Raw genomic sequence first — 203,367 nt, 5'->3', positions numbered from 1 at the left:
GGTTCTCGACGGAGTTGTTTGAGCGCTACCAGCGTTCGGAGAAGGCATTGGTGTCGGCGCTGGTCGAGATGTACGTGCAGGGCGTCTCGACCCGCAAGATGAAGGCGGTGACGGAGGAACTGTGCGGCCACTCTTTCTCGGCCTCGACGGTGAGCGAGGCGACGATGCGGCTGGATGAGGCGCTCAAGGCGTTCTTCACGCAGCGGCTCGAGGAAAGCTATCCGTATCTCATCTTGGACGCGCGCTATGAACGGGCTCGCGAGGCGGGCGTGATCGCCAGCCAGGCGGTGCTGGTGGCGATCGGCGTGGATTGGGAGGGCCGGCGCCAGGTTCTGGGCGTGGAGCTGGCCAACCGGGAGAGCCATTCGAGCTGGCGCGAGTTCGTGACGGGGCTCAAGAATCGCGGGCTCGCCGGCGTCGAGTTCGTCGTCTCCGACGACCATCCGGGGCTCAGGGCGGCAATCCGCGAAGTGCTGCCCGAAGCGGTCTGGCAGCGCTGCTACGTGCACTTCCTCAGAAACGCGCTCGACTACGTGCCGCGCAAGGTCGACGACGATTGCCTGATGGAGCTCAGATGGTTCTACGACCGGCGCGACCTTGCCGAGGTCAAACGCGACCTGGCGCAGTGGATCGCCAAATGGCAGGCCAAATACCCGAAGCTGGTCAACTGGGTGGAAGATAACATCGAGGAGACGCTGAGCTTCTATCGGCTGCCGCTAGCTCACCACAAGCACATGAAGTCGACGAACATGCTGGAGCGGCTGAACCAGGAGATCAAGCGGCGCACCCTGGTCGTTCGCATCTTCCCCAACCCGCGGAGCTGTCTGCGGCTGGTTCGGGCGCTGGCGGTGGAGATCCACGAGAACTGGCTCGAGGCGACCCGCTATCTCAACATGGATCATCTGCGCGAGCACAAGAAGGAGAGCCTGAGGGCCTTGGCCGCCTGAGCACCGTCATGTGTCCGCCGCTCCGCTAAACACGGGGGCTGCGCGGCGGACACGCCGACGTCACCGCAATGCCACGCCATTTTGCAGAACTTGACGCACACAACTGACGGCGCTTCGTTTTCTTCCCCTGGCCGTACCACCCCACCCGGCACACCTGGCGGGGACCCCGGTTTGCGTCCATTCCTCGCGGCCCAAGAAAGTCTCGCGGCGCCGTCTTCCACTTCGTTTCAGCCACTTTGGGTGCGGCCCGATCGTCCCCGGTCTCAAGACCACCATCGAGGCCGCGATAGGCGCGGCCCGAGAAACAGAAGGAACCATCACAATGGCGACGATCGGCACATTCTCCCGCACCGCGAACGGCTTCTCCGGCTCAGTCAAAACCCTGAACCTCAACGTCAAGTCGGTGACGTTCACGCCAGCCGAAGGCGACAATGAAAAAGGTCCGGACTTCCGCATTTTCGCCGGCGCCATCGAGTTCGGGGCGGCATGGAAGAAGACCTCGCGCGAGGGCCGCGACTATCACTCGGTCAAGCTCGACGATCCGAGCTTCCCCGCTCCGATCTATGCGAGCCTGGTCGAGACCGAGGGCGAGTTCTCGCTCATCTGGTCCCGCCGCGCCGGCGAGTGATCTGAGCTAACACAAAGCCCCGCGCAAGGCGGGGCTTCGCCATGTTCAGGTTCGCCACTGACCTCTATCTGGTGCAGCACGCTATGCTTTGACGGGTGTCTTGCGCGCCTTCTTCACCGGCGACTTGACTGCCCTTGCGGCTGTTGTCGCTGCTGCCGCGCGAGCAGCTCGTTTTGGTTTTTCTGCCGCAGCTGTTTCTGGCGCTGCCGCCTTGCGTCCCAGGCCTATTGATTTCGCCAGGGCCGAGCGGGTGGCCGCGTAGTTCGGCGCTACCATCGGATAGTCGGAGGGCAGGTTCCATTTCTGCCGGTATTCGTCCGGACTCAGATTGTAATGCGTTCCGATATGCCGCTTCAAGGATTTGAACTTTTTCCCGTCTTCCAGGCATATGATGAAATCAGGTGACACTGACTTCTTGATCGACACCGCCGGCTCCAGCTTGGCTGCGGTCGCAGCCACAGGTCTGCCGATCCCTTGCAAAGCGACATAGACATCCCCGATCAACTTCGACAACTCGCCGACCGGCAGCGGATTGTTCGAAACGTAGGCGGAAACGATGTCGGCGGTGATTGATACGAGATCAGCCTGGTCGCTTGGGTCTGGAGAAACGGTCATCGAGTTTTCCTCTTGTCTGACGGCTCTAATAGCGCGCGTTGAAACGGATGGGCTGTTTATTGCCAATCAGGCAAATAATTCGTTGTTCCACAACAAACCTCATTCGTCGCAAATATCAAGCCGGCAAGCTTTCGCTTCCATCGTTCTGCCCGGCTGCGGACAGAGTTGCTGATAAACCGGTGAAAGCTGCTGCACCGCAGATCGAGCGATGAACATGCGCGTACAATCTTTATCCTCTCGGCACTTGGCGGCGCGGTCCTCCTCGCGGCGGCGGCGGTGAATTGGAGCTTTGGGCGCAATTCATCTGGAACGCGTCGGCGACGTTCAAGTTGCCTGAACCTGTTCGGGCCAACGGGTCCGGCAGGCACATTTCGGGCGGCGTGGCGCTACATCTAAACCGCGCCTGGGTATAGTCGAGGATCTCGCTAATGCTCTCGCAGATGCTGGGCAGGGTGCCGCCGCAACAACGCGCGGCGGATGATCGGGCAGCGGCCCGCGCTTTGGTTGCGCTTTTCCGGGTTCGCTACGGCGCGGAGTGATGTTCGCGCCTTCGCTGATATCGCGTTCGATGTGGTCGGGGTCCATTGCGCTCGGAATCCGAGAAGGGATCCATCTTTCAGCTGCTCCTGGATCAGTATGGCGAGCCCGTCGAGCCTCTTGACGGTCGGTATGACCGAGCGCCAGATGCATCTTCACACCCGCCGCAACGACGATCATGATGCGTTCTCCCTTACCGCGAGATGCCGCTTGACTGCATCCGCATTGCTGCCGACGGACGCAAAGACGCGCCGCCCGTTGTCCAGTCGGACTGCCACCATGCCGTCCGGCGGCCGCACGAGATTGCACAGGGGAGCCGTCGCCGGCGTTCGTTTTTTCGCCCCATGGATGAGCGCAACAGTTGCCAATTGCGGCGTCTTGCGAGCGGTCAGGCCGAAACTCGACACGCCAGCGGAAGGCCGTGCTGGTGGCGACTCCATGGCGGCGGCAACCTCCGCCACTGACACCAGGCTTCTCCGTCTCCTGCACAATCGCCTGCTTCTGCGCGTCGCTGAAGCGGCGCCGGTCCGACCGCCCGTCAACCCGCAGTCTCAAGCGATTGGCGCCGCACGCAATCAGCGCTGCTTAATTGAGCCCGGGCACTCGGATGCAACAGAGATCGCCAGTCCAGTTCGAATTCGAATTCCTCAAGACGAGCGCGCCATTTGCGCAGCGCATGGGGGCGAAAGCCCGAGCGCCACGGCATATTCGGCAGGCCCCAATCCGCTCCAGTTCATCGCCTCCACATGCATGCCCCAGAACGCCTGCAGAGCAAATCGGATCGTGTCCGTACGCACGCTGTAGCAGTAGCGGCGCGGGCTCTTGCGTCGCTTCGGCGGCCCTTTCTTGCCCCGCTTTTGCGGCTTTCCCCGCGCAATTTCCGCAGATATTCCGCACGTTTGCGCCGATCTTCCGCGCTCACCGGATGACGCACCCACAGCTTGAAAGTCGTCATCGAAAGCTTGCGCCGGCGGCAATATTCCTCCACCTCAAAACGGCCCCCGATACCAGGTCGCGACATGCGTCGACCAGTACGAGTTGTCGGCCTTGTCCCAGGAACGTCGAGGCACCGCCGAAGATCCTCCTCGATAAGAAGGAACCCCACACGTTGCGAGATTGCACTAGGTGTGCAGGATCCGGACGGTTACAGAGTGCGGAGAGGGACAGCAAGATAAAGCGAGCTGGCGCTCGCCTCGCTTCGCTCGTAAGTGCTTGTCTGCACATTGTTTTTCCTGCCCGTGCCGACCTCAGGCAGAATGACGTGAGGTGCGGGGCTGACAGGCTATGGCTATGCTGTTGATCCGAAACGCAAAACTATCGTGCCGCAGCGATGTGCGATCCGCCATTCTTCGCCGCAGCAAGTCTCTGCGCGCCGTAGCACGCTCTGCGCTCCGGCCATCTTGAAGCACCAAATCCGACTGCCGATGCTGTCGGCATGGCAGATCGTGACAGCGACCAATTCCAGGTTCGCACCGGCCGGACGCGCCGCGGCAGCGCGCCGATCAATCTGCGCACGCTGCCCTTCGTGCGCCAGGTCGAGATTGCCATCCGCAAGCAAGGCGGCAACCCCAATCGCATCGGCGCAAGCAGGAGCGCCGGAAAGGGGAGTGGCCGCTTCAATGCCCGCGGCCGCGGCGGCAAGGTGGTGGCCGGGTTGCCAAGGGACGGTGGCGGGTGGCGGCAGGACGAGCGCGGCGTCCGTTTTCGTTCCCGCCGCGTCGTGGTGAAGGCGCGCGTCGTCAAGCTGCCGGCGCGAGGGAAGGCGAGCGGGCGCGGCCAAAAGTTCGTGACGACGAGCAAGGCCGTCGATGCGCATCTGCGCTATCTCCAGCGCGACGGCGTCACCAGGGACGGCGAGAAGGGCAGGGTGTACTCGGCCTTCGACGACGAGGCCGACGGCAAGGCCTTCGTCGAGCGCGGGCGCGGCGACCGGCATCAGTTCCGCTTCATCGTCGCGCCGGAGGATGCCGCCGAGATGGAAGACCTGCGCTCCTTCACCCGCGATCTCATGCGACAGATGGAGACCGACCTCAGCACGCGCCTCGACTGGATCGCTGTCGACCATCACAACACCGGTCATCCGCATACCCACGTCCTGGTGCGCGGCATCACCGATGACGGCAAGATCCTGAACATCGCCGGCGACTACATCGCCCATGGCATTCGTCACCGGGCAAGCGAGCTGGTGGAACGGGAACTCGGGCTGCAAAGCGAGCTCGAGGTCGCCCGCAAGCTGGCCAACGAGGTCGGCGCCGAACGGCTGACGCGGCTCGACCGCATGCTGATCGCCGAACAGCAGGAGCACGATCTGGTCGATCTCCGTCCCAATGCCAGCGACAGCTACACCGTTTCCAGCAATCGCTATCTGCTGATCGATCGGGCAAAGAAGCTGGAGCACTTCGGCCTGGCGAGCGAGATGGAGCCCGGCCGGTGGGTCATCTCCGACAGGACCGAAAACGTGCTGCGGGCGCTTGGCGAGCGCAACGACATTATCAAGAGCATGCACCGGGCGCTGGAGGAGCACGGCCTCGCCGATGAACGGGGCGCGGCGCAATATGTCATGCACCGGCAGACCATCACCGAGCCGGTCGTCGGCCGCGTGCTCGCCAAGGGTCTTGCGGGTGATGAGATGAGCGACAAGCTGTCGCTGGTCGTCGACGGCGTCGATGGGCGCACGCACTATGTCGAGACTGCCGATGCGGCAAAGCTCGACGACATTCAGCGCGGCCATATCGTGGCGCTCGATCCGATCCTGCCGAAGGGGGAGCCACGTGCGGCCGACCGCAACATCAGTGTCGTGGCGGGCGAGGATGGCATCTATCGTCCGAGCAGACACCTGGAGGCGATCCGCGAGACGTTTTTGGAGCAGGGCAAGGACCCGGACGCCTTCGTCCGTTTCCATGTCCGCCGTCTCGAAGCGCTGCGCCGGGCCGGCCATGTCGAACGCATCGACGACGACCACTGGCGCGTTCCAAATGACCTGTCCGAGCGCGGCATCGCTTACGATGGCCACAACCGCGGCAAGGACTTCTCCGTCCGCGTGGTCTCGACCTTCGATCTTGACGCGCAGATCGGCAGCGACGGCGCCACCTGGCTCGACCGGGAGCTCACGGCCAGGACCCCCGTCTCGCTGGTCCGGTCAGGTTTTGGTCTCGACGTGGACAACGCGCTCGACAGACGGGCTGCCCAGCTCGTCAGCATGGGGCATGCCGAACGCGACGCGACCAGCGGCACCATCACCTTCTCGCGCGACCTTGTAGCCACGCTGGAGCGCCACGAGGTCACGCGCGTCGGCAAGGAAATGGCCGCTGCCCGCGGCCTCACCTTCGAGCCCGTCGAGCCCGGCAACAATATCAGCGGCACGCTGCTTGGCTCGGTCCGTCTTGCCAGCGGGCGCTTCGCCATGCTGGACGATGGTCTCGGCTTTCAACTGGTGCCCTGGCAGCCGATGCTCGAGAAGCGCATCGGCCAGCACATCACCGGCGCCGTGCAAAGCAGCGGCGGCATCGACTGGAGCTTCGGCAGAAAACGCGGGGTCGGAATCGGGATGTGAGGAATGCTCGCGCCGCAAAATGCGCAGGTGGGGCGAGAGCCGTAATTCAGATCTGCCGGAGAATGAACTGTGTCTCGACCGCGCGTGCGTCGATTGTTCCCAACTTGGGCACTCACTCGTATCAGGTCTCCCGCGACGACCCACAAACGCGCCGCTCCATAGGGCGGACACATCTGCGCCACTTTCCCTGTCCCTGTACGCCTTTGCGAAAGGGAGCCGGTCCATACAAAAGGATCACAGTTTGCCTTTTGCATCGTCTGATCGACGCGCCAGGCGAACGCCAGCACCGCCGCCGTTTTCCGGGATGAATTCGACACCGGCAGCTTCTAATGCTGCAGTTAGCGCCTCTAGAGTGGTCTGCCTCGAAGCCGTTTGGGCATTCTCAATTCTGACGAGCGTGCGAACGTTTATCCCGGATGCGTTGGCCAGATCCTCTCTCGTCCAGTCAATTAAGGCTCTCGCTGCACGAAGCTGGTGGGCCGATATGTCCTTTTTCATGACATTCTTCTTGTTTAAAGTCACAAAAAGTGACATATCAGGAGGGCAACAGAGGCGGCCGCACGAGGTGCTGGTAACACCCTGAGCGGCCTGACCACCACCCAAGCTGATTGGAGCTCGGATCATGGCTGATTCCGACAATACCACGACTCTGCCGTTCGTCACCCGCAGGAGAGTGCTTGCGGGAACAGTGGCGGCAACCACCGCGTGGACCCTTGAAGGGAACGCGTTTGCTGGCGAGGCCGGGATGACGAATGTGCCCCCCGACCCAGCGCTGGCGCTTTGGCGGGAATGGGAGACAACCCACAAGCTGACCGAGCGGCTTTGCCGCAAGCAGCAGCGCCTGGAGACGAGGCTTGTCTCGAACGTCGGCTTTCCTTGCGCAACCGTGTGCCTGCCCGAGGGTGAGGATGTGACGGTCCACTCGATCGAGGCGCTCAATGAAGTGCTCGGCAAGCGCCCGGACACAGCGGATCTCCGGGAAAAGGCCGAAGCTGACCTCGCGGCGCATAAGGCACGCTGGGACACGGCTGCGGAGGAGGGCGGCTATGCTGCGGCCCTTCGAGCTGAGCGCGAGGCTGCCAATCGGGCGCAGGATCTGATGCAAGCGCTCTCAACGACGCCTGCCACGAGTGTCGCTGGCGTGGCGGGCAAGCTCGATGCCGTGTTGCGCGAGGGTGAGGCCTGGGTGGAATGCTCCGAGTTTCCCTGGCCGCAAATCCGTTCGGCGCTCAGCGATCTGGTACGGATCGCCCAGCAGACGACTGACGACGAACCGCCCGCACCTGGCGGGCTGGCACCCGTCTCCGCGAGAAACGGCTTAAGAGCCGGTTGGCCTCGTAACGGCGGCTTGCTTGACTGAGATACGCGGCTGATCTCTTCCGGTCGAGTGGCTGCGCGGAAATAAGCCACCCATTTTCATGACTTACGTCGTGGCAGGCCATTTTGTTTTGGGACGCAATTCTCGGGGAGCGGCTGTCTTTTGCAGAATTGGGGATCGGTGAAATCCAACTCTTCGACTGAGCCGGTGATCAAGCCCCAACTGCGCTGCCGATCGATCGGGACTTCATAAAAGTCGTCGCCGCCATGCTTGAAAGCCTCATCCTCCAGCGCGACGGCTACGCCCATTTCCCGGAGATATTGCTTCTTCTCCAGGTGAGCATTGGCTAGAACTTTGGCAACCCTCTTGGCGGACTTTATTTGAGTGAAGGTCCTGTCGCCATTTGAGTACAGGACGGCTTGTCCCTTGTGGACCGCGATAAAGTTGCGGTCGCTGTTGAGCCTTTTGACGCCACCAGCAAGGAACAAGGGGCAGGCAGACAGGCAGTTGGCTTCTTCGAATCGACCTTGGCCGTCAATCTCTGGCATCGTGCGACAGACCGAGGCTTTGTCTTTGCAAACTACCGGTGAAGTCCCAATAGCGATTGTCAGCTTGTTCTTTCTCGCGATCCTGCCGAGTTCCTGGGCGGACTGACGGTCACCACCGTTCGATGCCAAGACGATGGGCAGGTGAACTGCGCCGAGGCTCTTCAGCAGCTTGCGCAAAGCCGATGGGGACGAGGTTTCAATCGAACCTGCAGCGTAGATCCACGCAGGGCAGGTTGGTTCACATGCGGGGTCCGAGTTCCGGATCACCTGGAAGGTCATGACAGTATCCGGGCCCATGCCAGTGCCGGCATCTTCGGCAGTGCTGCAAAAAAGGCCACAGTCAAGAGCACAGCACGGCAGAGAGATCGAAAGAAAAGCAAAGCCGCCCCCCGGAAGCATTGTTAGAGAGCAATGAGGTGAACGTTGCACGATGTCAACTCGGTCGATTTATCCGTCGCTCGCGCGCCGTTTTTCCGAGCCAAAGGAAGCTGTGATTGCGGCGGCATATATGCCGGCGCTGACATTCGTGTCGCCCGCCTCGACCCGTTGCAGGGTCGAGCGCGAGGTAAAGGCGCGCTCGCCACCAGCGCCATTGGGAGCCGCCGCCGGGCATCGTGGATATTCGCTCCCAGCCTGTGCAGGGCGTCTGACCGCGGCCGGAGGATTGTTGGGAGTGGGCATTGACACCTTTGCACTACTGATTACGCCTTAAGACTCTTGAGATGGACATTCTCGCAAACGGCTACCGATCCGCGCGTTGTCGATCCTCCGCAGAGCGCAGGCTGCGGTCAGGAGCCACCATTCCGGATACGTCGGCCGCCTCCTTCACCTTGCGCTCCCGCTCCTGCGGCGGCACCCCAGCGATCTTCAGTGCGAAGCCCCCTATTCTCGGCCAAGCTCATATGCGGATAGGCCGCATAGGAATGGAACACCATGGCCAGCCCACGCGCGGACGGGTCGATGTCGTTGGCGCGCACGCCGTCGATCATGAGGTCGCCTGCGCTGATCCTTTCCAGCCCGGCGATCATGCGCGGCAGCGTGGACTTCCCTCAACCGGACGGGTCGACGAAGACGATGAATTCGCGGTCCTCGACGTCGAGGTCGATGCCCTTGATGATCTCGGCGGCTCCATAGGATTTGCGCGCGCCGCGCAGCTTGAGCTCAGCCTTGGCTTGCCTCCCTGGCGCCGGTTGTCGTCTCCTCGTTCTGCACCATCGCCAGCGCCGTGCCGGGCTCGCCCTCCCATAGGATCAGGCTCGCCGCGCCGACTAGGCCCGCCCGGTCGCCAAGTTCGGCCGGAACGATCGGCACGTCGCGATAGGCTTGCATGGCGCGGTGCTCGACGGTCGCCCTGATGGTCGGTGCCAGGAGGTCGAAGCCGTTGGAAAGGCCGCCGCCCATGACGATCAGGTCGGGCGAGTAGAGATGCAGGAGGTTGGTGAAGCCGATGCCCAGCCACCGCGCCTCGGCCTCGACCAGTGGGCGAGCCGCCACATCACCCGCCCGCGCGGCCTCGACGACGTGTCGCGCCGAGACGTCGCCATTGTTGGACAGCCGCCGGAGCAGCGAGCCGTCGCCCGGCGCGGTCAGCCGTGTCGCCCGGCGTCCGAGCGCCGTACCGGAGGCGACCGCCTCGAAGCAGCCGACGGCGCCGCAGAAGCAGCGGTCGCCTTCGCCGGTGATGGTCATGTGGCCGATCTCGGCCGCCAGCCCGCGCCTGCCGTGATAGATGTGGCCGTCGGCGATGACGCCGCCGCCAATGCCGGTCGACACGGTCACGAATACCAGCGATCCGGTGCCGCGGCCGGCGCCGAAGCGCCATTCGCCGAGGGCCGCCGCATTGGCGTCGTTCTCCAGCCGCACCGGCAGGCCGAACTGCCGGCTGAGGATGTCGATCAGCGGCACATTGTGCCAGCCGGCCAGGGTCGGCGGCCCGATGACGATGCCCGCCTTGGGATCGAGCGGCCCCGGCGCGCACATGCCGATGCCGACCACCTTTGCCCGCGGATGCTCCGCCAGCAGGGTGCCTGCCAGCGCGATGATCTGGCCGATCACCGCCTCCGATCCCCCGCCTGCCATCGTCGGTGCCGAAACCCGGGCGATGACATCACCGCTGCGTTCGACGAGCGCGCCGCGCAGCTCCGTGCCGCCGAGATCGAAGGCAAGCGCAAGCGTGCTCATCAGGCGGCGACCTTCAGTCCGTGCAGCCAGGCCATGCGCTGCGCAAGGTCGGGATCGCCGAAGGCAAGCGAGCCCAGCACAACCGTCTCGGCGCCGGCGGCGCGCAGCAGCGGCACTGTCTCGTGGCGGATGCCGCCATCGGCGGCAAGCACGATGTCGGCCTCACGGCCGGCCTTCCGCATCAGCGCGCGTGCCTCGATCAGGCGCGGGCAGGCCTGATCGGACAGGCTCTGCCCTTTGACGCCGATGGAGGTGCCGAGCAGCGTCACGAACGCCACTTCAGGCAGGAAAGGCGTGACGACGCTGACAGGCGTTTCCAGCCTGAGCACCACGCCGGCTTCGGCGCCAAGCTCATGCGCCAGCCGCACGGCGCGAAGCCCCGCTTCACCATTCTCGGCATGCACGCTGATCAGGTCGGCGCCGGCCTCGATGAACTGCCGCGTCTGCTCCTCGACGATTTCGGCCTCGACCATCAGATGAACATGGATCGGCCTGGTCGTCAGCTTGGCGATTCGTGCCACCAGATCCGGAAAGAACAGGAAGCCGGGGGTGAAGCGGGCGTCGGCGACGTCGATGTGATGCAGGTCGACGTAAAAGTCTATGCGCTTCAGGTCGCGCTCCATGTTGGCCAGGTCGGCCGACCACAGGGAAAACTCGCCGAGCAGCCGGTTGCGCGGCAAGGCAGCGATGGCAGCACGGCCGGACAGGGATTTGCTCGTCATGACGCAACAAGGCTCCGGATGTTGAAGTGGGCGTGAAGGAAAGTGGTGATCTCGGCCTGCAGCTCGGCGAAATGCCTTTTGCCGTCGAGCGCCTTGGCAGCGATTTCCACAAAGGCCGCGCCGGGGATGGCATCCGCAAGTGTATGCGCGGCCGATAGTGGATGCACTGCATCCACAGTATTGCCGATGACCAGCACTGGAATGCCAAGGGTGGCGGCGTCGCTTGCCGAGACCTCAGGCCCATCGGCAGCGATATCGGCCAGGACTTGCGCAAACAATGCTGCATCCGGTCGGTCGAAATAACCGAACAGCGAGGCGAGATTGTCTGGTGCCTCGCTCTGGAGGCGCGCGGCGACTTCAGACCGCGAGAAGATCGTCCTGGCCTTGTCGGGGCCATGATCGAGGATGAGGCCGGCGACGTCGGCGATCGGCTGCAGGTTCACTGGCGCGCGTTCGAACGTCCAGGCCGGCCGCACAAGCATCAGGCCGACGACGCGGTCCGGACAACGGCAGGCAAGGTGTAACGTAATCCCGGCGCCCATGGACACGCCGCCAGCGACGAAACGGTCGAGGCCGGCCTGATCGGCGGCGGCCAGAACATCGTCCGCAAACATCGCCATTGAAAACGGTCGGCGGCTGCCCAGATCGGAGTCACCGTGTCCGCGGCATTCCAACGTGATGCGCCGGCAGCCGGCGTCGATGGGGAAAGCCTGCGCGACCTGTGCCTCGCCGCCGCCCAGCCCGTGCTGGAAGACGACGGCAAGCCCGTCGCCCTCATCGGAAATCCGCAGCGTGGCATCGTCGCGAAACAAGGTGGTCGGGCGCGCCATCAGACCAGCCCCTTCAGGAACCGGGCAACGCTTGGCGCTTCATCGGCCGAAAGCCCATGCGTGACCAGCGGCCCGTCAAAGCCTGATACTTTGAGCCGGGCGACGAAATCGGCAAAGTCGACGACGCCGCGGCCGGCGGTGGCGAAGCGGCCGTCGGCGAAACGGTCCTTGGCGTGGGCCATGGCGACGTGGCCTGCCGTGCGTTCGACCGCTGCGGCAACGATGGCGCGCGCCTCCTCGGCATTCACTCTTTCGAACAGGTTTGCCGGATCGAGCACGACACGCAGCCGTTTCGAGCCCATCTCTGCGATAAGGCGCACCGCGTCCAATGCCGAAGTGACGATGTTGGCCTGTTCGGGTTCGATGCCGAGGTCGACACCGTGACGCTCGGCCAGAGCAAGTGCCTTTTCCATCTCGCTTGCCATATCGGCCCAGGCCGAGGGATCGGCATTGCCAGGGTCATGCGCCCACTGGTCGTCGGCGTTGCGCGTTCCCGTGCACAGGGTGACGAGTGGAACCGAAAGCGCTGCCGCTGCCTCGATGACCGCGCCAAGACGTCGCAGGCCGTCGTCGCGCACTGCCTGGTCCGGATGCGCCATGTTGTAGGTGCCGGACAGCGCCGCCAAAGCGACGCCGGAGGCACCGGACGCAGCCGCAATAGTGCTGATGGCGTCATCCGGCACCGCATCCGGCATCGACGGAAGGCCGGCACAGGCAAGGTTGAACTGGGTGACGGCAAATCCCGCGTTGCGCACTGCGGCCAGCACGCCGGCCGGCTCGCTGCCCGGGAAGGTCTTGGCGAACACCCCGATCTGCATCAGACCGCTCCCGTCACGCTGGCGATCTCGACGCGTTCGCCGCTCTCGACCGAGCGCGCGATCGCCACCATGGCGCGGATCGAGGCGAGCCCGTCGTCGACATTGGCGCCGCGCATCGGCTTGCCGTCGAGCACCGTCTCAGCGAGGCTTTCGAGCTGGCGGCGGAAGAAATGGCCGTCAGCGCCGAGCGGCTTTCGCGAGGTGGCGTCCTTCTCGTGAAAAATGTCGACTTCACTCGCCCGGAAGTACCAGGGATTGAAGGTCTTCGCGATCACCGAGCCGTTCTCGCCATAGAGCTGGAAACCTTCGTGCCAGTCCATGCGCACGGCGACGGTGAGGTCGAGATGGCCGAGCGCGCCATTGGCGAACTCGGTCTCGACGAACCAGCAATAGGCGCCGAATTTCTCGTTGAGGCGGGCGCGCACGGCGGTGATCTCGCCGCACAGGAAGCGCGCCGTATCGACGAGGTGCGAGCCATGCGCCAGCATGAAATATTGCCTGAGATCGGCCTTCGGATTGCCGGCCGGCTTCCTCGCCAGCTTGCTGGTGATGGGCAGAGGTTGGATCGCGTCGGTGTTGGTGTAGCGATGGGTTGAGTCACAGTACCAGGCCTTCAGCGCCAGGATCTCGCCCATCTCGTCGCGCACGAAGTCACGCGCTGCCTCGAGCGCCGGATCGAAGCGCTTCATATGCCCGACCTGCAGCACCTTGCCGGAACGCCTGACCGCATCGGCCAGCTTATGGCCTTCCTCGACCGAGACGCCGATCGGCTTTTCGCAGAGAACGTGCTTGCCCGCCTCGAGCGCCTTGATCGACATCGGCACGTGATAGGCGTCCGAGGTGGCGACGATCACCGCTTCCAGCGCAGGGTCGGCGAGCATCGCGTCATAGTCGCCATACATCTTCTGCGGCTCGTAGGTCGCGCCCATACGCGCGAGCAGATCGGGTGCTGCGTCGCAGATCGCGTAGAGATCGGCATTGCTCGCCTTCACGCAGGATTCCAGATGCGCGAATTGCGCGATCGGCCCGCAGCCGAGCACACCGACACGAAGGCGACGGTCTTTCTTGCGGATCATCGCCTCAGGCTCCGTAGCCGCGCATGGTCTGGCGGTTGGTCTTGACCGCGCCGGCCGGATCGGCGGCGGCGGTTTCGGATTCCTCCTCCAGCACCAGCCAGCCGTTGAAGTTGGGCGCCGCGCTAGTGATCTCTATCACTTTCGCCGTGTCGCAGACGCCCTTGCCGAGCATCGCCCAGGTGCCGCTCGCATCGACATCCTTCAGGTGCACGTAGCGGATGCGATCGCGATAGGTGGTGAGCGTGTCGGCCATGTCCTTGTGGCCGCGCAAAATATGGCCCGTGTCCGGCACCCAGCCGACCAGCGAGGCATCGAGCAGCCCGAAGATGCGGTCGTAATCGGCGCGGTCGTAGAGCAGCGTGTTGTGGTGCGAGCTCGGATGCACCGCGACCTGGACGCCGACCTTGCGGCCGAGTTCACCAGCCTTGTTGTAGACCTCGGCCGCAATGGCGAACTTGTCGTCGCGCGGACCGTCCGACACGACGGTGGCCGAGCCCATGGAGACCAGCGCGCCCGGAAAGGCGGCGGCGAAATCGATCCAGCGCTTGGCGGTCTCGAGGTCGGCGCCGATCTTCTCCTTGAGTGTGAAGCCGCTGTCCGAACCGAAGGCGAAGGAGACCAGCGTCAGGCCGGATGTCTTCAGCGCCGCAGCGAACTCCGCCGGCTTGCCGGCATAGCGGCCGATCATCGTGTCGGTGATCTCGATGCCGGCATAGCCGCCATCGGCGATCGCTTTGAGCAGGTCGTCGGGGCCGCCGGCAAAACGGTCTCCGAGCATTTCCCAGGTGAAGGTCTGGCAGCCGACTTTGAGGTCTTTCACGTTCATCCTTTCATTCCTTGATTCCACCTGCGAAGGCCCTTCGATGATGTGGCGCTGGAAGAACGGCTCCAGCACGATCAGCGGCGCTGTGACGACGCTTGAGGCCGCGGCGATATCGCCTGCCAGCAGAGAATGTCCAATCCATCGATTTCGATGCGCGGCCTACTCCATCAGTTCTCCGGGGGGGACATCCTACTTGACCGAGCCCGCGGTCATGCCGGCGAGGAAGAACCTCTGGGCAACGAGGTAGATGAGCAAGAGTGGTAGCGAGCCGAGCACGCTCATCGCCATCATCTGGTTCCATTCGAAGGCGTGCTGCCCCATCAACAGCTGGATGCCGATCGGGACGGTGCGCATGGACGTTGACTTCGTCAGCGTCAGCGCAAACAGAAATTCGTTCCAGCACAACAGGAAGGTGTAGACCGACGTCGCCACGATACCAGGCAGTGAAATCGGGACGATCACCCGCCAGAGTGCGGTCCAGCTGCTGCCGCCGTCGACAGCCACCGCTTCATCGAGATCGCGGGGCAAGGTGTTCAGATATCCCGTCATCAGCAGGATCGCGTAGGGCAGCGTAAACACCAGGTAAGTCAGGATCAGTGCAACGTAGGTGTCGAAGATGCCATACGAGACGACAAGCCCGAAGAAGGGGATCAAAAGCGTGATCGGCGGGATCGTCTGCGTGCTGATGATGAGTGTGTTGAGGCTGCCCTTGCCGCGGAAATTGAAACGGCTGAAGCCATAGGCCGCCAGCAAGGCGATCAGCACCGTCAGCACGGTCACCGCTCCGGCCACGAAGTAGCTGTTGAAGAAGAAGCGCAGCTTTACCGGGTCGCCAAGGATGGCCGCATACGCTTCCAGCGTGAAGGCCTTCGGCAGGACGGTTGGTGGCAGGGCAAAGATTTCGGTATTCGACTTGAACGAGCTGCTCAGCATCCAGTAGATCGGGAAGGCCGCGAAAAAGAGCCCTGCGGCAAGCGCGACATGCAGCGCGACGGTGATCAGCCGGTCTTTCGGCGTGTGCCTTTTCCTCATGGTGACTACCGAGCCTTTTGATAGCGGATGTAGAACAGCGTCAGGCCGAGGGAGATCAGCAGGATGACCACGGCGCTCGCAGACGCCTGCGACAGATTGTAGCTCGAAAACGCCAGCTTGTACGTGTAGGTGCTGAGGACCTCGGTCGAGTAAATCGGACCGCCGCCCGTCGTTATCCAGATCAATGGAAAGACCTGCATGGTCCAGATGAAATCCAGCAGTGAGATGCTGATGATGATCGGCATCAGCTGCGGGATCGTGATGAAGATCAGTTTCTGGTAGGCCTTCGCCCCGTCGATATCGGCGGCCTCGTAGAAATCCTTGGGAATGCCCTGCAGGCCTGCGAGGAGGCTGACCATGAAAAGCGGATAGCCCGCCCAGATGTTGGCGAAGGTGACGGCGTGCAGCGCGGTCTCGGGCGAGGAAAACCATTCGACCTTAGAACCGATGATGCCGATTTGCATGAGAATGCTATTCACGACACCGTTCGGCTCAAGCAGGAGGCGCCAGATCACGGCGATAATCACTGCGGTGAACAGCCAGGGCAGTATGTAGAGCACGCGCAGGATATTGCGCAGCGTCGGATTGATGCGCTCGCTGTTCAGCATGAGCGCGAAGGCCATGCCGATGGTCATGTGGAAAATGACACTCATGCATGTGAAGTAGAGCGTGTGCCACAGCGAAGCCCAGAACACGGGGTCGTCGAAGATCGCCTGGTAGTGTTTCAGTCCGGCAAAGGACGGGTCACGACGCAGCACCGCGCTGTTCTGGAACGAGTAGGCAATCACCGTCACCATCGGCAGCAGCATCAGAAGCCCGATTATGAGCAGCGAGGGCGACAGATAGAGGTAGGGTGCGACCGCTCGTTTCAGCTTGTGATGGGAGCGCTTTTGCCGGGTCATGTGCCAACCTTGGGATACGCCTTCAGCGAGAAGGTAAGCTTCGGAAACAGGTCCATCTCAAATTGCCGATCCGTTGTTGCCGGGTGGCCTGCCCGAGTCAGGCCACCCGGTCGAACATAGCAAACGGGAACAGGCCGATCAGAATTTCGCCATCCAGCCCTTCTGAGCGGTGGCTGCAGCTTGTTCCGGAGACTGCTCGCCGGCGAGCATCTTCTGGGCTTGAACGTCGAACTGGGTCATCAGGTCTTCAGCCACCGGCAGGCCCGTGAACTCATTGGCGAGATAACCGGTCTTGAAGATTTCGAAAGCCTTGCCGAAAGCTTTGTCCGAGGTCACGAAATCGGGTTTGGCTTTGACGTTGCCCGGGAAGGCGTTTGCAAGCGACACGAGCTTGGCGTTCACCTTTTCACTCATCAGATATTGGACGAGTTTCCAGGCTTCCTCCTGATGTTTCGAGGCAGCAGAGATGCCGATGCCCCAAGAGGCATAGGGAAGGCCGCGCTTGCCGGTGTAGTTTTCTACGACCGGGACCGGGATGAGGTCGAAGTTCAGCTTGGGGTTGCGTTTGCGGATGAGGTTCACATGCGCGAGCGAGTCGATCATCATCCCGACGCGGTCGTTGACGAATTCCTCGACCTTTTCCTGCTCGGTCTTGGTGGCGATGCCGGGCGAGATGGTGCCGGCGTCGTTGAGTGATTTGACGAAGGTGAGCATATCCACCACCGGCTTGCCCTCGAGAGCGGGCTTGCCGTTCGCCATCATCGACTGACCCGAAGCCCAAACCCAAGACATCATGTCGTTCTGGACGCCGGATGGCGTTTGCAGCGACAGGGGCAACACCCAGCCATACTGGTTCTTTTCGGCGTGCGTCATCTTCTTGGCGGCTTCGAGAAACTCCGCGCGGGTCGACGGCAGCTTGGTCACGCCTGCCTGGGCGGCGAGGTCCAAATTCACGAAGACCGGATAAACGAAGGAGGCCACGGGAAACATCACCGCCTTGCCGTCCACCTTGATGATGTCCGCGACCTGGCTCTTGTCGAAACCACTCGCATCCATCATCGGATTCATGTCGGCGAGTGCGTTCTGCGCATTCAGATTGTTCACCCAGGCGCCGTCGAGACCGACGACGTCGCTGAGCGTTCCGGTTGCGGCACCCACCGAGATCTGGTCTCGCGTGGTCGCGTAGGGGCCGCTGACCAATGTCACCTTGATTCCGGGGTTTGCGGCCTCGAAGTCATCCATGATTGCCCTGAGCGAGCCAGCCGGCAATTCAGGCTCCCACCATTGGGTGAATTCCAGCGTCGTGTCCGCCATGGCGCTGGTTGCGCCAAGCAACCATGCGGCCGCGGCTATTTTCAGCATCGCGGATTGCATCCGAAACATCATGTTCTCCTCCTTCTACAAGATCGACCGCACAATGCGGACGATCGTCTGGTTTATTCAGAAGCCTTCTTGCGAGTATCTTTCGCAGGCGCCTCCCTCTCGCCTGCGGTCTGCTGCAGATCTTCAGATCGCTAGATGCGTCTCAGGATCGAAGAAGTGGAACTTGGCCTCATCCACGGCCAACCGGATTTCCGAGTCGGAGTGGATGGCGCTGGCCGGTTCGAATCTCGCCACCGCGTTCGATGCCAGGCCAAAATCCTCCGCTGCGTCCGGATCGCCGGAGTCCACCCGGACCGCGTCGATGTTCAGGTGGACGATATGTTCAGAGCCGAGCTCTTCGATCGAAGTCACCTTTGCGGGTATCGTCTGATAATTGCGGCCGGATTCGAGGCCGCTGTCATAAAGATCCTCGGGCCGTATGCCGAACACGATCTTGCGCCCCTCATAGGACCTCAGAGCGGGCCTGCCGACGAAAGCTGCATCCTGCAATCGGATGGCGAAGTCGCGAAAACCGAGCTCGCCGCCCTTTAGGGTCGCTTCGAAAAGGTTCATCGACGGAGAACCGATGAAGCCGGCGACGAAGGCATTCACCGGCGACTCGTACAGTCTCTTGGGTGTGTCGACCTGCTGCAGCACGCCGCCCTTCAACACCGCGACCCTGTCGCCCATCGTCATCGCTTCGATTTGGTCGTGGGTCACGTATATGGTCGTTACGCCGAGCTGCTTTTGCAGGCTGGTGATTTCGGCGCGCATTTGAACACGCAGTTTAGCATCCAGGTTGGAAAGGGGTTCGTCCATGAGAAAGGCGGCCGGCTCGCGCACCATGGCGCGGCCCATGGCAACCCGTTGGCGCTGTCCGCCTGACAGGTTCGCGGGTTTGCTGTCCAGCAAAGACGTCAGTTGAAGGGTTTTGGCGATCTCGTCCACGCGCTTCTTGCGCTCGGCCTTCGGCTTGCCTGCCAGCCGCATCGAAAAGGCGATGTTTTCGAACACCGTCATATGCGGGTAGAGCGCGTAGCTCTGGAAGACCATCGCGATGTCGCGGTCCTTGGGCGGCATGTCGACGACGTCGACTCCGCCGATCCGAAGGCTGCCGCTGGTGATGTCCTCCAATCCCGCGATCATTCGCAACGCGGTGGATTTGCCGCAGCCGGACGGCCCGACGAGAATCAAGAACTCGCCGTCCTCGACCGATAGGTTCAATTGGTCGATTGCGCGAAAATTGTTCCCGTAAGTTTTGCAGATATTCTCTAGAATGACTTCTGCCATCTTCCTCCCTCCACAAGTATAAGCCAATGATTCTTATAATTTTCCTCGGCTTATGTTCACCTGCGAAATGTCTCCTCGGATAGTTTCAGCCTATGTTCCAGTATCGACGTACGCATTTTTCAGTTCGACTGCTGACGGCGCGTTCGTCGATGCCAGGAGTTCCGTGACCTGGTCGTCGGTCGGAAGCGCCTCGCGCCCGCCACGCCCCGTTATCGAGAGGGCCGCCGCCGCGGCCGCGAATGCCACCCGGCCTGCGGTGTCGGCTCCGCGCATCAAGGCATGCGCGTAGGCGCCATGAAAGCAGTCACCCGCGCCGGTCGAGTCGACGACCACCACCCGGTGCGGGGGCAGATGCCAGAGACCTGTCTCTTCACGCCCGCGATAGTACACGCCCCTGCCGCCATCGGTCAGAACCACGGCGGACCGCGACGGCGACCACAATGCATCGAGCATCTCGGCGGGCGATCGGCGCCCTGTGGCAGTCCGTGCAAAGCCGAGGGGAAGAATGAGATGGTCGCAGAGCGCGATCAGCCGCTCCGTGGCCGGGCCGCAGCTCCATTCGATATCGCCGAGGATGGCAAGACCGAGATCGCGAGCGCGAGCCACGACATCCAGCGACCGGATCGCGTAGCTATCGACGATCAGGACAGTCGCGCGGCTGAGGACCTCCTCCGGGAAGTCCGACGCGGTGCCCAGCATCGCGTCGTCGTCATACGCGATGAACCGTTCCCCGTCCGAGCCGACGGTAATGTGCGAGCGCACCGGGCGCGCGTCCGGGTGGCGCGGCGCGAATTCGGTTTCAACACCGCTCGCAACGAGATCGCGCAGCACGGCGTCGTCAGCGGCGCTGCCCAGCCATCCGACGAACCCGGCGCTTCCGCCGAGCCGTGCGACGGCGGCTAGCGCCGTCGCGACATTTCCCCCGAAAGACCGGGCACTATGCAGAACCTTCCCCTTGCCCGCCGACAACGGCTGATCGACATAGACGATGTCGTCGATCGCAATAGCGCCGAAGCCGAGGATTGAAGGGAAGGTGGGCATCGTTCAGGCACCCGCCTTTGCCAGGGCGTCTTGCGCCGAAAGGCCGTCATGGATGACGCCCCGAAAGGCAAGCGCAGCCTTCTCCGGATCGCCATGCCCCCAAAGATTGCGGCCTACCACGGCACCGCGTGCGCCGGCACGGATGGCGTCCGCCGTCTGCTTGAGCGCGCCGAGCAGCGTATCGGTTTTCGGACCACCCGCGATCACAACCGGCACCGGGCAGGTCCGGACGGTCTCTCGGAACGACTCGAAATCGCCCGTGTAGCCGATCTTGATCACGTCGACGCCGGACTCGTAGCCGATGCGCGCCGCATAGGCGATCTCGTCGGGGGTGAAGACGATTCTTGCTCCGTCGGTGAAATCGCGTGGGTAGATATGCGCCACCACAGGCATGCCGTAGCGCGCCGCCGCGTTTACCGAATCGGTGAGCCAGCGTATGTATTTGCCCTCGGTCGCGCCGCGCACCGGAATGGCCACGGCCAACGCATCGGCCCCGGCGCGCACCGCATCCTCGGGCGTTGCGATCAACTCGCTGATGCGATCGTCCGGAGTGAAGCAGCCCGCCTGAATCACCAGAGAAGCCTTGCCCGCATATTGCGGCCACAGATGGCGCGCGGTGCCAGGCTGGATGCTGACGTAATCGGGTCTGCCCGCCATGACGCGTGCAAGCGCACCCGGCAGGTCGGCAAGGCCGCCTTTGCGCACGTCACCATAGCCGACGAAGTGGTCGACGGCGCCGCCAAAAAGGTTCCCCGATGGATGCGAGAAGAGGCGCGCAAGACGCACCTTGGTTCCTAGGCTCATGAGTGCAAAATTCCCCAATCGTTTGATTTCAAAATCCTGGACCCAGTGTTTCCGAAAGAAATAAGAAAAACAATCTTTCGAAAGCTTTCGAATTTGCGTATTTTTGCTAAGGTGAGCCGAGGCCAGAGCGGTTGCTTGGCGTAGGGAGGCAAGGGCAGGGCAATGTTGTCGGAGCAGAGACGCCAATCGATCCTGGGTGAGGTGCAACGCAGCGGACAGGTTCGCACGAAGGACCTGTCAGACGGGTTTGGCGTGTCGGAAGTCACGGTGCGCTCCGACCTCGAGATACTGGACCGAAAGGGACTACTGACCAAGACCCGTGGAGGGGCGGTGACCCGTACCACCGATTCGACTACGGCCGCGTTCGCCCGGCGGATGCAAGCGAACCTCGACGCAAAGAAGCGCATCGCGCGGGCGGCGGTAGACCTCTTCGAGGACAACCAATCGGTCATCTTCGACGGCGGCTCGACATTGATGCAGCTTGCCATGCAGTTACCGCCGCTCAGCAATGTCGTGGTCGCGGCCACGGCCATGAATATCGTGCAGCACCTTATGCATCGTCCCGGGCTCGACGTTCATATGATCGGCGGCCGGGTCTATCCCGACACGGTGAGCACACTGATCACCGATGCCGATACGGCTCTCGGCGGCTTGGTGGCGCATCAGGTCTTTGTTGGAGCGCATGCGATAGACTCGTCACTGGATGTGGTCGACGTGAACGAAGACATGGCGCGAACGAAGCGAAACCTCGTTCGCATGGCCCGGCGCGTTGTCCTCCTCGCCGATTCGAGCAAATGGGGCGTCAGCGGGACCTCCAAGGCATTTTCGCTGTCGGCCGTCGATGTGGTGATCACCGACGATGGCCTGCCCGGTCCAATACGCAGCCAGCTTGATAGGATCAGGGCCAAGGTGATCTATGCCTGAACCCGTCTCGGTTCCTACCGCGACGGAAAGATCCAGTGCGCGCATGACTCACGGGATTCGCATCGGCCGTTGGCCGTTTTTCATGTCAGTCATGTTCTCCTCCTCAAGGCTGGCGGCCTCCAATGCTGCGCCAGCGTTTTCACATGCTCTATAAAAATTTTACGCGCGTCAAGATTTAAAATGTTATATAGCGGCTTTCGACTATGAACCTTGCCGTAGCCAGGCCATGACCGCGTTAGAGGTACGATCTGAAATGCACAGAAAATCAAAGACAAAGCTCGGCGTCGGCGTCATCGGATGCGGCAACATCTCGATGACCTATTTGCGCAATGCGGCTCTGTTCGGCGGGGTAGAGCTCAGCGCCTGCGCCGACATTTCGGCCGATATGGCTGCGCTGCGCGCCAGGGAGCATGGCATCCGCGCACTCGGCGTCGACGCGCTGCTGGCCGACCCGGACATCGATCTTGTTCTCAATTTGACGATACCGGCGGCGCATTTCGACATTTCGCTTTCGGCGCTTTCGGCGGGAAAGCACGTCTTTACCGAAAAGCCTTTGGCGACATCGGCCGCCGACGGCCGCCGGCTGGTCGAGGAGGCGAGGGCGCGCCGGTTGCAGCTCGGCTCGGCTCCCGACACCTTCCTCGGCGCTGCCGGCCGGCGGGCGCGCCGGCTGATGGATGAGGGTGCGATCGGCCGCGCTGTGACCGGCACCGCCTTCATGATGGGGCGCGGCATGGAGCACTGGCATCCCAATCCGCAATTCTACTATCAGCCAGGCGGCGGCCCGGTCTTCGACATGGGCCCTTACTACCTGACGATGCTGGTCAACCTGCTCGGCCCGGTCGAGCGCGTCATGGCGATGGCGACGCGCGGTCAGGAGGAACGTCTGATATCAGCCGAAGGTCCTTACAAGAACACCAGCTTTAAGGTCGGCACGCCGACCACCATCCTGTCCCTGCTGGAGTTCCGCTCTGGCGCCACCGTCACCTTCGGCGCGTCCTGGGACGTGTTCAAGCACTCCAACCATCCGATCGAACTGCACGGCACCGAAGGCTCGCTGCGATTGCCCGATCCCGACACATTCGGCGGCACAGTTTCGCTCTCGGCGCGCGGCGACGACTGGGCCGATTTCGCCAGCGAGGCCGAACTCTACGGTGCGCGCAACTGGCCCTATGTCGCACCCGACCGCGCCAACTACCGCATGCTAGGCGTCGCCGATCTTGCGCGGGCGCTGGCCGATGGGCGCAAGCCCCGCGCCTCCGGCGATCTGGCGCTGCATGTTCTGGAGATCATGGAGGCGATCCTGGCTTCGGGCGAAAGCCGCGGCTCAATTGCCGTCAATGGGACCGTCGACCAGCCGCCGCTGCTCGGCGAGGACGAGGCGGCAGGTCTGCTTGCCTGATGGGGAGGGAGATCCATGATGACATCGCCTTCAGCGCCGTCCCTGTCCCCACTCGACCCGGAAGCCCGGCATGTGCTCGAGCTCGGCCGGCAGGCCGACGCCTTGCCATTCGAGACCGGTACACCGCAACAGGCACGCCGTGCCTACGAAGAAGGCCTTCCGGACCAGCAGGGTGAGCGCGAGCCGGTGGCTTCGGTCACTGAGCGCGCCATCCTTGGACCCGGCGGTTCGCTGACGCTCAGGATCTATCGCGGGCAGGACGCGCCTGATGCAACTGCCCCGGCGCTGCTTTACCTGCATGGCGGCGGCTGGGTGATCGGCAATCTCGATTCCCATGACGAGATCTGCCGCTGGTTCGCCAATATGGCGGCTTGCGTCGTCGTTTCGCCCGCCTACCGGCTGGCGCCGGAGCACAAATTCCCGGCCGCGGTCGAGGATTGCCGCGCCGTGCTCTCCTTCATACAAGAGGCACCTGGCGATCTCGGCATCGACGCTCTGCGCATTGCCGTTGCCGGCGACAGCGCCGGCGGCAATCTCGCCACGGTGCTTAGTCTTCTCGCGCGGGGCGATCCTATTCCGTTGACCGCGCAGCTGCTGTTCTATCCCAACACTGATGCCGCGCAGACGGCGGACAGCTATCGCCGTTTCGCCGAAGGTTTTGGCCTGACCGCCTCGACCATGGCCTGGTTTCGCGATCACTATGTCCGCTATGCCGCCGACATCGACGACTGGCGCGCCTCGCCACTCAGGGCGGAAAGCCTCGCGGGCGCGGCGCCAGCCTTCGTCGCCATCGCGGGTCACGACATCCTCGCTGATGAAGGCGAGGCCTACGCCGGGCGTCTGCAAGATGACGGTGTGCCGGTCGTGCTGCGGCGTTGGCCAGGCCAGATCCATGGTTTTGTTTCCATGGGCCGCCATGGCACGGCAGCGCGACAGGCCGTTGGCGCTGCGGTCGCCGCATGGCGCGGCTTCGATTCGGCTTTTGGGAAAGATCAGGCCGACTGACGCATCACCAGCGTCGCATCGAGACTGACTTTGGGTGCGACCGCCGTGTCGTCCTCCTCAAGCACCGCCAGCAGCATCTCGACGCTGCGCCCGGCCATCGAGGCGAAGTCCTGCGCCATGGTGGTGAGACCGGGGCAGGTGTAGCGGCTGAGTGGATGATCGTCATGGGCGGCTACCCGCAGGTCGCAATCGCCCTTGCGGCCGATCTTGAGTCCGCGCGCATAGGCGGCGGCCATCACGCCAAAGGCCAAGCGGTCGTTGTTGCACAGGATGGTCTTTCCCGCCAGGCCGCCATTGTCGAGCATCGTTTCCGTCTGCTCGTAGCCGATCCGTTCGAAATCCCAAGTGTAGTCCTCGGTGTTGCCGATGACGACCGGCTCATGCCCGAGCCGCTTCATCGAGGCGACATAGCTCTCCAGCCGTTCCGGCGAGTTGTGGTTGACATGCGGGATGTCGAAATAGACCGGGGCGCCGCCGGACCGGCAAAGATAATCGACGATGGTCGAGACGCTCTGTGCGTTGTTGTTGCCGACGAACGGCGTCCCGCCTTCGAGATAGGTGTCGAAATAGACGACCGGGATCGCCTGCGTCAGCTTTTCCAGCGTGCGGTGGTCCGAGCGCACGCCGAGCGGTGCGATCAGCGCGCCGGAGACTTTCAGCGACAGGATCGTTCGCGTTGCCTCCACTTCGAGTTCGCGCGAGCCGTGCGAGGAGATCACGATCGGCCAGTAGCCCTCGTCGCGCAGCCTGAGTTCTATGCGGCTGACCATCTCCGAATAGAAGGGATCGGCCACCGTCGGCACCATGATGCCGATGCTGCGGGTACGCTTGCGGTTGAGGTTGCGCGCGAACAAATTGGGCTGGTAGTCGGACGAGCGCAGCGCTTCCTCGATGCGCTTTCGCGTCGCCGGCTTGACGCTGGTCGGATCGTCGAAATATTTCGACAAGGTCGGCCTGGAGACGCCACAGGAGCGGGCGAAATCCTCCATCGTCTTGTGCTTCATCGCCAGCGATTCCCCGCCTTCCGGAAACCTCGTTCCTTGTGCTGTCCGGCACCTACTTACGGTGCGCCGGCGTGCAACCGCAAGGCAAAATTTTACAGAAAACTGTAGCTGTTTTAACGCGTATAACAAAATTATTCCACGCGTAAATTTATTAATTGGCGCAAAAAGTGCAAGCCGTATTGACTCTGGATGTCGGTTGCCGCCAGGCACAATTGTGCGCGACTGAAGTCCGCAGTCGGACTGGAGCGAGACGCCGGGAGGAATTCCGCGATGAAGAAGCTGGTCTCAGCCGGCGAGATCCTCGTCGAGATCATGGCCGAGCGTATCGGCCAGAGCTTTCTCGAACCGGGCCCGCTGCTGGGGCCTTATCCGTCCGGCGCGCCCGCCATCTTCATCGGCCAGGCCGCAGCGCTCGGCCAACCCGCCGGCCTGATCGGCGCGGTCGGCGAGGACGATTTCGGCCAGTTGAACATCGAGCGGCTGCGGACCCTGGGAGCTGACGTGTCGGCGATCGCGGTTCACAAGGGCCACGCGACGGGCACCGCCTTCGTCACCTACCGGGCGGATGGCAGCCGGCACTTTGTCTTCAACATCCGCAACAGCGCCGCCGGCCTGGTCGGGATCGATGCCGCTGCGACAAGCATGCTGGCCGGCGCCGACCATGTCCATATCATGGGCTCGTCACTGTTCTCCGACCGCGCCACCGATGTCGCGTTGTCGGCGATCCAAACGGTGAAGGCCAAGGGCGGGACGGTGTCCTTCGACCCCAACATTCGCCGCGAGATCATGCAGGCCTCCGGCATGCGCGAAGCGCTCGACCAAGTGCTCAAGCAAACCGATGTCTTCCTGCCGAGCGGCAACGAACTGTTCCTGTTTTCGTCGGCCGGCGACGAAAAGGGCGCGGTCGACGACCTCCTGCAGCGCGGCGTTTCCTGCGTCGTCCTCAAGAAGGGCACCGACGGCGCCGCCTTCCACGACCGTCACGGCACGGTGGCCTTGCCGGGCTTTGCCATCAACGAGGTCGATCCGACCGGCGCCGGTGACTGTTTCGGCGCTGCCTTCGTCTCATTCTGGCTTCGTGGTGCGGCACCCGCCCAGGCGCTCATGATCGCCAATGCGTGTGGCGCGCTAGCCGTTACTCGCAAGGGGCCAATGGAAGGTATCTTTCCGCTGGCCGAGGTTGAGGCTTTCGCAACCACCGCCGGGAGGGGCCGGCCGTGAGGGCCGCGATGCAGAGATTTGCCAGCATCGCGGTGAAGCGCGCCGCGGGTGAGAAAGGCGGCATCGCCTCGATCTGTTCGGCGCATCCGCTGGTGATCGAGGCCGCGCTCCGCCACGGCGCGTCGCGCGGTTCCGATGTGCTGATCGAGGCGACCTGCAACCAGGTCAATCACGAAGGCGGCTACACCGGCATGACGCCCGCCGGCTTCCGCAGCTTCGTCGAGGGCCATGCGCAAAGGGCCGGCTTTCCGCTCGATCGCCTGATCCTCGGCGGCGACCATCTCGGTCCCAATCCGTGGAAGCATCTTCCTTCCGCCGAGGCGATGACGAAGGCGAAGGCGATGATCGACGCCTATGCCGGCGCCGGCTTCACCAAGCTGCATCTCGACACCAGCATGGCTTGCGCCGACGATCCAGCCGCGCTTGCCGACGAGACCATCGCTGCACGCGCCGCGGCGCTTGCGGCCGTCGCCGAGGTGGCGGTCGAACGCATTGGCGGCGAGAAACCGGTCTACATCATCGGCACCGAAGTTCCGGTGCCGGGCGGCGCGCTCGAAGCGCTCGACCATATGCATGTCACCGAACCCGATGACGCCCTGCGCACCGTCGAGATCCACCGACAGGCATTTTCGCGCGCCGGCCTCGATGCTGCCTTTGCGCGTGCGGTCGGCGTCGTCGTCCAGCCGGGCGTCGAATTCGGTAATGCCGAGATCATCGCCTACGCGCCGCGGAAGGCGACGCAGCTGGTCGCCGTGCTCGGGCGCATGCCGCAATTCGTCTTCGAGGCGCATTCGACCGACTACCAGCCAAACGAGGCGCTTGGGGCTCTGGTGCGCGACGGCTTCGCCATCCTCAAGGTTGGACCCTGGCTCACCTTCGCGCTGCGCGAGGCGTTGTACGGGCTGAGCCACATCGCCGACGTGCTTGCGCCAGACCCGTCCCGCGAAAGCCTACCGGCGGCGATGGAGCGCGTCATGCTGGCCTCGCCGGACAATTGGCAGAAATACTATCCGGGTACGCCGGACGAGCAGCGCGTGCAGCGGCACTTCTCCTTCAGCGACCGCATCCGTTACTACTGGCCGACGCCCGACGCACAGCACGCGACACAGACGCTGCTGGATTTTCTGGGCGACAGGGACATTCCCCGCCCTTTGATCAGCCAGTATCTGGGGCAACTCGATGCCGAGGTTGCGGCAGGTCGGATCGAGCCCGTCGCGCATGACCTGCTGATTGGCAGCATCACCCGTGTCCTCGATTCCTATGGGCGTGCGACGTTACAGCAGCGCGGATCGTCCTAGATTCGCCGTTGCAGGGTCGAGCCGCGCCCGGAGGACGCGCGTGATCTAAGATGTGCGCTCAGCCGACACACGCGGAGCCTATGCCGGACCTTCGAAGTTGGGCTGCTGTTGGACTAATATAAGCAGGGCACAGCCAATTCGACGGTGAGAGCATCGCGGAACCATACGGAACGATACGGGAATACTTCTGATTTTGGCCCACGAAAAACCCAATCAAATCGACGTTCCTAGCACATCCTCCGGGCCCACCATTATCGTTACCTTTCAATGATTTAGAGGCATTGTTGCACTTGGTTAGCCAAGTCAAGGCTGGCGAACCGCCGTCCATAGCGTTTGATTTTATTGACTTATGGTGGGCCTGTGGAGGCCGCAGATGTGTTGCCAACCGCCGGTGGAGTGTCAGGATCGTTTATCAAGTGCTTGAACGACGCCGGCACGGTGTTCGGAATAGAAAGCCGCGCATAGTCCCCTACGCAATCGACCTCGAATTACTGTCTGGATGCTACATCGGCCATCGCCGCACCCCAGGCGATCTCGTAGCCCATGCGTGAGAAGCCGAATTCGCGATCGAATGTGTTCGGCGCTTTGACACGCCAGTTCTTCATGACCTCGCCCGGGAGGCCGCCAGCAGCGGTGACGACCAAGTCACGCTCGCCGGCGCGGAGTTCACGACGGCGATCATTTGGCGTAGCTGGGAACAGGCCGGCTACGTCAGGCAAGACCGTCCGGCTGCAGCTAGGAAGTTAATCGCAACCCACGGCGGACGGCTCCGTACGCGCGCGCGGCGTACGGCAAGCTGCTAGCCTCAATCTCCGGATGAGATCAGAGTCGCTCAGACCGGGTCTTCAGGATCTGGTACAGCACGTTTCGGATGCGCTGCCCAACGGTTAGCCGGTTGATCACGCCTTCGCCTCCTGTTCATCGCAGATGAATGGGCTGCGGTTCAGATGATCTGTGCCGCCAGCGCCACGCCGACCAACGACGTGCCGACGCCTGCCGTGCGGATGGCTCGCGGCCAGCGCCGAAGTGTCAGGGCGGCTAACGCGCCGGTCGCGTGAAGAGCCGAAGTAGCGACCACGAAGCCGACCGCATAAGCGATGCCGCTGGCCGTCTCGGGAATTTCGAGGCCATGGGCATTGCCGTGGAAGAGGGCGAAGAGAGCAGTCAGCGAGGCGGCCACAGCGAGCGGAAGCGGCTTGGCAAGCGCCATCATGGCGCCGAAGACCACCAGCGATAGCGTTATGCCGGTTTCCAGTGAGGGCAGGCCGATGCCGGCGATACCGAGCAGGGCGCCAGCGAGCATCGCCGAGACAAAGCACGACGGCACGATGATGATCCCCTTGCCGCCGGCGCGAGCGGCAATGATGCCTACAGCCATCATGGCAAGCAGGTGGTCCATACCGGTCAGCGGGTGCTGAAGGCCGTCTACAAACCCGTGGGCATGAAAACCGCCGCTATGGGCGAAGGCCAATGAGGGGATGAGGGTTGTGGCGGCTGCCAGGGCGAGTCTACCGAAGGATGAAAGCGTTCTGTTCATGGTTCTGGACCTGTTTGATAGGGGTGCGATCGGTTCAAGGCCGGTGCTCATTGTCCGGCCCCTGGCATGGTGAATCGTGCGGCGCCGGACCTGTCGGCCAGAAGTCGCGCCTCGCCGAAGTCAAGGGGCGTTTGTGCCTTGCCGTTATGGTAGACGAAGGCCAGGCGGCGCCGGCGCGACGTCAGTTTCGCGGGCAGCGGGTGATAGGTGACGCCGGCGCCACCAATCAGCGGCATGACGGCGCCGACATCGACCATGTCCTGCGTCTCGACGCGCAGAAGATGCAGCCGCACGCCGTCGGCGGTCTCGCCGACGAACGGAATCCCGGCGAGGCGCAGGAAACTGGACGGGTCGGGCGCCCGCGAAAACCCTTCGAGAAACGCGATCTCGACGAGATCGAGATCGGTCGCCCGCGCGTCGGCGGGTTCGGGCGCATGGTCGTGTGGTAGATGCGGTGTCTGCCATTGCAACGGCTTGCCGGCCGGCCCGTTGTGGCCGACGGGGTGGGGATGGTGATGATGACCGTTCGGCCCGTGATGGTGACCGTCGCCATGATCATGGCTGTGGTGGTGATGATCATCGTGCATGGTCAAAAGCTCGTCGGCTTGTCGATGATGGATTTGTGTTTGCCGAGATTGCCGTGCGCGACCATCGAGCCTAGCGCCTCGACGACAACCCGCACGCCAAACAGCGCCGTGATGTCTGACGTGTCGTAGGGCGGCGACACCTCGACCACTTCCAGTCCGCAGATGCCGGGCGCCGACACTAGCCCGAGCAGCTTCAGTGCCTCGCGCGGCAGGAAGCCACCGGGCTCCGGCCAGCCCGTACCCGGCACGAAACCGCAATCGATGCTGTCGACATCGAAGGAGATGTATACGGCGTCGGTGTCCTTCCATGCGAGCTCGAGCGCGATCTCGGCCGCCTTCTCCAGCCCCATCTGTTCGATATCGGAGATCGTCAGCACGTTGGTTCCGCGCTTTCTCGCCTCGGCCACGCCGTAACGGGGCACCTGCCAGCCGCCGATACCGAGCTGCACCAGATTGGTGGCCGAGACGTTCGGCAGGTTGGTCGCCCAATACCAGGGCGTCGTGTGCATACGTTCGTCGAGATCCTTTTCCTGGATGTCGATGTGGCGGTCGAAATGGATGATGCCGATTCGCTTGGAGGTCACGTCGGCGATACCGCGCACGCACGGAAACCCGATCGAATGGTCGCCGCCGAGCATGATCGGCAGCGCGCCGGACGAGGCGACATGGCTGACGCCCTTGGTGATCTGGTCGAAGCTCTTTTCGAGATTGGCGGGGATGGTGAAGACGTCGCCGGCGTCGCAAAGCGTCATCTGCTCGCGCAGGTCGACACCGAGCTCGTAATTGTAAGGGGTGTAAAGCGCCGAGATGCGGCGCATGCCTTGCGGCCCGAAGCGGGTTCCGGGCCGGTAAGTGGTGCCGCTGTCGAAAGGAATGCCCATGACGGCAGCGTCATATCTGCCGACATCGCGGACGTTCTCGACATAGGGCGCCTTGAGGAAGGTGTTGATGCCGGCGAAGTGCGGCAACTCGCCTCGCGCGAATGTCGGGATCGACTTGTCGATGATCGAATCCGATCCGGGCAGGCCCATGTCGAGTGCCCATTTCTGTTCCTTGCGCCAGCCGTCCTCGGGCAGCTTTCCTTCCGCCTCGATAGACTTCCAGCCCTGCATGTCGCGGATCTCGAAGTTCGGATGGTGGAAGCGTTGGCGTGGCTGGTGGTCGGTGAGCCCGGCGCGACGATGCCGGCGTTCTGGACTATCTCTGTGCATGAAACCTCCTTCACGACGCCGTCGTCGCGATTGCGCTATCCAGTCGGGTCGTCCCGACCATCGCGGCCACTTCGGCCACGTCTCGTGCGGAAGCCCGGTGCTTGCGGTCGAGCTTCAGATCGTAGGTGATCGTCGCGCCATAGGCGGACGGGAACTGGGGGTCGTGGCGCACCTTGTCGAAGACCAGCACGCGGGTGCCGAGCTTGAATGCCTCGCCGATATCGTGGGTGACCATGACCACGGTCATGCCGTGCTCGGTCCAGAGCTCGGTGAGCAGCTCATGCATCTCGATGCGAATACCGGGATCGAGTGCGCCGAACGGCTCGTCGAGAAGCAGGATCTGCGGCCGGCCGAGCAAGGTCTGCGCGATCGCCAGCCGCTGCTGCATGCCGCCAGAAAGCATGGCCGGATAGAGGTCGCGCGCATGGCCAAGCCCGACCCGTTCCAGCATGGTTTCGGCTTCTTGCCTGGCGCTTGTGCGCCTGGCGCCGAAGACGCGGCCGAACGGTCCGCCCGAACGGAAGTCCTCGACCAGCAGCAAGTTCTGCAACGCGGTCAGATGCGGAAACACGGAATAGCGCTGGAAGACGATGCCGCGCTGCGGCGTCGGCTCCGGCACGATCGGCTGGTCGCCGACGACGACCACGCCGCCACTTTGCTGTTCCTGGCCAAGCAGGATGCGCAGGAACGTCGATTTTCCACAACCGCTGGCGCCAACCAGCGACAGGAATTCACCCGCTTCGGCGGAGACGTTGACCCGTTCCAGCACGCGGGCGTCGCCGTAGCTCTTCTCCAGTCTATGGACGAGGATCCGGCTCATCTGCGCCGCACCGGATGAGCCCAGGGCGAGATGACGTGAGAGAGCCGCACGAGCAGCCAGTCGGTCATCACCGCAAGCAGCGTGATCCAGGCGACGTAAGGCAGGATGACGTCCATCGATAGGTAGCGACGAACGAGGAAGATGCGGTAGCCGAGCCCCTCGGTGGAGGCGATGGCTTCTGCCGCGATCAGGAACAGCCAGGCCGGCCCAAGCGCCAGCCGTACACAAGTGATGAGGCGCGGCATGACCTGTGGCAGCACCAGCCTGAGCACCATGGTCCAGCTGTTGCCGCCGAGCGTCTGTGCCTTGGCGACGAGCTCCGGCGGCAATTCCATCACCCGGTTGGCGATGTCGCGCACCATGACCGGTGCGACGCCGAGAGCGATCAAGGTGATCTTGGCCGTTTCGCCGAGGCCGAGCGCAATGAACAGGATCGGCAGCAGCGCCAGTGGCGGGATGACGCAGACAACTGTGACCAAGGGCAGCAGAAAGGCCCTGACGCGCGGGATGAAACCTATGGCGACGCCGAGGCTGAGCGCCACCAGCGTGGCCATGCCGACTCCGGCGAACAGCCTGATCAGGCTGGCATAGGTGTCGGCCCACAGGATCAGGTCGCCGGAGCGCTTGTCCGGCACTGTCGCCAGGTCTGAAAAGGCCGACCACATCTGTGCAGGGGAGGGCAGCAGCTTGTCGCTGGGATTGACCGCCAGCCTTTGCGACGAAGCGAAGAGATAGGCAATCGCCACGGCGGCAAACGGCAGCGTCCCAAGCAGCAACGCTCCGCCGCGCGAGACCGTCGCGTTGATGAGGCGAAGCCGCGCTTTCGGCCTGCTAGGTTGCAGGCGGGCGACTTCGGGGCCTGCCGCGGCCTGCATGATGCCGGTACCTCTGGCTAGCATGTCGCGCTCCCGCGTCAGAGCGTTCCGCCCGCCGCCTCTGCCATAAAGGCCGGATCGAAGCGCAGCTTGACGTTGTTGACATCGCCCAGCGTCGAGCCATCGGGGAAGCTCATGCCGATCACGTCGACGCTCGGCGCGTTGGTACCAAGAATGCCGTGGCTGAACAGGAAGTTGCGCACCAGATCCATGGTCTTCGGCAGTTCGGCGCCGTTGGTGAATGCGACCGCCTTGGCCGGCTCGAAGAACATCGCCGTTGATGCAAGCTGAGCGTCGAAACCGGCAAGATCCGTCCCCGACGCCTTGGCCATCTCTTCCTTGGCCGCCTTGCCTTCGGGCGTGCCCGACGTCATCAGCGCCATGGCTTCATACCATGCACCGACAAGCGCCTTGCCCAAGGACGGATTGTCCTTCAGCGTCGCGGTGTTGACGACCATCATGTCGATGATCTCGCCGGGAATCTCAGTCGAATCGAATACCTTGTGGGCGCCCGGCATGGCGGCGATTTCCGAGACCAGCGGATTCCAGGTGACGACGGAAGTGACATCGCTGGTGCCGTAGGCAGCGACCATGTCGGCATCGGAGGTGTTCACCACCGTAATGTCCTTTTCGGCCAACCCCACCGTCTCCAGTGCGCGCGCAAGTAGGTAATGTGAGACGGAAAGCTCGACGAGATTGACCTTCTGGCCGGCAATATCCTTGAGCGTGGTCTTGTTCTTGAGGATGACCGCGTCGTTGCCGTTGGAGAAATCGCCGACGATCAAGGCCGTCGTGTCGACACCGCCGCCGGCCGGGATCGAAAGCGCATCCATGTTGGTCATCGAACAGCCGTCAAAGCCGCCGGCCGTGTACTGATTGATGCTTTCGACATAGTCGTTGATGCGGGTGATCTCGACATTGATGCCGTATTTATCGGCCCACTTCTTCATGATGCCGCTATCGGAAAGATAGCCCCACGGCATCCAGCCGACGTAGATCGACCAGCAAATCTTGAAGTCTTTCTTGGGCGCCGCTTGCGCGGCTGAGATGAAGGGGAGGCTGAGTGATGCGGCTAGGATGATTGTGGCCAGTTTGCGAAGCATTGCATACCCCTGTTTGCGATCCGGATTGCGTCCGAACGTCTGTTTGGGGGGTTCACGGAGCGCGCATCCGGGAGAGGTTCGCGCCAGCAAACCCGTGCAGGGTTCTCCCGGGATTTTGGCCCGCCGTGTTCCGCCGGATGCCTCAATGCATCTCAAGCGGTCGCGTCTCTTGGACCAGCACCGTGATCGACACGGCCGGAACCCTAGACGCTCTGCACGTGAACAACGAAGCAAGGGGCGTGCCAGTCCGGAAAGCCGTCCTGAGGCGGCCTTTCCCCGGATTTGCAGGCAATCGCGTTATGCTGATGCCACAAAAGTCATCGCAACGCCGACGGATTAGGCAAAGAAAATCTAGCGTCAACCAATATGAGCAGCCTTGTGCCCTGGGGAACTGCGCTGAGAAAATGGTACCCTGCTCTATAGTCGCCCCGCACATATGTCCCCAGTAGGGACACATTCAGGGGAGGGCGTGAACGCCGATCCGGATGCCAATTGGCGCCGACCCATGTGACAAGTGCGCCCGATCGTGCAAGGGCAATTCGTGAAATAAGCGCGACCGCAATGATGCTAGGGAAGCCCGATCGCGTGTCGGGAGGCAGTTGTGAAAGTTGCGATCATCGGACCAGGCTCGCTCGGGAAGGCCTTGGCGAAACGTCTTGGCCTCGCCGGGCACGAAATTCGCCTCAGCTTCAGTCGTGACGAAGGCAAGTTGCGCGCAATCGCGGCAACCCTCCGTGTTGGCTTCGGTGCCCCTGACGAAGTAGCGAGATGGGCCGACGTAATTGCCCTGGCGACGCCATGGCCGGCTCTCGAGTTGGCGATGGACGCGCTTGGCGATTTGTCGGGCAAGGTCGTCTGGGACAATACCAATGCAGTCGCGCCTGACCTTTCCACGATGCTGCTAGGCACTGCGACTTCTGTAGGCGAGGAGGTTCAGAGGCACGCGCCGGGCGCGCTTGTCGTCAAGTGCATTCCGACGTTTGCCGAATTGCTTGACAGGGATGATCCGCGTCTCAACGGCGATCCGGTGACGAGCTATGTCGCCGGCAATGACGCTAATGCCAAGGCGGCGGTTTGCCGGCTTCTCGCCGATCTACCGACAATGCCGGTCGATGTCGGCGATCTCACGGCCTCGCGCCTGATCGAGCCGATGATGCTGCTATTGGTCCAACTCGCCTATCGGCGGGGGATGGGGCCGACAATTTCCTTCAATCTCATTCGACAGGACGGAACCGGTTCATGACTGATTATCTACCCGCGCGGCGCAACGCGATTCCAGTAGGACGTCTGCTGATCGATGGCCAATGGCGCGATGCCGTCGGTGGCGAGACTTCGACGACTTTTGATCCGACCACGGAGGCGGCTATCACCGATATTGCGAAGGCGGACGTCACCGACACGAGCGATGCCGTCGCGGCCGCGCAGCGGGCTTTCGAGCAAGGACCCTGGGCGCGGATGCATCATGAGGAGCGCGCCAAGATCCTGTTTCGCATCGCCGATCTGATGGACGAGCGGGCCGAGGATTTCGCGGTGCGCGAGGCGATGGATATGGGTATGCCCTATCGCGATTTCCGCGATATCATCATGCCGCACTGCTCAGGACTGTTCCGCTTTCATGGCGGGCTCGCCATGAGCGCGATGGACGGCGCCTATCGTACAAGCTACGAACCAAATATCAGGATCCTGACGCGGCGCGAGCCGCTCGGCGTGGTCGCTGCGATCACCCCGTTCAATTTTCCCCTCGCGCTGTCCTGTTCGAAGATCGCGCCGGCACTCGCGGCGGGTAACACGGTCGTTCACAAGCCTGCGACCGACACGCCCCTGACGGCCCTCGCCTTGGCGCAAGTCATCCTCGACGCGGGCGTGCCGCCGGGCGTCTACAATCTCGTCACCGGCCCGGGCGGCACCATAGGCGACGCGCTGGTCAACGATGTCCGCGTCGACAAGATCGCCTTTACCGGGTCGACCGCCGTCGGCCAGGGCATCATGCGCAACGGTGCCGGGACGATGAAACACCTGACCATGGAGCTCGGCGGCAAGAGTCCCAATATCGTTTTCGCCGATGCCGATATCGATGCCGCGATACAGGCAGCCTTCTGGGGCATCTTCTGGAACAAGGGCGAAGTCTGCGTCGCCGGATCGCGCCTGCTGGTCGAACGCGCCTGTTATGACGAGGTCGTCGAGAAGCTGAGCGCCATGGCGAAGTCGGCGACGCTCGGCGATCCGCTGGACCCTGCGACGATGATCGGGCCGATCGCATCGCGGGGCGAGTATGACAAGGTCTTGAGCTATGTCGAAGAGGGCAAGCGCACCGCGCGACTGGCCGCGGGCGGCGGCACCCGCCAGGTCAACGGCAAGGGCCTCTTCATCGAGCCGACCATCTTCGCCGATGCGACCAACGACCTAAGGATATCGCGCGAAGAGATTTTCGGCCCCGTCCTGCCGGTGATTCCATTTGACAGCGAGGAGGACGCGATCCGGATCGCCAACGATACGAGCTACGGGCTCGCCTCGGGCATCCAGACCAGCGATCTCGGCCGCGCCTTGCGGCTCGCCGACCGGATCAAGGCAGGCACGGTCTGGCTGAACTGCTGGCACAAGTACCATCCTAATGCGCCGTTCGGAGGTTTCAAGATGAGCGGCTATGGCCGCGAGCAGGGCCGCGAGGCGTGGGAAAGCTACACCCAATACAAGACGATTTGGGCGAATCTTGGCGAACCGGTCGAGATGGCCCGATGAGCGTGCGCGATTCCAACCCACTCGACCCGCGGCATCCCAAACGCATCGCGATGGTCCTTTCCAACCCGGCTGTATCGATCACCACCGGCTGGCCTGTCGGGTTTTGGTGGAGCGAGTTGACCCATCCCTGGCTCGCCTTCACCGACCGCGGATACGAAGTCGCGATCTTCTCGCCTGAGGGCGGCAAATGCGAGGCGGATGCATTGAGCGACCCGCGCGATCCGTCCGGCTATTCGGATACGGATCTGATCTCGCTCGGTTTCCTGTCGACGCCGAAACTGGCGGCGCTGGTGGAGACGACCCGGCCCATCGCAGAGCTGTCGGCCGACGCGTTCGACGCGATCGTCGTCGCTGGCGGCCAGGCGCCGATGTTCACCTTCGAAGGCGCAACTGAGCTGCAGCGGCTGTTCGTCAACTTTTTCGCGGCCGGCAAGGTCGCGGCCGCCTTGTGTCATGGCGTCGCGCTGCTGCGCTACGCGCGCCTCTTAACCGGCGAGCTGCTGGCCAAAGGGCGCACTGTTACGGGGTTCGCCAATGTCGAGGAGGACTTCGCCGACAATGCCGTCTGGGAGATGGGCGCGCTGCCGCACGGTACGCATCTGATGCCATGGCGGATCGAGGATGAGATGCGTGCGCTCGGCGCGAACTATATTCAGGCCGGGCTGTGGCGCGATTTTGCGGTGCGCGATGGCAATTTGATCACCGGCCAGCAGAACTTCTCCGGAGCGGCGACCGCCCGTCTTGTCATCGAGGCGCTCGGTGGCTGAGGACCAAAGACCGCTCCTGTCGGTGAAGTTCGGGAGACAAACTCGCCGTCAGGGCGGGCGATGCCAAACGACATCGGCCCAATAGGATCCGGGGTCCGTCCAAGAACTCCACCTCAAACAACCACTATCAGCAGCGAGGATGAACCATGGCCGTAGTGACGACACTTGATATTGCCGGCCTGACGGCCGAAGATTATAGCCGCATCCTCGATCGGATCGGCGTGGAGAAACGGCCCGCTGGCGGCATCTACCAGCACATCGCGCATGCCACAGACGATGGTTATCGCATCATCGAGATATGGGACGACAAGGCAGGCCTGGAGCTCTTCTTGCAGGACACATTGTTTCCCGCCGCACAGGAACTGCAAGTTCAGCGTGAAATGACCATTATGACCCAGACACTGCACAACATCTTTGTGCCCCGGATTGGTGAACTGACTGCCCTGGCAAATGATGCGCCTGGTGGACCAGTCAAACGGGCAAAAGTGTAGGCATCAAGGATCGAGGATGCGGCGATCGATCATCGAAGTCCTGGAGGAACTTGCGTCCGGACGCCCGGTACAACGATGGTGACCGCGGCAAGTGCAAAGAGGTTGTTCTTTCCTGCCGGCGACTATCGCCATGCGCCGGCCGGAGTCGTTCAGCTGCGTGTGATTCGCAGCGGTTCATCCTATGCAGAGATCGATCTTGGCCGCGGGCTGCGGCGCGTCTTCACCCGCCCCGGCGACCTGCTGCTCAGTCTTCCCGAGCGTGCCACGCGGTTCAAGATCGAGGAGCCGCGAGAGCTGACGATGATCACCGTTGACTCCGCGCTGGCGTCAAGGCTCCTGGTATCCGCAGGCGGGACCCCCGAGGACCTGGTAATCCTGACCGATCGACCGATACGCGATTCGCTGGTGGCCGAGTTGTGCCGACGCCTCGAAGGCGACCCGCCAGTCAACCCGATCGTCCGCGAATGGACGCTGGGCCTGGTTTTCGCGAACCTGCTCCGTCTCGGGCATGCACGCCAGCGGCAGCAGAAGTCTCCGGTCCTAACCTCGCAGCGGTTCGACCGGGTCCTCGCTGCGATTGACGGCGATCTGGAAAAGGGGGTGTCGATCGACCATCTTGCCGGAATCGCGGGAATACCACGACGCGCCTTCACCGCCGCCTTTCGCGAGGCGACGCAATTGCCGGTACATCAATTCATTTTACGCCGCCGCGTTGATCGCGCGGTCGAGCTTTTGGAAAATAGCAATCTGCCGCTGGCCGAGATTGCTCAGCACGCGGGTTTCACTCACCAGGCCCATATGAATCGCGTCGTGACCCGATTGAAAGGGCTGTCGCCAGGCCGGCTGCGGTCTCGCAGGCGCGACGGCTGACTTGTGATCTATTCCAGCATCGAATGGCGGAGATGTGAGTTGCTGAAACGTCCGTTGGCTAAGATGCCCGACAGTTTGCGTGCAGAGCTCGAGGCCGCAAATCTGATAACTGCTTTCGAGCAACGGCCTCCCTATCAGCGCAATGATTACTTGCATTGGATCGAGCGCGCCCGTCACCCGGAAACACGCCGAAAGCGCATAAATCAGATGATTGACGAGCTTACGAAGGGAGGAATCTACATGGGAATGCAATAAGAGTTGGCATCGCCGCGAAGCTACCAGATCCGTCAACGATCATCTTCCGATCCGTGGCCTATCGAGATCGGGTGCTTTCCGCATTGATCTTCATCGATTTCCCCACGTTTTTGCGCAGAGGATGCAGAGAGCCAAATAGTGACAATCGAACCTATCCTCCATTTTCGTTTGCGGCAGGTGGCCATATGATCGTGACATCGCAAACTAATAACGTGCTCGGCAGCACGTCGGGAAGGTGGCGCGTCTGGTCGCTCTCGGACGGTTACATCGAGATGCCGGCGGACCTTCTGCGGGACCCGCAGGATAATCCGGTGCCGCAAGCTGCGTTGGCAGGGGCGCTTCGCCTGTCTGTCAATTGCTTCGCCCTCGCAGGTCCAGGCGTTGACGGCGTTCTGATCGACAGCGGAGGAGGGGCTGGGCCCCGACAGTGGGGCGTCTTGAGCAGGCCATGGCGGAAGCCAAGATCGACCCGGCTTCGATCACGGTCTTGGCGCTCACCCACGCCCATCAGGATCATGTGCACGGACTTTTGACCCCCGACGGCCGAGTGCTCTTTCCAAACTTGAAGGCGATCGTAATTCCCGAAGCGGCTGTGCAGAGCTTTTTCGCTTACGCGCACCTTGCGCAGTTCCGGCCCCTGCTGAAGGCTGTCCAGAATGGCGACCAGGTGGGTGAGCGATTGAGGGCGGTCGCCTTGCCCGGTCATGCTGCCGGTCATACCGGCTACACGTTCGACACGGACGAGGACCGTTTCCTATTCTTCGGGGACATCGTTCATGTGCCGGCCTTGCAGTTCGGCACTCCCGCGTTCAGTTGGGGCTATGACGACGATCAGCTGACCGCGCGCGCAACCCGCCTAAAGGTTTTCAGTGACGCGGCCGAGGGGGGGACGTGGATCGCCGGCGGGCACCTTGGCTGGCCGGGCATCGGTCGCGTGGTGCGTAAGGGCGAAGCATACGGCTATGAGCCGGCAGGAGGACGAGTGACCGGATAGGCGGCCCCGTGCTGGTCGGTTTATACCGCTCTCTTCGCCCAAGGCAAGGATCTCGACGAGCAGCGCGCCGCACTCCGGCGTCCTCAACGGCGGCGGTACCATCGTCCGGCCCACCAAAATATCTGATTCTTGATCCACTGGCGGCCGATCTGCCTGAGGCTTACCGGATCGGCGTCTCGCCGCGAAACAGCGGCTGGTGCGCCCGCATCAAGGCGGCAATCCGGTCGGCGACTTTCCGTACCGGCGGGGAGTGACGTTCCTCGTGATGGGTGACGATCCATTGGTCGGTTTCAAGTTCGGGGATAGGCTGAGCAACGCGAACCAGCCGCGGATCGCCGTCACCGACGAAGCACGGAAAGACCGAAAGGCCGGCGCCGGCGGCCACCAGTTCGCGCACCGAATGGGTGTTGTTGCCGCGTACGGCGATGCGGTCGCCGTGATGGGCTTGCAGCCAGCGCGCCGAGGCAATGTTTGCGCCTTCGCCGGTGACGCCGACGAACAATCCGGCGGCGATGCCATTGATCAGGTGACGTCCGGAATAAATGGCGTGGGCGACCTTGCCGCTCTGACGGCCGGCCAGCCACTGCTCGGTCGGGCGCTCGCTGCGGATGCCGATGTCGGCGGCACGGCGGCCGATGTCGACCCGGTCGGTAGTGGTGACAAGCTCTACCCTTATGCCGTCATCGACCATCCAGATCTCGCCGATATGGGCGGAAACGAAGGCCGAGGTCCATGGCCCGGCCGAGACGCGGACAATGCGGTCGGGCAGATTTCCCTCGCGCCAGCGGGTCAGCGACTGCATTGCCGCCTCGACGTCTTCGGCGCGCCGCAGCAGTTCCTCGCCGACCGGGGTCAGCCGGTAGCCGGTCTGCTGGCGCACGAATAGAGGTTCGCCGATCTGCTTTTCGAGCGCGGTGACGCGTCGTCCAAGGGTGGCTGCGCTGAGGCGCGTGGTTCCCGTCGCTGCGCTCAAGCCACCCAGCCGCGCAACGTCGAGAAACAACCTCAGATCGTCCCAGCCGATATCCATTTTGCAGAAATGAAAAACTCCTTGCGACCGTGGCTGTAGCGCAAAGCGGGCATCGTGCGCAAGTATGCAGGCATTGGAGGCGTTGGACAATCCTGCCTGGCCGGACAGGGACAAGCGCCTCGGCTGGCCAAGAAGCGAACTGAACCCTTTCGATCGCGCATGCGATTGGCGCAGAGGTTTTGCGCTTCCGACCAACCCAGGCGCGCAGGCATTCTGCGTACCAAAGGAGACGATCATGTTGGATGAACTTCGATACCGTTTCGCCCGCTGGATTGCCTATCGCCAGACGCTTGCGAGCTTGAGGCAGGCCCGGGACAGCACACTGGCGGATGCCGGCATTTCTCGCGAAGAGATCCGCGAGCGTGCCCGCCACGCCAGCTTGCGCCGTTGAGGAGCCGGGCATGCAGATGATGATGCTTTGGGATGGCCGCTCGGTACCGCGCCTCGGCATCGGCACCTGGGCGGCGGGTGGCCCCGCGCGTTGGCGTGACACGGCGACAATCTATGGCGAGGTCGACGATATCAGGTCGCAAGCCGCGCTGGCGATGGCTTATGAGATCGGCGCGCGGGTGTTCGACACGGCTGCCGCCTACGGCGCCGGCAATGCCGAACTGATCCTCGGGCGGGCGTTGAGGGGTAAGGACGAAGCCGTCATCGTCACCAAGGTCGGCTATTTCGGCGATCCCGAAACGCGTAAGATCGCACCCGGGGATGCCTCTGCCGCGGCAATCCGGACATCGATCGACAATTCGCGGCAGCGCCTGCAGCGGGATTGTATCGACGTCGTGCTGCTACATATCAACGAGTATCCGATCGAGCGCGCCGGCGAGGTGTTCGATACGCTCGGCCTGTTGCGCCAGGAGGGCAAGATCGGCGGCTTCGGCTGGAGCACCGATCACCGCGAACGGCTTGCCGCCTACGCGACGCGCGAGGGGTTCGTCGCCGTAGAGAACGACTTCAATGTGTTTACCCCGGCGAACGAGCTGATGGCCGTTGCGGCGCGCGAGAACCTCGTCTCGTTCAGCCGGCTGCCGCTGGCAATGGGACTGCTCACCGGCAAATACACGCCGGCCATGCGGCTGCCCACCAACGATGTGCGCGGCGGGAATGCCGAATGGATGGTGTTTTTCAGGGATGGCGCCGCCAACCCGCACTATCTGTCAAGGCTCTCGGCAATCCGCGACCTGCTCACCTCGGGCGGACGCACGCTTGCGCAAGGCGCGCTCGGCTGGATACTCGCCAAGTCGGCAATCGCCTTGCCGGTTCCCGGCTTCACGCGGCCCGAGCAGGTCGAGGACAATCTCGGTGCGCTGGAGAAAGGGCCGCTGCCGGCAACGGTGATGGCCGAGATCGACGCAGTGCTGAAAATTGCCGAGACTGCGTAGGGTGTGGTGAATCCGGAATTCGCATTGGCGATAATGCGACCAACTTCGATCTCTCTGATGTCTGCCGATATCGCATTTTTCTTAGTCAAGCTTCCGTGGCGCAATTGACCACGGACGGAGCGGCGGACACGCTCGAGTTGAAGGTCCGCCGCTCCGGTTTTCAGATCAAAGAGTGATGCTGCAACGGGAGATGGGTAGCGAGCTGCGCTTGAGCTGCGCTGCCGACCGCGTCGCTGTCGAGAGAGAGCGACCCGGTTGAGCTGTCAAAGATGATGTGGTGGGAACCATCATCCGTGGCCGTACCAGCAGGGGAAGTATGCAATGAAAGCCCGCCCGACTTGAGGTCGGCAAGCGCGGAGTGGTCGAGCTGGACTTTGTCCTGAAGCTTGCTGAAGTCGAAGGCATCGTTGCCGTGACCGGATGTCAGGTCGGCGACGGCGCTCTTGTGGACACCGGCGCCGGCATTTTCGTTGCCCTGGAGCAGTTGGGCGAACCCGTGGCCGGTCAGGCTGGTTGCCGTTTTCTCGGATGGGCTGCTGGTCGCGGCAAGCTCCGAGCCGGACGAAAGCGCGGGGCTCAACGCGGCCAGCACCCGGTCAACGCTGCTGCCTCCCTTGTCGCCGGCAGTATCATGGCTGGTGTCGTTGCTGCCGAACAGATCGGTCAGAGCGTGAAAACCGCCGCGGTCGGAGGGGGAAGCGGCGGTCACAGTCGAACTGCCATCGCTTGCGATGGGGTGCGAAGGCGCCGTCGCGGTCGAGCTGCCATCGCTGGTGCTATCGCCGGTGGAAGGGGCGGTCGCAGTCGAGCTGCCATCGCTCGTGGTGGCGCCGGCGGCGGTCGCAGTCGAACTGCCATCGCTTGCGATGAGGTGCGAAGGCGCCGTCGCGGTCGAGCTGCCATCGCTGGTGCTATCGCCGGTGGCGGCATGGGAAGGCGCGGTCGCAGTCGAGCTGCTATCGCCGGTTGCGGCATGGGAAGGCGCAGTCACAGTCGAGCTGCTATCGCTGGTGGCACTGCTGTCGCTGCTGGTGATGTCTGAGGCCGCAGCGGTAGTGGTGTTGTGTTCCCGGAAAACGGCTTGCAGTTCCGAGGAGCTTTCAAGCGCGGTATCGCCGTTCTGCGTTCCCCACTTGTAGGTGTAGTCGAAGGCAGGTGACGGAACCAGCTTGGCCCAATGATCCATCATGGTTTGCATCTGTTCGGTGGTGGGCATGACCTGTCTGCCGCCATCGGAAGTCTCCCAATTGCCGCCGCCAAAGGCCTGGAAGACCGGAACGATGTTGCTGATCGGGATGCCCGACTTCACCGCTGCAGCCACGGCTCGGTCGATCATGTCGTAGTCGACCGTGTCCGTTCCCGTGCGCACCGGATAGGGGTCTATTCCAAAATAGTCGATATGCGTGTTGGCCGGATTGTAGGTGTTGGTAAAATCCGGATTGGTAGGGGATCCCATATTCATCATGGTGACGAAGGTCTTGGCGCCTGGAAAATGCTCATGGATCCAGTCGGATTCCGCCTTCAGGTTCTCGGCGGTTGCATAGGTGCCCCACCTGCCCGTGGGATCGGGCTCGTCAACCAGATAGAATCCGAACACATTCGGATTGCCGAGGAAGGGGGTCATCTTCTCGATGAAGGATGAAGTTACGCCCTCGTGCTCGTTGAGGTACACCAGACCCTTCATGCCGTCCGGCAACGCGTCGACTTGCGAAGCGTACTGAACGTCAGCCAGATTGAAGCCGGCAGTTGCGATTTCGGTGGCGGATCCACCCGACGTATAATGCAGAGTTGCCATCCAATATTCCTTTTTCTGATTTCGATAGCGCCCGGCGTCTACCTACAGACGGCGTATATTAGCGCCAAATCACATACAGACACCCGTCGATAGAATCATTGACCGTTTGTAGGAATGCTGCACGGATTGTGACTTATTTTGACAGCAGCGACTTAGGACAAGATGCTTATTGTCTTCTGATGTCAGAATGATGCCATAATTGCGACTTTATTTTGAAGGCGCTGTAGTTTTTGAAGTTCCTCGATATTTTTATAATGGCTATACATTTATAGATTTTAATGCGTTAGACGTCAACTTTCGTACGGAAATTCAAAATGACGTTAACCTCTGACTCCGGGCCCCTCCACAGTTTCACTGCCCAACCAATTAGCTGTGGACAATTCGTAGGCATCTGCGCGCTCGTCACCTGGTATCGGTCGGCAGATCTCCGTGATCGAGATCAAATCAATTTAGGAAACCGCCCAAAAGGTGAGAGTAGGGCGGTTCCCAGCTGGAGAGCCTGAGGGCCTTGGCCGCCTGAGCACCGTCATGTGTCCGCCGCTCCGCTAAACACGGGGGCTGCGCGGCGGACACGCCGACGTCACCGCAATGCCACGCCATTTTGCTGAACTTGACGCACACAACTCGAACCCGCTGGGTGACGAAGGTTGAGCATCAGCCAGAAATGGGCATCCCGCTTTGGAAAAATCCGGTGCTTGAACAAAGATAAAGCGGCGGACCGTCTCGAATTGAAGGTCCGCCGTTCCGGGTCGTTCAGATCACAAGGAACGAACCTGCCGTAAGCGACAGACCTGGAGAGAGAGTGGCGAACTGTATTTGAGCTGCGCCACCGATCCCGTCGCTGTCGAAAGAGAGCGCTCCTGTTGAACTGTTGTAGATGATATGGTCGGAGCTATCATGCGCAGCCGTGCCAGCAAAGAAAGCATCGGATGAAAGGCCACCCAGCTTAAGCCCGGCAAAAACGGCGTCGTCGAGCTGGATCTTGTCCTGGAGCTTGTTGAAGTCGGTGACCTTGTCGATATTGCCGGGTCCAAGGGCGCTGTTGAACACGAATGCATCATTGCCTCCGTTACCGGTCAAGATGTCAGCACCGCCGCCACCATTGATGATGTTCGCGCCGGCGTTGCCCTGGATGGTCTGGGCAAAGGCGTTGCCGGTCAGGTTGATTGCAGACGTACTGGACGGATTGGTGGTGGCGAGGAGCTCGATCTGCGAGCCGGCCAAAAGGGCATGGCTCACCGAGGCGAGCACTTTGTCGCTGCCGCCGCCCACTGCCTCGTAGACTTTGTCGCCGGCGTTGTCGACATAGAAGGTGTCGTTGCCGCCATAGCCGACCATCTTGTCGGCGCCGCCGCCGCCATTGATGATGTTGGCGCCGGCGTTGCCCTGGATGGTCTGGCCGAATTCGTTGCCGCTGAGGTTCATTGCCGTCGTCCCGGACGGGTTGTTGGTGGCAAGAATCTCAATCTCCGAGCCTGCTGAAAGCGTATGGCTCACCGAAGTGACCACCCTGTCGGCGCCGCCACCCACCGCCTCAATTACCCTGTCGCCGGCATTGTCGACATAGTAGGTATCGGGGCCGCCATAGCCAGCCATCGTGTCGGCGCCACCGCCGCCATTGATGATATTGAATCCGGCATTGCCCTGGATGATTTGGCCGAATTCGTTGCCCGCGAGGTGGATTGCCGTCGTGCCGGACGGATTGCTGGTGGCGAGAAGCTCGATTTCCGATCCGGCCGCAAGCGCATGACTTACGGAGGCGAATGCTTTGTCGGTACCGCCGCCCGCAGCCTCGATCTCCTTGTCGCGGATGTCATCGACATAATAGGTGTCATTGCCGCCATAGCCGATCATCGTGTGGCCGCCGGCGCCGTGGAACACATCGTCGCCGCTGGTGCCATACAAGGTGTCGCTTGTGTCGACGGGAGGCGGTTCGGTCCCAGTCGTTGCGAGGTTGTGCTCCCGGAAAACGGCTTGTAATTCCGGAGAACTCTCTAATGCGGTGTCGCCGTTCTGCGTTCCCCACTTGTAGGTGTAGTCGAAGGCAGGTGACGGAACCAGCTTGGCCCAATGATCGATCATGATTTGCATCTGTTCGGCGGTGGGCATGACCTGTCTGCCGCCGTCGGAAGTCTCCCAATTGCCGCCACCGAAGGCCTGATAGACCGGAACGATGTTGCTGATCGGGATGCCCGACTTCACCGCTGCAGCCACGGCTCGGTCGATCATGTCGTAGTCGACCGTGTCCGTTCCCGTGCGCACCGGATAGGGGTCTATTCCAAAATAGTCGATATGCGTGTTGGCGGGATTGTAGGTGTTGGTAAAATCCGGATTGGTCGGGGATCCCATGTTCATCATGGTGATGAAGGTCTTGGCGCCTGGAAAATGCTCATGGATCCAGTCGGATTCCGCCTTCAGGTTCTCGGCGGTTGCATAGGTGCCCCACCTGCCCGTGGGATCGGGCTCGTCAACCAGATAGAATCCAAACACATTCGGATTGCCGAGGAAGGGGGTCATTTTCTCGATGAAGGATGAAGTTACGCCCTCATGCTCATTGAGATAGACCAGGCCTTTCATGCCATCCGGCAATGCGTCGACCAGCGAAACATACTGAACGTCAGCTAGATTGAAGCCGGCGGTTGCGATTTCGGTGGCAGAACCACCCGATGCATAGTGCAGAGTTGCCATCCATAATCCCTCATTTTGATTCGATAGCGCCCCGCGGATGTCTGCCTACTAGAGGGTGTATATTAGCGCCAAATCACATACATGCAGGCTCTGATAGAATGGTTGATCGCCAATAGGAATGCTGCACGGAAGGAGTAACCTCCATGGACATAATAAATAAAGGACAAGGAATATTACCTCGCTAGGGGCCGTAGTTTTATCCGGACTATCTGGCTTAATTGAAAGACATATAGTTTAATATCTAAATTATACCTTGCATTTCTCTGAAATAAACTTTTGAATTATGTTTGTATCTAACTGTTCACCCGCGCATTGAGTGATCAGACAGACGTTCGCCTAAGAGCCAGACCCCTCCACAGTCTCACTCCCGCAACCAATTAGTTGTGGATAATTCGTAGGCGTCCCCGCGTTCGTCGCGTGAAATCGGTCGGCAGATCAGGTTGCCGGCATCGGTACGGTCGAATCGGCTTATCCGCTGATCGCAAGGAGGCAGGTTGCGCCAGGAGTTGTGGCTGAGGGGGCCGACTATCATGCCTGGTAGCACAAGCGGGACAAACTGAGGCGCGAACCCGGACCGGGAGCTTAGGAATCCGATGCGCCCAGCGTAGAGCAGCCGTACAACGCACGACTGTGGGAAGCGCTTTCTTCGGTTGCCTTATCAGTTGCAAGTCCGGCTTGGCCGAACCCCTAGAGTTCGAGGCGCAATTCATCCGCGTACCCGTTCCTATGCACCACTAGATGCCGTCGAGGCGGTTCGCGATTCCCGTAAGGGCGTGATCCCTATGCAGTTTGCCTCATTCAAACAGACGAGGACAGTATGCAAGCCTCCTCCTACCGTATCCTTTCACGCGCACAGAAGTAACGAAGCAAACCCATGAAAGCAGATGCGAAAGGCAGTTACTTCACGCGACCGGAACACGGCGCACGGACGGGAGCTTCGAGATGAATCCGCATCTCGTTTGTGTGGGAGGCGAAGATCACGCCCTGAGAATTCCGTTCCTAATGTCGCTGCGCGAAAGCGGCTTCCGGGTCACGGCAGTTTCAACCGGCGATGAGGCTGCGTTTTTGCGGCATGGCATTCCGCATCGCCGCTACGGTTTCGACCGATTTGCCAGCGGCACTGGCGAGTGGACCGCTGTAAGAGCGATTCGGAAATTGCTTGCGGAACTCCGGCCTGACATCGTCCAAAGCTTCGATACCAAGCCTAACCTGCTGACACCCATTTCGGTGCGCGGAACGGTCCCGGTCGTGCGCACGATCAACGGCCTGGGCTGGACATTTTCATCGTTGGAACCGCGGGCTCTGGCCTTACGTCCAATTTTTTGCGGACTACAATGGCTTGCCTCCTTCTGGACGGCAGCGACGGTATTTCAGAATCGGGACGATGAGGCTTTCTTCAAGCGCTTTCGATTGATTGAACCTGGCAGCGGAAGAGTGATCCGCAGTTCTGGCATTGATGTCGATGCGTTCGCTATGGCGAGGCATCTTGCTCCGCCGGCGGCGAAAATGCGCCAGGAACTCGGGCTCCAGTCAGCAGAGATCGTAATTTTTGTGGGCCGGCTAACCCGCCAGAAGGGCATCCCGACGCTGCTCCAAGCAGTCCCCCGCGTCCTTTCTAAAAGGCCTAATGCGCGTTTCGTGCTTGTCGGCCCTTGGGAGTCCGAAGGTCCATTTGCAGTCGACAAGTCGGAAATCGATAGACACGCTCCTCATATCATCGCGCTAGGCCCACGACGCGATGTTCCAGCCCTTCTTGGCATGGCCGACGTGTTCGCCTTCCCCACACAATATCGAGAAGGAATCCCGCGCGTCCTGCTCGAGGCAGGGCTGGCGGGATTGCCCATGGTCGCCTCAAAGATGCCCGGCTGCAATGAGGTGGTCGAGGATGGATGGAACGGCTACCTAGTCCAACCTTACGACGCCGATGGCCTTGCATCTCGGATAGTCGACATCCTGTCCGACCGCAGTCACGGAAAAATCATGGGCGGTCGTTCTGTCGAACTCGTCCGTGAGCAGTTCGCGCTGCCGCGGGTGGTCGCTCAGTATTGCGATCTGTACGAAAATATCCTTGGCGCCAAATCCCACGGTGGCCTCGCCCGACCGGCGTATCCGATCTTAATTAGAGACGATGCTGTCAGCGGTAGATTGGATGTGCGCCGATGATCCGGGACGCGATCCTGGCCTGCGGGCTCGCAACGACCTATGCGGAGCAACTCGACATTCCCGGGTCGCCCTTGGGGATTGGCGAACTGTTCCTCGTGCTTTGGATCATGCTGTCGATCGCGCGCGTCCTTGCCGGCGGTCGCCTGGAGACCAGGCCGGCGCTGACACTCCTTGCAAGTTACTGGACGATCATGGCGCTGGCTCTGGGGGTCGGCACCGTTGTCGGCTATCTGACCACAGTTCTATACCTGACGGGCCTGATGCACGATACGATGGCCTACCTGCTGTTGGTCAGCGTCACCTGCCTTGCCGCTGCAGAACCCGACGCCGACCGCCATCTCCGTCGTACTGGCTGGTGGGTCGTGGGTATCGCGAATATGGCCCTTGCCATTCAGCTGGGACAGGGCTGGGGCTGGATCCCCCGAGCTGGCGTCGATCCCTGGTACTGGGACCGCTTTCGCGGCTGGTCGCACAATCCAAATCAGCTCGCGCTCTACTGCGCAATCTTTGGCCCGCTAGCCTTGCATCTTGCGACCACCACCAGCAATCGATGGGGCAGGTTTCTTGGGATCGCCAGCTTGTTCCTAACCTTCTATGTCGGGAGGCTGACAAAGAGCGATACCTATTTGTATACCAGTATCCTGACCTGCCTGACGTTCCTCGGGCTGCGGATCAGGACATGGCTCAAGACCGGTGGCAACAGGGGCAGCTTTTCACGGCAAGCCGTCCTCCTGTTGCTCGTCGGTATCCTTCCGTTGGCGATCGCGATAACCCCCTACGCCGTGACGGAGGCGAGCGTCCTCGAAAACTTCGCCAAGGGCCTGACCAAGGACAAGGGCGGCGAGGCCACTGCCGAAACCGCCGCACTCCGCGTGCATCTCTGGGACGAAGCAATAGAGAAGGGCGCGGAATCCGGGTCGTTGGGCCTTGGTCCAGGTCCGCATCTCGAGCGCCCATCAGTGTTCGAATCGCAATTTCTGGAACGACCCTTCGAGGCTCACAACACGATCCTCGACCTGTACACTCAAGGTGGACTTATTGCGGTTCTGGCGCTGGTCTGGATCGTCAGCGCCGCCATCGTGTCGGTATGGCGTGCGAAGCTCGACGCGCTGTTAGCGCTCGTGGTGTCAATCGCTATTTTCGGAATGCCGCACCTGATCATCCGTCACCCGATCGTGTGGTTTGCGCTGACCATCTGCCTTGTCGCCGGTGCTCCGAAAGCAGTTTCTGCAATCTCCAACAATCCGGGTTAATGGCATGTGTGGTATTGCCGGAATTCTTCTTGCTCCCGATTCAGCCGACACGAAGCCGCTCAAGGCAATAGAGCAAATGACGGCCGCGCTTCGTCACCGCGGACCGGATGGCGAGGCATTCTGGATACGTAGCGAAGCCGGGCTTGCCTTCGGTCACAGGCGTTTGGCCATTGTTGATCTGTCGGAGGCGGGCTGCCAGCCAATGCATTCCGAAAGCGGCAGATACGTCATTACGTTTAACGGCGAAATATACAATTTCCGCGATCTGCGCTGCGAACTGGAAAGTACAGGTCGTCATTTCAGGGGCACCAGCGATACCGAGGTCATGCTTGCCGCTATTGAGAATTGGGGCCTCGAAAAAGCACTCACACGCTTCGCCGGCATGTTCGCGCTAGGACTATGGGATCTGAAGACGAGGACGCTCCATCTCGCCCGCGACCGAATGGGCAAAAAGCCGCTTTATGTCGCCTCAACACGTGATGCGCTTGTTTTTGCCTCTGAGTTGAAGGCGATCACCCGTTTTCCAGGTTTTTGTCAGGAGCTCGATATCAATGCGGCCGCGGCGATGCTTTCGAACGGATGGGTACCGGATGACAGCTGCATCTGGCGAGGCGTGTTCAAATTACCGCCGGGTTCGGTCCTGTCGGTGACGGCAGCTGACTTCGCCGCGTCGCGAAGTGCCGCCTCGCTAGCGCATCGTATTCGATACTGGTGGTCGCTAGCCGAAACCGCCGCCAAAGGGCGGGCGGAGCAGGTCGTCGGCAGTGACGAAGAACTTACCACTGAACTGGATGGCCTGCTTCGACTTGCCGTTCGGGAGCGCATGATCGCTGACGTTCCGCTCGGGGCCTTCCTGTCGGGCGGAATAGACAGCTCGACGGTTGTAGCCCTGATGCAGGCTCAATCGGACAAGCCGGTGCGCACGTTCACGATCGCTTTCGGAGAGGGCGGGTTCGATGAGGCTCCCCACGCGGCGGAAGTCGCGCGGCATCTGGGCACCGACCATACCGAACTCCACCTTTCGGCTGCCGTAGCGCGCGAAGTCATTCCAGAATTGCCGCAGATCTGGGACGAGCCTTTCGCTGACGAATCGCAGATACCAACTCTGCTGGTGGCGCGGCTCGCCCGCCGGCACGTTACGGTGGCTCTGTCGGGTGACGGTGGCGACGAATGCTTCGCCGGCTACGCCCGCCACTTCATGGCTGCCCGCCTGCGACGACAGCATACTCTGCCGTCGGCACTGCGTCGGGCGCTCGCGGCAGGCACTGGGTTACTGGCCCGTGCAGCCCGTCACGATCTCGTCGGGAAGCTGCCGCTTTCGGAGGGTGCACGGCATGCGCTGCGGGGCGACCGGCTGGATCGCCTCGCTCAGCTACTCGCTGCAGCCGATGAGGACGAGTTGTTTCGGCGACTGACGAGATCGTCGACCGAGAACCTCAGCCTGCACCAGCCCCCCTCATCAATCCACGTCGAGCACCGGCTTGATGGGCTGCTGTCCCGTCTTTTGTATGACGATATGGACGGCTACCTGCCCGGCGATATATTGGTGAAGCTGGACCGCGCCAGCATGGCCAACAGCCTCGAGGGGCGGTGCCCGCTACTCGATCATCGGGTTGTCGAATTCGCCTGGCGCCTGCCGACGAATACCAAGGTTCGTAATGGCAAAGGTAAGTGGATCCTTCGTCAGCTGTTGCGCCGGTACGTTCCGCAGCGACTGATCGAGCGGCCAAAGCAAGGTTTCGATGTTCCTATAGCAGTCTGGCTGAGGGGCCCGCTGCTCAGTTGGGCAAACGATCTTGTCGCCGATATGCGCATCTCCGGAGACGGAATTTTCGACCTTGCGAAGGTGGATGCGTGCTGGCGCGGTCACGTCGATGGCAGGCACGACCATTCTCGCGAATTGTGGCCGGCTTTGATGTTCCAGGCCTGGCACAACGAGGCAAGGCGGCCATCGCCGCCAGCAACGGGTTCTCGCGTGCCCGAACTTACAGGAGATTAAGATGGAAGGGTCCATAGTTAGCCGCATCCACCTTCCGCACGTTACCGAAATGCACTTGCCTGCGCGCGAAATCACTCCGCGCATGAAACGGCCGTTACGTGAGCAGATGGACACGCAAACCCCGCTCCATCAGCTCCTCGTTACCCTCTCAAGAAAAAAGTGGTTCCTCCTGGCCATGGTCGTCGCAGGCGGTGTCTTGGCCGCGCTTGGAGGGCTTGCACGGCCTGCCCTATACGAGGCCACCACGCAGGTAATCGTCGACGCACCTAGTAGAGCAGCCCCTGCCGGCGGCTTGATCTCTGCTCAGGATCAGCTGGATTCCAGCATTGACGACCATATCACCATGCTCTCATCGCAAAGCCACCTGCGAAGCGTAGTGGCAGCGCTGCGCAAAACGGATGCTGCCAATGGTGCTAAACAGGCTGGTGCTCGAACCGGAAACCATCCTCCGAAGCCTGTTGGCGTCGAGCCGCTGAATTTGCGCTCGGTTCCAGCCGATTTGCTGGCCAAAATTTGGCCGCGAAGCACGCCGGCGGCGCCAGATGCGGCTGAACTCAAGGTGCTGCGTGAAGGTATGAGGATCGGCCAGGAGCTGCGATCGAGAGTTATCAGTGTCGGCTTCACCGATCACGATCCGGCGCGAGCCGCTCTGATCGCCAACACGTTCGTCGAAGTGTATATTGGCGATCTGGCAAGGAAAGGCCAAGCGTCGGACAGGCTGGAACTCGACTCGATAGTCTCCGGGCTGCCGACTATACAAAGCAGTCTGGCAGAAGCGACCGATCGTCTGGAGAGATATCGGTTGAGCCATGGCGCGGTCGATCAAGGTGCGGCGGACAATGCTGCCAAGGAGACAGCCGAACTCACTCAGCAAATTTCCTTGTCGAAAGCGGACCTCTCCGCAACGGAATCCCGACTCCAACACATTCAGGACTTGCGAAAGGGGGGCGCGCCCGTTGCCTCGGTAGCCGAAGCCATCGGATCACCCTTGCTGGCCGATCTCTTGGCAGGCCAGGCCAACGGCACGGCAGATGAGAATGTCACAAATGCGATCGATCGTGAGATCGAACAAGAAATCGCCCGCGTCGCCGCTGAGGCAAACATCTATCGCTCCCAGATTGCGGCGCTGCAAAAGCGTAAGGATGTCCTAGATGCGGTTGTGGCCGATACAGCCGGCCGGCTTTCCGGACTGCGTGCTCTCGAGCCGCAGGTCAGCATCCTGACGCAGCGCTACAACGACCTTTTGACCCGGCAACAGGACTTGATGCGGCGTATTGCAAGTCCATCCCCCGGAGTCAGGCTTCTCTCAGCGGCGTGGCCCCCTACCAATCCAACGACTCTTTCGCCAATTTTTCTTATTCCGCCTGGCATGGTCGTGTTTGGCCTGATTGGAGGGATTTTCATACTTGTCCGCCAACGCTTCGATCGCACTTTGCGCGGAGAGGCCGAAGCTGAAGCAGCGCTCAAGGTTCCGTGCCTCGGGCTAATACCCCAGGCTCCCACAACGCACGCGAAGCGACTGCAGCAGCTGGTTTCAGGCCAGCAGGGGTGCAGATACAGCCGCGCCGTGACGTCCCTGCTTGTCGCCGCGGCGCCCCAACAGGCAAGGGATTACTCGAACATAATCTTGATAACATCCTGCGGTGAGGATGATGGCAAGACCGAGCTCGCATGGAGCATGGCCTTGGCGGCCACCAGACTTGGAGGGCGAGTACTCTTCATTGATCTGGACCGCACGGACCACCGCCTTACGGGCGAGTTTGTGAAGGAATTCAGCGCACGTAAGCCGCACAATTTTTTCGGAGACTATGTGAGTGACCGTTGTGCACTGCACGATGCGATAGCAGGAATGTCGGCGATCGGGATCGACTTCATGGCGCTCGCACCGTCGGAGGATCTGCTGCCCTTGCTGTCCAGTGTCGACGGCTCCCCTTTCAAAGATGAACTGCACTCGATCTATCGGGTCGTCATCATAAATGGACCGCTGGGGCTTGAGGGACCAGAGGCCAGGCTCCTGACAGGCTGGGGTGACGTGGTTCTTTTCGCCGTTCGCTGGGCGAAAACGCGACGCAGCATCGCGCGAGGCGTTCTGGACCTGCTTGCGGGCGATGCACCAGCTTCGGTCCCCGTCGCAAGCGTTCTCACGAAGGTTAATCTCAGGAAGCACGCTGGTTACCGGTTCGGGGACAGCGCTGACCTCTTGCTGGAGAGGACATGACGAGCGCGGCTCTTGTTGTTGCGCACTTCCCGCTTGGTTGAAAATCACCGCGCTAGGCGCTGCGCCGATCGGCTGCTGGGCGCGGGCCATCCGGCAGTAGCTGGGGTTGTCGCGGAGAGATCCATCCGGAGCGTGGGTCCGAAGTGTCACAACGGAACCTACGGCCAGGAGCCGCCGGACGGGCATTCATGAATTCCGGACCCCATCTGAGGCAACGCGCCTGACGCCGTCCTTCGTCTGCTTGGCATTCACCGCGCGCCTAGTGGTGTCGAAATCACCCTTCACGCGGACCCGCTCATCGCTGCTTGGCTTGGCGATGAATCCGTAGCGCAGGTGACGAGACTTTGTCGATCTTTGCCCAGAGTGCGCTCCCCCCCATCGTCGATGCATTCCTGACCGCGTATGCCCATGCCGGCAACCGCGATGGTGAAATCGCAAGGGCAGTCAAACCTTGCGCAATCCGTTGCGCTTTGCTTCGCGGCAGGGCGCGCACGAACTCACTCACGCTACCTGGTTTCTCTCCCTTTCGGAAAAAGCTGTGGACGATGTCTTGTTTCAGGAATTTGGCGAGATTGAACGGCTCCCGCTCGCACTTGCTCAATTGCAAGCCGTGCCGCTGACATATGGCATCGAAGGCTTCTTTCGTCCATCGGCCGATGTGGTTTGGTGGCATGTCTATGAGCGAGCCATGGGACTCCATGTAGTAAGTTCTGTTTTCATTTGGCACGGCGATAAAGGCAGATCCTTGCGCCTTCAAAAGATATTTCAATCGAGCAAAAACGTCGTCCACTTGGTCCATATGCTCGAAGACTTGAAACATGAAAATAAAGTCGAAGGACTCTTTCATAGAATCGAAGCTGTCCATCCGAAAATCGCCTGAATAGGTCTTAAAGCCTTTCGACGCCAGTACAGACCTCGCCGTTTCGTTGTAGTCGACCGCAGAGATGTCGGAAACATGGAAGAATTTATTCTTGATGCGATCGAGAAAATATCCGAACCCAGACCCCACTTCGAGGGCAGTTTTTCCGCCAGTCTTCAGGCCCGCGAGCTCTTCGATAGTCCTTGAATATTCCCATTTCATGGTCGGATAGGAAGGGTACGCCCAGGCTAAGTTATAAAATTCAACGCCGCCAGCGACGAAGGGATCTGCAAAACCGAATCCGCAATCTGCGCATTTGCGGATATCGCATGTGTTGCTGCCCCAGAGATCCGACAGGTGGCTTGTTAATTTTCGAGAGCGATCGGGGTCCTGACGCGGATTGATGAAATGTCGAGAGGCCTCATCTGCTGTCACTTCGAACAATTTCGCGGTTGATACACTGGCACACGCCGGACAAATGGTCATCTCGCTTACCCCTAAAGGCCAGACCGGAAGGAAAGCCGCCTTCGACGGTATATGATGCGCCCCAGCCCGCCCGCCGTCGCGCTCGACGATGCCGCCATGCTCAGAAGCTAAATCGTCTCAGGCTACGCAATCGACCCAGTCTCGGGCGGATCGCGAACACGTAAGTAAGAATGTGCTGGCTCGCTATTTTCATAACTGACGGGCGAAGAATTTGCATCGCATCTCGGATCGTCGCCCGCCAGGGTTGCTGGTGGAATCTGCTGGGAAGACGAGCAACCCGCAGCGCCCGTAACAGAGTCTCAGGGCAGGGAAGATGTTTACGATCCTCGATGAGGTTCCAGTTAAGCTCTTTGACGGCAAGCGTTACCTGATCGACCTCATCGAAACTCTTGGTTGTAGTGATGCTCGGGTGGTTCGTCGCGTCGTAGAAGATCAAGCCATCGTTTATCGCGACCATGTCTCCGTGGCAGGCCAGATCGACAAAGAACAGCTGGTCGACTCCAGCTGGGATTGAATTATGGGCGCGCATCAGGCAACCCGCGTGAATGACGTCGCGGTTGATCAAAAGCGTCGATGGGATGATCCCAAGGCTCCGCGTCGTGCGGACCAGATAGAGGTCCGTCAGGCATTGCTGGCTTGAGTAGACGGAAATTCGTTGCCGCCCCTGCGGTGGCAATCGGAATTTCATCCGATCGTCCTCAATTATATTGGCTGCACAGGTCATGAATGCAGCTGAGGGATGCTTGGTGGAAACCTCGGCAAAGGTCTTGAGTGCGCCCGGGGCGAGCCAGTCATCGTCATGGAGCAGCTTGATCCATTTTCCGGCGCAAGCGAGCATGGCATTGTTGGTATTCTCTACCTGACCGCGGCCCCGGCAGTTTTCGACAATTCGGATGCGAGGCTCGGTCCGCGCATACTCGGCCACGATTGCCCAGGTCGGTCCGTCCCGGCCCTCGTCGTCGCTGACGACCAACTCCCAACTGGAAAAATTCTGACTCAGAATGCTATCCATTGCCCGGCGGATCGTGTCCGGTCGGCGAAAGGTTGGGATTGCAACTGAAATGAAAGGGCGCAGTCGCGAAGCATCAGCGCGATGATGTTGGTCAACCACAGCGGTCGTTTGGAGCTGATCAAGCTGCGATTGTTTCATGGTGCTTTTCCCTCGAGATGATGACCTTGTTTTGGTATGGCAGCTCCCGCTGGTTTAATGGCATGGCTCAAAATATACAGAGAGGCCGCCGTTTTCAGTGCAAACCCGACGCCGCCGCCGGCCGCCATCAGATAAATGACCTTGAGTGGTTCCCAACCTGCCTCAGCACCGGCAAGAAGCGGACCAAACACCAGCGCCGTCCGCGCGCCGTCGACGAGAAGCCGTAGCTCCTGCCGGCGCAGGAGAGCTGGGACATCTTGAAGCGGCGTCGCCAACGCCTGCGCAGCCCCCATGAACGCCAGCGCGGTCATAATGTCTGCGGCGGGAACCCAGGGCGGGCCCAGCAGGGGGACGACAATATATGGCGCAGCCAGGCCAAGCGCCAATATTGGCAATGCAGTGAGGCAGGCTGAAAGCATCAAGAGGCCGCGTGCGGTGCCGAGCAGATGTCTGCGATCACTGTTTTTGTTCGCCTCGGAGACAAAAACATTGCTGAGCGGGGTGGCGATCAGCGTGACCGGCGCAGTCACCAGCCGCGCTGCCACTCCCAGGTAACCCGCAAAAGCGGCGCCAAACAGCGAACCAACAAGTATTGCGGGAAGATTGATAATGGCGAAACTCGCGAGAGCTGAGGGAATGTCAAATAACGGAAACTTGTATTCTCGCCTGGCGACGGCAAAGACGGTACGCCACGGCGCTCGGGCGACGCCGTGTAAGTCCTTCCAGCTCAGAATCCGAGAGCCGAGGAGTCCGATAAAAATGAATTGGCTCAGGATATGGGCATGTACCATCGACTCACCTCCGAAATGGGCGAGCCCAAAAATCAATTGCAGCAGGGCCATGGTCGCCGGCAAGATCAGCCGGCCGAGGGCGAAGTCTCGTAGCAGGCCTGCGCGCAGGCTCCAGCAGTTCATGGCTTCGACGAGACCTGCGCCCGCCATCCCAAGTGGAACGAGCCAGGCGAGGTGGCCGACCCGCGCTGGAGCGATGCTCGCCCACAGCAGTCCTGCCGCAAAGGCGAGGACACTCGTCACCGACACAGCCAGGAGAATGAGCTTAACAGTCACATACGCCCGCGCATTGTCCTTGACACCATAGAGAGAGGCCTCGAAACGCAGTGCTGCGATCGCGCCGAGGATGTTTACGATCGAAAGATAAATCGTGAAGATCCCGAAATCTGCCGGGGAATAGAGCCGGGCCAAAACGGGAATAGCGGCGACGAGAGTCAACTGACCGGCAATCGCCATGGCCGAAACGCCTCCTGCCGCGCGCAGAATACTGCCGATCGGGCTTGGAGGAACACGGGTGATTATTTTCTCGACCGTAGGAACCGTCCTGGATCTCAGAAAGTAGCTTTGGGACATGAGCTCGCGATTCCGAGGAGGCAAAATGCGGTTGACCGGAGCTTACGATGGGGCCTGAACGTCACCATCATCCATCTGAATGACATCGTTCGGCGGAGCGGCGATGTAGCGAATTCTTTGTGCTCCGGGCGGGGCACAACTGCAGCTCTGAAATTGAGACCGCTCGTTGGACTTGCCCGCGATGAACTGATTTCTGCGGGGATCGCGCGGGCATCGATGCTCGGGAATGTCGTCGTCACGTTATGCGGTACCAACTGGATCTTTTGACCAGACCAGCAGCCGCGACAAGGATGGCCGACGCGTGGATTCGTCGCTCCGACAAGGCGCGGATTACACGGTGGGCTTACACATGCATTAACGTTTGTTGCTGTGTGCTGGCTGCGATGTTCGTTCCATGAAAGTCCCGGTACCATTCGACAAAGCGTTGCACTCCGTCCTCGAGCGTTGTCGCCGGGGCGAAGCCGACAGCGTTACGAAGATCACTCACGTCGGCGCGAGTCTCCAGAACGTCGCCCGGTGGTAGAGGCACTTCCACGCGAATCGCCCGGCAGCCAAGGGCGGTCTCGATGAGCGAAATCAGCCGGTTAATCTCCTCCGGCCGGTCGTTGCCAATATTATAGACGCGGTACGGTGCAGAACTTGTGGCGGGATCTGCGGTAAGAAAATCCCAACCCGGGTCGGGTCGCGGCGGTGCAGCGAGTGCTCGAACCACCCCCTCAGCGACGTCGTCGATATAGGTGAAGTCTCGCCACACGCGGCCGGCATTGGCTACTTCGATTGGTTTCCCCTCGATAATCAAACGCGTGAACATGTAGACTGCCATGTCGGGCCTGCCCCAGGGGCCATAAACGGTGAAGAAGCGCAGTCCGGTCACGGGCAAGCAGAATAAATGACTGTATGAATGCGCCATGAATTCGTTTGAACGCTTGGTTGCGGCGTACAGACTGACAGGATGGTCTGCGCCGTGATGCTCAGAAAACGGTGTGGTTCGATTTGAGCCGTAGACGGAGCTCGACGAAGCGTAGACGAGATGACTAACGCCGAAGTGCCGGCAGCCCTCAAGGACGTTGAGAAACGCCACTATGTTCGATTGCACATAGCAATGCGGGTCAGCAAGTGAATGACGCACGCCGGCCTGAGCCGCGAGATGGACAAAGTGTGAGGGGCGAAATTCTGAGAACAGCAACTGAACGCGGGCGGCATCCGCCAGATCAATTCGCATCGAAGTGAAGCCCGGCTCGGCACAGAGACGTGCAAACCGCGCTTCCTTGAGTCGTGGATCGTAGTAGGGGGTGAAATTGTCGACGCCGATGACTTCGACACCCAGACGCAAAAGCCGCAAGGCGACGTGAAAACCAATGAAGCCTGCAGCACCGGTGACGACGATCGGTCCTATCGGGACGAGTTCCTTCACGGCGCGGTCTGACCGGGATCGGGCGGTTTCCATATTTTCCGCAGAAAGAACGGAACCACCGTTTAAATCATGATCCAATTTTTTGCCCCTTCGACGTCACTCGACAGTGTCGAATTGCCTATTCCGAGATCCCGGCCAATTGTGCCGGGATGTTATGTGCCGGGGCGTCGGCGTCGGCACAGGTGAGCAGGCGCCGGCCACGCGCTGCGCAACGTGACCTGCCAAGCTAGGTTGGAACGGCCTCCAGCACCGGTCGACCAAGCCCCGTCGCATGTGGATGCCGCCAACTAGACCCCAACAACTGCGCGGCCCTTACGGCAGGACCGAAATACGCCCAAGAAGGGCCACCAGTTCCGCCTGGCGTTTTGTTTCGGTCTTGGCGAACAGCGAGGCAAGCTGGGAACGGATCGTGGTGCGGCTGAGACGCCAGCTGCGAGCGATCTCCAAAGGTGCGTCGCCCTGGGCCAAGCGCAAGGCGAGGTGCGTTTCTGCGCTCGTCAAGCCAAACATTCTTTGCAGCGTCCGAGGATTTGGCCCCGACCTGTTGTCGCGATCCAGCAGCGCCACAATGCTTGTTCCGTCGGGAGCGATAACGCCGTTCTCGTTCAGTATCACCGGTCGGTCGCCCCTGCTGCGGATCACCACCCAAGACAATGAGCCCGGCAGGAATTGGCCCGGAACATTCGCGATCAGCCGCCTTAGGGCGGCCGTAAGTCCGCTCGCCGTGTCGGCCGCTTCGCCCTGGCGCTCAAGCGTGGTTTGGGCGGCTGCGTTCCACTCGACTACTTTTCTTTCGCGATTCAACACGAGATAGCCACAGCCAATGCGATCAAGCACGCCGGTTATGGATTCCAGACTGCGGCCTTTTGGTTCGCCGAACCTTGCGCCCAATGGATCCGATGCGCGATCGGGAACGTGACCAGAAGAGGGCCGCGTATTCCGCGCTTCAAAATCATACTTGGTCCTCGTAACAATATACCGATTGTTCGAAGAAGCATCGACCTGTCTATCGATCAGATTCATTTTCTACCCCTAACCCAAAGTTTCACACGCCCGAAATAAGTATTCGGGATTCATGTAGTCTTCTATGTGTAGCTGGATTATAGTCTTCTATGCGCTGACGGATAATACGTTCATCATCACCTTGAAAACTTAATATGATCCGACAGTTCTAAGGCAGCTCTTAGGCCCCGCTGCGTCCGATAAAATGCGCGCTATGATAGCGGTATGGCAATCCGGCAGTGGTACTAAGCTGTACGTTTTTTGCTCTAGTCTCGACGGGCTAGTCAGAAGGTTGTAGTCTGTGTCCATGAGCTCGCAGTCGCGCAGGTCGAATTCGAACCCGTCGGGCAGATTGCTAACTCATATTGCGTCTGCATCGGTGTTAGCTGCCACACTGATATTTGAAATAAAATCGTCAGCCTATATTGGGCAAGGCGCAAGTTTTCTGGAATTTATTCCGGCTATTATTATTATCGCTTATCTCGAAGACCGCGTACCTGCGCTCGCTGCGACCATTCTGATGGTTGCTGTCGGGCTGTGGGCACGAGGACACGATCAGATTTCAAGTGGAGACTGGGCACGCGCAATCCTGCTTCTGGTTTCGGGTGGCGTGATTGCCATGACCTTCCATCGTCTGCGGCAGGACTTGCGTGAGTTGCTGGAAGTCGCGGAGGCCAGGCTCGCTGCCGTCGAGGCGACCGAAAGCCGCTATCGTTGGGCCTTCGAACGTGCTGCCATGGGATTCGCGAACACCAACAAGAAAGGTGAGTTGCTGCAGTCCAACAGACGCCTTTGTGAGATGACCGGGTACAGGGAGGAGGAGCTTGCCCAATTACAGCTTGATACGCTCGCCCATCCGAACGACCGGGATACCTTGGCGCAATTGCTGGCGAGGCTGGGCAATGACATTTCTTCGTTCGTTTCGGAGGTGCGTCTGTCACGAAAGGACGGTACGGCATTCTGGGCCAGGCTAACGCTTTCTTCGTCCGTGCCCGAGGGTGGCCTCTCGGAGAGCATCTTCGTGGTGGTCGACGATATTTCGGAACGACGCGCTGTTCACGAAGCGCTTCGGGCCCAGAAGGAATGGCTGGACCTCGCTCTGTCTGCTGGACGCTTGGCCACGTGGCGCATAGACCTTAAAGACGGGATAGTCACGGGCTCGGACACGTTCTGGGACATTCTCGGCCTGGCCCAGGCCAATAGCCGCAGTTTGGAGGAGCTGTCAGCTGTCGTTCATCCGGCGGACTGGCCGAAGCTGGCGGCATCGAGAAAGGCCGCACCATCGGTCACGAATTACGATGTCGAGATACGCGTCCGCCGACCGGACGGACATATCCGCTGGGTTGCGCTGCGCGGAAGGGAGGAAAGACATGATGATGGTGGACAGCGGCTTGGAGTGGCCGCCGACCTGAGCGAGAGACGACAAACCACGCTGCTGCGCGCCGCGGCAAAGAAGCGGGAGCGCATTATGCTCGAACAACGCCACAGGTTCGGCAACGTTTTCGCGGTGATCACTGCGCTCGTGAAAATGGTCGATGCTCCTGGAAACAATGTTGCCAAATACAAGGAAATGCTGATCGACCGGATACGCGCGCTTGAGGCAACCCATCTGCTTCTTTCACGCAACGGCAGCGTATCGGGGACGCTAAACGATCTCGTTGCTCAAGAATTGCAACCATATATGGGAACACGCGCCATATCGGTCGGCGGTCCTTCCGTGACGATGTCGGGAGGCGCCGCCGAGAGTTTTGCGATGATCGTTCACGAGCTTGCCACCAATTCCATGAAGTATGGAGCGCTTGGCGATCCAAAAGGCCGGATCGACGTAAGCTGGACGTTCGCACCTGAAGACACAGGCAGCGAGATCGGGTTCGAGTGGGTGGAATCGGGGCGGCGGCGGACCTCGAGCGTAGTCCGTCATGGCTTCGGTTCCATGATAATCGGAGTGGATGGAGCGCCGCTTGTCGGTCACTCTCCCAGGCTGGAAATATCGGACCAAGGGTTACGGTATTCGCTGCGGCTGTCACGCAAGGAAATCGGATTGTAGTGCAGTGCTCCAATCGGAAAGCAGATATCTAAAGGCGGGTCGCGCTGAGCGGCCTTTGAGATGCGCAGGGTTCCTTCCAAGAATGTCGTCGGCCCAAAGCTGCGCCGCGGCTTTGGGATATGCAGTAAAATGCATGAGGAGTCTTGCGACGCCGTTTGCACGTCCAAAAGGACGCGCGGCGCTCTAGCTGGCATGTCTCGAAAGCCAAGTCTTCAGCATAACGGCAGCCTCGGTCCGATTGCGTACCCCCAATTCACGCAGAACCGCAGCAGCGTGGATTTTCGTGGTCGCCTCCGCGATTTCCAGATCGCGCGCAATTTCCTTGTTTGAATAGCCTTCCGCCATCAGCTTGAGGACTTCCTTTTGCCTCGAAGTCAGCCTGCCAAGGTTGACGCCAGCGGTACGCCTCTGTGGGCCTTTGTCGTCGGAATGGGTATGCGCGTGGGTTGTTTGCGTCGCTCCCGGGCGTGACAGAAGTGCAGGAACATAGATGCGGCCGGAGAGGATTTCATTGACGGCCAAAACAACCTCTTCGTCCGTCTGCGATTTTACGATGTAGCCGTGAAGCCCGATCGACAGAGCTGTGAGTATTTCCGAGCGTGAATCGTTTCCGGAAACGATCGCAAATCGCGTGTCCGGATAGGCAGACAGGATCCCGCCGAGCACTTCTTGATTGAACAGGCCCGGCATATTCAGATCCAGGATCGCAAGATCCACGAACGACTGCTCCGCCAGCAAACTGAGCACCGCGTCGAAACAGGACGCTTCAAAGATCTCCACACCTGGAATGCCTGCGGTCAGTGCCAATCGCAAGCCGCGACGATACAAGCCGTGATCGTCGGCGATGACGATTCGATACATTGAACTACCCCAACGCCTATCTGAATGGATTGAACGGTAATGGCCTGAAAATCGTGGCCATCCACTCGTCGATTCATCCAGCCGACGCTGCGGCACCCCCAACACCGCAAACGCCAGATTTCTAATATAATCTTAAATGACGGGAAACGCTCCTCTTTTTTTGCCCCTTGTGAGCGAAACCCGCCGAACGTCGTCGAACATACGTTCTGACCTTTTGGACAGCTGACAGACCGGCCGGTCGTTCAGCAGTGCTATAGGCCTAAAGATATAGAACAGCAAAACGGCTGAATTGTTACCATTCGAATGCACGACGACATCCACCCTGACGGCCACATACCATCCAGATGCAATGTCCGGATCAGGGGACAGTGGAGTAATCTCACCGGTCTTCTACGGGAAATCTCACCGGTTCTTCTGAGGGGACAAGAACGCGTTTCCCGGGTGCTGACCAGGGCAGGATAGCCGGCCCGTGACGATGGCGTTCAGGCCGAATGAACAAGGGAGGACCAGGATGAAAGCGGTTATTCAATGTGGAGGAATGGGAACACGCCTCCGCCCCTTCACTTCGGTCTTGCCGAAGCCGCTCATGCCGATCGGCGCACGGCCGGTTCTCGAGATGCTTCTGAAATGGTTGCGACGCAACGGCATTCAGGAAGTTTATATTACAACCGGGTATCTCGGCCACTTGATCCGCACCGTGTGTGGAGATGGCTCGCAGTGGAACCTGAAAATTCGATATACGCAGGAGATGGAGCCGCTTGGCACCATCGGGCCACTGTCTTTGATCAGGGATGAACTGACGGAGCCATTCATCGTTCTCAATGGCGATGTCCTCACGGATCTAAGCCTCAGTCGATTTGTAGCAGCGCACCGTAAGCACACCGATCCAGTGACAATCGCAACAGCCTGTCGCCTGATCAAGATGGATTTCGGCGTCATCGACGAAGTCGACAATACCGTGCAGGTCTTTCGCGAGAAGCCGACGCTTTCGCATCTGGTCAGCATGGGAATTTACTGCATGAACCCGGATGTTCTGCAGTTTATCCCATCCGGCATACCCTTTGGGTTCGACGACCTGATGCTGCAGATGATGCAGAACGGCACAACCGTGCACGTGTACAAGCATGAGGGTCTCTGGCTCGATATCGGGCGCGTCGACGATTTTCAGAACGCACAGACCATTTCCTGGGAAGACCAGTCGGCCTCGATCGAGGTCACTGCGACGGCTGCATGATGATGATGAAGTCACGAGCCCGGTTCCCACAGTTATCAGTCTAGGAGGTTGTGATGCTCTTGGTCAGTGCCCCGATCTTGGGTGTGCCGGAGAAGACTGCTTTGACCAGGGTCATCGACAGCGGCTGGCTGACCATGGGGGAGCAGGTACGAGCCTTCGAACAAGCTTTTGCCGACGTTCATGATGCGGAGGATTGCGTCGCGGTCAGTTCTTGCACCGCAGCGCTTCATCTCATTTTGCACGCACTTGGCATCGGACCGGGCGACGAGGTGCTGGTGCCATCCTTGACGTTCGTGGCGACCGCAAATGCGGTCCTCTATGTCGGTGCGACGCCGGTTTTCGTCGACATCGAGTCAGCCGACGTGCCGCTGATGTCGATCGTGGAAGCCGAAGCGAAATGCACGGCCCGCACCAAGGCAATCATTCTCGTTCATTTCGCCGGCTACCTCGCCGATCGGGAACAATGGCAGAGGTTCGCCCGTGCCCGGGGGCTACACATCGTCGAGGACGCCGCGCATGCGCCGGGCTTGAAGGAGGTGGGGACATTTGGTGCCGCGGCCGCCTTCAGCTTCTACGGCAACAAGAACATGACCACGGCGGAAGGCGGGGCTGTGATCGCCAGGGATGCCGGTCTGCTCGAGACAATCCGCCAGGCGCGTGGACATGGGATGACCACCGGGACACGTCAAAGGCTGAACAGCCGCACCCCTCAGTATGATGTCACCATGCTCGGATTCAACTATCGCATGGATGAATTGCGGGCTGCGATCGGACTGGTCCAGCTGCAAAATCTGCAAGAGTGGAATGAGATCAGGCGTATCCTGGTCATGCTGTATCGTCGTCTCATAGCGAAGCATTGCCCAGCCGTGACCATCCCGTTCCACGAGCCGCGGACGTCGGCCTACCACATCATGCCTATCCTTTTGCCACGTTACGCCGACAGGCAAGACGTCATCGACGCACTGCGCGGGCAAGGGATACAAACCACTATCCACTACCCGCCGGTGCACCAGATGACGCTCTATCGTGAGCTCATTCCCGGTACTCACTTACCGCGCACTGAAGATTTCGCCCAGCGCGAACTGACTGTACCGCTGCATCCGCAGATCACCGCACCTTTGGTCGAAACGGTGGTGGTCGCTCTTGCCGCGGCGGTCAATAACTGCGCTCAGACAGGAACAGCCGCATGAATGCCCTGGACCTAGCCATTCACAGGCCTAACGGCTCGAGCGCCGCCCATGGGTCTGCGAGACGAGCAATCGATCTCGTCATTGCTGCAGCCGCGGCGATCGTCTTTGGCCCGCTGATGCTGCTGATTGCCGTGGCGCTGCTGCTGGAAGGCGGTCGGCCCATCTTCTTCACACAGACCCGCGTCGGGGCCGGTGCTCGCCCATTCCGCATGTACAAGTTTCGCAAGTTCAGCGTGCAATGTGACCCCGGTGGCTTGGCTCTGACCATGGCCGATGACAGCCGCATGACGCCGATAGGACGGTTCCTCGCGGTCACCAAGTTCGACGAACTGCCACAGCTTTGGAACGTCTTCAGAGGCGAGATGGCAATCATCGGGCCACGCCCGGAGAGCCTTGCCTTCGCCGACTGTTTTCGCGGGGGCTTCGAAGACATTTTACAATACAAGCCAGGCTTGCTGGGTCCAGCCCAGGTTCTCTTCCGGCATGAAGCCCGTTTCTATCCGCGATCGATGGACCCGCTACTGTTCTATCGCCAGGTTCTGTTTCCTGCCAAAGCCAGGCTCGACCTTTCCTATTATCCGCAGCGCACGATCGGGTCCGATGTTGTGTGGATGGTGCGCGGCTTGCTGGCGGTGCTTGGGGTGGTTTCGCCGTCGCCGATCGGAACTTGAGAGCAGGTGGAACACCCGCACTCTCGTGGATTTGCAAAGTCAGTGCCTCACGTCATAGGGGGAACGCTTGGGTCATGGCATACAAGGGCAGGAAAGTTCTGGTTACCGGTGCCGACGGATTCATCGGGTCGCATCTCACCGAAGCACTCGTCCGTAGCGGCGCGGACGTCACTGCGCTGGCTCTCTACAATTCCTTCGACAGCCACGGCTGGCTGGACGATTTGCCGGACACCATTCGAAGCCAGTTGAACCTCATCCGCGGCGATGTTCGTGACAGCGCCTTCCTTAACCGGATCGTGCGTGGCCAGGCGGTCGTGTTTCATCTCGCCGCACTGATAGCTATCCCATATTCGTACGCCGCGGCCCAGTCCTATGTAGAAACGAACATCCTGGGCACGGTCAACGTCCTCGAAGCGGCGCGCCAATGGGATACGGAACGTGTGGTGCACACCTCGACAAGCGAGGTTTATGGCACCGCGCTGACAATGCCTATCAGCGAATCGCACCCGTTGCAGGGACAGTCACCATATTCGGCATCCAAGATCGGCGCGGACATGATGGCGGAGTCCTACGCCAGATCGTTCGACATCCCTGTGGTCATCATGCGGCCCTTCAATACGTACGGCCCGCGCCAGAGTGAGCGGGCCATAGTACCGACCATTATACGCCAGGCTCTCGACAAGAAATGCCCGGCGATCATGGTGGGAGACACAAGCCCGATCCGCGATCTTACTTTCGTGGAAGACACCGCGGCGGCGTTTTTGACCGCAGGTTCCGCCGAGCTCGAATTTGGCCATGCCTACAATGCCGGAAGCCAGCGCGCCGTGACGATCTCGGACATATTGGATCTGGTGATCGAGTTGAGTGGCTGCAAGAAACCAATCCACCGGGACGAGCGCCGCCTGCGGCCGCAGAATTCCGAGGTGCGTGCCTTGCTGGCCGATTCTTCGCTCCTCGAAAGCAAGACTGGATGGCGTGCCCAGACCAGCCTGCGCGAAGGCCTGGAGCGGACCATCGGATGGTGGCAAGGGCGCCTCAGCGAAGGCCGGGTGCGACACGAGATGGGCTACATGACATGAGCTTTCGCCCGGGAGGATTGGCTCTGTTGATTGCGGCTGCCTTGTCGTTGGATTTGACCATGGCAGGCAGTCGGCAAAGCAGCGCGTCGAGACAATTTGTTGCGCCAGTGACGATGGACTTGCCCGATTATCTCCAACCCGCGACCGACCCAGCCTTCGGGACAATTTTCATGCGCATTACCAAGCCTGGGGCCCTTGGGAATGGAGTCGTATGCGAGAAAAAATTCTGCAGCCACCGTTATTCCAGCGCCCAGGCCTGGAATTCGGACCAGACTCTCCTCGTCATCACCAACGGCTGCAATGGCATGTGCTTTTTCGACGGGCAGACCTATGTCCCGCTCTTCCGTCGTGCTCGATCGGCTGAATGCGAATGGCATCCGCAAAATGCCGATCTGATGATCTGCGTTCAGGACCGGAAAATTTCGACCTGGGCGCCGCGGACCAATCGCGAAGACGTCCTGTTCGTTTCACCGAATTATCGTGATCTTCAGTTCGGGCCGTCCAAAGGCAATCCCAGCCGTGACGGCGATCGCATAGCAGTGCGCGCAATCCGTGGGGATGGCGCGATGGTTGTATTTGCCTATGATCTCAAGCAGCGCCGGAAATTTCCGGACATCGATCTTGCTCAGCTTGCCGGAACCGTCAGCGCCTGCTCGATCTCCCCGCTCGGAGCGAACATCCTGTGCTTTCAGAATGTGAACGAGGACACAGAGCAGCGGGCTATTTTCTCCGTCGACGGGACGTTGCGGCAGAGGTGGACTGACCATCATCGCCCCGGCCATGGCGATATGACGGTGGATAAAGATGGCAGCGAAGTTTTCGTGGGCATCAGCAAGTCCGACCCTGACAAATATCACGTCATCAAAAGGAGGCTGGCCGACGGAAAGGTCACCTCACTTATGAAGTTTGGCGAAGCCGAGCATGCATCCCTGCGGGCATTGGACAGGCGCGGTTGGGTGTTCGTAAGCTATGGCGGCAAGCCGGAAGAGATATCTGCCAATCCCGACTGGGCGCCATATGCGCGAGAGGTGATCGCGCTTCGCCTCGACGGCAGCGGGGAGGTTCGACGCGTCACGCAAACTCACAACGTCCCGTCCGATTACTGGAGCGAGACCCATGCCTCGCCATCCCCCGACGGCTCACAGGTAATCTGGTCGAGCAACTGGGGCGTGCCTGGCGGGCCGGTCTACGAATTCGTCACCCGTCTCGATTGGCCGGAAGAGCCGCGGTCGAACCAGAAGGAGATTGCCGCCAATGGTCCTCGTTGATCGAATGCTTCTTGTCGTGTTCGGTATGCTGGCTGCCATGAATACGGCTGCTGCAGCGGAACCGCGGGTCGCCTATCGACTTTCTGCCGGCGACACCGTCGAGATTGGAATTGCCTCCATCCCGGAGCGAACGCAACGTGCGGTGGTCCAGATGGACGGCACGATCGCGCTTCCCGAAGTCGGGATGGTTTCGGTGGGGGGCTTAACTCCGGCTGAACTGCAAACGCGCATGCAGACGATCTTGCCGACCAAGATATTCCACCAGCGTCTGCCTGATGGGCGGGAGCAAATGATCGTCATCAAGCCGACAGACGTGACCGCCGTGGTTGCGGAGTACAGGCCGATCTATGTGACCGGCGACGTGCTCACTCCCGGACAGCAGGCCTACCGCCCGCTGATGACCGTGCGGCAGGCGATTGCCGTGTCAGGCGGTTTCAGCCTTTTGCGGTCCCGGGCAAACCAGGTTGGCCCGGATCCGGTGGATCTGCGGCGCGATTACGAGTCGCTTTGGGGGGAATATACGAGAGATTATTTTCATAGCGCCCGCATCCGCGCCGAACTTCAGGACAAACCGACTTTCGACATGCAGCCACCACAAGGATCTCCCTTGCCGGCAAGTTTTGCGTCGGCGATCGCGCAGGCTGAAGCGGAAGGGCTGAAGCTCTCGTTGGACAACTTCCGGCAAGAGCAGGGCTTTCTCGAAAAAAGTGGCAAGGATGCTGCTGCACAAACCGAGACCCTGCTCAAGCGCGAGCAGGCCGAAGCGGATGGAGTGAAGGCGGACGAAGACGAGCTGGCGCGCGTAAGGAAAGCGTTTGAGTCCGGAAATCTAACCAATACCCGGCTTGCCGATGTCCGGCGCGCTTTGGTTCTTTCTTCCAGCCGGGCACTCGAAACGTCGGTTGAGCTTATGAGAGCACGACGTCAGCAGGACGATTTTACCAGACAGCACGAACGCAATGTCAACCAAAGAAGAATGGGTCTGCTGACTGAGTTGAAGGATACCAACGTGCGTCTTGCCGACGTTGGCGCAAGACTTCGCGCCGCCAGCCAGAAGTTGCAGCCCACGGGAGCGGCCGCTCTGCCGTTGCCGGTTGCCGGCGAAACGATCCAGGCCGAGGTCACGATCATTCGCAAGGTCGGCGAAGAATGGCGAAAACAGCTTGCCCAAGAAGACACCGAGGTCATGCCGGGAGACACGATCGAGGTCAGATTCAGCAGCGCTCTCGAAAATGCGGCGACCCGATAGATCGGCTGCGCCCCGATCCAATCGGCCGCCGCACTGTCGGTTGAGTGTGGCAACCGCTTTACTGCCTGAAAGCTCTGGAAAACTGGTCGGTGAGGGGCTTCATCAAGTAGGACCAGACACTGCGCTCGTCGGTTCTTATGTGGACTTCGGCGGGCATGCCCGGTTTGAGGATTTTCTCTCCTGTCAGGCACGTCGCTTCATTCTCGACGTCGATACGCGCCGAAAAAAAGGAAAGCTGGCGTTGCTGATCCTTGATCAGATCCGCTGAGACGCGCTTGACCGAGCCTTCGCAAGCAGGTGTGGTGCCGGCGTCGAACGCTGGAAAGCGGATCGACACCTGCTGTCCGGGATGAATCTCGTCGATACGCGACGGAGGAATGGAAGCGTCGACGACAAGGTTGTCGGAATCGGGCACAATCATCATGAGCACCTCTCCCGCGCCAATCACGCCTCCTACGGTATGGACCGAGGATTCTTGTACTGTGCCCGATTGCGGGGCACGAATGTCTGTCCTGCTGAGTTCGTCTTCGGCCACCACCTTGCGCTCACTGAGCTCGGTCTGCTTGGCTTCCGTTTCGCGAAGTTCGTTGGTCACGTCGCTCCGCATTTGTTCGTCGAGCTGAAGCACCTGCAGGTCCGTTTCACTGATGTGAGCTTGGACCTCTGCTATCGCTGCGACAAGGCGTCCCGATTCGCCGCGAGCCCGGGTCTTGTCCAGGCTGACATTGCTCAACCTCTCCTTGGACACCAACTTCTTTGCGTAGAGAGATTCGACATCCGCAAGGTTCTTGGTCAGCAGATCCAGAGACTCGTCCGTTGCAGACTGCTGCGATTTGAGGCCATCGATCTGACGTTCCAGCTGCTTCGCGCGGCTTTGTAATTGTGCCTTCTGGCCAGCCAGCGCCGCAGCACGGCTTTCAAACAAGGCACGCTCGCCACTGACAAGTGCCGCCACTTGCGGGTCGCCCATTTGAGCGCGAAGGTCGGGCGGGGTCTGCATTTCCGGCAGACCCTGGCGCTCGGCCTCCAGTCGGGCCAGACGAATGGTGGCGCGATTGAGGTCCTCGGTGACTATCTGCAGGTTTGCTCGGGTCAATGTGTTGTCCAGCCTGACCAACACATCGCCGGCCTTCACATGATCGCCGTCCTGCGCGAAGATTCCGCCGATGGTGCCGCCGGTTTGATGCTGGACTTTTTTAATGTTGCTTTCGACCACCACGGTTGCGGGCGCAATCACCGCGCCGGCAATCTTGGTCAATCCCAACCAGAGCCCTCCGCCAAAGATCAACAGCAAGCTGGTTGCCAGGCCCAAGAGCAGATTGGCCCGGATGCCATCCGGCTCTGGCTTCGTCTCCAACGAACGGCCTTCGCCACCGGCTGCGACGTATGACACGGCAACAGCAGAGCGATACCTCGCATATGCCCGGCTGCACCCTTGTGCGGCGGAACGGCAATGTGCTGCTAGGCTCCGGACCAGAGTACCCCAGGGTAGATTGGCTCGAATCCCATCCGGCTGCGGCTTCTGCCCGGTCGGCGGGCCTTCGCCGCCAACCGCAGCATATGACGACATGGTCACGTTAGACACTAAGCAATACCTCACGCATGCCCGCTTGCACCGTGCTGCAGCGGAACGACAATGTTTGGCTTGTCCGGGCGCGGGAAGGGCCGGACCACATTTGCCAGAACGTCTTCGCGCGAGCCGAACGAATGGAGCATCCCGTTCGACAGGACGAGTACCTGATCGATGTTGACGAGAGCGGAGGGGCGATGCGCAACGACGATCACGATACCGCCGCGCCGACGCACTGCCAGGATTGCGCCGGCCAAAGCAGCATCACCGTCTGCATCCAGATTGGAATTTGGTTCGTCAAGAACGACGAGGAATGGATCGCCGTAAAGTGCCCTGGCAAGCCCGACGAGCTGCCTCTGCCCAGCCGAAAGGGCCGCGCCGCCTTCTCCGATGCGTGTTTGAAAACCCTGCGGAAGACGCATGATCATCTTGTCCACGCCCGCAGCCTTGGCAGCTGCCAGCACGCCTTTTGCGTCGCTTTTACCGCCGAACCTCGAAATGTTGTCGGCGATCGTCCCGTCGAACAGCTCAACGTCCTGCGGCAGGTAGCCAATATGAATGCCGAGCAGTTCTGAGTTCCACTGATCGAGCGAGGCGCCGTCCAATCTTACCGTGCCACGAAGCGGCTTCCATGCGCCGACCAAAGCGCGCACGAGCGTGGTCTTGCCGGAGCCGCTCGGGCCGACGACCGCCAACCCTGCGCCTCTCGCCAAGCGGAAGCTTACATTGAAGATGGTGGGCTTCTGCAGGCTTGGTGGCGCGACGGTCAATTCCTCGACCGCAAGCTCAGCCTTCGGGCCGGGCAGTTCCATTGGCTCTTGCTGGCTATCAAAAGCATCCAGGGCTGCCGCCAGCTCGGAATAGCTTTTGCGGGTTGCCAGAAACCCTCTCCAGTTTGCGATCGCCACATCGACCGGTGCCAGCGAGCGGCCCAGCAATATGGACGATGCAATGATCACGCCGGGCGAGGCCTCGCCGCCGATCACAAGGTAGGCACCAAGCCCCAGCACACATGATTGCAGGGCCATTCGGAGCGTCTTCGACAGTGAGCTTGCTGCGCCGACGACGTCGGAGAGCCGTTCCTGGTTCTTCAGATAAAGATGACTGACCTCGTTCCAGCGCCGGCTAAGCGGGGCGGAAAGGCCCATCGCCTGAACAACCTCTGCGTTGCGGCGGCCGGAGTCGGCCAGAAGCCGCTGCGCTACGAGTGTCTCAGATGCACGAGCCGCTGGTTTGCGGCCGATGATCTCGGCAACCACCGTCAAAAACACAACGGCACATGCGCCGAGCGTTGCCAGTACGCCAAGCGCGGGGTGCAGCAGATAGATGACCACCATATAAAATGGTATCCAGGGAGCGTCGAACAAGACTGTCGGCCCGAGCCCGGAAAGAAAGCCACGTAGCTGGTCCAGATCACGAAGCGGGTGTACCCGGTTCGCATCCGGCCCGGCGACGAGGGGCAGGGAAAGCGAGGCTGCGAACGCTTTTTGCTGCAGATTTCTATGCAGGCGGCTGCCGATGCGGACCAACAGGCGAAGCCTCACGAAATCGAGGAGCCCATAGGCCGCGTAAAGTCCCAGCATCCCGACTGTAAATCCGATAAGAGTCGGCACGCTCTGCGAAGGCAGCACGCGGTCATAGACCTGGAGCATGTAGACGGAGCCGGTCAAGGCGAGGATATTTATCAATGCCGAGAAAACGCCTACGCCGACGAGGCCGTGCACACAGCCGAACATTGCGGAGCGGAGATCGAGCGAGCGCCCTTTGGTCGACTTCATGATGTGCGCTCGTTGACGCGAAATTGCCGCGCAATCTCGTCGATTCTTTCGATGAGGGACAAACTTTAACCTTCCGGGAAGCAGCAGCCCCGCCCCGCTGCTGAACATTACGAATTGCTTACATACGTGCCTTCTTTGATTAAAATGTAGCAAAATCGTGACGCCAGGCTGAGAATTCGGCAACTGGCTCGCCAGGCTGGGGATAACCGGGTCAGGTAAGGAGATATTCCTAATCATGACACCCGCCAGAAGCTTATGATCATCTTTGTAGCATCAAGGCTTCAAAGCGTCTGGCGACGGATGGGTTTTGATTTTGTCGATCGAGAGTTAAACGGTTTTGAGATACACTTCATCGGTACGTCGGCCACCAACGCCGGCTAAATCGGGGAGGCGAGTGTCGTGAGCGAAGAGATCAATGTTGCCGATGCCTACGGCAGGGGGCGCAGCACCTTCATGGGATTGCAGTTGCTGGTCTCGCCCGGTGCGCTTGTTCCTCGGCCGGAAACGGAACTGCTCGGCAAGGCCGCTCTCGATGTCCTGAGCCAACTGAACCTGCCGGTGCCTCGCGTTGTCGACATGTGCTGTGGGGCGGGCAATCTGGCGTGCGCCATCGCGCACCACGCTCCCACCGCGCGCGTGTGGGCAAGCGATCTTACCGACGGATGCGTGGAGGTCGCGCGCCGCAACGTCACCCATCTTAAAATCGAGGACCGGGTAACGGTGCTTCAGGGCGACTTGTTCAGCGCCTTCTCAGGCTTGGAGCTCGACGGCACGATCGACGTGATCGTTTGCAACCCGCCCTACATTTCGGAAAAACGGCTCGAGGGCGACCGTTCGCATCTGGTCGAGCTCGAGCCGCGTGAAGCATTCGCAGCCGGCCCCTACGGCCTGAGCATCCACATGCGGGTGCTCAAGGAGGCGCCGCGTTATTTGCGGCGCGGAGGCATCCTGCTTTTCGAAGTGGGGCTTGGCCAGGACCGGCAGGTCATGAGTTTGCTCGAGCGTTCCAAGGCCTATGAGAGTATCCGGGCAGTCACCAACCAGGCCTGTGAGGTCAGGGTGGTTGTGGGACATACGAGGGCGCAGGCGTAAGCATCGCAGCCGCGGCAGGTAGACGCGCTGTCGCGGCTAGAAACGGCCGGGAAGCTGAAACAGAGTTGCGCGAGATTTCGGAAATCAGTTTCTCTTGCGTCAGTTTCTCTTGCGCATGACGTATTGCGCAATTCCCTCGATGGAATCGAGATTCTCCGGCAGCAGCTCGCTGTCTTCGACCGTGATGCCGAAGGTCTCCTCGATGAAGCCGATAACCTCGAGCACACCCGTCGAGTCCACGATGCCCTGGTCGAGGAGCGAGGTGTCGCTCTCCAGGCTCTCGGGATCGGCTATATAGAAATTCGAGGCCAGGAAAGCGCGAATTTGTTCGCTGCAGGTATCGGTTCTATCCTTGGTAGATAACATTTATTTCGCCTCCGGTACAAAAGATGAATGCTGATCAACTTCGCCCTGGTACCGACTCATGACAGGGCCGTTTTTTTGAGCTTACCCGTGTCGGTCATCGGCAGACTGGGTACGATGACGATGGACTTCGGAACCATGAAGTTTTCCAGCCGTCTCTGGCACTCTTTCTGCAACTGCTTTTCACCGATCATGCTTCCCTGCTCCATCACGACAAATGCCTTCACTGCTTGCCCGAGCAGTTCGTCCGGAACGCCGATGACCGCGGCTTCCCGTACGCCCGCAATGTTCATCAACACGTTTTCCACCTCCTTCGGCGCTATCTTCTCTCCGCGCGATTTTATGATCTCGTCGCCGCGACCGACGAAGTAGAGGTAGCCCTCGGCGTCCATCCGGCAGTAGTCGCCGGTGTATAGGACCTGCTCACCCGGCAGCAGGCCGGGCTTGAGCTTCCTGGCTGTCGCCTCCGGTTTGCCCCAATAGCCCTTCATCACCGTCGCTCCGCGGATGACGAGCTGACCAACGATGCCGGGGCCGACCCGCCTGTCATGCTCGTCGACAATCCACATTTCCGTATTGGGGATGGCGATCCCGACGCTCGACGGCTTTCGCTCCAGATCCTCCGGCGGCAGGTAGGTGCAGCGCTTGCATTCGGTAAGGCCGTACATCGAATAGATGCGGGCGCCAGAAAACAGTTCCTGCAGCAGGAGAATGTGCTTGAGCGGCAGGGCGGCCGCAGTGTTCGTGACGTAGCGAATACTCGAAAAATCCTGATCCCTGAGAGACCTGAGCTCCCCGAGTGCGGCGAAGATGGTCGGTACGCCGGGAAAACCCGTCACCCTTTCTTGCTTGATCAGCCCAAGGATCTGCGCCGGGAAGGCGAATGAGCGCTCAAGCACCAGCCGGGCGCCCGCGCCGAATGCCATGATCATCTGGTAAAGACCGTAGTCGAAGGCGAGCGGCAGGACATTGAGGATCACCTCGTCTTCGGCAAGCGCCAGGTATGAGGAAATCGAGGCGCACGCGGCGATCATGTTTCGATGCGTCAGCATCACGCCCTTGGGCTCGCCCGTCGAGCCGGACGTATAAATGATCGCAGCGAGATCGATGTCGATGCAGCGGCGCCAGGGCGGCGTGCTGCGGGCTGCCGCGACCGCGGCGTCCCAGCGCACAGCATGCGGCAATTCTTGCAGGTCGCTGTGTTCGATCGGCCCGGAGACGATCATGCGGCGCAACGATGGGCAATTCCGCGCCGGCTCCCTGAAAATCGAGTGCAGGTGTTTGTCGGTGATCAGTGCCGTCGGGCGGCAATCGTTGAGCAGATAATCAAGCTTGTCGCTTTTGGTGAGCGGATTGACGATGCACACCACGGCGTTGGCCTTGAGCACCGCCCAGAACGCAATGACGGCCTCGACAGTGTTGTCGGCGAAGACCACCACGCGATCGCCACGCGCAATTCCGGCATCGGTCAAATGGTGCGCTATGGCGTTCGAACGCATATCGAGATCGCCATAAGTGACGCGTTGATTGCCGCACACTAGGGCCACCTTGTCGCCGAGCCGGCTGGCAGAGTGGGTGAGATAGTCGTGCAGGAGCGGTACGGCGCCATGCATCATGCGAGCACCTCTTCGCGGTGTTCGCGGTCGATATCGATGCTGAGCTTGAGCGTGCGGGCCCCACTTGGACGGCTCGCGATAAATTGCCGATGGAGAAGCTGCGTCGACAGCACTCCGACCAGCGCCATATTGTCGGAGTTGGACAGGTCGCCGCCGCCGGCGCTGGCCTGGCACTTGCTCAGCAGCCGGGTAACCGACTTGGGATCGAAGACGTTCGCTTCGCGCAGCGCCGCCTCCGAAAGTGCTTCGCGAATGTAGGCCGGAGCGCCATCTGCGACAAAGCAAAGCGCGTTGGGAGCCCGGTAAGGCTGCTTCTTGCGGGTGACGATTTCCGACGGCACGATCGGTTGCGCTACGCGCTTCAGCACATGCTTTTCATCGAGCACGCGCAGCTTGTAGGCGGCCGGAAGCGAATTCGCGAGTCTCACGAGTTCATGATCGAGGAACGGGAAGCGCCCCTCGACGGAATGAGCCATCAGCATTCTGTCCCCTTGTGAGGAAAGCAGGTATCCCGACATCAGCGTCTGAATCTCTATGTACTGGTCCTGCGCAAGAGAGCCCCATCGCGACAACTCCGGCGGCAGGCGGGCAAGCAGCTCGGACACGGCGTTGCGGCGCTCCGTTTGGGCGCGCATGTCTGCCGAAAACAGCCGCTTGATGGCGCTTGTGGTACGCCAGCGCGTGCCATGCGCAAAACCAGGCGCGTCACAGGCGTGAATGTCGCGCCCGAAGAACTGGCGTGCCATTGCCTGCTGCTGCACCGGCGAGCGGCTGAGATAGGGATAGAGGCGCTCCAGCAGCCGCGAGCGTCGCGTCGAGGCGGGCTGGCGTCCCCAGAAGCGGCGGACCTTGCCCTCGCGGAACAAATCGTAGCCGGCGAACATTTCGTCGGCCCCTTCACCGGTCAGCACGACCTTGATGCCGTGCTGGCGCACCAGTCTCGAGAGCAGGAACAGCGGCGCCGGCGCGGTCCTGAGGATTGGCCGCTCGGTGTGGTAGATCACCTCAGGGAAGATGCCAGCGATATCGCTGCGCGAAACAACCACCTCATGATGGTCACTGCCGGCCATGCCGGCAACCAGGCGCTGGAAATGCGTCTCATCATACTCGGCGTCGGCAAAACGCAGCGAGAAAGTCTGGAAGCGCTCGCCCGCGAAGCGTCTCCCTAGGGTGGCGACCAGCGAGCTGTCGAGCCCGCCGGACAAATAGCAGCCGACCGGCACGTCGGCGCGTACTATCCTGAGCGCCGTCGCGGCTTCCAGGGCGCTGCGCACTTCCTCCACCGCGTCATCAAGCGAGCCGGTGAATTCATCATCGCCGGGTCCGTCAACCTCTGGATAGTCAGGCTTCCAAAAAGCCCGCTCCCGGACGACGCCGCTGTCATAAATGCGGACATGCCCCGGCGTGAGTTCGCTTACTCCTCCAAACACGCCTTGTGGCGGCGCGACAGTCCAGAGTGTGAAAGTCTGATCGATGCCGGCTGGATCGAAGGCGCGGGGTATATCCGCATCGGCCGCGAAAATGGCCTTCACCTCGCTGGCGAAGTAAAGCCGCCCGCCATGCTCGCAAAAGTGCAGCGGGCAGATGCCGAACCGATCCCGAGACAAGACGAGACGACCTGCCACGGAGTCCCAGATGGCGACTGCCCACTGCCCATTCATTCGCTCGAAGGCGGCCTCGCCCCAGGCATGATAGGCATGGACGATGACCTCGGTGTCGCTGTGTGTGCGGAAGCGATAACCGAGCGCGACCAGGTCTTGTCGCAGCTCGACGTAATTGAAGATTTCGCCGTTGAAGACGATCCACATCGTGTCGCCCGCGCCGGCGAGTGGCTGCTGGCCGCTTGCGAGATCGATGACGGACAGGCGGGCATGCGCCAATCCTGCACGTCTGTCCCGGTAAAGCCCGCGCTCGTCCGGGCCGCGATGCGCCAGCGCCCCCGCCATACGTATCAGCGCATCCCGGGAAGGGGGCGCCGCTGCGGCGCTCAGCGACACAATTCCGGCGATGCCGCACATCGCCTAGCCCTCGCCCATTGAAGAGGACACCAACGGCCGCGCGTGAAGATAACGTGCGGCGCGCCGCTTGCTGTCGATATCCTTGAAAACCTTCTGGACCTGCATCACCGTGAGGCTGGTTGCCTCAGCGACGTCTTCGTCGGCGATCCCATGGTTCAAGCCGTAGAGGCACAGATCCATCAGATAATAAGGAAGCGCGAAGTAGAACTCCTCCTGACTCTGCGCCATCGAGAAGGTGTCCGTGGTGGGCGGTCTGCGCCGGACCTCTTCGTCCACCCCAAGATATTCGGCCAATTGGTAGACCTGGGTCTTGTAGAGGTGGACGATTGGCATCAGGTCGGCAATTCCGTCGCCCTGCTTGACGAAGAAGCCCTGGTCGTACTCCAGGCGGTTCGGCGTGCCCGCTACCGCGTAGTTGAGGCGGTCGGCATGGTAGTATTCGGTCATCTTGCGCAGGCGCTGCTTGTAGTTGGTTGCAGCGACGATCTGCAGATAGGCTGCCGACGGCAGGCGCACTGTGTCGGTCCTGCCCTCGGGGTCCTGAACCGTGAGGCGCGTGATGTTGAGACCGTTGCTCTCGAGAACCGAGGCGAGCACCAGCTTGCATTTCCAGCCGTCCCCATATTCGGGAACGACGGTCTGGATTGCTTCGGTCTGCCGTCTATAGGCGCCGGTCGCTTCCAGGGCCGGCGTTATATCCTCCAGGATCGTTTCGATACCAAGGTGTGCGGCGACAATGCGGCCGAGCCTCAGTGAGTCGCCGGAGGAATGGCGCTCCGGCATGAATATCCCGAGGACCTTGCCTTTCCCAAAGGCGCGAACACACAACGCCGCAACGACGGAGCTGTCGATGCCGCCTGAGAGGCCGACAACCACGCCTCGACGTCGCAGCGTGCCAAGGACCTGCTGGCGCAAGATCTGGACGATGCGATCGACTTCCGCGCCAGCGTCGAGCACCAGGGCGTCTTTGCCGAATGATGAGATCAGGTCGATGGCTTGTACTCCAGTTTGCGAGACTCGATTGGCGAATAGGTTTTCGCCACCGCTTTCTCGATAAGGGGACGATTGGTGGTAAGGTGAGGCTCTACAACCAGATCGATGTGGCTGCCGACGATCGGAATCACGTCCAGATGGGCGAAGACGTTATCCCAGCCGATTGCCAGAGGCATTCCGGGTCGAGCACAGCGGAACAGGGTGCCTGTGATCGGCAGAGCCGGCTTTGGCTCGGCCACCCACTGGAAGAAGGCTTGCGCGCGCAAAACCTCTTGCAGTTCTAGTTTGGTTCTAAAGCTCGTCGCGTTGAACTGTCCTTGAGCGAAGCGGTCGAGAAACTGGACCAGTTGTGCCTCGCGCTTCATTGCCACGGCAACTTTCGCGAGGGCGCGGCAAGCCATCCGGTAAGCGGACACGCGGTTGGTTCGGATTCGATTGACTGTGCGCGTAAACGTCTCCCAGCGGGCGCTTCGCTCCCCGACGAGGCTGGTGTCGAGGATGCCGAGGAACTTTACGGTTCGCCCCGCTGCCAGCAGCCGCGCCGCAACTTCGAAGGCAACAGCGCCGCCGAGCGAATGGCCGAGAAGTCGTACATGGCCCGAGGGTTGGGCGCGGCGGATCTGGTCGACGGCGGCGTCGGCCATATCGGCGAGGCTGTCTTGTCCGCGCAGTATCATAGCCAGGGCCGGATACCTGATCGGGGCAACACGGGTCACCTTGCCCATCGCTGCTGCAAAGGCAGCAAGGCTCGGGCCATAGCCGACGGACCCCGGGAACAGAAAAAGAATGGGAGGGTCGTGCTTCTGGGCGCGCGCGCTTTGATCGCCTGCCTGGGCGGACACGACCGCCTTGATCATTTGCTCCAGGCTCATCCCGACGGTGAAGGCCTCAAGGCCGAGTTCCTGCCCGATGGCGCTTTCGATTTCCATGACGCAGTGCAGCAGCTTTAGCGAATCTCCTCCGGCGTCATCCCAGCGTCCTGCCGCTACGCGCGTATTGAGAATGCTGGTCCATGCCCGCTGGACGACCTGCTGCGCGGTCAGCTTGCCTTGCGGCTCGAGCGGACGCGCGGTCGCCGCTGTCTCTCTGGCTGAAAGATCCATCTCTGCAAGTGTCGTGATGTCGACTTTGCCGCTCGGCAGACGCGGAATCTCGGCGATCGTGTGCAACCGCAAGGGACGCAGCGGCGGCGGCAGATTGGTCCTGACAAGCTGGCGAAGCTCGTCCGAAAAGGTCGCTTCGGCCGAGCGCCGAGGAATAGCAAAGGCGACAAGCTCATTCGCGGCCGTCACGATTGCCACGGCATCCGCGACAGAGGGTGCACAACGCAGCACCCGTTCGAGTTCGGCTGGCTCGACGCGTCGACCGTTGATTTTTACCTGGCGCCCCTTGCGACCGACGATGTGCAGCAGGCCTTGATCATCAAGTCGAACGAGGTCACCTGTCGCGAAAATCCGAAGGCCTGGATCGTGCGGGTCTGATGTTGCCGGCACAACCGCCCCGTCCTCCCAATGGCCAAGCAGGACATACGGGCTCCTGATCAGAAGTTCTCCGCTGCGGCCCGGTTGAACGCGGCGGCCCGCTTCGTCGACAATTGCGAAGGTGATTCCAGGCAGCAGCCAGCCAACTGGAACCGAATCTCCATGCTCTGGCCAGTCTCGCGGCAGGAACCATTGCGAGCCGGTGGTCTCGGTTGACGAATAACCGATCTGGATAAGGCACGTATCGGAGACGGCCTTGCGCAGCAGGGCGATGTCGGTCCAGGGCACCTTCTCGCCACCGATCCGGGCGACTCTGAGTGAATGGAACGCTTCTGCAGGTCCGTCTGCCATAAGCGCGCGAAGCAGTGCCGGCACCAGATAGGTGATTGTCACGTCTTCGGATCGCACCAGGCGTTGAACGGCGCGCAAGCCGACCGCTTCGACTTCGACCAGATGCAAGGTGGCGCCGGTGAGAAGAGCAGCAAGAATCTCCCGGCACCCGGCGATTGTGGCCGGTCCGGTCAATGGCAGGAAAACGTCATCCGAGTTGATGTGGCACGCATCGACATATTGCTGGACCCGGCATAGCAAGCTGCGCTGGCTGTTAACGATGCCTTTGGGCCTGCCCGTACTCCCTGACGTATAAAGCACGATGGCGGGCGCATCGACCGAGACGAAATAAGAACGAGGCACTTGCCCAGCCTGCGAGGCCGCACTGGTCGACACATCGATCCAACTGACCAGGTGAGGCAAACCATCGGGTCGGACATTGCCCTCGCCCAGGACAGCTGAGAGCCGCGCCCCGGCCACGATTTCAAGGATACGCGAGCTAGGATCTCGCGCGTTGAGTGGCACCGAAGGCCGCCCAGCCGTCATGCTTGCCAGCATGGCAATGGGATACCAGGCCGAGTTGGCCTGAAGAATCCCTATCGCCTGTCCGTCTGGGACGGCCGCCGCGATCTGGTGGGACAGCGTCTCGACTGACCGGAGGAGCTGGGAATAGGTCAGACGATTGGCGCCGTCGCTGATTGCAAGCTTGTCGGGGTACTGGCGGACGACATTTCTCAGGTGATCGAAGGCCGCAATGTTGGTAAAATCGACGCCCAATCTTTGAAATGGGCGCAGTACGGGACCACCCTGATCCAGTGCGTATTGTGGGACACTTGACCAATTATCCGAGGTCGTTGTCTGACAATCCACCGCTAGATCCTGATCCGCGACTTCTGATCCCAAATATGCCGAAGACATGAGTTGCCTACGCTAAGATTAGGGTCACTTATCGCCCCCCGCCCCAATCTTTTCATCGATCATTCTGATGATGCCCCGATCTTCGCTCAATGACGCTTGGTTAGTCACTTCGCCTGTTTCGCAAGCCGCCGGCAGAGCCAATCATGCCGGGCTCGCTGGCTGTTGTGGTGCGCATGACACGGACACATGCCAAGGCGGGCTCGAAGACCAAGGTGGGGTCGAAGATGGAATTGCCGCTATTCAGGCATATTGCCTATTCGGTGGTTCTTCCGGACGATACCGCCGATGTTTCGGTGTCGGAATAGCTGCCGGGGACGAAACAATAGGCATAGATCTGTCCCCGATTTTCGTCGGTCACGCGGATCCAATCCTTTTCCCACGTTCGGAAGGTAATACGCCCGCCCGTCATCATAGCTGCGGCTCTGAACGGACTCGGCGCGTTGACAACGCGCACCGAGATAACATCGTCGCCGTCCATACGCTCGACGAGATACGTCTGCATGAAAGCCTCCCCATGCCCCGCTAGATCACCCGCACTTTAACGCCGGCTAATGAATTCGGTTGCAACTGCTTGGCGAAACTTTGGGTCCGATACTTTCCGTACCCACCGGCAACTTGGTCCTCCGTATCCGTCAGGTTTTTCAGCGACGGGATGCCAGTTCAGGGGAAGGCAGGCTGATTGCGGCCATGCCGGCGACATGCCAATCTGCGCCGCAACGTTAGGCCTCCGCCTCCGCGGGCAATGGAAAAGGCGCTCGAATGGGCTCCTTTATGCTGTCCGTGATCTGGCATTCTGCCCGTGATTTGGCCTCATCGGACGACCCTGCAGGCCTTTGCGAGACATCCACATAGCGTGGCGTCGCCATCACCGAGGCATAGCAATGTGCGTCGGCGGAGAAATGGGACGGTTCGAGGTTTTCTGAACCTGCCTCACGACGACTGCGTCGTGTCGACGATCCGTTGGAACAGAAGGCCTGGTGCTGGAACGTTAATCGTATTTGGCCAGGAAACGCCCGACGGCGCTGAGGCAGTCGTGCTTTTCCTCCACATGCGGCATGTGGCTGGAATTCGGGAAGACCAGGCCTTCAACGCACGGGATAAGATCCAGAAAGGGCTGGACGCAGGCCTCGGTCGCTTCGTCGTAGAAGCCGCGGAAAACCAGGGTCGGCGCCTCGATCCGATGCAGGCGGTCAACGATGGTCCAGTTCCGCATCGTGCCGATGACGTGGAACTCATTCGGACCGTTCATGGTGTGATAGACGGTCGGATCTTCCTCGATTGCCGCAAATGTCCGGGCGACCTCTGGCGGCATCGGAACGACGCGACAGACATGACGGTCGTAGAAAGCCTTCGTCGCCGCAACATATTCGGGCTGATCGGTGGTTCCCGCCGCTTCGTGCCGGTCGAGCGCACTTTGCACATCGGCTGGCAACTCGGCGCGCAATTGCCGGGCTCCTTCCACCCACAGCGCCATCGAGGCCAGCGAATTGGCCAGGATCAATGCCTTCAGCCCCTCAGGGCGGCGCACGGCGTGCTCGGCCGAGAGTATGCCGCCCCAGGACTGGCCGAGCAGGGCATAATGGCCGGCAATGCTGAGATGGGCGAGCAACGCATCGAGTTCGCCCAGGAAGAAATCGACGGTCCAGAAGTCGCCGCCCTTGTCCGGCAGATGGGTCGATTTGCCGTTGCCGATCTGATCGTAGTGGATGACGGCTCGCCCGGTTCCGGCAAGCTCCTTGAATGAGTCCACATAGTCGTGGGTGCAGCCCGGTCCACCATGAGCGACGACCAGGGGCACCTTGCCCGACCCGATGTCCCCGGTCACACGGTACCAGGTGCGATAGCCCTTGTAGTCGCTAAATCCTTCGGTGATCGCATGTGCCGTCACAGTCCAAGCTCCGCATCATGGCGCGGCAGGAGCCACTTTGGTGCACCCCTCCCAAGCCTTGTTTGCGGCCGACGGTACTAAGCGGCCCAGCGCATTTACAGCTAGCACTATTTATAGGTTCGCCGGTTATGGGTTCGCCCGAGGCAAGGCCGATCGCCCGCAGGTCGCGAGCCTCAATGCTCCGGTTCGAGCAGCCGGTAATGGGCGGCGAGCGCGATGGCATGGAAGCGGTTGCGCGCGCCAAGCTTTCGCGTCGCCGCGTTGAGGTGCAGCGTTGCGGTAGGCACCGCGCGGCCAATCTCACGCGCAACCTGCTTGGCCGTCAGTCCGGCAGCGGCCAGGCGCAGGCACTGACGTTCGCGCGACGTCAGATGGACATGTTGGCAGGTGCGGATTCCGGCGTCGAAACCGGCGTAGGCGGAGTCATGCAGCAGATGACCCAGATCTCCGATCTCGGCGATCAAGGGTCTGGCTTCGAGCTCGAACCCGGCCTCCGGATCGGCACGGATCGCAGTGAAGGTGGCGAGATCGCCGCCGGCAAGGCGAATGGGTACGGTGACGCCGCAGGTCATCCTGGTGTCAAGCAAATAGCTGACCACAGGATCGTGCTTGGACTGGAGCACGCGCTGCATGACGGTGCTCTGAACGCCGCTGTGCGACCAGAGAAACGGTCTCGATACGGTGAGCGCGGCCTCCTGCACCGGGTCAAGCTGATAATATCCGCCCTTGCACCAGAGATCCTGCATGTCGCGCGGCACGTTGCGCAGAGCCATCAACGAGGGCGTGATAAGCTCGCCCTTGTGACTGACCGGCACGGGCGTATAGTCGTAGATGAATGCGGTGAAACCGATGGGCTCCAGCACCTCCGTTGCCACCGCCATGGCAGCGTCGATGCTCATTCCGGTTTGGAACCGGCTCTCTAGATCGCCTGGAAGGCTTTGCATCGGGCAAGCTTACCCGCTGATGATTGCTTGTCAAATAGCCATGTCGGCCGGCTGCTCAACAAATAGGCGGGGATAAGCCTGTCCGACCCTATCTATCTTAATAGCTATCCCGACCGGCTTCGCTCGCCGTAGTCTTTTGCGATTGGGCCAAGTAGCGGACACCGTTCGCAAACCCAGACTGTTTCAGCCGCGCAATGGTCGATCGACCGGGCTCAGCGCGGCAAAAGCCGAGACGCCTCCATGAGGGAACAAATATGCGACCCCAAAAAGCATTTGCAGCGTTGATGCCCTGCCTGGCTCTGCTCGGCGTGTCCATGATGTCGCCGGCAAACAGTGCCCTGGCCACCGAGGGCAAGCCAGGCGGCACACTCCGACTGCTGGCCAATGCCGCGGCAGGCACCGCCGATCCGCACATCAACTACACGCTGCAGTATTTCCAGATCAATTATGTCCTCTACGATGGCCTGGTGACCTACAAGAAGGCCGGGGACAAGACCGGTTTCGAAGTCGTCGCGGACCTGGCGGAAAGCCTCCCGCAGGTCGAGAACGGCGGCAAGACCTACGTCTTCAAGCTGCGCAAGGGCATCAAATTCGCGGATGGGTCGGATGTCACCACGAAGGACGTGGTGGCTTCGTTCCAACGCATCTTCAAGATCAGCGGGCCGACGGCCGGGACCTTCTACAAAGGCATCGTCGGCGCGGATGCGTGCTTGAAGACGCCTGCGACGTGTACCCTCGAAGGTGGCCTGTCAGTCGACGACGCCGCCGGAAACATTACCTTCAATCTGGTCCAGCCGGATGCCGAGTTCCTGCAGAAGCTGGCTGTTCCGCATGCGTCGATCCTGCCGGCGAGCGCGCCGCCGAAGGACGCCGGCACCGATCCGATCCTGGGCACCGGACCCTACATGATCGCCAGCTACGATCCCAACAAGCTGATGAAGATTGTGCGCAACCCTCATTTCAAGGAATGGAGCAAGGAAGCGCAGCCGGCCGGATATCCGGACGAGATCGACTACGAATTCGGCCTAACCGACGAGGCGGCGGTGACCGCTGTCGAGAACGGCCAGGCGGACTGGATGTTCGACCCGCCGCCGTCCGACCGTCTCGCTGAACTCGGCACCAAATATGCCAAGCAGGTCACGGTTCATCCGCTGACAGCGATGTGGTACGCGCCGATGAACACCAATCTGGCGCCGTTCAACGACATCCGCGTTCGCCAGGCAGTGAACTTCGCGATCGACCGCGCCGCGATCGTCAAGCTGTTCGGCGGCAGCAATCTGGCGCAGCCGGCCTGCCAGATCCTGCCACCGGGCTTCCCGTCATTTGCGGCCTATTGCCCGTTCACCGCCAATCCGGGCGAGAAGTGGTCAGCACCGGATATGGACAAGGCCAAGCAATTGGTCGCTGAATCGGGAACCGCAGGTCAGGAGGTGACGATCATCACCGAGGACACCACGGTCTCCAAAGCGATCGGCGTCTACCTGCAGGATGTGCTCAACCAGCTTGGCTACAAGACGTCGGTCAAGCCGATCTCGCAGAACATACAGTTCACCTACATCCAGAACACCAATAACAAGGTGCAGATTTCGATCTCGCAATGGTTCCAGGACTACCCGGCGCCATCGAATTTCCTGCAGGTCTTGTTCAGCTGTGCCTCGTTTACGCCGGGCTCCGACGCCTCGGTCAATATTTCGGGGTTCTGCGACAAGTCGATCGACGCATCGATGGATGAGGCAGAGGCAGCCACCATCGCCGATCCGGCCAAGGGCGCGACACTCTGGACCGCCATCGACAAGGCTGTGACGGACAAGGCTCCGGTCGCTGTCCTGTTCACGCCAAAGCGCGTCGATGTGATCTCTTCCAGGCTGAAGAACTTCACCTTCAGCCCGCAATTCTACTGGATTGTCAGCCAGTCCTGGGTGGAATAGCCGACCGGAGCCAATGCGACGGAGTGCCGCTGGCTCTCCGTCGCATTTCCTTTTCCGGCGGATCAGCGCATCTTCCAGGCCGCGATTTTTCCCAGGCAATCCTGTTCATGGTCAATGTCATTGCGGACCAGCCTGCCATCCCGGTTCGCCGGGCCACCGATGGCCCGTGGCGCACCGCATGGCGCAAGCTGAAAGGCGATCGTTCGGCAATATCTGCCTTCGCCGTGCTCGTCGTCATCGTGATCGCCTCGCTCGCGGCGCCGCTTTATGCGCGGTACGTCTCCGGCACCGATCCATTTGTGACCAATCTCAATGGCGAGATCGTCGTCGATGGGGTGACCCAGCCGGTGCTGCAGCCCTCCACCGAAGGCCTTGGCCTCGGCATGACGCCGGTCGGGCCGACCTGGCGCATCGGACCCTATATGCTGGGTGCCGACAACCAGGGCCGTGACGTCGCGGCGCGGCTGCTTTACGGCGGACGGGATTCGCTGTTGATCTCGGGTGCTGCAGCCGTGCTGTGCCTTGTCCTCGCGACATTCCTTGGGGTCGTTTCCGGCTTCTTCGGCGGCATCGTCGACATCGGCCTGTCGCGCATTCTCGACGTGCTCTGGGCTTTTCCGATTTTCCTGTTGGCAATTTCATTGTCGATCGTGCTGATTGCGCAGAGTATCCAGATCGGTCCGTTCGAAATCCGCTCCGGCAGCCTGTGGCTACCGGTCTTCATCATCGGCATCGTCTATGTGCCCTATGTGGCGCGGCCGATCCGCGGCCATGTCCTGACCTTAATGCATGCCGAATTCGTCACCGCTGCGATCGGCCTTGGCGCATCGCCCTGGCGCATCCTTTTGCGCGACATCATGCCCAATGTGGTGACCCGCATCATCGTTTTCGTGCCGCTGATCCTGGCGCTCAACATGATGACGGAATCCTCGCTGTCGTTCCTGTCGATCGGCGTGCAGCCGCCGGATGCCAGCTGGGGCACGATCATCCAGGACGGCCAGGGCCTGCTCTATTCGCGGCCGGTCGTGGCACTGGTGCCGGGGCTAGCCATTGTGATCACGGTGCTAGCCCTAAACATTCTGGGCGACGGCGTGCGCGACGCGCTCGATCCGAAATCCTCGCCGAGGGGCGTCTAGTGGTTGCCGCGCTCGGCTTCCGGCTTGGCCAGATGGTGCTGGTTATGTTCGGTATCAGCGTCGTCGCTTTCCTGATCTTCTTTGCGACGCCTGGCGCTGATCCATCGGCGCGCATTGCCGGCCGCAATGCTTCGCAAGAGACGCTGATCCAGGTGCGCCACGATTTCGGTCTCGACCGCCCATTGCCGGTGCAATATGGGCTGATGATGAACCGGCTTTTCGTCAGCCGCGATCTCACCTCCTTCGTCAATCGCGGGCAGCGTGTCATTCCGACCGTGATAAGCGCCATTCCCGTGACGCTGTCGCTGGTCGGCGGCGCGGCAGTGCTGTGGGTGCTCGGCGGATTGATCGTCGGTGTGATCGCAGGCGCAACGCGTGGTACATTCATTGATCGCGCGCTGATGATCCTGAGCCTGGTAGGCGTGTCGATCCCGGTCTTCTGGCTGGGCGAGGTCGCCAACCTGCTGACGCAAAGCCGCTGGCACGACAACTGGCTGTTTTCCTGGGTTCCTCCGCTCGGCTACATCCCCCTGACCGAGAATCCCTGGGGCTGGTTCAAGGCGCTCGTCATTCCGTGGTTCACGCTGGCAACCCTTTATGTCGGCCTCTACGGCCGGGTGCTGCGGGCAAGCCTGATCGAAATGATGCAGGAGGATTTCATCCGCACCGCCCGGGCCAAGGGGATCGGCGAACGCCGGGTGCTGCTGCATCATGGCCTCAGGACCTCTTTGGTCGCATTCGTCACCATGTTCGGCCTCGATTTCGGTGCCTTGGTCGGCGGCGGCGCGCTGTTGACCGAAGTGGTCTTCGGATTGCAGGGTGTCGGAAAACTGACGTATGAGGCGCTGCAGACCCTCGATCTGCCGATGATCCTGGCCACGGTGATTTACGCCGCCTTCTTCGTGGTGATGGCAAACTTCGTCGTCGACGTCGTCTTCGTCATAATCGACCCGAGGGCGCGCAATGTCGGCTGATGCTCCCCTTCTGGTGGTCAAGGACCTCACTGTCTCCTTCCGCAGCGACGAAGGCCTGGTGCGGGCGGTGGGAGGTGTTTCGTTCTCCGTCGAGCAGCGCGAGATCGTCGGTGTGGTCGGCGAATCCGGTTCGGGCAAAAGCCAGACCTTGCTCGCCATTATGGGGTTGATCGACAGCCCCAACGCTATCGTCTCCGGTTCCATCCGTTTCATGGGACAGGAGCTGATCGGGCTCAAGCGGCGTGCGCTCGATGCCATCCGCGGCCGCCAAATCGCGATGATCTTCCAGGATCCGATGTCTGCGCTCACCCCGGTGCATACGATCGGCAACCAGATCGGCGAGCAGGTCCGCGCGCATGAAAAGGTGTCGGCGAAAGCGGCACGGGCGAGGGCCGTGCAATTGCTGGATGCGGTCGGCATCGCAAATCCGGATCGGGTCATCGACAGCTACCCGCACCAGCTTTCCGGCGGTATGCGCCAGCGCGCGGTGATTGCCATGGCGCTCTCGTGCAACCCGGCGCTGCTCGTCGCGGATGAACCGACTACAGCCCTCGATGTTACCGTGCAGGCGCAGATCCTCGAACTGATCGGACGATTGCGCGACCAGTTCGGTTCCGCTGTGATCCTGGTCACGCATGATCTTGGCGTCGTCGCCGAAGTCGCGGACCGGGTACTGGTTATGTATGGCGGACGCTTTGTCGAGGAGGGCGGCAAGAGCAGCGTGTTCCGGGCGCCGCTGCATCCCTACACATGGGGCTTGTTCGGCTCGATCCCGCCGATGGAGGGACCACGTCCAGCCCGGCTCGCTGCCATTCCGGGAATTCCGCCGTCGCTCTCCAACCTGCCGAAAGGCTGCGCCTTCAGCCCCCGCTGCGCCTTTCGCCACGACGCCTGTCTGGTTCAACTGCCGATCATGCAAGGCGAGAGCCATCGCGCCGCGTGCCTGTTGCCGGAGCCTACGCGCAGACAATTCGCTGCCCAGAGGCCTGGCGGCGTGGTGGAGATGCAACGATGAATGCCAGGCCACTCGAACGTCCGCTGCTTCGTGCCGGCGACCTGTCGAAGCGCTATAGCGTCGGCCGCTCGATCTTCCCGGCGCAGCGCCGGACCGTGCATGCGGTTGATAGGGTGTCGCTCGACATCTGGCCCGGGGAGACCCTCGGCATCGTCGGCGAGTCCGGTTGCGGCAAATCCACGCTTGGCCGGTGTCTGGTGCGTCTGACCGAAATCAGCTCGGGGTCGCTGGAATTCGAGGGCCGCGACATCAGCGACGCCTCCCAGCGCCAGCTTCGTCCGTTGCGGCGGCAGATGCAGATGGTCTTTCAGGATCCCAGCGCTTCGCTCAATCCGCGCCGGCGGGTCGGCGATCTGCTGGCCGATCCGTTCCGCATCCATGAACGCCTCTCGGCATCGGAAATGGCGGACCGCGTGGCCGAGCTCCTGCGCCGGGTCGACTTGTCGCCCCAGCACGCATCGCGCTACCCGCACGAATTCTCCGGCGGCCAGCGCCAGCGTATCGGCATCGCCCGCGCGCTGGCGCTGCGGCCACGGCTGATCGTGGCCGACGAGCCGGTCTCGGCGCTCGACGTGTCGATCCAGGCGCAGATCGTCAATCTGCTCGCCGACCTGCGCGAGGAGTTCAACTTGACCTATGTGTTCATCGCCCACGATCTTTCCGTGGTGCGTCAAATCTCGAGCCGTGTGGCGGTGATGTATCTGGGGTCAATCGTGGAGAGCGGGCCGACCGACGAGGTCTTTGTGGCGCCCAGACACCATTACACCGCGGCGCTGCGTTCCGCCGTGCCGATACCCAGCATTGACCGGGCGCGGCGCGGCCGGCTGGTGCTCAAGGGTGATCTGCCCAGCCCGATGAACCCACCCTCGGGGTGCCGGTTCCACACCCGTTGCCCAGCTGCCACCCCGATCTGCCGCAGCGAGCGCCCGCTTCTCCAAAGCATTGGCGAGGGCCGCCTGGTCGCGTGCCATCATCCAGCCGACGGTTGACTAGGGGAATTCTCGTTCAACGATATCCGGACCGTCAGCCGTAATCATTGCTTCGGCGAGAATAGAGGCCGATCTGGACGCCGCACGATCCGGCGCTATGTTGCGCTTCGGCGGCCGGGCATCGCGGATGCCTAATACTAAAGTAACTGTTCTCGCGTTGCCGAGCGATGCTACGATTTGAAGGACGGCGGCCGTACAGCGCTGCGTGATTTTGCGCCGGCGAGGACGGAATGTGGGAGGCCACTCTTCGTGCTGCAGCAGGCTGCCGCCGACATGTTGCTCGGTTGTCGACCATAAGGGAGGAAGTCACCAATGAAGATATCGTACCTGGTCTCAGCCGCGCTTCTTGCAGCGACCGCGATGCCTGCCGCAGCCGCCGAGATTTCCGACGGCAAGATCAAGATCGGCATTCTCAACGACCAGTCGGGCGTCTATGCCGATTTCGGCGGCAAGTGGTCGGTTGAGGCCGCCAAGATGGCGGTCGAGGATTTCGGCGGCAAGGTACAAGGCTCGCCGATCGAGATCGTCAGCGCCGACCACCAGAACAAGCCGGACATCGCCTCCAACATTGCGCGGCAGTGGTATGACACCGAACAGGTCGATTCCATCATGGAACTGACCACCTCCTCGGTGGCGCTCGCCGTCCAGGGAATTTCCAAGGAGAAGAAGAAAATTGACATCGTCACCGGCGCCGCGACCACCGAACTCACCGGTAAACAGTGCTCGCCCTATGGCTTCCACTGGGCCTACGACACGCATTCGCAGGCAGTGGGGACCGGTGGCGCTCTCGTCCAGCAAGGCGGCGACAGCTGGTTCTTCGTCACAGTCGATTATGCATTCGGCTATTCGCTGAAGGAGCAGACCGCAAAGTTCGTCGAGAGCCATGGCGGCAAGGTGGTTGGCGAGGTGCGTTACCCGCTCGGCTCGACCGACTATTCATCCTTCCTGCTGCAGGCGCAATCGTCGGGCGCCAAGGTTATCGGCCTGGCGAATGCCGGCCTCGACACCTCCAACTCGATCAAGCAAGCGGCCGAATTCGGTATCGTGCAGGGCGGTCAGCGGCTTGCAGCACTTCTGTTCACGCTGGCCGAGGTGCATGGGCTCGGTCTCGAGGCGGCGCAAGGCGTGGTGCTGACCGAAGGTTTCTACTGGGATCGCGACGACAAGAGTCGCGAGTTCGCCCAGCGCTTCTTCAAGCGCACCAACCGCATGCCGAATATGATCCAGGCCGCCACCTATTCAGCGGTGACCCAGTATTTGAAGGCGATCGACAAAGCCGGCACCGATGGAACCGAGGCGGTCGCCAAGGAATTGCATGCGATGCCGGTGAACGATGTCTTTACGGCGAACGGCAAAGTGCAGGCCGACGGCAACATGGTTCACGACATGTATCTTTATCAGGTCAAGTCGCCGAGCGAGAGCACCAAGGAGTGGGACTATTACAAACCGCTCGCCACGATCCCCGGTAACGAGGCGTTTCTGAGCCCCAAGGAGAGCGGCTGTCCCACGGCAGGCGAGTGATTGGCGGACCGATGGCGCCGCCTGGACCGGATGGGCCGCGGGTAGTGCTTTCCGCCCGCGGTTTGCGGCGTGACTTCGCCGGCTTTGCTGCGGTCAGGAATGTCGATCTCGACCTCTACCACGGCAATATCCACGCGCTGATCGGACCCAACGGCGCTGGCAAGACCACCGTCTTCAACCTACTCACCAAGTTCCTGCCGCCGACCAGCGGCAGGATCGAACTGCTCGGCCACGACATCACCCGCACCTCGCCGGCCAAGGTCGCGCGGATGGGCCTGGTGCGCTCGTTCCAGATCTCGGCGGTGTTTCCGCATCTCAGCGTGCTCGACAATGTGCGCGTTGCATTGCAGCGACGGGCCGGACTCAGCGTTCAGTTCTGGCGCTCGCTGTCTGTGCTCGATCGGTTGACGCCGCGCGCCGAGGAGCTTTTACGGTCTGTCGGCCTCGACGATGCCAAGAACAGGCCCGCCGCCGATCTCTCCTATGGCAGGAAACGCGTGCTCGAGATCGCCACGACGCTGGCGCTCGACCCGAAAGTGCTGCTGCTCGACGAGCCGATGGCCGGCATGGGGCATGAGGATGTGCGCACGGTTTCCGACATCATCCGCTCGGTCGCCAGGGAGCGTGCGGTGCTGATGGTCGAGCACAATCTGACTGTTGTAGCCGATCTTTGCGACTGGATAACCGTCATGCAGCGCGGCGAAATCCTTGCCGCCGGCGACTACTCCACGGTCAGCCGCGACGAGCGGGTGAGGATCGCCTATATGGGCACCGCCGATGAGTGACGCCGCGCCGCTTCTCGCAGTCCGCGGCCTCAACGCCTGGTATGGCGAGAGCCATGCGCTGCACGGCGTCGATCTTGAGGTCTTTCCAGGTGAAACTGTGACGTTGCTGGGCCGCAACGGCGTCGGCAAGACTACGACATTGCGCGCCATTATCGGGCTGATCCGCCAGCGGACCGGCCAGATTTTTTTCGACGGCAAGGATCTGATGCGCCTGCCATTGCACCGGACCGCGCATCAAGGCATCGGCCTGGTGCCAGAGGAACGCGGCATCTTTGCGACGCTGACCGTGGACGAGAATCTGGTTCTGCCGCCGATCGTCGCCGAGGGCGGCATGAGCGTGCAGGAAATATTCGATCTTTTCCCCAATCTGAAGGAGCGCCGCAACAGCCCGGGCACCAAGCTGTCGGGCGGCGAGCAGCAGATGCTGGCGATCGCGCGCATGCTCAGAACCGGCGTGAAAATGCTGCTTCTCGATGAGCCGACCGAGGGCCTGGCTCCGGTCATTGTGCAGCGCATCGGCGATCTGCTGGCGACGATGAAAAAGCGCGGCATGACGATCCTGCTGGTCGAGCAGAATTTCCGCTTTGCCAGCCGCGTCACCGACCGTTTCTACCTGATGGAGCACGGCAAGGTCGTGGCGGGCTTTCCGGTCGGCGAACTGCCGGATCGCATGACGCTGCTGCATGAAGTGCTGGGTGTATGATGGCGCCATGACGATGATCTTCGGGATACCCGTTCAGGCATTCCTCGGCCAATTGCTGGTCGGCCTCATCAACGGCTCGTTCTACGCAATGTTGAGCCTGGGCCTGGCTGTCATATTCGGCCTGTTGCGCGTCATCAATTTTGCCCACGGCGCGCTCTATATGCTCGGCGCCTTCGTCGGGTACCTGCTTCTCACCCGCTTCGGCATCGGCTACTGGCCGGCTCTGATCCTGTCGCCGCTGATCGTCGGCGGCTTCGGCGTCGTGGTCGAGCGCCTGGCGCTGTCGAGGCTTTACGACATCGACCCGCTTTACGGGCTGCTTTTCACCTTTGGCCTCGCGCTCGTGCTCGAAGGGGTGTTCCGTTACTACTATGGCGTATCGGGAAGTCCTTATTCCGTGCCGCCGCTGCTCTCCGGGGGAACCAATCTCGGCTTCATGTTCCTGCCCAATTATCGCGGCTGGGTGGTGGTCGCCTCGATGATCGTCTGTTTCGGCACCTGGGCGCTGATCGAGAAGACCAGGCTGGGCTCCTATCTGCGCGCGGCGACGGAGAACCCCGGCCTGGTGCAGGCTTTCGGCGTCAACGTGCCGTTGCTGCTGACCCTCACCTACGGCCTCGGCGCCGCTCTTGCCGGACTTGCAGGGGTTCTCGCCGCGCCGATCTATCAGGTGAGCCCGCTGATGGGATCTGACCTCATCATCGTCGTCTTCGCCGTCGTCGTGGTCGGCGGCATGGGATCGATCCTCGGGGCGATCGTCACCGGTTACATGCTTGGCCTCGCCGAAGGCCTGACCAAGGTCTTCTATCCCGAAGCCTCCAATCTGGTGGTCTTCGTCATCATGGCAATCGTGCTTCTGGTCCGGCCAGCCGGCCTGTTCGGAAGGGATGCCTGAGATGGCCGAACTGACACTTCGCGAGACGCGTGCCAAGAATTCGGCACGGCTTGAATGGGCGCTGGTCGGGCTCGGCATCCTGGCGCTGCTGGTGGCGCCTTTCTTCGTCTATCCGATCTTCCTGATGAAGATGCTGTGCTTTGCGCTGTTTGCCTGCGCGTTCAACCTTCTGCTCGGCTACACCGGGCTGTTGTCCTTCGGCCATGCGACATTCTTCGGCGGGGCGGCCTATTTCACCGCATACGCGGTCAAGGTCTGGGGCTGGCCACCGGAAGCGGGCATCCTGCTCGGTGTCCTAGGTGCCGCGCTGCTCGGCCTTGTGATGGGCTTCTTTGCCATCCGCCGGCAAGGCATCTATTTCGCCATGATCACGCTGGCGCTGTCGCAGATGTTCTTCTTCTTCTGCGTGCAGGCGCCGTTCACCGGAGGTGAGGACGGCATCCAGGGCGTGCCGCGCGGCAGGCTGCTTGGAATGCTCGACCTGAACGTCTCGATGAACATCTATTATTTCGTGCTGGCGGTCTTCCTGATCGGCGTGTTCGCCATCTGGCGCATCATCAACTCGCCTTTCGGCATGATCCTGCGTTCTATCCGGGAAAACGAGAGCCGGGCCATTTCGCTGGGCTATTCCGTCGCCAACTACAAGCTGGCGGCTTTCGTCATGTCGGCAACATTGGCCGGGCTGGCCGGCGCGCTCAAGGCGATCGTTTTTCAGTTTGCCACGCTCACCGACGTCACCTGGCAGATGTCGGGCGAGGTGATCCTGATGACGCTCCTCGGCGGCATCGGCACCATGGCCGGGCCGATCATCGGCGCCAGTCTGGTCGTCGGCCTGGAAAACATGCTCGCCACCTCGAACTTTCCGGTGACCATCGCCACCGGCCTGACCTTCATGGTCTGCGTGCTGGTTTTCCGGCGCGGTATTGTCGGTGAGGTCTATGCGCGGTTTCTCGGGCCAAAGGGTGACGCGAAAGACTGAACGGCTCAGTTCCGCCTCGCTAGGCGATGCGTAAGCCTTGCGCGTCGAGAAGCACGCAGCCCAGCGGGTCGAAGCAGACATCGACCGCTTCGCCTTCACGCAGCGGCTGGCCGTCGATCAACGTGTTGGCGCGCACCAGCGTGCCGGCGCCGATGTCGATCTCGTAGACCGCATTGCCGCCGAGATAGGAGGTCGAGGCGATCCGTCCCGCCAGCCTGTTGGCAGCACCGGCGGTACCGACGGTAAGCTTCTGCGGGCGAACGACGACGGTGACCACGCTGCCGGTCTCGAGCGCCTTCGGCGCGGCCGCCTTTACGATATGGCCGGTGGCCAGCGCGATCGTCGCCATCTTGCCGTCCATCACGGTCACGCTGCCGGGCAGCATGTTGGCCTTGCCCAGGAAATTGGCGACGAATGCGGTGGCCGGCTGGTCATAGACCTGCGCGGGGGAGCCGATCTGCTCGATCAGGCCGGCGTTCATCACGACGATGTGGTCGGACATCGACAAGGCTTCTTCCTGGTCGTGCGTCACGAAGATAGCAGTGATGCCCGTCTCCCTCTGGATTTTCTTGATCTCGACGCGCATGTCCTCGCGCATATTGGCGTCGAGCGCCGACAAGGGCTCGTCCAGCAGCAGCACTTCCGGCTCGAAGACGATGGCGCGGGCCAGTGCGATGCGTTGCTGCTGGCCGCCCGAGAGCTGTGACGGCAGCTTTGTCTCACTGCCGGGCAGCCGCACCATATCCAGCGCCTTCTTGACCCGGCGCACGATTTCCGGTTTCGGCACGTTTCGGTATTTCAGGCCGAATGCGACGTTGTCGAAGACGTTCTTGTGCGGAAAGAGCGCGTAGTTCTGGAACACCAGACCAATGTTGCGCTTATAGATCGGGATGTCGTCGACCCGCTTTCCGCCGATCGAGATCTGGCCACTGGAGATGTCGACCAGGCCCGCGATCGAGCGCAGGATCGTCGTTTTGCCGCACCCGGATGGCCCCAGCAAGGTGACGAAACTACCTTTGCGGATTGCCAGTGAAAAATCGCGCACAGCGGCGAACTTGCCGTAGAAAATATCGATGTCGCGAAACTCGACCGCAGGCTTTCCTATCGGCTGCCGCTCGCTCTGGGCGAGCGGGTCGCCATCAGCCCCGGCCGAAGCCGGCCGGGGCTGCTGGTCGTGGCTGTTGTCGTCATGCACCTTTCGACACCCTGTCCCATTGCTTGGTCCAGGCGTCTTCGTTCTTCGCCCAGTAGAGCGGATCGGCGAAGGTCAGCGATTTCATCGATCCAGTCGGGTCGAAGGCCGGAAGCGCCGCGATCTTGTCGGTCAGCTTCACCTTGGTGGGGTCAAGCGATGGCGGATAGTTCTGGCCCTCGGCGACGGCGATCGAGGTGGCAGGATCCAGCATGAAGTTGATCAGTTCCTCGCATTCGGCCATCGGCGAACCCTTGAGGACCAGCATGTCCTCCATCCACGCGTATGAGCCGGCAGGGTCGAGATAGCCGATCGGCTGGCCCTGCTGCTGCAGGGCGGCGACACGTCCTGACCAGGCGTCGGTGACAACGATCTCGTTTCGCGACAGGAGGTCCATGAGTTCCGCGCCGGAACTCCAGAACTTCTTGGCCAGGTCGCGGGTCTCGCGAACCTTGGCCCAGACCGCATCCATGTCCTGGATGTTGTTGGGGTCCTGTTTCGTCTGCAGTGCCGCATACCAGACGCGCGTCGTCATATCGGCATAGCCGCCGATCTTGCCGGCATATTTCGTGTCGGTAAGCAGGTTGGCGCCCTTTTCCTTGGCTTCCTCCGGCGAGATGACCTTGTTGTTGTAGGCGATGCCGGTGGTGCCGTAATCATATGGCACTGCCGACAGCTTCGGCGTGATCTTGCGGAACGGCTCGATCATGGCGGTCAGGACATTCGCCATGTTCGGAATGTTTGCCTCGTTGATCTCCGAATTGAAACCGCCATTGACGTATTTGATGTAGTAGTTGACGCCGGAAGAATGGACGATCTGGAAGTCGCCTGGTTTCGACGTCTTGATCTTGGTGATGATCTCGTTCTCGTCGCCAAAGGTGCCCTGGACGACCTTGACCTTGGACTTGGCGGTATAAGGCTGGAACGCGTACTTATCGATCGCCTCCTGCACCACGCCGCCCCATCCGTCGAAGCGCACTTCCGAAACCGCGGCCAGCGCCCGTCCCATCCAAGGCATGGAAAGCCCGGTGGCGGCGGCAGCGGCGGCCGTCAGCGTCAGGAATGATCGTCGGCTGATGTCGCCATTGGCATAGCGTTCGTTGAGCCGTTCCAGTCGTTTGGTGGTTGTCAGTTTCATTTCCATTCTCCCATTTTCCTTTCACTTGCCTGCCTTGAACCAGGTGAGGCTTTGCAGGATGAGCCCGCCAGCCAAGGGAATGCCGACCGTCAAAAGGATCATGACGGTTCCGAGCGCGTTCACCTCAGGGCTGATCGAGATCTTCAGCATCGAAAGGATTTGCGTCGGCATGGTCTCGACGCCCGCCGGCCGCCAGAACAGGCTGGCCGAGGTGTTGTCGAACGAAATGGTGAAAGCGAGCAGAACACTGACAAGCACTGCGGGAATGAGCAGCGGCAGCGTGATTTCGCGGAATGTCGACACGCGCGGCGCCCCGAGCGAAAGCGCCGCCTCCTCATAGGAACGTTTTATGCCGACCATGCGCGCCTGGACGATCAGCACCACGTAGGGGAGCGTGAGCAGAATGTGGCCGAGCACCAGCAGCGTCATGCTGCGCGGCTGGTCGACGGCTTTGATCATGACCAGCAGGCCGACGCCGAGTATCGTTTCGGGGACCAGCGCGGGAAGAATGACAAGCGTGTTGATCGCCTGCTTGCCACGGAACTCGAAGCGCACCAGCGCCAATGCCGCCATGATGCCGAGCAGCGTCGTCACCGTTGCCGTCACCAGGGCAATCCACATCGATGTCCGGAAGGCGTCGAGAACCGGCTCGTTGGTGAGCAGCTTTTCGTACCATCGCAGGCTGAAGCCGGTGAGGGGAAAGCCGCCGAACATCGAGGCGTTGAAGGAAAGCACGACCGTGGCGAGGATCGGCGCAAACATGAAGACGTAGACGCACACCGTGATCGCGCCGGTCAGCCGCCACGCCCATCTGCCTTCGCGATCGGGATGATCCGCTCTCATGCACCGAGGCCCTTCATGATCTGCGATAGGCCCATATAGCGGCTATAGGCGGCCGCGGCCGCGCCGAGCAGGACGAACAGGACGATGGAAAGCGTGGCGCCCATCGGCCAATTGAGCTGCCCCATGATGGTGTCGTAGATCAAGTTGCCGAACAGCGCATCGCGGCTGCCACCGAGCAGCTGCGGCGTCACATAGGAGCCGGCCGCCAGCACGAAGCAGAGCAGCAGCCCGGCGCCCAGCCCCGGCATCGATAGCGGCAGGGTCACTTCGCGAAACGCCTGCGCGCTGGTACAGCCCATCGAGCGGGCGGCGGCGATCAGCGTGCGGTCGATGCTTTCCAGGCTGACATAGACGTTCAGGATCATATAGGGCAGCAGAAAATGCAGCAGCCCCATGATGACGGCGCCCTCGGTGTAGAGCATCGGCAACGGCTCGTTGATAATCCCCAGCCTGATGAGCACGACGTTGATCAGCCCCTGTTCGCCGAGAATATGGATCCACGAGAATGTCCGGATGGTGAAGCTGATCCAGAACGGCACGATGAGCAGCAGCAACAACAGCCATTTGTGCCTGAAGGTCGTGGCCCAGATGAAATAGGCGGGGAAATAGCCAAGGATCGCGCAGATCACAGCGGTGATGGCGCCGACGCGAACGGTCTTCCAAAGAAAACCGTGATAGTAGCTGTCGGTGAGGAATTCCTTCCAGTTGTCGAAGGTCAGCACCGTCGACTCCACCCCCGCGGTGACGAAGGTGAAAAACGTGTAGACCGTCATCATCGCGATCGGCAGCAGCAGAAGCAGGGTAAGCAGTAAAAGCACAGGCGCGACGAGGACCCAGGCCAGTCGCTGATCGTATAATTTCCACCCTTTGGTCACGACCCGTCCAACCGCTTTATGTGCAAGCCGCCATCACCGGGCTCGGCTCCGGACTAGATTGGGCGATCGGCGTTCAGGTGTCCACTCTGCATATGGCTCCTGCACAAATTCTGTGCAAGGCCACCGCGCGACCCTCGCCCTGCCGGATTCAACAAATTGCCCGGCGTTCCGCATGCACATTGATTAAATCAGATATCCCGATATACAGGGTAATTTCGGATATGGATTTACATGGGCCGGGCAATTTCATGAGTCGCAATTTTCTGGTGATTGAACCTGAGGAAGGCATTGCCGTGCTCAAGGGGCTTGCCTCCTCGGCGCGGATCTCGATGCTGAAACTGCTGCATGAGAAGGGGCCGATGAATGTCAACGAAATCGCCGCCGTGCTGTCGCTTCCGCAGTCGACCGTCTCGACCAACATCCAGGTGCTGGAGGATGCGGGGCTGATCCGCACCGAGAACCTGAAAGCGAAGAAAGGCAGTCAGAAAATCTGTTATCCGACGGCGGAAGAAGTGCTCGTCGTGTTCAAGAGCGAATATCGTGCGGTCAAGAACGACGCGATCGAAGTGTCGATGCCGATCGGGCTTTATACCGGCTTCGAGGTTACCGCGCCCTGCGGCCTTTGCTCGCCGGACGGCATCATCGGTCTGCTCGATGTGCCGAACACTTTCCTCGATCCGGACCGCATGAAAGCCGGTCTGCTATGGTTCACGCGCGGTTTTGTCGAATACCAGTTCCCCAACAATGCCAAGCTCGCCAATGCCGAGATCACCGGACTCGAAGTTGCGATAGAGCTGTCTTCGGAAGTGCCGGGCACCAGCGCCGATTGGCCCTCGGACATCACGCTGACGATCAATGGCGTCGATGTCGGCACCTGGACGTCGCCGGGGGATTTCGGCGACAAGCGCGGCGTCTTCACGCCCTCCTGGTGGAAGCTCAAGGGCTCGCAATACGGTAAGCTGAAGAACTGGCGAATTGCCAATGACGGCACCCATGTCGACGGCCTCAGGATTTCCGAAACCGGCCTCGCCGCACTCGATCTGAAGAGCCATCATTCAATCCGCGTCCGTATCGGCGTCAAGGACGACGCCAAGCGCCCCGGCGGGATCAATATTTTCGGCAAGGGCTTTGGAAATTACGACCAGGACATCCTGCTCAGGATCAAAACTGGTTGATATCATGAAACCGGGTTCTGAAGATAACGCAGCAATTTCAACTATCTGGCTTTCTGCTGTGCCAAAGCGTTCGTCTAATTGTGCTACATTTGGGTATTTTGGCTTGACGAAGGGCTGCCAATTCCTCTTTGATATCGGGCAAGATGATTTAAATCATCGTTTGTGATATCGATGGGAGGAATGCATGAAGGCAGCCGTTACGGCTCATCCGCACTATGTTGTCTCGGAAATCGATCCGAGGCTCTACGGATCCTTCATCGAGCATCTGGGGCGGGCAGTTTACACTGGCATCTATGAGCCCGGCCATCCGACAGCGGATGCCAACGGCATGCGTCAGGACGTCATCGACCTCGTCAGGGAACTCAATGTTCCGATCGTCCGCTACCCCGGCGGCAATTTCGTCTCGGCCTACAATTGGGAAGACGGCATTGGCCCCAAGGAACAGCGCCCAGTGCGCCTCGACCTCGCCTGGCACACGTCGGAAAGCAACGAAGTCGGCCTGCATGAATTTGCCGATTGGTGCACCTCCGCCAACACCGAGATGATGCTTGCCGTCAATCTCGGCTCGCGCGGCCTCGATGAAGCCCGCAACCTGCTGGAGTACGCCAACCATCCCGGCGGCAGCAAATGGAGCGACAGGCGCATCGCCAACGGCCGCAAGGAGCCGTTCGACGTCAAGCTCTGGTGCCTCGGCAATGAAATGGATGGCCCCTGGCAGATCGGCCACAAGACCGCGGACGAGTATGGCCGGCTGGCGCATGAGACGGCCAAGGCCATGCGTGCCTTCTCTAAGTCACTTGAGCTGGTGGTCTGCGGCTCTTCGAATGCCAAGATGCCGACCTACCCTGAATGGGAAGCGACGGTTCTCGACCATACCTACAACGAGGTCGACTACATCTCGCTGCACATGTATTTCGACAACGAAGCCAACGACGCTCCGAACTATCTCGCCATGAGCGAAAAGCTCGACGACTACATTGTCTCGGTCGCCGGCGTCATCGAGTATATCAAGGCCAAGAAGCGCTCCAACAAGCAGGTCTACATCTCGTTCGACGAATGGAACGTCTGGTACCATTCCAAGGAGCAGGACAGGAAGATACTCGGCGGCAGCAACGGCTGGCCGTTCGCCCCGCCGTTGCTCGAAGACATCTATAATTTCGAGGATGTGCTGCAGGTCGGCCTGATCCTCAACACCTTCATCCGCCGTTCCGATGTCGTCAAGATCGCCTGCCTGGCACAACTGGTCAATGTCATCGCGCCGATCATGACCGTTCCGAATGGCCCGGCATGGCGGCAGACGATTTTTTATCCCTATCTGTTTGCTTCTAACTATGGTCGCGGCAATGCGCTGGATCTCAAGGTGGAAAGCCCGACCTACAAATCCAGCGTTGCGGGCGACGTCGCTTATGTCGATGTTGCCGGCGTGCACGACAGGCAAACCGGCCACGTCACCTTCTTCGCGGTCAACCGCCATTCGAGCGAGGCAATCGAAACAGTGGTCGACCTCACCGGCTTCGGCGCGGCGGAGATCGTCGATCACCAGGTGATGGCACACGCCGATCTGAAAGCCGTCAATTCGGCCGAAAACCCTGGCAATGTCGGCCCCAGGAAGGGCGAGGGCGCCTCGCTCGCCAGCGGCAAGCTGAGCCTGTCACTGCCGCCCTATTCCTACCAGGTCATACGCCTGAGGCTCTGAGTTCAGGCGGATCATCGAGAAAGCGCAAACGCTGAGGAGGAGCGTCGACGTGACGGCCGATATCGAGATCAGGAACGTGAGCAAGCAGTTCGGTGCCATGACGGTGCTGGATCATCTGTCGCTCTCCATAAGGGCACGCGAATTCATCGTGTTCCTGGGCCCGTCCGGCTGCGGAAAATCGACGCTTCTTCGAATGATTGCCGGGCTCGAAGCTGTCGATAGCGGCGAGATTGCCATCAACAACGAGCGCATCGATCATCTGCCACCGGGCAAGCGCGGCATTGCCATGGTGTTCCAGTCCTATGCGCTTTATCCGCATATGACGGTGCGCGACAACATGGCCTTCGGGCTTGCGAATATCGGCGTACCAGGCAAGGTCATCGAGGCGCGCATCAACGAAGCCGCCCGCATCCTCGAAATGCCGCATCTGCTCGATCGCAAGCCGGGCCAGCTCTCCGGCGGCCAGCGCCAGCGCGTCGCCATCGGCCGTGCGATCGTCAAGGAGCCGAAGGCCTTTCTGTTCGACGAGCCGCTTTCCAATCTCGATGCGGCGTTGCGCACCCGCACCCGCATCGAGCTTGCCCAGCTTCACCAGCGGCTGCAATCGACGATGATCTTCGTCACTCATGACCAGGTCGAGGCCATGACGCTGGCCGACCGCATCGTCGTCATGAACAATCGCAAGATCGACCAGATCGGTACGCCGATGGAGATCTACGAACGCCCGGCGACCAAATTCGTCGCGGGTTTCGTCGGCGCGCCGGCGATGAACTTCGTCGATGCGACGCTTGACAGATCCGGCGAGAACGCCACGGCCAGGTTTGCGGACGGCGTCTCGGTGCAGACCGAGATCGCCTCCAGCCAACTGACCGATGGCAAGTACACTTTCGGCATCCGTTCTGAAGACGTGCGCATCGTTGCCGCCGGACAGGGCAATGCCGGCGGCGTGGTCGATGTGCTCGAGCGGCTCGGCGAACGCACCCTGATCTACGCGCGGCTGGGCGATGGCCAGCAGATCGTCGGCTCGGATGCCGGCAACAGCCGCGTCGCCGTCGGCGACAGAATCGGGCTCGCCTTTGACGGCCAGAAATCGCATCTGTTCAACGAGACCGGCCGCGCCTGGCATGCGAGGGAGGCCTGAGATGGCTGACCGGCTGGCGATGTCCCCAACCGCGACACTTGCTGTCGGCGTCAGAGCCCCTACCGCCGACATCTATGCGCCGCAATGGCGAAACGTCATTTTCGTTGCGCCATTCTTGTTCTTCTTCACCACGCTGCTGCTCTTCCCGCTGCTCTGGGGGATGTGGCTGAGTTTCCACAAGGCCGACACGTTCTCGTCCGGAAATTTTGTCGGTCTCGGCAATTACGCCAGGCTGTATCACGACAAGGTCTTCCTGCAATCGATCTGGAACACCTTCTATTTCGTGCTTCTGACGGTGCCGACGCTGGCGCTGATCGGCCTTTTCCTGGCGCTTTGCCTCAACCGCCGCACGCGCACTGCCGCGGTTTTGCGGACGCTGTTCTTTTCCTCGTCGGTGCTGTCGGTCACCATCGTCACGCTGATCTGGCGCATCGTCTTCATTCCGAATGTCGGCCTGTTGTCGACGATCTACGGATGGTTCGGCGCAACGGCTCCGGCCTTCATTTCCGACCCCAGCCTTGCGATGATCGGCATCGCCATTGCCACCATCTGGTGGTGCATCGGCCTGCCGATGATGCTCTTTCTCTCGGCGCTCCAGCAGATTCCACAGGATATTTACGAGGCGGCAGCGCTGGACAATGCCAATCGCTGGCAGACGCTACGCTCGATCACGCTGCCGTCGATCAAGCGGACCTTCATCCTGGTGATCATCATCCAGATCGTGCTGCAATTCCAGCTGTTCGGCCAGGCCTGGCTGATGACGCGCGGCGGTCCGAACAACCTGACCAAGCCGATCGTGCTCTACATCTACGATACCGCATTCCGTCGCTGGGATCTCGGCCTGGGCGCCGCGGCATCGGAAATCCTGTTCATCCTCATCCTGGTCGCGGCCATGGCCCAGTACCTGGTGACACGCAGCAGGGGAGACCAGGCATGAGCGCCACAGCAGCTTCCATCAAGGGCCGGGCATTTGGCGACCATTTGTTATTGGCCCTGGTCATCCTGCTTTCGATCGTCATGATCGCGCCGGTTCTGTGGGTCATCGGCCTGTCACTCAAGGACAATACGGAGCTGATGGCCGATCCGAATTCGGTGTTTCACGCGCCCTATACGCTGAAGAACTATATCAACACCGTCGGCACCTCGTCGGTGTTCATCTGGGTGCGCAACAGCATCATCGTCTCGGGCGGATTGACGCTCGGCACGTTGATCCTGTCATCGCTCGCCGGCTACGGCTTTGCACGGCTGAATTTCCCCGGCCGAGACGTGCTGTTCGTGATCGTGCTGTTCGGCCTGGCGGTCCCGGAACAGGCCGTGCTTGTCGCCCGTCACCAGATCTTCAGCATGCTGAAGTTCCACAACACCTATCAAGGGCTCATCCTGCCGGGCCTTTCAGCTCCGTTCGGCGTCTTCCTGATGACCCAGTATTTCAAGGCCATCCCGAAGGAGCTGGACGAAGCCGCCATGCTCGATAACGCCAGCCGGCTCAGGATTTTCTGGAAGGTGCTTCTGCCGCTCACGCTGCCTGCGCAGGCGACGCTCGGCATCTTCACCTTTCTCGGCGCGTGGAACGACTACTTCTGGCCGCTGATTTCGGCGACGAAGAAGGACATGTTCACGCTGACGGTCGGCATGGCCTCGACCCAGACCAACTTCGCCCAGTCCGAAGGCATCGGCTTCCTGATGGCGCAGGCGGTGTTCGCCGGTGCACCGATCCTGATCGTCTACCTGTTCTTCCAGAAATACATCGTCACGGCGGTCTCCGGCGCTGCGGTGAGATAACGAAGATTGCCTGACGGCCGGGGGAATGCGCAGCAATTGAAGCACGAAAGCCAATCCAGGGTGGAGCGGCGGAAACTCAGTAGGAGGAACTGATATGAAACTGAAGAAAATACTGTTTGCCGCAGTCTCTGCGGGCGCAATGATGCTCGCAAGTCCAAGCTTCGCGGCCACGGAGCTGAGCGTGCAGCGCTTTTTCGGCGCCTGCGATGCCGATTTCGGCACCAACACCGATGCCACCAAGGCCGTTGGCGAATGCGGCATCATCACCTCGCTAATCAACAAGTTCAACGCCGACAATCCCGATGTCCATGTCAACGTCACCACCGTGGAATGGCCCGGCTATGATCAGCTGACCGCGCAGTTCGCTTCAGGCGACGCTCCGGACATCGTCACGATCCATGAATCCGTACTGTCGGATTATCAGTCGAAGGGCCTGTTGATGCCGCTCGACGATCTCTTGAAGTCGGTCGGCGTGACACCCGACGCCTTCACCGACGCGGCGCGCAATGGCGCCACCAAAGACGGCAAGATCTATGGCCTGCCGATCGACAGCTGGACGATGCTCTACCACGTCAACATGGATCTTTTCAAACAAGCCGGCCTCGTCAATGCCGACGGCACGCCGATTTTTCCAAAGTCGCCCGAGGAACTGCTCGCCCAGGCCGAACAGTTCAAGCAGAAGACGGGCAAGCCTTATTTCGTTCAGAACCTGACCAATGAGACTGCACTCTACACACGCAACCTCTACACCTATCTTTTCCAGCAGGATTCCGATTTCTTTGCCGATCCGAAGCACGTGAAGTTGAATACGCCGGAAGCCAAGAAGGTCGTCGAGATGTACAAGGCGATCTTCGAGAAGGGCTACACCACCAAGGATCTCGATTATGGCGGCTCGATAAACGCCTTCCTTGCCGGCGAGGGTGGCGTCCACCTTAACGGCACCTGGGTGGTCGGCGATTACAACGCCCAGTCCGAGACCAAGGGTACGGCGCTCAACAAGGGCGGCTATGCGGTCTATCCGTATCCGCAGCTGTTTGGCGGCGCCCATGCGCAATATGCCGACGGCCACACTTGGGCCGTTTCGCAGAAAGACCGCACGCCTGAACAGATCGCGGCCATCGGTAAATTCCTGAAGTTCTTCGCCGACAACGACTTCGAATGGTCACGCACCGGTCACCTGCCGGCCTATAAGGCCGTCATCACCTCGGACGCCTTCAAGGCCCTGCCGCATCGCAACACGATCTCTGCGGTCGCCGATCTCGGCAGGCCGCTGCCGTCCGCCGTACAGCGTCAGTTTGCGATCCAGGACATTATCGGCGAAGAGATGAGTGCAGCAATCAGTGGCCAGAAGGACGTCGACACCGCCCTTGCCGACATGGAAAGCCGCGTCAACGAATTGCTCGCCAACATTTGATCACGGGTTTCGAAAGGCCCCTCCCAAGGCCCCCCGCGGCTGGAAACGGCCGCGGGTTTTTGGTGAGGCAGTGATTATTGTCCTCGAATTGCGCGACTTGCCGGTGGCGACCGGGTCAAACACGCCAACCACGGCGCCGCAACCTCGGCAGCAGCCGACGCAAGCCCTGGCCGGAGGATTCGGTTAGAACGCCGCGGCCATGGGCATTGCGACCTTGTTGGGGATCTGGATGTCGATCTCCAATCTCGACGTCGTTTCGCCGTGATCCATGCTCACCTGCAGGAAATCCTGGTCGACCTGAACATGCCGGGCGATCACCGCCATGATCTCCTCGCGCAACACCGAGACGAGATCGGGCTGGTTGCGGCTTTGACGCTCGTAAGCCAACAGCAGTTGCAAGCGCTCGCGCGCCACCGGCGCGCTGCCGCGGCGCTTGAAGATATCGAGCAGGTTCATGCTGCCCTCCTTCCCAACAGCCGGTCGAGGAGGCCCCTCCGCTCGAAAGGCAGAATGACCGGCAGGTCCTCGCCCTCGAGTCTTCTTGCCGCGTCGATATAGGCGCGTGCGGCGGGGTTAGTGTTTTCGCTGAGCGTAACCGGCGCGCCCACATTGGATGCGCGCAGCACGTCCTGGCTCTCGGGAATTATTCCCAGCAAGGGCGTCGACAGGATCTCGAGCACGTCATCGATGCTCAGCATCTCGCCGCGGGCAGCGCGCGCAGCATCGTAGCGCGTGACGAGGACGTGTTTGACAATCGATTCACCTTGCTCGGCTTTCATCGTTCTAGAGTCGAGCAGGCCGATGATGCGATCGGAATCTCGGACCGAGCTCACTTCCGGGTTGGTGACGATTACCGCCTCGTCGGCAAAGCGCATGGCAAGTTGCGCGCCCCGCTCTATGCCGGCTGGGCTGTCGCAGAAGACGTAGTCGAAAACCGATCGCAGCTTGTCGATGACATCGGCGACGCCTTCCTCGGTGAGAGCATCCTTGTCGCGCGTTTGCGAGGCCGGCAGCAGGAACAGCGTTTCGAGTCGCTTGTCACGGATCAGCGCCTGCGAAAGCTTGGCGGTTCCCTGAATGACGTTGACGATATCGAAAACAACGCGCCGCTCGGCACCCATGATCAGATCGAGGTTGCGCAGGCCGACGTCGAAATCGACGAGAGCCACCCGCTTGCCGGTTTTCGCGACCGCGGCGCCGAGAGCGGCCGTCGAGGTCGTCTTGCCGACACCCCCTTTGCCGGATGTGACAACCACTACCTTGCCCATATTTGTGCCTCCAATGTTGTTAGTTGAGCGGTGCGACGCAAAGTGCGCCGTCCTCGAGAAAGGCCTGTACCGGCCTTCCTCGCGAGGAGGCGTCCATCTCCTCGGCAGTGCGGTACCAGCCGTCCACCGCCAGAAGTTCGGCTTCGTTTTTCCGGCAAAAGATGCGAGCCGCGGAATTTCCCGTGGCGCCGGCGAACGCACGTCCACGCAGCGTGCCGTAGACGTGGATCGATCCTCCGGCGACGATCTCGGATCCGGAACTGACGGAGCCGACAATGACCACATCGCCATCGGGATGAAAGATCGACTGGCCGGAGCGGATCGGTGCCTTGATCATCAATGAGTTCGGCGCCTGCGGCTCTTCCGTCTTGGCCTCAGCTGCGGCCTTCGGGTCCGGCTGCACGTAAAGCGCGTCGGCGGTGGCCTCCTTGGCGCCAACGAGGAGCGGCGGCAGATCGGCATCGAGCGCTACATTGCCATCGGCCTCGATCGCGTAGATGCGAATCCCGCGCTCCGCGAGCTGTAAGACCAGATCCCGCATCTCGCCCACCTCGGGCTTGAGTATATTCAGATCGAGCACGACCGGGCGGCCGGCAAAGAAGCCGGGGGAGTTTTCGGTCCAGTGATCGAGGCTTTGCAGCCATTCCCCTAGCGGGGCCTCAGGGGTGAGGGTGAAGGCTACAAACGAGCGCGCTCGAAAGCGTATGGACTTGTTTTGGATGGGAGCGACGCAGGTCACAGAGGCGAGTCCTTACTGATTGGTTAAGGCTAGCCCGGCATGGTTAACGAAAAGTTAATGGCGGCTTCCCGAGGCGTTGGCGGAGGCATTCTTTTTGTCCCTGATCGTCCCGGCGGCGCCCTGCTTCCGGTGCACGACGAGGTCCTCCTCGCGGCTGCCTGGAGGCGCCTCCAGTTCACGAGGTCGGCCGACCGGTATATTGTTGCCGGAACGGCGGGCCTATTAAGGAGTTATCGATTTGACAAGTGTTGCCAAGGGGCCTGTGGCGGATCGCGGTCGCGCTACCTATGACCTTGGCGCGACCGCCATCTTTGCTTCCAAATCAGACGCGCGCTTTCACTATTGCCTGTATGTGCCTCCCGCGGTTGGGAAAGGGGCCAAAGTCGATCTGATGGTCGCTGTCCATGGCACCGGCCGCACCTCTTTTCTTGGATTCCGCGACGCGTTTTCCGAGTTCGGACGCTGGAACGGCTGCGCCGTTTTGTGTCCGCTGTTTCCAATCGGCGTTCTCGGGGATGATGCCCGCAGCGGGTACAAATATTTGCTCGAGGGCAACATACGCTACGATCAGGTGCTGCTCGCCATGGTTGAGGAGGTCAGCGCCAAATACAGGCAGGATTGGAGCCGCTTTGCCATGTTCGGATTTTCCGGCGGCGGGCATTTCACGCATCGTTTTGCTATCCTGCATCCCGACAGGCTCTGGGCGGCCTCAATCGGCGCGCCAGGCTCGGTGACCTTGCTCGATCCGACGCATGACTGGTGGGTGGGCATTCGCGATCTGCCCGAGAAGTTCGGCATCACCTTCGATGCCGCAGCGCTGGCAAAAGTGCCTTTCCAGATGATCGTCGGCGACGCTGACCTGGAGACTTGGGAAATCACTCATGTCCAAGGCAGCACCCATTGGATGCCAGGCGCCAACGATGCCGGGCGAACACGGCCGGAACGCCTCATGGCATTGTGTCGATCGTTCGAGGAGGCGGGTGCGCGCGTGCGCTTCGATTTGCTGCCAGGCATATCTCATGAACGGGACGCGGTTCTCGATTCGGTCAAGGATTTCCTCGCCCAACAACTCAAGGAACGAGGGAGCGCCTCACGATGAATTCGTTGCGCCCCAGCCCGTGAAGAGATTATCGCAATCAAAACCCGACCACGTCGACCGCATCCAACCGCGATCTGCTGGCAGTGCGTAACGACTAGAGCAACGCTTCGTATTGATCGCCAATCTTGTCGACTGTGAAATCCACCGCCCTGTCTTTCAGCACGGCAGCAGGGGTGGGGTGGTCCAGCGTCTCGGCCATCGCCTTCGCCAGGGCCGCGGCGTCACCGACCGACACCAAGGTGCCGAAGCGGCCGTCACCGAGTATTTCGCGCGGGCCATGCGGAGCATCGGTGGAGATTACGGGGACACCGGCGGCCATGGCCTCGACCAAGACGTTGCCAAAGCCTTCGCTCGTGGATGTAAGGACGAACAGATCGGCTGCGGCGTAACAGGCTGCGGGATCGTTGACGTAGCCGGCAAAGAGTACGTCCTGGCCAATGCCGATCTGCTCGGCACAGGCGTGCAATTCGGCAGCCAGCGGACCTTCGCCGAAGATGACAAGCCGGGCAGGGCGGCCGGCGCGCAGGGCAGCGAAGGCCCGCAGCAAAGTCCGGTGGTCCTTGACCGGCACCAGGCGTCCCGCGGTGGCGATGACCGGGCCATCGCCCATCGCCGCCAACGCTGCCTGCCAGGCATAGGAATTCCTCTGCGGTGCTACAGCTGGCGGCAGCGGGTTATTGATGACGACAACCTTCGATTCGGGGAAGCCTCGGGCGATGATGTCACGGCCGACACCCGCCGAAACGGCGATGGCTTTGGTTGCGCGCGCTGCAACCAGCGCGGAAAGCCAGATCGCCAGCCTGGCGCCGAGGCCGCTGGCAGGCAGCGAGGCCGCGGCATGGAAGCTTGGAAAGAATTTTGCCCGGCTTCTGGCCAACATGAGTGACAGCGCCATCACCAGATTGGCGAATTCCGGGGCGCTATAGACCGCATCAGGATCAAGGCGGCGGAACAAATTTGCGCTTCGCACGATGCCTTTCAGCGTCGCCGACTTGGCGTAACCCTCGCCGCGCAAGGGAAGGCCGAAGTCGACCAGATGCACGGCAGCGGAACGCAGCGCGGCGTTAGGGCCTTCCGCGTTCCAGGTAAAAAGCGTGACCTCGTGGCCACGCGATGCCAGTTCATTTGCCATCAGGACGAAAACACGTTCGGCGCCGCCGCCCCTCAGGCTGGCGATGTGGAAAACGATGCGCTTCACCATGCCTTGCTTCAGGCTCGGCTGGCGGCAACGCCTGATCGGTTCGGCGGCCGGCGCATGTCGCGGATGATGCCCATGCCGATGGCCAGCAGCATCCCCAGGGCAAAGCCTGCGAACGCTCCGGCGCCTGCCACCAGGGCAGTGCGCGGGGGCCATGAGCGCGCGGGCGGGGGCACCGCGGTCGAAATCACCTGTACGTTTGTGGTGTCGATCTGCTCGCGCTCGCTGATTTGGCGCGCACGTGACAGGAAGCTCTCATAGACCGCTCTCTTGGACGCGGCATCGCGTTCAAGTTCACGCAGGGCGACTTCGGATTCGCTGTCGGTGAATACATTGCTCTTCAGATCGTTCATCCTGGCGTTGAGAGAAGCCAACGAGGCCCTGGCCTTGTCCAGGCTGGCCTTTGCCGTGCCGACGGTGCGGGAGAACTCGGCCCGGAGTTGCGAGTTGACGGTCTCGAGTTCCGTCCTGAGCCTGACAATCGTCGGGTGGCGCGGACCGAAGGTCATCGACTGTGAGTCGATCTGCTGCCGCAGGCTGTTTGACCTGTCGCGCAGCGCAGCGAGCGCTTCCGAAACCGTGGGGTCGGGATTGGCCCCGTTGATACCGGAGGCAACCAGGGCGTCGTAGCTTGCCTGCGCGGCGATGACACGCGATTGCGCATCGACGATTTCGCCATTGAGCTGCGTCAGCGTCTGCGAACTGACGAGCTGGCCATTGCTGGACGACAGGTTGTGGCTGCGCCTGTAGCTCTCGACCTTCTCTTCGGCTGCCTGCACGTCGCTCTTGAGTTGGCCAAGCCGGCTGTCAAGGGCAGCCGCGGCACGGCTGGCGCCGGCAGCTTCGGCCTTAGCCAGTTCTTCCTGGAAGTTTTTGACTATGGCCTGCGAGATCAGGATCGCCTTGGCGGTGGTTTCCGCAGATACCGAGAGGGTTGTGACAAACGAGGTCGGATCCGCGATGGCGTCTACCCGGTCCGCCAGGTTCTTCAAGGCGATGAGCCTCGGGTCGGGCTTCGCCACAGCGCCGGACGAGGATGTGCTCCGGTCTGGATCGAAAAACTCCGGATCGTGAGTCAGGTTCAGTTCGTCCACCACACGGGAAAGCACGTTGCCCGAGGTCAGGATGCGCTGCTTGCTGCGCGTGCTGAGCAACTGGCTATCGACCTGGCCCGGTTGCGAGTAGAGGTCGTTTTCCACAACCTGCAAATTGGATGGGTTGATGAGGACCTCGGTCGTGACGGTGTAACGCTGCTTGCTCAGCAATGCATAGGCGCCGCCGACAATGCCGCCGACTACCGCCAGCATGAAGGCCAGGGCGAGGCCGGCCCGCAGCCAGACGAACAGACGCCGAAAATCGAGCTCAAGGAAATCGCCGATCTTGTCCAGGGTCACCGTTGCGACAGGCTCTGGAGGTTGCGGCGTCACCGGCGCGGAGCTTAGCCCCGCGACTGGGCCATGCTGTTGCAGCAATGCCCTGCGCCGTGCATTGGCGATACGCTCGAATGCACTGTTATTGGAAGCCGTCGCGGAGATAGGGGGTGTGCCGGAACCGGCAGACATGGTGACAACCCTTGTTAAATCATTACGCTTGGCCTGCTCTACAGAAACATCGTTAACATCTTATTTTCCAAGTTGGCCCATTTTACCGCTCTCGCTGTCCGTCCGGCGGACGTTGAAGGGGTCTCGTTGCCCGGAATGCTGTTTGAATACCTTCACCTGGATGGGCCATGAGCTATCCCGCTGCCGCATCGGAACGATTGTTGCCCAGTCGAGCGCGCCGTGAGAACGCGCTGTCGCTGCTGTTTTTCCTATGCGCCGCCTTCGCGCTCCTGCTTCGCTTTACGGTGTCGCCGCAGGTGATGAACATGGTCGTCGACTATACGGCCCAGGGGGGCTCGTTCTACGAGAAGCTGCATTTCGGCACCTATGCGATCTTCCTGGTCCTTGCCGTCGTTCTTTTCAGCCGACCGTTTCTGCTGCAGGGCGACGAAATTGGGATATTCAAAGCGTTGATTCGCTTTTCGGTGCTGATGTTCGCGCTGGTGCCCTATCTGTTCGTCACCGGCCGTGCGGGCTCCTCCGGGTTCATCATCGATTCTTATCTGGTGGCCGGCGCCGCAGGCCTGTTGATGCTGGCCTTGAACGCGGAAGTGCGGCGGGCGTTGGGCGACGTCGTGCTTGGAATGGTGATCCTCAGCGCTGTGCTCGGCACGATCGAAGCGGTGACTCAACATCGATTTATGCCTTACGGTCTCAACGAACTGCAGTTCAGGCCAATTGGCCTATCGGCGCACCCGCTGGCGCTAGGCGCGCTCTGCGCCACAGCCATCGGATTCGTGCCGCTGACGCGCTGGCGCATATGGGTGCGGGTGGCATCGATTCTCGTGTTGCTCGTCGGTTGTGCTGCGTCAGGCGCTCGCGCCGCCCTGATGCTCGCAGCGGGAGAAACCCTCATTCTGCTGCTGTTCGTGCCTTGGCCGCGCCTGACTCTCAAGCACCAGCGGCAGGCCAAGTCCGTGGTGCTGCTGTTCGCCCTGGTGAGCGGCGCAGTGCTGGTGGCCATACTATTCTCGGGCGGGCTGCTGAATCGATTCGGCAACACGATCTTTGACGAGAATTTCATGGCGCGGGTGACGATCTACCAGATATTCGGACTTGTTAGCTGGAAAGACATCCTGTTTGGCATGAACGTCGACGACCTCCTGGCGATCGTCAAAGAGAAGCTGCATCTGCCCTATATCGAGAGCGCTCCGGTGGTCATCACCATGCTCTTCGGCTTGCCGATAGCCGTGCTCTTCATAGTGCTGGTATTCTGGTTCATTTTTCGGCTGCTGCGCGCGGCGCCGCTGCCGGCATGGATCGGCACCATGACATTCCTGTTTGCTGCGCTGTCGAACAACGCGCTCTCGTCAAAAGCGCCGGATATTACGACTATCGTGGTGTTGCTGCTTGCCTATAGAAACGTGCCGTATAGAAACCAGCCGAAGAGCACGTCTTCGACCGCTGTCGCATCCGAGCCGAAACTGGATCGGCTTGGATAAGCGCAGGCTCCAGACGCATCAGCCGGCGCTATCCACAACCTCGACATTGCCTGCGCGATTGAGCGTGTGGATGCCCGCCCGCGCCCATGCCGGTCCTGGGCCGATCGGGTGGGGCGGTGCAAACAGGACATCGAAGTCGTCAAGGCGATCCAACCGCATCAATCCCAGGCCGCCGCCATAGGCTCTAGACCCGTTTTGCACGGGCAGCAGCAAAGCGTCGCCCTGGCGGATGAAAGCGCCGCCCGGCCGAGTGGCCGAGTGATCGACGGCGACGGGATTGAGCGCGTGCGCAGCCCACGGCCCACGCAGCGCCGGGGCGGAATAGACGGCCATCGTGTCGGACGCGCTGCCGTAACCGAACCGCTCCGTCCCCAACAGCCAGAAACGGCCGTCGGATTCGAGCAGCGTGGCGTCGTTGAAATCCCTGTCCGTCATCAGCACCGTATCGCGTACCCAGCGATCCGGAAACTGCACGGCACGGTAGAGCACCAGTTCTCGCGCCGTAGCGCTTTCAGGGATCATGAAAATCTCGCCGGAGTGAGCGAACACCTGCGGATATGACAGGTGATGCGCTTCGTCCAGCACCACTTTCGGCACGCCGAAAGTGCCGTCGGTGCCAAGTTCAGCGACGGAAATCACCCCGCGGCCGGTGGAGTAGGGAAACTCCTCGACAAACAGAAAATGACGGCCGTCGCGCTCGAGAACGAACGGATCGGCGTAGAAGCGCTGCCCGTCATCGGCAAGCACGGTGAAGGGCTTACCATCCAGCTGTCCGGTTTCGGCGACGCCTGGACCGTCGATCAGCCGATAAGCAACCTGCCAATAGAAGGGGCGCCGACCACGTCGCAGTTTTTGCACGGCGCGGTCGACTAACCCCCTGCCGAAAAAGGGCAGATAGTGCCCGATAAATCCGCCTTTCTGCAGGGGCGGCGCCGGGCTCTCGGCAATCGGCGCAAGTTTGCCCGCGGAAAAGCGGGCGACACATTGGGCAATCAGGGAGATGGCGCCGGCGAGCAGGTCGTTGCTGGTTCGGGACAGCCACAACCGGTCGCTGATCATCGGCCGCGCCCTTGCGACGGCAACGCCGTCGAGGCGCGCGGTGAGTTCGGGCAGCCGCCCGCTCGCCAGCATCTCGGTCATGCCTGCGGCAAAGCTGCTTTGGCCGCAAAATTCGAGCGTCAGGACAGGCGTGCCGCGTCGTGCGGCGGTAGCCGTGAGATCGACTATAAGATCGACTGGGCCGGTGTCGCCGGACGGCAACGGCCGGGAACGGCTTGCCAGTGAGGGGCCGAAGCGCCGGCCCTCGAGCGCCAGCACATTATCCATCGTGCGCGCATTGGGTTCAGGCGTCGGCGCGCGGCAACTCGAAACCGCATGTCCAGCCGCACTCAACCGCGCCAGAAGCTCATTTTCCCAGCGCCGGGATGTGTCGGCGTGGCCGATGATTAAAATATTAGTCAATCCAATATATTCTTTTTCAAGACTACTGCCATAGACTACTTGTCAGCCCAACCTTTCACAAGAGTTAAACCGGGAGAACGCGGCCTTGGTTGTTAATCATATATTAAGAATTGAGATCACGAAGGCGCTTTCCGGCGCTATTATGACTCTTGCGGGCAATAGTCGGCATGTCCCGAAGGCTGCAGGCGACCAGGATCAGCGATGAACGTCCTTTCACGTCCAAAACTGCCATCCAGGCAGAAACTGCTGATCGTGTTCGGCACTAGGCCGGAGGCACTCAAATGCTTTCCAGTGGCGCGTGCCGCCCTCGCTCATCCAGGCTTCATCACCGAAATATGCATAACCGCCCAGCATCGTGAAATGGTCGACCAGGTTGTCGAGCTGACCGGCTTGCCTGTGCACCACGATCTCAACATCATGCAACCCGGCCAGTCGCTGTTCGATGTGACCTCGCGCGTGCTCCTGGGCATGGCTGAGGTGTTGGACAAGGCGAAGCCCGATATCGTCATGGTACAGGGCGACACCACCACGGCAATGGCCGCGGCTCTTGCTGCCTTCTACAAGCGTATCCCCGTCGCTCATGTCGAAGCAGGATTGCGCAGCCACAACATCAATTCGCCGTTTCCTGAAGAACTGAACCGCAAGATTGCCGGCGACATCGCCACCTGGCATTTTGCGCCGACCGTTCAAGCGCGCGACAATCTCATCGCCGAAGGAAAGGCCGAAAGCACCATTTTCGTGACCGGCAACACGGTGATCGATACGCTGTTGCATTTTTCAAGCGCGATCGATGCCGACAGGCTGATGAACGCGAAGCTCGCTGCCAGCTTCCCCTTCCTCGACCCTTCCAAGAAGATGATCCTCGTCACCGGACATCGCCGCGAGAATTTTGACGGCGGCATCCAGCGCATCTGTACGGCGTTGAAGGGATTGGCGGCGCGGGGAGACGTGCAGATCGTCTACCCTGTCCATCCAAACCCCAATGTGCGCTCGGTGGTCAACGCAGAGCTGGAAGGCGTGCCGAACATCCATCTGGTCGAGCCGCAGGACTATCTGCCGTTCCTGTACCTGCAGAAGCAGAGCTATCTGGTGCTTACCGATAGCGGCGGCGTGCAGGAAGAAGCGCCTTCGCTCGGCAAGCCGGTGCTGGTGATGCGCGAAAATACCGAGCGACCCGAGGGGATCGTGGCCGGCACCGCCCGCCTTGTCGGCACCGATGTCGAAAAAATCCTGTTCAACGCCAATCGCCTGCTCGACGATCAGGCTGCCTATCGCGGCATGGCGGAACGACACAACCCATATGGCGATGGCCGGGCTAGTAACCGGATTGTTGAGGAACTGCTGCATCATGGCTGAAATCAAAACCGTTTCCGTAATCGGCATGGGATATATCGGCCTGCCGACCTGCGCCATTTTCGCCAGCCGCGGGCTCAACGTCATCGGCGTCGATGTCAACGGAGCGGTGGTCGAGAAGGTCAATCGCGGCGAAATCCACATCGTCGAGCCGGACCTTGACGGTCTGATCCAGAAGGTCGTGGCGAACGGCAAGCTCATGGCCTACAGCACGCCGCAGCCGGCGGACGCCTATATCATCGCCGTGCCGACCCCGATGACCCACGATCATAAGCCGGACGTGACCTACGTGCTCGCGGCGGCACGAAGCATCGCCCCCGTGCTGAAGCGCGGAGACCTTGTGGTATTGGAATCGACATCGCCGGTTGGAACCACGCGTATCATGACCGGGCTGCTTGCCGAGTTGCGGCCTGATCTCAAATTTCCTGTCCAGCATGGCGAAGACGCCGATGTGCTGGTCGCCTATTCGCCCGAGCGCGTGCTGCCGGGAAAGGTGCTGACCGAGCTGATCAACAACGATCGCTCGATCGGCGGGCTGTCCCGCAAATCGTCGGAACGGACGGCGGCACTTTATTCAACCTTCGTCACCGGCGACCTGTTCATGACAACGGCCGAAAGTGCTGAGCTGGTGAAACTGACGGAGAACGCGTTCCGCGACGTCAACATCGCCTTTGCCAACGAGCTTGCCGCCGTGTGTCAGGATCTGTCGCTCAATGTATGGGAAGTGATCGATCTCGCCAATCGGCACCCTCGCGTGAACATCCTCCAGCCGAGCCCGGGCGTCGGCGGTCACTGCATTGCGGTCGATCCATATTTTATCATCGACGCCGCACCCAACAGCACGCGGCTGATGGCTTCGGCACGCCGGATCAATTCCGAACGGCCCATGTCGGTGGTCAGGGATATCGAGGCCTTGCTCGACCCCTCACGCAAACAGACGATCGCCTGTCTTGGCCTCAGCTTCAAAGCCAACATCGACGATTTGCGCGAGAGCCCGGCCGTCGAGGTGGTGAAACTTCTGTCCGATATCCCCAATGTGAAGATCATTGCGGCTGAACCCAACACAATTGCGCTGCCGCATGAGCTCGAGGGCAGGGGCATCGTGTTCACCGACGCACTTTCGGCCATCGACAAGTCCGATATCGTCGTCCTCCTGGTCGACCATCGGCAGTTCAATCTGGTCGACCCCGAAGCGCTCAAGGACAAGAAGCTCGTCGATACGAGGGGTCTGTGGACGTGGCGCAAGGCACGCAAGCCCGACGCCCGCATCGAAGGCAAGAAACCAGAGGTCGCACAAGTGACGCTTGCAAGGGAGCAGGCCGCATGAACGCGCACGCCCCGGCATGGGCGCAGCATTCCCTGTTGGCATCACGGCGCCGGGAGTTCCTTGGCGCACCGATCCATGCGCTGACCATGGCCGAGACACTGGCCATCGCCGACGAGGCGATGACCCTTGGGCGGCCGCTGCATCATGTGGTCGTGAACGTCGCCAAACTGGTGACCATGCGCCAGAATGCCGAGCTGCGCGAGGACGTGGTCGGGGCGGATGTGGTCAATGTCGACGGCATCGGCGTGCTTTGGGGTGCACGTCTGTGCGGCGTCGCGCTGCCCGAGCGGGTGGCTGGCGTCGACATCATGATCAATCTGCTGAGCCTCTGCGCGAAGCGTGGATTCAGGCCGTATCTGCTGGGGGCCGAACAGCACGTTCTCGACGCGGTTGTAGTGAGACTTGCCAAGGACCATCCGAGCCTCGTCATAGCGGGAATGCGCAACGGCTATTTCAAGCCGGAGGACGAGGCCGGGATCGTCGCGGCGATCAACGCCTCGGGCGCCGACTGCCTGCTGGTGGCCATGCCGACACCGCGCAAGGAACGCTTTCTCAAACGCTACCGCGATGAACTCGCCTCAAGTTTCGTGATGGGCGTGGGCGGCAGTTTCGATGTCTATGGGGGCAAGGTTGCCCGCGCGCCGAAGCTGATACAGGCGGCCGGCCTGGAGTGGCTGTTCCGCGTCGTCCAGGAGCCGCGACGCTTGTGGCGCCGCTACTACGACACCAACACTGCCTATGCCGGGCTGCTCTGCCGGGAGTTCTGGGAGCGTCGCTGGCGCCGAAACGCCGGTTTATAGATTCGCCTACGGCGTTCCAAGGGGCGCGGCGCCTAATGTCCGGAACGCAGGCTTCGCCCCCTCTCGAACTTAGACCACAAGCTCAGGATCGCGAAGGCTGTTCCAGGCCGGAGCGCTTTCCAACGCCGTATATTTCCCGGTTGCGATCTCCTGACATATTTTCATTAGTTCTCCGCCAGCCGCGCGCGCAAGTGAGCCGCCCACGCTTATCCGCCGTACACCCGCCCCGGCAATCTGCTCGAATGTGAGGCCGGAAACACCTTGGCCAAGGACATGGTTCACTGGTGCACTGACAGAGCTGCAAATCTTCTCGAGAGACGCCAGATCCGGGACACCCGGCGCATACAGCACCTCAGCGCCAAGAGCTTCGAAGGCCTTCAGGCGGCGAATTGCCTCGTCGAGACCATATACGCCTTTACCCATCCCATCGGCGCGGGCGGTGAGTACGATGTCGTATTTTCGAGCAGCTTCAACCGCCGCCGCTACACGTGCCACCGCCGTATCAAAATCGCGTATTGGCTGGCCGGGATTTGGTTGTCGATCTTCGATCGAAAGTCCAGCCAATCCCGCTTCGGCGGCAAGCCGGACGGTTTCAGCCACGCCTTCTGGTGTGTCTTTGTAACAATCTTCCAGATCGGCAGTGACTGGTATGATCGTCGAGGCTGCGATCTCGGCAGCGTATGCCAAGCTTTCGTCGCAGCCGACTTCCTTTGCCCCGTCCTTCTTCCCCTTCGAAAAGGCGTAGCCCGAAGATGTGGTCGCTAGCGCCCTAAAACCCAGACTAGCCATCATCCGCGCGCCGGCTACGTCCCAAGGGTTTGGCATCAGGAAGCAGCCGGATTTATGAAGAGCGCGAAATTGTTCAACCTTCTTGGATCGGGAAACCACACTGCCCCCTCAGATTTGGACAAAAAGCCGGGTTTAAATAGATGCCGATGATTGCAGCTTTTCAATCGTCCGCTTCTCGCCTGACTGCGATCCTGCGGATTCGTCGGCATCTTTCCGCCGGGCGCTACAGGCAGACGACTATGGCGCCTTGCTCTCATGACCCGAACACCCGAAGACCGAATGTCCGACATGCAACGAACCCGTCTCCTCAAGGTGCAGCATGTGCTGCAAGCTTCGGAAATACCCGCTTACAGACCGCTTGCGAAATTATGCGATCCGTAGCCGCGCTCGCAGCTGGGCGACGAATTGCATCGCTGCCACGGGGTGGAACAACGAGGTCAGCCCGAAGAAAACCGCAGCGCCGGTGGTGCCGCCGGCGACAAGCGAGAAGATCGCCGGCACGTCGCCGGCCACCATGCTGGCAAGCTTGGCGGCCACCCCCGTGCTGAGCGAGATGATTACCGAAACACCGATGTCGCGCCACGGCACCGGGACCGGTGTGAGCCGCTCGCTGATGATAATGCAGGTTATGGAGCCCACCGCCGAGCCGCCCGCCAGCGCCAAAGCGGCGCCGATCTCCGCCATCGGGGGGATCAACAGCAGGGACAATGCGATTGTTGCCACCGAGCCGAAGAGATTGGCGATGATCAGCAGCCACGGCCGCTTGTGCGCGTGCACCACGACGCCATAGACGAAGCTGGTGAGGTTGGCGCACAGCACGCTGAAGGCAATGATCGGAAACAGCAGGCCGAAGCGGCCGTGATATTGCGAGGGCAGCATGAGCTCGGTGATATCGCTGCTGAGCGCGACCAGCATCGCTGCAATCGGCAGGCAAAGCCGCATCATCAAGGCCATTAACTGCGACAGCAACCGACCCGATGCCGCGGGCCCATCCTCGTCGAACCGGCTAACCACCTCGGGAAAGGCGCCCATGTTGATGGCGTTGGCGACCATATCGATCGGCTGGCGGGCCAGCGCATAGGCTGCCGCGAAGATCGCCACGGCGCTGGCATCGTAATAGAACTTGAGGAACAGACGCTCTGCGCTGTTGAGCCCGAAGCCAACCAGCGCCATGATGATCAGCGGCACACCGAGCGCAAAGAAGTCCCTGTGGGTGAAACGCGGCGGACCGGCAACGAGCCGTCGCGATGCCATGATGCCCGCCACGATGCCGGCAATCAAGGCGCCGAGGCTCGAGCCGAGCGACACCGTCAGAAAGCTATCCTGAAAGACAAGGATAGCGCCGATCGGTAACGCGAGTTGCAGCAGGGCACGCAGGGCTTCTAGCATCGAATAGACCGAATGGCGCTGCTGCATCTGCAGCACCGTCAACGCGAAGCGGCTGATGGACCCGGCGACCAGATAGCCGCAGACTGCGATCGCGAACTCGATCCAGCGTTCAGGCACGATCACCGCCGACGCGCCTACCGATATGACCAGCGCCAGTGCCGTGGTGGCAAGCAACACCTGCCCGGCCAGCATCAGGCTGCCGCGGCTGACTTCGCCCTTGCCGCCAAGCCTGAGCAAGGCGATGCGCAGCCAGTTGGTGACGGCAATGTCGGTCATTTCCCCGACGGTCACCACCAGGGTGAGCAGGCCATACTCGGTCTGGTCGATCAAACGCGTCACGACGACCAGTAGGAGCAGCGCCGAAATTCGCGTCAGCAGGATCGCCGGAGCATAAATGAGCGTGGAACGGAGCAGCAAGGGCGTGTCCCTGGAAAACTCACCTTCGACTAGCCGCCGACTGGCGGAAAATCCAGCCCGATGACGCCGAAGGGTGAACAGATTCAGTTTGAACTAAAAGATTTGCCGTAAAACTTATCGGGAACGTTTGCTTTGCAGTTACCCGGTCTGTGTTATTTAGAGTACCATCATGTTGCAGCGCCTCATATCCGATCGAAAAATACATGTCCTGGTCGCGACGCCCTCGGGCGTTTCGGGGCAGGGCGGCATCGACCGCATCATGGGCGCGCTGAAGCAGGAGTTCGAACGGCAAGAAATCGCCGACATCGATGTGTGCTTCCTTGCCAGTCGTGGCCCGGGGCATGTCGGACTTTCGATCTTCTATATGCTCGGTTTTTGCTTAAGGATGCTTAAAGCGCGTCTGGCTGGAGGCGCCGATGTCATTCATATCAACATCTCAGTTTCCGGCAGCACCTACCGCAAGATGGTGATCGCCGCCTGCGCACGGCTGCTGTCGATACCCTATGTCCTGCATTTGCACGGGGCGCAGTATCAGACATTCTGGAAAGCCGACCGCGGTTTCATAAGCCGCCGTATCAAAGCTCTGTTCGAGCATGCCGATCGGGTGATCGTTTTGGGCAGGCTTTGGCGCGATTTCGTCGCCAGCCGGGCGCCGGGCGCAGCCGGCAATATCGTGATCGTGCCCAATGCGACCGAAGTCCCGTCGCTGGCGCATGTCGGCGGCGGCGACCATGTGCATATCCTGTTCCTGGGCCGCATCGGCGACCGCAAGGGCGTACCGCAATTGCTCGAGGCACTGCACCGCATGAGCCCTGTCAAGAATTGGCGCGCCACGATTGCCGGCGATGGCGAAGTCGAGGCGGCACGGGCAAAATCGGCCGCGCTGGGGATTGCAGACCGGATCGCCTTTCCGGGTTGGGTGGGACCGGACGATGTCGCATCGCTGATTTCTTCGGCCGATATTCTGGTTCTTCCATCCTTCGCCGAAAATCTGCCGATGTCGGTGATCGAAGGCATGGCAGCCGGTTTGGCGGTGGTGGCGACCCCGGTTGGCGCCGTCGAAGACATAATCACCGACGGGCAATCCGGGCTGCTGGTGCCGCCAGGCGATGTTACAGCGTTGACCGAGGCGCTGAGCCGCCTCGCGGAGAACCCGGCACTGCGGGCAAAGCTTGGTGCCGGTGCCATGGCCGTGCATCGGGTACGGCTTGAGCTCGCCCCGTTTGTCGGCGCAATCTGCGATGTCTGGCGGTCGGCCGCGTCAAGCCGTCAACCGGTCAAGCGCTGAGGCCGACGATCGCGGCGGCGCGTCGAGCCTGAATTCGCGGTGGAATATCTCCAAATTCAACAGCGCCCATATCAGCTTTTCGTGGTCTGCAGCACGCGTGGTGTGTTCCGAGACGATTTGATCTAGCTGTTTCGGACTCAGATAGCTGCGAATGACGGAGTGAGGCGAGCAAAGATGGTCATGCACGTAGTTCCTCATCGATCCGCGAAACCATTCGGCGACCGGTACCTTGAACCCGACCTTGCGGCGGCTGAGAATTTCCTCCGGGAGGATATTGGCCATGCTGTCGCGCAGGATCTGCTTGCTGTGCAACCAACCCAGCCTGTAGCGATCGGGCAATTTGCTGACGAATGAAACCAGGTCTCGATCGAGGAACGGCATTCTTCCTTCGATTGAACCGGCCATCATCATGTGGTCGCCTCGTTCCAGGAGATTGTCAGGCAGCCACGATGTCTGATCGAAAAACAGCACGCGGCGAAGATGGGAAGCCGCAGCGCTTGACGAGAACGGAAAGTCGTTGCGCTCATAACGGCGATTTGCGGACGCGCCGATCAGGCAAGCGCTCTGCTGCGCCGAAACGGCTCCAAACCAGGAGACCATCCGGGCGGCAAAGTCCCTTTCGCCCGCGGTGCGGGCAAATGTATCGACCTTGGCCGACGCGCCCGGCATGGCGCGTGCCAAAGGGGAAAGGACGTTATCGTGCAGCGAGGCTGGAACAAGCGACCGGTAGATCCCGGCCAGTGATTCCGCGCGATGCTTGGGATAGCCGCCGAGAATCTCGTCGGCTCCTTCTCCGGTGAGCACCATCTTGACGTCTTGCGAGGCTCGCTCCGACATCAGGTAAATTGGAATATCGCTGCTTTGCGAAACAGGTGCCCCGCGTTGGCGAACCATCGTCGGCAGATGATCCATCAGATCGCCTGGCTGGATTACAAGTTCGCAATGATCGGTCTTGAAATGATCGGCAACGCGTCGGGCGAATGCAAATTCGCTATAGGCTGCGTTGTCGAACCCGACGGAAAACGTGCGAATGGGCGTGGCGCTGTGGCTGGCCATCAGCGCGACGATAGCCGAGGAGTCAAGCCCTCCGGAGAGAAAGGCCCCAAAAGGTGCATCGCTGCGCATCCTGATCTCGACGGAATGGTCGAGCAATTCCAGGAATCGCCGCTTGGCGGTTTTTCCGTCGATCCGCTCGGTAACGGCCGCCTGGTCCGGAGGCGTATAGTAGCGCGTTTCCTTGACTACCCCTTGCGACCAGACAGCATAGCTTCCGGGATTGAGTTTGCGGATCTGTTTGAATAGCGTGCGCGGTCCCGGCACATAACGCCAGTTCAGATACTCGTGCACGGCATCCAGATCGAGTTCCTGAGCATCTTGCTGCGATGACAACAATGCGTTGATCTCCGAGGCAAACAGCAGCAATTTTTCGTTTTGCATGAGGTAAAGCGGCTTTTCCCCGAAGGGATCCCGGGCGAGGATCAATTCCTGCCTCTGAGCATCCCAGAGTGCAAAGGCGAACATGCCGCTCAGCCGGTCGAACATTGACAAGCGCCACTGATCGTAGGCTCGGAGCAGCACCTCGGTATCGGAGCGCGTTCGAAAATGATGGCCAAGGCCGATCAGTTCCTGGCGCAGCTCGATGTAGTTATATATCTCGCCGTTGAAAATTATTTTGAGACGACCGTCCTCAATCTGCATCGGCTGATTCGACTCGGGCGCTAGGTCAATGATCGCCAGGCGGCGATGAACCAATGCCAATTGTTGCTCGCCGGTATTCAGGTCCAATATCTCGGTGCCTTCGGCATCGGGACCGCGATGCCGCAATGCGTTTGACATTTTGGCGGCCCGCTCTTGTGGATTTTTAGCCCTTCGCCCGATCCATCCGGCAATTCCACACATTGTTCCCCCCTAGGCGCGCGCATTCCCCACTCAGTACAACAAATGTGTTAAACACTTCGTGCCAATACAACCCAACCGGGAGAAAGCTGCCACGGGCCGTTCCTCGATCGAGCCTGGCCGTCAGGGGTTGCCACCGGTTGTTCGCTGGTGAGGGCGAGTGATGGCACCTATGGCAGGCCCAATGCCTGCAGCATCTCCGGGTCGGGAACTGGGGGACCATCGGGCGGGATGAGGCTCATCCCATAGGGATTGGAGAACTCCCAGGCAGACCATGGGATCGCGAAGCGTTCGGCCTCTTGGCGCACTGCCTTGAGATAGCGCGAACGGTCGGCCTCAAAGGCGCCCATGCGGCCGTCCGCGGACATGAGGATAGCGCCGAATTCGCCCATGAAGAGCCGCCGGCTGGGAATGCCATGGCCTTCAGCCCAGTCGACAGCCTGGCGAAAGCTCGCCTCCAGTTGGCTCTGGCCCCAGTTCTGCTCGAAATAGTTCGCGATTGCTTGGCGCGCGGTGGCCATGTTCATGACCTGCTCGACCCTGCTCAAGCCGGCAGCGTCCATCCGCGCTCTAAGGGTTTCGGTCACCACTTCGGGTGTACTGCTGTCGGCCGGCCAGGGAAGTCCCGAAGCAAAGCTGATCGTGTCATCGGGCCGCTGGTGGGTGAAGCTGTGCGGCTCATACATATGGAAGCTGTAATAGAGGTTTGGGTCATCAAAGCCGGGGCTGAGGTTGACCAATCCGGCAATGCTGCCGCCGCAGGCGCCGGTTGCAACGATGGTAAGTTCGCTGTTGACCGCTCGAATGTCGTGGACGGTCCCTGCCATGATCCGCTGCCAGTGATCGCTGCCGCTCGCATCGCAAGGGTAGTATGCGGGCTCGTTGTAAGGTTCGAGGGCGACTTTGTCGGTGCCTATCTTGACCAGCATGACGGCGACCGCCACAACCATGTGACGATAGCGGGCAACGCCCTCGCTGTCGGCGCCGCCATAGATCATCTCCATGCTGTAGTCGGGAACCTGAGTGACGCCATGCAGGTCGAAAACCACCTTGAGGCCGGTCGACGTGATCCGCTCGACGGCGGCGGCAAGTATGTCCAGCGCCTGCTGCCGCTTGGCGTCCCCGCTGGCAAGCAGCGGGCCGGGATCGACGCTCAGCCGGACGAAGTCGAAGCCCATCGATCGGATGTGGGCAAACACCTCCCCGGCCGGCCAGTCGGTGAGCGGTCTGCTTTCCGCAAGCCACTCCTTTTCGCTGCGATAGGGCGGCCAAACGTAGGTTCCGTCTTTCGCCACCGGCGACCAGTTGAGCCACTGATGCACGCCAACGCCGCGCTTGAGAGGGATGGGCTCTGCCTCGGCCGCCACAAGCAAGGCGAGCACCCAGGCAACAACATACACCGCTTTTCGCATCGCTCCCTCCGCATGCTCGCGGGAGATATTAACCGCAACGAGCGGGAAAGAAGATTGCCGGCCCGCAGCTTTTCGACGGCATGGTATACAAGGACCGAAACGTTGACGGGGCGTGCATGAGAATCGGCTGGTACATCAACCGATTGCGCAGCATGGGACCGGCCGAGGTGTTGCACCGGCTGGGCGAGCAACGTCGAAGGATCGCGTCGCGCCGCCGCGATGATGGGTGGGAGCGCTATCCATCGCCGCAGTTGCACCCAGTGCTGCCCGGATTTCGCCATGCTGCGCTGGCAGCGACCGACGCTCAACGGCAGGCCATAGCGGCGGCCGCGCAAGAGATGCTTCATGGCCGGTTTTCGGCACTCGGGCGGACATGGCCAAAGCGTGAGCCCGATCGTTTGTTTCCTGCTGAGCTTTGGCGTCTTGATCCGGTAACCGGCAGGCTTTGGCCTGGCGCCGAGGCTCATACTTTCGATATCGATTTTCGCGATGGCGGCGACCTTGGCGATATAAAATATGTCTGGGAGATCAACCGGCTGCAGCAATTGCCAGTACTGGCTGCACACCTGCTCCTCAGCGAGGACAATCGATCCCGGAGTGCCATTGAGGCGGCAATCGGCAGTTGGCATTCCGCCAATCCGCCGTACCGAGGCATTGGCTGGGCTTCCGGCATCGAAGTAGCGCTGCGAGCCATCAGCCTGATCGTCACCCTGGACCTTATCGGTGACCGGCTTGACCCGGCGACGCTGCGGAAAGCCGGTGAGATACTCGCGGCAAGCGCCTATTGGCTGCCGCGGTTTCCGTCGCGATATTCCTCCGCCAACAACCATCTCGTCGCAGAGTTGGCTGGCGAATATCTGGTTAGCCTGGCGCTCGGGGCCGAATCCGAAATTGCCCGCAGCGCCCTCTTAAATGAGACGCACAAGCAGATTCTTGCCGACGGCGCCGGTGCCGAGCAAACGCCGACCTATGCAGCCTTCAGCGCCGAACTCATCTTGCTGTGCGCCGCCGCGGCGCGCCAGGCGGGAACGCCGTTTCCCTCGGCCGCCGAAGCGCGTCTGGGCGCCTTCGCCAATTTCGTCGGCTGGCTGCCACAGAAAGCCGCCCGCTTCGGCGACGACGATGAGGGCCATGTGCTGAAGCTGGGCGACGAGCCGAACTATATCCGATCCGTCGCGGCCGCCATCCACGGCTTACTGGGGACGCCGGGCAACGCGCCGGAGCCTGACGATTTTCGTTCGCTTTTCTTTGGTGCGCCGTCAGGCCCGGCGCCCGCGGTGCATGGCTTGCAGACATTCACGCAAGGCGGGCTCTCCGTCTGGCGCGGAGCAATGAATGGCCGCAATGTCGAACTGACGTTCGACCATGGACCGCTCGGCTATCTCTCGATAGCGGCGCACGGCCATGCCGACGCGCTGTCGCTCACCCTGTGCATCGACGATGAGCCGGTGCTGGTCGATCCCGGCACCTGGCTCTACGGTTCGGGAGGCGCATGGCGCGACTGGTTCCGCTCCACACCGGCGCACAACACGCTGAACATCGAGGGCAAGAGCCAAAGCACCATCGCTGGAAATTTCAACTGGTCGCACAAGGCAGTCGCATCGCTGGTGGAGAGCGAACCGGGACCGCACTGGAGGCTGAGCGCCCGGCATGACGGCTATAGAAGCCGCTTCGGCGTCGTGCATCAGCGCACTTTGGCGCGCCAGGCCGATGGCATCCTCATCACCGACCAACTGCTCGGCGGCAGGCGCCAGTCCGAGATCGTCTTCCAACTGGCCCCCGGCCTCCATGCCGAGCGGCACGAAGATACGGTCACGGTATTGTGCGGCGACGAGGTACTGTTGGCCATCCGCTTTCCTGATGCTGTGCTCGATATCGGCGCCGGCGGTGACATGCCGGGCCAAGGCGGTTGGGTTTCACTGCGTTTTGGCACCAGGCAGCAAGCCGAACGCATCGCCTGGCACGGTGAAGTGGGCGAAGCCGGGATCGATATCCATCTTGCCCCAATTCACCCGCCGCGACAGCAAAAACCGGTGCCAACGTAGAGTTGCCGGGCGAGTTCCAGCCGTATTCGACATTAATTACGTTTGGACATTTAGCGGTTTCGTTACCGTTGATCTGCTAGTCTCGCACCATCCAGCCTGCTTTGCCCGCTGCGCCCCGCAACAGCCACTGGTTGCAGGCGGCGTAGCGAGTTTGGCGGGAATTTTGTGCTTTGCTATTCGCCAGATCGCCTTCTTACGACCCCCAGACTGCCTTCTTACGACCAGGAGCCGCTGCATCAATGTTTTCCGAATTTGCCAGAGCGATTGTGGAAAAGCTTTCGAACGTCAATCTGACCACGCTCGGCCTGCTTCTCCTCACCGCACTGGGCAGCGCGGTGATCGCCTACTGGCGAACTGCCGAACATAAGTCCCTCAGGGACTTTTTCGACTTCGCCTTCCCACAGGAAGTCATCCTGCACCCGTCGGCGCGAGCCGACGCCATGTTCTGGATCACGAAACGGGCGATGATGCCTTTCCTGCTTATTCCTGCCGGCGTCACCTTCGTCGTCGCGGTGGGCTATGGCACACGCGAGGCAATTGGCTGGCTCCTTAACATCCACGCGCCGCTTCTCGGCGGCCCGGCGGGACCGGTGACGATCGTCATCTTCACCGCAACCATGCTGGTCGCCTATGATATTTCATACTACCTCTACCACGTCGCCCAGCACCGTTTCCCGTTCCTGTGGGAATTGCACAAGGTACATCATTCGGCCGAGGTGATGGTGGGGATCACCAAGGACCGGGTTCATCCGCTGGACGATCTGATGAACCGTATGTGGGATGGCGTCATCCCGGGCATCTGCTTCGGGATCTGGAGCCTGATCGCACTCGATCCGGTAGAGGTCGCTATCTTCGGCATCAACGTCTACGTCATCCGTAACATCCTGATGATGGACTTTGTTCGTCACACGCATCTCAAGATATCGTTCGGCCCGTTGAACAACATCATCCTGTGTCCGCACTGGCACCAGGTGCATCACAGCATCGACCCTCGTCATTATGACAAGAATTTCGGCCTGCTTTTTTCGTTCTGGGATCGTCTGTTCGGAACGCAATTTGTCCCGGAGCCGGATGAAGACCTGAAATTTGGCCTGGTCGATCGCGATGTGCGCGATTACCAGTCGCTCTTTGGGCTCTACATCCTGCCGCTCAAGAAGATGGCAAGGCATGTCATGCGACTGTTTCACAGACGGCCCAATGTGGTCGCGCAGCCACAGGACAGTTCTCCTTCATGAACACCGCTGTTTCCATCGACGTCCTAAGCGCGGAGCGCCTGGAAATCGTCCGTTCGGCGGATCGCCTGGCTGCGATCGAAGCCGCTTGGATGGAGCTTTGGCATCGTACCGACGGGCTGATCTTTCAAAGCCATGCCTGGATTTCGGCATGGTGGAGTACCGTACAACGCCGTGACCAGCGCGCGTTGCGGATCGGCCTGGTCTGGAAGGGCGAGAGACTCGTTGCTGTCGTTCCGCTGGCGATCGGCAGGCGCAGGGGGCTGCGGTTTCTCGAATGGGCGGCCGGCAGCTATACCGACTATGGGGATATTCTCGTTGCTCCGGAATGCTCGTTATCGGCGCTGCAGGAGCTATGGACCCAGCTCTGCGATGCCGGCGGCTTCGACCTTGCCTTGATCAGTCGTCTCTCGCCGGATGCGGCGGCCCGCAAAATTTTCACGCCGGGAGCTTCCGGCGGCATCAGGCTTCGTCCGTTTCACCGAACGGAAGTCAGCTATCGCGTTGCCGGACAATGGGAAAGCGGAGCGGCATGGTTCGCGGGCCAGTCGAAAAAGACGCGCCAGAACTATCGGCGCGGCATCAAAGCGCTGGAAGAAACCGGAGAGGTGAGATTTCGCCTGCTTGCCCCCGACGAGCCGCTGCAACCGGTACTGGAGCGCGTCGCGGCCTTGAAGCGGAAATGGCTGACCGAGCGCATGCGTGAGTCAGACCTGTTCGAAGAGGGCGTCCCGGTACTCGCCGCGCTCGTCGGTGCGTTGGCGCGCGCCGGCGTGCTGCATATCTTCGTCCTCGAATGCAATGGCGTGATGGTCGCGGTGTCGATCAATTTCGTCCAGCACGACGTGATGATGGCCTTCGTGACGACGTTCGATCCGGATTTCGGCCGGGCGTCGCCGGGTGTGATCCTGTTGATGGATTACGTGCAGTGGTCGATAGATCACGGTTTGAGCATGGTCGATTTCCTCTGTGGCGCAGAGTCGTTCAAACACAAATTCTCAACGCAGGCGGTTACGCTGGAATCCGTCATCGGGACGCGCACGGCACAGGGCGCGCTGGCATTTCTTGCCGATCGTGTCCTCCAGACGGTCAGGCATATGCGCGAGCGGTCATCGGCACCACCAGAGGGACGCGATGCGCCCGCTCAAGCCGAAGCAGCCTTGGACTAAAGCGCGTCGCGTTCGATCGGCCTCATGCAACGCGCTTTAGATTCTTGTTTTATACATGTCGTTATCGCAAAACCGCTGCACACTTTTGCGCGACATGCTTTAGAACGGTTCATCGTTTCACGGAAACGGCCCGCTCGCAAAAAGCTCAAATGAAGCGCGGTATCGGACCGTTTTGCGGCGTGGTGCGGTCGCCGAGGTCGAGGAAGATTTCGTCGATGTAGCACCATCCCCAACCTTCCGGTGGATCGTAGCCTTCGATGACAGGATGGCCGGTTGCCCGAAAATGCTTGGTGGCATGACGGTTGGGCGAGTCGTCGCAGCAGCCGACATGGCCGCATGTGCGGCAGAGCCGCAGATGCACCCACTGCGAACCGCTCTTCAGGCATTCCTCGCAGCCGAGCGCGCTCGGTGTCACGTCGCGAATGTCCCCGGCGTGCCTGCATTCGTCTGCCATCATACGCTCCTGACCAGTTGTGGCGCCACGGCAAGACTGCCGTTTCGCGCGAGATATTGGCGGGTTGAGACATGGTTCGAACCTATCGCCGGTTTCCGACAGTTTGAAGCGGTTTTTGCGGCTTGCGGCCGGTAGGAACCTGGCCCGCCTGTCGGTAAACGCTATGTCCTTCGCTTCGCAGTTAACTGATCGCAGCCGTGCGACGGTGTCGTCGCGACGTGCCTCACGATCCGTTGCATCTCCTTGATTTGTTTGATTTGCGCATCCCGGCAAACCCGGCGCATGCTGCTTTAGCCGGCACCTGCCTAAGCCGGCCAGGCCCGGCGGGCCGTCCTGTGTCAAACTCTCGGCCGCCGGGCTTCTGGACAGCAGAAAACGGCCTGTGTCCGAGCACTCCGCAAACTGGCCCGCGGCCTGTTGTTCGGCGAGTGCTCAGGCAGCTACCTGAAGCACAATCTTGCCGCGCGTGTGCTGCTTCTCGAGCTGTTCCTCGGCCCTGGCGACTTCCTCAAGAGGATAGATTGCCTGCACGAATGGCCTGACCTTCCCGGCGTCGATGAGGCGGCTGATCTCGGCAAGCTGCGCCGCGTTCGGCTTGGTCAAATAGGAAACGCCGCGAGCCCGATGCAGGCGGGCCTTCTCCGCCGACGGTTCGGAAAGCGTTGAGACGAGCGTCCCGCCGGGCTTGAGCACGTCCCACGAGCGGTCCTGTGTTTCACCCGCTACCAGGTCGAAGACGAGGTCGACGTCCTCGACAAGCTCCTCGAAGCGCTGGTTCTTGTAATCGACCGCCTGGTCGGCGCCAAGCGCGCGGACGAAATCGAAATCCTGCGCGGACACAGTCGTCGCGACAAACGCGCCCGCGGCCTTTGCGAACTGCACCGCCAGATGACCGACGCCGCCGGCGCCGCCATGGATAAGGACCCGCTGCCCGGATTTGAGGCCGCCGTGATCGAAAAGGCCTTGCCACGCGGTAAGGCCCGCAAGTGGCACGGCGGCGGCTTCGGCGTGGCTTAAGCGTTGCGGCTTCGCCGCCGCCTCCGTTGCCTTCACGACGACATATTCGGCGTTGCCGCCGCGGTCGTTGCCGAGCATGGCATATAGCGGATCGCCCTTCTTCAGCGTATGGGCCCGCGTGCCGCACAGTTCCACCACGCCGGATACGTCGCGGCCGAGCGTGACGGGCAGATCCGCGCCCGAAGAGCCCTCGCGAACCTTGTAGTCGACGGGATTGACGCTTGCCGCGTAGACCTTGAGCGTGACCTCGTCGTCATGCGGCTGAGGCAACGGAACCGCGTCCAGCGAAAGAACCTCCGGTCCACCAAAATCGTGGATACGGACGGCCTTCATCGTAATCATGGCTTGCTCCTCGTCGGGTTGCAGTCCAGTTCGCTCTGAACAGTTTCGCCGGCAGGCCGGCGTCTATCCAGCCGGCGGTTCGGTCGTAGCAAAGGCCGGCCGGTGGTGCGCCGTCAGTGTATCGTTTGCGAATGCTCGCCGCCGGGTTGCGAGATGCCGCTCAGCGCTTCACCTGCTGTCGCCGTCTCGCTGTTGGTGGCGAGGTCGCCCAGCGAAACGATGCCGACCAGGCGCTTGTCGCGGTTCAGCACCGGCAAGCGGCGCACTTTCAGGTCAGCCATGTTACGCAGAACATCCTCTGCGTCTTCGTCTTCGAAGCAATACCTGACCTCGGTGCTCATCACTTCCCGTACCTTGGCGTCAGGTGTCTTGCCTTGGGCGACGCCGCGGATTGCGATGTCGCGATCGGTTACCATGCCGACAAGCCGATCGTTCTCGCCCACCGGCATTGCGCCGGCGTCGAGGCGACCCATCATTTCAGCCGCATCGCGCAGGGTTTGCTGCGGACTGGCGATCTCGACGTCCTTTGTCATGCAGTTGCCAACTTTCATTTTAACCTCCCTTGGTTGCAGGGCCCGCCGCCGGTTTCCAGGATGAAAGGGTGAATGAGCGCCAGCGCAAAACGTTCCATGGCAAGACCCGTTTCGAGCGCTTCGCCGAAATCACCCTTGCCATCCTCCACCCGACTGCCCTTCAGGCGGTCGGCCCGGGAAAGGTCGGTTCCGAAGGAATTTCGGAAGGCGTGCCGGGAGGAACTCCGATCGGCTCCTGGTCCGGCGTCGGAATTGGATCCGGCGAGGGCGGGGGTACGCCTGGAGGTTCTCCCGGCGGAGTCTCCGGCGGGGCAGGCGGCCGGGCCGGCTCCGGATTGGGATTGTCCGGCAGTGGATTCGGGTTGTTCGGATCGGGGTTGTTCATCGATCACTCCCTGACATCTGTGGCCTGATCTCCGCCAGAGCGGGGGTGCCGCAGCGGCGAGCAGGCTCTCTTGTCCTAAACCGAGGGGAAGCAAAAGCGTTCCCGCATCCGATGCCAAGCGCGGTGCCAATCTATCGGGCTATCGGGCGGTTCCCAGGCTGGCATACATCCCGTTGGTGCGGAACTGCGTCGGGTTGATGCCGTAGAGGCGGCGGAAGACCTTCGAAAAATAATTGGCATCCTCGAAGCCGCACATGATGGCGACTTCCTTGACCGGCAGGAAATCGGCCTTCGTCAGCAACTTCGCCGCGAGCTGCAGTCGCTGCTGCAGCACGAATTCGGCGGGCGGAAGTCCCTCGCTCTCGGCGAAGCAGCGCGAGAAATGCGCGCGGCTCAGGCCGCTGATCTCAGCGAGATCGGCAACGCGGAGCGGCCTGTCGAGATTGGCCCTGATGTGATCGATGACCGGCTGCATGGCGCTCTTGTCGTCGGTGACGGCATGCGAGCCGAAGACATCGTCGTAGAGCGCCATGGCTGCTTCATAGGCGACGGCCGAGGCGGCTCCCGGCGAGACCGCGCCCGTGATCAGGCGCACACTGCAATCAGCCAGATGATCGATCGTCGAGGGCTGCAGCCGCAGCACCGGACCGACGGCGGCAAGGATCGACCTGTGGATGCGCAGTGCCTCCTCGCCGTTCATGGATATCCAGAAGAACTCCCAGCGTTCGCCCTTGGCCAGCCAGTAACGGTGGTTGTGCGGCACGAGAACCAGCAAAGTGTCGCCCTTTTGCAGGCGGTAGTTCCGGTTCTCGTAGCGCAATCGGCCGGTGCCGCTGATCGTATGCTGGAGCACGGTAAACGGCGTCAGGCCGCGCTTGCGCCCATCCCAGTCGTAGACCTCGTTCTCGCGCACTTCATAGCCGGTGCTTGTCGGCATGGTGTGTAGGCGCTGGCGCCCGCGCGGCAGCGATACCGTCCTGCCCGCCGGCCCGATGTCGATCAAGTTCCGCAGCACAAAATTACCCCTAAAAGCATAATCCTTCTCTGGTCGCGTGCCGAATAAGGCGCATAATCCCTCGAGAAAAGCAAAAGAAACCGCGGTCAAAGAGCGGATGGGAGGAAGTGCTGGATTCCAGCCTGCATAGCGTCGCAGGCGGGCCAGCCTCTTTTCGCCGCCTTTGCCCTAGCGTTCGATCAGGTCGAGGTGAGGCTGATGAGTTTCAAGATCGCTATCATCGGTGCGGGAAGCGTCGGGTTCACCAAGAAGCTCTTCACCGACATTTTGTGCGTTCCTGAATTCAGGGATGTCGAATTCGCATTGACCGATCTCAGCGAGCGCAACCTCCAGATGATCAAGTCGATCCTCGACAGGGTCGTCGAATTCAACAGGCTGCCGACCAAGGTTACGGCAACGACAGACCGCCGTGCTGCCCTCGAGGGCGCACGCTACATCATCAGCTGCGTTCGCGTCGGCGGTCTCGAAGCCTATGCGGACGACATCCGCATTCCCTTGAAGTATGGCATCGACCAGTGCGTCGGCGACACGATCTGCGCCGGCGGCATCCTCTATGGCCAGCGCAACATTCCGGTGATCCTCGATTTCTGCAAGGATATCCTCGAAGTCGCCGAGCCTGGGGCGAAATTCCTGAACTACGCCAATCCGATGGCCATGAACACCTGGGCGGCGATCGAATATGGCAGGGTCGATACCGTCGGCCTCTGCCACGGCGTCCAGCATGGCGCCGACCAGATCGCCGAAGTGCTCGGCGCCAAGTCGCGCACCGATCTCGACTACGTCTGCTCCGGCATCAATCACCAGACCTGGTTCATCGACCTGCGTCTCAACGGCCGCAAGATCGGTAAGGACGAGCTGGTTGCCGCCTTCGAGGCGCATCCGGTCTATTCGCAGCAGGAAAAGCTGCGCATCGATGTCCTGAAGCGCTTCGGCGTCTATTCGACCGAAAGCAACGGCCATCTTTCCGAATACCTGCCCTGGTATCGCAAGCGGCCGGACGAAATCACCCGCTGGATCGACATGTCCGACTGGATTCACGGCGAGACCGGCGGCTACCTTCGTTATTCGACCGAAACACGCAACTGGTTCGAAACGGAGTTCCCGCAATTTCTGGAATCCGCCGCCAGGCCGATAGACCCCGCCAAACGCTCCAACGAGCATGCCAGCCACATTCTCGAGGCGCTGGAGACGAACCGCGTTTACCGCGGCCATTTCAACGTCAAGAACAACGGCATCATCACCAACCTGCCGCAGGACGCGATCGTCGAGTCGCCCGGCTTCGTCGACCGCTTCGGTATCAACATGGCCTCCGGCATCACGCTGCCGGAGGCCTGCGCCGCCACTTGCATTTCCTCGATCAACGTCCAGCGCATGTCGGTTCATGCGGCGATCTCCGGCGATATCGACCTGCTGAAGCTCGCGGTCCTGCACGACCCGCTGGTCGGCGCGGTTTCGACGCCGGAAGAGGTTTGGCAAATGGTGGACGAAATGGTCGTCGCCCAGGCTCGCTGGCTGCCGCAATATGCCGATGCGGTGCCGGCCGCGAAGGAACGGCTTTCGAAATCCAGGATCAAGACCCGCGAATGGGCCGGTGCGGCAAGGCGCGACGTCCGTTCGATCGAGGAATTGCGTGCGGAAAAAACGGCTCTCAAGCAGGCCGTCTGAATTTCGCCAGAACGGATCGCGGCAAGCTTTCGGGAGGATTTTCCGCACCCGTCTGTACATTCGTTCGAGGAGAAATGGAGCGGCGTCAACGCGCTCCTGAACAACAGGGAGGAGAGACGATGAGGAATTTTCGAAACATTGGCATTCTCGCCGGGCTGGCGCTTAGCGTCTCGGCCTCGGCGCTGAACGCGTATGCATCCGAGCCGACCGTGCCGCCGGTGCCCGCGCAATTTCCCGCCGAGGGAAAGATCAAATACGTCGCGCGCGACTCCATCCTGGAGTTCAAGGCACTTCCGGAATACCACGAACCCGATTGGGTCACCGACAAATACGTCAAGGCAGGCAAGCTGCCGCCGGTCAAGGACCGGCTGCCGAAGGAGCCGCTGGTCTTCAAGACCGGCAATATGCCGGACGGCGTCGGTGTCTACGGTGATACGATGCGTCATGTCATCGGCGGCCGGCCGGAGGGCTGGAACTACGGCGCCGGCCAGACGCAGGGCTGGGGCGGCATCGACATCGGCCTTTCCGAATGCCTGACGCGCACCGCGCCGCTGTTCCAGGTCGAGGCCAAGGACACGGAGCCGCTGCCGAACCTCGCCAAGAGCTGGGACTGGTCGAAGGACGGCCACACGCTGACGATGCATCTGGTCGAAGGCGCCAAATGGTCGGACGGCGTTCCGTTCAACGCCGACGATGTGATGTTCTACTGGGACGACGAGGTGATCGACCCCAATGTGTCGCCGCTGAACGGCGCGACGCAGGAGACCTTCGGCGTCGGCACGACGTTGAAGAAAATCGACGACTACACCGTCGAGTGGACGTTCAAGGACGCCTTTCCGAAACAATACCTTTACGCCATGGCTTACGGCACCTTTTGTCCGGGCCCGTCGCATATCCTCAAGCCGCAGCATCCGAAATATTCGAAGAACACCTACGAGCAGTTCAAGAACGCGTTCCCGCCGGAATATATGAACATGCCGGTGATGGGTGCCTGGGTGCCGGTGGCATACCGCCCCGACGACATCATCGTCATGCGTCGCAATCCGTACTATTGGAAGGTCGACGAGAAGGGCAACCAGCTGCCGTATCTCAATGAACTGCACTACAAATTGTCGACCTGGGCCGACCGCGACGTTCAGGCGGTATCGGGGGCGGGCGACTTCTCCAATCTGGAGCAGCCAGAGAACTTCGTCGCCTCGCTGAAGCGCGCGGCGCAAAAAGACGCACCGGCACGGCTTGCGTTCGGCGCGCGGCTGATCGGCTATAATCTGCGCATGAATTTCTCAGCCAATGGCTGGGGCAACCCCGACGAGCGCGGACAGGCGATACGCGAGCTGAACCGCAACGAGGACTTCCGCAAAGGCGTCACCATGGCGCTCAACCGCAAGGCGCTCGGCGACTCGCTGGTCAAGGGTCCGTTCACTGCCATCTATCCGGGCGGCTTATCCTCGGGCACGAGCTTCTACGACCGGAAGTCGACGGTCTACTACCCCTTCGATCTCGAAGGCGCTAAGGCGGAACTCGCCAAGGCAGGCCTGAAGGACACGGATGGCGACGGCTTCGTCAATTTTCCTGCAGGTACCGCCGGCGGCAAGAATGTCGAGATCGTGATGCTCGTCAACAACGACTACACCACCGACAAGAGCCTTGCCGAAGGTGTCGTCGCCCAGATGGAAAAGCTAGGGCTGCGGATCGTGCTGAACGGACTCAACGGCACCCAGCGCGATGCCTCGCAATACTCCGGCCGCTTCGACTGGCTGGTACGGCGCAACGATCAGGAGCTGACTTCCGTCGTCCAGAATACCGATCAGCTGGCCCCGGTCGGTCCACGAACCAGCTGGGACCATCGTGCGCCGGAAAACGGCGAGGTCGATATGATGCCTTTCGAGAAGGACCTCGTCGACATCGTCAACAAGTTTGTCTCGTCCGCGGACAATGACGAGCGCGCCAGCCTGATGAGAAAGTTCCAGAAGATCTCGACCGAGCACGTCTACAATGTCGGCCTGACGGAATATCCCGGCGCGCTGATCATCAACAAACGCTTCTCCAACATCCCGCAGGGCACGCCGATCTTCATGTTCAACTGGGCCGAGGATTCGATCGTCCGCGAGCGGGTCTTTGTCGCTGCCGACAAGCAGGCCAAGTACGAGCTGTTCCCCGAAGAGCTTCCCGGCAAGCCCGGAGACAAGGGCCCGATGAACTAGGTTTACCTCCCCTGACTGAGAACTCCGGCCGCGCCAGTTGCCGCGGCCGGACAAAGCAAACCTCCGTACGCTCAAAGAGAGCGACCGGCCAGACAAGGAAGCGGACCGACCGATGTTGCGATTCCTGCTCACGCGCATAGCGTCGGCGATCCCGGTCCTCGCCATTCTGAGCCTGGTCACCTTCGCCATCATCCAGGCGCCGCCGGGCGACTATGCCGACTACATCCGCTCGCAGTTGATCAATCAGGGCGGGGCCTCATTCGCCGAGGCCGACGCGCAGGCCAAGGCCTATCGGATAGAACACGGTCTCGATAAGCCGCTGCCCGTCCAGTATTTCAACTGGATCGGCGGCATCATCACCCGCGGCGATTTCGGCTACAGCCTCTATTACAACAAGCCGGTGGCCGATGTGGTGGGCGAGCGGCTGCCGCGCACGCTGCTGCTGGCGCTGGTGTGCCATCTGCTGGCCTCGGTCCTCGGTATCACCTTCGGCATATGGGCGGCGACCAGGCAGTACAGCTGGATCGACAGTACGCTGTCAGCGATTTCCTTCCTCGGCATGACGGTGCCGCGCTTCCTGATGGCGCTGATCATCGTCTATCTGCTGGTCTTCCAGTTCAACGTTTCCGAGATCGGCAGCTTCTTTTCGCCGCAATTTGGCGGGGCGCCGTGGTCCTGGGCGAAGTTCGTCGATCTCGTCCGGCATGTCTGGCCGGTTGTCGCCATCGCCACCTTCGGCGGGCTCGCCTACAACATGCGGGTGATGCGCGGCAATCTGCTCGACACGCTGAACGCGCAATATGTCGAAACCGCTCGCGCCAAGGGCCTTAGCGGCGGTGCGGTCGTGATGCGCCATGCGGTGCCCAATGCGCTGCATCCGCTGGTCATGTATCAGGGCGTCGTGCTGCCCTATATGCTGACCGGCGAGATCGAGACCGCGATCATCTTTGCCCTGCCGACCGTCGGCCCGGCGATCGTTGGCTCGATGGCGGTCGGCGACGTCTATGTCACGGCGACATTCATGATGGTGCTGTCGGCGACGCTGATCGTCGGCAACATCATCGCCGACATGCTGCTCGTCATGCTCGATCCGCGTGTGCGCCAATATGCAGGGTCCTGAGATGCTTGCTTTCGAGCCCTCGCTGCCGCCACTTGCCGAGGAACCGGCCAAGATCAAGCCGCGCGGCAATGAGAGTTACGTCGCACTCGTCTGGCGCCGCCTGAAACGGTCCTGGACCGGCATGGCCGGGCTCATCCTGGTCGCGTTTCTGGTGCTGCTGGCGGTGTTTGCCGACTTCTTCGCACCGATGGATCCCAAGGTGACCGATGTCGGCTTCGCCCCGCCGCAGATGATGAGCTTCCATGACAAGGACGGCAACTTCGTCTTCCAGCCACGCGTCTATGCCCTGGCGGATTCGGAAGACCTCGACCCGGTCACCTTCCAACCCGTCGTCGGGCCGGACTACGACCATCCGCGGCTGCTCGGCTTCTTCGTCAAGGGAGCGGAGTACAGACTGCTCGGCCTGCTTCCCGCGAACCGGCACTTCTTCGGCTCGACCGACGGCCAGCCGGTGCACTTCCTTGGCACCGACAAATTCGGTCGCGATGTGCTGGCTCGTGCGATCTATGGTTCGCGCATCTCGTTGATGATCGCATTGACCGTGGTCTTCATCGTCACTGTGATCGGCACGACGGTCGGCATGGTGTCGGGCTATTTCGGCGGTACATTCGACGTCTGGGTCCAGCGCTTCGTCGAACTGGTGCTCGCGTTTCCGCAATTGCCGCTTTATCTGGCGCTGACCTCGCTGGTTCCGGTGACGGCGCCGACGAATGTCTTCCTGGCCTTCGTGATCGTTGTCATGTCGGCACTCGGCTGGGCGCAGATGTCGCGCGAAGTGCGCGGCAAGACCCTGGCACTGGCGCGGATTGATTACGTTCGTGCGGCGATGGCGGTCGGCGCCACAGATGGCCGCATCATCATGCAACACATTTTTCCAAACGTGATGAGCCACGTGATCGTTGCGGTCACGTTGGCAATCCCCAGCGTGGTTCTGCTCGAATCCTTCCTCGGTTTTCTCGGCTTCGCGGTGAAGCCGCCGCTGATCTCCTGGGGCCTGATGCTGCAAGACACCGCGACGTATTCGGTCATCGGCACCTATCCCTGGATCCTCTCACCGGTCGGCTTCGTGCTTGTCACCGTCTTCGCGTTCAACGCGCTTGGCGATGGACTGCGCGATGCGGTCGATCCTTATTGAGCATGAGATGATGCAACACGCGCTCGTCAAATCCTTCGCACCGCCTGTCCGGCTCGACCATGACGGCCGTTCGGAAAACCCGGTCATTGATGCCCGCAACATCGCCGTCGATTTCAAGGTCGAACACGGCATGATCGAAGCCGTCAAGGACATCTCCTTCCAGCTCTATCGCGGCGAGACGATCGCCATTGTCGGCGAGTCGGGATCGGGCAAGTCGGTGACGGCGCGCACCGTCATGGGACTGTTGTCGAAGCGCGCAGTCGTGTCGCCGAAATCGACTGTCGAATACAACGGGGCCAACATCCTGAAATTTTCCGAGCGTGCGCGGCGCAAACTGCGCGGCGACCGCATCTCGATGATCTTTCAGGAGCCGATGAGTTCGCTTAACCCGATCTACACGATCGGAAGCCAGATCGTCGAGGCGATACGGGTGCATCGCAAGATGAGCCGCAGGCAGGCCGAAGCAAGAGCGCTCGAGCTGCTGCAGCAGGTACAGATTCCTGAGCCCCAGGCGCGGCTGAAACAATACCCGCACCAGCTTTCCGGCGGCCAACGCCAGCGTGTGATGATCGCCATGGCGCTGGCCAACGATCCCGATGTGCTGATCGCCGATGAGCCGACGACGGCGCTCGACGTCACGGTTCAGGCGCAGATCCTCAATCTCATCCGAAACCTGCAGAAGAAACTGCGCATGGCGGTGATCCTGATCACGCATGACCTGACCGTGGTGCGGCAGTTCTCCGACTATGTCTACGTCATGCAGCATGGGGAGATGCGCGAGCACAATGTGACGGAGAAGCTGTTCGCCAATCCGCAGCATCCCTACACCTGTCACCTGCTTGCCTCCGAGCCGCGCGGCCAGGCAAATCCGTTGCCGGAAGGCGCCGACGTTATTCTTGAAGCTAGGAATGTGCGCGTCTCCTTCATGCTGCGGCATGGCACGTTCATGAGGCCTGACCTGCGCGAACTCGTTGCCGTCGACAGCCTCAGCCTGACCCTTCGACGGCACGAGACGCTGGGTCTCGTTGGCGAATCCGGATCGGGCAAGACCACCTTCGGCGAGGCGTTGCTCAGGCTCAACACCACCGACAGCGGCGAGATCTATTTCGATGGCCAGCCGATCCATGGCTGCTCGCGGGCGCAGATGCGGCCGTTGCGGTCGCGCATGCAGGTCGTCTTCCAGGATCCGTTCTCGTCGCTCAACCCGCGCATGACGATCGGCCAGATCATCGAGGAAGGGCTGGTCGTCAACCGCATGGGCGCCACCAGGAACGATCGGATCGAGCGGGTGCGCGAGGCGCTGATCAGCGCCGGCATGCCCGGCGATATCCTCTCGCGCTTCCCGCACGAGTTTTCCGGCGGCCAGCGCCAGCGTATTGCGATTGCCCGCGCCGTCGCGCTCGAACCGGAATTCATCGTACTCGACGAGCCAACATCGGCGCTGGATCTCTCGGTCCAGGCGCAGATCATCGAATTGCTGCGCAAGCTGCAGCGCGAACGGGGCCTGAGCTACATCTTCATCTCGCACGACCTCAAGGTCGTGCGGGCGCTGTGCCACCGCGTCATCGTCATGCAGCACGGCAAGATCGTCGAAGAGGGGCCGGTCGACGAAGTCCTGTCCCATCCCAAGACCGCTTACACCGAACGGCTGGTCAAAGCCGCTTTCGAGGTAGCCTAATTGCTTATGCCGGAGGTTGTTGTGGCAAGAAATCCCAAGGTCGCTTTCATCGGAGCTGGCTCGACGGTGTTCATGAGGAACATCGTCGGCGACATATTGCAGCGTCCGGCTTTATCCGGCTCGACGATCGCGCTGATGGACATCAATCCGCAACGGCTCGAGGAAAGCGCAATCGTCGTCGGCAAGCTGATCTCGACGCTTGGCGTAAAGGCCAAAGCAGAAACCTATTCGGACCAGCGCAAGGCGCTGGCGGGCGCCGATTTCGTCGTCGTCGCCTTCCAGATCGGCGGCTACGAGCCCTGCACGGTAACCGATTTCGAAGTTCCGAAGAAATACGGGCTGCGCCAGACCATCGCCGATACGCTCGGTGTTGGCGGCATCATGCGAGGCTTGAGAACCGTGCCGCATCTCTGGAAGATCTGCGAGGCCATGCTCGCGGTCTGCCCGCAGGCGATCATGCTGCAATATGTCAACCCGATGGCGATCAACACCTGGGCGATCGCGGAGAAATACCCCGACATCAAGCAGGTCGGCCTCTGCCATTCGGTGCAAGGTACGGCGATGGAACTGGCGCATGATCTCGATATTCCCTACGAGGAGATTCGCTACCGCTCGGCCGGCATCAATCACATGGCCTTCTACCTGAAGTTCGAGCATCGCCAGCCGGACGGCTCCTACCGTAATCTCTATCCGGATCTGCTGCGCGCCTACAGCGAAGGGCGGGCGCCGAAGCCGGGATGGAATCCGCGCTGCCCGAACAAGGTGCGCTACGAGATGCTGAAGCGCCTCGGTTACTTCGTCACCGAGAGCTCCGAACATTTCGCGGAATACACGCCCTATTTCATCAAGGACGGGCGCGAGGATCTGATCGAGAAATTCGGTATCCCGCTCGACGAATACCCGAAGCGCTGCATCGAGCAGATCGAACGCTGGAAGGGGCAAGCGGAAGCCTATCGCTCGGCTGACAAGATCGAAGTGGAGCAGTCGAAGGAATATGCGTCCTCGATCATGAACTCGGTCTGGACCGGCGAGCCGTCGGTGATCTACGGCAACGTCCGCAACAATGGCTGCATCACGTCATTGCCGTATAATTGCGCGGCCGAGGTGCCATGCCTCGTCGATGCCTCCGGCATTCAACCCACGTTCATTGGCGACCTGCCGGTGCAGCTCACCGCGCTGATCCGCACCAATATCAACGTCCAGGAGCTGACGGTCCAGGCGCTGATGACCGAGAACCGCGAGCACATCTATCACGCGGCGATGATGGACCCGCACACGGCGGCCGAGCTCGACCTCGACCAGATATGGTCGCTGGTCGATGATTTGCTGGTTGCGCATGGCGATTGGCTGCCGGCCTGGGCGCGTGGAGCGCGCAGCGTTCGAGCGGCCTAAGGCGCAGGGCTGTCTATTTCACTCGCCTATGCCGACCATAGGGCCGGCTTTGAAAGCGGAGCGGCGTTGCCGGCAGATGTTTCGAAATCAAAGAGCTTCTGCGTCACGAGTGCAGCCGCCCCTCTTGCCCAGGAATTGTCCTCCCAGTCCAGCAGCATTGGTGGTGCCGCGCGAAAGGTATTTTTCCCAAGCGTCAGCCGCATTGGGCCAAACAGCGCATCGCCAAACGACACGGCTTCACCACCGACGACAATGACCTCCGGGTCGGTGATGTTGACAAGATTGGCGAGATGCCGGCCGATGCCATGTCCCGCTTCCTCGAGAATGGCGACGGCTCGCGGTTCGCGGTCTGCCAAGGCTGCCATAAGGCTGACTTTGCTATCCGTTTCGTTGTGCCCCGTGGCTTCGCGCCAGGTGCGCAGGATCGCCGGCTCGGCGTAATAGGCCATCAAGCAGCCGCGCTTTCCGCACTCGCAAAGGCGGCCGTTCTCCTCATATGAGGTGTGGCCGAACTTGCCGGCGGCACCGTTCGCGCCGCGATAGAGTTTGCCGTCGAAGACGAGCGCGCAGCCGATTCCGACGCCGATCGCCAGCACAGCCATATTGCGGTGCTGGCGTCCCAGGCCGAAGAGTTGCTGGGCAATGGCATAGGCATTGGTGTCGTCCTCAAGCCACACGGGGACGTCTACCAGTTCGGCCAGCATCGGGCCAAGGGGAACGTTGTCCCAGTTGTAGCGATTGCTGCGGATACACACAGCCTTCTGGTTGTCTATGACGCCAGGCATTGAAATGCCGATCCCGGCAAGCTTGGCAGCGGGCCGATCGACAATGGAAATCAGCCCCGGTACCGCCTTGGCCAAGGTCGCTATGATGTGGTCGGGATCGCTGTCCGAGAGCTTGACGCGCAGAGAGCCCAGCGGATTGGTCGCAAGATCGGTGACCACGCATTCGACCGATCCGACCATCAGCTTGAAACCTATGGCAAGGCCGTTGGCATAGTTGATATCCACCGGGATAGGGCGGCGGCCAGCCGAGCCCACGACTGTCTTGCCTTCGATCAGCAGGCCATCCTCGATGAGGTCGGCCACGACGAAGGTGACCGCTGCCGGACTAAGGCCGGTAACTGACGCTATGTCGGCCCGGCTGCGCGCTCCTTCCTGCCGCAAGAGATTGAGGATCAGTCTGCGGTTCATCGCCCGAGTCGTGCTCGGGTCACCCTTGAGCTTCACGGATCCGCTTTCTTAATTTTGTAAATTAATTATTGCCTCTCGAGAAAACATATGCATAAGTTTGCCCGACTGTTCAACACCCGAACCGGGGGTCAGCGAAATTAATCCGGTTAGCAATGTCACCGCGCTCTGAAGGAGCGGGCAAGCATATTCCCTTGCCCGGGAGGTGAGCCGTGCCGTTGAGAAGAACAACCGCGCCGGCCGGTGTGCCAGTAGAGAATTGACAACACGGGAGGAGTAACAATGACGTTCAAATGGATCGAAAAGCCGTCGACGCGGCGCAATTTCCTGAAGGGAGCTGGGGGGATTTCCGCTGGAGCCCTCGCGGGCTTCCCGATGCCGGCACTCAGCCAGTCGAGCGAAGTCACCATCATTTCCGACGAAAACAATGCCGATGCCCTGCGGATCTTGCGGCGCATCGCGGCCGACTTCGAGAAGCAGTCCGGCACCAAGGTTGTGATCAACAATATGGATCACGAGGCCCACAAGACCGCGATCCGCAACTACCTTGTCGCCGGCGCGCCGGATGTCTGCTTCTGGTTCTCCGGAAACCGCATGCGCGCCTTCGTCACTCGCGGCCTGTTCGACGACATTTCGGATCTGTTCGAGAAGGAAAAGTACAAGGACGTGCTGGGTGCCACGACCGGTGCCGTCACTGTCGACGGCAAGCAGTATGGCCTGCCGACTGGCGGCACGATGTGGGGCATGTTCTATCGCAAGGACGTCTTTGCCGAGCACGGACTGACGGTGCCGGCGACCTGGGACGAATTCCTTGCTTACGGCCAGAAGTCCAAGGCTGCCGGCCTTATTCCCGTCAGCATCGGCACCAAGGAACTCTGGCCGGCGGCCGGATGGTTCGACCAGATGAACCTGCGGATCAACGGTCTCGACAAGCACTTTGCCTTGATGAATGGCAAGATGGCTTACACCGACCCGGCGCTGACGCCTGTTTTCGACCACTGGGAAGAGCTGATCAAGCAGGGTTTCTTCACACCGGATCAGACGTCGTTCGGCTGGCAGGAGGCCGGCGCCTTCCTCGCCCAGAAGAAGGCCGGCATGATGAACCTCGGTGCCTTCGTGAAAGCTACTTTCCCTGAGCAGGATCTCGAGCAGCTGACATTCGCCCCTTTCCCGAAGATTGACGGCGCCCTCGACCGCTACGAAGAATTCTCGGTCAATTCGGTCCACATCCCGGCCAACGCCAAGAACAAGGCGGGTGCCCGCGAGTTCCTCGCGTTCTTCTACCAGCCGGAAAATTTCGGCCCTTATCTGGAACCCGGCGGCAACGTTCCGCCGCGCAACGACCTTCCGGCCAGCAAGGACCCGCTGGTCAACGCGGCTGTGGAAAGCCTGAAGATGGTGGCCGGCACGTCGCAATATTACGACCGTGACACCGATCCCGACATGGCCCAGGCCGGCCTGGTCGGCTTCCAGGAATTCATGGCCAAGCCGGAGCGCCGGGACGCCATTCTTCAGCGTCTCGAGGGAACCCGTCGCCGGATCTTCAAGATCTAGCGCCTCCCAGCGGAGGGGAGCGGGGTTCATACTCTGCTCCCTGATGCTTTCCGTGAATGAGGTCTCCCAAAATGACGAAGCTTTGGCGCCGCCATCGCTGGTGGCTGACACCGACACTTCTGATCCTGCCAGCCGCTGTGCTGTTTTCCGTCGTCATTCTGGCATCTGCGGTCGAGAGCCTGTGGATCAGCCTGCACGAATGGGACGGCTTCAGCCCGATGGTCTGGATCGGCCTCGGCAACTACCGCGAACTGTTCGCCGACCCGCAGTTCTATGTTTCGCTGAAGAACAATCTGATCTGGTTGGTGATGTTCATGCTGGCGCCGCCGCTCGGCCTCGCCATCGCGCTGCTCGTCAACCAGAAAATCCGCGGCATGCGCCTGCTCAAATCGCTGTTCTTCATTCCGCTGGTGCTGGCTTCGGTTGCCGTCGGCGTTGTCTTCACCTGGGTCTATACGCCGGAATTCGGACTTCTCGCCCTGATCTTCCGCACCTTCGGCGCGACCGCCCCGGCAGTGCTGTCGGATGAAAACTTCGTCACCTTCGCCGTCGTGATCGCAGCGTTGTGGCCGCAGATCGCCTTCTGCATGGTGCTCTATCTCGCCGGCCTCAACAATCTCAGCGAGGACCTGATCGGCGCCGGGCGGGTCGACGGCGCCAGGGGCTGGAACATGCTGCGCCACATCGTGTTGCCGCAGCTGACGCAGGTCACCTTTATCGCCATCGCCGTCACTGTTGTCGGCGCACTGCGTTCCTTCGACATGGTCTCGGTGATGACCAGCGGCGGCCCCTTCGGTTCGTCCGAGGTGCTTGCCTATCAGATGTTCGAGCAGTCCATATTTTCCTACCGCTTCGGCTATGGCGCGGCCATTGCCTCGGTGCTGTTCGTGATCATGGCGGTCTTCATCGCCTGGTACCTGACGCGGATGATCCGCGCCGATGAAAGAGGCGGCTGATGTTTCCCCGCCCGATTCCCGAGACTGCTATTTGGCAGCGTGGCCTCTATGTCGTGCTGGTGGTCGGCATCCTGATTGTCTGGCTGGCGCCGCTCTTTGCCATCATCCTTACCTCGTTCCGCTCTACGCAGGATGTAATGGGCGGCAATCTGTGGGGCTGGCCGACCCAATTCGGCCTGGTCGACAACTACACGGCGGTCTTCACCCAGACGCCGATGGCCCGCTACTTCCTCAACAGCCTGACGATCACCATCCCCTCGGTGATGGGCGTTCTCATCTTGAGCACGCTCGCTGGGTTCGTGCTCGCCCGTTACCGGTTTCGCGGCAATATGCTCGTCTTCGCCCTGTTCGTCGGCGGAAACTTCCTGCCGCACCAGATCATGATGATCCCGGTGCGCGATCTCATGGTGCGGCTCAATCTCTACGACACGATGGCGGCCCTGATCATCTTCCACATCGCCTTCCAGACCGGGTTTGCGACACTGTTCATGCGCAACTTCATCGCCGCCTTGCCGGGAGAACTGTTTCAGGCCGCCAGGGCCGAGGGCGCGACGCCGTTTCAGACATTGGTACATGTCGTGGTCCCATTGGTGCGGCCGGCTCTCGCGGCGCTGGCCATCCTGCTCTTCACCTTTATCTGGAACGATTATTTTTGGGCGGTCGTGCTCACCATCAGCGATACCGTCAAACCGGTAACCGCCGGCCTCGCCAACCTGCGCGGCGAATGGGTTTCGGCCTGGAACCTGATCTCGGCTGGCACCATCGTCGTGGCTTTGCCGCCGGTTGCCATGTTCTTCCTAATGCAGAAGCACTTCATCACCGGCCTCACCATGGGAGCGGTCAAGGGATGAGCGACCATGACTTCAAGGCGTCGCCCACCCGATCCGAAACTGATTTCGCAAGCAGGGCTCCATGACCAGTCTTGAACTCCGGCAGATACAAAAGAATTATGGCAGCTACCACGCGCTGCGCGGCATCGATCTCAGCGTCGAACAGGGCGAGTTCATTGTCACCGTCGGGCCGTCCGGCTGTGGCAAGTCAACGCTGTTGAAGATCATCGCCGGGCTTGAAACCGTCTCGACCGGTAAGATTCTGATCAACGGCCGTGATGTCACCACCACCGAGCCGGGTGAGCGCGGCATTGCCATGGTCTTCCAGTCCTATGCGCTTTACCCGCATATGACCGTCGCCGAGAACATGGGTTTCGGCCTGCGCATGGCGCATCGCCCCAAGGCCGAGATCGATGCCGCCGTGCTGCGAGCCGCCAAGATCCTTCGCATTACCGACCAGCTCGACAAGCGGCCGAAACAGCTTTCCGGCGGCCAGCGTCAGCGTGTGGCGATCGGCCGTGCGATAACCCGCTCGCCCGACGTGTTCCTGTTCGACGAACCATTGTCCAACCTCGACGCAGCGCTGCGCACGCAGATGCGCGTCGAGCTTTCCGATCTGCACGCCAGGCTGGGCGCCACCATGGTCTATGTCACACACGACCAGACCGAGGCGATGACAATGGCGAGCCGTATCGTCGTGCTCAATCGCGGCTCGGTCGAGCAGGTGGGCGCTCCGCTCGAACTCTACCGCAATCCGGCCAATCTCTTCGTCGCGGGCTTCCTCGGCGCACCCCGAATGAATTTTTTCGAAGTGACCGTCGCCGCTGTCTCCGGCGGCGCCGCTACGCTGTCGACCGCCGGTCTTTCTCCTTTGACTGTCGAACTGACGGAAGCGGCATCCGTACAGGTCGGCGATAGGGTGACGATGGGGATTCGGCCGGAGAGCATCAGCTTGGCCGCGGAAGGGACAGCGAGTTGTGCAGGACGGGTGCGGCTGGTCGAGCATCTCGGCCGCGAAACCATCCTCTATGCCGACGCCGGCCCGCTGCAATGCGTCAGTTCTGAAAGCGGCAGCGGCAACGTCACCGTCCAGATCGGCCATGCGAGCGCTGTCTCTGCCGACGCGACCGTCGGCTTAAAGGTCGAGCCGCGTGACGTCTATCTCTTTTCCTCTGTCGATGAGCGGACCATCAGTGCCCGTAAACCCACCATCACCGACTGACCTGCAGGAGTATCCTTCGTGAACAAGACTTCAAACGGCCGCGCCCTGTCGGTCTGGCGCACGATCCAGACCGACCGCTTTCTGGTCGGCGCGCCGCATTACCCCGAGCATGTGGACGAGAGTTACTGGGACAATGACGCCAGGCGCATGGCCGAGGCCGGCTTCAACGTCGCCCGCCTCGGCGAATTCGCCTGGCACATTTTCGAACCGCGTGAAGGCATCTTCGATTTCGACCTGTTCGACCGGGCAATCGAGGGCCTCGCGCGTCACGGCGTCAACACGATCCTGTGCACGCCGACCGCCACCCCGCCGCGCTGGCTGACCGCAAAGCATCCGGAAATCCTGCGGCTTGATGGAAATGGCCGGTCGATGGGCCACGGCTCGCGCCAGTATGCCGACACCAGCAGCCCGGTGTTTCGCGACTATAGCCGCAAGATTACCAGGGCGATGGCGGACCACTACCGCGACAATGCAAATGTCATAGGCTGGCAGACCGACAACGAACTCAACACCAGCATGCCGGAATCCTATTCGCCGTCGGCATTGAAGGAATTCCAGGCTTATCTCCAGGAAACCTACCAGACGATAGACAGGCTGAACTTCGCCTGGGGTGGCGATTTCTGGGCGACGGCTTACGGCGATTTCCGCGAAATTGTCTTCCCGCTGGATTTTTCCCCGTCCTTTCCCGGTCCCGGTCACCTCCAGGACTACCACCGTTTTCTCGCCTTTTCGACAGCACGGTTCCAGCACGACCAGGTCGAGATCCTGAGAAAAGCGAATGCCAGTTGGTTCATCTTCCACAATCTCGGCGGATTGCGTGACATCGACTTTCGCGGCCAATTCTCCACCGATCTCGATTTCGTCGGCTACGACATCTATCCGTTCCTCTATGACGAGTTCTTTCGCCTCGGCAATCACGCCAAGATCCAGGCGCTGCATCTCGACATCTGCAGGGGATTTTCCGGCAACTACATAGTGCCGGAACAACAGTCGGGTTTTGGCGCCCAGCCGGGCTTCTGCACGCTGACGCCGGAGCCGGGCGAAATGCGACGCATGGCGATGTCGTCGGTTGCGCGTGGCGCCGATGGGATCATGTTCTTCCGCTGGCGTCCCGCACATTTCGGCGCCGAGATATACTGGATGGGCATCATAGACCATGATGATGTCGCTCGCCGCCGCTATGACGAAGCCAGGCAGTTCGCCACCGAGATGACGGCGCTTAAAGACAAGATCCTGGGCACCCATGTGCGGATGGATGTCGGCATCGCCGGCTCGGACTTCGACAATCAGGAAGCCCACAAGACCTTCCCCATCGGCCTGCCAAGTCCGCAGGATGATGCAACCTTGCTGCATCAGTATTGCTATGACCGCGGCATCGCCTGCGGCTTCATCCACCCGGAAGACGATCTGTCGAAGCTCAAGGTGTTCTACGTGCCGCATTGGGTGATCTGGAAGGACAGCTGGACCGAGCGGCTGCAAGTCTTTGCCGAAAATGGCGGTACCGTCATCATCGGCGCGCGCACGGGAACCCGCGACGAAAACAACCACGTCATCCGCGAGACAGCGCCGGGCCAGTCGCTGTCGAAGCTGACCGGCGTTCGCGTCGAGGATTTCGGGCGGCTGGCGGCACCTGGGGCCAATGGCCTGTTCAATACCATGTCGCGCTCCGGCGGGCTCGTCGTTCCTCCCGACAGACCGGCCGAATCCAGCCGCCGTATCCGTCGTTTCACCGTCGGAAACCACGAGTTCGATGCCGGTTATTTCTATGAGAACCTCGCAGTCGAACCGGAAGTCGAAATTGTAGGGGTTTGGTCGAACCGCTACGCGGCAGGAACGCCTGCAATTACCTCCCGCGCCGTCGGCAAGGGCCGTGTGCTCTATGTCGGCACTTATCTAACCCCGGAGCTGACAGCTCAACTGGCTGCGCGCACTTTCGTGGATGCGAATGTGGAGCCTCTGGTTCCGGATCTGCCGGACGGCGTCGAGGTCACGATGCGCGAGAATGACGAACGCCGGCTGCTGTTCGTGCAAAACATCAAAGACACGCCCGTTGCGGTAACCGGCGTTCCCTTCGGCAGCAACCTGCTCGATAGCGAAGGACCTGTCTCCGGAGTGTTGACGCTGGACGGCTATGGCTGCGCTGTCCTCGAATTGACCTGAGCATTGTCGCGGACGTTAGCCATACGAAACCTGAGTACTCTTTGATCCTGGAATTCGACCGCCATCGGCAGCACGCCGGCATCGATCCATATCGAACCGGCGCTTTGACGTGCGCAAGGAACGGCCGGCGAACTGCTGTTGCTCCCATTCAACGACGGCAGTTACACTACCGGCGCGACCATCGGAGCCGATGGCGGCATCTCGTTTCATCCTTGTGAGCGCCATGAATTTCGACATTTCCGTCCGAACCGAGGCCTTCCGCAGCCGGATCGCCGATTTCGTCGAGCGCGAAATCCTGCCGCTCGAGGCTGACAAGGCTTGCTATGACGGCCATGGCAATATTGCGCTGCCGCTGCTTGAAACGCTGCGGCGCAAGGCGAAAGCAGCCGGCCTGTGGTGCCTGCAGCTGAAACCCGAGACCGGCGGGGCCGGCCTTTCCAAGGTGGATATGGCCGTCTGCTATGAAGAGATGAACCGCTCGATCTTCGGTCCGGTCGTGTTCAATTCCGCGGCCCCCGACGATGGCAACATGATGGTGCTGGAACGGTTGGGAACGCCGGAGCAGAAGCAAAGATGGCTGAAGCCGATCGTCGAGGGCAAGGTGCGTTCGGCTTTCGCAATGACGGAACCGCATCCGGGCGGCGGCTCCGATCCGTCGATGATCATGACCAGAGCCGAACGGCGCGGCGACAGATATGTCGTCAAAGGCCGCAAATGGTTCATCACCGGCGCGCAAGAGGCGAGCCACTTCATTCTCATTGCGCGCACTTCGGACGATCCGCGTCACGGCCTTTCGGCCTTGCTGTTCCACAAGGACCAGCCGGGCTGGCGGATCGTGCGGCGCATCGAGATCATGGGACCGGAAGAACATGGCGGCCATTGCGAGCTGGAGTTCGACGGCCTGGAAGTCCCGGTCGAGGACGTGCTTGCCGGCGAAGGCAGCGGCCTCATGGTTACCCAGGTCCGGCTCGGTCCGGCGCGGCTCACCCATTGCATGCGTTGGCTCGGGCTTGCCAAGCGCTGCATCGAGATCGCGCGCGCCTATGCCGCCGAGCGTAGCGGTTTCGGGCAGCTTTTGGCCGACCATGAGAGTATCCAGCTGATGCTCGGCGACCTTGCCATGCGCATCGAGATCGGGCGGCTGCTGGTGATGAAGGCGGCCTGGGAGCTCGATCGCGGCGGCTTTGCCCGCAAGGAGGTCTCCATGGCCAAGATCCAGGTCGCCAATGTGCTGCATGAAGCCGCCGACGTGGCGATCCAGATCAACGGCGCCCGCGGCTATTCGAAAGACACTGTACTCGAATGGATCTACCGCTACGCCCGCCAGGCTCGCCTGGTCGACGGCGCCGACGAGGTCCACAAGATGGTGCTCAACCGCTTTCTCAACGAGGAAGGTGCGGGCTTCTGGCGCTGGCATGTCGAAGCCGGCAGACAAGACGAAACAGGTCGCGGCGGGAACCGCTGAGCTGGCAATGAGGATGGATTTCGATCCAGTACGCCTGGAGGATTTTCTGAGAGCGCATTTTGGCGATGGCCAAATGTCGCTTGAGCGGATCGTCGGCGGCCAATCCAACCCGACCTATTTCGTCGACTATGGCGGCCGCCGCATGGTGCTGCGCAAGAAACCTCCGGGACCGATCCTGCGCGGCGCTCATGCGGTCGATCGCGAGTACCGGGTGATCGAGGCGCTAGCGTCGACAAAGGTGCCGGTGCCGCGGCCGGTGCTCTATCACGACGGCGACGAGCCGCTCGGCACGCCGTTCTATCTGATGCAGCGGCTCGACGGCCGGGTGTTCCACGATGGCTCGTTGCCGGGACTGGCGCCGGACGAGCGGCGCGGCATCTATTTCGGCATGGCCGAGGCGCTGGCAAAGCTGCACGCAGTCCGGCCGGAAGAGGTTGGGCTCGGCGACTATGGCCGTCCCGGGAACTATTTTGAGCGACAGATCGCGCGCTGGACCAGACAGTTGCGGGAATCGCCGAGCGAGCGCATTGCCGCGCTCGAAGCCGTCGCCGAATGGCTGCCGCGACATCTTCCGCCAGATGACGGCCACGTTTCGATCGCGCATGGCGATTTCCGTCTCGGCAATCTCATCTTCCATCCCGAGCGGCCCGAGGTGATCGGCATACTCGACTGGGAGTTATCGACCCTCGGCCATCCGCTTGCTGATCTCGGCTTCTGCTCGATGCCCTGGCATTCCTCATCGGACGAATATGGCGGCATCCTCGGCCTTGATCAGGCAGCGCTCGGGATTCCGACACAGCGCGAATTCCTCGATCATTACTTCGCCCACGCCGTGCCGACGGCGCCGCTGCAGCGGTTCCATCTGGTGTTTGCCATGTTCCGCTTTGCCGTGATCTTCGTCGGCATCGCCGACCGCGTGCTGGCCGGCAGCGCGGTTGCGGCCGATGCGGCGGATGTGGCACCGCTGGCCGGCTGTTTTGCTGTACGCGCCATGGAAGTCATCGACGGCGCGCGGCCCTGGTGACGCGAGGCTGGCAGTCGGCTGAGCGAGTTGCAGCGATACGCGTTCAGTTCATGCGAACTTCCGGTTCGGCAAGCAGTGGAATCTCCAGGCCACGCCGCAAGCCGGTCGCCACGACCGATACCCTGAATTTTCCGGCGAGTGCCTTGTCGAAGATGGCGCCGACGATGATGTCGGCATCGTTGTCGACCTCCTCGCGGATGCGGGTAGCGGCTTCGTCGACCTCGAACAGCGTCATGTCCATGCCGCCCGAAATCGAGACAAGGACGCCCTTGGCGCCCATCATCGAAGCTTCGTCGAGCAGCGGGTTGGCGATTGCCGCTTCCGCCGCCTTCTTGGCGCGGCCTTCTCCGGCGGCTTCGCCGGTTCCCATCATGGCGCGGCCCATGTCGCGCATCACCGACTTCACATCGGCGAAGTCGAGATTGATCAGGCCTTCCTTGACGATCAGATCGGTGATGCAGCCGACACCCGCATAGAGGACCCGGTCGGCCATGGCGAAGGCGTCGGCGAACGTGGTTCTGGCGTCGGCGATCCTGAACAGGTTCTGGTTGGGAATGACGATGACGGTATCGGCGCTTTCGCGCAGGCGCTCGATGCCCTCATCGGCAGCGTACATGCGGCGCCTGCCTTCGAAGACGAATGGCTTGGTGACGACGGCAACGGTCAGTATTCCGGCTGCCCGCGCTGCCTGCGCTATAACAGGCGCGGCACCAGTGCCGGTTCCGCCTCCCATGCCGGCGGTCACGAAGCACATGTGCGTTCCAGCAAGGTGATCCATGATCTCGTCGATGGATTCCACGGCCGCGGCACGGCCGACCTCGGGCAGGGACCCGGCGCCGAGACCTTCGGTGATATGAGCGCCCAACTGGATCAGCCTCGTTGCCTTCGACATGGCAAGGGCCTGGGCATCGGTGTTGGCGACGATGAATTCCGCGCCCTGCAGGCCTTCGGCGATCATGTTGTTGACGGCGTTGCCGCCGCCGCCGCCGACCCCGACGACGGTGATCTTGGGCCTCATCTCCGAGATTACCGGCCTCGTCGCGGTGTTCATTGCCGTTCTCCCTGGATACGCCGAGTGGTCGCTGGAAGCTTGTCCCGGGCGCACTGCGAAAACTCTGAACCGGGCAGTGCGAATCAGGACAGCCCAGAATGCAGGGAATCAGAGCGCGGAGCGGGCTGCAAGTGCGCGATGTGCCTCATAGGCGACTTGCGACTGAAAGTTCACGCGATGCGCCTTGATACAGTGCAGATCGCGGCGGGGCGCCGCACGCTACAACTTCGGCGCGAGGCACTGCGCGACATGGTCGGCAATCGTCAGGCAGGAGGTCAGGCCGGGGCTTTCGATGCCGAACAGGTTGACCAGGCTGTCCACGCCGTGCACCGCCACGTCCTGGACGACGAAGTCGGCATTGGCCTCACCGGGACCGGACAGTTTTGGCCGGATGCCGCTGTAAGCGGGTTGCAGGCTGCCATCGGCCAGGTCCGGCCAGTATTTGCGGATCTCGCTGTAGAAGCGCTCGCCACGAGCCGGGTCGACGCGGTAGTCGAGTTGATCGGTCCATTCGACGTCCGGCCCGAAGCGGGCGACGCCATCAAGGTCGAGTGTCAGATGAACACCGAGCCCGCCGGGTTCGGGCACCGGATAGACCAATCGCGAGAACGGCGCCCGGCCGGCCACCGAAAAATAATTGCCCTTGGCATAATGGAGCTTTGGCACGAATTGCTGATTGAGCCCTTCAAGCGAACCGGCAAGTGCTGCGGCGCCAAGCCCGGCGGCATTGACGAAACGCGGAGTGGCGATCTCGAAGCGCTCGCCGCCGGCAGCGTCCACCGTCTCGAGCACGACGCGGCCTGCTTCGATGCGGCCGGAGGCGATGCGCGTGTTGAGACTAAGTGCCGCCCCGTGCTCCTCGGCGTCGCCCAACAGGGCGAGCATCAGGGCATGGCTGTCGATGACGCCGGTGGCGGGCGACAGCAGCGCCGCCGTGCACTTAAGGCTGGGCTCCAGCGTATGCGCCTCGGCTTCGCTCAAGCGCAACAGGTCGCCGGCGCCGCAAGCGCGTGCATTGGCCCGGATTGAGGCGAGCACCGGCTCCTGTTCGGCATTTGTGGCAACGATGAGCTTCCCGCAGCGCGCGTGCGGGATCGCCCGCTCCTCGCAATAGCGATAGAGTCTTTCCCGGCCAGCCACGCAGAACCGGGCTTTCAGCGATCCAACCGGATAGTGGAGGCCGGCATGGATGACCTCGGAATTGCGCGAACTTGTCCCGGTGCCGATAGCGCTCTCGGCTTCCAGGACCAGCGTATCGATGCCGCGCTGCGCCATCTCTCGCGCGATCGCCAGGCCAACAACGCCGGCGCCGGCGACAATGCAGTCGACATGGCCCACGGTTAGGTCAAGCCGAAGTTCTGCATGCGTCCATCCATCCGCTGGCCCTGTCGAAAGCGCTTGACACTATACCGTTCGAGAAAGATGCATCAAACGGCATAACGCACGGGGACCTGCTGAGCCGGACCGGCGGCAGGACTGTTCCGCGTGCAGCACAGGAGCCGTCATGGACGCAAGACCGAATTCACCCGAAGCCCGCGACATAAGCTTTCACATGCATGGCTATACGAATGCGCGCAAGCATCAGGAGTCGGGGCCGCTCGTCATCGAGAAGGGCGACGGCATCTATGTCGAGGACCTTGCCGGCAACCGCTATATCGAGGCGATGGCGGGGCTCTGGAGCGTCGCGGTCGGCTTTTCGGAGAAGCGGCTGGTCGATGCGGCAGTACGGCAAATGTCGAAGCTGCCTTACTATCACGATTTCGGCTCCAAATCGCATTCGCCGCTGATCGATCTCGCCGAGAGACTGGTGCAGATGGCGCCGGTACCGATGAGCAAGGCGTATTTCACCAATTCCGGCTCCGAGGCCAACGATACGGCCATGAAGATGATCTGGTACCGGTCGAATGCGCTCGGCCAGCCGGCGCGCAAGAAGATCATCAGCCGCAAGAAGGGCTATCACGGCGTCACTATCGCCTCGGCGAGCCTGACCGGACTGCCCAACAACCACACTTCGTTCGATCTGCCGATCGCCAATGTGCTGCACACCTCGACGCCGCACCATTGGCGCGAGGCGCTGCCGGGTGAAAGCGAAGAGCTGTTTTCGACGCGGCTTGCCGACGAGCTGGAAAAGCTGATCCTGGCCGAAGGACCGGAAACCATCGCCGCCTTTTTCGGCGAACCGATCATGGGCGCCGGCGGCGTCATCGTACCGCCGGCGGGCTACTGGGAGAAGATACAGGCGGTCCTGTCGAGATACGACATCCTGCTCATCGCCGACGAGGTGATCTGCGGCTTTGGCCGAACAGGTGAGATGTTCGGCTCGCAGACCTTCGGCATCAGGCCCGACATCATGGTGTTATCGAAACAGATCTCTTCGTCCTACCTGCCGATCTCAGCCCTGCTGATCAATGACAAGGTATTCGAGCCGATCGCCGACGAAAGCAACCGTATCGGCACCTTCGGCCACGGTTTCACCGGCGGCGGCCATCCCGTTGCGGCAGCGGTCGCGCTCGAGAACCTGAAGCTGATCAAGGAGCGCGACCTTGTCGGCAATGCGCGTGCGGTCGGCGCGCATATGCAGAAGCGGCTGCGCACGCTCGCTTCGCACCCGCTTGTCGGCGAGGTGCGCGGCATCGGCCTGATTTCGGCGGTCGAACTGGTCGGCGACAAGGCGAACAAGGCGCCGTGGGGCACGGTTGGTGCCTTGGGCGGACTCGTCAACGGCTTCATGCAGCAGAACGGCGTCATCTCGCGCAATATGGGCGATGCGCTGGCTTTCTGCCCGCCGCTGATCATCACCGAGCCGCAGGTCGACCAGGTGATCGACGCGTTTGAACGGTCGCTCAAGGCTGCCGCCAAGCAGGTCCGATCGCAGAGCTGAATAGGCAAAGTCGATTTTGAAACCTGAAAACAAAAACGCCTCGGCGACGGCTGGCAGAAGGTTACCCTCCACACCGTTGCTGCCGTTTAGTCTCCGTGCTTTGTTTTCGCAGATGAGCCGCTGAATCCTTCCAGTTCCTCGCCGATTCCTGAAAGTGCGTTGACGATCGTCGCCTCGACGTCGCCACGCTGTTTCTGGGGAATCAAGCCAAGTCCTTTTTGTATCGCTTCACGCCAATGTTTCCCCCTGTCCCACGCTTCCGAAAACGCGATGGCGAGATCGTCCTGGCGACGGGTAGCTTCCAGTGCCTCGACCAGAAGTGCTGCCTGGCGGACATCCTTTTCCCGCTTGCCCACGCCGTTTGCGTTGTTCTGTCGGCGCGAGGCAACGATCAGCTTGTGAACCGCATATCGTCCGGGCGACGGTACCACGACAGGCACTCCCGATCGATGCAGCAGCACAGTTCTGATTGGTTCGTGGATCAGGAAATCGAGAATCCGAAGAGGCTGCGCGGATGCACCGCCCAAAGACGGCATCGAGGTTGCATGATCGGCGTAGTCATCGCTGCCCGTGTTCGGTGTAAGGAACTCGACCTTGTATCGGACTGCGTTCTCGAATTGCGTCGCGTGTTCGGGATCTGATCTGTGAGGGATTTCCCTGAAGGTTGGGTCGATCTCCCTCAAGATTTCGAGGATGGGCGGCAGGCTGTCCTCGACCGCGGCCGACACGGAATGGAATAGGGCGAAGTCTGCATCGCCCGTCTGCAACGCTGCACCGGGCAGCTTCACGCCCAGATAGCCCGCGTAGGACTGAAAGGCGACTGTGCCGACCAGGACGCCGCGCAAGCGGAAGATGCCAGCCTTCCCCAGCGCCTCGACGACATCCCCGGTGAACCTTTCGGGTTCTGTCAGCCCTGCCTCGCGCACGAGCGTGGATACCAGCTTCCTGCGGGCGCGGAGGTCGTCCTTGATCTGACGGAAGGATTCAACGCGTTTTGCAATCTCGGGATCGCTGTCAGGCCCGACATACCGTCGCGTCTTCGTCGGCTGCGTTTCCTCGAAATACCAGTATGCCTTGCCCTTGACGGGCACCTTGACGAGATTGCCCGTCGTAGGGAAATCCGTTTCGAAGGCTGCGTCCAAGGATCGCTGGACGAGTTCCGCATACATCGTGCGGTAAACGAGGTCGACCGTCTTCATGTCGGGCGGCTCCGGTTATAAGAAAAATGCGGTTCTCTTATAGCGCCATGACCTCAAGGGACGCAAGCGGGGGTTATAAGAAAATCGCGAAAACCTTATAACGCCGCAGGAGAGGTCAGGAATCCTTGTTGCCGGCGTGCAGCCAAATCAGAATGGGTTTTGCTCATTCAGATAAACAAAGCCATCACGAAAACGCTGCTTGGATGTGGCGCTCGACCTCACCGCGTCCACGAACGGCCCGAGCCTGTCATAGGCGTTTGTGGTCGACGCGCTATTTTGGCGGCCGCATCCGGAACGACCACCAGCTTGCCGACGAAATCCTTGGCGATGAAATCCGCCTGGGCGCGATGGAAATCGGACAGCTTGTAGACGCCGCCGACCAGCGGCCGGATTTTCTTGTCCTCGATGTAGCGCACTATGCGGCGGAAATCCGCCCGCGTGCCCTGGCTCGAGCCATGCAGTTGGAGCTGTTTCAGGTACATGGTGCGCAGGTCGAGCTGGACGACCGGGCCGGCGATCGCGCCGGCCGTGGTGTAGCGGCCTTCGGGCCTCAAGATGCGCAAGAGGTCATTGAAGATGGCGCCGCCGACCAGGTCGGCGACCACATCGATTGGCCGCCCGCCGGTCGCCTCGTTCACGGCTGCCGGCAGGTCGGCCACGCCACGGGTGATCACCGCCTCGGCGCCGATGTCACGCACGGCCTGTTCCTTGCCCTTGCCGGCAACCGCATAGGGAATGGCGCCGCGTGCCCGCGCCAACTGCACGATGCCGGAGCCGACGCCGCCCGAGGCGCCGGTGACCAGCACGCGCTCACCGGCCTTCAATGCTGCGCGTTCCAGCATCTGTTCGCCGGTGAGGTAGGCGCAGCAGAAAGTGGCGAGCTCGACATCGCTCAGATCGGTATCGACGACATGGGCATTCTCTGCAGGCACCGCCTGGTATTCGGCATAGCCGCCGTCGCGGCCATGGCCCATATAGTCGATGTCGGCGAGTGAATCGTCGTCACGGTTGTAGATGGAGAAGTCGACCATCACCCGCTCGCCGATACGGGCCGGCGAGACGCCGTCGCCGACGGCAACGATGTTGCCGACCGTGTCGGTGCCCTGGATGCGTGGGAAACTCAGCGTGTTGCCCTGACGACGCCAGGTCGACACCGCCGCGGCATCCTCCTCGGTGCCGTAAGCGCCCTGGCGCACCCAGACGTCGGTGTTGTTCATGCCGCAGGCAGTGACCTTGACCAGCACTTCACCCGGCGCGGGCGAGGGGACTTTCACGTCGGTGCGATAGACGAGCTTTTCCGGCCCGCCGTGCCCGATCAGCTGCACGGCGGCCATGGTGGCGGGGAGGGTTTTGGTCATGGCATTCATGTCGGCTCTTCAGATGTTTGCAAACACGCTCTTCACCGCGTCGGCCGTCTTCGACACGACGATATCAGCCTCTTCCCGCGTCAGGCAGAGCGGCGGCGCGAAACCGAGAATGTCGCCCTGCGGCATGGCGCGGCCGATGACGCCGCTTGCCGCAAGCGCGGTCGCGACCTGCGGTCCGATCTTTTGCGAGGCGTCGAAGAATACGCGGTCGTCCCGGTCGGCGACGAACTCGATCGCCGCCAGCATTCCGTCGCCGCGCACCTCGCCGACGTTTTTGTGGCCGCCGACGGCTTTCGTCAGCTCGGCGCGGAGATAGGCGCCGGTCTCGCCGGCGTTCCGCACCAGGTCCATCTCGTCGATCAGTTCCAGGTTGGCGACGCCGGCGGCGACGCAGATCGGGTGCGCCGAATAGGTCCAGCCATGGCCGAGCGAGCCGAGCTTGTCGGAGCCTTGGACGAGCACCTGCCAGACCTTGTCTGAGACTATGACGCCGGAGAGCGGCGCATAGGCCGAGGTCAGGCCCTTGGCGATGGTGATCAGGTCAGGCTTGATGCCGTAATGGTCGGAGCCGAACATGGTGCCCAGCCGGCCAAAGCCGGTGACGACCTCGTCGGCAACCAGAAGCACGTCGTACTTCTTCAGCACCGCCTGGATATTCTCCCAGTAGCCGGCCGGCGGCGGCACGATGCCGCCGGTGCCGAGGATAGGCTCACCGATGAACGCGGCGACCGTCTCCGGCCCTTCGGCGAGAATCATCTCCTCGAGCTTGTCGGCACAGTGTTGCGAAAACTGCTCCTCGCTCAGCGAGCGGTCGGCGCGGCGGAAATAGTAGGGCGCCTCGGTGTGCAGGACCGGCGCACGCGGCAGATCGAAGGCGTTGTGGAACAGGTCGAGGCCGGTCAGCGATCCGGTCATGATCCCGGAGCCGTGATAACCGCGCCAGCGCGAGATGATCTTCTTCTTCTCGGGCCGGCCGAGCACATTGTTGTAGTACCAGATCAGCTTGATGTTGGTTTCGTTGGCATCGGAACCGGAGAGGCCGAAATAGACCCTCGACATGCCCTCGGGCGCGCGGTCGATGATCATCTTGGAAAGCGTGATCGATGCCTCGGTGCCGTGCCCGACATAGGCGTGGTAATAGGCGAGGTTCTTGGCCTGCGCGGCGATGGCGTCGGCTATCTTCTGGCGGCCATAGCCGACATTGACGCAGTAGAGCCCGGCGAAGGCATCGATGCTCTTGCGCCCATTATTGTCCCAGATGGTGACGCCTTCGCCGCCGGCGATCACGCGGGTCGGTGATTCACCCCGCGCATGCGTTCCCATATGGGTCGAGGGATGGAAGAAATGATCGCGATCCCAGGCGGCGAGTTCGTTTGACTGGTCGAGCATTTTTTTAACTCCTAAGGGAAAGTGTCGGGCGCGGCTTACGCTATGTCGAGGCAGAGATATTTGAGATCGGTAAAGGCTTCGAGCCCGTGACGCGAGCCCTCGCGGCCCATGCCGGACTGTTTGACGCCGCCGAAGGGGATCGGCGCGCCGGTGATCTTCACGCGGTTGATGGCGACCATGCCATAGTCGAGCGCGCGGCCCATGCGCAATTGCCGGCCGCCGTTTTCAGTGACGACATAGGCGACGAGCCCGTATTCTGTCGCATTGGCGCGGGCGACAACTTCCTCTTCGCTGTCGAAAGGCGTCACTGCCGCAACCGGACCGAAGGTCTCCTCGCGCATGATCAGCGCGTCGTCTCCAACGTCGGCGAGCAGGGTCGGCTGGTAGAACAGCGGCCCAGCCACATGGCGGCCACCGCCGGTGAGGCAGCGCGCGCCACCAGCCAGCGCATCGGCGACCTGCTCTTCGATCTTCTTGACGCCGCGCTCGTGCATCAACGGCCCGATGTCGGTGTCGTCAGCCAGGCCATTGCCGGTCCGCAACGTCTCGATGCGCTTGGTGAAGGCGGCGCAAAAACGGTCGTAGATCGGGCGCTGGACATAGATGCGGTTGGCGGCGAGGCAGTCCTGGCCGGAGGTGGCGAATTTGGCATCGACGGCTATGGTCACAGCCTTGTCGAGATCGGCGTCGGCAAAGACGATCAACGGCGCATGGCCGCCAAGCTCCATGACCAGCCGCTTCATCGTCGGCGCACTCTGCGCGGCGATCAACCTGCCGACCTCGGTCGAGCCGGTGAAGCTCATGGCGCGAACGCGCGGGTCTTCGCACATCCGCCCGACGATGGTCGAAGCCCTGCCGGTGAGGACGTTGAACACGCCAGCCGGCAGGCCGGCGCGTTCGCCAAGCTCGGCCAGCGCCAGCGCCGACAGCGGTGTTTCCGACGAAGGATGCGCGACGATGGTGCAGCCGGCGGCAAGCGCGGCCGCCGCCTTGCGGGTCAGCATGGCCGCGGGAAAATTCCACGGCGTGACGACGCCGACGACACCAAGCGGTTCGCGTCGCACCACCATCTCGGCATTTGGCAGATGGCTGGTGACGCTTTCGGCGTTGAGACGTTTGGCCTCCTCGGCATACCATTCGACAAACGAGGCGGCATAGTCGATCTCGCCGCGCGATTCCTTCAGCGGCTTGCCTTGTTCTAGCGTCATCAGCATGGCCAGGTCATTTTTGGCGGCGACGATCAGATCGAACCATTTTCGCAAGATTTTCGACCGTTCCTGCGGCAGCAATGCGCGCCAGGCAGGAAAGGCGCGCGATGCCGCATCGATCGCCAATGTGGTCTGCCGGGCATCGAGCGCGGCAACGAAAGCGACGGTGGATCCGGTGGCCGGATCGGTCACCTCGAAACTCTCCGCGGTCTCGCTCGCCGTCCAGTGGCCAGCGACATAGGCGAGTTCGCGCAGCAGCCGTCGGTCGGCGAGGCGGTCAAGTGCTTCATGGCGCTGCGAGCGGGCAAAATGTGCGGACATCATCGGGCTCCCGGTTCGGTGATGCCGCAAGACTATCTCTGCCGCGCAAACAGAGAGGCTGTTTGCGTGCCTGCACGTAGAGAGATTGTCTCTATTGCACCGAGCGGGCAGACGATCTCTCCGATATCAGGAAGATGTCGGCAACAGGTCCGCCACCGGCAGCACACTCTCCTCCTTCACCGTCTTGGTGACGATATATGTGAAATAGCGGTCGATGCCGATCTCCCGCTCGAGCAGAGTGTCGACCAGCCGCTGATAGGCGTCGATGTCGCGCGCCATCACCTTCAGCAGGTAATCGACGCCGCCGCCGACAGACCAGCAGGCGACGATCTCGGGGATGTCGCGGATGACGCGCTCGAAACGGTCGAAATCGGCCTGGCGATGGCTGGCAAGCGTCACCTCCATCAGCACGGTAGCGACCGGCGAGATGGCGCGCATGGCGATCCTGGCATGGTAGCCCGAGACGATGCCGGCCTTTTCCAGCTTGCGCAGCCGCATCCAGCACGGCGTCGGCGACAGGCCGACTTTCTCGGCCAGCGCCAGCTTGGTGATGCGCCCGTCGCGCTGGATGGCGTCGAGTATTTTCAGATCGATCGGATCGAGTTTCGCTGCTGCCATGATCGCCCACTTCCGGTGCCGGACACCATGACGGCGCATTATTTCGATTGTCAATTGCACTGATTTCGATCTCTAATAAGTCATGACATTTTGGCGACCAGATCCCGCTCTTATCCGGCGGCCGGCCTATCAATCGCTCGCCGACCAGTTCGCGCGCGCCATCCATGACGGGCGCCTGGCCAATGGCGCTCGGTTGCCGACGCACCGGCAGTTGGCTGACGATCTGCAACTTTCCGTGCAGACGGTCAGCCGCGCCTATGAGGAGCTGATCCGCCGCGGGCTGGTGTCCGGCGAGGTCGGCCGCGGCAGCTTCGTGCAGACGCAGCGCCGCGAGCCGGAGCCGCCGTATCTGCCGGAGCGGCTGGGCGAGGTCATCGATCTCTCCATCCTGAAGCCGGTCTGCGAACCGATGCATCTGGAGCGGCTGAGGCAGGCGCTGGGCTGGCTCGCCGAAAACCTGCCGTCGAGCTCGGCACTGTCGTTCAGGCCGAACATGGTGTTCCCGCGCCACCGCGCGGTGGGTGTCGAGTGGCTACGCCTCTGTGGCCTCGACGCGTCGCCGCAGAACATCAGCCTGACCAACGGCGCCACCGCAGGGATGACAGTGGCGCTGATGAGCGTGGCGCCGCCCGGCTCGACCGTCGCCACCGAGGCGATCGGTCACCACACGCTGATCCCGCTGGCGCGTTATCTCGGCTTCAACCTTGAGGGTTTGCCGATCGACGACAATGGGCTGATCCCGGAAGCGCTGGACGAGGCCTGCCGGCTGTCGGACATCCGCGCCGTGTTCGTGCAGCCGTCGGTGATCAACCCTACGGCCACCTTGATGGATGCCGGCCGGCGCGAACAGATTGCCGCTGTTGCGCGCAGGCATGACATCGCCATTATCGAAAACGACGTCCTCGGCCCGTTGGTCGAGGACCGGCCGCCGCCGGTAGCCGCCTTCGCGCCCGAACGTACGCTCTACGTCACCTCCTTCACCAAGATCGTGGTGCCGGGCCTGCGCATCGGCTATCTCGCGGCGCCCGATCGTTATGTCGCCGCGGTCGGCAATCGCCATCTCGTCTCGAACTGGATGGCGACGCCGTTGGTGGCCGAGATCGCCACCAAATGGGTGACCGACGGCACCGCGATGGAACTCGTGCGATGGCAGCGCCTGGCTTTGCGGCGGCGTCTGGACATAGCCGCCGAGGTGCTTGCCGGAGTGGACTATCGCGCTCATCGCGACGGGCTGCATGTCTGGCTGCAACTGCCCGATGACCGCGGTGAGGAAAGCTTTGTTTCCCAGGCACGCCTGCAGGGCGTGGCGATCGCGCCCGGCACGTCGTTTCGCATTTCGCAGATGCCTTGGCATCCAGCTGTCCGGATTTCGCTTGGCTCGACCACGGAGGGGGAACTGCGTGCCGGTCTCGGCGTTGTCACCAAGCTTCTGCTCGGCGATCCCGAGCATCTCCTGCTTGCGATCTAGACGGCGAACGGCGCGAAATTGTGCGGAATCCGAAATATTGTCATGATATTATTTTCTTGATTGACATGATTTGCCGCGATCCGCATCGTTAAAGGCATAGCTTCTCCAGCACGGGAAATTCATTGTCGGCGCCCATCATCAACATCGACGGCATTTCGAAAAGCTTCGGCACCTTCAAGGTGCTGGACGGCCTCTCGATGCAAGTCATGCCCGGCGAGAAGCTGGCACTGATCGGCCCATCGGGTTCGGGCAAGACGACGATCCTGCGCATCCTGATGACGCTAGAGCGTATCGACAGCGGCCACATCCAAGTCGACGGCGAACAGCTGTACCACATGGAGCGCAACGGCCGGCTGCTGACGGCCGATGAACGGCATTTGGCAAAGATGCGCCAGAAGATCGGCATGGTCTTCCAACTGTTCAATCTATTTCCGCACAAATGCGTCATCGACAATGTGACGCTGGCACCGATGCTGACCAAAGGCGTGCCGCGGGCCGCCGCAGAAAAACGGGCGATGGAACTGCTCGACATGGTCGGCATGGTCGACAAGGCCAAAGCGATGCCGGCGCAGCTTTCAGGCGGCCAGAAGCAGCGCGTCGCGATTGCGCGGGCGCTGGCGCTGTCGCCGAAAATCATGCTGTTCGACGAGGTCACCTCGGCGCTCGACCCGGAACTCGTCGACGAGGTGCTCAACGTCATGCGCAAGCTCGCCGCCGAGACCGACATGACCATGCTGCTGGTCACCCACGAGATGGGTTTCGCCCATGACTTCGCCGACCGGGTGCTGTTCTTCGATCGCGGCAGAATAGTCGAGGAGGGCAAGCCCGACGAGATTTTCCGCCATCCCAAACAGGAGCGTACGCAAGGTTTCCTGAAGAAGATCATTGCGGCCGGACATCGGGTCTGACTGCCATGCGAGGCGGCGACGCCTCAACCAAGCCAAGAAGACAGACAAACAAGGAGTTGGGAACAATGAAGAAATTTGCCATTTTGGCCGGCGTCGCCGGTATTGCGCTGACGGCGGTGCTGGCCGCCTCGACGGCCGGCTCGGCCGACGACAGCAAGCTCGAAGAGCTCAAGGCGCAAGGCTTTGCCCGCGTCGCCATCGCCAACGAGCCGCCTTATACGGCGGTCGCTGCCGACGGCAAGGTTTCGGGTGCGGCGCCTGACGTTGCCCGTGAAATCTTCAAACGCCTTGGCGTCAATGATATCGTCGCCTCGATCTCGGAATATGGCGCCATGATCCCCGGCTTGCAGGCCGGCCGTTTCGACGTCGTCACCGCCGGATTGTTCATGAAGCCGGAACGTTGTGCTGCGGTCGCCTATTCGGAACCGGTGCTGTGCGACGCCGAGGCGATGCTGGTGAAGAAGGGCAACCCGAAGGGCTTCAAGAGCTACGAGGACGTCGCGAAGGACGCGAGCGCCACGATCGGCGCGCCGGGTGGCGGCACTGAAGAGAAGCTGGCGCTCACCGCAGGTGTGCCGCGCGAGCGCGTCATCGTCGTGCCGGACGGCCAGAGCGGCCTGAAGATGCTGCAGGACGGCCGCATCGATGCTTATTCGCTGCCCGTGCTGTCGATCAACGACCTGGTCAAGAAAGCCAATGATCCGAACCTCGAAGTCATCGCGCCGGTGGTCGGTGCGCCGGTCTATTGCGACGGCGCGGCCTTCAAGAAGGGCGACGAAGCGCTGCGCGACGCCTATGATGTCGAGCTGGCGAAACTGAAGAAGTCCGGCGAGTTCGCCAAGATCATCGAGCCTTACGGCTTCTCGGCGGCGGCGGCAATGTCGACGAGCCGCGACAAGCTCTGCTCGGCGAAGTAGGTGCGTTCTTCCTTCTCCCCGTTCACGGGGAGAAGGTGGCCCGAAGGGCCGGATGAGGGGCGGCGCCATACTCCGGTTGGTTCGCGCTGCCCCCCATCTGCCTGCCGGCATCTTCTCCCCGTGAACGGCAGGGCTATCGCAGATGGAACGCCGAGGCTTTCGCTCTACGACGTACCCCCACCCCTAACCCCTCCCCACAAGGGGGAGGGAGACTTCCGTTGGCGCTGACCTCGGCAAATTTGCCTGCCTTTCGGCGCCAAAAGGGGAAGTAAGGGCGCGCGGCAGCATTCCCTCCCCCTTGTGGGGAGGGTTAGGGTGGGGGTCCATCTTCGTAAGAATCCAAATGCGATAGCCCTGCCGTGAACGGGGAGAAGGACGCTGGAAGCAACGTGTCGCTAGACATTCAACGCGGAAACTTTCGACCCAATGACCCAATGGTCCGGCTATTTCGGCCTGATATTGCAAGGAGCGCTTGTCACCATCGAGCTGACGCTGACGGGGTCGGTGCTGGCCTTGGTCATGGCCTTTCTTGCCGGGCTGGGGCGGCTGTCGCGGTTTTTCGTGCTGCGGGCGCTGGCCACCGCCTATATCGAGTTCTTCCGCGGCACCTCGATTTTCGTGCAGCTGTTCTGGGCCTATTTCGTGCTGCCCTTTGCCGGCATTTCGCTGACGCCGCTGCAGGCCGGCGTGCTGGCGCTGGGCCTCAATGTCGGCGCCTATGCAGCGGAAGTGGTGCGCGGCGCCATCAAGTCGATCGGCCGCGAACAATATGAGGCGTGCACCGCGCTCAATCTCGGCCGCTGGCAAGCCATGCGCCATGTCATCCTGCCGCAGGCGCTTCTGGTGATGCTGCCAACCTTCGGCAACAACGCCATTGAATTGCTCAAGGCCACCGCCGTCGTTTCGCTAATCTCGCTCGCCGACCTGACCTTCCAGGCGCAGGTGGTGCGCTCGCAGACCGGCAATACTCTGGTGCCGTTCAGCACCATCCTCGTCATCTATTTCGTCCTGGCGCTGCTCATCTCCTGGGGCGTGCGGTCGCTGGAACGCCGCATGGCGCGTGGCCTCGACGGGGTGCGCGTATGATGGATCGGACCTGATAATGGAATGGGATTGGGATTTTGTCCGGCAGATCCTGCCGACGCTGATCGAGGGGGTGAAGATCACCATCCTGGCGACGCTGCTCGGCTCGGTACTGGCGGCGATCGTCGGGCTGGGCATCGCGTTGGCGCGCCGGTCGCCGAACAGGGCTCTGTCGCGCACCGTCGGTTTCCTTGCCGAGTTCATCCGTGGCACACCGCTGTTGGTGCAGCTCTATTTCATCTTCTACGTGCTGCCGGATTTCGGCGTCCTGTTGCCGCCGCTGGTCGCGGGCGTCATCGGTCTCGGGCTGCATTACGGCACTTACACGGCCGAGGTCTACCGCGCCGGCATCGATAATGTTCCGCGCGGCCAGTGGGAAGCGGCCAAGGCCTGCAATCTAAACGCCACCCAGACCTGGACGCACATCATCATTCCGCAGGCAATTCCGCCGATGATCCCGGCGCTTGCCAATTATTTCATCGCCATGTTCAAAGAGACGCCGCTGCTGTCGGCGATCACCGTGCTGGAACTGATGAACCAGGCCAAGAGCGTCGCCAATACCTATTACCGGTATATCGAACCGATCACCTTGGTCGGCGCCTTCTTCCTCGCCATCAGCCTGTTCTCGGTGGTGCTGCTGCGCTGGCTGGAACACCGTTATGGGCGGATCGAACGATGATTGCTGCACCCGAAATCCGCCTGCATTCGGCCCGGCCGCCGCTCGACGCGCGTCCGCTGGAAAAGCGGGTCGGCCTGATCATCCTTGCCACCGACCACACGAGCGAACCGGATTTTCACCGCATGGTGGCAAGCGACCGCATCGGGGTCTATGTCGCGCGCATTCCCTACGCCAACCCGACGACGCCGGACAATTTGCGCAAGATGCAGCCGTCACTGACGGCGGCCGCGGCCCTGATCCTGCCCGACGAGCCGCTCGACGCGATCTGCTATTCCTGCACCTCGGCCTCCGTCGTGATCGGCGATGCCGAGATCGAGGCGGCGGTGCAGGCCGCCAAACCCGGCGCGCCGGTGGTTACGCCGCCGATGGCCGGGGTGCGCGGCCTGAAGGCGCTGGGCGCCAGGACGATCAGCATCCTCACTCCCTATACGGTCGAGACCAGCCGGCCGATGGCGGCCTATTTCACCGAGCATGGTTTCGAAATCGTCAGCTTCACTTGCCTCGGCTTCGAGGATGATCGCGAGATGGCGCGGATTGCGCCGAAATCCTTGGTCGATCTGGCTCGCGAGGCGACGGCCGAACACTCGGACGCGCTGTTTGTCTCCTGCACGGCACTGCGGTCCGCGGCGGCAGTTGTCGGCATGGAAGAAGCCATCGGCCGTCCTGTCGTCACCAGCAACCAGGCGACGGCCTGGAATTGCCTGCGGCTTTGCGACGACGACGAGCCGCGCCCTGAATTCGGCCGTCTGATGACGCTGCCGCTGAACTGATTGATGAGCCATGACCACGTCCAGGATAAGCCTGTCCGAAATCCACGCCGCGCGCGAGCGCATCGCAGGCAAGGTCGAGCGTACGCCGACCGTTCCTTCCCGGAGTCTTTCCCAGCACTTGGACGCTCCTGTTTATCTCAAGCTCGAACACCGGCAGACCACCGGCGCCTTCAAGCTGCGTGGTGCCTCGAACGCAATCGCTTCGCTGACAGAAGAGGAGAAGGCGCGCGGCGTCGTCGCGGCCTCGACCGGCAACCACGGCCGGGCACTTGCCTATGCTGCTCAATTGCAAGGCATCCACGCGACGATCTGCATGTCGCGGCTGGTGCCGCAGAACAAGCTCGACGAGATCCGCCGGCTCGGCGCCGGGATCCGCATCGTCGGCAACAGCCAGGACGATGCGCAGCGGGAGGTCGAACGGCTGGTCGCGGAAGAGGGGCTGATCATGCTGCCGCCTTTCGACCATCCTGCCATTGTCGCCGGGCAAGGCACGCTCGGGCTGGAGATCATCGAACAGGTTCCTGATGCCGCCCTTGTGCTGGTGCCGCTTTCCGGCGGTGGGCTGGCGGCTGGCGTTGCCGCTGCCGTCAAGGGCGTCAGCCCGGCGACGAAGGTGGTGGGCGTTTCAATGGCGCGCGGTGCGGCGATGAAGGCGAGCCTCGACGCCGGACATCCGGTTTTGGTCGAAGAACTGCCGACGCTGGCGGATTCACTCGGCGGCGGCATCGGCCTCGACAACCGGCTGACCTTCTCGATGTGCCGCGACCTGCTCGACAATGTGATCCTGCTCAGCGAGGACGAGATCGCCGCCGGCATCCGCCATGCCTATGAGCAGGAGCGCGAGATCGTCGAAGGCGCCGGCGCGGTCGGCATCGCGGCCGTGCTTGCCGGCAAGGTCAAAGCGAATGGCCCGACGGTGCTCGTGCTGTCCGGCCGCAACATCGATATGACACTGCACCGCAAGATCATCTGCGGCGAAGCAATTGCGGAGAGCGCGGCATGAGCCGGATGACGATCCTCACCGAAGCTGAATTGCGCAAGATCGTGAAGCTTGATCTCGATGCCGTTGCCTGCGTCGAGAACGCGTTTCGCGCGCTCGCCACCTTGCAGGTGGCGATGCCGCCAATCCTCAGGCTCGACATTCCCGAGCATCGCGGCGAGGTCGACGTCAAGACCGCCTATGTGCCGGGCATCGACGGTTTTGCCATCAAGATCAGCCCCGGCTTCTTCGACAATCCGAAGCTCGGCCTGCCCAGCGTCAACGGCATGATGGTGCTGCTGTCGGCGAAAACCGGTCTGGTCGAGGCGCTGCTGCTCGACAATGGCTATCTCACCGACATCCGCACGGCGGCGGCCGGCGCGGTTGCCGCCAAGCATCTGTCGCGGCCGGGTTCCTCCGTTGCCGCGATCTTCGGCGCCGGTGTTCAGGCCGGACTGCAGCTCGAGGCGCTGATGCTGGTGCGGCCGATCACCAAAGCCCGCATCTGGGCAAGGGATGCCGCCAAGGCCGAAGCCGCGGCCGACGCATTGTCCGAAAGACTGGGCATCGCCGTTCACGCCGAGCCCGACGCGGCAAAGGCTGCGGCCGATGCCGACATCATCGTCACCACGACGCCGTCGACCGAGCCGCTGATCAAGGCCGGCTTCGTCTCCGCCGGCCAGCATATCACTGCCATGGGCTCGGATGCCGAGCACAAGAACGAGATCGCGCCGGCGATCCTGCGCATGGCCGATCTCTACGTCGCCGATAGCGCCAAACAGACGCGCCGATTGGGCGAACTGCACCATGCTATCGCGGCGGGCGTGATGGCGTCCGATGCCGAAATCACCGAGCTTGGCCACATCATCGCCGGCGAAAGGCACGGCCGACGCTCGGACAGCGACATCACCATCGCCGACCTGACCGGCACCGGCGTGCAGGACACGGCGATCGCCACGCTCGCCCGCGACCGTGCGCGTGCGGCCAAGACCGGTACGATTTTCGAAAGCTGATGCTGGCCGCAAGGCCCAACAAACGAGGACCAAGAACAATGCAGCCCAACTTGAAATTCTCGCACGGCGAATATGCGGAGCGCCTCGCCAAGACGCGGAAGGCCATGGAAGCCAAGGGCATCGATCTGCTCGTCGTCAGCGATCCGTCCAACATGGCTTGGCTGACCGGCTATGACGGCTGGTCGTTCTATGTGCATCAGGCTGTCATCGTGCCGCCGTCGGGCGAGCCGGTGTGGTACGGGCGCGGCCAGGACGCCAACGGCGCCAAGCGCACCGCCTATCTCGCGCACGACAACATCATCGGCTATGCCGACCACTATGTGCAGTCGACCGAGCGCCATCCGATGGATTTTCTGTCCAGCGTGTTCGCCGATCGCGGCTGGGGCAAGCTCAGCATCGGCGTCGAGATGGACAATTACTGGTTCTCGGCCGCTGCCTTCGCAGCGCTGCAGAAGCACTTACCCTATGCCCGCTTCGTCGACGCCACGGCACTCGTCAACTGGCAGCGCGCGGTGAAGAGCCCGACCGAAATCGACTACATGCGCAAGGCCGCCCGCATCGTGGAAGCGATGCACCAGCGCATCGTCGACAAGATCGAGGTCGGCATGCGCAAATGCGACCTGGTCGCCGAGATCTACGATGCCGGCACGCGCGGCGTCGACGGCAGCGGCGGCGACTATCCGGCGATCGTGCCGCTGCTGCCGTCGGGCGCCGACGCATCGGCGCCGCATCTGACCTGGGACGACCGGCCGATGAAATCGGGCGAGGGCACCTTCTTCGAGATCGCCGGCTGCTATAACCGCTATCACTGCCCGCTGTCGCGGACAGTGTTCCTTGGTAAACCGACGCAGGAATTCCTCGATGCCGAAAAGGCGACGCTGGAAGGCATGGAGGCGGGACTTGCCGCCGCCAAGCCCGGCAACACATGCGAGGACATCGCCAACGCCTTCTTCGCGGTGCTGAAGCGGTACGGCATCGTCAAGGACAACCGCACCGGGTACCCGATCGGGCTTTCCTATCCGCCTGACTGGGGCGAGCGCACGATGAGCCTGCGTCCAGGCGACCGCACCGAGTTGAAGCCCGGTATGACCTTCCATTTCATGACCGGCTTGTGGCTTGAGACGATGGGGCTGGAAATCACCGAATCCATCCTGATCACCGAGACGGGCGTCGAGTGCCTGGCGAATGTGCCGCGCAAACTGGTGGTGAAGAATTGAGCCCGATGTCCAGCCTTCGCCCGTCACCGATCACGCCGACCGTCGATTTCGAGCGCGACGGCGTGCAACACGGTTTCCTGCGCCTGCCTTACAGCCGCGACGATTCCGCCTGGGGATCGGTGATGATCCCGATCTGCGTCATCCGCAACGGCAAGGGGCCGAGCGCATTGCTCACCGGCGGCAATCATGGCGACGAGTACGAGGGCCCGCTGGCGCTCTATGACCTCGCCCGTACGCTCGACCCGAAGCAAGTCAGCGGCACGATCATCATCGTGCCAGCAATGAACTATCCGGCGTTCCGCGCCGGCACACGCACCTCGCCGATCGACAAGGGCAATCTCAACCGCAGCTTTCCCGGCCGGCCCGACGGCACGGTGACCGAGAAGATCGCCGATTATTTCCAGCGCGAGCTTCTGCCCCGTACAGACATCGCGCTCGACTTCCACTCCGGCGGCAAGACGCTCGACTTCGTGCCGTTCTGCGCCGCCCACATCCGGCCCGACAAGGTGCTGGAAGCGAAGGGTTTCGCCGCGGTTGAAGCCTTCTCCGCACCATGGTCGATGAAAATGCTGGAGATCGACGCGGTCGGCATGTTCGACACTGCCGCCGAAGAGATGGGCAAGCTGTTCATCACCACAGAGCTTGGCGGCGGCGGGACTTCGCGCGCGGAAACGGTGCGGATCGCACGTCGCGGCGTGCTCAATGTGCTGCGCCATGCCGGCATCGTCGCCGGCGCGGTCGAGATGCAGCCGACCCGCTGGCTCGACATGCCGTCCGGCGATTGCTTCTCGTTCGCCGAGGACGACGGGATGATCGAAACGATGATCGATCTCGGCGAGCCGGTGGCAGAGAACCAGGTGCTGGCACGTATCCATTCCATAGGCCGCACCGGCGGCGCTCCGCAGGAGATCCGGGCCAAAATGTCCGGTCTGTTGGCGGCGCGGCATTTTCCGGGGCTGGTCAAGGCCGGCGACTGCGCTGCCGTGGTCGCCGTGCTGGTCGATTGACGGTTAGGAAGCCGACGTCGGGAACGGCTCGGTCCTGCCTTTGGGGCGATCGCCGATGGCAAAGACGGCGCTCGCCTCGCTGACGATCGAGACATGATCCTTGGCGGCTGTTCCGGCCGCCGCACTGTCGCCGCGCATGATTGCTGTCACGATGGCGTCATGCTCCTGCCACGACTGGGCCAGCCGGCCGGGCAGCATGAATTGCGCGCGCCGGAAGGGCGCCAGCCGGCCACGGGTCATGACGGTCAGTTCATAAATGTGCTTGCTGTGGGCGCCGCGATAGAGCCGGGTGTGGAATTCGGTGTTGAAAAGCTCATACTCTTCTTCGGCACCGAGCTGCACGAAGCGCGCCGACGCCTGGTGCTCGGCCTCCAGCGTGCGGCGCTCGCCAGCGGTCATGCGCTCGGCCGAGAACCGCGCGCAGATCGCTTCAAGCTCGGCCATGCTTTCGAACATCGAGGCGAGGTGCTCCTGCGTCACCACGGCGACGGTGGCGCCGCGGTTCGGCCGCCTTTCGACCAGCCCCATGGCGCTGAGCCGGCTGAGCGCTTCCCTGATCGGCGTGCGTGAGACGTCGAAGCGGGCGGCAAGCGAGGCCTCGTCGAGCTTTTCGCCCGGGCGCAGGAAACCGGTGACGATCCGGTCGCTGATCGCCCTCACCATCTGATCGACGGTCGTGCCCGACCTGATCAAATTGCGCTTTCCCGACACGTCTCCTCCGTCCAGTCTTTTCGCTAGAGTCGTAAGCCACTCACCGGCTTCGATTCCTCCGCATCTCTGTATGCCTATGTTTTAGCCTTCATGTCAAATTGGCGATTTTGGAGGCAAAAAGTGTATGCAATTGCTCCGGCTTTGTGCAGCCAACATCGGCACACTCATTGATATTGCTGAATAAATCTCATTTCCGAAACTGGCATGCTGATTGCATACACTTCTTTCATTGAGGTGTTAACCGGCCCCAAAGGCCCCACAGAGGGAGCATTCAATGTCCGAGAGATTCATGCTTAGCCGCCGCGACCTGCTCAAGACCTCCGCCGCCGGAGCGGCGCTCGGCCTTGCGTCCGCATCGTTTCCGATCAGCAGGGCCTTCGCCGCGACGGCCACCGTCGGCTTCATCTATGTCGGGCCAAAGGACGATTACGGCTATAACCAGGCGCATGCCGAAGGCGCCGCCACGCTGAAGGGGATCGAAGGAATTTCCGTCGTCGAGGAGGAGAACGTGCCGGAGACGGTCGACGTCCAGAAGACGATGGAATCGATGATCAATCTCGACGGTGCGTCGCTGATCTTCCCGACCTCGTTCGGCTATTTCGATCCGCACATGCTCGCCATGTGCGCGAAATTCCCCGACGTGCAGTTCCGCCATTGCGGTGGCATGTGGAACAAGGACAAGCATCCGATGAATGCCGGTTCCTATTTCGGCTATATCGGCATGGGCCAGTATCTGAACGGCGTCGTCGCCGGTCACACCAGCAAAACCAAGAAGCTCGGCTTCGTCGCGGCAAAGCCGATCCCGCAGGTGCTGCTCAACATCAATTCCTTCCTGCTCGGCGCGCGCTCCGTCGACCCGACCATCACCTGCCAGGTGATCTTCACCGGCGAGTGGTCGCTGGCGGTCAAGGAGGCCGAGGCCACCAATGCACTGGTCGACCAGGGTGCCGACGTCATCACCTGCCATGTCGACAGCCCCAAGGTGGTGGTCGAGACGGCGGCCGGGCGTGGCGCCTTCGTCTGCGGCTATCATGCCAACCAGAGCCCGCTGGCGCCGGAAAAATACCTGACCGGCGCGGAATGGAACTGGGCCAAGGTCTACAAGATGTTCGTCGACGATCTGGTGGCCGGCACGCCGCTGCCCAATTTCACGCGCGGCGGCCTGGCCGACGGCTTCGTCAAGATGAGCCCGCTCGGCCCCGCTGTCGGCGAGGCCGCCCGCAAGCAGTTCGACGGCACGCTGGCCGAAATGATGAAAGGCGGCTTTTCCGTCATCAAGGGTCCGCTGAAGAGCAACAAGGGCGTCGTCGTCGCGACCGAAGGCCAGGCCTTCGCCGAGACCGCGCTCGAACTCGAAAGCATGGACTACCTGGTCGAGGGCGTCGTCGGTTCGACCGCCTGAACCGGATCGGAGACGGCCATGGCAGACACGGTCAGCACTGCGAGCGCACCGGCGCTGTTTGGCGCCAGGAATTATCCGGCGGCGCTCGAATGGGCGGCGCGGCGGGCGGAAGCCTTCGTCATACCGCTCGCGGCGCTGATCGTCGGCATGGCGCTGTTCAGCGTGTTCATCGCGCTGGTCGGCAAATCGCCGGTGCAACTCTACGAGACGATGTGGCGCGGCGGCTTCGGCTCGTGGTTCTCGATCCAGAATTCGCTGTCGCGGGCAGCACCGCTTTTACTGGCAGCGCTCTGCGTGGCGCTGCCGGCCCGGCTCGGCCTCGTCGTCATCGGCGGCGAAGGCGCGATCGTGCTGGGCGGCGTTGCCGCCGCCGCCATCGGCGTCGCGGCGAATGGCGCGCCGGCTTTTGTGGTCATCCTGCTGATGGGCGTGGCGGGCGCGGTCGCCGGCGGCATCTGGATAGGTGCCGTCGGCGCACTGCGCCACTACCGCGCCGTCAACGAAACCATCTCCAGTCTGCTGATGGCCTATATCGCCATCGCGCTGATGAACCATCTGGTCGAAGGGCCGCTGCGCGATCCGGCTTCGCTCAACAAACCCTCGACCGAGCCGCTGGCGGATGCCTACCGCATCGGCAACATTCCAGGCATGGACGTGCACTGGGGCCTGGTCGTCGGCATTCTCGCCTGCCTCCTGTCCTGGCTGTTGATCGAAAAGACGCGCTGGGGGTTTGCCGCCCGCATTGCCGGCGGCAATGTCAGGGCAGCTCAGGTGCAAGGGCTTGCCGTCGGGCCGCTGATCGTCGGCTTCACCGGGCTGGCCGGCGGCTTCGCCGGGCTGGCCGGCATGCTGGAGGTCGGCGCCGTGCAAGGCAGCGCCAACGCCTCGCTCGCCGCCGGCTATGGCTATACCGGCATCCTCGTCGCCTTCCTCGCTCGCCACAATCCGCTCGCCATCATCCCGGTCGCTTTCCTGCTCGGCGGTATCGGCGCTTCCGGCGGGCTGATCCAGCGCCGCATGGACCTGCCCGACGCCACCGTGCTGGTGCTGCAAGGCATGCTCTTCGTCGTCATCCTGTTCAGCGAAACCTTTTACGGCCGCTTCAAGGTCTTCAATCCCGATCTGTGGAAGAGAGGCTCCTGATGGACGCGACCGAGATCGGCCTGTGGGGCGTGCCGCTCGCCATTCTCGGCGGCGCCATCCGCGTTTCGACGCCCTTCATCTTCGTCTCGCTCGGCGAAGCCATCACCGAACGCTCCGGCCGCATCAATCTTGGCCTCGAAGGCACGCTGGTCTTCGGTGCGATGACTGCCTACGCCGTCGCGGTGATGACCGGCTCGCCATGGCTCGGCGTGCTGGCTGCCGCCGGTGCCGGTCTTTGCTTCGGCCTGTTCCACGGCTGGATCTGCAAATTCCGCGGGGTTAACGACATCGCCATCGGCATCGCGCTGATGCTGTTCGGCTCCGGTCTCGCCTTCTTCTTCGGCAAGCCGTTTATCCAGCCCTCGGCACCAGACCTGCCGGCCATCGCCTTCGGTGGCTGGTCGGATATCCCGCAGGTGCAGGCGGCGCTCAACGTCAACATCCTGTTCCTGATTGGTGCCGCACTTGCCGTGTTCCTATGGTGGGCGTTCCGCAACACCCGCGCCGGCCTGATCGTGCGCGTCGTCGGCGACAGCTCCGATGCGGCGCGCGCCATGGGCCTCAATCCCAACACCGTGCGCCTGCTTGCGACAGGTGTCGGCGGTGCGCTCGCCGGCATCGGCGGCGCCTATCTGTCGCTCTATTATCCCGGCAGCTGGACCGAACGCATCTCGTCGGGGCAGGGTCTGATGGCGGTGGCGCTGGTCATCTTCGCGCGCTGGAATCCGCTCGGCTGCTTTGCCGCGGCACTATTGTTCGGCGGTGCGGGAGCGCTAGGCCCGGCGTTGCAATCGGTCGGGGTCACGCAGGGCTACTACCTCTTCTACGCCGCGCCTTACATCCTCACGCTCATCATCATGATCGCCACCTCGTCGCCGAGCCGCTCGCTTGTCGGCGCGCCGGGCGAATTGTCGATCACCAAATGACTGGAGTTTTTCCGATGAACGCCAGAGCCGAGATCACCCAGCGCTACATCGACGCCGACCCTTATCCATGGCCTTATAATGGCGAGCTCCGGCCGGACAATACGACACTGATCATCATCGACATGCAGACCGATTTCTGCGGGCCGGGCGGCTATGTCGATCATATGGGCTACGATCTTTCGCTGGTGCGGGCGCCGATCGAGCCGATCAAGTCGGTGCTCGCAGCCATGCGGGCCAAGGGCTACACCATAATCCACACGCGCGAGGGCCACCGGCCCGATCTCGCCGACCTGCCGGCCAACAAGCGCTGGCGTTCGCGCCGCATCAATGCCGGCATCGGCGACCCCGGACCTTCCGGGCGCATCCTGGTGCGCGGCGAACCCGGCTGGGACATCATCCCCGACCTCTATCCGGCGGCGGGCGAACCGATCATCGACAAGCCGGGCAAGGGCTCGTTCTGCGCCACCGACCTCGAGCTGATCCTGCGCCAGCGCGGCATCGAAAACATCGTGTTGACCGGCATCACCACCGATGTCTGCGTCCACACGACGATGCGCGAGGCCAACGATCGCGGCTTTGAATGCGTCATGCTGGAGGATTGCTGCGGCGCGACCGATTACGGCAACCATCTCGCCGCGATCAAGATGATCAAGATGCAGGGCGGCGTGTTCGGCGCGGTGTCGAATTCGGCATCCTTCGTCGCGCAGCTGCCGTGAGGACACGATCTTGAGCGGAAGCATCGGCAAGAAAGCCGTCGGCGTCGAGACCATCGGCATGACCATGCGCTTCGGCGCTTTCACCGCGCTGGACGACGTCTCGATCAAGGTGCCGGCGGGATCGTTCCATGCGCTGCTCGGCGAAAACGGCGCCGGCAAGTCGACGCTGGTCAAATGCATGACGGGTTTTTACCATCCGACCGCCGGCGACATGCTGGTCGATGGCCGCGAGGTCGCGATCGCCAGTCCGAAGGATGCCTCGGCGCTCGGGCTCGGCATGGTCTACCAGCACTTTACCCTGGTCCCGTCGCTGACCGGTGCGGAAAACCTGGTCATTTCGCGCGAGAAGGTGCCCGGCGTCATCGACTGGCGCAAGGAGCGCGCCGCACTTGCGCAATTCATGCAGCGTATGCCGTTCAAGCTGCCGCTCGACGTCAAGGTGGCGGAACTTGCGGCCGGCGAGAAGCAGAAGCTCGAAATCATCAAGCAGCTCTATCTCGGCCGCAGTTTCCTGGTGCTCGACGAGCCGACTTCGGTGCTCACTCCCGGCGAGGCACACGAAGTGCTTGGCCTGGTGCGCGACATGACCAGGACCGGCGACCTCACCGTGCTGATGATCTCGCATAAATTCCACGAGGTGACGGCCTTTGCCGACGATATCACCGTGCTGCGCAAGGGCAGGCTGACCGGAACCGGAAAGGTCTCCGAACTTTCCCACAAGCAGATGGCGGCGATGATGATCGGCGACCAACCGATCGCCGCACTCGACAGCCGCGCCCCGGTGCCGGCCGGCGCCAGACAGGTGCTGACGGTAAAGTCGCTGAAGGCGCCCGACCGCACCGGTTTGAAAACCATCGACATCGGCGAACTCGATGTGAAATCGGGTGAGATCGTCGGCGTTGCCGGCATCTCCGGCAACGGCCAGAAGGAGTTTCTCGAAGTCCTTGCCGGACAGCGGGCGCGCAATGGCGGCGACGTTCTGGTGAAAGGCTCGCCCTACGGCGCCAGCCGCAGCGAGGCGCGCACGCTCAATGTCCGCTTCATTCCGGAGGAGCCGTTGCGCAATGCCTGCGCACCGAAGATGACGGTGGCGGAAAACATGGCCTTCCGGACCTTCGACCTCAACGAGGCCGGCAAGCCGGTCAACTGGATCAGGGTGAGTGCGATCAGGGACTACGCGGCCCGCCTGGTCGAACAGTTCAAGGTCAAGACGGCCTCGCTCGCTTCGCCGATTTCGTCGCTGTCAGGCGGCAATGTGCAGCGCGCCGTGCTGGCGCGCGAGCTGACCGGCGAGGTCGATTTGCTCATCGTGTCCAATCCCTGCTTCGGCCTCGACTTCTCTGCCGTCGCCGAAATCCGCGCCCGCATCATGAAGGCGCGCAACGCCGGTGCCGCCGTGCTTTTGATGTCGGAGGACCTTGATGAGCTGCTTGAGCTCTCGGACCGCATCTTCGTCATGTCGGATGGCGCGCTGGTCTATGAAACGCCGATCGCGCAGGCGAGCGTGCAGACGATCGGCGAGCACATGGCGGGACATCATTGATGGCTGGGATCGACGCACTGCCGTTTCCGTTTGTGTTCAAGCCTGAGGCGATGGCGCTGGTCGTCATCGACATGCAGCGCGACTTTGCCGAACCTGGCGGCTTCGGCGCCAGCCTCGGCAATGACGTCAGCCGGGTCACGGCGATTGTGCCGACGGTGAAGAGGCTGATCGAGGGGTTTCGCGCCGCTGGCTTGCCGGTGATCCACACGATGGAGTGCCACAAGGCAGACCTTTCGGATCTGCCGCCGGCCAAGCGCAATCGCGGCAATCCGTCGATCAGGATCGGCGATGTCGGGCCAATGGGTCGTGTGCTGATCGTCGGGGAGCCGGGAACGGCGATCCTCGATGAACTTGCCCCACTGCCTGGCGAGATCGTCATCGAAAAACCCGGCAAGGGCGCGTTCTATGCCACCAGCTTCGGCGACGACCTCAAGCGGCTCGGCGCACAGCAGCTAGTCTTTGCCGGGGTGACGACGGAGGTCTGTGTGCAGACGACGATGCGCGAGGCCAACGACCGCGGCTATGAATGCCTTCTGGCGGAGGATGCCACTGAGAGCTATTTTCCGGAGTTCAAGGCGGCAGCCCTTGCCATGATCAGGGCGCAGGGCGCCATCGTCGGCTGGACGGCAACGACGGACCAGGTGCTCGAGGGACTTTCCAATGCCTAACGTCGCATACGCGGCTCTCATCCAAGGGGGCTGGCGTGATCTGCCATTCGAGCATTTTCGCGAAGGCATCACAGTGCATTGGCTGCTCAAGGGTGGGCCGATGGAACCGTCGGTCGCCATCCTGAACTACCGGGCTGGCGCCAGCGTGCCGCGTCATCGCCATGCCGGGCTGGAGACGATCATCGTGCTGGAAGGCACGCAGAGCGACGAGAACGGCGATCATGCCGCGGGCAGCGTGATCCTGAACCCGGTCGGAACCGAGCATTCGGTGTGGACCAAGGATGGCTGCGTCGTGCTCATCCAGTGGAACCTGCCGGTAGTCATTCTGGGCGAGGCCAAATGAGCGAAATCCGCTTCGACATAGCGAGCCTGCACGTTGCCTATCAGGCCGGCGTCGGCATTGGCGAGGTGATCGATGTGGTCCATGCGCGGCTCGCGGCGGCCGATGACCCCGGCATCTTCATCCATCTGGCGAGCAGGGCGGAGTTGCTTGCCGAGGCGGAAAAGCTCGGCCCGTTCGATCCCGCGGCAAAGCCGCTGTGGGGCGTGCCGTTCGCGGTCAAGGACAACATCGATGTTGCCGGCATGCCGACCACGGCGGGTTGTGCGGAATATGCCTACTTGCCGGCGAAAGACGCCACCGTCGTCGCGCGGCTCAAGGCCGCCGGCGCGCTGGTTGTCGGCAAGACCAATCTCGACCAGTTCGCCACCGGCCTGGTCGGCGTTCGCACGCCCTATCCAATCCCGAGGAATGCGATCGACCCGAAACTGGTGCCGGGCGGTTCCTCGTGCGGCTCGGCCGTGGCGACGGCGCGCGGCATCGTCTCCTTCGCGCTCGGCACCGATACCGCCGGTTCGGGGCGCATACCCGCCGGCCTCAACAACATCGTCGGGCTGAAGCCGAGCGTCGGCGCGCTATCAGCCGCCGGCGTCGTGCCGGCCTGCCGGACGCTCGACTGCGTCTCGGTCTTCGCGCTCACCGTCGATGACGCCTATCACGTGTTCGAGGCGGCGGCGGCAAAGGACGACGCCGATCCCTATTCGCGTGACCTCTGCATTCAGGCTCTTGCCGCGCGCCCGCCGGTGCTGACTGTCGGCGTGCCGGCCAGGGCGGACTGGACCTTCTTCGGCGACGAGGCGATGCAGGCGGGTTTCGAGGCCGCTCTTGCCTCGCTGGAGACGCTGGGCTGCCGGCTGGTCGAAATCCCGTTCGGTGATTTCTACGCCACCGCCACTCTGCTCTACGAAGGCGCCTGGGTGGCCGAGCGTTACGCCGCGATCAGGGACTTCATGGATGCCAACGAGGCCGCCATGCATCCGGTGACGCGGCAGATCATCGGCGGTGCGCGAAAACTTTCCGCTGCGGACGCTTTCAAGGGGCTCTATGCCCTGCAAGGCTATAAGGCCAAGCTTGCGCCGGTCATCGCCTCGGTCGACGTTTTCTGCGTGCCGACCGCGCCGACGCACTACACAGTCGAAGCGGTGCTGGCCGATCCGATCGTCACCAACAGCCGGCTCGGCACTTACACCAACTTCGTCAATCTGCTCGACATGTGCGGCATTGCCGTGCCGAGCGGAACCCGCAGCGACGGTCTGCCGATGAGCGTCACCTTGCTTGCCGCGGCGGGCAAGGACCACCTGACTGCGTCGCTTGCGCGCGATGTCCATGCGGCAAGCGGCCTTGCGCTTGGTGCTATCGGCTGGCCGCAGCCGCAGCGCGGCGATGTTCTGGCGGGCGTGGATGAAGGCACGATCGAGCTGGCCGTGGTCGGCGCGCATCTGTCGGGGATGGCGCTGAACGGCCAGCTGCAGCAGCTCGGCGCAATGTTCGCCCGGGCTGCAAGAACGGCGCCGCTCTACCGGCTTTACGCGCTCGCCGGCCAGTCGGTGCCGCGACCGGGGCTCGAACGCATCTGCAACGGCAAGGGGACAGCGATCGAGGTCGAAGTCTGGCGGCTCTCGCCGCAAGCCTTCGGCCGTTTTGTTGCCGCGATCCCGCCGCCGCTAGGCATCGGCACGCTTCTGCTTGATGACGGAACTTCGCCGAAAGGCTTCCTCGTCGAAAGTGCCGGTCTCACCGATGCAAAGGAGATTTCGCATTTCGGCGGCTGGCGCAATTTCATGGCGGGTCAGCTGCAGCGAAGCTGACGCTATCACTCGACCTTTTGCCTAAACTTCGAATGGCAGCTCGAGCAATCCTGCAAGATGAGATGCAGGAGGTGCTCCGCCGGCAATTTAGTGGGATCGGCTTCCGCGAGTGATGGTCGCTTGCCAAGCAGGCTGCCACCGCCCATCGCCAGGCCGGAACCCATTCTCATGTCGTCGGTGATGCGCGGCGGCGCCCGCTCGGCGTCGGAGGCCAAGGCGCTGGCCAGCGTCCCGATGTGGCGAGCCAGCTCTTCGAACTCCGCGCGGGCGGGGTCGATATCCGGCCTGGCGCCTGAAGGCGCGCCCAATGTCGCGCTGGGGAATTCGGCAATCAGGGCAGGGCCGGTGCGGGCGCGGATGGTCTCGGCCGCCGCCTTGAAGGCCGCGGCGTCGTACGCCTGCTTGCCGTCGAACATCCCAGCGATCGCCTTTGCCGCCGCGGCCATTTCCTTCATCGAGGCCTGGCGAGCCTGGATGACCGCATCACGACCCGAATGGGCGGCGGCGAGCACGACAGAGACGCAGGCAAGCGACAGGACCGCTATGATAGCTGCTCGTCTCATCGTTGGCACATAAGGAGCTAGAGAATTCTTGTGACCAGACTGTCCAGTCGGGAGTTCTCGCGATAGGCAAATCGGACCACAACGGCACCTAAGACGCCAGTGGTGGCACCGCCTATCACGTCGGTGAGATAGTGGGTGCCGATATAAATTCTCGACCAGCAGATCAGCAATGCCATGATGGAGAGGGCCAGCGTCCGGCGCGGCAGACCTTGCATTGCAAGAGCCGCAACAACCGCAAAGCTGGCTGTCGCGTGGTCGGAGGGAAACGACCAGTCGGCGCTGGGCGCAATCAGCAGATGCGTCACGCCGGCATCGTAGGGCCGCAGCCGGTGGACGAATAGCAAAATGAACTGATTGATCGCCAGACCGAGCAGGAACGCCAAGCCGGCGGACAAGGCAGCATGGCGCACATGGTAGCGGTCGGCCTTTGCCCACCATTGCAGGGCAACAGCCAGCACCATCAGCGGAACGCCGATTTGTGAGACGACGATCATTGCCTTATCAAGAAAAGGGCTGATCCCGGCTGCCGCGTTGATCCAGTGGGTTAGAGCTGCATCCATCGTTTCTCGTTTCCGCTGTTGTCGATCGCAAGGTGAATTTCGTGAAAGCAGTAGACGAACGCCGCATCCATCAGATTTTCGAGCTCAGCATCTGGCTTAAAGGGGCGCATGCCCTGATCGAATGCGTGGGCGGGATCCTGCTTTATGTCGTCACCACCGACGCCATTGCCTCCTGGGTCAATACATTCACCCAAGAGGAATTGATCGAAGATCCGAACGATTTCATAGCTGGCTATCTGTCGCAGATGGCAAGCCACTTTTCCGTCGCCAGCAAGGAGTTTTATGCCTTCTACCTACTTAGCCACGGCCTGATAAAACTGCTGCTCGTTGTCGGGCTTTTGAGAGGCAAGCTGTGGTCGTATCCGGCATCGCTTGCGGCGCTGGGCGCATTTATGTTCTATCAAGTCTACCGCTACTCCTACACCCATTCGTTCGGCCTGCTTGTCCTGACCGTATTCGATGCTGTCGTCATGGTGCTGATCTGGCATGAATGGAAGGTCGTGCGGCAGCACAAGCCGGCATGACAGCGAAGTTTGCACGTCAGCCGCTCCGATTTTCAATCCACCTCACTGGGCGACGCCTTGTCCTGCCAGCTCGTCGATGATCGGGCAATCCGGCCGCTCGTCGCCGTGGCAGTGACTGACCAATTGGTGAAGCAAGCCGCGCAATCCGACCAGTTCGGCGATCTTCCTGTCGACCTCGACCAGCTTGGCTTTCGCGATCGCCTTCACGTCGGCGCTGTCACGTTCCCTGTCCTGGTACAGCGACAGCAGCTGGCGGCATTCGTCGACCGAAAACCCCAGGCTTCGCGAGCGCTGCAGGAAGCGCAGCCGGTGAATATCGGCCGTCGAGTAATCGCGATAGCCATTGTCTGTCCGGGCCGGGTGCAAGAGCCCGATATCCTCGTAGTAACGGATCGTCTTGGCCGGCAGGCCGGATTTTTCGGATGCGACGCCGATGTTCATGGCGGAAATCTCCTTTATCGGAGGAAATAGACCTTCCAGTGGATGGAAGGTCAACATGATGTGGCGATTTTGGATGCCTGACGCAACCGCCCGCCCGCTCCAACCGTTTGCCTGCCAGCACATACTGAACCTTCGGGAAGAAATCGGTCCTCGGAAACGTTTTTACCGAACAGTGCTCAAAACCCGGTGTTCGACACCGGGTGCCGATGAGCAAAGACCCTCCGGCGCTGGCTCGACGCAACACCGCGCAGACGCCGAGGAGACAGAACATGCCCGTCAAGGCCTATATCAACCGGATCGCGACAGCGGTGCCGGAGTACGAGGTTCATCAATTCTACCTGCGTTTCGCGGCCTCCATGCTCGCGGCCGATCGCCGGAGGATCTTCGAACGCATGGCCGATCTTGCCGGCATCGAGCACCGATATTCCTGCTTTGCGCCGGCGTCCGACCCCGAGGGACCGTCCGCCGACCTGGCCGGAACCTTCATCCGGGGCGCGTTTCCCGGAACGGCGGCGAGAATGGCGATGTTCGACGATGCCGCACCTGTTCTGGCGCAAAAGGGCATCGACGGATTGCAGCTTGGCGACGCTTCCCGCATCACCCATTTGATCGTCACCACCTGCACCGGCTTTTCGGCGCCGGGCATCGATCTCGAGCTGGTTGCGCGTTGCGGGCTGCCGAACGGGATCGAACGCACGATGATCGGATTCATGGGTTGCTATGCGGCGATCAACGGCCTCAAGCTGGCCCGCCACATCGTCCGCTCCGACCCGCAGGCCAAGGTCCTGCTGGTCAATGTCGAACTCTGCACGATGCATCTGCGACAGACCACCGAGCTGGAAAAACTGCTGTCGTTCTGCCTTTGGGGCGACGGCTGCGCGGCTGCGCTCATCACTGCCGAGCCGGCCGGCATCGAGCTCGATAGCTTTCACTGTCTGGTGGCGAGGGAACGGCGGGACCTGATGCGCTGGAACATTCGCGACCACGGCTTCGAAATGGTTCTTTCCGGCCAGGTGCCGGCAGCGATTCATGAAGCGTTGCGGAACAGCCAGGCCGCCATCCTCGGAGGCCGATCGGCTAAAGACATCGACCTTTGGGCCGTGCACCCGGGGGGACGTTCGGTTCTCGATGCCGTCGAAAGGGCTCTGGAACTGGAGCCCACTGCGCTGGAACCATCGCGCGAGGTGTTGCGCCAGTATGGGAACATGTCGTCGGCGACCGTCATGTTCGTGATTAAGGAGATGCTGAAGGCGCCACCCGGCCTGCTCGGTTGCGGCATGTCGTTCGGACCCGGGCTGACGGCCGAAACCATGCTCTTTCGAACGGTGTCATGAGCGGCCTGGAGCACCGGCAGCTTGCGCCGGAAATCCTCGACGGACTTGCGGCCGAAGATCCGCGAGCGCTGGCCGCGCGCCGCGACGTTCGGCGCATCAATATGCTAATGTTTCAGGCGCCGATCATGACGTCGTTGCTCAGGAGGTTTGTGCCAAAGCCGCCACGCCGCATTCTGGAGATCGGCGCCGGCGATGGCTCCTTCATGCTGGCGGTGGCGCGGCGCGTGGCCAGGCATTGGCCCGGGGTCGAACTGGTGATGCTCGACCGCGTCGGCCTCCTCACCGCGCAATTGCGCGGCGATTTTGACCGGCTGGGATGGAAGGCGGAAGGCGTCACCGCCGATGTCTTCGACTGGGCAGGAAAGATCGAGGGCGCGCGGTTCGACGCCGTCACCGTCAATCTGTTTCTGCATCATCTCGACGATGCGCAACTCGTGCGTCTGTTTTCGCTGATCGGGCCGAAAGCCCCGTTGCTCATTGCGACAGAGCCGCTGCGGGCGAAACTGCCGCTGGCCGCGACCCGTCTTCTGCCGGCAATCGGCGCCAACGACGTCACACGAAACGATGCGGCGCAAAGCGTGCGTGCCGGCTTTCGCGGCAGCGAGCTTTCCCGTCTCTGGCTTGCGGCGAACGGCAAACCGGTCGAGGAACGACGCGCCGGCCTGTTTTCCCACATTTTCGTCGGCGCCAGCGCCGGCAACGACCCATGACGGGATTGTCGACCCATGACGCGATCATCATAGGCGCCGGCCCGGCGGGCACATCCGTCGCGCTCACGCTGGCCCGGCGCGGATGGGCCGTGGCAATTGTGGAGAAGAGTGCGTTTCCACGCCGCAAGGTCTGCGGCGAATACATCTCGGCAAGCAATCTTGCGCTTCTCGACCGGCTCGGGATCGGCGATGCCTGGCGTACCAATGCCGGCCCCGAAATCCGCCGCGTCGGCCTGTTTTCCGGCGAGACCTGCGTCGAGGCGGCAATGCCTGGTGCAGGAGCTGGGCCTCGTGGGAAAGACAGCTTCGGCCGGGCGCTCGGCCGGGACATTCTCGATTCTCTGCTTTTGCAAGCGGCGCGATCGGCGGGTGTCGAAATCTTTCAACCCTGCCGCGCCGTCGCCATCGAGCGGGATCGCGAGATGCAACGGGTGCGAATTCAAGCCGGGGATGAAGCGGCGATATTGCGAGCGCCGGTGATTGTCGCCGCACACGGCTCGTGGGAACCGGGACCATTGCCCAGCCAGCTCGCAAAGGCCAATCGCCCGTCGGACCTGCTCGGCTTCAAGGCGCATTTCACCGGGTCGTCCCTGCCGCCGGATTTGATGCCTCTGCTGGCCTTCCCCGGCGGCTATGGCGGCATGGTTTCGGCGGATCATGGCCGGTTGTCGATCTCGTGCTGCATCCGGCGCGATATGCTCGCGCGGCTGCGCAAACAATATGGCCCCAAACAACGGAGCCACGTGTCGGCCGCCGATGCGGTCTCGCGCCATCTCGTGGACTCGTGCCGAGGCGTCAGGAACGCCCTGGAACCGGCTCTCCTCGACGGTCCGTGGCTTGCCGCAGGTCCGATCCGGCCGGGAATTCGCTCGTGCTACGAAGAGGACATCTTCCGCGTCGGCAATGCAGCTGGAGAGTCTCATCCTGTCATCGCCGAGGGCATCTCGATGGCGCTTCAGTCCGGCTGGCTGCTGGCTTGCGAACTCGCATGCGCGCCAAGTGGCCGGGCAGGGCGCGAGGCTGCCGCCACACGCTACGGGGCGGCCTGGAAAAGACTGTTCTCGACACGGGTCTACGCCGCCGCGGCCGTTGCCGGAATTGCCCTTCGCCCCGGCAGCGCCACCTTGATGGCAGCGATCGTCCGGAATTTCCCGCAGACACTGACGCTGGGCGCGCAACTGAGCGGCAAGACCAAGCCGGTTCCCGGCTTCGTCTGACAGGGATTGGCAGCGGCTGCTCCCTTCCCCTCGGAAATTGCCATCGCATAGTCGTATGCTTGACGGTGTCTACGGCTTCAGGTTCGCAGGTATTTGACCAGGGCTGCAATCGCGAGCAAGAGGGCGACGAACACCAGGACCCAGACGAGCGCCATGCCGCCCATCATCCACGTACCCATTGGACCATTCATCATTGCAATCACCTTGCTGTCAGTGAAAGCCCGCCTTAGTCGGTAAGCATCGGCGATTGCGCAGGGAATTAGCTCGCCGTGGATTTCGGTCAAGACGACGAGGAAACCCGATCGGCCGCCCTGTCGCCCTTGTCCCGGCAACCGGAAGTGTCTTGTCCTGCCAACGGAGTGTCGACCACGTCCTGGTCGTCTTACATACCTCCGCCGCAGCCGTCCGAGAGATCCCAGACGTCGACGACCTGCTTGCCGGTGAAACCGTGCTCGCGGATCAGGAACTTCGCCAGCCCGCCATACACTTTCCAGCGCCAGCATGGGCAGCAGCAAGGGCCTTTCTCGTTGGAATTGGCCATCGCATAGTCGTAGGCCTGCTGCTCGTCGCCGGAGAGCTTCACATCGTAGTAGGGCATCATCTTCTGTGCGATGCCGGCCTGAATATCGTACGGATCGCTTGGGATCATCGCGATGTCGCGGTACCTGGCCAGGCCGCTCACCTGCTCGGCATAGCGCTTCATCTCCATCGGGCTGCAGCACGAGCCCGTGATCCGCGACATCGCCGGCATGGTCGCGATCGACTCGGTGAATTTGGCCGAACACGTGCTGTTGCCGTTCTGGCTGAGATATTTGAAACGGCGCAGCAGATCGGCATCCCCATCGGCCATCGCCAGATCCGGCCCCTTGAGGAAGCTCAGGACCACGGCGGCGCAAAAGGCGCCGCCCAGAACAACCGTCCGTCGGTTTAGGTAGCATATTCGGCTCATTTGCTGCTCCTCGCCTGCTGGATCAGTTTCTTCATCGTTGCCAGGTCGGTCGCACCGGGGAAAATCTGCTCGCCAACGACGAAGCTTGGCGTTCCGCTGATCTTCAGCGCCTGTGCCAGTTGCGTATTCCGGTCGATCGACGCCTGGATGTCGGGCCGCTGCATGTCGGTCTTGAGTTTAGCCACGTCGAGACCGACGTCGGCAGCCACCTTCAGCACGACCGCTTCGGTCACCCGCGTCTTCACCGCATACAAGGCCTTATGGAACGCCATGTATTTGCCCTGGCGCACTGCGGCGAGAGCCGCCTTGGAAGCAAATACGGAATCCGTGCTGAGGATCGGGAATTCCTTGTAGACGATCTTGAGCTGCGGATCGTCGGCCATTGCCTGCGCCATGATCGGCGCGACCTGCCGGCAATAGGGGCAGTTATAGTCAAAGAACTCGACCATGGTGACGTCGCCTTCGGCGTTGCCGCCGACCGGGCTCGCCGGGTCCCGGAAAATCTCGTCCGCCTTGTCCGTCAAAGCGGCTTTCGCCTCTTTTGCCGCAGCCTCGCGCTGACGGGCGTCGAGGCTCTGCAGCGCCTCCATGACGACTTCGGGATGCGCGAGGATATAATCGTGGATACGCTGGTCGAACTGGTCCTGGGACATCTCGCCCGCGGCGATCGCCTGACCGTTGAGACCGAGCGCGAGCCAAACGGTCGCGCCGGCCAGTATGAAGGCATGGGCCATTTTGCCGATGGCTCCGCGCAATGGGTTGGACTTGTGGATCACAGGCTTCTCCCTCCCTCTGTTTCGCCGGACCGCCGGCACGTGCGAATGGTGCTCAGAACATGTCCTTGATTTTCGCCCACCATCCCGTTTCCTGCTCATGGTGCGGGCGCTCGACATTGTTGGTGAGCGCATTGACGAAGGTGACGAGATTGACGGACGCGAAATCCAGGCCATGGAAATTCGCCCGCCAGCGGCCCTCCTTGTCGATCACATGGGTGACGATGCCATGCATCTGATAGCCGTCATCGGTCAGCGTGAACTTGTGGCCGAAGGCCTCCGCCAGTCTGCGGGTCGCATCCTCCGGCTGATCCTCGGTCGTGGTCAGGAACAGCCAATTGACGGGATCGAGCCCGTGCGCCGACCCGTAGGAGTGCAGCACGTCGGGCGTGTCTTTCTTTGGATCGGTGGTGATGCTGACAAAGATGACCTGATTCTTCATCGGCGTGCCGTTCACCATGTTCTGGACATCGGCGATCTTCTCGGCATGCAGGGGACACACATCCGGGCACGACGTGTAGATGAAGTGGAGGACGACCACCTTGCCGCGCAGATCCGCCGTTCGCACGACACGCCCATCGGCGGTGCGCAGTGTGAAATCAGGCGCCGGCTTGTCGATCTGCTGGAAATATTTCTCATCGCTTTGCAGCATGGCGTCGACATCGTCGAGTGAGTGCGCCCGCGCACCGTAGGCGAAGCCCGCGACCAGTGCTGCGAGCGCGACCAGCAGCACACGCATCCATCCTTTCCAGCTCGATTGGATGTGCATCGGTCACTTCCTTTCCGGGTTGGCGGCGATGCGGCCGCGGAGGAAGTCGACCATGTCGGGCGCGTCCCATTCGGCCGGCCCAATCAACCGGCCGATTTCCTTGCCGTCGCGGTCGATCAGCAGGGTCATCGGAAGGCCGACAGCGCCGAGCGTGAACATCGCCTTCGCGGAACTGTCGATGTTGAGGGCGAGGTGTGTGACCCCGATCTCGCCATAGAACATTTTGACGGCGTCAGGTCCGGCACGGTCCATCGACAGCGCGACGACCTCGAAATCCGGACCGCCGAGCTTGGCCTGCAGACGATCGAGCGTCGGCATCTCCTTGCGGCAGGGCGCGCACCATGTCGCCCAGACGTTAAGCAGCACGACCTTGCCGTGGAAATCCGCAAGCATTTTCGGCTTGCCATTGCCATCCTCGAAGCTGATTTCCGGCACGGGGACGGGCGCCTCGTGAACGGCAAAGTTCTGCGGCGGCTCAGCGGCTGATACCGGCCACGAAAACGCCAGCAGCATGCCAACCAGGACCATGGCTAGTTTGCTCACAATGTCCTCACTCGGTCGCGTAGACGGTGGGCGCCTTGCCGTCCTTGGTGAAGGCGTAGACGACGAAGGGGCCTTGCTTCTCGCCACCCATGCCTGGGGCGCCGGCCGGCATGCCGGCGAGCGTTATGCCGGTGATGGCAGGGCGCTCGGTCAAAAGCTTCTTGACGATCTCGACCGGCACCAGGCCATCGACGATATAGCCGTCGACCATCAGCGTGTGGCAGCCTTCGAGGTCGGCCGGCACGCCGGCATCGCTGCTGATCTGGGAGAGATTGTTGACCGGCTTGATGTCGACCTTGAAGCCGTTGTGCTCGAGATAGTTGGCGTAGGACTCGCAGCAGCTGCATTGCGGGTTCTTGTACATGACGGCGTTGATCGTTGCGGCGAAGGCGGGCAGCGGCGTTGCGATCAGCAGGGACAGTGCGGCAAGGCGGTAGGTCAGTTTCATTGCAGTTCTCCTTGATTGGATAAAAGTTTCAGGTCACGCGGAAGACGGTCATCAGACCCGCCATCTGGTGATCGGCGACATGGCAGTGCAGCATCCAGTCGCCCGGATTGTCGGCGACGAAGGCGCATTCGATCGTATCCTTGGGGGCGAGCAGCACCGTGTCTTGCCATTGCCGGTGCGGCACCGGCGAGCCGTTGCGCGAGATGACCGACAGGCTGAAGCCGTGGACGTGCATGGGATGCCACCAGGCGGTTTCGTTGCGCATGGTGAGATGGCAGGTGGCGCCGCGTTTCAGCGTGAACTGCGGCGCCATGCCGGCATGGCCGTCGCCGGTCATCGACATGCCGTTGATCGCCCAGGCCGCACCGCCGTTCATGCCCATCATCCCCATGCCCATCATGCCGCCGACGCCCTTGAGCTTGCCGCCGCCCATCATGCCGCCCTGCAGGACGATCTCCTGGCGCTCGGCGCCAGCGAGGTCGGGCTGGGGCAAGGGGTTGCGCGGCAGGCCGACAGGCGTGTCGAGCGGATGGGTTCTCAGCGGCGGCGCTGCGTCATAGGCCAGCGTGGTCAGCGTATAGGCGAGGCCGTCGTAGAAATCGTCGATCACCGCGTGGCGGCTGCCGGGGTGGCCCTGCATGTCGAGCACGATGTCGATGCGCATGGCGGGCGCCAGCACCAGGCGACCGCCCTCCGGTTCATGCGGATCGCAGGGCTGGCCGTCGATGGCGACCACGACCGGACGGTGGCCTTCGAAGCGCAGCGCCATCATGCGGGCAAGCGAGGCATTGGCGAGCCGCAGCCTGACGCGCTCGCCGGCCTTCACGCTCCGATCGCCTGGCCCCGTGCCGTTGACGGTGACGACATTGCCGACGCGGCCCGACATCGACGCATCCATGGCACTGCCGAAGCCGCCGGCGATCTGCCCATCGGCCGCAAGCCGCCAGTCCTGCAGCAGCCACAGAATGTCACGGTCGACGGCGACCGGCTCGACCTCCTCGACGACCAGTGCGCCGGCAAGGCCACGGCCGAGCTGGACCAGGCTGTTGGCGTGCGGGTGATACCAGAAGGTGCCGGCATCGGGCGGGGTGAATTCATAGATGAAATTTTCACCTGGCCTGATCGGCTTCTGCGTCAGGCCGGGCACGCCATCCATCGCGTTCGGCAGCCGGATGCCATGCCAGTGAACCGTGGTGTCTTCGTCCAGTCCGTTCTCGACGATGATCCGAGCGGGCTGCCCCTGGCGCAAGCGCAGTGTCGGGCCGGGGACCGTGCCATCATAGGCCCATACCGGAGTGCGCGGACCATCAGGGCCGGCGAACCGGGCCTGGCCCGGCGCCACCCTGATCCGGTATTCGCCGGTGGCCATCGCCAGCGCAGGGCGGATCGGCGCCGCCGCAATGCTCGCTGCCGCAAGCAGGAATTTGCGGCGCGTTATGAACGGATTTGAAACGGAATTCACTTTTGTGACCCTTGCGGTAACCGACGGCGAACGTCGCGACGTCGATTGAATTGCTACCGCGCCCGCTGCGCAGTTACGCGCAACCGAGCGATCAAACGCCGCTAATCAGCCGTGGAACGGCAGAAACGGCGTCAGACGAGAGCGCTGGGTCTTGGAGGGAATGGCTCGGGCAGCAGACTTCGCCCGTGCAGGAACGGGACGGTAAGCGCCGACGGCAGCTCGGCCCGCGGCAGTCCCGTCACGGCGAGAGCCTCCGGCAGCACCGCCAGAACCGGTGCGACACAGGTCGGCGCACATTGCATCGGTTTGTCATTGCCGGCCGAGCCCTTGAGGCAAGCGTTGCAGTCACCGTCCCTGGCATCGGCCATCTTGGCCATGTCGGCGTCGGTGGTGCCGGTATCCGCGGCCATGGTCATGCGGCCGTCGACTGCCATCCTGGCCGACATGACGGCAGCTTGAGCGGCGGACAGGCTGAACCCGGCGGTCACGACGACCGCGAGAAGCATGACCAGGAGGTGTTTTGGTGACAGGCGCGCCATCATCCGCTCAGGTTGACCGTAAAGTGCGGCTTTTGCAAGCTCCGGATGCCGAGACATCGGGGCTGACGCGAGCTCTGCTCTGGCAAATCAATGGTGTGGATGCTCGCATTTATCGTGATCCGCCAGCACTTCGATGACACGGCATTCGCAGACTTTTCCGTGCCGGCAGCCTTCGACCATATGCTCCAGCTCGGCTTTCAATGCTGTAAGGCTGCGTATCCGCTGAACCACGTCGGCCAGACGCGCCTGGGCAATGGCGTCGGCGGTCGCACAAGGCTGGCTGGGATTATCCTGCAGCGTCAGCAGCGCCCTGATGGCTTCGATCCCGAACCCCAACTCGCGCGCGTGCCTGATGAAGGCGAGCCGGCGCAAGTCTGCCGCTTCATACTGCCGGCGATTGGCTTCGCTGCGGGCAGCGGCAGGAAGCAACTCTATCTGCTCATAGTAGCGGATGGTTGGAACCTTCACGCCGCTGTGTCGGGCCGCTTCACCGATGGTCACACCTGTTGACATTTCGCTTGCTCCTCTAGTCGCTAGAGGATGTAGCGTCGCGGTCGAAGATACAAGAGGTTCACCATGGCTGCGACCAAACAACAGACCCGCTACCGCGTGGAAGGAATGGATTGCGCCGGTTGCGCCAGCAAAATCGATACGGCCGTGCGGCGGATGCCTGGTGTTCAGGACATCAACGTATCCGTTTCGGCGGGCACTCTGACGGTCACTCATACTCCCGAAAGCAATCTCGGCGCGATCGAGAGGAAGGTCACCGGCCTCGGCTACGCCGTCGCTCCGCTGACCTCCAAGTCTGGGACGCCGGCGTCCGATCAATCCGCCGACAACCATGCCGACGGAAGGCGCAATCACGACGAGAACGTAGCGGGGTTACATGATAACGATGATGCGCCGGCGTCGGAGCTATGGTGGGACAGCGCCAAGGGCCGCCTGGCCATCGCCAGCGGGGTCGCCTTGGCCGTGGCTTTCGCGATTGATTGCGCCTGGCCCGCGACCGGCCCGTGGGCCTTCATCGCCGCAATGCTGCTCGGCCTGGCTCCGATCGCGCGCCGAGCGGCCATGGCCGCAGCCGCAGGCATTCCGTTCACAATCGAAATGCTGATGACTGTGGCGGCGGCCGGGGCCGTCAGCATCGGTGCCGGCGAGGAAGCGGCGACGGTGGTCTTCTTGTTCCTCATCGGCGAGTTGCTCGAAGGGGTTGCGGCCGGCAAGGCACGGTCCAGTATTCAAGCGCTCACGGTCCTCGTTCCCAAAACCGCGTTCGTCGAGAAAGGCGGCCAGACCCGCGAGGTGCCGGCAGAAAGCCTGGCTGTGGGCGCCATCATCCTCGTGCGGCCGGGCGACCGGATTCCGGCTGACGGCGAGATCACCCAAGGCGGGAGCGCCATCGATGAATCACCCGTCTCCGGTGAAAGCGTGCCGGTGCGCAAGGACGTCGGCGACACGGTCTTTGCCGGCACTATCAACGGCGACGGCGTGCTGCGCGTCAAGGTGACGGCGACCGCCGCAGACAACACGATTGCACGCGTGATCAAGCTGGTCGAGGAGGCGCAGGAAAACAAGGCGCCGACCGAGCGCTTCATCGATTGCTTTTCGCGCTGGTACATGCCCGGCGTTGTCGCCGTCGCGGCGCTTGTGGCCGCCACACCGCCGCTGCTCTTAGGCGGCGATTGGAACGAATGGATATACAAGGGGCTGGCGCTGCTGCTCATCGGCTGCCCGTGCGCGCTGGTCATTTCAGTTCCGGCGGCGATCGCGGCGTCGCTTTCGGCCGGAGCCCGGCGCGGCCTGCTGATGAAAGGTGGGGCGGTGCTGGAAGGGCTCGCGACCATCAACGCCGTGGCGCTCGACAAGACCGGCACGCTGACGCTCGGCAAGCCACAGGTCACCGATGTCGTTGCGGTGGGTGCCAGTGAACGCGACATCCTTTCGCTCGCCACAGCGCTTGAGATCGGCTCGAGCCATCCCCTCGCTTTGGCCATCCTCCAAAGGGCCAAAGCCGGCAACATTCCCGTGCCGCCTGCCGCCGAAGCCAAAGCGATCGGCGGTAAAGGGGTTATCGGTCGTGTCGGCGGCAAGAACCTGTTTCTGGGCTCGCCAGTCGCGGCGGGCGAGATAAACCTGCTGCCAGCAGACCAGGCGGCACGCATCGTGGCATTGAACGATGAAGGCAAGTCAGTGGCGGTGCTGCTTGTAGACAACGCGCTGGCCGGCTTCATTGCCATGCGCGACGAACCCCGGCCGGATGCTTTCGCCGGGCTAAAGGCGCTGACCAATGCAGGCATCAGGACAGTCATGCTAACCGGCGACAATAAGCGCACGGCGGCTGCCATTGGCAAACAGCTCGGCATCGAGGTGCGCGCCGAACTGCTCCCGGAGGACAAGCAGCGCATCCTCGGCGAGCTGAAGGGGCAGGGGCTTAGGGTAGCCAAGGTCGGCGACGGCATCAACGATGCGCCGGCACTTGCCGCGGCCGATGTCGGCATTGCCATGGGCGGCGGCACCGATGTGGCTCTTGAAACAGCTGACGCAGCGGTGCTGCATGGACGCGTCGGCGACGTTGCGGCCATGATCAGGCTGTCCCAAGCAACCATGGCCAACATCAAGCAGAACGTCACCATTGCATTGGGCCTGAAGGCAGTGTTCCTGGTGACGACGATCGCCGGCATCACCGGCCTCTGGCCCGCCATTCTCGCGGACACCGGGGCGACGGTGCTGGTGACGGCCAATGCCATGCGGCTGTTGCGGTGGAAGAGCAGCTGGTAAGAGCGACAACGGCATCGTGTTAGGGCAGACCATGCAGCAAGCAATTGCGTCGGACGGCCTTCGCCGGGTGGTGCTTGTCGTCGCACTGCTGAACCTGGGTTATTTCGGCATTGAATTCGCCGTCGCGCTGGCGATCGGCTCGGTGTCGCTGTTCGCCGACAGCGTCGATTTTCTGGAAGATGCCTCGGTCAATCTCCTCATACTGCTCGCCATGGGATGGTCGCTGCGTGCCCGCTCGCGGGTCGGCATGGCGCTGGCGCTTATCCTGCTGGTGCCGGGCCTGGCGACGCTGTGGACCGCGTGGGAAAAGTTCAACATGCCGGTGCCGCCGCAGCCAACGGCGCTGACGCTGGCGGGATTGGGCGCTCTGGCGGTCAATCTGTCATGCGCCTACATGCTGGCGCGCTACCGCCATCACAGCGGCAGTCTTACCAGGGCGGCATTCCTCTCGGCCCGCAACGATGCGGTCGCCAATATTGCGATCATACTGGCCGGATTGGTGACGGCCTTCCTGTGGCGCTCGGCGTGGCCGGATTTGATCGTCGGCCTGGGAATCGCGGCACTGAATGCAGATGCGGCGCGCGAGGTCTGGGAGGCAGCTCGGGAAGAGCACCGGGCCGTTTCGTGAACTCCAAAACGCTGAGCGCGCTGCCGCATTGCCAATCCGCCAATGCAGCAGTCAGCCAGAAACTTGCGCGATCTCTAATATAATATCACCCTTTCAAAGCGGTCGGAGGGAGAACCGCTCATAAGTAAAAATCGGGAGGAAAAACCACGAACAGCATGAGCCTCACCACACTTGGACGAAGTCGACCGGGTCGAAGCGGTGAAGCGATGAACCGCTCAAGGCCACGCACGTCATCAAAAGGCCCGCGTCTCCGAAGCGGACGCGGGCCGATTTCGTCGGTATACGCTAGGCAGGTATCAAGACAGCGATGCGGTGGATGCCGACCACCTTGCTGGTGTTGGCTGCCTCGTCGGTCTTGCCCTTGGAGCAGGTGTACACGTCACCTTCCTTGAGCTTGAATTCCTTGTCCGCCTTCTTGATCGTGAATTCACCGGCAGCAATGGTGCAGACCATGTCGTTGTCCATCACCATTTGAGGGGCGGCTGCTCCGGGCTGAAAGACTATATCGACAATTGAGATGCTCTTGTAGGCGGGGATATCGGAATTGCCGGTGCCGACCTCGACCAATCTGACGCCGGGTGCAATCTCCTTGCCTTCCTTCGGGCCGTATTTCTTCACCTTTGCCGCCGCCGCCAGCGTGAACAAAGGCGTTACCGCTGCCGCCGTCACGCCGAGCGCAATCGCGGACCTGCGATTCATGGTTTTCATCGCGTCCTCCCATTTAATGTTTGGCCACGCACCAATGCGCATGACCACAATACATTAGCACATGCAGATAATTGCAGCACGGCGTTTCGGAGCTTACGGAAGCGAACCGCCTCCCGGTCGAATGCGACCGAACAGCAAACAATTCCATGCTATGCTGGCGAGCCATCAAACGGGCGACGGGGGATAGCAATGTTGGAAACGGACAAGGTATTCGCTGGCTCAATTCCGGAAAACTACGACCGCTATATGGTGCCGTTGATTTTCGAGCCGTTCGCCGCAGATCTTGCACGACGGGCAGCGTCCTTGTCGCCAAGCGCCGTTCTGGAAACCGCCGCGGGCACCGGGGTTGTCACCCGCGCATTGGCGCCAAAACTGTCCGCCGATGCAAGCTATGTCGTAACCGACCTCAACCAGCCGATGCTCGACTACGCCGCTTCGCGGCAAGCTCCCGACGATCGCATCAAATGGCGTCAGGCTGATGCTCTGGCGCTACCGTTCGAAAATGCGGCATTCGATCTCGTTTGTTGTCAGTTCGGTGCGATGTTCTTTCCCAACCGCTCATCCGCCTATCGCGAAGCCCGGCGAGTCCTGAAGCCCGGAGGACATTTTCTATTCAGCGTATGGGATCGCATCGAAGAGAATGTATTTGCCGACGATGTGACGAATGCCCTGGCGAGGATTTTTCCGAACGATCCGCCGCGCTTTCTGGCACGCACGCCGCATGGCTACCACGATACGGCATTGATCCGTAGCGAGCTGGAGGACGCAGGTTTTTCCGGTGTGGTGATCGAGACGAGGGCCGAACAAAGCCGTGCCTCCTCGCCGCGCGTTCCGGCCGTTGCTTATTGCCAGGGCACTCTCCTTCGCAATGAAATCGAGACCAGAGAGGCGGGAAAACTGGACGCTGCAACCGACTACGCCGCAGCCGCGATTGCTGACAGGCATGGCAGCGGCGAGGTTGCTGCCAAAATCCAGGCTCACATAGTGGTGGCTGTGGCCTAGGTGTTGGATATCCCGCTCCGGCACTTCGCGACATTCAGCTGCTGTGCGGCAAACATCTTGCCGCTATCCCGAATTCTCAGAGGTTAACGTTCATTCGCCCGAGTGGCAGGTCGACAAGTGCCAGGTCGATAATCGCCGGTTTGACCGATCGCCGGGGCTTGATGGCGGCGGCTGCCGGCCGCGCGATTCCGGTCGGCCCGGCTTCACTTTGGCAGCCATGGCCGACTCCGCCCAGCAAGGTCTAGTCATTTCGCTTTCTTGACTCGGCCGACAAAAACGGGCAGCAAAGTCATCATTGGAGGGCAGTTTTGCCACCTATGCAGGTTTTGGAGGGCGTTTTTCGGTGTGACCGTCGCCCAATCGGCGGTCGGTAGAGGGATTGGTTAACCAACTTTGTCCATCTTTTGAATCAATCGGCAACAGACGCAAAGCGTGCTGGGGGCACCAGGCGAACTGTGAATGTCACGGCTGCGAAATCCGCTAGCCGGCATCGGCCGATTGAGAGTGGTTGAATGGCGTTTGTAAGTGCGAAAACCCGGGGTGACAGTCCTGCAACTGGATTGACTTCGATGAGGCCCGGCCTGCGCTGGGTCGCGGTTCCGGCCGTCGGCGCAGCCATTGCTTTATGGTCGGTGGCGACCTTGGCCGGCCTTTATTCAGTGGGAACCTCGCTCAGCGCCGCTTCCAACGGCCTCCCGCAAAGCCTGCTCGCGCCGCGCGCCATCGCGCTCGCCGATCCTCGCCGCAGCCTTGCAAAGGCGCAGGCCCCGACATGGGCCGCAGCAAACGCGGCGCTGTCGGCCAAGCTGCTGCAGCACGGATGCGATGCCAACTGCCTGCGGTCGGCGTCGAACTTCGTCCACCAGGGAAAATCGGCCCGCCTCAAGCGCAACACCGTGCCGCTTGTCGCTGGTGCGTCGCGGCAATCGAGCTTCGACGACGTGGTCGCCAAGGCCGCGCTGTCGCCGCAAAAGCTTGCCGCCGCCTTTGCCCGTGCCTCAGCCGGCTCTCCCGTCATGCTCGCCAGCCTGCCGGCCGACGCCCGGTTCGCCGAGCCGGTACGCATACCCGACCCGAACGGCCCAGCACCGGTGCGCTTCGGGCCGGAGGTGGCGGAGATCGAACGCTCGTCGCGCCTGGCGCTGGCGCTGGCGAATACTTTGCCGGAGCAGATGATCGATGTGCTCCCGGCAGCCATCGCGGCAAGCGAGCCCGCGGCTTCGCAAGAGCCGCAAGAACCTGAGGTCCAACTGGCCTCGCTGCCGCCGCAAGACGACATGCCCGACAGCATTCCGCTGCCGACGCTGCGTCCGCGGGCGGACATCGATAAGCTGGCCGAGGCGCCGCGGGCTCAAGCGTCAAGAGATCAGGCGCCAAAAGACCAGGCGCGAAAAGATCAGGCGCAAAAGGATCAGGCATCGAAAACGGAGCCGCCCAAGGCGCAGGCCTCCAGGACCGCCAAGGCGAGCAAGGTGCAGACGGCCGACGGTCCGCCGGTCGAGACGCAACCCGGCAGCCTGTCGCCTCGCAATTCGTCACAAGCGGCAGTGCCGGGTGTGTCGGGCAAGCCGGGCAAACGTTCGAAGACGCAGGGCGGCGACATGCTGGCCTATGCCAAGCCCGACATGCCTTCCGGCGGACTCGGCGGAGCCTTCAGGAACCTGTTCACCACGCCCAACATGGGTACCGGCGTCGCCGTCTACGACATCTCGGCCAAGACCGTCTATATGCCCGACGGCTCGCGGCTGGAGGCACATTCGGGACTGGGCGCGATGGTCGACCAGCCACGCTACGTCCACAAGAAGAATGTCGGCCCGACGCCGCCGGATACCTACAATCTGACGATGCGCGAATCGCGCTTCCACGGTGTCGAGGCGATCCGTCTGACGCCGGCCAGCGGCAGCAACAAATATGGCCGTGACGGCCTGCTCGCCCACACCTACATGCTGCGCGGCGGCCGCGCCGAATCGAATGGCTGCGTCGTCTTCAAGGACTATGCCCGCTTCCTCGCCGCCTACAAGAAGGGCAAGATCAAGCGCCTCGTCGTGGTGCCGCGCCTGTCGAAGCCGCTGACACGCGTCGCCCAAGAGGGGCGAGGGGCTTAGGTCGCTCGCGGCAGCCCTTCATGGCTTCGTCATCCCAGGGTCTTCGCGACGCCGCTTCGCGCCTGCTCCGCCCTGGGATGACGAAGCTGGGGAGGTTTGGCCAATCTCGAAGGTTTTCAATCCCGTCCAGGGACAGTATGAGTGGCCGGTGGGGCGGCTCCGGCTTCAAACAATCACGAGGACATCATGACAATACGCGCTGTCGTCTGGGGCGAGAATATTCATGAGCGGACCAACGAAGTGGTCGCGGGCATCTATCCTGAGGGCATGCATGCGACGATCGCCAATGCACTGAAGCTCGACCCGGAAATATCAGTGTCCTGGGCAACGCTGGAGCAGCCGGAGCATGGGCTGCCGGCCGACCGTCTGGCCGAGACCGACGTCTTGCTGTGGTGGGGACACAAGGACCATGGCGCCGTCGCCGACGAAGTGGTCGAGCGCGTGGCGCGCCGCGTCTGGGAAGGCATGGGGCTGATCGTTCTCCATTCCGGCCATTTCTCGAAGGTATTCAAGAAGCTGATGGGCACTCCCTGCACGCTGAAATGGCGCGAGGCGGGCGAGCGCGAACGGCTCTGGGTGACCAGCCCCAACCACCCGATCGCTGCCGGGATCGGCGAGTATTTCGAGCTCGAGAACGAGGAGATGTATGGCGAGCAGTTCGCCGTGCCGGAGCCGCTCGAGACCGTGTTCATCTCCTGGTTCCAGGGCGGCGAAGTGTTCCGGTCGGGGCTGACCTATCGCCGCGGCGCCGGTAACATCTTCTATTTCAGGCCCGGCCACGAGACCTATCCGACCTATCACGACGCCAACGTCCACAAGGTGCTGCGCAATGCGGTGAGATGGGCGCACAACCCCCAAGGCTCCAATCCAGCCATCCTCGATGCGCCGAACGTGCCGGTGGAAAAGGCGCTCGAGCCGATTGTCGAGCGCGGCGGAAAGCTTCATTCCGCCGGCGAAGCCGGCTTTCGCTAGACCAAATCCATGATCGAACAAGAAGATAAAGCCCTGT

The 203,367-nt window shown here is 61.6% G+C and carries 179 protein-coding genes, 2 pseudogenes and 1 riboswitch; of the genes and pseudogenes, 96 read left to right on the top strand and 85 right to left on the bottom strand.

Annotated elements, in window-relative coordinates:
• Both NKH59_RS01810 and NKH59_RS01805 read left to right on the top strand, forming a co-directional pair.
• The coding region (locus NKH59_RS01810; RefSeq protein WP_353020697.1) for an IS256 family transposase at positions 1–947 on the top strand (947 nt) is incomplete at its 5' end.
• Positions 948–1,269: 322 nt separating this feature from the next.
• Positions 1,270–1,575, top strand: a complete 306-nt coding sequence (locus tag NKH59_RS01805) for a DUF736 domain-containing protein (RefSeq protein WP_352542838.1) — start codon at positions 1,270–1,272, stop codon at positions 1,573–1,575.
• A gap of 81 nt (positions 1,576–1,656) precedes the next feature.
• Here NKH59_RS01805 and NKH59_RS01800 read toward each other — a convergent pair whose 3' ends face one another.
• Together NKH59_RS01800 and NKH59_RS01795 are read right to left on the bottom strand one after the other, a co-directional pair.
• On the bottom strand, positions 1,657–2,190 hold the full coding sequence (locus tag NKH59_RS01800) for a Ros/MucR family transcriptional regulator (protein ID WP_352542837.1): 534 nt from the start codon (positions 2,188–2,190) through the stop codon (positions 1,657–1,659).
• 324 nt (positions 2,191–2,514) lie between these two features.
• The gene (locus NKH59_RS01795; protein ID WP_352542836.1) at positions 2,515–3,282 is read right to left on the bottom strand and encodes a transposase; all 768 of its coding nucleotides are present in this window, start codon (positions 3,280–3,282) and stop codon (positions 2,515–2,517) included.
• Between the two features lie 880 nt (positions 3,283–4,162).
• Between NKH59_RS01795 and NKH59_RS01790 the strand changes: the two genes are divergently transcribed.
• Positions 4,163–6,280 (top strand): DUF3363 domain-containing protein, encoded by a 2,118-nt coding sequence (locus NKH59_RS01790; RefSeq protein ID WP_353020695.1) that lies wholly within the window; start codon positions 4,163–4,165, stop codon positions 6,278–6,280.
• 234 nt (positions 6,281–6,514) lie between these two features.
• Here NKH59_RS01790 and NKH59_RS01785 read toward each other — a convergent pair whose 3' ends face one another.
• Positions 6,515–6,778, bottom strand: a complete 264-nt coding sequence (locus NKH59_RS01785; protein ID WP_352922508.1) for a helix-turn-helix domain-containing protein — start codon at positions 6,776–6,778, stop codon at positions 6,515–6,517.
• A 124-nt stretch (positions 6,779–6,902) separates the two neighbouring features.
• On the opposite strand from NKH59_RS01785, the gene NKH59_RS01780 reads away from it, so the two are divergent.
• Positions 6,903–7,640 carry a hypothetical protein gene (locus NKH59_RS01780; protein WP_352980490.1) on the top strand — a complete coding sequence of 246 codons (738 nt, stop codon included), beginning with the start codon at positions 6,903–6,905 and terminating at the stop codon, positions 7,638–7,640.
• 56 nt (positions 7,641–7,696) lie between these two features.
• Here NKH59_RS01780 and NKH59_RS01775 read toward each other — a convergent pair whose 3' ends face one another.
• The 15 genes and pseudogenes from NKH59_RS01775 to NKH59_RS01705 form a co-directional block, all read right to left on the bottom strand.
• Positions 7,697–8,425, bottom strand: a complete 729-nt coding sequence (locus NKH59_RS01775) for a hypothetical protein (RefSeq protein ID WP_352616336.1) — start codon at positions 8,423–8,425, stop codon at positions 7,697–7,699.
• Positions 8,426–8,632: 207 nt separating this feature from the next.
• Positions 8,633–8,827: pseudogene (locus NKH59_RS01770) on the bottom strand (hypothetical protein); the annotation flags it as partial.
• A gap of 127 nt (positions 8,828–8,954) precedes the next feature.
• A pseudogene (locus tag NKH59_RS01765) lies at positions 8,955–9,300 on the bottom strand (ATP-binding cassette domain-containing protein); the annotation flags it as partial.
• A gap of 7 nt (positions 9,301–9,307) precedes the next feature.
• Positions 9,308–10,327: an ROK family protein gene (locus tag NKH59_RS01760; protein WP_353020693.1), complete on the bottom strand. Its 1,020-nt coding sequence runs from the start codon at positions 10,325–10,327 to the stop codon at positions 9,308–9,310.
• Positions 10,327–11,049 (bottom strand): ribulose-phosphate 3-epimerase, encoded by a 723-nt coding sequence (locus tag NKH59_RS01755; RefSeq protein ID WP_352542663.1) that lies wholly within the window; start codon positions 11,047–11,049, stop codon positions 10,327–10,329. The genes NKH59_RS01760 and NKH59_RS01755 overlap by 1 nt, the downstream gene beginning before the upstream one ends.
• On the bottom strand, positions 11,046–11,879 hold the full coding sequence (locus NKH59_RS01750; protein WP_352542662.1) for an alpha/beta fold hydrolase: 834 nt from the start codon (positions 11,877–11,879) through the stop codon (positions 11,046–11,048). Before NKH59_RS01750 ends, NKH59_RS01755 begins: the two co-directional genes overlap by 4 nt.
• Positions 11,879–12,697, bottom strand: a complete 819-nt coding sequence (locus tag NKH59_RS01745) for a sugar phosphate isomerase/epimerase family protein (protein ID WP_352542661.1) — start codon at positions 12,695–12,697, stop codon at positions 11,879–11,881. The genes NKH59_RS01750 and NKH59_RS01745 overlap by 1 nt, the downstream gene beginning before the upstream one ends.
• A complete protein-coding gene (locus NKH59_RS01740) occupies positions 12,697–13,773 on the bottom strand; it encodes a Gfo/Idh/MocA family protein (RefSeq protein ID WP_352542660.1) in 1,077 nt (358 codons plus the stop codon). Before NKH59_RS01740 ends, NKH59_RS01745 begins: the two co-directional genes overlap by 1 nt.
• Before the next feature lie 4 nt (positions 13,774–13,777).
• The gene (locus tag NKH59_RS01735) at positions 13,778–14,599 is read right to left on the bottom strand and encodes a sugar phosphate isomerase/epimerase family protein (protein ID WP_352542659.1); all 822 of its coding nucleotides are present in this window, start codon (positions 14,597–14,599) and stop codon (positions 13,778–13,780) included.
• 186 nt (positions 14,600–14,785) lie between these two features.
• Complete coding sequence (locus NKH59_RS01730; RefSeq protein WP_192254565.1) at positions 14,786–15,628, bottom strand: carbohydrate ABC transporter permease; 843 nt, start codon at positions 15,626–15,628, stop codon at positions 14,786–14,788.
• Between the two features lie 5 nt (positions 15,629–15,633).
• Positions 15,634–16,530, bottom strand: coding sequence for a carbohydrate ABC transporter permease (locus NKH59_RS01725; RefSeq protein ID WP_352501412.1), 897 nt, complete (start codon positions 16,528–16,530; stop codon positions 15,634–15,636).
• Between the two features lie 138 nt (positions 16,531–16,668).
• Positions 16,669–17,916: an ABC transporter substrate-binding protein gene (locus NKH59_RS01720; protein WP_352980489.1), complete on the bottom strand. Its 1,248-nt coding sequence runs from the start codon at positions 17,914–17,916 to the stop codon at positions 16,669–16,671.
• 120 nt (positions 17,917–18,036) lie between these two features.
• Positions 18,037–19,182: an ABC transporter ATP-binding protein gene (locus NKH59_RS01715; RefSeq protein ID WP_352980488.1), complete on the bottom strand. Its 1,146-nt coding sequence runs from the start codon at positions 19,180–19,182 to the stop codon at positions 18,037–18,039.
• 90 nt (positions 19,183–19,272) lie between these two features.
• Positions 19,273–20,223, bottom strand: a complete 951-nt coding sequence (locus NKH59_RS01710; RefSeq protein ID WP_353020690.1) for a PfkB family carbohydrate kinase — start codon at positions 20,221–20,223, stop codon at positions 19,273–19,275.
• A 3-nt stretch (positions 20,224–20,226) separates the two neighbouring features.
• Positions 20,227–21,027 carry a beta/alpha barrel domain-containing protein gene (locus NKH59_RS01705; protein WP_352501446.1) on the bottom strand — a complete coding sequence of 267 codons (801 nt, stop codon included), beginning with the start codon at positions 21,025–21,027 and terminating at the stop codon, positions 20,227–20,229.
• 162 nt (positions 21,028–21,189) lie between these two features.
• Between NKH59_RS01705 and NKH59_RS01700 the strand changes: the two genes are divergently transcribed.
• The 3 genes from NKH59_RS01700 to NKH59_RS01690 all read left to right on the top strand — a co-directional run bounded on the left by NKH59_RS01700 (position 21,190) and on the right by NKH59_RS01690 (position 24,358).
• Entirely contained in the window at positions 21,190–21,951 is a 762-nt protein-coding gene (locus tag NKH59_RS01700) for a DeoR/GlpR family DNA-binding transcription regulator (protein WP_352501408.1), read from the top strand.
• 253 nt (positions 21,952–22,204) lie between these two features.
• Positions 22,205–23,353, top strand: a complete 1,149-nt coding sequence (locus NKH59_RS01695) for a Gfo/Idh/MocA family protein (protein WP_352819272.1) — start codon at positions 22,205–22,207, stop codon at positions 23,351–23,353.
• 18 nt (positions 23,354–23,371) lie between these two features.
• Positions 23,372–24,358 (top strand): alpha/beta hydrolase, encoded by a 987-nt coding sequence (locus NKH59_RS01690; RefSeq protein WP_352980486.1) that lies wholly within the window; start codon positions 23,372–23,374, stop codon positions 24,356–24,358.
• On the opposite strand, the gene NKH59_RS01685 is transcribed toward NKH59_RS01690, so the two are convergent.
• A complete protein-coding gene (locus NKH59_RS01685; protein ID WP_352587529.1) occupies positions 24,346–25,368 on the bottom strand; it encodes a LacI family DNA-binding transcriptional regulator in 1,023 nt (340 codons plus the stop codon). The genes NKH59_RS01690 and NKH59_RS01685 overlap by 13 nt on opposite strands.
• A 264-nt stretch (positions 25,369–25,632) precedes the next feature.
• Between NKH59_RS01685 and NKH59_RS01680 the strand changes: the two genes are divergently transcribed.
• Positions 25,633–26,583, top strand: a complete 951-nt coding sequence (locus NKH59_RS01680) for a sugar kinase (RefSeq protein WP_352980485.1) — start codon at positions 25,633–25,635, stop codon at positions 26,581–26,583.
• 8 nt (positions 26,584–26,591) lie between these two features.
• Positions 26,592–27,881: a D-tagatose-bisphosphate aldolase, class II, non-catalytic subunit gene (locus tag NKH59_RS01675; protein ID WP_352819276.1), complete on the top strand. Its 1,290-nt coding sequence runs from the start codon at positions 26,592–26,594 to the stop codon at positions 27,879–27,881.
• A gap of 488 nt (positions 27,882–28,369) precedes the next feature.
• Here the strand turns inward: NKH59_RS01675 and NKH59_RS01670 are convergent, their stop codons facing one another.
• The 7 genes from NKH59_RS01670 to NKH59_RS01640 form a co-directional block, all read right to left on the bottom strand.
• A complete protein-coding gene (locus NKH59_RS01670) occupies positions 28,370–28,600 on the bottom strand; it encodes a thiamine pyrophosphate-dependent enzyme (protein WP_352474481.1) in 231 nt (76 codons plus the stop codon).
• Positions 28,601–28,824: 224 nt separating this feature from the next.
• Positions 28,825–29,418, bottom strand: coding sequence for a HupE/UreJ family protein (locus tag NKH59_RS01665; RefSeq protein WP_352474460.1), 594 nt, complete (start codon positions 29,416–29,418; stop codon positions 28,825–28,827).
• Between the two features lie 47 nt (positions 29,419–29,465).
• Positions 29,466–30,005, bottom strand: a complete 540-nt coding sequence (locus NKH59_RS01660) for a hypothetical protein (protein WP_353020688.1) — start codon at positions 30,003–30,005, stop codon at positions 29,466–29,468.
• Positions 30,006–30,007: 2 nt separating this feature from the next.
• Positions 30,008–31,216: an agmatinase family protein gene (locus NKH59_RS01655; RefSeq protein ID WP_023679464.1), complete on the bottom strand. Its 1,209-nt coding sequence runs from the start codon at positions 31,214–31,216 to the stop codon at positions 30,008–30,010.
• A 10-nt stretch (positions 31,217–31,226) separates the two neighbouring features.
• Entirely contained in the window at positions 31,227–32,036 is an 810-nt protein-coding gene (locus NKH59_RS01650; RefSeq protein WP_352474463.1) for an ATP-binding cassette domain-containing protein, read from the bottom strand.
• Positions 32,033–32,911, bottom strand: coding sequence for an ABC transporter permease (locus NKH59_RS01645; protein ID WP_352474480.1), 879 nt, complete (start codon positions 32,909–32,911; stop codon positions 32,033–32,035). The genes NKH59_RS01650 and NKH59_RS01645 overlap by 4 nt, the downstream gene beginning before the upstream one ends.
• Before the next feature lie 38 nt (positions 32,912–32,949).
• Entirely contained in the window at positions 32,950–34,014 is a 1,065-nt protein-coding gene (locus NKH59_RS01640) for a putative urea ABC transporter substrate-binding protein (protein ID WP_353020686.1), read from the bottom strand.
• A 102-nt stretch (positions 34,015–34,116) separates the two neighbouring features.
• A riboswitch (guanidine-I (ykkC/yxkD leader) is annotated at positions 34,117–34,232 on the bottom strand.
• 383 nt (positions 34,233–34,615) lie between these two features.
• Here NKH59_RS01640 and NKH59_RS01635 point away from each other — a divergent pair.
• From NKH59_RS01635 to NKH59_RS01605, 7 genes are all read left to right on the top strand, one after another.
• Positions 34,616–35,257 carry an NADPH-dependent F420 reductase gene (locus NKH59_RS01635; RefSeq protein WP_352474465.1) on the top strand — a complete coding sequence of 214 codons (642 nt, stop codon included), beginning with the start codon at positions 34,616–34,618 and terminating at the stop codon, positions 35,255–35,257.
• Positions 35,254–36,753 (top strand): aldehyde dehydrogenase family protein, encoded by a 1,500-nt coding sequence (locus NKH59_RS01630; RefSeq protein WP_353020684.1) that lies wholly within the window; start codon positions 35,254–35,256, stop codon positions 36,751–36,753. Before NKH59_RS01635 ends, NKH59_RS01630 begins: the two co-directional genes overlap by 4 nt.
• Positions 36,750–37,520: a type 1 glutamine amidotransferase domain-containing protein gene (locus tag NKH59_RS01625; RefSeq protein WP_353020683.1), complete on the top strand. Its 771-nt coding sequence runs from the start codon at positions 36,750–36,752 to the stop codon at positions 37,518–37,520. Before NKH59_RS01630 ends, NKH59_RS01625 begins: the two co-directional genes overlap by 4 nt.
• A 146-nt stretch (positions 37,521–37,666) precedes the next feature.
• Positions 37,667–38,011 (top strand): hypothetical protein, encoded by a 345-nt coding sequence (locus NKH59_RS01620; protein WP_023679472.1) that lies wholly within the window; start codon positions 37,667–37,669, stop codon positions 38,009–38,011.
• A gap of 75 nt (positions 38,012–38,086) precedes the next feature.
• Positions 38,087–38,881, top strand: coding sequence for a helix-turn-helix domain-containing protein (locus tag NKH59_RS01615; protein WP_352685785.1), 795 nt, complete (start codon positions 38,087–38,089; stop codon positions 38,879–38,881).
• A 63-nt stretch (positions 38,882–38,944) separates the two neighbouring features.
• Positions 38,945–39,136, top strand: coding sequence for a YdeI/OmpD-associated family protein (locus tag NKH59_RS01610; RefSeq protein ID WP_352587523.1), 192 nt, complete (start codon positions 38,945–38,947; stop codon positions 39,134–39,136).
• A 427-nt stretch (positions 39,137–39,563) separates the two neighbouring features.
• The gene (locus tag NKH59_RS01605; protein WP_353020682.1) at positions 39,564–40,130 is read left to right on the top strand and encodes an MBL fold metallo-hydrolase; all 567 of its coding nucleotides are present in this window, start codon (positions 39,564–39,566) and stop codon (positions 40,128–40,130) included.
• 160 nt (positions 40,131–40,290) lie between these two features.
• Here NKH59_RS01605 and NKH59_RS01600 read toward each other — a convergent pair whose 3' ends face one another.
• Positions 40,291–41,160 carry a LysR family transcriptional regulator gene (locus tag NKH59_RS01600; protein ID WP_353020680.1) on the bottom strand — a complete coding sequence of 290 codons (870 nt, stop codon included), beginning with the start codon at positions 41,158–41,160 and terminating at the stop codon, positions 40,291–40,293.
• A 235-nt stretch (positions 41,161–41,395) separates the two neighbouring features.
• Here NKH59_RS01600 and NKH59_RS01595 point away from each other — a divergent pair, with 235 nt between their 5' ends.
• Complete coding sequence (locus NKH59_RS01595) at positions 41,396–41,551, top strand: YjiS-like domain-containing protein (protein WP_156937304.1); 156 nt, start codon at positions 41,396–41,398, stop codon at positions 41,549–41,551.
• A 10-nt stretch (positions 41,552–41,561) separates the two neighbouring features.
• The gene (locus tag NKH59_RS01590) at positions 41,562–42,545 is read left to right on the top strand and encodes an aldo/keto reductase (protein WP_353020678.1); all 984 of its coding nucleotides are present in this window, start codon (positions 41,562–41,564) and stop codon (positions 42,543–42,545) included.
• Positions 42,546–42,705: 160 nt separating this feature from the next.
• On the opposite strand, the gene NKH59_RS01585 is transcribed toward NKH59_RS01590, so the two are convergent.
• A complete protein-coding gene (locus NKH59_RS01585) occupies positions 42,706–44,340 on the bottom strand; it encodes a calcium-binding protein (protein ID WP_353020676.1) in 1,635 nt (544 codons plus the stop codon).
• 753 nt (positions 44,341–45,093) lie between these two features.
• Positions 45,094–47,028, bottom strand: a complete 1,935-nt coding sequence (locus NKH59_RS01580; protein ID WP_352817183.1) for a calcium-binding protein — start codon at positions 47,026–47,028, stop codon at positions 45,094–45,096.
• Positions 47,029–47,970: 942 nt separating this feature from the next.
• Here NKH59_RS01580 and NKH59_RS01575 point away from each other — a divergent pair.
• From NKH59_RS01575 to NKH59_RS01560, 4 genes are read left to right on the top strand one after another with little or no spacing between them, the layout of a single operon-like run.
• Complete coding sequence (locus NKH59_RS01575; protein WP_352501390.1) at positions 47,971–49,191, top strand: glycosyltransferase; 1,221 nt, start codon at positions 47,971–47,973, stop codon at positions 49,189–49,191.
• Positions 49,188–50,444: an O-antigen ligase family protein gene (locus NKH59_RS01570; protein ID WP_352472460.1), complete on the top strand. Its 1,257-nt coding sequence runs from the start codon at positions 49,188–49,190 to the stop codon at positions 50,442–50,444. Before NKH59_RS01575 ends, NKH59_RS01570 begins: the two co-directional genes overlap by 4 nt.
• A 4-nt stretch (positions 50,445–50,448) precedes the next feature.
• The gene (asnB, locus tag NKH59_RS01565) at positions 50,449–52,443 is read left to right on the top strand and encodes an asparagine synthase (glutamine-hydrolyzing) (protein WP_352817368.1); all 1,995 of its coding nucleotides are present in this window, start codon (positions 50,449–50,451) and stop codon (positions 52,441–52,443) included.
• 1 nt (position 52,444) lies between these two features.
• Positions 52,445–54,661 (top strand): GumC family protein, encoded by a 2,217-nt coding sequence (locus NKH59_RS01560; RefSeq protein ID WP_353020672.1) that lies wholly within the window; start codon positions 52,445–52,447, stop codon positions 54,659–54,661.
• Positions 54,662–54,956: 295 nt separating this feature from the next.
• On the opposite strand, the gene NKH59_RS01555 is transcribed toward NKH59_RS01560, so the two are convergent.
• The 5 genes from NKH59_RS01555 to NKH59_RS01535 form a co-directional block, all read right to left on the bottom strand.
• On the bottom strand, positions 54,957–56,006 hold the full coding sequence (locus tag NKH59_RS01555) for a class I SAM-dependent methyltransferase (protein WP_352472463.1): 1,050 nt from the start codon (positions 56,004–56,006) through the stop codon (positions 54,957–54,959).
• Positions 56,007–56,106: 100 nt separating this feature from the next.
• A complete protein-coding gene (locus NKH59_RS01550) occupies positions 56,107–57,156 on the bottom strand; it encodes a glycosyltransferase family 2 protein (protein ID WP_352472464.1) in 1,050 nt (349 codons plus the stop codon).
• Positions 57,153–58,403, bottom strand: coding sequence for an oligosaccharide flippase family protein (locus NKH59_RS01545; protein WP_352472465.1), 1,251 nt, complete (start codon positions 58,401–58,403; stop codon positions 57,153–57,155). The genes NKH59_RS01550 and NKH59_RS01545 overlap by 4 nt, the downstream gene beginning before the upstream one ends.
• A gap of 460 nt (positions 58,404–58,863) precedes the next feature.
• The gene (locus NKH59_RS01540) at positions 58,864–59,967 is read right to left on the bottom strand and encodes an NAD-dependent epimerase (RefSeq protein ID WP_352541735.1); all 1,104 of its coding nucleotides are present in this window, start codon (positions 59,965–59,967) and stop codon (positions 58,864–58,866) included.
• A 279-nt stretch (positions 59,968–60,246) separates the two neighbouring features.
• Positions 60,247–60,957 (bottom strand): helix-turn-helix transcriptional regulator, encoded by a 711-nt coding sequence (locus tag NKH59_RS01535; RefSeq protein WP_352817192.1) that lies wholly within the window; start codon positions 60,955–60,957, stop codon positions 60,247–60,249.
• Positions 60,958–61,315: 358 nt separating this feature from the next.
• Between NKH59_RS01535 and NKH59_RS01530 the strand changes: the two genes are divergently transcribed.
• Positions 61,316–62,983, top strand: coding sequence for a PAS domain S-box protein (locus NKH59_RS01530; protein WP_353020669.1), 1,668 nt, complete (start codon positions 61,316–61,318; stop codon positions 62,981–62,983).
• Between the two features lie 183 nt (positions 62,984–63,166).
• Here NKH59_RS01530 and NKH59_RS01525 read toward each other — a convergent pair whose 3' ends face one another.
• On the bottom strand, positions 63,167–63,844 hold the full coding sequence (locus NKH59_RS01525) for a LuxR C-terminal-related transcriptional regulator (protein WP_023675618.1): 678 nt from the start codon (positions 63,842–63,844) through the stop codon (positions 63,167–63,169).
• A 511-nt stretch (positions 63,845–64,355) separates the two neighbouring features.
• Here NKH59_RS01525 and NKH59_RS01520 point away from each other — a divergent pair.
• The 6 genes from NKH59_RS01520 (at position 64,356) to NKH59_RS01495 (ending at position 70,535) form a co-directional block, all read left to right on the top strand.
• Positions 64,356–65,078: a nucleotidyltransferase family protein gene (locus NKH59_RS01520; protein ID WP_023675619.1), complete on the top strand. Its 723-nt coding sequence runs from the start codon at positions 64,356–64,358 to the stop codon at positions 65,076–65,078.
• A gap of 53 nt (positions 65,079–65,131) precedes the next feature.
• Positions 65,132–66,268, top strand: coding sequence for a DegT/DnrJ/EryC1/StrS family aminotransferase (locus NKH59_RS01515; protein WP_352472522.1), 1,137 nt, complete (start codon positions 65,132–65,134; stop codon positions 66,266–66,268).
• A complete protein-coding gene (locus NKH59_RS01510) occupies positions 66,265–66,939 on the top strand; it encodes a sugar transferase (protein ID WP_352817195.1) in 675 nt (224 codons plus the stop codon). Before NKH59_RS01515 ends, NKH59_RS01510 begins: the two co-directional genes overlap by 4 nt.
• Before the next feature lie 74 nt (positions 66,940–67,013).
• On the top strand, positions 67,014–68,018 hold the full coding sequence (locus NKH59_RS01505) for an SDR family NAD(P)-dependent oxidoreductase (protein ID WP_352472469.1): 1,005 nt from the start codon (positions 67,014–67,016) through the stop codon (positions 68,016–68,018).
• Complete coding sequence (locus tag NKH59_RS01500) at positions 68,015–69,286, top strand: hypothetical protein (RefSeq protein ID WP_352817197.1); 1,272 nt, start codon at positions 68,015–68,017, stop codon at positions 69,284–69,286. The genes NKH59_RS01505 and NKH59_RS01500 overlap by 4 nt, the downstream gene beginning before the upstream one ends.
• A complete protein-coding gene (locus NKH59_RS01495) occupies positions 69,273–70,535 on the top strand; it encodes a polysaccharide biosynthesis/export family protein (protein ID WP_352541721.1) in 1,263 nt (420 codons plus the stop codon). The genes NKH59_RS01500 and NKH59_RS01495 overlap by 14 nt, the downstream gene beginning before the upstream one ends.
• 58 nt (positions 70,536–70,593) lie before the next feature.
• Here the strand turns inward: NKH59_RS01495 and NKH59_RS01490 are convergent, their stop codons facing one another.
• Complete coding sequence (locus NKH59_RS01490; protein ID WP_352472472.1) at positions 70,594–71,892, bottom strand: HlyD family type I secretion periplasmic adaptor subunit; 1,299 nt, start codon at positions 71,890–71,892, stop codon at positions 70,594–70,596.
• A gap of 239 nt (positions 71,893–72,131) precedes the next feature.
• Positions 72,132–73,883: a type I secretion system permease/ATPase gene (locus tag NKH59_RS01485; RefSeq protein WP_352472473.1), complete on the bottom strand. Its 1,752-nt coding sequence runs from the start codon at positions 73,881–73,883 to the stop codon at positions 72,132–72,134.
• Between the two features lie 399 nt (positions 73,884–74,282).
• Between NKH59_RS01485 and NKH59_RS01480 the strand changes: the two genes are divergently transcribed.
• Entirely contained in the window at positions 74,283–74,975 is a 693-nt protein-coding gene (locus NKH59_RS01480; protein ID WP_352817199.1) for a N5-glutamine methyltransferase family protein, read from the top strand.
• A 99-nt stretch (positions 74,976–75,074) separates the two neighbouring features.
• Here the strand turns inward: NKH59_RS01480 and NKH59_RS01475 are convergent, their stop codons facing one another.
• The 8 genes from NKH59_RS01475 to NKH59_RS01440 all read right to left on the bottom strand — a co-directional run bounded on the left by NKH59_RS01475 (position 75,075) and on the right by NKH59_RS01440 (position 85,481).
• Entirely contained in the window at positions 75,075–75,341 is a 267-nt protein-coding gene (locus tag NKH59_RS01475; protein WP_023675628.1) for an acyl carrier protein, read from the bottom strand.
• A gap of 56 nt (positions 75,342–75,397) precedes the next feature.
• Complete coding sequence (locus tag NKH59_RS01470) at positions 75,398–76,954, bottom strand: class I adenylate-forming enzyme family protein (RefSeq protein ID WP_352817201.1); 1,557 nt, start codon at positions 76,952–76,954, stop codon at positions 75,398–75,400.
• A complete protein-coding gene (asnB, locus tag NKH59_RS01465; RefSeq protein ID WP_352817203.1) occupies positions 76,951–78,972 on the bottom strand; it encodes an asparagine synthase (glutamine-hydrolyzing) in 2,022 nt (673 codons plus the stop codon). The genes NKH59_RS01470 and asnB (NKH59_RS01465) overlap by 4 nt, the downstream gene beginning before the upstream one ends.
• Before the next feature lie 3 nt (positions 78,973–78,975).
• Entirely contained in the window at positions 78,976–79,959 is a 984-nt protein-coding gene (gene nadE / locus NKH59_RS01460; protein WP_352472523.1) for an NAD(+) synthase, read from the bottom strand.
• Positions 79,956–82,694, bottom strand: a complete 2,739-nt coding sequence (locus NKH59_RS01455) for an AMP-binding protein (RefSeq protein WP_502906932.1) — start codon at positions 82,692–82,694, stop codon at positions 79,956–79,958. The genes nadE and NKH59_RS01455 overlap by 4 nt, the downstream gene beginning before the upstream one ends.
• Before the next feature lie 253 nt (positions 82,695–82,947).
• Positions 82,948–83,196 (bottom strand): hypothetical protein, encoded by a 249-nt coding sequence (locus NKH59_RS01450; RefSeq protein ID WP_352472478.1) that lies wholly within the window; start codon positions 83,194–83,196, stop codon positions 82,948–82,950.
• Positions 83,197–83,682: 486 nt separating this feature from the next.
• On the bottom strand, positions 83,683–84,582 hold the full coding sequence (locus NKH59_RS01445; RefSeq protein ID WP_352472479.1) for a proline iminopeptidase-family hydrolase: 900 nt from the start codon (positions 84,580–84,582) through the stop codon (positions 83,683–83,685).
• A 173-nt stretch (positions 84,583–84,755) separates the two neighbouring features.
• Positions 84,756–85,481: a LuxR family transcriptional regulator gene (locus NKH59_RS01440; protein ID WP_245274646.1), complete on the bottom strand. Its 726-nt coding sequence runs from the start codon at positions 85,479–85,481 to the stop codon at positions 84,756–84,758.
• A gap of 299 nt (positions 85,482–85,780) precedes the next feature.
• Between NKH59_RS01440 and NKH59_RS01435 the strand changes: the two genes are divergently transcribed.
• From NKH59_RS01435 to NKH59_RS01390, 10 genes are all read left to right on the top strand, one after another.
• On the top strand, positions 85,781–87,454 hold the full coding sequence (locus NKH59_RS01435; RefSeq protein ID WP_352817208.1) for an ABC transporter substrate-binding protein: 1,674 nt from the start codon (positions 85,781–85,783) through the stop codon (positions 87,452–87,454).
• Positions 87,455–87,561: 107 nt separating this feature from the next.
• A complete protein-coding gene (locus tag NKH59_RS01430) occupies positions 87,562–88,590 on the top strand; it encodes an ABC transporter permease (RefSeq protein ID WP_352817209.1) in 1,029 nt (342 codons plus the stop codon).
• Positions 88,590–89,564: an ABC transporter permease gene (locus tag NKH59_RS01425; RefSeq protein ID WP_352541714.1), complete on the top strand. Its 975-nt coding sequence runs from the start codon at positions 88,590–88,592 to the stop codon at positions 89,562–89,564. Before NKH59_RS01430 ends, NKH59_RS01425 begins: the two co-directional genes overlap by 1 nt.
• The gene (locus tag NKH59_RS01420; protein WP_352472482.1) at positions 89,554–90,579 is read left to right on the top strand and encodes an ABC transporter ATP-binding protein; all 1,026 of its coding nucleotides are present in this window, start codon (positions 89,554–89,556) and stop codon (positions 90,577–90,579) included. Before NKH59_RS01425 ends, NKH59_RS01420 begins: the two co-directional genes overlap by 11 nt.
• Positions 90,576–91,568 carry an ABC transporter ATP-binding protein gene (locus NKH59_RS01415; RefSeq protein WP_352925647.1) on the top strand — a complete coding sequence of 331 codons (993 nt, stop codon included), beginning with the start codon at positions 90,576–90,578 and terminating at the stop codon, positions 91,566–91,568. The genes NKH59_RS01420 and NKH59_RS01415 overlap by 4 nt, the downstream gene beginning before the upstream one ends.
• Before the next feature lie 312 nt (positions 91,569–91,880).
• Positions 91,881–93,089, top strand: a complete 1,209-nt coding sequence (locus NKH59_RS01410; RefSeq protein WP_352541712.1) for an ABC transporter substrate-binding protein — start codon at positions 91,881–91,883, stop codon at positions 93,087–93,089.
• An 11-nt stretch (positions 93,090–93,100) separates the two neighbouring features.
• Entirely contained in the window at positions 93,101–93,874 is a 774-nt protein-coding gene (locus NKH59_RS01405; protein ID WP_353020665.1) for an ABC transporter ATP-binding protein, read from the top strand.
• Positions 93,867–94,577: an ABC transporter ATP-binding protein gene (locus tag NKH59_RS01400; protein WP_352541710.1), complete on the top strand. Its 711-nt coding sequence runs from the start codon at positions 93,867–93,869 to the stop codon at positions 94,575–94,577. Before NKH59_RS01405 ends, NKH59_RS01400 begins: the two co-directional genes overlap by 8 nt.
• A 7-nt stretch (positions 94,578–94,584) precedes the next feature.
• Positions 94,585–95,472: a branched-chain amino acid ABC transporter permease gene (locus NKH59_RS01395; RefSeq protein WP_352501369.1), complete on the top strand. Its 888-nt coding sequence runs from the start codon at positions 94,585–94,587 to the stop codon at positions 95,470–95,472.
• 1 nt (position 95,473) lies between these two features.
• Positions 95,474–96,451, top strand: a complete 978-nt coding sequence (locus NKH59_RS01390) for a branched-chain amino acid ABC transporter permease (protein ID WP_352501368.1) — start codon at positions 95,474–95,476, stop codon at positions 96,449–96,451.
• Positions 96,452–96,470: 19 nt separating this feature from the next.
• On the opposite strand, the gene NKH59_RS01385 is transcribed toward NKH59_RS01390, so the two are convergent.
• The 4 genes from NKH59_RS01385 to NKH59_RS01370 are packed head-to-tail and all read right to left on the bottom strand — an operon-like array spanning position 96,471 to position 100,499.
• Positions 96,471–97,646 (bottom strand): ABC transporter ATP-binding protein, encoded by a 1,176-nt coding sequence (locus tag NKH59_RS01385; protein ID WP_352472489.1) that lies wholly within the window; start codon positions 97,644–97,646, stop codon positions 96,471–96,473.
• Positions 97,639–98,781 (bottom strand): extracellular solute-binding protein, encoded by a 1,143-nt coding sequence (locus NKH59_RS01380; RefSeq protein WP_023675643.1) that lies wholly within the window; start codon positions 98,779–98,781, stop codon positions 97,639–97,641. Before NKH59_RS01380 ends, NKH59_RS01385 begins: the two co-directional genes overlap by 8 nt.
• 21 nt (positions 98,782–98,802) lie before the next feature.
• Positions 98,803–99,624 (bottom strand): ABC transporter permease, encoded by an 822-nt coding sequence (locus NKH59_RS01375; protein WP_353020664.1) that lies wholly within the window; start codon positions 99,622–99,624, stop codon positions 98,803–98,805.
• Positions 99,621–100,499 carry an ABC transporter permease gene (locus NKH59_RS01370; RefSeq protein WP_353020662.1) on the bottom strand — a complete coding sequence of 293 codons (879 nt, stop codon included), beginning with the start codon at positions 100,497–100,499 and terminating at the stop codon, positions 99,621–99,623. Before NKH59_RS01370 ends, NKH59_RS01375 begins: the two co-directional genes overlap by 4 nt.
• Before the next feature lie 248 nt (positions 100,500–100,747).
• Here NKH59_RS01370 and NKH59_RS01365 point away from each other — a divergent pair, with 248 nt between their 5' ends.
• The 6 genes from NKH59_RS01365 to NKH59_RS01340 all read left to right on the top strand — a co-directional run bounded on the left by NKH59_RS01365 (position 100,748) and on the right by NKH59_RS01340 (position 107,707).
• Positions 100,748–101,674 (top strand): ArsR/SmtB family transcription factor, encoded by a 927-nt coding sequence (locus NKH59_RS01365; protein ID WP_352472493.1) that lies wholly within the window; start codon positions 100,748–100,750, stop codon positions 101,672–101,674.
• A 184-nt stretch (positions 101,675–101,858) separates the two neighbouring features.
• Positions 101,859–103,370 (top strand): arabinosylfuranosidase ArfA, encoded by a 1,512-nt coding sequence (gene arfA, locus NKH59_RS01360; protein ID WP_352501363.1) that lies wholly within the window; start codon positions 101,859–101,861, stop codon positions 103,368–103,370.
• Positions 103,371–103,419: 49 nt separating this feature from the next.
• The gene (locus NKH59_RS01355; protein ID WP_352449658.1) at positions 103,420–104,511 is read left to right on the top strand and encodes an ABC transporter ATP-binding protein; all 1,092 of its coding nucleotides are present in this window, start codon (positions 103,420–103,422) and stop codon (positions 104,509–104,511) included.
• A 19-nt stretch (positions 104,512–104,530) separates the two neighbouring features.
• A complete protein-coding gene (locus NKH59_RS01350) occupies positions 104,531–105,448 on the top strand; it encodes a carbohydrate ABC transporter permease (protein WP_502893759.1) in 918 nt (305 codons plus the stop codon).
• Positions 105,445–106,293, top strand: a complete 849-nt coding sequence (locus tag NKH59_RS01345; protein ID WP_031211878.1) for a carbohydrate ABC transporter permease — start codon at positions 105,445–105,447, stop codon at positions 106,291–106,293. Before NKH59_RS01350 ends, NKH59_RS01345 begins: the two co-directional genes overlap by 4 nt.
• 94 nt (positions 106,294–106,387) lie before the next feature.
• Positions 106,388–107,707, top strand: a complete 1,320-nt coding sequence (locus NKH59_RS01340; RefSeq protein WP_353020659.1) for an ABC transporter substrate-binding protein — start codon at positions 106,388–106,390, stop codon at positions 107,705–107,707.
• A 183-nt stretch (positions 107,708–107,890) separates the two neighbouring features.
• Here NKH59_RS01340 and minE read toward each other — a convergent pair whose 3' ends face one another.
• From minE to minC, 3 genes are read right to left on the bottom strand one after another with little or no spacing between them, the layout of a single operon-like run.
• Positions 107,891–108,163, bottom strand: coding sequence for a cell division topological specificity factor MinE (gene minE / locus NKH59_RS01335; protein WP_353020657.1), 273 nt, complete (start codon positions 108,161–108,163; stop codon positions 107,891–107,893).
• Entirely contained in the window at positions 108,160–108,975 is an 816-nt protein-coding gene (minD, locus tag NKH59_RS01330) for a septum site-determining protein MinD (RefSeq protein WP_023677152.1), read from the bottom strand. The genes minE and minD overlap by 4 nt, the downstream gene beginning before the upstream one ends.
• A gap of 19 nt (positions 108,976–108,994) precedes the next feature.
• The gene (gene minC / locus NKH59_RS01325; RefSeq protein ID WP_352472500.1) at positions 108,995–109,714 is read right to left on the bottom strand and encodes a septum site-determining protein MinC; all 720 of its coding nucleotides are present in this window, start codon (positions 109,712–109,714) and stop codon (positions 108,995–108,997) included.
• 238 nt (positions 109,715–109,952) lie between these two features.
• On the opposite strand from minC, the gene NKH59_RS01320 reads away from it, so the two are divergent.
• Complete coding sequence (locus tag NKH59_RS01320) at positions 109,953–110,813, top strand: alpha/beta hydrolase (RefSeq protein ID WP_353020655.1); 861 nt, start codon at positions 109,953–109,955, stop codon at positions 110,811–110,813.
• 94 nt (positions 110,814–110,907) lie between these two features.
• On the opposite strand, the gene NKH59_RS01315 is transcribed toward NKH59_RS01320, so the two are convergent.
• Together NKH59_RS01315 and NKH59_RS01310 are read right to left on the bottom strand one after the other, a co-directional pair.
• On the bottom strand, positions 110,908–112,014 hold the full coding sequence (locus NKH59_RS01315) for a glycosyltransferase (RefSeq protein WP_353020654.1): 1,107 nt from the start codon (positions 112,012–112,014) through the stop codon (positions 110,908–110,910).
• An 8-nt stretch (positions 112,015–112,022) separates the two neighbouring features.
• Entirely contained in the window at positions 112,023–113,573 is a 1,551-nt protein-coding gene (locus tag NKH59_RS01310; RefSeq protein WP_352778519.1) for a GumC family protein, read from the bottom strand.
• A 167-nt stretch (positions 113,574–113,740) separates the two neighbouring features.
• Here NKH59_RS01310 and NKH59_RS01305 point away from each other — a divergent pair, with 167 nt between their 5' ends.
• A complete protein-coding gene (locus NKH59_RS01305) occupies positions 113,741–115,054 on the top strand; it encodes a VpsF family polysaccharide biosynthesis protein (RefSeq protein ID WP_353020653.1) in 1,314 nt (437 codons plus the stop codon).
• Positions 115,055–115,072: 18 nt separating this feature from the next.
• Here NKH59_RS01305 and NKH59_RS01300 read toward each other — a convergent pair whose 3' ends face one another.
• Positions 115,073–116,515 carry a glucosamine inositolphosphorylceramide transferase family protein gene (locus tag NKH59_RS01300; RefSeq protein WP_353020652.1) on the bottom strand — a complete coding sequence of 481 codons (1,443 nt, stop codon included), beginning with the start codon at positions 116,513–116,515 and terminating at the stop codon, positions 115,073–115,075.
• Positions 116,516–116,716: 201 nt separating this feature from the next.
• Between NKH59_RS01300 and wecB the strand changes: the two genes are divergently transcribed.
• Genes wecB through NKH59_RS01285 form a run of 3 tightly spaced genes read left to right on the top strand, consistent with a single transcriptional unit; the run spans position 116,717 to position 119,995 of the window.
• Positions 116,717–117,871, top strand: a complete 1,155-nt coding sequence (wecB, locus tag NKH59_RS01295; protein WP_352541699.1) for a non-hydrolyzing UDP-N-acetylglucosamine 2-epimerase — start codon at positions 116,717–116,719, stop codon at positions 117,869–117,871.
• Positions 117,864–119,195, top strand: coding sequence for a UDP-N-acetyl-D-mannosamine dehydrogenase (gene wecC / locus NKH59_RS01290; RefSeq protein WP_353020650.1), 1,332 nt, complete (start codon positions 117,864–117,866; stop codon positions 119,193–119,195). Before wecB ends, wecC begins: the two co-directional genes overlap by 8 nt.
• Positions 119,192–119,995, top strand: a complete 804-nt coding sequence (locus NKH59_RS01285; RefSeq protein WP_352472508.1) for a WecB/TagA/CpsF family glycosyltransferase — start codon at positions 119,192–119,194, stop codon at positions 119,993–119,995. The genes wecC and NKH59_RS01285 overlap by 4 nt, the downstream gene beginning before the upstream one ends.
• A 69-nt stretch (positions 119,996–120,064) precedes the next feature.
• Here NKH59_RS01285 and NKH59_RS01280 read toward each other — a convergent pair whose 3' ends face one another.
• Together NKH59_RS01280 and NKH59_RS01275 are read right to left on the bottom strand one after the other, a co-directional pair.
• Positions 120,065–120,883, bottom strand: coding sequence for an isocitrate lyase/PEP mutase family protein (locus NKH59_RS01280; protein ID WP_353020648.1), 819 nt, complete (start codon positions 120,881–120,883; stop codon positions 120,065–120,067).
• A gap of 267 nt (positions 120,884–121,150) precedes the next feature.
• Positions 121,151–122,590 carry a lipopolysaccharide biosynthesis protein gene (locus NKH59_RS01275; RefSeq protein WP_352472510.1) on the bottom strand — a complete coding sequence of 480 codons (1,440 nt, stop codon included), beginning with the start codon at positions 122,588–122,590 and terminating at the stop codon, positions 121,151–121,153.
• A gap of 169 nt (positions 122,591–122,759) precedes the next feature.
• Between NKH59_RS01275 and NKH59_RS01270 the strand changes: the two genes are divergently transcribed.
• The gene (locus NKH59_RS01270; RefSeq protein WP_353020646.1) at positions 122,760–123,878 is read left to right on the top strand and encodes a glycosyltransferase family 4 protein; all 1,119 of its coding nucleotides are present in this window, start codon (positions 122,760–122,762) and stop codon (positions 123,876–123,878) included.
• On the opposite strand, the gene asnB (NKH59_RS01265) is transcribed toward NKH59_RS01270, so the two are convergent.
• Both asnB (NKH59_RS01265) and NKH59_RS01260 read right to left on the bottom strand, forming a co-directional pair.
• Positions 123,852–125,777, bottom strand: a complete 1,926-nt coding sequence (gene asnB, locus NKH59_RS01265; RefSeq protein ID WP_353020645.1) for an asparagine synthase (glutamine-hydrolyzing) — start codon at positions 125,775–125,777, stop codon at positions 123,852–123,854. The genes NKH59_RS01270 and asnB (NKH59_RS01265) overlap by 27 nt on opposite strands.
• A gap of 167 nt (positions 125,778–125,944) precedes the next feature.
• Entirely contained in the window at positions 125,945–127,186 is a 1,242-nt protein-coding gene (locus tag NKH59_RS01260) for a glycoside hydrolase family 5 protein (RefSeq protein WP_353020642.1), read from the bottom strand.
• A gap of 116 nt (positions 127,187–127,302) precedes the next feature.
• Between NKH59_RS01260 and NKH59_RS01255 the strand changes: the two genes are divergently transcribed.
• The 3 genes from NKH59_RS01255 (at position 127,303) to NKH59_RS01245 (ending at position 131,632) form a co-directional block, all read left to right on the top strand.
• Positions 127,303–129,231, top strand: coding sequence for a heparinase II/III family protein (locus tag NKH59_RS01255; RefSeq protein ID WP_353020640.1), 1,929 nt, complete (start codon positions 127,303–127,305; stop codon positions 129,229–129,231).
• 239 nt (positions 129,232–129,470) lie between these two features.
• Positions 129,471–130,466: a sterol desaturase family protein gene (locus NKH59_RS01250; protein ID WP_352683204.1), complete on the top strand. Its 996-nt coding sequence runs from the start codon at positions 129,471–129,473 to the stop codon at positions 130,464–130,466.
• Positions 130,463–131,632, top strand: coding sequence for a GNAT family N-acetyltransferase (locus NKH59_RS01245; RefSeq protein WP_353020637.1), 1,170 nt, complete (start codon positions 130,463–130,465; stop codon positions 131,630–131,632). The genes NKH59_RS01250 and NKH59_RS01245 overlap by 4 nt, the downstream gene beginning before the upstream one ends.
• A 145-nt stretch (positions 131,633–131,777) precedes the next feature.
• On the opposite strand, the gene NKH59_RS01240 is transcribed toward NKH59_RS01245, so the two are convergent.
• From NKH59_RS01240 to NKH59_RS01220, 5 genes are all read right to left on the bottom strand, one after another.
• The gene (locus NKH59_RS01240) at positions 131,778–132,089 is read right to left on the bottom strand and encodes a UBP-type zinc finger domain-containing protein (protein WP_036238601.1); all 312 of its coding nucleotides are present in this window, start codon (positions 132,087–132,089) and stop codon (positions 131,778–131,780) included.
• A gap of 429 nt (positions 132,090–132,518) precedes the next feature.
• Positions 132,519–133,445: an NADP-dependent oxidoreductase gene (locus NKH59_RS01235; protein WP_352449638.1), complete on the bottom strand. Its 927-nt coding sequence runs from the start codon at positions 133,443–133,445 to the stop codon at positions 132,519–132,521.
• A gap of 113 nt (positions 133,446–133,558) precedes the next feature.
• Positions 133,559–133,996, bottom strand: coding sequence for a CBS domain-containing protein (locus tag NKH59_RS01230; protein WP_352472517.1), 438 nt, complete (start codon positions 133,994–133,996; stop codon positions 133,559–133,561).
• Positions 133,993–134,127 carry a hypothetical protein gene (locus NKH59_RS01225; RefSeq protein ID WP_352501351.1) on the bottom strand — a complete coding sequence of 45 codons (135 nt, stop codon included), beginning with the start codon at positions 134,125–134,127 and terminating at the stop codon, positions 133,993–133,995. Before NKH59_RS01225 ends, NKH59_RS01230 begins: the two co-directional genes overlap by 4 nt.
• Before the next feature lie 375 nt (positions 134,128–134,502).
• A complete protein-coding gene (locus NKH59_RS01220; RefSeq protein ID WP_502896436.1) occupies positions 134,503–135,378 on the bottom strand; it encodes an AraC family ligand binding domain-containing protein in 876 nt (291 codons plus the stop codon).
• 198 nt (positions 135,379–135,576) lie between these two features.
• Here NKH59_RS01220 and NKH59_RS01215 point away from each other — a divergent pair, with 198 nt between their 5' ends.
• The 6 genes from NKH59_RS01215 (at position 135,577) to NKH59_RS01190 (ending at position 144,572) form a co-directional block, all read left to right on the top strand.
• Positions 135,577–137,043: an alpha-glucosidase/alpha-galactosidase gene (locus NKH59_RS01215; protein ID WP_353020634.1), complete on the top strand. Its 1,467-nt coding sequence runs from the start codon at positions 135,577–135,579 to the stop codon at positions 137,041–137,043.
• A 119-nt stretch (positions 137,044–137,162) separates the two neighbouring features.
• A complete protein-coding gene (locus tag NKH59_RS01210) occupies positions 137,163–139,247 on the top strand; it encodes an ABC transporter substrate-binding protein (protein WP_352541688.1) in 2,085 nt (694 codons plus the stop codon).
• A 112-nt stretch (positions 139,248–139,359) separates the two neighbouring features.
• Positions 139,360–140,367: an ABC transporter permease gene (locus NKH59_RS01205; RefSeq protein ID WP_352452370.1), complete on the top strand. Its 1,008-nt coding sequence runs from the start codon at positions 139,360–139,362 to the stop codon at positions 140,365–140,367.
• A gap of 1 nt (position 140,368) precedes the next feature.
• Complete coding sequence (locus NKH59_RS01200) at positions 140,369–141,502, top strand: ABC transporter permease (RefSeq protein ID WP_353020633.1); 1,134 nt, start codon at positions 140,369–140,371, stop codon at positions 141,500–141,502.
• 10 nt (positions 141,503–141,512) lie between these two features.
• Positions 141,513–143,180, top strand: a complete 1,668-nt coding sequence (locus NKH59_RS01195; RefSeq protein WP_352817371.1) for an ABC transporter ATP-binding protein — start codon at positions 141,513–141,515, stop codon at positions 143,178–143,180.
• A gap of 21 nt (positions 143,181–143,201) precedes the next feature.
• Entirely contained in the window at positions 143,202–144,572 is a 1,371-nt protein-coding gene (locus NKH59_RS01190) for an alpha-glucosidase/alpha-galactosidase (protein ID WP_353020631.1), read from the top strand.
• Positions 144,573–144,598: 26 nt separating this feature from the next.
• Here NKH59_RS01190 and NKH59_RS01185 read toward each other — a convergent pair whose 3' ends face one another.
• A complete protein-coding gene (locus tag NKH59_RS01185) occupies positions 144,599–145,801 on the bottom strand; it encodes an ROK family transcriptional regulator (RefSeq protein ID WP_353016497.1) in 1,203 nt (400 codons plus the stop codon).
• A gap of 243 nt (positions 145,802–146,044) precedes the next feature.
• Here NKH59_RS01185 and NKH59_RS01180 point away from each other — a divergent pair, with 243 nt between their 5' ends.
• The 7 genes from NKH59_RS01180 to NKH59_RS01150 all read left to right on the top strand — a co-directional run bounded on the left by NKH59_RS01180 (position 146,045) and on the right by NKH59_RS01150 (position 154,973).
• Complete coding sequence (locus NKH59_RS01180) at positions 146,045–147,316, top strand: ABC transporter substrate-binding protein (RefSeq protein ID WP_353020630.1); 1,272 nt, start codon at positions 146,045–146,047, stop codon at positions 147,314–147,316.
• A 71-nt stretch (positions 147,317–147,387) separates the two neighbouring features.
• Positions 147,388–148,272: a carbohydrate ABC transporter permease gene (locus NKH59_RS01175; protein ID WP_023677182.1), complete on the top strand. Its 885-nt coding sequence runs from the start codon at positions 147,388–147,390 to the stop codon at positions 148,270–148,272.
• Complete coding sequence (locus tag NKH59_RS01170) at positions 148,272–149,123, top strand: carbohydrate ABC transporter permease (RefSeq protein WP_352452362.1); 852 nt, start codon at positions 148,272–148,274, stop codon at positions 149,121–149,123. The genes NKH59_RS01175 and NKH59_RS01170 overlap by 1 nt, the downstream gene beginning before the upstream one ends.
• A 61-nt stretch (positions 149,124–149,184) precedes the next feature.
• Positions 149,185–150,324 (top strand): ABC transporter ATP-binding protein, encoded by a 1,140-nt coding sequence (locus NKH59_RS01165; protein WP_353020628.1) that lies wholly within the window; start codon positions 149,185–149,187, stop codon positions 150,322–150,324.
• Between the two features lie 18 nt (positions 150,325–150,342).
• Positions 150,343–152,484 (top strand): beta-galactosidase, encoded by a 2,142-nt coding sequence (locus tag NKH59_RS01160; protein ID WP_352452360.1) that lies wholly within the window; start codon positions 150,343–150,345, stop codon positions 152,482–152,484.
• A 223-nt stretch (positions 152,485–152,707) separates the two neighbouring features.
• Positions 152,708–153,949, top strand: a complete 1,242-nt coding sequence (locus tag NKH59_RS01155; RefSeq protein ID WP_352452368.1) for an acyl-CoA dehydrogenase family protein — start codon at positions 152,708–152,710, stop codon at positions 153,947–153,949.
• 7 nt (positions 153,950–153,956) lie between these two features.
• Positions 153,957–154,973 (top strand): phosphotransferase family protein, encoded by a 1,017-nt coding sequence (locus NKH59_RS01150; protein ID WP_353020706.1) that lies wholly within the window; start codon positions 153,957–153,959, stop codon positions 154,971–154,973.
• A 43-nt stretch (positions 154,974–155,016) separates the two neighbouring features.
• Here NKH59_RS01150 and ftsZ read toward each other — a convergent pair whose 3' ends face one another.
• Together ftsZ and NKH59_RS01140 are read right to left on the bottom strand one after the other, a co-directional pair.
• Complete coding sequence (gene ftsZ / locus NKH59_RS01145) at positions 155,017–156,024, bottom strand: cell division protein FtsZ (RefSeq protein ID WP_023677189.1); 1,008 nt, start codon at positions 156,022–156,024, stop codon at positions 155,017–155,019.
• A gap of 219 nt (positions 156,025–156,243) precedes the next feature.
• On the bottom strand, positions 156,244–157,362 hold the full coding sequence (locus NKH59_RS01140) for an NAD(P)/FAD-dependent oxidoreductase (RefSeq protein WP_353020625.1): 1,119 nt from the start codon (positions 157,360–157,362) through the stop codon (positions 156,244–156,246).
• 166 nt (positions 157,363–157,528) lie between these two features.
• On the opposite strand from NKH59_RS01140, the gene NKH59_RS01135 reads away from it, so the two are divergent.
• On the top strand, positions 157,529–158,905 hold the full coding sequence (locus tag NKH59_RS01135) for an aspartate aminotransferase family protein (RefSeq protein WP_353020622.1): 1,377 nt from the start codon (positions 157,529–157,531) through the stop codon (positions 158,903–158,905).
• A gap of 86 nt (positions 158,906–158,991) precedes the next feature.
• Here NKH59_RS01135 and NKH59_RS01130 read toward each other — a convergent pair whose 3' ends face one another.
• From NKH59_RS01130 to NKH59_RS01110, 5 genes are all read right to left on the bottom strand, one after another.
• Positions 158,992–160,104 (bottom strand): nucleotidyltransferase family protein, encoded by a 1,113-nt coding sequence (locus tag NKH59_RS01130; RefSeq protein WP_353020620.1) that lies wholly within the window; start codon positions 160,102–160,104, stop codon positions 158,992–158,994.
• Between the two features lie 218 nt (positions 160,105–160,322).
• Entirely contained in the window at positions 160,323–161,471 is a 1,149-nt protein-coding gene (locus tag NKH59_RS01125) for an alcohol dehydrogenase family protein (protein WP_353020617.1), read from the bottom strand.
• A gap of 9 nt (positions 161,472–161,480) precedes the next feature.
• A complete protein-coding gene (locus NKH59_RS01120) occupies positions 161,481–162,860 on the bottom strand; it encodes an aspartate aminotransferase family protein (protein WP_353020615.1) in 1,380 nt (459 codons plus the stop codon).
• Between the two features lie 35 nt (positions 162,861–162,895).
• Positions 162,896–164,389, bottom strand: a complete 1,494-nt coding sequence (locus tag NKH59_RS01115) for an NAD-dependent succinate-semialdehyde dehydrogenase (protein ID WP_353020613.1) — start codon at positions 164,387–164,389, stop codon at positions 162,896–162,898.
• A gap of 126 nt (positions 164,390–164,515) precedes the next feature.
• Positions 164,516–165,007 (bottom strand): Lrp/AsnC family transcriptional regulator, encoded by a 492-nt coding sequence (locus NKH59_RS01110; RefSeq protein WP_352769476.1) that lies wholly within the window; start codon positions 165,005–165,007, stop codon positions 164,516–164,518.
• 82 nt (positions 165,008–165,089) lie between these two features.
• Between NKH59_RS01110 and ehuR the strand changes: the two genes are divergently transcribed.
• The 10 genes from ehuR to doeB all read left to right on the top strand — a co-directional run bounded on the left by ehuR (position 165,090) and on the right by doeB (position 175,048).
• Positions 165,090–166,475 carry a MocR-like ectoine utilization transcription factor EhuR gene (gene ehuR, locus NKH59_RS01105; protein WP_353020611.1) on the top strand — a complete coding sequence of 462 codons (1,386 nt, stop codon included), beginning with the start codon at positions 165,090–165,092 and terminating at the stop codon, positions 166,473–166,475.
• 122 nt (positions 166,476–166,597) lie between these two features.
• Positions 166,598–167,383, top strand: a complete 786-nt coding sequence (gene ehuA / locus NKH59_RS01100; protein WP_352501337.1) for an ectoine/hydroxyectoine ABC transporter ATP-binding protein EhuA — start codon at positions 166,598–166,600, stop codon at positions 167,381–167,383.
• A 65-nt stretch (positions 167,384–167,448) separates the two neighbouring features.
• Positions 167,449–168,300: an ectoine/hydroxyectoine ABC transporter substrate-binding protein EhuB gene (gene ehuB / locus NKH59_RS01095; protein ID WP_023677200.1), complete on the top strand. Its 852-nt coding sequence runs from the start codon at positions 167,449–167,451 to the stop codon at positions 168,298–168,300.
• A gap of 426 nt (positions 168,301–168,726) precedes the next feature.
• Complete coding sequence (gene ehuC, locus NKH59_RS01090) at positions 168,727–169,386, top strand: ectoine/hydroxyectoine ABC transporter permease subunit EhuC (RefSeq protein WP_353020609.1); 660 nt, start codon at positions 168,727–168,729, stop codon at positions 169,384–169,386.
• A gap of 16 nt (positions 169,387–169,402) precedes the next feature.
• A complete protein-coding gene (gene ehuD / locus NKH59_RS01085) occupies positions 169,403–170,062 on the top strand; it encodes an ectoine/hydroxyectoine ABC transporter permease subunit EhuD (RefSeq protein ID WP_352467665.1) in 660 nt (219 codons plus the stop codon).
• Positions 170,059–170,832 carry an ectoine utilization protein EutA gene (eutA, locus tag NKH59_RS01080; RefSeq protein WP_353020607.1) on the top strand — a complete coding sequence of 258 codons (774 nt, stop codon included), beginning with the start codon at positions 170,059–170,061 and terminating at the stop codon, positions 170,830–170,832. Before ehuD ends, eutA begins: the two co-directional genes overlap by 4 nt.
• Before the next feature lie 10 nt (positions 170,833–170,842).
• The gene (eutB, locus tag NKH59_RS01075) at positions 170,843–171,835 is read left to right on the top strand and encodes a hydroxyectoine utilization dehydratase EutB (RefSeq protein ID WP_353020605.1); all 993 of its coding nucleotides are present in this window, start codon (positions 170,843–170,845) and stop codon (positions 171,833–171,835) included.
• On the top strand, positions 171,832–172,824 hold the full coding sequence (locus NKH59_RS01070) for a cyclodeaminase (RefSeq protein ID WP_352817294.1): 993 nt from the start codon (positions 171,832–171,834) through the stop codon (positions 172,822–172,824). Before eutB ends, NKH59_RS01070 begins: the two co-directional genes overlap by 4 nt.
• 38 nt (positions 172,825–172,862) lie before the next feature.
• Positions 172,863–174,041 carry an ectoine hydrolase DoeA gene (gene doeA / locus NKH59_RS01065; RefSeq protein ID WP_353020601.1) on the top strand — a complete coding sequence of 393 codons (1,179 nt, stop codon included), beginning with the start codon at positions 172,863–172,865 and terminating at the stop codon, positions 174,039–174,041.
• A gap of 5 nt (positions 174,042–174,046) precedes the next feature.
• Positions 174,047–175,048 carry a N(2)-acetyl-L-2,4-diaminobutanoate deacetylase DoeB gene (gene doeB, locus NKH59_RS01060; RefSeq protein WP_023677207.1) on the top strand — a complete coding sequence of 334 codons (1,002 nt, stop codon included), beginning with the start codon at positions 174,047–174,049 and terminating at the stop codon, positions 175,046–175,048.
• A 3-nt stretch (positions 175,049–175,051) separates the two neighbouring features.
• On the opposite strand, the gene NKH59_RS01055 is transcribed toward doeB, so the two are convergent.
• Positions 175,052–175,711 carry a GntR family transcriptional regulator gene (locus tag NKH59_RS01055; protein ID WP_023677208.1) on the bottom strand — a complete coding sequence of 220 codons (660 nt, stop codon included), beginning with the start codon at positions 175,709–175,711 and terminating at the stop codon, positions 175,052–175,054.
• A gap of 322 nt (positions 175,712–176,033) precedes the next feature.
• Here NKH59_RS01055 and NKH59_RS01050 point away from each other — a divergent pair, with 322 nt between their 5' ends.
• The 8 genes from NKH59_RS01050 to atzF are packed head-to-tail and all read left to right on the top strand — an operon-like array spanning position 176,034 to position 184,305.
• Positions 176,034–177,161 carry a BMP family ABC transporter substrate-binding protein gene (locus tag NKH59_RS01050; RefSeq protein WP_352473233.1) on the top strand — a complete coding sequence of 376 codons (1,128 nt, stop codon included), beginning with the start codon at positions 176,034–176,036 and terminating at the stop codon, positions 177,159–177,161.
• A gap of 18 nt (positions 177,162–177,179) precedes the next feature.
• Positions 177,180–178,304 (top strand): ABC transporter permease, encoded by a 1,125-nt coding sequence (locus NKH59_RS01045; protein WP_352817297.1) that lies wholly within the window; start codon positions 177,180–177,182, stop codon positions 178,302–178,304.
• Positions 178,304–179,230 carry an ABC transporter permease gene (locus tag NKH59_RS01040; protein WP_353020597.1) on the top strand — a complete coding sequence of 309 codons (927 nt, stop codon included), beginning with the start codon at positions 178,304–178,306 and terminating at the stop codon, positions 179,228–179,230. The genes NKH59_RS01045 and NKH59_RS01040 overlap by 1 nt, the downstream gene beginning before the upstream one ends.
• A 14-nt stretch (positions 179,231–179,244) precedes the next feature.
• Positions 179,245–179,946: a biuret amidohydrolase gene (gene biuH / locus NKH59_RS01035; protein ID WP_352817302.1), complete on the top strand. Its 702-nt coding sequence runs from the start codon at positions 179,245–179,247 to the stop codon at positions 179,944–179,946.
• A gap of 10 nt (positions 179,947–179,956) precedes the next feature.
• A complete protein-coding gene (locus NKH59_RS01030; RefSeq protein WP_352817304.1) occupies positions 179,957–181,489 on the top strand; it encodes an ABC transporter ATP-binding protein in 1,533 nt (510 codons plus the stop codon).
• On the top strand, positions 181,489–182,157 hold the full coding sequence (locus NKH59_RS01025; RefSeq protein WP_352817307.1) for a cysteine hydrolase family protein: 669 nt from the start codon (positions 181,489–181,491) through the stop codon (positions 182,155–182,157). The genes NKH59_RS01030 and NKH59_RS01025 overlap by 1 nt, the downstream gene beginning before the upstream one ends.
• The gene (locus NKH59_RS01020) at positions 182,150–182,500 is read left to right on the top strand and encodes a cupin domain-containing protein (RefSeq protein ID WP_352501326.1); all 351 of its coding nucleotides are present in this window, start codon (positions 182,150–182,152) and stop codon (positions 182,498–182,500) included. Before NKH59_RS01025 ends, NKH59_RS01020 begins: the two co-directional genes overlap by 8 nt.
• Positions 182,497–184,305 (top strand): allophanate hydrolase, encoded by a 1,809-nt coding sequence (atzF, locus tag NKH59_RS01015; RefSeq protein ID WP_352817309.1) that lies wholly within the window; start codon positions 182,497–182,499, stop codon positions 184,303–184,305. Before NKH59_RS01020 ends, atzF begins: the two co-directional genes overlap by 4 nt.
• A gap of 5 nt (positions 184,306–184,310) precedes the next feature.
• Here atzF and NKH59_RS01010 read toward each other — a convergent pair whose 3' ends face one another.
• Positions 184,311–184,868, bottom strand: a complete 558-nt coding sequence (locus tag NKH59_RS01010) for a cytochrome c (RefSeq protein ID WP_352817313.1) — start codon at positions 184,866–184,868, stop codon at positions 184,311–184,313.
• Positions 184,869–184,885: 17 nt separating this feature from the next.
• Positions 184,886–185,428: a phosphatase PAP2 family protein gene (locus NKH59_RS01005; RefSeq protein ID WP_353020592.1), complete on the bottom strand. Its 543-nt coding sequence runs from the start codon at positions 185,426–185,428 to the stop codon at positions 184,886–184,888.
• A gap of 41 nt (positions 185,429–185,469) precedes the next feature.
• On the opposite strand from NKH59_RS01005, the gene NKH59_RS01000 reads away from it, so the two are divergent.
• A complete protein-coding gene (locus tag NKH59_RS01000; protein WP_352452336.1) occupies positions 185,470–185,952 on the top strand; it encodes a DUF2127 domain-containing protein in 483 nt (160 codons plus the stop codon).
• Positions 185,953–185,994: 42 nt separating this feature from the next.
• Here NKH59_RS01000 and cueR read toward each other — a convergent pair whose 3' ends face one another.
• On the bottom strand, positions 185,995–186,393 hold the full coding sequence (cueR, locus tag NKH59_RS00995) for a Cu(I)-responsive transcriptional regulator (RefSeq protein ID WP_352473250.1): 399 nt from the start codon (positions 186,391–186,393) through the stop codon (positions 185,995–185,997).
• Positions 186,394–186,662: 269 nt separating this feature from the next.
• Between cueR and NKH59_RS00990 the strand changes: the two genes are divergently transcribed.
• Genes NKH59_RS00990 through NKH59_RS00980 form a run of 3 tightly spaced genes read left to right on the top strand, consistent with a single transcriptional unit; the run spans position 186,663 to position 189,654 of the window.
• Positions 186,663–187,727, top strand: coding sequence for a type III polyketide synthase (locus NKH59_RS00990; RefSeq protein ID WP_353020589.1), 1,065 nt, complete (start codon positions 186,663–186,665; stop codon positions 187,725–187,727).
• Positions 187,724–188,437 carry a methyltransferase domain-containing protein gene (locus NKH59_RS00985; RefSeq protein WP_352817322.1) on the top strand — a complete coding sequence of 238 codons (714 nt, stop codon included), beginning with the start codon at positions 187,724–187,726 and terminating at the stop codon, positions 188,435–188,437. The genes NKH59_RS00990 and NKH59_RS00985 overlap by 4 nt, the downstream gene beginning before the upstream one ends.
• Complete coding sequence (locus tag NKH59_RS00980; protein WP_353020586.1) at positions 188,434–189,654, top strand: NAD(P)/FAD-dependent oxidoreductase; 1,221 nt, start codon at positions 188,434–188,436, stop codon at positions 189,652–189,654. The genes NKH59_RS00985 and NKH59_RS00980 overlap by 4 nt, the downstream gene beginning before the upstream one ends.
• A gap of 382 nt (positions 189,655–190,036) precedes the next feature.
• On the opposite strand, the gene NKH59_RS00975 is transcribed toward NKH59_RS00980, so the two are convergent.
• The 8 genes from NKH59_RS00975 to NKH59_RS00940 all read right to left on the bottom strand — a co-directional run bounded on the left by NKH59_RS00975 (position 190,037) and on the right by NKH59_RS00940 (position 195,650).
• Positions 190,037–190,603, bottom strand: a complete 567-nt coding sequence (locus NKH59_RS00975; protein ID WP_352994927.1) for a hypothetical protein — start codon at positions 190,601–190,603, stop codon at positions 190,037–190,039.
• Positions 190,600–191,379: a DsbA family protein gene (locus NKH59_RS00970; protein WP_353020583.1), complete on the bottom strand. Its 780-nt coding sequence runs from the start codon at positions 191,377–191,379 to the stop codon at positions 190,600–190,602. The genes NKH59_RS00975 and NKH59_RS00970 overlap by 4 nt, the downstream gene beginning before the upstream one ends.
• A 52-nt stretch (positions 191,380–191,431) precedes the next feature.
• Positions 191,432–192,145, bottom strand: coding sequence for an SCO family protein (locus NKH59_RS00965; protein WP_502908667.1), 714 nt, complete (start codon positions 192,143–192,145; stop codon positions 191,432–191,434).
• 3 nt (positions 192,146–192,148) lie between these two features.
• On the bottom strand, positions 192,149–192,688 hold the full coding sequence (locus NKH59_RS00960) for a TlpA family protein disulfide reductase (RefSeq protein ID WP_352817332.1): 540 nt from the start codon (positions 192,686–192,688) through the stop codon (positions 192,149–192,151).
• Positions 192,689–192,695: 7 nt separating this feature from the next.
• The gene (locus tag NKH59_RS00955) at positions 192,696–193,136 is read right to left on the bottom strand and encodes a DUF411 domain-containing protein (RefSeq protein WP_352452325.1); all 441 of its coding nucleotides are present in this window, start codon (positions 193,134–193,136) and stop codon (positions 192,696–192,698) included.
• Positions 193,137–193,164: 28 nt separating this feature from the next.
• Complete coding sequence (locus NKH59_RS00950; RefSeq protein ID WP_353020580.1) at positions 193,165–194,598, bottom strand: multicopper oxidase family protein; 1,434 nt, start codon at positions 194,596–194,598, stop codon at positions 193,165–193,167.
• A gap of 131 nt (positions 194,599–194,729) precedes the next feature.
• The gene (locus tag NKH59_RS00945) at positions 194,730–195,194 is read right to left on the bottom strand and encodes a hypothetical protein (RefSeq protein ID WP_353020577.1); all 465 of its coding nucleotides are present in this window, start codon (positions 195,192–195,194) and stop codon (positions 194,730–194,732) included.
• 30 nt (positions 195,195–195,224) lie between these two features.
• Positions 195,225–195,650 carry a MerR family transcriptional regulator gene (locus NKH59_RS00940; RefSeq protein ID WP_352455405.1) on the bottom strand — a complete coding sequence of 142 codons (426 nt, stop codon included), beginning with the start codon at positions 195,648–195,650 and terminating at the stop codon, positions 195,225–195,227.
• A 63-nt stretch (positions 195,651–195,713) separates the two neighbouring features.
• Between NKH59_RS00940 and NKH59_RS00935 the strand changes: the two genes are divergently transcribed.
• Both NKH59_RS00935 and NKH59_RS00930 read left to right on the top strand, forming a co-directional pair.
• A complete protein-coding gene (locus tag NKH59_RS00935; protein ID WP_353020575.1) occupies positions 195,714–197,915 on the top strand; it encodes a heavy metal translocating P-type ATPase in 2,202 nt (733 codons plus the stop codon).
• A gap of 31 nt (positions 197,916–197,946) precedes the next feature.
• Positions 197,947–198,543, top strand: a complete 597-nt coding sequence (locus NKH59_RS00930) for a cation efflux transmembrane domain-containing protein (RefSeq protein WP_352452320.1) — start codon at positions 197,947–197,949, stop codon at positions 198,541–198,543.
• Between the two features lie 285 nt (positions 198,544–198,828).
• Here the strand turns inward: NKH59_RS00930 and NKH59_RS00925 are convergent, their stop codons facing one another.
• Positions 198,829–199,251 (bottom strand): hypothetical protein, encoded by a 423-nt coding sequence (locus NKH59_RS00925; protein ID WP_352473275.1) that lies wholly within the window; start codon positions 199,249–199,251, stop codon positions 198,829–198,831.
• Between the two features lie 189 nt (positions 199,252–199,440).
• Between NKH59_RS00925 and NKH59_RS00920 the strand changes: the two genes are divergently transcribed.
• The 3 genes from NKH59_RS00920 to NKH59_RS00910 all read left to right on the top strand — a co-directional run bounded on the left by NKH59_RS00920 (position 199,441) and on the right by NKH59_RS00910 (position 203,330).
• Positions 199,441–200,253, top strand: a complete 813-nt coding sequence (locus tag NKH59_RS00920; RefSeq protein WP_352769535.1) for a class I SAM-dependent methyltransferase — start codon at positions 199,441–199,443, stop codon at positions 200,251–200,253.
• Between the two features lie 569 nt (positions 200,254–200,822).
• Positions 200,823–202,358: a DUF2778 domain-containing protein gene (locus NKH59_RS00915; RefSeq protein ID WP_353020572.1), complete on the top strand. Its 1,536-nt coding sequence runs from the start codon at positions 200,823–200,825 to the stop codon at positions 202,356–202,358.
• A 186-nt stretch (positions 202,359–202,544) separates the two neighbouring features.
• Positions 202,545–203,330, top strand: a complete 786-nt coding sequence (locus tag NKH59_RS00910; RefSeq protein ID WP_352817357.1) for a ThuA domain-containing protein — start codon at positions 202,545–202,547, stop codon at positions 203,328–203,330.
• Positions 203,331–203,367: the final 37 nt, after the last annotated feature.

Origin of the sequence: Mesorhizobium sp. M0998, assembly GCF_040318885.1 — a bacterium.
Taxonomy (GTDB): Bacteria; Pseudomonadota; Alphaproteobacteria; order Rhizobiales; family Rhizobiaceae; genus Mesorhizobium.
The sequence above is the reverse complement of the archived record's forward strand: the minus strand, read 5'-3'. Positions and strand labels throughout refer to the sequence as shown.

Bases quoted from the DNA above. Each gene is read 5' to 3' on its own strand.
- NKH59_RS01805 (WP_352542838.1), top strand. From the start codon at position 1,270: ATGGCGACGATCGGCACATTCTCCCGCACCGCGAACGGCTTCTCCGGC.
- NKH59_RS01800 (WP_352542837.1), bottom strand. From the start codon at position 2,190: ATGACCGTTTCTCCAGACCCAAGCGACCAGGCTGATCTCGTATCAATC.
- NKH59_RS01790 (WP_353020695.1), top strand. From the start codon at position 4,163: ATGGCAGATCGTGACAGCGACCAATTCCAGGTTCGCACCGGCCGGACG.
- NKH59_RS01785 (WP_352922508.1), bottom strand. From the start codon at position 6,778: ATGAAAAAGGACATATCGGCCCACCAGCTTCGTGCAGCGAGAGCCTTA.
- NKH59_RS01780 (WP_352980490.1), top strand. From the start codon at position 6,903: ATGGCTGATTCCGACAATACCACGACTCTGCCGTTCGTCACCCGCAGG.
- NKH59_RS01775 (WP_352616336.1), bottom strand. From the start codon at position 8,425: ATGACCTTCCAGGTGATCCGGAACTCGGACCCCGCATGTGAACCAACC.
- NKH59_RS01760 (WP_353020693.1), bottom strand. From the start codon at position 10,327: ATGAGCACGCTTGCGCTTGCCTTCGATCTCGGCGGCACGGAGCTGCGC.
- NKH59_RS01755 (WP_352542663.1), bottom strand. From the start codon at position 11,049: ATGACGAGCAAATCCCTGTCCGGCCGTGCTGCCATCGCTGCCTTGCCG.
- NKH59_RS01750 (WP_352542662.1), bottom strand. From the start codon at position 11,879: ATGGCGCGCCCGACCACCTTGTTTCGCGACGATGCCACGCTGCGGATT.
- NKH59_RS01745 (WP_352542661.1), bottom strand. From the start codon at position 12,697: ATGCAGATCGGGGTGTTCGCCAAGACCTTCCCGGGCAGCGAGCCGGCC.
- NKH59_RS01740 (WP_352542660.1), bottom strand. From the start codon at position 13,773: ATGATCCGCAAGAAAGACCGTCGCCTTCGTGTCGGTGTGCTCGGCTGC.
- NKH59_RS01735 (WP_352542659.1), bottom strand. From the start codon at position 14,599: ATGAACGTGAAAGACCTCAAAGTCGGCTGCCAGACCTTCACCTGGGAA.
- NKH59_RS01730 (WP_192254565.1), bottom strand. From the start codon at position 15,628: ATGAGGAAAAGGCACACGCCGAAAGACCGGCTGATCACCGTCGCGCTG.
- NKH59_RS01725 (WP_352501412.1), bottom strand. From the start codon at position 16,530: ATGACCCGGCAAAAGCGCTCCCATCACAAGCTGAAACGAGCGGTCGCA.
- NKH59_RS01720 (WP_352980489.1), bottom strand. From the start codon at position 17,916: ATGATGTTTCGGATGCAATCCGCGATGCTGAAAATAGCCGCGGCCGCA.
- NKH59_RS01715 (WP_352980488.1), bottom strand. From the start codon at position 19,182: ATGGCAGAAGTCATTCTAGAGAATATCTGCAAAACTTACGGGAACAAT.
- NKH59_RS01710 (WP_353020690.1), bottom strand. From the start codon at position 20,223: ATGCCCACCTTCCCTTCAATCCTCGGCTTCGGCGCTATTGCGATCGAC.
- NKH59_RS01705 (WP_352501446.1), bottom strand. From the start codon at position 21,027: ATGAGCCTAGGAACCAAGGTGCGTCTTGCGCGCCTCTTCTCGCATCCA.
- NKH59_RS01700 (WP_352501408.1), top strand. From the start codon at position 21,190: ATGTTGTCGGAGCAGAGACGCCAATCGATCCTGGGTGAGGTGCAACGC.
- NKH59_RS01695 (WP_352819272.1), top strand. From the start codon at position 22,205: ATGCACAGAAAATCAAAGACAAAGCTCGGCGTCGGCGTCATCGGATGC.
- NKH59_RS01690 (WP_352980486.1), top strand. From the start codon at position 23,372: ATGACATCGCCTTCAGCGCCGTCCCTGTCCCCACTCGACCCGGAAGCC.
- NKH59_RS01680 (WP_352980485.1), top strand. From the start codon at position 25,633: ATGAAGAAGCTGGTCTCAGCCGGCGAGATCCTCGTCGAGATCATGGCC.
- NKH59_RS01675 (WP_352819276.1), top strand. From the start codon at position 26,592: ATGCAGAGATTTGCCAGCATCGCGGTGAAGCGCGCCGCGGGTGAGAAA.
- NKH59_RS01665 (WP_352474460.1), bottom strand. From the start codon at position 29,418: ATGAACAGAACGCTTTCATCCTTCGGTAGACTCGCCCTGGCAGCCGCC.
- NKH59_RS01660 (WP_353020688.1), bottom strand. From the start codon at position 30,005: ATGCACGATGATCATCACCACCACAGCCATGATCATGGCGACGGTCAC.
- NKH59_RS01655 (WP_023679464.1), bottom strand. From the start codon at position 31,216: ATGCACAGAGATAGTCCAGAACGCCGGCATCGTCGCGCCGGGCTCACC.
- NKH59_RS01650 (WP_352474463.1), bottom strand. From the start codon at position 32,036: ATGAGCCGGATCCTCGTCCATAGACTGGAGAAGAGCTACGGCGACGCC.
- NKH59_RS01645 (WP_352474480.1), bottom strand. From the start codon at position 32,911: ATGCAGGCCGCGGCAGGCCCCGAAGTCGCCCGCCTGCAACCTAGCAGG.
- NKH59_RS01640 (WP_353020686.1), bottom strand. From the start codon at position 34,014: ATGCTTCGCAAACTGGCCACAATCATCCTAGCCGCATCACTCAGCCTC.
- NKH59_RS01630 (WP_353020684.1), top strand. From the start codon at position 35,254: ATGACTGATTATCTACCCGCGCGGCGCAACGCGATTCCAGTAGGACGT.
- NKH59_RS01625 (WP_353020683.1), top strand. From the start codon at position 36,750: ATGAGCGTGCGCGATTCCAACCCACTCGACCCGCGGCATCCCAAACGC.
- NKH59_RS01620 (WP_023679472.1), top strand. From the start codon at position 37,667: ATGGCCGTAGTGACGACACTTGATATTGCCGGCCTGACGGCCGAAGAT.
- NKH59_RS01615 (WP_352685785.1), top strand. From the start codon at position 38,087: ATGGTGACCGCGGCAAGTGCAAAGAGGTTGTTCTTTCCTGCCGGCGAC.
- NKH59_RS01610 (WP_352587523.1), top strand. From the start codon at position 38,945: ATGCCCGACAGTTTGCGTGCAGAGCTCGAGGCCGCAAATCTGATAACT.
- NKH59_RS01600 (WP_353020680.1), bottom strand. From the start codon at position 41,160: ATGGATATCGGCTGGGACGATCTGAGGTTGTTTCTCGACGTTGCGCGG.
- NKH59_RS01595 (WP_156937304.1), top strand. From the start codon at position 41,396: ATGTTGGATGAACTTCGATACCGTTTCGCCCGCTGGATTGCCTATCGC.
- NKH59_RS01590 (WP_353020678.1), top strand. From the start codon at position 41,562: ATGCAGATGATGATGCTTTGGGATGGCCGCTCGGTACCGCGCCTCGGC.
- NKH59_RS01585 (WP_353020676.1), bottom strand. From the start codon at position 44,340: ATGGCAACTCTGCATTATACGTCGGGTGGATCCGCCACCGAAATCGCA.
- NKH59_RS01580 (WP_352817183.1), bottom strand. From the start codon at position 47,028: ATGGCAACTCTGCACTATGCATCGGGTGGTTCTGCCACCGAAATCGCA.
- NKH59_RS01575 (WP_352501390.1), top strand. From the start codon at position 47,971: ATGAATCCGCATCTCGTTTGTGTGGGAGGCGAAGATCACGCCCTGAGA.
- NKH59_RS01570 (WP_352472460.1), top strand. From the start codon at position 49,188: ATGATCCGGGACGCGATCCTGGCCTGCGGGCTCGCAACGACCTATGCG.
- asnB (WP_352817368.1), top strand. From the start codon at position 50,449: ATGTGTGGTATTGCCGGAATTCTTCTTGCTCCCGATTCAGCCGACACG.
- NKH59_RS01560 (WP_353020672.1), top strand. From the start codon at position 52,445: ATGGAAGGGTCCATAGTTAGCCGCATCCACCTTCCGCACGTTACCGAA.
- NKH59_RS01555 (WP_352472463.1), bottom strand. From the start codon at position 56,006: ATGACCATTTGTCCGGCGTGTGCCAGTGTATCAACCGCGAAATTGTTC.
- NKH59_RS01550 (WP_352472464.1), bottom strand. From the start codon at position 57,156: ATGAAACAATCGCAGCTTGATCAGCTCCAAACGACCGCTGTGGTTGAC.
- NKH59_RS01545 (WP_352472465.1), bottom strand. From the start codon at position 58,403: ATGGCGATTGCCGGTCAGTTGACTCTCGTCGCCGCTATTCCCGTTTTG.
- NKH59_RS01540 (WP_352541735.1), bottom strand. From the start codon at position 59,967: ATGGAAACCGCCCGATCCCGGTCAGACCGCGCCGTGAAGGAACTCGTC.
- NKH59_RS01535 (WP_352817192.1), bottom strand. From the start codon at position 60,957: ATGAATCTGATCGATAGACAGGTCGATGCTTCTTCGAACAATCGGTAT.
- NKH59_RS01525 (WP_023675618.1), bottom strand. From the start codon at position 63,844: ATGTATCGAATCGTCATCGCCGACGATCACGGCTTGTATCGTCGCGGC.
- NKH59_RS01520 (WP_023675619.1), top strand. From the start codon at position 64,356: ATGAAAGCGGTTATTCAATGTGGAGGAATGGGAACACGCCTCCGCCCC.
- NKH59_RS01515 (WP_352472522.1), top strand. From the start codon at position 65,132: ATGCTCTTGGTCAGTGCCCCGATCTTGGGTGTGCCGGAGAAGACTGCT.
- NKH59_RS01510 (WP_352817195.1), top strand. From the start codon at position 66,265: ATGAATGCCCTGGACCTAGCCATTCACAGGCCTAACGGCTCGAGCGCC.
- NKH59_RS01505 (WP_352472469.1), top strand. From the start codon at position 67,014: ATGGCATACAAGGGCAGGAAAGTTCTGGTTACCGGTGCCGACGGATTC.
- NKH59_RS01500 (WP_352817197.1), top strand. From the start codon at position 68,015: ATGAGCTTTCGCCCGGGAGGATTGGCTCTGTTGATTGCGGCTGCCTTG.
- NKH59_RS01495 (WP_352541721.1), top strand. From the start codon at position 69,273: ATGGTCCTCGTTGATCGAATGCTTCTTGTCGTGTTCGGTATGCTGGCT.
- NKH59_RS01485 (WP_352472473.1), bottom strand. From the start codon at position 73,883: ATGAAGTCGACCAAAGGGCGCTCGCTCGATCTCCGCTCCGCAATGTTC.
- NKH59_RS01475 (WP_023675628.1), bottom strand. From the start codon at position 75,341: ATGTTATCTACCAAGGATAGAACCGATACCTGCAGCGAACAAATTCGC.
- NKH59_RS01470 (WP_352817201.1), bottom strand. From the start codon at position 76,954: ATGATGCATGGCGCCGTACCGCTCCTGCACGACTATCTCACCCACTCT.
- asnB (WP_352817203.1), bottom strand. From the start codon at position 78,972: ATGTGCGGCATCGCCGGAATTGTGTCGCTGAGCGCCGCAGCGGCGCCC.
- NKH59_RS01455 (WP_502906932.1), bottom strand. From the start codon at position 82,694: ATGTCTTCGGCATATTTGGGATCAGAAGTCGCGGATCAGGATCTAGCG.
- NKH59_RS01450 (WP_352472478.1), bottom strand. From the start codon at position 83,196: ATGCAGACGTATCTCGTCGAGCGTATGGACGGCGACGATGTTATCTCG.
- NKH59_RS01440 (WP_245274646.1), bottom strand. From the start codon at position 85,481: ATGAGCATCGACGCTGCCATGGCGGTGGCAACGGAGGTGCTGGAGCCC.
- NKH59_RS01435 (WP_352817208.1), top strand. From the start codon at position 85,781: ATGCGACCCCAAAAAGCATTTGCAGCGTTGATGCCCTGCCTGGCTCTG.
- NKH59_RS01430 (WP_352817209.1), top strand. From the start codon at position 87,562: ATGGTCAATGTCATTGCGGACCAGCCTGCCATCCCGGTTCGCCGGGCC.
- NKH59_RS01420 (WP_352472482.1), top strand. From the start codon at position 89,554: ATGTCGGCTGATGCTCCCCTTCTGGTGGTCAAGGACCTCACTGTCTCC.
- NKH59_RS01415 (WP_352925647.1), top strand. From the start codon at position 90,576: ATGAATGCCAGGCCACTCGAACGTCCGCTGCTTCGTGCCGGCGACCTG.
- NKH59_RS01410 (WP_352541712.1), top strand. From the start codon at position 91,881: ATGAAGATATCGTACCTGGTCTCAGCCGCGCTTCTTGCAGCGACCGCG.
- NKH59_RS01405 (WP_353020665.1), top strand. From the start codon at position 93,101: ATGGCGCCGCCTGGACCGGATGGGCCGCGGGTAGTGCTTTCCGCCCGC.
- NKH59_RS01400 (WP_352541710.1), top strand. From the start codon at position 93,867: ATGAGTGACGCCGCGCCGCTTCTCGCAGTCCGCGGCCTCAACGCCTGG.
- NKH59_RS01395 (WP_352501369.1), top strand. From the start codon at position 94,585: ATGACGATGATCTTCGGGATACCCGTTCAGGCATTCCTCGGCCAATTG.
- NKH59_RS01390 (WP_352501368.1), top strand. From the start codon at position 95,474: ATGGCCGAACTGACACTTCGCGAGACGCGTGCCAAGAATTCGGCACGG.
- NKH59_RS01380 (WP_023675643.1), bottom strand. From the start codon at position 98,781: ATGAAACTGACAACCACCAAACGACTGGAACGGCTCAACGAACGCTAT.
- NKH59_RS01375 (WP_353020664.1), bottom strand. From the start codon at position 99,624: ATGAGAGCGGATCATCCCGATCGCGAAGGCAGATGGGCGTGGCGGCTG.
- NKH59_RS01365 (WP_352472493.1), top strand. From the start codon at position 100,748: ATGAGTCGCAATTTTCTGGTGATTGAACCTGAGGAAGGCATTGCCGTG.
- arfA (WP_352501363.1), top strand. From the start codon at position 101,859: ATGAAGGCAGCCGTTACGGCTCATCCGCACTATGTTGTCTCGGAAATC.
- NKH59_RS01350 (WP_502893759.1), top strand. From the start codon at position 104,531: ATGTCCCCAACCGCGACACTTGCTGTCGGCGTCAGAGCCCCTACCGCC.
- NKH59_RS01345 (WP_031211878.1), top strand. From the start codon at position 105,445: ATGAGCGCCACAGCAGCTTCCATCAAGGGCCGGGCATTTGGCGACCAT.
- NKH59_RS01340 (WP_353020659.1), top strand. From the start codon at position 106,388: ATGAAACTGAAGAAAATACTGTTTGCCGCAGTCTCTGCGGGCGCAATG.
- minE (WP_353020657.1), bottom strand. From the start codon at position 108,163: ATGAACCTGCTCGATATCTTCAAGCGCCGCGGCAGCGCGCCGGTGGCG.
- minD (WP_023677152.1), bottom strand. From the start codon at position 108,975: ATGGGCAAGGTAGTGGTTGTCACATCCGGCAAAGGGGGTGTCGGCAAG.
- NKH59_RS01315 (WP_353020654.1), bottom strand. From the start codon at position 112,014: ATGGTGAAGCGCATCGTTTTCCACATCGCCAGCCTGAGGGGCGGCGGC.
- NKH59_RS01310 (WP_352778519.1), bottom strand. From the start codon at position 113,573: ATGTCTGCCGGTTCCGGCACACCCCCTATCTCCGCGACGGCTTCCAAT.
- NKH59_RS01305 (WP_353020653.1), top strand. From the start codon at position 113,741: ATGAGCTATCCCGCTGCCGCATCGGAACGATTGTTGCCCAGTCGAGCG.
- wecB (WP_352541699.1), top strand. From the start codon at position 116,717: ATGAACGTCCTTTCACGTCCAAAACTGCCATCCAGGCAGAAACTGCTG.
- wecC (WP_353020650.1), top strand. From the start codon at position 117,864: ATGGCTGAAATCAAAACCGTTTCCGTAATCGGCATGGGATATATCGGC.
- NKH59_RS01285 (WP_352472508.1), top strand. From the start codon at position 119,192: ATGAACGCGCACGCCCCGGCATGGGCGCAGCATTCCCTGTTGGCATCA.
- NKH59_RS01270 (WP_353020646.1), top strand. From the start codon at position 122,760: ATGTTGCAGCGCCTCATATCCGATCGAAAAATACATGTCCTGGTCGCG.
- asnB (WP_353020645.1), bottom strand. From the start codon at position 125,777: ATGTGTGGAATTGCCGGATGGATCGGGCGAAGGGCTAAAAATCCACAA.
- NKH59_RS01260 (WP_353020642.1), bottom strand. From the start codon at position 127,186: ATGCGAAAAGCGGTGTATGTTGTTGCCTGGGTGCTCGCCTTGCTTGTG.
- NKH59_RS01255 (WP_353020640.1), top strand. From the start codon at position 127,303: ATGAGAATCGGCTGGTACATCAACCGATTGCGCAGCATGGGACCGGCC.
- NKH59_RS01250 (WP_352683204.1), top strand. From the start codon at position 129,471: ATGTTTTCCGAATTTGCCAGAGCGATTGTGGAAAAGCTTTCGAACGTC.
- NKH59_RS01245 (WP_353020637.1), top strand. From the start codon at position 130,463: ATGAACACCGCTGTTTCCATCGACGTCCTAAGCGCGGAGCGCCTGGAA.
- NKH59_RS01240 (WP_036238601.1), bottom strand. From the start codon at position 132,089: ATGATGGCAGACGAATGCAGGCACGCCGGGGACATTCGCGACGTGACA.
- NKH59_RS01235 (WP_352449638.1), bottom strand. From the start codon at position 133,445: ATGATTACGATGAAGGCCGTCCGTATCCACGATTTTGGTGGACCGGAG.
- NKH59_RS01230 (WP_352472517.1), bottom strand. From the start codon at position 133,996: ATGAAAGTTGGCAACTGCATGACAAAGGACGTCGAGATCGCCAGTCCG.
- NKH59_RS01215 (WP_353020634.1), top strand. From the start codon at position 135,577: ATGAGTTTCAAGATCGCTATCATCGGTGCGGGAAGCGTCGGGTTCACC.
- NKH59_RS01210 (WP_352541688.1), top strand. From the start codon at position 137,163: ATGAGGAATTTTCGAAACATTGGCATTCTCGCCGGGCTGGCGCTTAGC.
- NKH59_RS01205 (WP_352452370.1), top strand. From the start codon at position 139,360: ATGTTGCGATTCCTGCTCACGCGCATAGCGTCGGCGATCCCGGTCCTC.
- NKH59_RS01200 (WP_353020633.1), top strand. From the start codon at position 140,369: ATGCTTGCTTTCGAGCCCTCGCTGCCGCCACTTGCCGAGGAACCGGCC.
- NKH59_RS01195 (WP_352817371.1), top strand. From the start codon at position 141,513: ATGCAACACGCGCTCGTCAAATCCTTCGCACCGCCTGTCCGGCTCGAC.
- NKH59_RS01180 (WP_353020630.1), top strand. From the start codon at position 146,045: ATGACGTTCAAATGGATCGAAAAGCCGTCGACGCGGCGCAATTTCCTG.
- NKH59_RS01175 (WP_023677182.1), top strand. From the start codon at position 147,388: ATGACGAAGCTTTGGCGCCGCCATCGCTGGTGGCTGACACCGACACTT.
- NKH59_RS01170 (WP_352452362.1), top strand. From the start codon at position 148,272: ATGTTTCCCCGCCCGATTCCCGAGACTGCTATTTGGCAGCGTGGCCTC.
- NKH59_RS01165 (WP_353020628.1), top strand. From the start codon at position 149,185: ATGACCAGTCTTGAACTCCGGCAGATACAAAAGAATTATGGCAGCTAC.
- NKH59_RS01155 (WP_352452368.1), top strand. From the start codon at position 152,708: ATGAATTTCGACATTTCCGTCCGAACCGAGGCCTTCCGCAGCCGGATC.
- NKH59_RS01150 (WP_353020706.1), top strand. From the start codon at position 153,957: ATGAGGATGGATTTCGATCCAGTACGCCTGGAGGATTTTCTGAGAGCG.
- ftsZ (WP_023677189.1), bottom strand. From the start codon at position 156,024: ATGAACACCGCGACGAGGCCGGTAATCTCGGAGATGAGGCCCAAGATC.
- NKH59_RS01135 (WP_353020622.1), top strand. From the start codon at position 157,529: ATGGACGCAAGACCGAATTCACCCGAAGCCCGCGACATAAGCTTTCAC.
- NKH59_RS01130 (WP_353020620.1), bottom strand. From the start codon at position 160,104: ATGAAGACGGTCGACCTCGTTTACCGCACGATGTATGCGGAACTCGTC.
- NKH59_RS01125 (WP_353020617.1), bottom strand. From the start codon at position 161,471: ATGAATGCCATGACCAAAACCCTCCCCGCCACCATGGCCGCCGTGCAG.
- NKH59_RS01120 (WP_353020615.1), bottom strand. From the start codon at position 162,860: ATGCTCGACCAGTCAAACGAACTCGCCGCCTGGGATCGCGATCATTTC.
- NKH59_RS01115 (WP_353020613.1), bottom strand. From the start codon at position 164,389: ATGTCCGCACATTTTGCCCGCTCGCAGCGCCATGAAGCACTTGACCGC.
- NKH59_RS01110 (WP_352769476.1), bottom strand. From the start codon at position 165,007: ATGGCAGCAGCGAAACTCGATCCGATCGATCTGAAAATACTCGACGCC.
- ehuR (WP_353020611.1), top strand. From the start codon at position 165,090: ATGACATTTTGGCGACCAGATCCCGCTCTTATCCGGCGGCCGGCCTAT.
- ehuB (WP_023677200.1), top strand. From the start codon at position 167,449: ATGAAGAAATTTGCCATTTTGGCCGGCGTCGCCGGTATTGCGCTGACG.
- ehuC (WP_353020609.1), top strand. From the start codon at position 168,727: ATGACCCAATGGTCCGGCTATTTCGGCCTGATATTGCAAGGAGCGCTT.
- ehuD (WP_352467665.1), top strand. From the start codon at position 169,403: ATGGAATGGGATTGGGATTTTGTCCGGCAGATCCTGCCGACGCTGATC.
- eutA (WP_353020607.1), top strand. From the start codon at position 170,059: ATGATTGCTGCACCCGAAATCCGCCTGCATTCGGCCCGGCCGCCGCTC.
- eutB (WP_353020605.1), top strand. From the start codon at position 170,843: ATGACCACGTCCAGGATAAGCCTGTCCGAAATCCACGCCGCGCGCGAG.
- NKH59_RS01070 (WP_352817294.1), top strand. From the start codon at position 171,832: ATGAGCCGGATGACGATCCTCACCGAAGCTGAATTGCGCAAGATCGTG.
- doeA (WP_353020601.1), top strand. From the start codon at position 172,863: ATGCAGCCCAACTTGAAATTCTCGCACGGCGAATATGCGGAGCGCCTC.
- doeB (WP_023677207.1), top strand. From the start codon at position 174,047: ATGTCCAGCCTTCGCCCGTCACCGATCACGCCGACCGTCGATTTCGAG.
- NKH59_RS01055 (WP_023677208.1), bottom strand. From the start codon at position 175,711: ATGGTGAGGGCGATCAGCGACCGGATCGTCACCGGTTTCCTGCGCCCG.
- NKH59_RS01050 (WP_352473233.1), top strand. From the start codon at position 176,034: ATGTCCGAGAGATTCATGCTTAGCCGCCGCGACCTGCTCAAGACCTCC.
- NKH59_RS01045 (WP_352817297.1), top strand. From the start codon at position 177,180: ATGGCAGACACGGTCAGCACTGCGAGCGCACCGGCGCTGTTTGGCGCC.
- NKH59_RS01040 (WP_353020597.1), top strand. From the start codon at position 178,304: ATGGACGCGACCGAGATCGGCCTGTGGGGCGTGCCGCTCGCCATTCTC.
- biuH (WP_352817302.1), top strand. From the start codon at position 179,245: ATGAACGCCAGAGCCGAGATCACCCAGCGCTACATCGACGCCGACCCT.
- NKH59_RS01025 (WP_352817307.1), top strand. From the start codon at position 181,489: ATGGCTGGGATCGACGCACTGCCGTTTCCGTTTGTGTTCAAGCCTGAG.
- NKH59_RS01020 (WP_352501326.1), top strand. From the start codon at position 182,150: ATGCCTAACGTCGCATACGCGGCTCTCATCCAAGGGGGCTGGCGTGAT.
- atzF (WP_352817309.1), top strand. From the start codon at position 182,497: ATGAGCGAAATCCGCTTCGACATAGCGAGCCTGCACGTTGCCTATCAG.
- NKH59_RS01010 (WP_352817313.1), bottom strand. From the start codon at position 184,868: ATGAGACGAGCAGCTATCATAGCGGTCCTGTCGCTTGCCTGCGTCTCT.
- NKH59_RS01005 (WP_353020592.1), bottom strand. From the start codon at position 185,428: ATGGATGCAGCTCTAACCCACTGGATCAACGCGGCAGCCGGGATCAGC.
- cueR (WP_352473250.1), bottom strand. From the start codon at position 186,393: ATGAACATCGGCGTCGCATCCGAAAAATCCGGCCTGCCGGCCAAGACG.
- NKH59_RS00990 (WP_353020589.1), top strand. From the start codon at position 186,663: ATGCCCGTCAAGGCCTATATCAACCGGATCGCGACAGCGGTGCCGGAG.
- NKH59_RS00985 (WP_352817322.1), top strand. From the start codon at position 187,724: ATGAGCGGCCTGGAGCACCGGCAGCTTGCGCCGGAAATCCTCGACGGA.
- NKH59_RS00980 (WP_353020586.1), top strand. From the start codon at position 188,434: ATGACGGGATTGTCGACCCATGACGCGATCATCATAGGCGCCGGCCCG.
- NKH59_RS00975 (WP_352994927.1), bottom strand. From the start codon at position 190,603: ATGAGCCGAATATGCTACCTAAACCGACGGACGGTTGTTCTGGGCGGC.
- NKH59_RS00965 (WP_502908667.1), bottom strand. From the start codon at position 192,145: ATGCACATCCAATCGAGCTGGAAAGGATGGATGCGTGTGCTGCTGGTC.
- NKH59_RS00955 (WP_352452325.1), bottom strand. From the start codon at position 193,136: ATGAAACTGACCTACCGCCTTGCCGCACTGTCCCTGCTGATCGCAACG.
- NKH59_RS00945 (WP_353020577.1), bottom strand. From the start codon at position 195,194: ATGTCTCGGCATCCGGAGCTTGCAAAAGCCGCACTTTACGGTCAACCT.
- NKH59_RS00940 (WP_352455405.1), bottom strand. From the start codon at position 195,650: ATGTCAACAGGTGTGACCATCGGTGAAGCGGCCCGACACAGCGGCGTG.
- NKH59_RS00935 (WP_353020575.1), top strand. From the start codon at position 195,714: ATGGCTGCGACCAAACAACAGACCCGCTACCGCGTGGAAGGAATGGAT.
- NKH59_RS00930 (WP_352452320.1), top strand. From the start codon at position 197,947: ATGCAGCAAGCAATTGCGTCGGACGGCCTTCGCCGGGTGGTGCTTGTC.
- NKH59_RS00925 (WP_352473275.1), bottom strand. From the start codon at position 199,251: ATGAAAACCATGAATCGCAGGTCCGCGATTGCGCTCGGCGTGACGGCG.
- NKH59_RS00920 (WP_352769535.1), top strand. From the start codon at position 199,441: ATGTTGGAAACGGACAAGGTATTCGCTGGCTCAATTCCGGAAAACTAC.
- NKH59_RS00915 (WP_353020572.1), top strand. From the start codon at position 200,823: ATGAGGCCCGGCCTGCGCTGGGTCGCGGTTCCGGCCGTCGGCGCAGCC.
- NKH59_RS00910 (WP_352817357.1), top strand. From the start codon at position 202,545: ATGACAATACGCGCTGTCGTCTGGGGCGAGAATATTCATGAGCGGACC.